This is a genomic window from Micromonospora sp. NPDC048839 (assembly GCF_040649915.1).
Classification (GTDB): domain Bacteria; phylum Actinomycetota; class Actinomycetes; order Mycobacteriales; family Micromonosporaceae; genus Micromonospora.
Genome location: NZ_JBEZGL010000002.1, coordinates 400894 through 628535 on the forward strand (window position 1 = coordinate 400894; position 227642 = coordinate 628535).

General features: G+C 69.3%; 184 protein-coding genes and 4 pseudogenes (1 of these 188 running past the window's edge). 104 read left to right on the forward strand and 84 right to left on the reverse strand.

Annotated features, from left to right (window positions below):
• Positions 1 to 782 carry the 5' portion of a class I SAM-dependent methyltransferase gene (locus tag AB0C25_RS05010; protein WP_357369746.1) on the reverse strand. 34 nt of this gene lie to the left of the window's left edge, so only the first 782 of its 816 coding nucleotides appear in the window; its start codon is at positions 780 to 782; its stop codon lies beyond the left edge, outside the window.
• Positions 783 to 949: 167 nt separating this feature from the next.
• The gene (locus AB0C25_RS05015; protein WP_357369748.1) at positions 950 to 1396 is read right to left on the reverse strand and encodes an Rrf2 family transcriptional regulator; all 447 of its coding nucleotides are present in this window, start codon (positions 1394 to 1396) and stop codon (positions 950 to 952) included.
• Between the two features lie 194 nt (positions 1397 to 1590).
• Here AB0C25_RS05015 and AB0C25_RS05020 point away from each other — a divergent pair, with 194 nt between their 5' ends.
• The 5 genes from AB0C25_RS05020 (at position 1591) to AB0C25_RS05040 (ending at position 4328) form a co-directional block, all read left to right on the forward strand.
• Positions 1591 to 2340 carry a glucose 1-dehydrogenase gene (locus AB0C25_RS05020; protein WP_357369750.1) on the forward strand — a complete coding sequence of 250 codons (750 nt, stop codon included), beginning with the start codon at positions 1591 to 1593 and terminating at the stop codon, positions 2338 to 2340.
• A 34-nt stretch (positions 2341 to 2374) separates the two neighbouring features.
• On the forward strand, positions 2375 to 2533 hold the full coding sequence (locus AB0C25_RS05025) for a hypothetical protein (protein WP_357369752.1): 159 nt from the start codon (positions 2375 to 2377) through the stop codon (positions 2531 to 2533).
• A gap of 12 nt (positions 2534 to 2545) precedes the next feature.
• Complete coding sequence (locus AB0C25_RS05030) at positions 2546 to 2704, forward strand: hypothetical protein (RefSeq protein ID WP_357369754.1); 159 nt, start codon at positions 2546 to 2548, stop codon at positions 2702 to 2704.
• 117 nt (positions 2705 to 2821) lie between these two features.
• Positions 2822 to 3223 (forward strand): nuclear transport factor 2 family protein, encoded by a 402-nt coding sequence (locus tag AB0C25_RS05035; RefSeq protein ID WP_357369756.1) that lies wholly within the window; start codon positions 2822 to 2824, stop codon positions 3221 to 3223.
• A 112-nt stretch (positions 3224 to 3335) separates the two neighbouring features.
• Positions 3336 to 4328, forward strand: a complete 993-nt coding sequence (locus AB0C25_RS05040; RefSeq protein WP_357369758.1) for an NAD-dependent epimerase/dehydratase family protein — start codon at positions 3336 to 3338, stop codon at positions 4326 to 4328.
• Between the two features lie 51 nt (positions 4329 to 4379).
• Here the strand turns inward: AB0C25_RS05040 and AB0C25_RS05045 are convergent, their stop codons facing one another.
• The 3 genes from AB0C25_RS05045 to AB0C25_RS05055 all read right to left on the reverse strand — a co-directional run bounded on the left by AB0C25_RS05045 (position 4380) and on the right by AB0C25_RS05055 (position 6626).
• The gene (locus AB0C25_RS05045) at positions 4380 to 5201 is read right to left on the reverse strand and encodes an alpha/beta hydrolase (protein WP_357369759.1); all 822 of its coding nucleotides are present in this window, start codon (positions 5199 to 5201) and stop codon (positions 4380 to 4382) included.
• A 19-nt stretch (positions 5202 to 5220) separates the two neighbouring features.
• Complete coding sequence (locus AB0C25_RS05050; RefSeq protein WP_266244093.1) at positions 5221 to 5790, reverse strand: DJ-1/PfpI family protein; 570 nt, start codon at positions 5788 to 5790, stop codon at positions 5221 to 5223.
• A gap of 92 nt (positions 5791 to 5882) precedes the next feature.
• Complete coding sequence (locus AB0C25_RS05055) at positions 5883 to 6626, reverse strand: GntR family transcriptional regulator (RefSeq protein ID WP_357369762.1); 744 nt, start codon at positions 6624 to 6626, stop codon at positions 5883 to 5885.
• Positions 6627 to 6978: 352 nt separating this feature from the next.
• On the opposite strand from AB0C25_RS05055, the gene AB0C25_RS05060 reads away from it, so the two are divergent.
• From AB0C25_RS05060 to AB0C25_RS05100, 9 genes are all read left to right on the forward strand, one after another.
• Entirely contained in the window at positions 6979 to 8385 is a 1407-nt protein-coding gene (locus AB0C25_RS05060; protein ID WP_357369763.1) for an extracellular solute-binding protein, read from the forward strand.
• Entirely contained in the window at positions 8382 to 9332 is a 951-nt protein-coding gene (locus tag AB0C25_RS05065; RefSeq protein WP_357369765.1) for a sugar ABC transporter permease, read from the forward strand. The genes AB0C25_RS05060 and AB0C25_RS05065 overlap by 4 nt, the downstream gene beginning before the upstream one ends.
• Positions 9332 to 10243: a carbohydrate ABC transporter permease gene (locus AB0C25_RS05070; protein WP_357369767.1), complete on the forward strand. Its 912-nt coding sequence runs from the start codon at positions 9332 to 9334 to the stop codon at positions 10241 to 10243. Before AB0C25_RS05065 ends, AB0C25_RS05070 begins: the two co-directional genes overlap by 1 nt.
• Positions 10243 to 11310, forward strand: a complete 1068-nt coding sequence (locus AB0C25_RS05075; protein WP_357369769.1) for an ATP-binding cassette domain-containing protein — start codon at positions 10243 to 10245, stop codon at positions 11308 to 11310. The genes AB0C25_RS05070 and AB0C25_RS05075 overlap by 1 nt, the downstream gene beginning before the upstream one ends.
• The gene (locus AB0C25_RS05080; RefSeq protein ID WP_357369771.1) at positions 11310 to 12386 is read left to right on the forward strand and encodes an ABC transporter ATP-binding protein; all 1077 of its coding nucleotides are present in this window, start codon (positions 11310 to 11312) and stop codon (positions 12384 to 12386) included. Before AB0C25_RS05075 ends, AB0C25_RS05080 begins: the two co-directional genes overlap by 1 nt.
• A gap of 148 nt (positions 12387 to 12534) precedes the next feature.
• A complete protein-coding gene (locus AB0C25_RS05085) occupies positions 12535 to 13995 on the forward strand; it encodes an NAD-dependent succinate-semialdehyde dehydrogenase (RefSeq protein WP_357369773.1) in 1461 nt (486 codons plus the stop codon).
• Positions 13992 to 14132: a hypothetical protein gene (locus tag AB0C25_RS05090; protein ID WP_357369775.1), complete on the forward strand. Its 141-nt coding sequence runs from the start codon at positions 13992 to 13994 to the stop codon at positions 14130 to 14132. The genes AB0C25_RS05085 and AB0C25_RS05090 overlap by 4 nt, the downstream gene beginning before the upstream one ends.
• Entirely contained in the window at positions 14125 to 15378 is a 1254-nt protein-coding gene (locus AB0C25_RS05095; protein WP_357369777.1) for an iron-containing alcohol dehydrogenase, read from the forward strand. Before AB0C25_RS05090 ends, AB0C25_RS05095 begins: the two co-directional genes overlap by 8 nt.
• Positions 15359 to 15547 carry a hypothetical protein gene (locus AB0C25_RS05100; RefSeq protein WP_357369779.1) on the forward strand — a complete coding sequence of 63 codons (189 nt, stop codon included), beginning with the start codon at positions 15359 to 15361 and terminating at the stop codon, positions 15545 to 15547. Before AB0C25_RS05095 ends, AB0C25_RS05100 begins: the two co-directional genes overlap by 20 nt.
• A gap of 38 nt (positions 15548 to 15585) precedes the next feature.
• On the opposite strand, the gene AB0C25_RS05105 is transcribed toward AB0C25_RS05100, so the two are convergent.
• Positions 15586 to 16176, reverse strand: a complete 591-nt coding sequence (locus AB0C25_RS05105) for a MarR family transcriptional regulator (RefSeq protein WP_357369781.1) — start codon at positions 16174 to 16176, stop codon at positions 15586 to 15588.
• Between AB0C25_RS05105 and AB0C25_RS05110 the strand changes: the two genes are divergently transcribed.
• Both AB0C25_RS05110 and AB0C25_RS05115 read left to right on the forward strand, forming a co-directional pair.
• A complete protein-coding gene (locus AB0C25_RS05110; RefSeq protein ID WP_357369783.1) occupies positions 16060 to 16692 on the forward strand; it encodes an NAD(P)H-binding protein in 633 nt (210 codons plus the stop codon). The genes AB0C25_RS05105 and AB0C25_RS05110 overlap by 117 nt on opposite strands.
• Before the next feature lie 386 nt (positions 16693 to 17078).
• Positions 17079 to 17378, forward strand: coding sequence for a hypothetical protein (locus AB0C25_RS05115; protein WP_357369785.1), 300 nt, complete (start codon positions 17079 to 17081; stop codon positions 17376 to 17378).
• 34 nt (positions 17379 to 17412) lie between these two features.
• On the opposite strand, the gene AB0C25_RS05120 is transcribed toward AB0C25_RS05115, so the two are convergent.
• Genes AB0C25_RS05120 through AB0C25_RS05130 form a run of 3 tightly spaced genes read right to left on the reverse strand, consistent with a single transcriptional unit; the run spans position 17413 to position 20416 of the window.
• Positions 17413 to 18255, reverse strand: coding sequence for an ABC transporter ATP-binding protein (locus AB0C25_RS05120; RefSeq protein WP_357369787.1), 843 nt, complete (start codon positions 18253 to 18255; stop codon positions 17413 to 17415).
• Positions 18252 to 19340: an iron chelate uptake ABC transporter family permease subunit gene (locus tag AB0C25_RS05125; RefSeq protein WP_357369789.1), complete on the reverse strand. Its 1089-nt coding sequence runs from the start codon at positions 19338 to 19340 to the stop codon at positions 18252 to 18254. Before AB0C25_RS05125 ends, AB0C25_RS05120 begins: the two co-directional genes overlap by 4 nt.
• Positions 19337 to 20416 carry an iron ABC transporter permease gene (locus AB0C25_RS05130; RefSeq protein ID WP_357369791.1) on the reverse strand — a complete coding sequence of 360 codons (1080 nt, stop codon included), beginning with the start codon at positions 20414 to 20416 and terminating at the stop codon, positions 19337 to 19339. Before AB0C25_RS05130 ends, AB0C25_RS05125 begins: the two co-directional genes overlap by 4 nt.
• Before the next feature lie 95 nt (positions 20417 to 20511).
• Here AB0C25_RS05130 and AB0C25_RS05135 point away from each other — a divergent pair, with 95 nt between their 5' ends.
• A complete protein-coding gene (locus AB0C25_RS05135; RefSeq protein WP_357369793.1) occupies positions 20512 to 21555 on the forward strand; it encodes an iron-siderophore ABC transporter substrate-binding protein in 1044 nt (347 codons plus the stop codon).
• A gap of 134 nt (positions 21556 to 21689) precedes the next feature.
• Here the strand turns inward: AB0C25_RS05135 and AB0C25_RS05140 are convergent, their stop codons facing one another.
• Both AB0C25_RS05140 and AB0C25_RS05145 read right to left on the reverse strand, forming a co-directional pair.
• Entirely contained in the window at positions 21690 to 22292 is a 603-nt protein-coding gene (locus tag AB0C25_RS05140) for a response regulator transcription factor (RefSeq protein WP_357369795.1), read from the reverse strand.
• Positions 22289 to 23443: a histidine kinase gene (locus AB0C25_RS05145; RefSeq protein WP_357369797.1), complete on the reverse strand. Its 1155-nt coding sequence runs from the start codon at positions 23441 to 23443 to the stop codon at positions 22289 to 22291. The genes AB0C25_RS05140 and AB0C25_RS05145 overlap by 4 nt, the downstream gene beginning before the upstream one ends.
• 107 nt (positions 23444 to 23550) lie before the next feature.
• Here AB0C25_RS05145 and AB0C25_RS05150 point away from each other — a divergent pair, with 107 nt between their 5' ends.
• The 4 genes from AB0C25_RS05150 to AB0C25_RS05165 all read left to right on the forward strand — a co-directional run bounded on the left by AB0C25_RS05150 (position 23551) and on the right by AB0C25_RS05165 (position 26973).
• Positions 23551 to 24432, forward strand: coding sequence for an ABC transporter ATP-binding protein (locus tag AB0C25_RS05150; RefSeq protein ID WP_357369799.1), 882 nt, complete (start codon positions 23551 to 23553; stop codon positions 24430 to 24432).
• A gap of 26 nt (positions 24433 to 24458) precedes the next feature.
• Entirely contained in the window at positions 24459 to 25178 is a 720-nt protein-coding gene (locus tag AB0C25_RS05155; protein WP_357369801.1) for an ABC transporter permease, read from the forward strand.
• Positions 25175 to 25855, forward strand: a complete 681-nt coding sequence (locus AB0C25_RS05160) for a GPP34 family phosphoprotein (RefSeq protein ID WP_357369803.1) — start codon at positions 25175 to 25177, stop codon at positions 25853 to 25855. The genes AB0C25_RS05155 and AB0C25_RS05160 overlap by 4 nt, the downstream gene beginning before the upstream one ends.
• A 68-nt stretch (positions 25856 to 25923) precedes the next feature.
• Entirely contained in the window at positions 25924 to 26973 is a 1050-nt protein-coding gene (locus AB0C25_RS05165) for a PHB depolymerase family esterase (protein ID WP_357369805.1), read from the forward strand.
• Here AB0C25_RS05165 and AB0C25_RS05170 read toward each other — a convergent pair.
• Together AB0C25_RS05170 and AB0C25_RS05175 are read right to left on the reverse strand one after the other, a co-directional pair.
• On the reverse strand, positions 26970 to 27905 hold the full coding sequence (locus AB0C25_RS05170; RefSeq protein ID WP_357369807.1) for a fatty acid desaturase: 936 nt from the start codon (positions 27903 to 27905) through the stop codon (positions 26970 to 26972). The two genes, AB0C25_RS05165 and AB0C25_RS05170, sit on opposite strands and share 4 nt — an antisense overlap.
• A gap of 32 nt (positions 27906 to 27937) precedes the next feature.
• The gene (locus AB0C25_RS05175; RefSeq protein ID WP_357369809.1) at positions 27938 to 35821 is read right to left on the reverse strand and encodes an amino acid adenylation domain-containing protein; all 7884 of its coding nucleotides are present in this window, start codon (positions 35819 to 35821) and stop codon (positions 27938 to 27940) included.
• A gap of 538 nt (positions 35822 to 36359) precedes the next feature.
• Between AB0C25_RS05175 and AB0C25_RS05180 the strand changes: the two genes are divergently transcribed.
• The 4 genes from AB0C25_RS05180 to AB0C25_RS05195 all read left to right on the forward strand — a co-directional run bounded on the left by AB0C25_RS05180 (position 36360) and on the right by AB0C25_RS05195 (position 42809).
• The gene (locus AB0C25_RS05180) at positions 36360 to 40268 is read left to right on the forward strand and encodes a Pls/PosA family non-ribosomal peptide synthetase (RefSeq protein WP_357369812.1); all 3909 of its coding nucleotides are present in this window, start codon (positions 36360 to 36362) and stop codon (positions 40266 to 40268) included.
• The gene (locus AB0C25_RS05185; RefSeq protein ID WP_357369814.1) at positions 40265 to 41602 is read left to right on the forward strand and encodes a M1 family metallopeptidase; all 1338 of its coding nucleotides are present in this window, start codon (positions 40265 to 40267) and stop codon (positions 41600 to 41602) included. Before AB0C25_RS05180 ends, AB0C25_RS05185 begins: the two co-directional genes overlap by 4 nt.
• A 227-nt stretch (positions 41603 to 41829) precedes the next feature.
• A complete protein-coding gene (locus AB0C25_RS05190) occupies positions 41830 to 42342 on the forward strand; it encodes a hypothetical protein (RefSeq protein ID WP_357369816.1) in 513 nt (170 codons plus the stop codon).
• 29 nt (positions 42343 to 42371) lie between these two features.
• Positions 42372 to 42809, forward strand: a complete 438-nt coding sequence (locus AB0C25_RS05195) for a helix-turn-helix transcriptional regulator (RefSeq protein ID WP_357369818.1) — start codon at positions 42372 to 42374, stop codon at positions 42807 to 42809.
• A gap of 78 nt (positions 42810 to 42887) precedes the next feature.
• On the opposite strand, the gene AB0C25_RS05200 is transcribed toward AB0C25_RS05195, so the two are convergent.
• Positions 42888 to 43634, reverse strand: coding sequence for an SDR family oxidoreductase (locus AB0C25_RS05200; protein WP_357369820.1), 747 nt, complete (start codon positions 43632 to 43634; stop codon positions 42888 to 42890).
• A gap of 80 nt (positions 43635 to 43714) precedes the next feature.
• Positions 43715 to 44653 (reverse strand): alpha/beta hydrolase, encoded by a 939-nt coding sequence (locus tag AB0C25_RS05205; RefSeq protein WP_357369822.1) that lies wholly within the window; start codon positions 44651 to 44653, stop codon positions 43715 to 43717.
• Between the two features lie 165 nt (positions 44654 to 44818).
• On the opposite strand from AB0C25_RS05205, the gene AB0C25_RS05210 reads away from it, so the two are divergent.
• Together AB0C25_RS05210 and AB0C25_RS05215 are read left to right on the forward strand one after the other, a co-directional pair.
• Positions 44819 to 45472: a TetR/AcrR family transcriptional regulator C-terminal domain-containing protein gene (locus tag AB0C25_RS05210; protein ID WP_357369824.1), complete on the forward strand. Its 654-nt coding sequence runs from the start codon at positions 44819 to 44821 to the stop codon at positions 45470 to 45472.
• 55 nt (positions 45473 to 45527) lie between these two features.
• Positions 45528 to 46430, forward strand: coding sequence for an aldo/keto reductase (locus AB0C25_RS05215; RefSeq protein ID WP_357369826.1), 903 nt, complete (start codon positions 45528 to 45530; stop codon positions 46428 to 46430).
• 38 nt (positions 46431 to 46468) lie between these two features.
• Here the strand turns inward: AB0C25_RS05215 and AB0C25_RS05220 are convergent, their stop codons facing one another.
• Complete coding sequence (locus tag AB0C25_RS05220; RefSeq protein WP_357369828.1) at positions 46469 to 47104, reverse strand: TetR/AcrR family transcriptional regulator; 636 nt, start codon at positions 47102 to 47104, stop codon at positions 46469 to 46471.
• A 101-nt stretch (positions 47105 to 47205) separates the two neighbouring features.
• Here AB0C25_RS05220 and AB0C25_RS05225 point away from each other — a divergent pair, with 101 nt between their 5' ends.
• Positions 47206 to 48189, forward strand: a complete 984-nt coding sequence (locus AB0C25_RS05225) for an aldo/keto reductase (RefSeq protein WP_357369830.1) — start codon at positions 47206 to 47208, stop codon at positions 48187 to 48189.
• Positions 48190 to 48460: 271 nt separating this feature from the next.
• On the opposite strand, the gene AB0C25_RS05230 is transcribed toward AB0C25_RS05225, so the two are convergent.
• Entirely contained in the window at positions 48461 to 49186 is a 726-nt protein-coding gene (locus AB0C25_RS05230; protein ID WP_357369832.1) for a DUF899 family protein, read from the reverse strand.
• A 66-nt stretch (positions 49187 to 49252) separates the two neighbouring features.
• Here AB0C25_RS05230 and AB0C25_RS05235 point away from each other — a divergent pair, with 66 nt between their 5' ends.
• Positions 49253 to 49921, forward strand: coding sequence for a winged helix-turn-helix transcriptional regulator (locus AB0C25_RS05235; protein ID WP_357369834.1), 669 nt, complete (start codon positions 49253 to 49255; stop codon positions 49919 to 49921).
• Positions 49922 to 49926: 5 nt separating this feature from the next.
• Here AB0C25_RS05235 and AB0C25_RS05240 read toward each other — a convergent pair whose 3' ends face one another.
• Entirely contained in the window at positions 49927 to 50154 is a 228-nt protein-coding gene (locus tag AB0C25_RS05240; protein WP_357369836.1) for a hypothetical protein, read from the reverse strand.
• 168 nt (positions 50155 to 50322) lie between these two features.
• On the opposite strand from AB0C25_RS05240, the gene AB0C25_RS05245 reads away from it, so the two are divergent.
• The 6 genes from AB0C25_RS05245 to AB0C25_RS05270 all read left to right on the forward strand — a co-directional run bounded on the left by AB0C25_RS05245 (position 50323) and on the right by AB0C25_RS05270 (position 56798).
• A complete protein-coding gene (locus tag AB0C25_RS05245; protein ID WP_357369838.1) occupies positions 50323 to 51549 on the forward strand; it encodes a sensor domain-containing protein in 1227 nt (408 codons plus the stop codon).
• Positions 51537 to 52193 carry a response regulator transcription factor gene (locus AB0C25_RS05250; protein ID WP_357369840.1) on the forward strand — a complete coding sequence of 219 codons (657 nt, stop codon included), beginning with the start codon at positions 51537 to 51539 and terminating at the stop codon, positions 52191 to 52193. Before AB0C25_RS05245 ends, AB0C25_RS05250 begins: the two co-directional genes overlap by 13 nt.
• Positions 52194 to 52304: 111 nt before the next feature.
• Positions 52305 to 53066, forward strand: a complete 762-nt coding sequence (locus AB0C25_RS05255) for an ABC transporter ATP-binding protein (protein ID WP_357369842.1) — start codon at positions 52305 to 52307, stop codon at positions 53064 to 53066.
• Positions 53063 to 55534, forward strand: a complete 2472-nt coding sequence (locus AB0C25_RS05260) for an FtsX-like permease family protein (RefSeq protein ID WP_357369844.1) — start codon at positions 53063 to 53065, stop codon at positions 55532 to 55534. The genes AB0C25_RS05255 and AB0C25_RS05260 overlap by 4 nt, the downstream gene beginning before the upstream one ends.
• Before the next feature lie 35 nt (positions 55535 to 55569).
• Positions 55570 to 55764, forward strand: a complete 195-nt coding sequence (locus tag AB0C25_RS05265; RefSeq protein ID WP_357369846.1) for a VOC family protein — start codon at positions 55570 to 55572, stop codon at positions 55762 to 55764.
• Positions 55765 to 55835: 71 nt separating this feature from the next.
• Positions 55836 to 56798, forward strand: a complete 963-nt coding sequence (locus tag AB0C25_RS05270; protein WP_357369848.1) for an AEC family transporter — start codon at positions 55836 to 55838, stop codon at positions 56796 to 56798.
• Between the two features lie 65 nt (positions 56799 to 56863).
• Here AB0C25_RS05270 and AB0C25_RS05275 read toward each other — a convergent pair whose 3' ends face one another.
• Complete coding sequence (locus AB0C25_RS05275) at positions 56864 to 57463, reverse strand: GrpB family protein (protein ID WP_357369850.1); 600 nt, start codon at positions 57461 to 57463, stop codon at positions 56864 to 56866.
• Positions 57464 to 57514: 51 nt separating this feature from the next.
• Positions 57515 to 58120: a TetR family transcriptional regulator C-terminal domain-containing protein gene (locus tag AB0C25_RS05280; protein ID WP_357369853.1), complete on the reverse strand. Its 606-nt coding sequence runs from the start codon at positions 58118 to 58120 to the stop codon at positions 57515 to 57517.
• A gap of 70 nt (positions 58121 to 58190) precedes the next feature.
• On the opposite strand from AB0C25_RS05280, the gene AB0C25_RS05285 reads away from it, so the two are divergent.
• A complete protein-coding gene (locus AB0C25_RS05285) occupies positions 58191 to 59177 on the forward strand; it encodes a hypothetical protein (protein ID WP_357369855.1) in 987 nt (328 codons plus the stop codon).
• Positions 59178 to 59240: 63 nt separating this feature from the next.
• Here the strand turns inward: AB0C25_RS05285 and AB0C25_RS05290 are convergent, their stop codons facing one another.
• Positions 59241 to 59525 (reverse strand): hypothetical protein, encoded by a 285-nt coding sequence (locus AB0C25_RS05290; RefSeq protein ID WP_357369857.1) that lies wholly within the window; start codon positions 59523 to 59525, stop codon positions 59241 to 59243.
• Positions 59526 to 59598: 73 nt separating this feature from the next.
• On the reverse strand, positions 59599 to 60186 hold the full coding sequence (locus tag AB0C25_RS05295) for a TetR/AcrR family transcriptional regulator (RefSeq protein ID WP_357369858.1): 588 nt from the start codon (positions 60184 to 60186) through the stop codon (positions 59599 to 59601).
• A gap of 93 nt (positions 60187 to 60279) precedes the next feature.
• On the opposite strand from AB0C25_RS05295, the gene AB0C25_RS05300 reads away from it, so the two are divergent.
• Positions 60280 to 61725, forward strand: coding sequence for a DHA2 family efflux MFS transporter permease subunit (locus AB0C25_RS05300; RefSeq protein WP_357369861.1), 1446 nt, complete (start codon positions 60280 to 60282; stop codon positions 61723 to 61725).
• A gap of 236 nt (positions 61726 to 61961) precedes the next feature.
• Here AB0C25_RS05300 and AB0C25_RS05305 read toward each other — a convergent pair whose 3' ends face one another.
• Entirely contained in the window at positions 61962 to 62981 is a 1020-nt protein-coding gene (locus AB0C25_RS05305; protein ID WP_357369863.1) for an aldo/keto reductase, read from the reverse strand.
• A 152-nt stretch (positions 62982 to 63133) separates the two neighbouring features.
• On the opposite strand from AB0C25_RS05305, the gene AB0C25_RS05310 reads away from it, so the two are divergent.
• A complete protein-coding gene (locus tag AB0C25_RS05310; RefSeq protein ID WP_357370131.1) occupies positions 63134 to 63712 on the forward strand; it encodes a TetR/AcrR family transcriptional regulator in 579 nt (192 codons plus the stop codon).
• A 168-nt stretch (positions 63713 to 63880) separates the two neighbouring features.
• Here the strand turns inward: AB0C25_RS05310 and AB0C25_RS05315 are convergent, their stop codons facing one another.
• The 5 genes from AB0C25_RS05315 to AB0C25_RS05335 form a co-directional block, all read right to left on the reverse strand.
• Entirely contained in the window at positions 63881 to 65128 is a 1248-nt protein-coding gene (locus AB0C25_RS05315; RefSeq protein WP_357369865.1) for a hypothetical protein, read from the reverse strand.
• A 242-nt stretch (positions 65129 to 65370) separates the two neighbouring features.
• Positions 65371 to 67551, reverse strand: coding sequence for an MMPL family transporter (locus AB0C25_RS05320; protein ID WP_357369867.1), 2181 nt, complete (start codon positions 67549 to 67551; stop codon positions 65371 to 65373).
• A gap of 505 nt (positions 67552 to 68056) precedes the next feature.
• Complete coding sequence (locus AB0C25_RS05325) at positions 68057 to 68578, reverse strand: hypothetical protein (protein WP_357369869.1); 522 nt, start codon at positions 68576 to 68578, stop codon at positions 68057 to 68059.
• Positions 68565 to 69002, reverse strand: a complete 438-nt coding sequence (locus AB0C25_RS05330; RefSeq protein WP_357369871.1) for a MarR family winged helix-turn-helix transcriptional regulator — start codon at positions 69000 to 69002, stop codon at positions 68565 to 68567. Before AB0C25_RS05330 ends, AB0C25_RS05325 begins: the two co-directional genes overlap by 14 nt.
• A 41-nt stretch (positions 69003 to 69043) precedes the next feature.
• Entirely contained in the window at positions 69044 to 71254 is a 2211-nt protein-coding gene (locus AB0C25_RS05335; RefSeq protein ID WP_357369873.1) for a heavy metal translocating P-type ATPase, read from the reverse strand.
• Positions 71255 to 71787: 533 nt separating this feature from the next.
• On the opposite strand from AB0C25_RS05335, the gene AB0C25_RS05340 reads away from it, so the two are divergent.
• On the forward strand, positions 71788 to 72915 hold the full coding sequence (locus AB0C25_RS05340; RefSeq protein ID WP_357369875.1) for a hypothetical protein: 1128 nt from the start codon (positions 71788 to 71790) through the stop codon (positions 72913 to 72915).
• Between the two features lie 27 nt (positions 72916 to 72942).
• Here the strand turns inward: AB0C25_RS05340 and AB0C25_RS05345 are convergent, their stop codons facing one another.
• The 3 genes from AB0C25_RS05345 to AB0C25_RS05355 form a co-directional block, all read right to left on the reverse strand.
• Entirely contained in the window at positions 72943 to 74118 is a 1176-nt protein-coding gene (locus AB0C25_RS05345) for a zinc-dependent alcohol dehydrogenase (protein ID WP_357369877.1), read from the reverse strand.
• Entirely contained in the window at positions 74115 to 74462 is a 348-nt protein-coding gene (locus AB0C25_RS05350) for a hypothetical protein (RefSeq protein ID WP_357369879.1), read from the reverse strand. The genes AB0C25_RS05345 and AB0C25_RS05350 overlap by 4 nt, the downstream gene beginning before the upstream one ends.
• Before the next feature lie 294 nt (positions 74463 to 74756).
• Positions 74757 to 75599: an aldo/keto reductase gene (locus tag AB0C25_RS05355; protein ID WP_357369881.1), complete on the reverse strand. Its 843-nt coding sequence runs from the start codon at positions 75597 to 75599 to the stop codon at positions 74757 to 74759.
• A gap of 240 nt (positions 75600 to 75839) precedes the next feature.
• On the opposite strand from AB0C25_RS05355, the gene AB0C25_RS05360 reads away from it, so the two are divergent.
• From AB0C25_RS05360 to AB0C25_RS05375, 4 genes are all read left to right on the forward strand, one after another.
• Complete coding sequence (locus tag AB0C25_RS05360) at positions 75840 to 76421, forward strand: type 1 glutamine amidotransferase domain-containing protein (protein ID WP_357369883.1); 582 nt, start codon at positions 75840 to 75842, stop codon at positions 76419 to 76421.
• Positions 76422 to 76521: 100 nt separating this feature from the next.
• The gene (locus AB0C25_RS05365) at positions 76522 to 77148 is read left to right on the forward strand and encodes a TMEM175 family protein (RefSeq protein WP_357369885.1); all 627 of its coding nucleotides are present in this window, start codon (positions 76522 to 76524) and stop codon (positions 77146 to 77148) included.
• Positions 77149 to 77221: 73 nt separating this feature from the next.
• On the forward strand, positions 77222 to 77629 hold the full coding sequence (locus AB0C25_RS05370; RefSeq protein WP_357369887.1) for a DUF2267 domain-containing protein: 408 nt from the start codon (positions 77222 to 77224) through the stop codon (positions 77627 to 77629).
• Positions 77630 to 77720: 91 nt separating this feature from the next.
• Positions 77721 to 78548 (forward strand): hypothetical protein, encoded by an 828-nt coding sequence (locus tag AB0C25_RS05375; RefSeq protein WP_357369889.1) that lies wholly within the window; start codon positions 77721 to 77723, stop codon positions 78546 to 78548.
• Between the two features lie 61 nt (positions 78549 to 78609).
• On the opposite strand, the gene AB0C25_RS05380 is transcribed toward AB0C25_RS05375, so the two are convergent.
• The 3 genes from AB0C25_RS05380 to AB0C25_RS05390 all read right to left on the reverse strand — a co-directional run bounded on the left by AB0C25_RS05380 (position 78610) and on the right by AB0C25_RS05390 (position 81587).
• On the reverse strand, positions 78610 to 79266 hold the full coding sequence (locus tag AB0C25_RS05380; RefSeq protein WP_357369891.1) for a DUF1345 domain-containing protein: 657 nt from the start codon (positions 79264 to 79266) through the stop codon (positions 78610 to 78612).
• A 150-nt stretch (positions 79267 to 79416) separates the two neighbouring features.
• On the reverse strand, positions 79417 to 80427 hold the full coding sequence (locus AB0C25_RS05385; protein WP_357369894.1) for a mechanosensitive ion channel domain-containing protein: 1011 nt from the start codon (positions 80425 to 80427) through the stop codon (positions 79417 to 79419).
• Positions 80428 to 80669: 242 nt separating this feature from the next.
• Positions 80670 to 81587, reverse strand: coding sequence for a LysR substrate-binding domain-containing protein (locus tag AB0C25_RS05390; protein WP_357369896.1), 918 nt, complete (start codon positions 81585 to 81587; stop codon positions 80670 to 80672).
• Positions 81588 to 81657: 70 nt separating this feature from the next.
• On the opposite strand from AB0C25_RS05390, the gene AB0C25_RS05395 reads away from it, so the two are divergent.
• Together AB0C25_RS05395 and AB0C25_RS05400 are read left to right on the forward strand one after the other, a co-directional pair.
• Positions 81658 to 82545 (forward strand): dihydrodipicolinate synthase family protein, encoded by an 888-nt coding sequence (locus tag AB0C25_RS05395; RefSeq protein WP_357369898.1) that lies wholly within the window; start codon positions 81658 to 81660, stop codon positions 82543 to 82545.
• Between the two features lie 219 nt (positions 82546 to 82764).
• Positions 82765 to 85740 (forward strand): immunoglobulin-like domain-containing protein, encoded by a 2976-nt coding sequence (locus AB0C25_RS05400; protein ID WP_357369900.1) that lies wholly within the window; start codon positions 82765 to 82767, stop codon positions 85738 to 85740.
• An 85-nt stretch (positions 85741 to 85825) separates the two neighbouring features.
• On the opposite strand, the gene AB0C25_RS05405 is transcribed toward AB0C25_RS05400, so the two are convergent.
• Positions 85826 to 87502 carry a family 43 glycosylhydrolase gene (locus AB0C25_RS05405; protein WP_357369902.1) on the reverse strand — a complete coding sequence of 559 codons (1677 nt, stop codon included), beginning with the start codon at positions 87500 to 87502 and terminating at the stop codon, positions 85826 to 85828.
• Positions 87503 to 88579: 1077 nt separating this feature from the next.
• Between AB0C25_RS05405 and AB0C25_RS05410 the strand changes: the two genes are divergently transcribed.
• Together AB0C25_RS05410 and AB0C25_RS05415 are read left to right on the forward strand one after the other, a co-directional pair.
• Positions 88580 to 91468: an RICIN domain-containing protein gene (locus AB0C25_RS05410; protein WP_357369904.1), complete on the forward strand. Its 2889-nt coding sequence runs from the start codon at positions 88580 to 88582 to the stop codon at positions 91466 to 91468.
• A gap of 263 nt (positions 91469 to 91731) precedes the next feature.
• Positions 91732 to 94590 (forward strand): glycoside hydrolase N-terminal domain-containing protein, encoded by a 2859-nt coding sequence (locus AB0C25_RS05415; RefSeq protein WP_357369906.1) that lies wholly within the window; start codon positions 91732 to 91734, stop codon positions 94588 to 94590.
• A gap of 499 nt (positions 94591 to 95089) precedes the next feature.
• On the opposite strand, the gene AB0C25_RS05420 is transcribed toward AB0C25_RS05415, so the two are convergent.
• Positions 95090 to 95974 (reverse strand): hypothetical protein, encoded by an 885-nt coding sequence (locus AB0C25_RS05420; protein ID WP_357369908.1) that lies wholly within the window; start codon positions 95972 to 95974, stop codon positions 95090 to 95092.
• Positions 95975 to 96138: 164 nt separating this feature from the next.
• On the opposite strand from AB0C25_RS05420, the gene AB0C25_RS05425 reads away from it, so the two are divergent.
• From AB0C25_RS05425 to AB0C25_RS05470, 10 genes are all read left to right on the forward strand, one after another.
• Complete coding sequence (locus tag AB0C25_RS05425; RefSeq protein WP_357369910.1) at positions 96139 to 98778, forward strand: NB-ARC domain-containing protein; 2640 nt, start codon at positions 96139 to 96141, stop codon at positions 98776 to 98778.
• A 164-nt stretch (positions 98779 to 98942) separates the two neighbouring features.
• Positions 98943 to 99407: a hypothetical protein gene (locus AB0C25_RS05430; RefSeq protein WP_357369912.1), complete on the forward strand. Its 465-nt coding sequence runs from the start codon at positions 98943 to 98945 to the stop codon at positions 99405 to 99407.
• Between the two features lie 37 nt (positions 99408 to 99444).
• On the forward strand, positions 99445 to 99861 hold the full coding sequence (locus AB0C25_RS05435) for a hypothetical protein (protein ID WP_357369914.1): 417 nt from the start codon (positions 99445 to 99447) through the stop codon (positions 99859 to 99861).
• A gap of 21 nt (positions 99862 to 99882) precedes the next feature.
• On the forward strand, positions 99883 to 100368 hold the full coding sequence (locus AB0C25_RS05440) for a hypothetical protein (protein ID WP_357369916.1): 486 nt from the start codon (positions 99883 to 99885) through the stop codon (positions 100366 to 100368).
• A 396-nt stretch (positions 100369 to 100764) separates the two neighbouring features.
• Entirely contained in the window at positions 100765 to 102891 is a 2127-nt protein-coding gene (locus AB0C25_RS05445; protein ID WP_357370133.1) for a molybdopterin oxidoreductase family protein, read from the forward strand.
• A gap of 16 nt (positions 102892 to 102907) precedes the next feature.
• Positions 102908 to 103255 (forward strand): molybdopterin oxidoreductase, encoded by a 348-nt coding sequence (locus tag AB0C25_RS05450; protein WP_357369917.1) that lies wholly within the window; start codon positions 102908 to 102910, stop codon positions 103253 to 103255.
• Complete coding sequence (gene nirB, locus AB0C25_RS05455; RefSeq protein WP_357369919.1) at positions 103255 to 105912, forward strand: nitrite reductase large subunit NirB; 2658 nt, start codon at positions 103255 to 103257, stop codon at positions 105910 to 105912. Before AB0C25_RS05450 ends, nirB begins: the two co-directional genes overlap by 1 nt.
• Complete coding sequence (locus AB0C25_RS05460) at positions 105912 to 106241, forward strand: Rieske (2Fe-2S) protein (RefSeq protein WP_357369921.1); 330 nt, start codon at positions 105912 to 105914, stop codon at positions 106239 to 106241. Before nirB ends, AB0C25_RS05460 begins: the two co-directional genes overlap by 1 nt.
• A gap of 53 nt (positions 106242 to 106294) precedes the next feature.
• Positions 106295 to 107686, forward strand: a complete 1392-nt coding sequence (locus AB0C25_RS05465; protein ID WP_357369923.1) for a nitrate/nitrite transporter — start codon at positions 106295 to 106297, stop codon at positions 107684 to 107686.
• An 86-nt stretch (positions 107687 to 107772) separates the two neighbouring features.
• Positions 107773 to 108234 (forward strand): hypothetical protein, encoded by a 462-nt coding sequence (locus AB0C25_RS05470; protein ID WP_357369925.1) that lies wholly within the window; start codon positions 107773 to 107775, stop codon positions 108232 to 108234.
• Here AB0C25_RS05470 and AB0C25_RS05475 read toward each other — a convergent pair.
• A complete protein-coding gene (locus tag AB0C25_RS05475) occupies positions 108140 to 108439 on the reverse strand; it encodes a sugar phosphate nucleotidyltransferase (protein ID WP_357369927.1) in 300 nt (99 codons plus the stop codon). The two genes, AB0C25_RS05470 and AB0C25_RS05475, sit on opposite strands and share 95 nt — an antisense overlap.
• A gap of 566 nt (positions 108440 to 109005) precedes the next feature.
• Between AB0C25_RS05475 and mtnA the strand changes: the two genes are divergently transcribed.
• The 5 genes from mtnA to AB0C25_RS05500 all read left to right on the forward strand — a co-directional run bounded on the left by mtnA (position 109006) and on the right by AB0C25_RS05500 (position 113493).
• Positions 109006 to 110523 carry an S-methyl-5-thioribose-1-phosphate isomerase gene (gene mtnA / locus AB0C25_RS05480; protein ID WP_357369929.1) on the forward strand — a complete coding sequence of 506 codons (1518 nt, stop codon included), beginning with the start codon at positions 109006 to 109008 and terminating at the stop codon, positions 110521 to 110523.
• Entirely contained in the window at positions 110520 to 111188 is a 669-nt protein-coding gene (gene mtnB, locus AB0C25_RS05485; protein ID WP_357369931.1) for a methylthioribulose 1-phosphate dehydratase, read from the forward strand. The genes mtnA and mtnB overlap by 4 nt, the downstream gene beginning before the upstream one ends.
• Positions 111185 to 111775, forward strand: a complete 591-nt coding sequence (locus tag AB0C25_RS05490; RefSeq protein ID WP_357369935.1) for a cupin domain-containing protein — start codon at positions 111185 to 111187, stop codon at positions 111773 to 111775. The genes mtnB and AB0C25_RS05490 overlap by 4 nt, the downstream gene beginning before the upstream one ends.
• On the forward strand, positions 111772 to 112476 hold the full coding sequence (gene mtnC / locus AB0C25_RS05495) for an acireductone synthase (protein ID WP_357369937.1): 705 nt from the start codon (positions 111772 to 111774) through the stop codon (positions 112474 to 112476). The genes AB0C25_RS05490 and mtnC overlap by 4 nt, the downstream gene beginning before the upstream one ends.
• Positions 112477 to 112680: 204 nt before the next feature.
• Positions 112681 to 113493: an S-methyl-5'-thioadenosine phosphorylase gene (locus tag AB0C25_RS05500; protein ID WP_357369939.1), complete on the forward strand. Its 813-nt coding sequence runs from the start codon at positions 112681 to 112683 to the stop codon at positions 113491 to 113493.
• Positions 113494 to 113554: 61 nt separating this feature from the next.
• On the opposite strand, the gene AB0C25_RS05505 is transcribed toward AB0C25_RS05500, so the two are convergent.
• The 3 genes from AB0C25_RS05505 to AB0C25_RS05515 form a co-directional block, all read right to left on the reverse strand.
• Entirely contained in the window at positions 113555 to 114829 is a 1275-nt protein-coding gene (locus AB0C25_RS05505; RefSeq protein WP_357369941.1) for a hypothetical protein, read from the reverse strand.
• A 59-nt stretch (positions 114830 to 114888) separates the two neighbouring features.
• Positions 114889 to 115980 carry a hypothetical protein gene (locus tag AB0C25_RS05510; RefSeq protein ID WP_357369944.1) on the reverse strand — a complete coding sequence of 364 codons (1092 nt, stop codon included), beginning with the start codon at positions 115978 to 115980 and terminating at the stop codon, positions 114889 to 114891.
• Between the two features lie 89 nt (positions 115981 to 116069).
• Positions 116070 to 117272 (reverse strand): MFS transporter, encoded by a 1203-nt coding sequence (locus AB0C25_RS05515; protein ID WP_357369946.1) that lies wholly within the window; start codon positions 117270 to 117272, stop codon positions 116070 to 116072.
• A 233-nt stretch (positions 117273 to 117505) separates the two neighbouring features.
• Between AB0C25_RS05515 and AB0C25_RS05520 the strand changes: the two genes are divergently transcribed.
• The 6 genes from AB0C25_RS05520 to AB0C25_RS05545 are packed head-to-tail and all read left to right on the forward strand — an operon-like array spanning position 117506 to position 122241.
• Positions 117506 to 118228, forward strand: a complete 723-nt coding sequence (locus tag AB0C25_RS05520; protein WP_357369948.1) for a dihydrodipicolinate synthase family protein — start codon at positions 117506 to 117508, stop codon at positions 118226 to 118228.
• Positions 118229 to 118278: 50 nt separating this feature from the next.
• The gene (locus tag AB0C25_RS05525) at positions 118279 to 119373 is read left to right on the forward strand and encodes a DUF3419 family protein (protein ID WP_357369950.1); all 1095 of its coding nucleotides are present in this window, start codon (positions 118279 to 118281) and stop codon (positions 119371 to 119373) included.
• Positions 119370 to 119723: an acyl carrier protein gene (locus AB0C25_RS05530; protein ID WP_357369952.1), complete on the forward strand. Its 354-nt coding sequence runs from the start codon at positions 119370 to 119372 to the stop codon at positions 119721 to 119723. The genes AB0C25_RS05525 and AB0C25_RS05530 overlap by 4 nt, the downstream gene beginning before the upstream one ends.
• A complete protein-coding gene (locus AB0C25_RS05535) occupies positions 119720 to 120472 on the forward strand; it encodes a hypothetical protein (protein ID WP_357369954.1) in 753 nt (250 codons plus the stop codon). Before AB0C25_RS05530 ends, AB0C25_RS05535 begins: the two co-directional genes overlap by 4 nt.
• A gap of 4 nt (positions 120473 to 120476) precedes the next feature.
• Positions 120477 to 121508, forward strand: a complete 1032-nt coding sequence (locus tag AB0C25_RS05540; RefSeq protein ID WP_357369956.1) for a hypothetical protein — start codon at positions 120477 to 120479, stop codon at positions 121506 to 121508.
• Positions 121509 to 121515: 7 nt separating this feature from the next.
• Complete coding sequence (locus AB0C25_RS05545; RefSeq protein ID WP_357369958.1) at positions 121516 to 122241, forward strand: MBL fold metallo-hydrolase; 726 nt, start codon at positions 121516 to 121518, stop codon at positions 122239 to 122241.
• A 265-nt stretch (positions 122242 to 122506) separates the two neighbouring features.
• On the opposite strand, the pseudogene AB0C25_RS05550 reads toward AB0C25_RS05545, so the two are convergent.
• Positions 122507 to 122701, reverse strand: a pseudogene (locus AB0C25_RS05550) (DNA-binding response regulator); the annotation flags it as partial.
• A 257-nt stretch (positions 122702 to 122958) separates the two neighbouring features.
• On the opposite strand from AB0C25_RS05550, the pseudogene AB0C25_RS05555 reads away from it, so the two are divergent.
• Positions 122959 to 123171, forward strand: a pseudogene (locus AB0C25_RS05555) (hypothetical protein); the annotation flags it as partial.
• A gap of 271 nt (positions 123172 to 123442) precedes the next feature.
• On the opposite strand, the gene AB0C25_RS05560 reads toward AB0C25_RS05555, so the two are convergent.
• Positions 123443 to 123856 (reverse strand): MerR family transcriptional regulator, encoded by a 414-nt coding sequence (locus AB0C25_RS05560; protein WP_357369960.1) that lies wholly within the window; start codon positions 123854 to 123856, stop codon positions 123443 to 123445.
• On the reverse strand, positions 123856 to 125352 hold the full coding sequence (locus AB0C25_RS05565; protein ID WP_357370135.1) for a SulP family inorganic anion transporter: 1497 nt from the start codon (positions 125350 to 125352) through the stop codon (positions 123856 to 123858). The genes AB0C25_RS05560 and AB0C25_RS05565 overlap by 1 nt, the downstream gene beginning before the upstream one ends.
• Positions 125353 to 125862: 510 nt before the next feature.
• On the opposite strand from AB0C25_RS05565, the gene nhaA reads away from it, so the two are divergent.
• Positions 125863 to 127194, forward strand: coding sequence for a Na+/H+ antiporter NhaA (nhaA, locus tag AB0C25_RS05570; protein WP_357369962.1), 1332 nt, complete (start codon positions 125863 to 125865; stop codon positions 127192 to 127194).
• A gap of 19 nt (positions 127195 to 127213) precedes the next feature.
• Here the strand turns inward: nhaA and AB0C25_RS05575 are convergent, their stop codons facing one another.
• The 7 genes from AB0C25_RS05575 to AB0C25_RS05605 all read right to left on the reverse strand — a co-directional run bounded on the left by AB0C25_RS05575 (position 127214) and on the right by AB0C25_RS05605 (position 133891).
• On the reverse strand, positions 127214 to 128845 hold the full coding sequence (locus AB0C25_RS05575; RefSeq protein WP_357369964.1) for a hypothetical protein: 1632 nt from the start codon (positions 128843 to 128845) through the stop codon (positions 127214 to 127216).
• A complete protein-coding gene (locus AB0C25_RS05580; RefSeq protein WP_357369966.1) occupies positions 128842 to 129741 on the reverse strand; it encodes an ABC transporter ATP-binding protein in 900 nt (299 codons plus the stop codon). Before AB0C25_RS05580 ends, AB0C25_RS05575 begins: the two co-directional genes overlap by 4 nt.
• A gap of 159 nt (positions 129742 to 129900) precedes the next feature.
• Positions 129901 to 130158, reverse strand: a complete 258-nt coding sequence (locus tag AB0C25_RS05585; protein WP_357369968.1) for a hypothetical protein — start codon at positions 130156 to 130158, stop codon at positions 129901 to 129903.
• Between the two features lie 125 nt (positions 130159 to 130283).
• Positions 130284 to 131552, reverse strand: coding sequence for an MFS transporter (locus tag AB0C25_RS05590; RefSeq protein ID WP_357369970.1), 1269 nt, complete (start codon positions 131550 to 131552; stop codon positions 130284 to 130286).
• On the reverse strand, positions 131552 to 132967 hold the full coding sequence (locus AB0C25_RS05595) for an FAD-dependent oxidoreductase (RefSeq protein WP_357369972.1): 1416 nt from the start codon (positions 132965 to 132967) through the stop codon (positions 131552 to 131554). The genes AB0C25_RS05590 and AB0C25_RS05595 overlap by 1 nt, the downstream gene beginning before the upstream one ends.
• A gap of 76 nt (positions 132968 to 133043) precedes the next feature.
• Positions 133044 to 133541: an N-acetyltransferase family protein gene (locus AB0C25_RS05600; protein WP_357369974.1), complete on the reverse strand. Its 498-nt coding sequence runs from the start codon at positions 133539 to 133541 to the stop codon at positions 133044 to 133046.
• Entirely contained in the window at positions 133541 to 133891 is a 351-nt protein-coding gene (locus AB0C25_RS05605) for a metalloregulator ArsR/SmtB family transcription factor (protein ID WP_357369976.1), read from the reverse strand. Before AB0C25_RS05605 ends, AB0C25_RS05600 begins: the two co-directional genes overlap by 1 nt.
• A gap of 262 nt (positions 133892 to 134153) precedes the next feature.
• Here AB0C25_RS05605 and AB0C25_RS05610 point away from each other — a divergent pair, with 262 nt between their 5' ends.
• From AB0C25_RS05610 to AB0C25_RS05630, 5 genes and pseudogenes are all read left to right on the forward strand, one after another.
• Entirely contained in the window at positions 134154 to 134531 is a 378-nt protein-coding gene (locus AB0C25_RS05610; protein ID WP_357369978.1) for a metalloregulator ArsR/SmtB family transcription factor, read from the forward strand.
• A gap of 298 nt (positions 134532 to 134829) precedes the next feature.
• Positions 134830 to 135531 carry a helix-turn-helix domain-containing protein gene (locus AB0C25_RS05615; protein WP_357369980.1) on the forward strand — a complete coding sequence of 234 codons (702 nt, stop codon included), beginning with the start codon at positions 134830 to 134832 and terminating at the stop codon, positions 135529 to 135531.
• Between the two features lie 236 nt (positions 135532 to 135767).
• Complete coding sequence (locus AB0C25_RS05620) at positions 135768 to 136175, forward strand: arsenate reductase ArsC (protein WP_357369982.1); 408 nt, start codon at positions 135768 to 135770, stop codon at positions 136173 to 136175.
• 367 nt (positions 136176 to 136542) lie between these two features.
• Positions 136543 to 137652, forward strand: a complete 1110-nt coding sequence (arsB, locus tag AB0C25_RS05625; protein ID WP_357369984.1) for an ACR3 family arsenite efflux transporter — start codon at positions 136543 to 136545, stop codon at positions 137650 to 137652.
• 55 nt (positions 137653 to 137707) lie between these two features.
• Positions 137708 to 137921: pseudogene (locus tag AB0C25_RS05630) on the forward strand (IS701 family transposase); the annotation flags it as partial.
• An 84-nt stretch (positions 137922 to 138005) separates the two neighbouring features.
• Here AB0C25_RS05630 and AB0C25_RS05635 read toward each other — a convergent pair.
• The 3 genes from AB0C25_RS05635 to AB0C25_RS05645 all read right to left on the reverse strand — a co-directional run bounded on the left by AB0C25_RS05635 (position 138006) and on the right by AB0C25_RS05645 (position 140581).
• Positions 138006 to 138311: a hypothetical protein gene (locus AB0C25_RS05635; RefSeq protein WP_357369986.1), complete on the reverse strand. Its 306-nt coding sequence runs from the start codon at positions 138309 to 138311 to the stop codon at positions 138006 to 138008.
• Positions 138312 to 138597: 286 nt separating this feature from the next.
• Complete coding sequence (locus tag AB0C25_RS05640; RefSeq protein WP_357369988.1) at positions 138598 to 140019, reverse strand: NAD(P)/FAD-dependent oxidoreductase; 1422 nt, start codon at positions 140017 to 140019, stop codon at positions 138598 to 138600.
• A 1-nt stretch (position 140020) separates the two neighbouring features.
• On the reverse strand, positions 140021 to 140581 hold the full coding sequence (locus AB0C25_RS05645; RefSeq protein WP_357369990.1) for a hypothetical protein: 561 nt from the start codon (positions 140579 to 140581) through the stop codon (positions 140021 to 140023).
• Positions 140582 to 140892: 311 nt separating this feature from the next.
• Here AB0C25_RS05645 and AB0C25_RS05650 point away from each other — a divergent pair, with 311 nt between their 5' ends.
• Positions 140893 to 141501: a TetR/AcrR family transcriptional regulator gene (locus AB0C25_RS05650; protein WP_357369991.1), complete on the forward strand. Its 609-nt coding sequence runs from the start codon at positions 140893 to 140895 to the stop codon at positions 141499 to 141501.
• Between the two features lie 18 nt (positions 141502 to 141519).
• Here the strand turns inward: AB0C25_RS05650 and AB0C25_RS05655 are convergent, their stop codons facing one another.
• Entirely contained in the window at positions 141520 to 142755 is a 1236-nt protein-coding gene (locus AB0C25_RS05655; RefSeq protein WP_357369993.1) for a low temperature requirement protein A, read from the reverse strand.
• Positions 142756 to 143416: 661 nt separating this feature from the next.
• Between AB0C25_RS05655 and AB0C25_RS05660 the strand changes: the two genes are divergently transcribed.
• The 3 genes from AB0C25_RS05660 to AB0C25_RS05670 all read left to right on the forward strand — a co-directional run bounded on the left by AB0C25_RS05660 (position 143417) and on the right by AB0C25_RS05670 (position 145686).
• A complete protein-coding gene (locus AB0C25_RS05660; RefSeq protein WP_357369995.1) occupies positions 143417 to 144127 on the forward strand; it encodes an alpha/beta hydrolase in 711 nt (236 codons plus the stop codon).
• Positions 144128 to 144556: 429 nt separating this feature from the next.
• On the forward strand, positions 144557 to 145042 hold the full coding sequence (locus AB0C25_RS05665; protein WP_357369997.1) for an SRPBCC family protein: 486 nt from the start codon (positions 144557 to 144559) through the stop codon (positions 145040 to 145042).
• The gene (locus AB0C25_RS05670; RefSeq protein WP_357369999.1) at positions 145039 to 145686 is read left to right on the forward strand and encodes an SRPBCC family protein; all 648 of its coding nucleotides are present in this window, start codon (positions 145039 to 145041) and stop codon (positions 145684 to 145686) included. Before AB0C25_RS05665 ends, AB0C25_RS05670 begins: the two co-directional genes overlap by 4 nt.
• A gap of 64 nt (positions 145687 to 145750) precedes the next feature.
• Here AB0C25_RS05670 and AB0C25_RS05675 read toward each other — a convergent pair whose 3' ends face one another.
• Together AB0C25_RS05675 and AB0C25_RS05680 are read right to left on the reverse strand one after the other, a co-directional pair.
• Positions 145751 to 148447 carry an AAA family ATPase gene (locus tag AB0C25_RS05675; protein ID WP_357370001.1) on the reverse strand — a complete coding sequence of 899 codons (2697 nt, stop codon included), beginning with the start codon at positions 148445 to 148447 and terminating at the stop codon, positions 145751 to 145753.
• 111 nt (positions 148448 to 148558) lie between these two features.
• A complete protein-coding gene (locus tag AB0C25_RS05680) occupies positions 148559 to 149035 on the reverse strand; it encodes a VOC family protein (protein WP_357370003.1) in 477 nt (158 codons plus the stop codon).
• A gap of 98 nt (positions 149036 to 149133) precedes the next feature.
• On the opposite strand from AB0C25_RS05680, the gene AB0C25_RS05685 reads away from it, so the two are divergent.
• The 3 genes from AB0C25_RS05685 (at position 149134) to AB0C25_RS05695 (ending at position 157457) form a co-directional block, all read left to right on the forward strand.
• Positions 149134 to 149934, forward strand: coding sequence for a helix-turn-helix transcriptional regulator (locus AB0C25_RS05685; protein ID WP_357370005.1), 801 nt, complete (start codon positions 149134 to 149136; stop codon positions 149932 to 149934).
• A 231-nt stretch (positions 149935 to 150165) separates the two neighbouring features.
• Positions 150166 to 154536, forward strand: coding sequence for a glycoside hydrolase family 9 protein (locus AB0C25_RS05690; protein ID WP_357370007.1), 4371 nt, complete (start codon positions 150166 to 150168; stop codon positions 154534 to 154536).
• Positions 154537 to 154619: 83 nt separating this feature from the next.
• Positions 154620 to 157457, forward strand: a complete 2838-nt coding sequence (locus AB0C25_RS05695; RefSeq protein ID WP_357370009.1) for an AAA family ATPase — start codon at positions 154620 to 154622, stop codon at positions 157455 to 157457.
• A 69-nt stretch (positions 157458 to 157526) separates the two neighbouring features.
• Here AB0C25_RS05695 and AB0C25_RS05700 read toward each other — a convergent pair whose 3' ends face one another.
• Together AB0C25_RS05700 and AB0C25_RS05705 are read right to left on the reverse strand one after the other, a co-directional pair.
• Positions 157527 to 161024 carry a phosphatidylinositol-specific phospholipase C domain-containing protein gene (locus AB0C25_RS05700; RefSeq protein WP_357370011.1) on the reverse strand — a complete coding sequence of 1166 codons (3498 nt, stop codon included), beginning with the start codon at positions 161022 to 161024 and terminating at the stop codon, positions 157527 to 157529.
• A gap of 392 nt (positions 161025 to 161416) precedes the next feature.
• Positions 161417 to 168406, reverse strand: coding sequence for a hypothetical protein (locus AB0C25_RS05705; protein ID WP_357370012.1), 6990 nt, complete (start codon positions 168404 to 168406; stop codon positions 161417 to 161419).
• Positions 168407 to 168513: 107 nt separating this feature from the next.
• Between AB0C25_RS05705 and AB0C25_RS05710 the strand changes: the two genes are divergently transcribed.
• Together AB0C25_RS05710 and AB0C25_RS05715 are read left to right on the forward strand one after the other, a co-directional pair.
• The gene (locus tag AB0C25_RS05710; protein ID WP_357370013.1) at positions 168514 to 168849 is read left to right on the forward strand and encodes a hypothetical protein; all 336 of its coding nucleotides are present in this window, start codon (positions 168514 to 168516) and stop codon (positions 168847 to 168849) included.
• Positions 168846 to 169160 carry a DUF2610 domain-containing protein gene (locus AB0C25_RS05715; RefSeq protein ID WP_357370015.1) on the forward strand — a complete coding sequence of 105 codons (315 nt, stop codon included), beginning with the start codon at positions 168846 to 168848 and terminating at the stop codon, positions 169158 to 169160. The genes AB0C25_RS05710 and AB0C25_RS05715 overlap by 4 nt, the downstream gene beginning before the upstream one ends.
• Positions 169161 to 169480: 320 nt before the next feature.
• On the opposite strand, the gene AB0C25_RS05720 is transcribed toward AB0C25_RS05715, so the two are convergent.
• Genes AB0C25_RS05720 through AB0C25_RS05730 form a run of 3 tightly spaced genes read right to left on the reverse strand, consistent with a single transcriptional unit; the run spans position 169481 to position 172082 of the window.
• Positions 169481 to 170044, reverse strand: a complete 564-nt coding sequence (locus AB0C25_RS05720) for a GerMN domain-containing protein (RefSeq protein WP_357370017.1) — start codon at positions 170042 to 170044, stop codon at positions 169481 to 169483.
• Positions 170041 to 171396, reverse strand: coding sequence for an ATP-binding protein (locus AB0C25_RS05725; RefSeq protein ID WP_357370019.1), 1356 nt, complete (start codon positions 171394 to 171396; stop codon positions 170041 to 170043). Before AB0C25_RS05725 ends, AB0C25_RS05720 begins: the two co-directional genes overlap by 4 nt.
• Entirely contained in the window at positions 171393 to 172082 is a 690-nt protein-coding gene (locus AB0C25_RS05730; protein WP_357370021.1) for a response regulator transcription factor, read from the reverse strand. Before AB0C25_RS05730 ends, AB0C25_RS05725 begins: the two co-directional genes overlap by 4 nt.
• A gap of 154 nt (positions 172083 to 172236) precedes the next feature.
• Between AB0C25_RS05730 and AB0C25_RS05735 the strand changes: the two genes are divergently transcribed.
• From AB0C25_RS05735 to AB0C25_RS05760, 6 genes are all read left to right on the forward strand, one after another.
• A complete protein-coding gene (locus tag AB0C25_RS05735) occupies positions 172237 to 172653 on the forward strand; it encodes an STAS domain-containing protein (RefSeq protein ID WP_357370023.1) in 417 nt (138 codons plus the stop codon).
• Between the two features lie 147 nt (positions 172654 to 172800).
• On the forward strand, positions 172801 to 173412 hold the full coding sequence (locus tag AB0C25_RS05740) for an STAS domain-containing protein (RefSeq protein WP_357370026.1): 612 nt from the start codon (positions 172801 to 172803) through the stop codon (positions 173410 to 173412).
• Positions 173413 to 173587: 175 nt separating this feature from the next.
• Positions 173588 to 173863, forward strand: coding sequence for a GlsB/YeaQ/YmgE family stress response membrane protein (locus AB0C25_RS05745; RefSeq protein WP_357370028.1), 276 nt, complete (start codon positions 173588 to 173590; stop codon positions 173861 to 173863).
• Positions 173864 to 174225: 362 nt separating this feature from the next.
• Complete coding sequence (locus AB0C25_RS05750; RefSeq protein ID WP_357370031.1) at positions 174226 to 176205, forward strand: acyl-CoA dehydrogenase; 1980 nt, start codon at positions 174226 to 174228, stop codon at positions 176203 to 176205.
• Between the two features lie 584 nt (positions 176206 to 176789).
• A complete protein-coding gene (locus AB0C25_RS05755) occupies positions 176790 to 177218 on the forward strand; it encodes a hypothetical protein (protein ID WP_357370033.1) in 429 nt (142 codons plus the stop codon).
• 193 nt (positions 177219 to 177411) lie between these two features.
• A complete protein-coding gene (locus tag AB0C25_RS05760; protein WP_357370137.1) occupies positions 177412 to 177735 on the forward strand; it encodes a DUF2254 family protein in 324 nt (107 codons plus the stop codon).
• Between the two features lie 335 nt (positions 177736 to 178070).
• Here the strand turns inward: AB0C25_RS05760 and AB0C25_RS05765 are convergent, their stop codons facing one another.
• From AB0C25_RS05765 to AB0C25_RS05775, 3 genes are all read right to left on the reverse strand, one after another.
• Positions 178071 to 179246, reverse strand: coding sequence for a metallophosphoesterase (locus AB0C25_RS05765; protein ID WP_357370037.1), 1176 nt, complete (start codon positions 179244 to 179246; stop codon positions 178071 to 178073).
• Positions 179247 to 179418: 172 nt separating this feature from the next.
• Complete coding sequence (locus tag AB0C25_RS05770; RefSeq protein ID WP_357370039.1) at positions 179419 to 180189, reverse strand: NUDIX domain-containing protein; 771 nt, start codon at positions 180187 to 180189, stop codon at positions 179419 to 179421.
• Between the two features lie 104 nt (positions 180190 to 180293).
• Entirely contained in the window at positions 180294 to 180737 is a 444-nt protein-coding gene (locus AB0C25_RS05775; protein ID WP_357370041.1) for a hypothetical protein, read from the reverse strand.
• A 138-nt stretch (positions 180738 to 180875) separates the two neighbouring features.
• On the opposite strand from AB0C25_RS05775, the gene AB0C25_RS05780 reads away from it, so the two are divergent.
• The gene (locus AB0C25_RS05780; RefSeq protein ID WP_357370043.1) at positions 180876 to 181208 is read left to right on the forward strand and encodes an IS5 family transposase; all 333 of its coding nucleotides are present in this window, start codon (positions 180876 to 180878) and stop codon (positions 181206 to 181208) included.
• A 71-nt stretch (positions 181209 to 181279) separates the two neighbouring features.
• Complete coding sequence (locus AB0C25_RS05785; protein WP_357370139.1) at positions 181280 to 181567, forward strand: transposase; 288 nt, start codon at positions 181280 to 181282, stop codon at positions 181565 to 181567.
• On the opposite strand, the gene AB0C25_RS05790 is transcribed toward AB0C25_RS05785, so the two are convergent.
• Complete coding sequence (locus AB0C25_RS05790) at positions 181494 to 181982, reverse strand: hypothetical protein (RefSeq protein WP_357370045.1); 489 nt, start codon at positions 181980 to 181982, stop codon at positions 181494 to 181496. The two genes, AB0C25_RS05785 and AB0C25_RS05790, sit on opposite strands and share 74 nt — an antisense overlap.
• A gap of 118 nt (positions 181983 to 182100) precedes the next feature.
• Between AB0C25_RS05790 and AB0C25_RS05795 the strand changes: the two genes are divergently transcribed.
• Complete coding sequence (locus AB0C25_RS05795; RefSeq protein ID WP_357370047.1) at positions 182101 to 183228, forward strand: Fic family protein; 1128 nt, start codon at positions 182101 to 182103, stop codon at positions 183226 to 183228.
• A 361-nt stretch (positions 183229 to 183589) separates the two neighbouring features.
• On the opposite strand, the gene AB0C25_RS05800 is transcribed toward AB0C25_RS05795, so the two are convergent.
• The 3 genes from AB0C25_RS05800 to AB0C25_RS05810 form a co-directional block, all read right to left on the reverse strand.
• A complete protein-coding gene (locus AB0C25_RS05800; protein ID WP_357370049.1) occupies positions 183590 to 183910 on the reverse strand; it encodes a hypothetical protein in 321 nt (106 codons plus the stop codon).
• Between the two features lie 636 nt (positions 183911 to 184546).
• A complete protein-coding gene (locus tag AB0C25_RS05805) occupies positions 184547 to 185176 on the reverse strand; it encodes a DUF6036 family nucleotidyltransferase (protein ID WP_357370051.1) in 630 nt (209 codons plus the stop codon).
• Positions 185173 to 185559 carry a hypothetical protein gene (locus tag AB0C25_RS05810; RefSeq protein WP_357370053.1) on the reverse strand — a complete coding sequence of 129 codons (387 nt, stop codon included), beginning with the start codon at positions 185557 to 185559 and terminating at the stop codon, positions 185173 to 185175. Before AB0C25_RS05810 ends, AB0C25_RS05805 begins: the two co-directional genes overlap by 4 nt.
• A gap of 225 nt (positions 185560 to 185784) precedes the next feature.
• Here AB0C25_RS05810 and AB0C25_RS05815 point away from each other — a divergent pair, with 225 nt between their 5' ends.
• On the forward strand, positions 185785 to 186090 hold the full coding sequence (locus tag AB0C25_RS05815; RefSeq protein ID WP_357370055.1) for a hypothetical protein: 306 nt from the start codon (positions 185785 to 185787) through the stop codon (positions 186088 to 186090).
• A gap of 30 nt (positions 186091 to 186120) precedes the next feature.
• Here the strand turns inward: AB0C25_RS05815 and AB0C25_RS05820 are convergent, their stop codons facing one another.
• Positions 186121 to 187770: an MBL fold metallo-hydrolase gene (locus AB0C25_RS05820; RefSeq protein WP_357370057.1), complete on the reverse strand. Its 1650-nt coding sequence runs from the start codon at positions 187768 to 187770 to the stop codon at positions 186121 to 186123.
• 809 nt (positions 187771 to 188579) lie between these two features.
• On the opposite strand from AB0C25_RS05820, the pseudogene AB0C25_RS05825 reads away from it, so the two are divergent.
• Positions 188580 to 189053: pseudogene (locus AB0C25_RS05825) on the forward strand (transposase family protein); the annotation flags it as partial.
• A gap of 1197 nt (positions 189054 to 190250) precedes the next feature.
• Here the strand turns inward: AB0C25_RS05825 and AB0C25_RS05830 are convergent.
• The 5 genes from AB0C25_RS05830 to AB0C25_RS05850 form a co-directional block, all read right to left on the reverse strand.
• Positions 190251 to 191297 carry a hypothetical protein gene (locus AB0C25_RS05830; RefSeq protein WP_357370059.1) on the reverse strand — a complete coding sequence of 349 codons (1047 nt, stop codon included), beginning with the start codon at positions 191295 to 191297 and terminating at the stop codon, positions 190251 to 190253.
• Positions 191294 to 195424: a hypothetical protein gene (locus AB0C25_RS05835; RefSeq protein ID WP_357370061.1), complete on the reverse strand. Its 4131-nt coding sequence runs from the start codon at positions 195422 to 195424 to the stop codon at positions 191294 to 191296. The genes AB0C25_RS05830 and AB0C25_RS05835 overlap by 4 nt, the downstream gene beginning before the upstream one ends.
• Positions 195425 to 195807: 383 nt before the next feature.
• Positions 195808 to 196527, reverse strand: a complete 720-nt coding sequence (locus AB0C25_RS05840) for a hypothetical protein (RefSeq protein WP_357370063.1) — start codon at positions 196525 to 196527, stop codon at positions 195808 to 195810.
• Positions 196524 to 198074, reverse strand: coding sequence for a hypothetical protein (locus AB0C25_RS05845; RefSeq protein ID WP_357370065.1), 1551 nt, complete (start codon positions 198072 to 198074; stop codon positions 196524 to 196526). The genes AB0C25_RS05840 and AB0C25_RS05845 overlap by 4 nt, the downstream gene beginning before the upstream one ends.
• Positions 198075 to 198243: 169 nt before the next feature.
• Complete coding sequence (locus AB0C25_RS05850; RefSeq protein ID WP_357370067.1) at positions 198244 to 199185, reverse strand: cellulose-binding domain-containing protein; 942 nt, start codon at positions 199183 to 199185, stop codon at positions 198244 to 198246.
• 374 nt (positions 199186 to 199559) lie between these two features.
• Between AB0C25_RS05850 and AB0C25_RS05855 the strand changes: the two genes are divergently transcribed.
• From AB0C25_RS05855 to AB0C25_RS05865, 3 genes are all read left to right on the forward strand, one after another.
• Positions 199560 to 200405, forward strand: a complete 846-nt coding sequence (locus AB0C25_RS05855) for a metallophosphoesterase (RefSeq protein ID WP_357370069.1) — start codon at positions 199560 to 199562, stop codon at positions 200403 to 200405.
• Positions 200402 to 201061, forward strand: a complete 660-nt coding sequence (locus AB0C25_RS05860; protein ID WP_357370071.1) for a 4'-phosphopantetheinyl transferase superfamily protein — start codon at positions 200402 to 200404, stop codon at positions 201059 to 201061. Before AB0C25_RS05855 ends, AB0C25_RS05860 begins: the two co-directional genes overlap by 4 nt.
• A gap of 653 nt (positions 201062 to 201714) precedes the next feature.
• Positions 201715 to 204495 (forward strand): LuxR family transcriptional regulator, encoded by a 2781-nt coding sequence (locus AB0C25_RS05865; protein WP_357370073.1) that lies wholly within the window; start codon positions 201715 to 201717, stop codon positions 204493 to 204495.
• 58 nt (positions 204496 to 204553) lie between these two features.
• On the opposite strand, the gene AB0C25_RS05870 is transcribed toward AB0C25_RS05865, so the two are convergent.
• The gene (locus AB0C25_RS05870; RefSeq protein WP_357370075.1) at positions 204554 to 205309 is read right to left on the reverse strand and encodes an ABC transporter permease; all 756 of its coding nucleotides are present in this window, start codon (positions 205307 to 205309) and stop codon (positions 204554 to 204556) included.
• Entirely contained in the window at positions 205306 to 206268 is a 963-nt protein-coding gene (locus AB0C25_RS05875) for an ATP-binding cassette domain-containing protein (protein ID WP_357370077.1), read from the reverse strand. The genes AB0C25_RS05870 and AB0C25_RS05875 overlap by 4 nt, the downstream gene beginning before the upstream one ends.
• Positions 206269 to 206451: 183 nt before the next feature.
• Here AB0C25_RS05875 and AB0C25_RS05880 point away from each other — a divergent pair, with 183 nt between their 5' ends.
• Positions 206452 to 207129 (forward strand): response regulator transcription factor, encoded by a 678-nt coding sequence (locus tag AB0C25_RS05880; RefSeq protein ID WP_357370079.1) that lies wholly within the window; start codon positions 206452 to 206454, stop codon positions 207127 to 207129.
• A 16-nt stretch (positions 207130 to 207145) separates the two neighbouring features.
• On the opposite strand, the gene AB0C25_RS05885 is transcribed toward AB0C25_RS05880, so the two are convergent.
• Positions 207146 to 208240, reverse strand: coding sequence for a histidine kinase (locus tag AB0C25_RS05885; RefSeq protein WP_357370081.1), 1095 nt, complete (start codon positions 208238 to 208240; stop codon positions 207146 to 207148).
• A 322-nt stretch (positions 208241 to 208562) separates the two neighbouring features.
• Between AB0C25_RS05885 and AB0C25_RS05890 the strand changes: the two genes are divergently transcribed.
• Entirely contained in the window at positions 208563 to 209978 is a 1416-nt protein-coding gene (locus AB0C25_RS05890; RefSeq protein WP_357370083.1) for a class I adenylate-forming enzyme family protein, read from the forward strand.
• The gene (locus AB0C25_RS05895; RefSeq protein WP_357370085.1) at positions 209975 to 210796 is read left to right on the forward strand and encodes a carbon-nitrogen hydrolase family protein; all 822 of its coding nucleotides are present in this window, start codon (positions 209975 to 209977) and stop codon (positions 210794 to 210796) included. The genes AB0C25_RS05890 and AB0C25_RS05895 overlap by 4 nt, the downstream gene beginning before the upstream one ends.
• Here AB0C25_RS05895 and AB0C25_RS05900 read toward each other — a convergent pair.
• Positions 210751 to 211389: a TetR family transcriptional regulator C-terminal domain-containing protein gene (locus AB0C25_RS05900; RefSeq protein ID WP_357370087.1), complete on the reverse strand. Its 639-nt coding sequence runs from the start codon at positions 211387 to 211389 to the stop codon at positions 210751 to 210753. The two genes, AB0C25_RS05895 and AB0C25_RS05900, sit on opposite strands and share 46 nt — an antisense overlap.
• Before the next feature lie 70 nt (positions 211390 to 211459).
• Between AB0C25_RS05900 and AB0C25_RS05905 the strand changes: the two genes are divergently transcribed.
• The gene (locus tag AB0C25_RS05905) at positions 211460 to 211933 is read left to right on the forward strand and encodes a DUF1453 domain-containing protein (RefSeq protein WP_357370089.1); all 474 of its coding nucleotides are present in this window, start codon (positions 211460 to 211462) and stop codon (positions 211931 to 211933) included.
• Positions 211934 to 212018: 85 nt separating this feature from the next.
• Here AB0C25_RS05905 and AB0C25_RS05910 read toward each other — a convergent pair whose 3' ends face one another.
• Both AB0C25_RS05910 and AB0C25_RS05915 read right to left on the reverse strand, forming a co-directional pair.
• On the reverse strand, positions 212019 to 212450 hold the full coding sequence (locus AB0C25_RS05910) for a cold shock domain-containing protein (RefSeq protein WP_357370141.1): 432 nt from the start codon (positions 212448 to 212450) through the stop codon (positions 212019 to 212021).
• Positions 212451 to 212563: 113 nt separating this feature from the next.
• Positions 212564 to 212809: a DUF5988 family protein gene (locus AB0C25_RS05915; RefSeq protein WP_357370091.1), complete on the reverse strand. Its 246-nt coding sequence runs from the start codon at positions 212807 to 212809 to the stop codon at positions 212564 to 212566.
• Positions 212810 to 213557: 748 nt separating this feature from the next.
• Here AB0C25_RS05915 and AB0C25_RS05920 point away from each other — a divergent pair.
• Both AB0C25_RS05920 and AB0C25_RS05925 read left to right on the forward strand, forming a co-directional pair.
• Positions 213558 to 214379: an alpha/beta fold hydrolase gene (locus tag AB0C25_RS05920; protein WP_357370093.1), complete on the forward strand. Its 822-nt coding sequence runs from the start codon at positions 213558 to 213560 to the stop codon at positions 214377 to 214379.
• 40 nt (positions 214380 to 214419) lie between these two features.
• Positions 214420 to 217239 (forward strand): AAA family ATPase, encoded by a 2820-nt coding sequence (locus tag AB0C25_RS05925; RefSeq protein WP_357370095.1) that lies wholly within the window; start codon positions 214420 to 214422, stop codon positions 217237 to 217239.
• Positions 217240 to 217366: 127 nt separating this feature from the next.
• Here the strand turns inward: AB0C25_RS05925 and AB0C25_RS05930 are convergent, their stop codons facing one another.
• From AB0C25_RS05930 to AB0C25_RS05945, 4 genes are all read right to left on the reverse strand, one after another.
• Complete coding sequence (locus AB0C25_RS05930; protein WP_357370097.1) at positions 217367 to 218650, reverse strand: glycosyltransferase; 1284 nt, start codon at positions 218648 to 218650, stop codon at positions 217367 to 217369.
• Between the two features lie 89 nt (positions 218651 to 218739).
• Positions 218740 to 219288, reverse strand: a complete 549-nt coding sequence (locus AB0C25_RS05935) for a hypothetical protein (protein ID WP_357370099.1) — start codon at positions 219286 to 219288, stop codon at positions 218740 to 218742.
• Between the two features lie 119 nt (positions 219289 to 219407).
• Positions 219408 to 225623: a type I polyketide synthase gene (locus AB0C25_RS05940; RefSeq protein WP_357370101.1), complete on the reverse strand. Its 6216-nt coding sequence runs from the start codon at positions 225621 to 225623 to the stop codon at positions 219408 to 219410.
• Between the two features lie 20 nt (positions 225624 to 225643).
• Positions 225644 to 227642: SDR family NAD(P)-dependent oxidoreductase (locus AB0C25_RS05945; RefSeq protein ID WP_357370104.1), on the reverse strand; the 1999-nt coding region annotated here is incomplete at its 5' end.

The window sequence follows — 227642 nt, forward strand, 5'->3', positions numbered from 1 at the left end:
GTACCGCGGATCGCCCAGGCCCGAGCCGTCAGCCGGATCGACCCGTCGGGTTCGGTCGGCAGTCGGGCGGCGAGCAGATCCCGTAGGGCGGTCCGCTGTGCTTCGCTCAGCGAGGCCAGGTAGGCCGGGGCGGAGCCCTGCCCACCGAGGAACGGTGTCCAGTAGTCGCTGAAGTGGGCGAAGACCGTTGGCACATCGAGTGCCTGCACCGAAACATCCGTCAGTCCGGCGTCGCGCCACAGCGTCCGCAACGGCTCCGGGCGGCACAGCGCGAAGCGGTGCCGGTCGTCGCGGGCGGCCGCTGCGGGATCGACCGCGCTGGCGGCATCCCAGAAATGGCGCATCATTGCCATCCCCTCGGCGTAATCCCAGACGTACGCGGCCACCACCCCGCCAGGGGCCACCACCCGAGCGAACTCCGCCACCGCCCGCGCCGGCTCGGAGACGAAGTTCAGTACCAACCCACTGACGACCACGTCGACGGCACCACCCTCAAGGGGCAGCACCTGGGCGTCACCGACCGCGAAGTCCGCGCGCTCGTCGGTCACCCCGGAACGGGCCTGCCGCACGAAGCCGTCGGAGGGATCCACACCTGTGATCCGACGCGGCTGCGCTGTGCGCAGCACCGTCGAGGTCAACACGCCGGTACCGCTGCCCACATCGAGCCACCGCAGTTCGGCCGGCAGATCCAGCCAGCGGAGGAACGTCATCGCGACGAGCCGGCTCCACCGACCCACATACGCCTCGTAGGCCGCACCGTCCTGCCAGACCGGAGATGACATTCCCGCACCATACGGCGAACCCACCGTCCGGGAGCTCATCTCGTTCCGTCGAGGGTGGACCAAAATCGGTCATGACCGGCCCTCGGGATTCCACGGCCGGCAGAGGCCCCGCGACGCACCGGACACCGTCATCGCCACCCACGGCACAGGGGTTACGGCACGCGCGGTCAGGCCGTCGCGGGCTGCTGGGCCAGCACGTCGCGGAGCATGTCCGCGATGGTGGTGGTGGCCAGCTCGCGTCGTACGGCCTCGTCGAGTCGGCCGAAGACCTGACGCAGGGCTGGCTGGATGCCGAACCCGATCGGGCAGGAGTCGCTCGGTGGTGAAGTGTGCAGTGCGAAGAGTGGCTCGTCGTCGCCGACCGCGAGGTACGTGTCGAGCAGCGTGATCGACTCCGGCTCGCGTGTCAGGTGCCAGCCGGCGCCCGCACCCCGTCGTGACTGCACGAGGCCGGCCTCGCGAAGCTGGCCGAGGCAGCGGCGGATGACCACCGGGTTGGTGTTGACGCTCACGGCGATGCGCTGGGAGGTGGCCACCGCCGCCGGGTCGCGCCGGTCCAGGGCCATCCATGTCAACACGTGCACGGCGACGCACAACCTGCTGTTTCCGCTCATCGCACCCATCTCCGCCCGCTCACTGTAACCACAGATGCTACATCGCCCCCACCCGACATGCCCCATTTGTCGATGCCTGATGTAACCATTACTGTTACATCAAAGATCGCGTCGACGCGCCGCCGTGGACCACGGCGATCAGCGTTGGCGCACCTCATCTCGCTGACGACAGCGACCTGATCGGAAGGCAACTCATGGGTCAGCTTCAGGGCAAGACGGCCGTGGTCACCGGTGGCACGAGCGGGATCGGCCTGGCGGCCGCCCGCCGGTTCGCCGCAGAGGGCGCACACGTGTTCATCACCGGCCGCCGCGAGGACGCCCTCGCCGCGGCCGTCGCCGAGATCGGAAACGACGTCACCGGTGTCCGGGGCGACGCTGCGGACCTCGGCGACCTGGAAAGGCTCTACGGGGCCGTCGAACAACAGGGCCGACGCGTCGATGTGCTCTTCGCCAACGCGGGCGGGGGATCCTTCCGCCGCCTCGATCAGGTTTCCGAGGATCACTTCGACCAGATCTTCGACACGAACGTCAGGGGACTGCTGTTCACCGTGCAGAAGGCCCTGCCCCTGCTGAATGACGGCGCCTCGGTGATCCTGACCGGATCCACCTCCGCGACCACCGGCAAGGAGGCTTTCGGCGTCTACGGCGCCTCCAAGGCCGCCGTGCGATCCTTCGCCCGAACCTGGGCCAACGAACTCAGGGACCGTCGGATCCGGGTCAACACCATCACCCCCGGCCCCACCGACACCCCCGGCATCACCGGCCTCGCCCCGGACGAGGAGAAGGCCGCGCAGCTCAAGGGCTTCCTGGCCAGCCAGGTTCCGCTGGGCCGGATGGGCACCCCCGACGAGATCGCCTCGGCCGCCCTGTTCCTGGCCAGCGACCAGAGCAGCTTCATCACCGGAATCGAGCTGTTCGTCGACGGCGGCATCAACCAGGTCTGATCGATACTCACCCGAGAATTCGGGAACACGCCGCGTGGCCAGGTTCCGCGACCGGCGAGGGTCCGGCGGGCGGGCGCGCCACCACCACTACTTCCCAGAGGACATCATGCCCAGCGACACCGATCCCGGATTCACACTGTCCCTGCACAACATCACCATCACGGTCAGCGACATCGACGCCGCCGTCCGGTGATGGCACGACGTCTTGGGACTCAAGGAAACCGCCCGGTCCCGATTCGACGCCATCAACGCCGACGTCGCCGAGAACGGGAAGATCAAACTTCTCCGCGAATCACTCGACCTCGTCCGGGCCGCCCGCGCCATGCTGCCCAACGGGGTGGCCGACATTCCTGCTGACCAGTAGGCGGCTCCCGCCGCACCGGACGATCGCACCGCGACGCCTGATCGTCCAGGCCGGCAACCGGGGTCGGTGGCCCCATGGCTCGCGGACATACACGCGAAAGAATGGAGGGATTCCCCGATGACTACTCGTGATGTCGTCGAACGATTCTTCGGCATGCTCGGCGGCGGCGCCGACCCGGATGACATAGCCATGCTCTTCAGCGACCCAGTTGACTGGGACGTACCCGGATCGCCGTCGATACCGTGGACGGGTAGGCGTTCCAGGCCGGCCGACGTCGCTGACTACCTGCGGACACTCGGCGCGAACATCGTGCCGGAGGAGAACGTCGACGAGATCGAGGCGATCCTGTACGACGGAGAGCACGCGGTGATGCTGGGACGGTTCGGACGCGTCGCACGCAACACCGGCCGACGGTACGAGATGGCCGTGGCCATGCATTTCCAGGTCAGCGGTGACAAGATCGTCAGGTTCCGCCTCTACGAGGACTCGTTCCAGGTCGCCGCCGCCTACGCCGAATAACTGCCGACACACTCGGCATCATCGGCCCACAGCCGGCTGTTACGTCCACCGTGATTCTGCCATCAGCGAGCAGTCCTATCCCCCGGCGGGAATCACCTGGCACAGTTCCGGCATGAAACTGCTCGTACTCGGCGGCACGGGCTTCGTCGGACGCGCCATCGTCGACGAAGCCCGAGCTCGTCGGGCCCACGTCACTGTCCTCAACCGCGGCCACCGCCGCACCCCGGACGGGATCACCGCCCTCATCGGTGATCGCACCACCCCGGACGGCCTCGCAGCCCTGCGCACCGGCACCTGGGACGTCGTCGTCGACACCTGGTCTGGTGCACCCGCCGCCGTGGGTGACGTCGGCACCGTTCTCGCCGGCCGCATCGGGCACTACACCTACATCTCCAGCCGCTCGGTCTACACCTACCCGCCCGCCGCGCATCTCGCCGAAGACGGACCTGTGGTCGCGGGCTCACCCGACAGTGACGGGGTCGACGTCGACTACGCTGCCATCAAGCGTGGTGCTGAGATCGCCGCCGAACAGGCATTCAACGGGGAAGCCCTGCTCGCCCGCGCCGGCCTCATCCTCGGACCGTACGAAGACATCGGCCGTCTGCCGTACTGGCTGCTCCGCATCGCCCGCGGCGGCACCGTGGCCGCGCCCGGCCCACGCGACCTCGACCTGCAATACGTCGACGCGCGCGACCTCGCCGCTTTCGTCCTCGACGCCGGCGCCGCTGGGCTCGCCGGCCCCTACAACGTGGTCAGTCCTCCCGGCCACACCACCACCGGCGATCTGCTCGACACCTGCGTGCGGGCCACCGGCTCGGACGCCACGCTGCGCTGGATCGACCCCGCCGCGATCGCTGCTGCCGGCGTCGCTCCCTGGACGCAGCTGCCATGCTGGCTACCGCCCGGACCTGAGCACGACGGAATGCATCGCGGCGACGTCAGCAAGGCTCTCGCGGCCGGCCTGCGATGCCGACCCGTCCGCGACACCGTCATCGACACCTGGGCCTGGCTGCAGACCCTCGATGGCCCTCCCTACCAACGCCCCGACCGACCGCAACCCGGACTCAGCGTGGAGGCGGAGGCCGCGCTGCTCGCCGCCGCCTGATGTGCCGCACCCACAGATCTGCTCAGCGCGGGCTGCGGAGCTCCGCAGCGGTTACTGACCTCGGTCCGGGTGGAGGAAGCAGGACAGCAGTTGCCTGAACTCGTGCGGGTGCTCGATCGCCGGCACGTGCCCGCATCGGCCGAACACGTGCAGGCGGACATCGGCCAGGTGGTCGAGCAGGGGCTGGGCTGCCGTTTCGAGCGGGGTGACCCGGTCCTCGGCACCGTGCACGAGCAGCACGGGCGCGCGCACCGCTGCCAACGTCTGCGCCGAGAGGGTGAGGTCGTCGACCCACCGTGCCCTGGGTGGAGGGAACAACGACGCGAATGCGGCCGCCCCCGCTCGCATCGCAGCCGTACGGGCATCGATGGCCGAGTCGGTCACGAGCGCCTGGTCGAGGACGAGGCGGCTCAGCATGTCTCGTGCCCCGTCCGGGCCGGCGGGGGCGGCCCAGATCGCGTCGAGCTCGGCGGACAGCGGCGCCCCGGGAGCGCCCATCGTCGAGACCGCCACGACATGGGTGACCTGCTGGGGACGCGCGGCCGCCAACGCCAGCGCCACGGCACCGCCCATCGAGTGACCCACCACGGCGTAGTGCTCGATACCGAGAGCGTCCATCAGGCCCGCGGCCTGCTCCGTCCACAGCCGGAGCCCACCCCGGGAGCCCGCCGGGACAGGTGTACGACCGAAACCCGCCTGGTCAGGAGCCACCAGGTGCCGGGACGGGCCCAGCGCCTGCGCCGTCGGTGCCCAGGCGCCGGACCCGGTCGTGCCGGGTCCGGAGCCGTGCAGCATCAGCACCGCGGGCCCGGTGCCGCTTTCCAGAAGGTGGACCGGGGATCCGTCGACGGTGACCGTCCGAAGTGCCGTCACCGGGGCAGGCCAGGTGTGCTCATGCCGACGCGGAGTCGACCGACTTCGAGAAGAGCTCCATCATCGCCCTGCCGAACTGCGGCATGTCGGGCCAGCCCCGGCAGGAGACGAGGTTGCCGTCCACGACGTCGGGGGCGTCGATGACCGTCGCGCCCGCGTTCTCCATGTCACCGGTGATGGGGGGAAAGCACGCCGTCTTCCGACCCTTCAGCAGCCCGTACACCGCTGGCACCTGCGCGCCGTGGCACACCAGTGCGATGGGGAGGTTGCGCGCGAAGAAGTGCTCGGTGATGCGCCTGACGTCGGCGTCGACCCGGATCCACTCGGGGGCACGTCCCCCGGGGATGATGAGGGCGTCGTAACGCTCGACGTCGACGTCGGCCCAGGGCACGTCGACCGGCAACTTGCGGCCGTTCTTCTCCACGTACGCGTCGGAGTTGGGGTCGAACTCGTGGATGACCAGTTGCACGTCACGCGTCGTCCGGGACGAGACGTCGACGTCCCAGCCACCCTCCTGGACGCGATAGTAGGGATACATCGTGTCGAGTTCCTCGGCGGCGTCGCCGGTCAGGAGCAGCGCTCGGGGCACCTGCTTCTCCTCACAACTGGGGGGACGGGTGAGGTGGATCCAATCCGATCCGATCCGATCGATTGCTAGCATTCCCCGGCCCAGCCCGCCCGTCAAGCCTCTACCGCCACTCCGTCCGCGTCCTTGACCTCGTCGAACAATCGGCGGAAACGCTCGCCGGATCGGAGGATGTGCCGGCGCATCGCGTAGGCGGCGGCATCCGGGTCACGCGCGGCGATCGCGGCCACGACGTCCTCGTGCTCGGCCATGGCCAAGTGGGTGACCTGGGTGTCGAAGTGCAGTCGGAAGAGGTGCACGTGGCTGTGCAGGCGAGCGAGCGCCTCACGGATGACCTGGTTCTCCGCGCTCAGGGCGACGAGATCGTGAAAAGCGGCATCGCGTAGCCCGAAGGCGCCGTAGGCCATCGGCCCACTGCCCCCCTCCAGCTCCGCCATCTCCTCCAGCATCCGTCGCAGACCGGCCACCTGCTCCAGCGACGCGCGCTCGGCGGATCGGCGCGCCGCCGCCGGCTCGAGGAGCAGGCGGACCTCGAGCATGTCCTCGAAACGGTGCCGGGTGATCTGGGGCGGAATGCGGTAGCCGGCATGGGGCACACGCACGACCAGACCCTCGGCCTCCATGCGGTTCAGAGCGTCTCGGATCGGCGTCTGCGAGACCCCCAACTCCCGCGCCAGGACGTCGATCGTGACGCGGGAGCCAGGCTCGATCCGTAGCGACATCAGCTGTCCGAGCAGGGTGTCGTACACCTCGTCGGCAAGCCGGCCGCCAGATCTTCCCGGCGGCGTTCCGCCTGCCACGGCCCTGCGGCCCGGCGCCATCATCGCTTCCTCGTCCATCGTGACGTGAGGTCCTTTCTTGCGTCTTCGGGAACCTGTTGACATCAGTCACAACGCTGCGGGATGCTGACGCCCCACCAAATCGTATAGGAAATGCGCCGGATGCTTGTCATCCTGCACCATCGCGGAACCGCCCGTCCATCGCTCCGCTTCGATCCCTGGAGCTCCCGTGAGCATGCTCGACGTCCCGCTCGGCGCGTCAGTGGGCCGCAGGTGGCCGATGGACGTCTCCCGCGACAGCCCGGCGACGCGCCTGAACAACCAGCAACTGCACGGCGAAGCGCATAGCGAGGCCCTTGGAAGTCCCCACCAGAAGGCAGGCGAGAAGATGCGGAATCCGAAGCGAACACGAATGTCCGATCCCCGGCGAAAGGTACAGCTGGCGACGGCGGCCATGCTGCTGGTGGCCACGACCATGACGGCTTGCGGCGATGACAAGGACGGCGACGCGAAGGCGAGCGCCCCCAAGGCGCCGGCGACCATCCCGGAACTCACCCAGGATCCGCTGACCCTCAGCTTCATCTGGTTCGACTGGCCGCCCGCCAAGGCACTGGAGGACTTCGCGAACGCGGAGTACAAGAAGGAGCGGCCGAACGCGACCATCAAGGTCAACACCGTGCCGAACGCCAACTGGCACGACGCGATGTTCACCCAGTTCGCGGCACGCAAGACGGACTTCGACATCGCGATCCTGGACTCGCAACACATCGGCGAGGCCGTGACGAACGGCAACATCCTCGACCTCACCGACTTCGTCAAGAAGAACATCGACGTCACGGCCTACAACCCGTACCTCCTGGCCGCCTACGGCCAGTACCCCCAGGCGGAGACCGGCAAGCGCGACGAGAACGCCAGCCTGTACGGACTGCCGCTGCTCGGCGACACCTGGACGATGATCTACCGCAAGGACCTGATCGGCGACAAGCCCCCGCAGACCTGGGACCAGATGATCTCAGCCGCCGAGAAGTGCCAGTCGGAGAACCCCGGCGTCAGCGGGCTGGCCTTCCACCAGGCCAACGGTTCCGACGCCGCGGCCGTCACCTACAACACGGTGAACGGCGTCTACGGCGGCAACCTCTGGGACCCCAAGGCGCGCAAGATCGACGGCGTCCTCAACGACACCGCGGGCCAGGAGGCGATGGACGTCCTGGTCAACAAGATGAAGCCGCTGACCGCCAAGGGCTCCGGCAACTGGTTCATCGACGAGGTGAACGCGGCGGTCGCCCAGGGCAAGGCCTGCATCGCGTTCAACTGGATCGCCGCCAGCGGCGGCCTGCTCGATCCGAAGGAGTCGACGCTCGGCACCACGCGGGAGCAGATTCTCGACAAGCTGGGCTTTGCCACCCTGCCGACCCAGAAGACGAACCTGGTCCCGCTCGGCGGTATGGGGATGCACGTGTCGGCCTACTCCGCCGCGGCGAACCAGGCCGAGGCGCTGAACTTCATGGAGTGGTTCGAGCGGGCCGACGTCCAGAAGAAGTGGGCCGCGGCCGGTGGCGTGCCCTCGCGTACGGACGCCCTGCAGTCGCCCGAGTTCCTCAACGCCGGGCCGTTCAACCAGGTGTACACCGACTCGGTTCCGCGAATGCGGGACATGTGGAACGTGCCCGAGTACGCCCGGCTCGTCAACATTGAGAACACCAACGTGAACGCGGCTCTCAACGGTGCGAAGAAGCCGAAGGATGCGCTCGACGACATCGCCAAGGAGCAGCAGGGCGTGCTCGACTCCGGCAACCGCAAGGGTGGCGGCGGACTGTGAGTGACTCCGTCCCTCTGACGACCGACCGTCCCGGGCAGGTGGCGTCCGCGACGCCGCCTGCACCGGGGCGGTCCCGCCGGCTGAGCGACCGCGGGCTCGCCGTGGCCTTCATCTCCCCCGCGCTGCTGCTGTTGCTCGCCATGTCGGTGTTCCCGTTGCTGTGGGCGTTGTACCTGTCCTTCACCGACTACTCGGCCACCCGCGGGGGACCCGCCAACTTCATCGGGTTCGGGAACTACACCGCCATCCTGACGTCGGCGCAGGTCCACACGAGGGCCCTGACGACGTTGATCTACGTGGTCGGCGCGGTCGGCCTGCAGACCGTGCTCGGATTCGGCATCGCCTACCTGATCTCCCGGCGCACGCACGGGCGAGGAGTGCTGACCACCCTGTTCCTGGTCCCGATGATGCTGTCGCCGGTCGTGGTCGGGCTGTTCTGGCGGTTCATGCTCGACGCGCAGTTCGGCGTCGTCAACAGCATGCTCGGCTCGCTCGGCCTGGGGCAGGTGGAGTGGCTCACCCGACAGCGAACGGCACTGATCTCCCTGATCGTGGTCGACACCTGGCAGTGGACGCCGTTCATCATGCTCATCGCACTCGCGGGCCTTACCGCGGTTCCCAAGTACCTGTACGAGGCCGCCTCGATCGACCGGGCGTCCGAGTGGTTCAAGTTCCGCACCATCACCCTTCCGCTGGTGTGGCCGCTGCTCCTCATTGCCGTGATGTTCCGGGCCATCGAGGCGTTCCGGCTGTTCGACCTCGTCTACATCCTCACCAACGGTGGGCCGGGTGTCTCCACCGAGACGTTGTCGTTCCACATCTACAAGGTCGCGTTCCTGGGCTTCAACACCGGAACCGCCTCGGCGTACGGGATCCTCATGGTCCTCGTCGTCATCGTCCTCACGCAGCTCTACCTGCGCTATCTGAACAAGCTCAAGGAGGGCTGATGGCCGTCTCCGTCGACGAGGCCGTGTCCACAGGTCATGCCCGGGATCACACGCCCCCCGCGCGCCGCCTCGGCAGCCGAGGCCGCTCCGTGCTGGAGGTCACGCTGCTGACCGTGCTGGCCGTCGTCATGCTCTTTCCGGTGCTGTGGATGATCGAGACGTCCATCAAGGAGAACCGGGACGTCTACGCGATCCCGGCCAAGTTCTTCGACTTCAAGGTCACCCTGGCCCACTACCGGGACGTGTTCGTCGACCCCGACGGCGGCCGATCCGCCCTGTCCGTCTCGTTCCTCAACTCCGTCGTGGTCGCCGGAGTCTCCACGGTGCTGGCCACCGTGCTGGGGGTCCCGGCGGCCTGGGCCTACTCACGCTTCGCCGTGAAGGCCAAGAAGGACCAACTGTTCTTCATCCTGTCCACCCGCTTCATGCCGCCCGTGGTGGTCGTGATCCCGATCTTCCTCATGTACCGCCAGGTCGGACTCATCGACAACAAGCTCGGCCTGATCCTCATCTACGCCGCGTTCAACGTCCCGTTCACGATCTGGATGATGAAGGGGTTCGTCGACGAGGTGCCCGCCGAGTACGAGGATGCCGCCATGCTCGACGGCTACACCCGGTTGCAGGCGTTCCGGCGATTCACCCTGCCCCTGCTCGTGCCCGGCATCGCCGCGACGGCGGTCTTCGCCCTCATCTTCTCCTGGAACGAGTTCGTGTTCGCCACCTTCCTCACCTCGAGCGACAGTGTCCGGACGGCCCCACCCGCCATCGCCGGCCTCATCGGCGGCACCACCACGGACTGGGGTCTCGTGGCCGCCGCCTCCGTGGTGTTCGCCCTCCCGGTGCTCGTCTTCGCCTACCTGGTGCGCAAGCACCTCATCGCCGGTGTGACGCTCGGGGCGGTGCGACGCTGATGGCGGGCATCGAGGTGACCGCGCTGCACAAGCGCTACCCGGACGGAACGGTCGCGGTCGAGCACGTCGACCTGTCCATCGGCGACGGTGAGCTGTTCGTGATGCTCGGCCCTTCGGGTTGCGGCAAGACGACCACGCTGCGGGCCATCGCCGGCCTGGAGAGGCAGACGACGGGCGACATCCGCATCGGCAACACGCTGGTCAACGACCTGCCGCCCGCCGAACGCGACATCGCCATGGTGTTCCAGTTCTACGCTCTCTACCCGCATCTGAAGACCCGCGACAACCTGGCGTTCCCACTGCGGGCCGAGGGACTACCCAAGCCGGAGGTGCACGAGCGGGTCGAGGAGGCCGCCCGGCTGATGCGGCTTGGTCCACTCCTGGACCGACGACCGCGCCAGCTGTCCGGCGGGGAGCAGCAGCGCGTCGCGCTCGCTCGCGCCCTGGTACGACGACCGCGCGCCTTCCTCATGGACGAACCCCTCACCAATCTGGACGCGGAGCTGAGGGCGGACATGCGCACGGAGATCAAGCACCTGCAGGGGGAACTGGGGGCGACGATGGTCTACGTCACCCACGACCAGGTCGAGGCGATGTCACTCGGTCACCGGATCGCCATCCTCAACAAGGGCCGCGTCGAGCAGATCGGCACGCCGCTGGAGGTCTACGACCGTCCGGCGAGTCTCTTCTGCGCCGCGTTCATCGGCTCGCCGCCGATGAACCTCATCGAGGTGGAGGTGGCCGACGGGAAGCTGCGCGGTCAGGGCGGACTGGTCCTCACGCCACCGCAGGGCCTGCCGCGCGACCGTCGCCTGGTCGCGGGCGTACGGCCGGAGGCGCTGGAAGTCACCGCACCAGGGGCGGAACGGTCTGTCCCGGCCCGCGTGGTCTCGGCGGAGTGGCTGGGCGACGAGATCATCTACGTGGTCGACCACAGCGGCGAGCGCGACGTACGGGTTCGGATGCCACCGACTGTCCGTTTCGCCGCTGACGCAACGGTCGGGCTGCGGCACACCGGCGGGACCCCGGCGGTCTACGACGTGAGCACGGAAGAGCTGGTGGCCTGATGGGAACCGTGGCAGTACAGGGGCTGTGCAAGTCCTTCGGTAAGGTCCAGGCCCTGGACGGTGTGACGCTGGACGTGCCGGACGGCTCGTTCTTCGTCGTACTCGGGCCCTCCGGGGCAGGCAAGACGACGACCCTGCGGGCGATCGCCGGCCTGGACAAGCTCGACGCCGGGTCGGTGCGTCTGGACGGCAGGGACGCGACCGGTGACGCCCCGGCCGCACGCGACCTGGCCATGGTCTTCCAGAGCTACGCCCTCTACCCGCGACACACGGTGTACGAGAACATCGCCTCGCCGCTGCGGGCACGCCGCCGCTCGTCGGGTGAGATCGCCGCCGCCGTCGAGCAGATGTCGAACCTGCTGCACATCGAACGTCTGCTGCAGCGTCGTCCCGCGCAGTTGTCGGGCGGTGAGATGCAGCGGGTCGCCCTGGCCCGGGCGCTGGTCCGTAGCCCGCGCGCGTTCCTCATGGACGAGCCGCTGACGAACCTCGACCTCAAACTCCGCGTCGAGATGCGCACCGAGCTCACCCGCATCCACCGGAGCCTCGGCGCAACCTTCGTCTACGTGACCAACGACCAGGTCGAGGCCCTGTCCATGGCCGACCAGGTCGCGGTCCTCAAGGAGGGGAAGGTGCAACAGGTCGGAACGCCGACCGAGGTGTACGAGCGTCCCGCCAACACGTGGGTAGCCGGATTCGTCGGGAGCCCGCCGATCAGTCTGCTCGCCTGCCACGCCGAGGGAGACCGTCTGGTCGGCGCGGAGGGGTGGACGCTGCCGCGGCCCCGCTGGACCACGGCTGAGGACGGTCGTGCCCTGCTGCTGGGCCTGCGCGCCGAGGACCTGTCCGTCGAGCAGCGTGGCGACGCGTCGTTGTCGGGAGAGCTCTACGGGCTCGAACCGCTCGGTGACCGAACGGTGGTCGACGTCCTGGTGGGGGCGGAGATCCTCAAGGTCAAGGCACGACCCACCGTCACCGGTACGCCGGGCGAGCGGCTGCAGGTCACGGTCGACCTGGACCGAGCGCACCTGTTCGATGCGGACACCGGGCTGTCGCTGTCCGAGGCTGGGCGCTGACCCACGGGCGGCGACAGCACCGTGCGCCACCTTCCACCCGCTCGGCAACCTCGCCCCCGACGAGGGTGTGTGACCCGTCCGACTACGCGTACAGCCCGATCGCTGCGGCACGCCGGACAGCACCAAGAAGATCACAGGAGGCGACGCAATGAGTGACCCGATGAACGTCCTGCCCCCCGAGCACCGGCGGCTCCGGATCGGCGACGCCTGGCGCGACGCCGCGAGCGGAGCCACCTTTGCCGTCGAGGACCCCGCCACCGGCAAGACCATCGCCGAGGTGGCCGACGCCGACGTCGTGGACGGGCTCGCCGCTCTGGACGCGGCGAGCTCGGCAATGGCGGAGTGGGCGGCGACCCCGCCGCGGAGAAGGTCCGAGTTGTTGACCGCGACGTACCGGGCACTGACCGAGCGGTCCGAGGAGGTCGCCCGGCTGATCACGCTCGAGATGGGCAAGCCCCTCGCCGAGGCTCGGGGGGAGGTGGCCTACGGCGCCGAGTTCTTCCGTTGGTTCGCCGAGGAGGCGGTGCGCGTCGAGGGGCGCTACAGCATCGCCCCCGCGGGTGGATACCGCATCCTCACCGTACCGAAGCCGGTCGGACCGTGCGTCTTCGTGACGCCCTGGAACTTCCCGTTGGCCATGGGTGCCCGCAAGATCGCTCCCGCGCTGGCTGCGGGCTGTACGACGATCACGAAGCCGGCGGGCCAGACGCCGCTCACCATGCTGTTGCTGGCCCGCATCATGGAGGAGGTCGGCGTACCCCCGGGTGTTGTCAACGTGGTGACCACCAAGCGTTCCGGCGCGGTGGTCTCCGCTCTGCTGGCCGACAGTCGGACCCGCAAGCTCTCGTTCACCGGGTCGACCGAGGTCGGGCGCGTGCTGCTGCGACAGGCCGCGGACAACGTGCTGCGTACCTCCATGGAACTGGGCGGCAACGCGGCCCTGATCGTGTGTGCCGACGCCGACCTGGACGTCGCGGTCAACGGCGCCATGGTGGCCAAGATGCGCAACATCGGGGAGTCCTGCATCGCGGCCAACCGGATCTACGTCGAGGAGCCGGTGCGCGAGGAGTTCACGGCACGTTTCGCCGAGCGGATGGGCGCGCTGTCGGTGGGCCATGGTCTCGACGACGGCGTGGACGTCGGGGCGTTGATCGACGAGGCCTCGGTCAGCACGATCGACGAGCTCGTCGCCGACGCGGTCGATCGCGGCGCCCGGGTCCTGGTGGGCGGCGAGCGTCCGGACGGACCGGGCCACTTCTACCCGCCCACGGTCCTCGTCGACGTGCCGGAAGACGCACGGATGCTCCGGGCGGAGATCTTCGGCCCGGTGGCGCCGATCATCTCGTTCACGTCCGACGACGAGGTGCTGGCGCAGGCCAACGACACCGAGCACGGCCTGGTCGGGTACGTCTTCACCCGTGACCTCCAGCGAGCGCTCCGGTTCGCCGAGGGGCTGGACACGGGGATGGTCGGCATCAACCGTGGGCTGATCTCGGACCCGTCAGCTCCGTTCGGAGGCGTGAAGCAGTCCGGGATCGGCAAGGAGGGGTCGCACGAGGGCATCCTCGAGTACCTCGACCTCACCTACGCGGCGATCGACCTGCCGTGACCGGCCCGCTGACCCGGGCGCGCGGCTGCGTCACCCGGGCCGCCAACCTTGCCGTCGCCGTCCCGGTCTCGCAGGTGACCTGGATGTCCACCCAGCACATCGCCGCCGACGTTCCGGAGAGGCACCGACATGCTTGAGACCGTCCGCGGACCACGCCAGCTGATCGTGGGTGAAGGGGTCGCGCAGAACATCCCACGAGTGGTGGCCGAGAGCGGCTCGCGCGTCCTCATCGTGACCGACCGGGTTCTGCTGGGGCAGCCGGGCGTGGCCGCGATCGTGGCCGCGGTGCGGGAGAAGGTCCAGGTCGTCGAGGTGTTCTCCGACGCGACCCCGGACGTGCCCCTCACCGACGTCGCCCTGGCCGTCGCGGCCGCCGCCAGGGTGGACGCCGACGTCATCCTCGCCATCGGGGGTGGCACGGTGATCGACCTCGCCAAGATCGTCGGCGTCATCCGGCGCCACGGTGGGTCACCGCGCGACTTCTACGGCGAGTCGAAGGTGCCGGGGCCGACGATTCCTCTCGTCGCGGTACCGACGACGTCAGGTACCGGCTCCGAGCTCACACCCGTCTCGGTGTTGACCGACCCGGATCGCGCGCTGAAGGTCGGGGTCTCCAGCGTCCACATCGTGCCCGACTTCGCCATCGTCGACCCCGAACTCACCTACACCTGCCCCGCGACCGTCACCGCCCACTCCGGCATCGACGCGTTCTGTCACGCGGTGGAGAGCTACACCGCGCGACCCCGCCCCCACGGACCGCGCGACCCCGTGGAGCAGGTGTTCCTCGGCCGCAACCAGATCACCGACCACTACGCGCTCCTGGCCGCGGAGCGGATCGCCCGTAGCCTGCGTCGTGCTGTCTTGGACGGCGGAGACACGGACGCGCGCGCGGACATGTCCTACGGGTCCATGCTCGCCGGGCTCGCCTTCTCCCACGCGGGCAACGCGGCCCCGCACGCTCTGCAGTACCCCATCGGCGCGGCCACGCACACGCCGCACGGGCTGGGCGTGGGGCTGCTCCTGCCCTACGCGCTGGACGCGGCCGGGGATGCCATCAGCGACAGGTTGGCCAACCTCGCCGGGGTGTGCGGGCTCGACGTGACCGACGCCTCGGATGCCGAGGCCGCAGACACGTTCCTCACCTGGCTCGACGGGCTCCTTGCCGACATCGGCATCCCTCCCACCCTGGCGGACATCGGCGTGGCACGCGCCGACCTTCCCCGCTTCGCGGAGATGGCCAGTGGCGTCACCCGCCTGATCCAGAACCATCCGGGCCCGACCGACACCGCCAGCCTGACCGCGATCCTCGAAGCGGCCTGGACCGGGGACCGGACCCGACGCGTCCTGACGACGAGCAGAGACAGTGGCCGGCCTCGACCATGACGACGTGTTCCTGCCCCGCCCGGTAATCCGATTGGCTGCGGGTGGATCGCAGCTAGCGGGCGGGCGGGCGCGCGCCGATGCTCTCGGCGGGTTCGCCCTCAGTTCGGCGTTCAAGCGCGTGTACGGCATCAGCCCGCAGGAGCATCGCGGGGCCGCGCTGGCACGATGAACACGGACGGCGCTTCATTCCCACCCGCGATCGAGGCCCTACCGAGCATCCGACGAGTCGCCCGGATGGCGAGAGCGGGCGGCTGACTGGTGCAGGCCCGGGTGGACGCCGGCCGGGCTCCCCGTGTGCTCGGCGAGCCGTTGCAGGACGGTGATGAGCCGGGCGCGTTCGCTGGCGTCGAGCGGGGTGAGGATCTCGCCCTCGTGCTGGTCGGCGACCCGGCGAGCGCGAGGCAGCAGCTCGCGTGCGGCGTCGGTCAGGTGGATGGCGTGGGCGCGACGGTCGCTGGGATGCCGCCGACGTTCGACCAGATCGCGCTGTTCGAGGTCGTCGAGCAAGCCGACCATGACCTTGCGGTGGATGCCCAGCGCGTCGGCGAGCTGCTGCTGGGTGTTGCCTTCGCTTCGCTCCAGGTGCATGAGCAGTCCGAAGTGGTTCGGCGCGATGCCCAGCGGCGCCAGCCGCGCGGTGAACGTCTGCGCGACGTGGAGCCCGAGCTGTGACAGCTGAAGGTGACCGTCTTCGGTGCGACCGGCGGCATCGGCAGCCAGGTCGTACGCCAGGCACTCGACCGCGGGTTGACCGTGACCGCGGTCGTCCGCGACCCGGTCCGCCTCGACGTACGTCATCCGGCGCTGGAGGTCACGACGGTGCCGACGCTCGACGACGCCGATGCGTTGGGGCCCGTGGTGCGCGGCAGTGACGCGGTCCTGTCCGGCGTGGGTCCGCGCGGACGCCGCGACGGGCCGGTCGCCTCCACCGCCACGCGAGCGATCCTGACAGCGATGCAGGCCGAAGGCGTCCACCGACTCGTCACGGTCAGCGCCGCCCCCGTCGGCCCGGCACCCGACGGGGACAGTTTCCTCAACCGCCGCATTGTTCTGCCGGTCATCAGTGCCCTGCTCAGAGATCTGTACGCGGACCTGCGCGCCATGGAGCACGCGATGGCCGACAGCCCGGCGCAGTGGACGGTGGTGCGGCCGCCGAAGCTCGTGAACAAGACGATGACCGGCCGGTACCGAACCGCAATCGACGGCAACGTCGCCCGCGGCTACACGATCTCGCGGGCCGACGTGGCCCACGCCATGCTCGCCGCCGCAGGCGACCCCGCGACGATCCGCCGGGCGATCGGCATCGCGTACTGACCGACCGCCGCCCACCGTCTGTCCCGAAGGACGCGCGTGATGCTCGGTCAACGGAGACCGCCGTGCGCCTTCCTCGCCTCGCCGGCATCGCCGGCCTGGGTTTCCCTCATCGTGGCGAATCTGCTGCTCACCATTGCGGCTTTCCCACCCCGTCCGAAGCCGCGTCCCTCGACGAGATTCCCACGGTCTTCGCCGCCGGATCCGGGTCGCCGGCTGGCTCCTCTGACTGGTGTGGATCGTGGCGTACAGCGTCCTCCTGATCCGACGCGCACCCGAGCTGGCGGACGGACACCCGGGTGGGCCGGTCAGTGGTGGATAGGCTCGTCCTGTCCTGCCGCGCACGGGGGACGCGCGACCCTTCCCGGATCGACCACGGAGGGAATTCGATGACGGACCAAGAACTCCCCGCACTGACCCGCGCCGAGCAGGAACTCGTGGACCGCTACCTGCGCATCATCGACCTGGTGGGCCGGCTCAACCCGGCTCGGGACAGCGGCCACTTCGACGCACGGGGTTGCGTCCTCGCCGCGCAGGCCCTGGCGGCGGAGGCCAGGGCCATCGGCGTGGCGGCGGAGACCATGCTCGAACGCGGCGAGGACGAGCTGCACGCCGCGACGCTGGCCCGGGCGATGCGCGCTTTGGACGGCGAGCGCCGCATCGCGCGGCTGCGCCTACCCGAGAACTGAACGTCGCGCCCCTGGGAGGAGCAGGGCGCGCCGGTCAGGCGGAAACGCGGTCGACCGGCGCCGCGACGCCGCCGGCGCGGGCCAGTCGACGCCGCTGCCGCCCGGCCGGGACCACCATCGGGGTGTCCGTCTCCGGATCGGTCATCACCCGGCAGGGCATCGCGAAGACCGTCTCCACCAGCTCCGCCGTCATCACCTCGGCCGGTGGGCCCTGGGCGAGGACCTGACCCTCCCGCATCACGATCAGCTCGGTGGCGTACCGGCAGGCGTGGTTGAGGTCGTGCAGGACGGCAACGACCGTACGGCCCTGCTCGTGCAGGTCGGCGCAGAGGTCCAACACCTCGAACTGATGCGACAGGTCGAGGAACGTGGTCGGTTCGTCGAGCAGCAGGATCGGCGTCTGCTGGGCCAGCGCCATCGCCAGCCAGACCCGCTGCCGCTGACCACCGGAGAGTTCGTCGACGAACCGGTCGGCCAGGTCGGTCACCTCGGTCTGGCGCATCGCGTCGGCGACCGCCGCCTCATCCTCCGGCGACCACTGCCGCAGCAGGCGCTGGTGGGCGAAGCGACCCCGGGCGACCAGCTCCTCCACCACGATCCCGCCGGGCGCCACCGACGACTGCGGCAGCATGCCGAGCTGCCGCGCCACCTGCTTCGACGGCTGCGACGCGATGGTCTGACCATCCAGGTAGACGGCACCGGCCTGGGGCTTGAGCACCCGGGCCAGTGACCGCAGCAGCGTCGACTTGCCGCAGGCGTTGGGGCCGACGATGACGGTGAACGACCCGTCGGTGATCTGGACGTCGAGGTCCCGGACGACCACCCTCTTGTCGTACGCCAGGGTCAGCGCGTCGGCCCGCAGCCGCGACTCGGTCATCGCTGTGCTCCTTGTCCGCGGTTACGTCGCTCGTGGAAGAGCAACCAGGTCAGGTAGATGCCACCCAGGGCAGCGGTGACGAGCCCGACCGGGACGTCGTCGTCGGGCAGGAGGCGCTGGGCGACCCAGTCACTCGCCGTCAACAGGGCGGCGCCCATCAACGCGGCCGGCAGGATCCCGGCGTTCGGCGACCGGGTCAGTCGAGCGGCCAACGGTGGCGCGGCGAGAGCGACGAACGCGATCGGCCCGGCCGCGGCCGTGGCGCCGGCCGCGAGCCCGACGCCGGCCAGCGCGAGGACGACCCTGCTGCGTTCGACAGGTACGCCGTGCAGCATCGCCGGCTCGTCGCCCAGGGCCAACATGTCGAGATGCCGGCCGTGGTAGAGCGCGACCGGCAGCAGCACCGCGACGGCCACGGCGACGAGCGTCACCTCGGTCCACCCGGGGCCGTTGACGCTGCCGATCAACCAGACCTGGGCGGCGATCGCCTCGTCCAGTCGGCTGCGGTAGATCAGGAACGAGTTGAACGAGTCGAGCAGCGCGGCCACTCCGACACCCATCAGCACCAGCCGGAACGGCTGCACCCCACGGCGGAACGCGAGCAGGTAGATGGCGACCGAGGTGGCCAGGCAGCCGACGATCGCACCGGCCGCGACCTGGAAGCCCGTGCCGTTGAGCAGCAGCAGGACGATCAGCGCGCCGGTCGCCGCGCCCACCGTCAAGCCGACAAAGTCGGGGCTGCCCAGGGGGTTACGGGTCAACCCCTGGAAGATCGTGCCGCTCGCGCCCAGGGCCGTACCGACCAGCAGAGTGATCAGCACGCGGGGTAGCCGCAGCTCGTGCACGATGAAGTCGGTGCCCGGGTCGCCCTGGCCGACGAGGCTGCGCAGCACGTCGGGCACGGGGATCGGGAAGTCGCCGCTGGAGAGGTTGACAAGCGCGACACCCAGGGCCGTGAGCAGCAGTGCGGTGCCGGCGATCAGCGCTCGCAGGTGCACCCGCAGCGAGAGCCGGCCGCCCCGACTGCGGACCACCAGCCGGGTCGTCCGTCCGGAGGGGCGTAGCTGCAGCAGCGGCCCGCTCACAGGGTGCTCAGCCGGCGTCGACGGCACAGCGCGATGAACAGGGGCGCGCCGAGGAACGCGGTGACCACCCCGACCGGCAGTTCGGCCGGGGCCACCAGGACCCGTCCGAGCACGTCCGAGACGAGCAGCAGGGTGGGCCCGAGGACCAGCGAGTAGGCCAGGATCCAGCGGTGGTCCGAGCCGGTGAACATCCGGGCCGCGTACGGGACGGCCAGGCCGACGAACCAGATCGGCCCGCAGGCGGCTGTCGCGGCGCCACACAGCAGCGTGATCGTGATCATGCCGAGCACCCGGACCCGCCCCGGGTGGGCGCCGACCGAGGTCGCTGCGTCGTCGCCCATGCTCAGCGCGTTGAGTTGGCGGCCCAGCAGCAGCGCGAGCAGGACGCCGACGGTCAGAAACGGCGCCAACTGGGTGATCGTGCTGGTCTCCCGGTCGGCGAGCGATCCGACGTCCCAGTGCCGGTACCTGTCGAACGCCTCCCGATGGGTCACCAGGATCGCCCAGATTCCGGCGCCGAGCACCGAGGTGAGGGAGATCCCGGCAAGCACCTGCCGTTCCGGTGTGGGTGCCCGGCCGGCGCCGCCGAGCGCGAAGACGGCCGCCGAGGTGAGCCCGGCACCGGCGATGGCAAACCACACGTACCCGTTCGCGCTTGTCACTCCGAGCAGCGCGATGGCCAGCACCACGCCGGTGGACGCGCCCAGGCTCACCCCGAGCAACCCGGGTTCGGCAAGCGGGTTGCGGGTGAGCGCCTGCATCACCGTGCCGGCCAGGCCCAGCGCCGCGCCCACGGCGAAGCCGAGGATCGTCCGAGGCACCCGTAGCCGATGCACGATCTCGGCGGCGGCGGAGCCGTCGTCGTGCCAGAGCACCTGCCAGACCGTGCCGAGGCCGAGCGAACGGCTGCCGACGGCGATGCTCAGCGCCAGGGCGGCGGCGAGGGCGACGACGCCGACGGCGAGCCCCGTCCAGCGGCGAGCGGTGCGCGACAACGGCTCGCGCGGTGCCGTGGTGGGTGAGACGGTCCGGGGCTCCGGGCGGATTCCGGTGCCTGAGGTCAACACGTGCTCCATCCGTCCACCCGTTCGCATTACTAAGTTAGGTGAGGCTAACCTACACTCCCGTTCGAGGTCATCACCCTGGGGCCTCGCTGCAGAAAGGAACAGCCGTGCGGCTTACCTCAATCCGCCGGAGCGCCGCGGTCGCGGCGACCGCGCTCCTGCTTCTCCCCGCGGCCTGCGGCGGTGGGTCGGAGCCGTCGGCCCCCTCGTCCGGTGCCGCCACCTCCACCGCCTTCCCGGTCTCGATCGAGCACAAGTTCGGCACCACCACCATTCCGGCCGAGCCCAAGCGGATCGCCGTGGTCGGCCTGGTCGAGCAGGACGCCCTGCTGTCGCTGGGCGTCGTGCCGGTGGCGACCACCGAGTGGTTCGGCGAGAAGCCGGGCGCCATCTGGCCCTGGGCCGAAGCGGCGCTGGGTGCGGCCGCCAAGCCGCAGGTGCTCACCAACACCGATGGCGTCCAGTTCGAGAAGGTGGCGGCGCTGCGGCCCGACCTCATCCTCGGCGTCTATTCGGGGTTGACGAGCGAGGACTACGCGAAGCTTGCCAAGATCGCGCCGACCGTGGCGCAGCCGAAGGGCTCCGTCGACTATGGCGTGTCCTGGCAGGACGTCACCCGTACGGTCGGCACCGCCGTCGGGCGCAAGGCTCAGGCGGACAAGGTCGTCACCGACGTCGAGGCCAAGTTCGCGGCGGTACGCACGGCGAACCCGGCCTTCGCCGGCGCGACCGGCCTGATGGCCACCACCTACGAGGGCTACTACGTGTACGGCCCGCAGGACGCGCGCGGCCGGTTCCTCACCGATCTGGGCTTCACGCTGCCGTCCGGGCTGGCCGAGGTGACCGGCAAGGAGTTCGGGGCGAACCTGAGCCGGGAGCGCACCGACATGCTCGATACCGGCGTGCTGATCTGGCTGGTCGACAGCTACGACACCGACAAGGCGAAGGTGCAGGCCGACCCGCTCTACAGCAAGCTCAAGGTCAAGACCGAGGGTCGCGACATCTACCTGGAGAACGAGGAACTCGTCGGCGCCGCGACCTCGTTCATCACCCCGTTGAGCCTGCCGTTCCTGCTCGACAAGATCGTTCCGCAGTTGACCGCGGCGGTGGACGGCAACCCGGCCACGGCGGTGCAGCGGACCGCTGCCTGACGATCCGGCGGGGAACTGCACCTGACAAGGCAGTTCCCCGCCGGGCGGGCCGCAGCGGCACAGTTCGGGCACCGTAGCCGCCGGCGGCGGTCTTCTCCCCCACGACCCAGCCGTCGGGGCACACCGGCTCGCCGTTACAGCCAGTCGTGTTCGCGGGCGTAGCGGGCCGCTTCGTGGCGCGTCCGGGTCTGGGTCTTACGCATCGCGTTGGAGAGGTAGTTGCGGACGGTGCCCGGAGCGAGGTAGAGCCGCGCGGCGATGTCGGCGACCGAGTACCCCTCACCGGTGACCCGCAGGACGTCGGCCTCACGCTCGGTCAGGGGGCAGTCCTCGGTGACGGCGAGCGCGGACACGTCCGGGTCGATCCAGCGTTTCCCCGCATGCAGGGTGGCGATGACCGAGGTGATGTGCGCTGGCTCGGCGGACTTGCTGACGAAGCCCTGGACGCCGAGCTTCAACGCCTTGCGCAGCACCCCGGGGCGGGCGTGCCGGGTCAGCATGAGGATCACCTGCTCCGGCCGATCGCGGCGGATCTCGGCGACCGCGCCCAGGCCGTCCACGCCCGGCATCTCCAGGTCGATGACCAGCACGTCGGGACGGTGCCGCAGCGTGGCGTCGATCGCCGTCTGACCGTCCTGCGCCTCGGCGAGGACGGTGATGTCGCCCTCCATCGGCAGCAGCGCAGCCAGGGCCGTGCGCAGCAGCGCCTCGTCGTCGGCGAGCACGATGGTGATCATTGGCGGTCCTTCCCCCGGACTGTCGGGGCCCCGTCGGCCCGCACGGGTGGGAAGACCGCTGCGGTCAGGAACCGCTGGTCCTTCTGTTCCACGGTCAGCTCACCTCCGTCGCCGGCCAGCCGTTGCCTCAGTGCCGCCAGTCCCCGGAGCTCGGGGGCCGTGGTGGCGGTCACGCCGTCGTTGACGATGGTGATGCCCGACGCGGCGAGCGTGATCTGCACCTGGGTGGCCTGCGCGTGCCGCAGGATGTTGGTGGTCGTCTCCCGGAGCACCTGCCCGAGCAGTTCGCTGGCGCGGGCATCGACCTCGGCCTCCCGCGTCACCCGGACCCGGATGCCGGCGGCCTCGAACAGGTTCTTCGCGTTCTCGATCTCCGCGGTGAGGTTGAGCCGCCGCTGCGCGTAGGCGAGTTCCTTGGTCTGCGCGATGGTGTCGCTGACCAGCGCGTACGTCTCCCGTAGCTCCTTCTCCGCCCGAGCGGTGTCGCGCAGCAGCAGTCGCTGGGCCAGGGCGATCTTCAGCTTGACCACGTGCAGGGTGTGGCCCTGGATGTCGTGCAGGTCGCTGGCGAACCGCACGCGCTCCCGGACCACCGCCAACTCCGCCTCCCGCTCCCGGGTCTGTTCGAGCTCCCGGATGAGGTCGTAGAACCGCTCCCCCACCACGGTGAGGATCGTCACGACGACGGTGAGGACGGTCGGGATGAGGACGTAGGTGAGCAGGACGTGACCGACGTCGTCCCGCTGCACCAGCAGCCGCGCCGTACCGACGGCGGCGACATAGGTGAACAGCCCGGCCACCGCCAGCTTCCGGTGCCGTCGCACCTCGCGCAGGGCGAGCGAGCCCACGGCGCAGAAACCCCAGTAGGCATTGGGGCTGCCGGTCACCAGGACCCCGAGCGGCCAGACCGCCGCCGCCACGACCAGGCAGGGCAGCGCGACCCGGGCGAGGTCGTTGGCCGTCCACCGTTCGAAGGCCACCACGCCCGCCACGGCCCCGGGCGCCAGGACGACGACGTGCCACCAGGTACGCGCGTCAGTCCAGATCAGGACCACCGCGGCGAACAGCACCGGCGGCAGTGCCGTGGCGAGGTTGAGCCGGCGCAGCCTTCCCTGCGTCGACTCGGTGAAGCGCGGCGATCTCGCGGTCACCACACCAGTATCGGGCAGCCAGGGGCCGCGACCAGTGACACCACGTCACATGCGGTGATGACGTGGTGCCACTGACGGGTCGACCGCGCCCGCGCTGTCATGGGTGCATGTCCACCACACCTGTCATCGAAGTCGAGCGGCTGAACCTCACCTACGGCGACTTCCACGCCGTGAAGGACCTCTCCTTCGAGGTACGGCCCGGAGAGCTCTACGCACTGCTGGGCACCAACGGGGCCGGGAAGACCTCGACCCTGGAGGTTGTCGAGGGACACCGGAGACCGACCTCGGGCACGGTACGCGTCTTCGGGCAACGCCCCGACGACCGGCGAGCGGTACGTCCCCGAATGGGCGTCATGCTCCAGGAGAGCGGATTCTCCCCGGACCTCACCGTCCGTGAGTCCGTCGGCCTGGTCGGCCGGCTCACCCGACGCACCGACGACGTCGACCGGGTGCTCGACCTGGTCGACCTCACCGGTCGAGCCCGGCGCAAGGTCTCCCAGTTGTCCGGCGGGGAGAAACGGCGGCTGGACTTCGCCACCGCGGTCTACGGCAGCCCGGAGCTGATCTTCCTGGACGAGCCGACCACCGGCCTCGACATCCAGTCCCGCGACGCCGTCTGGGCGACGGTGGACCGGCTGCGGGAGGACGGCACGACCATCGTGCTCACCACGCACTACCTGGAGGAAGCGCAACAACGCGCGGACCGGATCGGGCTGATGCACGAGGGCGCCTTCCACCGGGAAGGCACCGTCTCCGAGCTGACCCGCACGCTGCCCGCGGTCATCCGCTTCTCCCTTGCCGCACCGACGCCGACGCTGCCGGTGCGGGCCGCCGTCGACCTGGACGGGAAGGTCGTGGTCGAGACCTTCGAGCTGCAGAAGGACCTGCACCTCCTCCTCGGCTGGGCGCAGGACCACGCCGTGGAGCTGCGGGACCTGGCGGCGGGGCCGACCCGGCTCGACGACGTCTTCCGTGCCATCAACAGTTGATTCGTTCTTCCGACAGGAGCGGCACCGTGTTGTCCATCGCGTCCAGCGAACTGATCCAACTCTTCCGCAACCGGCTGGTGCTGATCACCAGCCTCATCATCCCGGTAGTGGTCAGCGCGTACTTCGTCCGTCAGCACGAGACCTTCGCCGCCATCGGGAGCCTCGGCTACATCGCCGCGATCGTGATGTTCACGATCGCCGCGTTCGGGCTCTACGCCACCGCCGTGACCACCCTGGCGTCCCGGCGGCAGAACCTCTTCCTCAAGCGGCTGCGCTCCACCGCCGAAGGCGATGCCGGCATCCTCGGCGGGCTACTGCTGCCCGTGGTCGTGCTCTCCGTGGTGCAGGTGACCGCGATCCTGACCGCCCTGGCCGTGGTCGCCGACGGACCGGCAAACGTCGCCCTGCTGGTGGTGGCGACCATCGCGGCCCTGGCCATGATGATCGGTCTGGCGCTGGCCACCGCCGGTCTGACCAACTCCCCCGAACACGCCCAGGTCACCACTCTGCCCGTCACACTCGGGGTGATCGCCGTGGCCAGTTGGGTGGGCATCTCCGGCACCGAGAACCTCGCCTGGCTCAAGCGACTCCTGCCCGGCGGCGCCGCCACCGAACTGACCATGAACGCCTGGAACGGCGGCGTCGCCGTGACCGACTCCCTGCTCCTGCTCGCGCCCACCCTTGCCTGGGTCGCCATCGCCGTCGCCCTCGCCACCCGACTCTTCCGCTGGGAGCCCCGCCGATGACCACCGAACCCCAGTTCGACGCTCCGACCCTGGTGGAAGATCTCCTACTGCTCCTGTTCCAACCCAGGTCCGGGACCATCGCGGGAGAGAACACGCTCTTCTACGTCCTCGGCGGTGCCGTCCTCGCGGATCTCGCCCTCGGCGACCATCTGACCACGGAGGCCCGGGGGCGGGTCAGCAGCGTGGCGGGTCACCCACCGTCGGACAGCCTCCTCCGCCCGGCATGGGACTACCTCGCCGAGAAACCAAGGGGGGTGCAGACGGCACTGGCGGCGATCGGTCCCGCCCTGCGCGCGCCCGTGTTGGAGCGGCTCGTCGCGCGAGGCGACATCGACCAGGAGCCCCGTAAGGTGCTCGGCCTGTTCCGGACGACGGCCCTGCGGGAGGGCAGGACCGAACGACGGGCCCGCCTGCTCGCCGACGTTCGGCAGGTCCTCGTGGACGGCGCGGAGCCGCAAGCCCGTGTCGCCGCGCTCGCGGCGCTGCTCTCGGCGAGCGGGACGCTCCCGCAGTTCCACCGTGAGATCCCGTGGACGTCATCGGTGATCAGCCGGGCCAAGGAACTCGAGCGGGGCGACTGGGGTGCCGACGCCGCAGCGGCAGCCGTGACCCGCACCGTGACGGCCACCGTCGTCAACAGCGCCATCGCGGCCATCACCGTGCTTCCTCGAGGCTAGGTCCTGTTGCACAAGAACTGGATCAGACATCCGTCTGACGCCCATCCCGTACCGCAGAGGAGGCCCGCGTGACCGCGCCGCCGCACCCACCGCGTCGTCCACGACGGCGATGGCTGCGGATCGTCTCCGGCGTCCTCGTCACCGCCGTGGCCGCCGTCAGCGTCGGCGTCGCCGCTCTTCAGCTCGGCCTGCCCTGGCAGATGGGCGAGGGCGACCGCAACCACGTCTACAACGGCGACGCCGGTTCGCAGCGCTACCAGGTCCACCTTCCTCCCCAACACGCCGGGACGGCCCGACTGCCGGTCGTCATGGCGATCCACGGCTGTGCGATGACCGGCTACGGGTGGAACTCCATGAAGTCCACGACCCAGTTCAACCGCCTGGCCGACCGGGAGGGCTTCATCGTCGTCTACCCCACGCAACTGATCTCGCGCAACGTGATCGCCTGCTGGAACTCGACCGACCCCCGGGAGCAGCACCGCGACAGCGGCGAACCCGCGCTGCTCGCCGGTGTCGCCCGCCAGGTGGTCGAGACGTACGGCGCGGATCCGGATCGGGTGCACGTGGCCGGCGCCTCGTCGGGCGCGGGGACCGCGGTCATCCTCGCGGTCACCTACCCCGACGTCTTCGCCACGGCGACCTCGGTCGCCGGTGGGGAGTACGGGCTCGACCAGGTCGACCCGGACAACCCGGACTCGACGTCGCCGCTGGACACGGCACGTCAAGCCTGGGCCCAGATGGGTGAGCGGGCCCGGCGGGTGCCGCTGCTGGTCGTCCAGGGCGAGCAGGACGAGGTCGTGCCACCCCTGGTCGCCACCCGACTCGTCGCCCACTGGACCGCTCTGGGCGACCTCGTCGATGACGGACTGCCCAATGACAGCCTCGATCCGACCGAGGAGACCGTGTCCGTGCCGGCCGAGGCGGGCCGGCACGCGTACACGCACTCGACGACCACGGCACCGGACGGCTCGTCGATCGTCGAGGCGTACCGCGTCCAGAACATGGGGCACGCCTGGCCCGGCCCGGACGGCGACGGCGACGGCGCAGAGCCTCACCGACCGCATCCGCTGAGTGGGCGCTGGCCCACCTCGTTCTCTCGCGGCTGCTCGGGGTGCTAGCTGGGGGCGCGCAGCGCCTGCCACAGCGTGCGGTAGAAGTCGGTGTAGGTCCGCTCGACGTGGGTGGCGAACCGCCTCGTCTCCTCGTGCCGGGCGGGAAGTTGGTTGATGGGTACGCTCATCGCGGCGTGGTGCTCGATGTGCAGGTTGTTGCCGTTGGTGTACCAGGTACTCAACCAGCTTCCCCGGATCGAACGGGTGTTGTGGAGCACGTTTGTGGTCTCGGTGTCGCAGAGGATGTGCTCGGGCAGCTCGACGAGGAAGTGCATCGGCACGGCGGCGACGAGCGGCAGCACCCAGAGCAGCAACACGTACTCTCCGAGACCGGCGAGGGCCAGACCGGTGGCGGTGAGCACCGCGGCGCCCTGGACCAGGTGCTCCTGCACGACGTGACGCCGCATCTTCGGGCTGATGTCACCGAACTCGTAGGTCCACCGGCCGGTCGCGCTGCGGACGACATCCCGCAGCACGACCAGGACGCGGTGGTAGTCGAACGTGCCGCGCAGCAGTGTGGCGAGCGTGAGCGACTGTCGCGTGTCGAACCCGAAGAACTCGGTGTCGTGCGGGGTGCCCAGGAAGCGGTGGTGCTGCAGGTGCCGTACGCGATAGTGGCTGTAGACGACGAACAGTGGGAGGCCGAGTGGCACCCCGACCAGGCGGTGGGGCCAGGCCCTACGGAACGCGGAGTGGTGCAGTACCTGGTGTTGGAGCTCGACCGCGTGGGTGTACATGGCAGCCAGCAGCAGCACGCCCGCGACGACGGCGATCGGCTCCGGGCGCAGGGCGAGGGTGGCCCCCGCCGCGGTGATCAGGGCCAGGACACCGAGCTTGCCGAGGAAGACGCGCTCGTCGACGCCTGTGGTGCGGGCGCGGGCGAACAGCAGGGTGGGCGCGGGGGCAGGGATGGACGCGGGAACGGCGGTGAGCGTCATGCTTCTTCCTCGGGGGCGGGGTGTGGGCGGGATCAGCGGCCGCTGAGCAGGACGACGTGGGTTCCGGTCAACGCGGTGCCGCGGGCGTACGCGAGCAGCCCGGCCAGGGCGACCGAGCCGGCGGCGGTGGGCTGGGCGCCGTACTCGGCGAGCAGGTGCCGCGCGGTGAGCAGTTCGTCGTCGGTGGCGGCGTGCACGGCACCGCCACTGGCTCTGATCGCGTCGAGGGCCTCGGGTCCCTGTAGTGCGTGCCAGTTGACGAGCGGCTGGTTGTGGTCGGTCGTGCTGACGTCGTCCGGGTCGAGCATCCGGTACGGTCCCGGCCAGCTCGTCACCAGCGGGTTGTTACCGGCCGAGCCGACTCCGTGCAGCGGCACGTTCCACCCGAGCTGACCCAGCGCCCGGTGTACGGCGATGACTGTGGTGCCGTTGCCGACCGGGATCCACAGCGCCGCCGGCGGTTCGTCCAGCTCGGCGTGCAGGGCGTGCGCGACGGTGCCGTGGCCGGTGAACACCGCCTCGACGTAGGGTCCGTCGACGTTGCCGTCGACCGCGCCGTCGAGGGCAGCCAGTCGCCTGGACTCGTCGACCGCGTCCTCGTAGCTGCCGTCGATCAGGTGCACGTCCGCGCCGGCCGAGCGCATGAAGGCGCCGCCGTCGCTCCAGCCGGTGGGCAGCACGACGGTGCAGGGCATGCCGATGGCACCGCAGGCCATGGCCATCGCGCGTCCGTAGTTGCCGCAGGTGGCGATGACGATGCGCCGTCGACCCTCGGCGATCGCCCGAGTGACGACCTGGCGGGCGGCCGGTTCCTTGTGGCTTCCGGACGCGTACCGGGTCTCGTCCTTGACGAGGATCCGGGCGCCGGGCACGAGGTCGAGCGCGTCGATCAGGGGGGTTCCGTACGCGTCGGTGGGGTGTTCGAGGTGGGTGTCGACGGACACGTGGCGGCCTTTCGCGAGGGTGGGTGTCAGCGGGGGGGTGCGCAGGGCGGCGTCGGCCGCGCGCTGCAGGTCGTCGCGGGAGCCGATCTCGGCGGGTGGGAGGGCGTCGGGCAGGTCGTCCTCGAGCAGGCGCAGTCGGCGGTCGAGCCAGCCCCGTGCGGCCCACGCGAGTTGCAGCAGGCCACTGACGGTCACCAGCAGCGCGAGTCCGCGGCCGGGGCCGGTGCCGAGCACCTCGCCGACGCTGCCGGCCAGGGCGCCGCCGGGTTCGAGCAGCGGCTGGACGTACCGCTCGGCGAGAGGGCCGACCACCAGGTAGCCGATCGGCATCGTGAGCATCATCAGCGAGATGAAGATCGACAGGACGCGGCCCTGCAACTCGAATCCGACCTTCGTCTGCACGACGGCGATCCAGTGCCCCTCGGCGAGCGACTCGCCGAAGGTCAGCAGGAACATGCCCACGATCACCCACACCGGGCCGGCGCCGAGCCCGACGACGGTCATCGCGATGCTCGCGAGGCCCATGAAGAGGATGAGGCCGTGGGCGCGGCGGACGGTCCCGCCCCAGACGCCCATGGCGACGCTGCCGGCGAGCCCTCCGACGCCCGCGGCGCCCAGGGCCAGACCGAGCACCGCCGGGCTCTGTTCGATGAGCAGCATCGGGGTGATGACGGCGAAGCCGAGCGTGTAGAAGGCATGGTCGACGATGAAGAACCGCAATGCGGCCCGTAGCCCCGGGCGGCGGGTGATGTAGCGCCAGCCGTTGGCGATCTCGGTGCGGAACGTCTCCTCCCGGCGTCGGAACATCAGGTTCGGGAACCGGACGAGCAGGAGGGACAGGACCCCGACCGCGAACGTGGCGGTGTCGATGAGCAGCACGCCGGAGACGCCGATGGTGGCGATCAGGCCGGCACCGAGCAGCGGGGCGAACACGGTGCCGACCGAGACACCGAGCTGGTTGATCCCGGTGGCGTGCCCGAGGAACCGTTTGGGCACCAGTTGGGCGACGGCCGCGAGGTAGGCGGGCCGTTGGAACGCGCCAGCCATCGAGGTGAGCGACACCGCCAGGTAGATCTGCCAGAGCTGCAGGCCGCCACCCGCGAACACCGTCACGGCCAGCGTGGCCATGGACAGTCCCGCCACGGCGTCGCTGGCGAGCATCACCCGTCGCCGGTCCCAGCGGTCGGCGACCGCGCCGGCGACCGGCCCGACGAGAATGCCGGGCAGCAGGCCGATCGCGTTGACGACGGCGAAGTCGGTGAGGGATCCGGTGCGTTGGAAGACCCAGATGCTGAGTACGAGAGCGCTGAGCCCACTGCCGATCATCGAGAGGAACTGGCCGGCAGCGACAGTCGCGAACCGCGCGAGACTTGGGGCCGGCCCCGCCTGGTGGTTCTGCTGCACGGGTTCGGTCGTCGCGCCGCCCGCGAACGCCACGAGTTCGGCGGCCAGCGGCTGCGCGTGCGACCTGACGAAGAAGTGCCCGGCCTTGGGCAGGACCGCGAGGCGCACACCGCCCGCGCCGAAGTGCTCCCACTCGTGGAAGCGCTCCTGGTAGTGCTCGGTCACCCGGTCGCGTGAGCCCACGACGGCCAGCACGGGAGCCTTCAGTCGGGTGGTCTGTCCCCCGCCGTAGGCGGCGGTGAAGAACTCCTCGGCGTCGCGGGCGTCGTGCCGGACGTTGCGCAGCACGAACGCCTGCTGCTGCGGGTCGTCGACATCGGTGAATCCGCCGCGGCCGCGCAGGTAGGCCAGGTACTCGCGGTCCGAGGTGAACGCGTCGGTGGGCACGAACCGGTAGAACCAGTCGAAGATCCGTCCCGGCAGCCGGGCCGTCGGGAAGCCCGCGCCGAGCGCCACACCCGCGAGCTCGACGCCCTCCTCCTCGGCGCGCCGCGCGATCTGCATGGTGACGGCGACACCGAGGCAGTGGCCGTACAGCAGCACCGGTCCGCTGACCTCGCGCAGCTCGGCGAGCACCCGCTCGGCGACCTCGGCCGAGGGCAGCAGCGGCTCGTCGGGGCGGGCGTAGTCGTGCCCGGGCAGCTCGACGGCCAGCAGTGCCCAGGTGGATGGCAGCGCGTCCGCCAGCGGCTGGTAGGCGACCGCGCTGCCACCGGAGTACGGCACACCGACGACGGTCATGCCGCCGGCGGTGAGGTCCGCGTCGCGGAGGGTGAGCCGGTGCAGCATCCGCCGCTCGGCGGGTGGGCTCTCCGCGCGGCTGTCCAGCAGTGCCGCGAGTCGACGTACTGTCGGTTGCTGGTAGAGGTCGAGGAGCGTGGGCGCCGGCGTGATCTGCCGGACCACCTTCAGCGCCGCGAACGAGTCCCCGCCGAGGGCGAAGAAGCTGTCGTCGAGACCGATGTCGGCGACACCGAGCACGGCGGTCCACGCCTCGGCGATCGCCTTCTCGCGTGGTGTTCCCGGCGCGGGGCCGGGCACGGTGGCACCGGTCTGCGGCGGCGCGGGCAGACGACGCCTGTCGAGTTTGCCGTTGGGGGTCAGCGGCAGCGTGCTCAGGGTCAGCACGCGGGCGGGGACCATGTGCACGGGCAGGGAGCGGCCGAGCGCGTCGCGGAGCGCGGCCTCGTCGGCCTCCGCGCCGGTCGCCGTGACCACGTATCCGATCAGCCGGGCGACACCCGAGGTCGGGGTGTGCACTGCGACCGCGCACGACGCGACGCCCGGCAGGGCGCCCAGCGCGGCCTCCACCTCACCCAGTTCGATCCGGTAACCGTTGACCTTGACCTGGTCGTCGAGGCGGCCGAGGAAGTCGACGGTGCCGTCGGCGTGGAAGCGGGCGGCGTCGCCGGTGCGGTACATGCGCGCCCCCGATTCGGGGGTGTGCGGGTCGTCGACGAAACGGTCGGCGGTCAGCTCGGGGCGCCGGTGGTATCCGGGGGCGACACCGGCTCCGCCCAGGTACAGCTCGCCGACCACACCTGCGGGTACCGGCTCGCCGTGGGCGTCCAGCACGTACACGCGGTTGCGGGCAAACGGGCGCCCGATCGGCAGCGGCGCCTCGGCCGGCAGGTGTGCCGCCGAGCCGTCGAACCAGACGTTGTCGACTGTCACCTCGGTCACGCCGTACGCGTTGACCACCCGGCCGTGTGGCCCGACCAGGCGGCGGGCCAGCTCGTACTCGTGCACGTGCCACTTCTCGCCGCCGCCGATGAGCATCCGCAGCCAGCCAAGGCCCGCACCCGTGCGGTCCGCGTGCGCGAGCAGCCCGCGCAGCACGGCCGGGACCAGTTCGGTGCACTCGACCTGTTCGGCGCGCATCAACTCGTACAGGTCGGCCGGGTCGAGGAGCGTCTCCCGGGGCACGACGACCAGCCGCCCGCCGGTGGTGTGTGCCCGCAGCGTCTCCCCGACGAACATGTCGAAGGAGAAGCTGGCCGCCTGCTGGTACGTCCATTCCGGACGCAGGTCGTAGGCGCGCTGCCACATGTCGGCGGCGTGCACCAGGTTGCGGTGTGTCACGACGACGCCCTTGGCCCTGCCGGTGGAGCCGGAGGTGTAGATGACGTACGCCGGGTCGTCGGCCGCGGCGGCAGGCGGCAGGTCAGTGCCGTCCTCCGGCAGCGGCTCCTGCAGGTACGCGTCGTCGACGAGCACGGCCGCGCCGCTGTCGGCGAGCATGTAGTCGAGCCGTTCGCGTGGGTAGGCGGGGTCGAGCGGCACGTAGGCCGCGCCCGCCTTGAGCACGCCCCACATCGCGACGAACAGATCCAGGCCCCGGTCCAGGCAGATCGCCACGCGGTCGCCGGGTTGGACACCCGCGGCCCGCAACCGTCGGGCGAGACGGTTGGCCCGCGTGTTCACGTCGCCGTAGCTCATCGTGTCACCGCGGAACGTCAGCGCTGGCGCGTCGGGGGTGGCCGCGGCGTGCCGCTCGAACAGCTCGTGGACCGTCGTCGCGTCCGGAACGGGTGCCGCGACGTCATTCCAGTCGTGCAGGATCCGGTGCCGTTCCTCGGCGGTCAGCAGCGGCAGGCGTAGCACCTCGGTGTCCGGGTCGCTCGCGCCGGCGGTCAGCAGGGTGAGCAGATGGTCCGCCAGCGCCGCCACCCGCGACTCGTCGAACAGTTCGGTGGCGAAGTCGATGGTCAGCAGCGGTCCGTCGACCGGAAAATCAAGGCCGACGGCGAGGTCCACCATGGTCGCGGCGGGCGCGATTTCCCCGGCGTATTGGACGGCCGTGTCGCGCGGCGCCGGCGTGTTGTGCACGGTGAGCATCACCGGACTGAGCCGGTTCCGGTTGCCGCTGCCGGGCCGCGCCAACGCGGCAACCAGGTCGGGCAGCGCGAGCGTCTGGTGGTCGAGGTCGGCCAGGACAGCGTCGCGGACCCGCGCGACCAGCTGGGCGAACGTCGGTGCGCCGGCCACGTCGCCTCGCATGGGCAGGATGTTGAGCAGCGGCCCGACCAGGGCTGCCTCGCCCGGTCCGGTGCGCCCGGCGACCGGAGTCAGCACGGTCACGTCGGTTCGGCCGGTGTAGCGGGCGAGGACCGTCTGCAGCCCGGCCAGCACCACCATGAACAGGCTCGCGCGCTCGCCTCGGCCGTAGGCGCGCAGCCGTTCCAGCAGCGCGGGGTCGACGGGACGGGTCAGCCGCGCGGCGGCGAAGGACCGGGCCACCGGGCGCGGCCGGTCGGCGGGCAGTTCCAGGTCGAGGTCCGCGTCAGCGAACCGCTGCCGCCAGTACGCCCGCAACTCGGCGTCGGAGCGGGCGACCGCGTTCCGGGCCGCCAGGTCGGGCAGCGCGACCGCAGGGGCCAGGTCGGGCTCCGCCCCAGTACGGGCGGCGCGGTACAGCGCGGCCAGCTCCTCCCCGACGACCGTGGCGGACCAGCCGTCGAACACCAGATGGTGCACGACCAGAACCAGTTCCGTACCGTCGCCGCCCAGGTACGCCCGCGCGAGCGGCCCGGCGGCGAGATCGAACTTCGCCCGGACCGGCTCCCCCTCCACCAGTTCGAGCAGGGCGTCGGAGCCGATCACCATCCGCGGCTCGGCACCGTCGTCGGGAAACCGGGCGCGCAGCAGTGGGTGTCGACGAGCCAACGCGGTGAGGGCTCGGAACAGCGCGGCGGGGTCGACCGGCTCGGCGAAGCGGTAGCGGATGCCCAGGGTGTGCGCGGGCAGGTCGGCGCAGACCTGCTCGGCGACCCAGAAGTCCCGCTGTAGTGAACTCAACGCCACCTCGATGCCCTCGGCCACGGCGACCGGCTCGGCCGCCGTGGCGGTGCCGGTGCTCGGGACGAGATTCGCCACCTCGGCCAGGGTGGGTGCCGAGTACAGCCGGCTCAACGTCAGTTCCACGCCGTGCTCGTGCCGCAGGGCACTGATCATCCGTACGGCGTCGAGTGAGTCGCCGCCGAGTGCGAGAAAGTCGTCGCCCTGGCGTACCTGCGGGATGCCGAGCACCGCCGTCCAGATCCGGGCCACCGCGCGCTGCGCCGGGGTGAGGCCGGTGTCCACGACCGGGCCGTCCGGGACAACCGCGGCCAGGGCCCGCCGATCGACCTTGCCCTGCACGGTGAGCGGCAGGCGGTCGTGGCGCACCAGAGCTGCCGGGACCAGGTACGCGGGAAGCTCCTCGGCCAGGGCGGCGCGCACCGCGGTCAGGTCGATCCCGCCGGCGGCCACCACGTGCCCGGTCAGCCGCGCCTGGCCGCCCCGCTCACCGAGCACCACAACGGCGTCCTCGATGCCCGGCGCGGTCCGCAGCGCCGCCTCGATCTCCCCCGGCTCCACCCGGAAACCACGGATCTTCAGCTGCGCGTCGAGGCGCCCCAGGAACTCCAGCGACCCGTCCGCGGCACGGCGCACCCGGTCCCCGGTGCGGTACTCGCGGCCGGTGGGTCCCGGCCGGAACCGCTCGGTGGTCAGGTCCGGCCGGCGCAGATACCCGGTGGCGAGCTGGGCTCCGCCGATCACCAGCTCCCCGGCGTCGCCGTCGGGGGCCTCGGCGCCGTCCGCGGCCAGTACGCGGCAGGTGACGCCGGGCAGTGGGTGCCCGATCGGCACGGCGTCGCCGGCCCAACCGGTCAGGTCGGCGACGGTGGCGACGACCGTGGTCTCGGTCGGCCCGTAGGTGTTGAGCAGCCGTACCCCGGGGCCGGCGGCACGCTGCCACCGACGCACCGCGTCGGGCCGCGCGGCCTCGCCCCCGATGATCGCCAGCCGGACCGTGGCGGGCAGGGTCGCCTCGGCACGGTCCAGGGCGGCGACCAGGTCGTGCCAGTACGCGGTCGGCAGGTCCAGCACGGTGATACCGAGTCGCGCGCAGCCGTCCAGGAACAGGTCGGGGCGACTGATCATGTCCTCGTCGCGCAGTACGAGGGCCGCCCCGCAGGTCAGCGCCGGGAAGATCTCCTCGACGCTGGCGTCGAAGCTCATCGACGCGAACTGCAGGACGCGGTCGGCGGCGCTGATCTCGTAGCGCTGGCTGGCGGCGGCGCAGAACGCGGCGAGCGCGGACACCGGCACGACCACGCCCTTGGGCCGCCCGGTCGACCCGGACGTGTACACGACGTACGCCGCTCCCGCGCCAGCCGCCTCGTGCGCCTCCGTTCCGACCAGGGTCTCCGTCGCGGCGACGCCGTCCGGGGTGATGACCGCGCGGGGTCTGGCGTCAGAGAGGATGAGCTGCTGACGCGCCGCCGGATAGGCCGGGTCGATCGGCACGTAGCCCGCGCCCACCCGCAGGACCGCAAGCATGGCCACGACGGCGTCCCGGCCTCGCGGCATGCGCAGTCCCACCAGGTCGCCGCCCGACACCCCGGCCGCCGTCAACTCCGCCGCCCGCTCCTCGACGCGGGCAACCAACTCCCCGTAGGTCAGGTCACCCGCGCCGTCGACCACCGCCGCAGCCGCGGGCCGGCGCCGGGCCTGCGCGACGATCGCCTGCCACAGTGGACCCTCCTCCACCGGCGAGGTGCGGATGTCGATGGCCTGACTCATGAAGGGCTCCCGGGTGTCGCAGACAGCGAAAGGCGTGCCGGCGCAAGACCCTAGGGACCAACTGAGGTTCGCGGATGAACGCCGGCCGACGCTCGGAAGGACCTTGATCATGGGCGCGTTCACCTGGTGAACGCCACGGCCCACCGGTCGACGATGCCGCCGCCTGCGGTTACGCCGTTGACGAGGTCCGGTTGCGATGAACTGTGCGTGAACTCGGCGGGGCAGGCGTGGGGTGGTGGTTGCGCACCGTGGGAGGGGTCGGATGACCGGCGCGAGCGCTGGTGCGAATGCTCACCACGTCACGGTGGGATGACCCAACCCGCAGCCCAGTGGGGCTCTCGTCGGTCGTCGGCGGCAGGTCGCAGCCGTTCGGTGTTCGCGGAAGGGGGTCGCTGTGGTGGTGGACACGAAGCCGCTACGTGGCCCTCTCTTCCGGCCCCGTGCGACGTAGCGTTGAGGGCTGCCCAGGGCGGGTCCGCATGCCGCACGCCTGGTTGACGCCGATCCTTGAGAAGAAGATGGTGAACGCCCGGTGCCCGTGACGAGTGATCCCCAGGTGGTCGCGCTACCACCGACAGTCGCCGCACCGGTGGTTCCCGCGGTGTTCCGATCCGCCCCGGCGGCGGCCCGCCGCACACTTGTCGACATCCTCGACGACTCCGTACGCGCGCACGCCGAGGCTCTCGCACTCGACGACGGCGCCACGGCTCTGACGTACCGCGACCTGGCCGACGAGGTCGAGGCCGTCCGGAGGTCGCTGGCCGGGCACGGCATCGGTGTCGGCGACCGCGTGGGAGTCCGACTGACCTCCGGTACGGTCGAGCTGTACCTGGCGATCCTCGGCGTTCTCGCGGCGGGAGCGGCCTACGTGCCGGTGGACGCGGACGATCCCGAGGAACGCGCCGAGCTCGTCTTCGCCGAGGCGGGAGTCGCGGCGGTGCTCGGTGACGGCCTGGCGGTGTCGGTGCGTCGTACCCCGGTGGGTCGGATCGGCCGACCTGACCCGGACGACGACGCCTGGGTCATCTTCACCTCCGGCTCGACGGGCACTCCGAAGGGTGTGGCGGTCCGCCACGGCGCGGCGGCGGCTTTCGTCGACGCCGAGGCGCTGTTGTTCCTCGCCGACGAGGCCAGCGAGGCGATCGGTCCGCAGGACCGGGTCCTGGCCGGGCTGTCGGTGGCGTTCGACGCGTCCTGCGAGGAGATGTGGCTGGCGTGGCGGCACGGCGCCTGCCTGGTGCCGGCCGCGCGGTCGCTGGTCCGCAGCGGCGTCGACCTCGGTCCGTGGCTCGCCGAGCAGCGCATCTCGGTGGTGTCGACGGTCCCGACGCTCGCCGCCCTGTGGCCGGTCGAGGCGCTGGAGGAGGTCCGGTTGCTGATCTTCGGTGGCGAGGCCTGCCCACCGGAGCTGGCGCAGCGCCTGGCCGTCGAGGGCCGCGAGGTCTGGAACACCTACGGGCCGACCGAGGCGACAGTGGTCGCCTGCGCCGCGCGGATGACCGGCGAGGGACCGGTCCGCATCGGTTTGCCGCTGGCCGGCTGGGAGCTCGCCGTGGTCGACGCCTCCGGCGCTCCGGTCGCGATGGGTGAGACCGGCGAGCTGGTCATCGGCGGGGTGGGGCTCGCCCGCTACCTGGACCCGGGCAGGGACGCCGAGAAGTTCGCGGCGCTGCCCGCGCTCGGCTGGCAGCGGGCGTACCGCAGCGGTGACATCGTCCGGGCGGAGCCCGAGGGGCTCCTGTTCGTCGGCCGCGGTGACGAACAGGTGAAGCTCGGCGGACGCCGGATCGAGTTGGGTGAGATCGACGCCGCACTGCAGGCGCTGCCCGACGTCGCCGGTGCCGCCGCGGCGGTGCGGCGCACCGCCGCGGGCAACCAACTACTGGTGGGGTACGTCGTTCCGCACGACGGCGTCGCCTTCGATGCCGCGTCGGCGGCGCTGCGGATCCGTGCGCAGTTGCCGGCCGCGCTCGTGCCGCTGCTGGCCGTGGTGGACGCGTTGCCGACCCGGACGTCCGGCAAGGTGGATCGGGCCGCGCTGCCCTGGCCGCTGGCCACCGGGCAGGACACCGTGGGCGAGCTGACCGCGACGGAGGAATGGCTCGCCGGCGGTTGGGCGGAGATCCTTGGTGTACGTCCCACCGAGGCGGACGCGGACTTCTTCACCCACGGCGGCGGCAGCTTGAACGCGGCGCAACTGGTGGCCTGGATCCGGCGCCGGCACCCGCGGGTCTCGGTGGCCGACATCTACCTCCACCCGAAACTGTCGCGGCTCGCGGCCGTGCTCGACGCGCTCGACACCACGGCGGCGACGCGCCGGGAGGTCCGGCCGACGCCGAGGCGCGCCGGGCTGATCCAGGCGGCGATGTTGGTGCCGATGCTCGCGCTGGTCGGGCTGCGCTGGCTGACCGTCCTGGCCGCCCTCGGCAACGTCCTCGCCCTGTTCGCGCCGGCACCCTGGGCACCTGTCGTGTCCTGGTGGTGGGTGGCGTTGGGTTGGCTTCTGCTGTTCAGCCCGGTGGGCCGGATCGCCGTGGCCGCCGCGGGAGCGCGACTGCTGCTGCGCGGGGTACGCCCCGGCAGCTACCCGCGCGGTGGCAGCGTGCACCTGCGGCTGTGGGCCGCCGAACGCCTCGCCGAGCTGACCGGCGCCACAAGCGTCGCCGGGGCATCCTGGATGATCACTTATGCCCGGGCGCTCGGCGCGTCCATCGCTCCCGACGTCGACCTGCACTCCGCGCCGCCGGTCACCGGCCTGCTGAAACTGGGCCGCGGCGCGGCGATCGAGCCAGAGGTCGATCTCGCCGGCCACTGGGTCGACGGCGACGTCGTCCATGTCGGTCGGGTGCGCGTCGGGGCGGGCGCCCGGGTCGGTTCCCGCAGCACCCTGATGCCCGGCGCCCGCGTCGGCAAGGGCGCGCGCATCGCCGCCGGGTCGACCGTGACCGGCGCCGTACCGGCGAATCAGCGCTGGGCCGGCTCACCTGCCACACCCGCTGCCAAGGATCCCGCCGAGTGGCCCGGCCAGCGTCCCCCGCGAACGCGACTTCGGTCCCGCGGCTGGCCGATCGCGTACGCCCTGACCGCCCAACTGCTGGGGCTGGTGCCGGTCGTGGCCGCCCTGCCGGCGCTCGCCCTGCTCGGCTGGACGCTCGCCGTCCGGCCAACTGTCGGCGCGGTGCTGGCCACCGTCGCGGTGGCTACTGTCGCCTACGTGGTGGGCTACGCGCTGCTGGTACTCGGGGCCGTCCGGGCGCTCAGCATCGGCCTGCGCGCCGGATACCACCGGGTGCAGGGGCGGGTGGCGTGGCAGGTCTGGACGACCGAGCGGCTGATGGGGATGGCGCGGGTCGGGCTGTTCCCGCTCTACGCCAGCCTCTTCACGCCGGTGTGGCTTCGGCTGCTGGGCGCCAGGGTGGGACGCGGGGTGGAGGCATCAACAGTGCTCGCACTGCCGGCGATGACCACTGTCGCCGACGGGGCCTTCCTGGCGGATGACACCATGGTCGCGACCTACGAGCTGAGCCACGGGTGGCTGCGCGTCGCCCCGGCCCGCATCGGTAAGCAGGCGTTCCTCGGCAACTCGGGAATGGCGGCCCCCGGGCGTTCGGTGCCCAAACGTGGGCTTGTCGGCGTGTTGTCGTCGGCGCCGTTCAAGGCGAAGAAGGGCTCGTCGTGGCTCGGCGCGCCGCCGATGCCGCTGCGCCGGACCGTGGAAGCCGCCGACACCAGCCGTACCTTCGACCCGCCACTCCGGCTGAAGCTGGCCCGGGCCGCGATCGAGGTGTGCCGGATCGTCCCGGTGATGTGCGCCGGCGCCCTGGCGGTCGGCGTCCTGGCCGTACTCGCGATCGCCTGGCGGGCCGGCGGGTGGTGGGCGGCCGCGCTCGCCGCCGGGCCGGTGCTGCTCGCCGCGGCGGTCACCGCCGCCGCCATCGCGACGGCCGCGAAGTGGCTGCTGGTCGGACGCTTCCGGGTCACCGAGCGCGCGCTGTGGACCTCCTTCGTCTGGCGCAACGAACTCGCCGACACGTTCGTCGAGGCCCTCGCCGCGCCGTGGCTGGTCCGCTTCGCGACCGGTACGCCACTGCTCACCGCCTGGCTGCGCACGCTCGGTGCGAAGATAGGCCGGGGCGTCTGGCTGGAGACCTACTGGCTGCCCGAGTACGACCTGGTGCGCCTCGGCGACGGCGCCACGGTGAACCGCGGTTGTGTGGTGCAGACCCACCTGTTCCATGATCGTGTGATGAGCATGGACGAGGTGACACTGGGCGCGGGCGCCGCGCTGGGTCCGCACGGCATCGTCCTGCCCGGCGCGAGCATCGGCGCGCGGACCACCGTCGGGCCCGGTTCACTGGTGACCCGCGGCGACGCCGTGCCGAGCGACAGCCGCTGGTTGGGTAACCCGATCACCACCTGGCCGGCGCCAGCGGCACGGTCGGCATGAATCCGAAGACGGCGTCGAGCGGCGCAACGCCCGGCGCCGGTCGCTCCGGCGACTCCTACCTGCCCGAGCACGGCAACGGCGGCTACCGGGTGCGGCACTACGACCTCGACCTCGACTACCGGGTCATGTCGAACCGGCTCGCCGGCCGGGCCGACATCACCGCGGTGGCCACACAGTCGCTCTCCCGGTTCACCCTCGACCTCGGTCGCCTCCGCGTCCAGGACGTCCGGGTGGACGGGCGCCCGGCGAAGTACCTGCACCGCCCGGACAAACTGCAGATCAAACCCGAGCGGCCGATCAACGCCGGGGACACCTTCCGGGTGGACATCCGGTACGCGGGAAAGCCGGTGCCCATCTCCGGCCGCTGGGGCGAACTCGGGTGGGAGGAACTCACCGACGGGGTGCTCGTGGCCAGCCAGCCGAACGGGTCGCCGTCGTGGTTCCCGTGCGACGACCAGCCCGGCGCGAAGGCCACCTTCCGGGTGGCGGTCACGGCCCCCTCCCCGTACACGGTGCTGGTGACCGGTGATCCCGTGCACCAACGCCGGGGCGCGGGCGGCACCGCGTGGGTCTACGAGCGGCGCGAGCCCACCTCGCCGTACCTGATGAGCGTCCAGATCGGCCGCTACGACATGGTGGACCTCGCGGGCGGTGCGGTGGTGCAGCGCGCCGCGATCCCACCCGCGCTACGCCGCAACGCCGCTCACGACTTCGGCCGGCACGGCCAGATCATGTCGGCGTTGCAGCGACTCTTCGGGCCGTACCCCTTCCGGGAGTACGTCGTCGTGGTCGCCGACGACGACCTCGACGATCCGGTCGAAGCGCAGGGCATGGCGGTCTTCGGGCGAAACCACGTCGACGGGCGGCGCACGCACGAGCGGCTCGTGGTGCACGAGCTGGCCCACCAGTGGTTCGGCAACAGCCTCACGGTGGCGGACTGGCGGCACATCTGGCTCAACGAGGGCTTCGCCACGTACGCCGAGTGGCTGTGGTCCGGCGTCTGCGGCGACCTGCCCACCGACGCCCTGGCCGCGCAGTGGTACGCGTGGGTCGCGGATCGCCCGCGCGACGTCGTCGTCGCGGATCCCGGCGTCGACCGGATGTTCGACCCGCTTGTCTACAAGCGCGGCGCGCTGACCGTGCACGCCCTGCGCAAGAGGGTCGGCGACGAGTCGTTCTTCGCGCTCCTGCGAGCCTGGGTCGCCGAGCACCCGCACGCGACGGTGACGACCGAGCAGTTCCGTCTGCACGCCCAGCGCTTCGCCCGCGAGCCCCTGGACGATCTGTTCGCCGCCTGGCTCGACAGCCCGGCGCTGCCTCCACCACCTCGCTGACCACGCCGGACGCGAACGGTTGGAGACGGGTGCCCTTGCCCGACTGCTTGACCAGGGGCACCCGCCGAATCGCCCTGGCAACAGCCGGATCAGGCGATCTACGTGGTGCATATCCGCAGCGAGGGTGGTGCCACCAGACAGCGGGTGGCGACCTGCGCCTGCCGCAAAGGTGATGCGTATCGTGGATAGAAGTGGTCGCCGAGAGTACGGGCGGGAGGGGCGTGGACATGACAGATGGCACGGTCTACTCCGGTTCACACTGGCAGCGCTACGCCACCAACGACACCGATGAGGCGCACGCCTACATCCGGCGGGCATTCCTCGACATCAAGGTGCGGTCGTCCGGTGTGGGCCGCGACGGAGCCGGCCTGCGCACCGTCACCACCGCGCTCGCCGACCTCGGCGTGACCCGACTGCACTACTCGGCGCGCACCCAGGCCCGGACGGCCCCGGACGGCGATCTGAACATCACCCACCTGGTGGGCGGGCGCTTCACCATCGCCAGGGACAAGGACGAATACCGGTTACGGCCCGGGGACGTGATGCTGATCCTGCCGGACCAGTCCGCAGACCTCGCCTACGACAACGTCGACACGTTCGTCGCCCGACTCCCCGCGTCCTGCTCGAAGAGGTCGCCCACGCGCAGACCGGCATCAGCAGCGCCGACCTGCGCTTCGACAGCTTCCGGCCGATCTCGGCGGCGCTCGGTCGGCACTGGACCCAGACTGTCTCCCACCTGACCCGCAGCGTGCTGTCCGACCCTGCCCTGATGGCCAACCCGCTGGTCGCCGGGACCACCCGCCACCTGCTCGCGGCGACGGCCCTTACCGTGTTCCCCAACACCGCCCACGCCGCGACCCTGCGCCCCGCCGGCGGGGTCACCCCGCAGGCGTTACGCCGAGCCGTGAGCTACATCGACGACCACGCGGACCGGCCGATCACGGTCGACCAGATCGCCGCCGCGGCCGGTGTGCGTCCCCGGGCCCTGCAACTGGCGTTCCGCCGCCACCACGACACGACACCGATGCAGTACGTCCGCGAGGTCCGCCTCGAACGCGCGCACCGCGACCTGCGGGCCGCCGACCCGACCACCGGTGCCACCGTCGCCACGATCGCCAGACACTGGGGCTTCACCCACCTCGGACGCTTCAGCACCGACTACCGCGCCGCCTACGGGTGCAGCCCCAGCCACACCCTGCGCACCTGACGCCCGCTCGGGGTGATCGCTGGTTCAGGTCGTGGGGGCGACCTTCAGCCAGCCGGGACTCGGACCCGGACTGTCAGCTCAGACGGCCGTGCGGCCACCGTTCACGTCCAGGATCACGCCGGTGACGAACCGCGCGTCGTCACTGACGAGGAACGCGATGACGGCGGCGATGTCCTCCGGATCGGCGATGAAACCCAGCGGGGCCTGTGCCGCGAGCTGCGTCAGGCCCTCCCCCAGGGCCTCGGATCCGGGAGTACGGGTCGGGCCGGGGCGTACGGAGTTCACGCGTACGCCGGCCGGGCCGAATTCGGCCGCCCAGCTCTTGGTCAGCAGGTCCAGGGCGGCCTTGCTCGCGCCGTAGACCGACAGGCCCGGGAGCGCGACTTCGGCGGCGAGCGTGGAGACGTTGACGATCGCTCCACCGCCTCGTGCCGCCATCGCGGGCGCAAGGTTCGCGACCAGGTAGAACGGCGCCTTCAGGTTGGTGCCGAAAACCGCGTCGACTGTCGCTTCCGCGGTGCCCGCGGTTGGTCCACCAGCGCCGATCGCCGCGTTGTTGACGAGGATGTCGAGAGTTCCGCCCGCGGACTCGGCGGCCTGGGTGGCCTTGGCCGCGAGTTCTACCGCGGACTGCGCGTCGCGGAGGTCGGCGGCGACAAAGTCGGCCTCCCCTCCCTCGGCGCGGATCTGCTGCACCACTGCCAGACCTCGTTCGACACTGCGCCCGGAGACGACGACACGGACGCCCTCGCGGGCGAGCTTGAGTGCGGTGGCGCGGCCGATTCCGCTCGTCGACCCGGTGATGAGGGCGGTCTTGGTTGCCATGGAATCTCCTTGCTGGGTGATCTCAATTGGGTGTGAAGGGTGCGACGGGACGGCGTCGCTCGGGCCTGAGCGCGGGCGTGTCACAGGCTCCTCAGGAAGGCGATGCGCTCGGCGATCGCGCTGCGTGCCACCCGAGACTCGGGAGCGAACTGGTCGAAGCCGTGGACCGCGCCGGGGCGTACGGTGAGGTGCACTGTCACGTTGTGGTCCATGAGCCGTGTGGCGTGGGCGACTGTCTCCGCGCAGAAGAGGTCCAGTTGACCGACCTCGAGGTAGGTCGCGGGCAGATCGTGGAGTGACTCCGCGCGGGCGACCGACGCCGACGCGGGCACGTCGTCGGTGCCGTAGGTGGCGCCGAGGTAGGCGCGCCAGCCGGTGATGTTGTCGGCTACCGACCAGCCGAGGAAGGGCTCGACGGCCGGGTCGGCAACCGCAGTCCGGTCATCGAGCATCGGGTAGACCAGGATCTGCGCGGCCAGCGGCCCGATCTCCCGGTCGCGGCAGATCAGGGCCGTCGCGGCCGCGAGGCCACCGCCGGCGGAGTCACCCATGACCGCGACCCGCGCGCCTGGTACGCGCACCGCCGCATGCTCGATCGCCCAGCGGACCGCCGCGACACAGTCTTCGACGGCGGCGGGAAACGGCGCCTCGGGTGCCAGCCGGTAGTCGACCGCGATGACCGCGACCCCTGCCTCCGTCGCGTAGTGGCGGCAGAGGTGGTCGTATCCGTCCAGGCTTCCGGCGATGAACCCACCACCGTGGAGGTAGACGACGAGAGCGTGCGGTGGGTGCATCGGCTTGTACAGACGCAGGGCGAGGGTGTGCCCGTCCGTCGACGGCACGGTGAAGTCGACGACGTCGACACGGTTGTCGGGTGTCACGGCGGCCGCCAGCCCGCGGTAGACGGCGTCGATGGTGGCCCGTCGAGTCCTCCAGTCGCCAACGGCGGGCGGTGTTGGTGGGACTGCGGCGGTGATCGCGCCGACGGCCTCGAGAAGTTCGTTGTCGATGCTGAGCACTCTGATCCTCCACCTTCCAACCCGGATACGTACAACGTACGTAAGCGTGCCTCGCGTACAACGTACGTGCCAAGTGACCTGGCGCACGTCCTCCCCGGCATGCGTACGACGCACGTCCAGTACCGTCAGTCACGTACGCCGTACCTGTCTCGGGGAGCAGCCACCATGAGAGCCCGCTTCACCCTCACGGACATCCAGCAACACGCGCTGGCGATCGTCGACCGGGATGGCCTGACCGGGCTCACCATGCGCTCCCTCGCGGCCTCCCTGAAGACCGGCCCCATGACCCTCTACAACTACGTCGAGAGCCGCGAAGCGCTTGAGGAGCTTGTGGTCGACGCCGTCTCCGCCCGGGTCCAGATACCGGAGCCGACGGACGACTGGCTGGCCGACACGCGAGCCGTGGCCACCGCCCTGTGGCGCACCTTCCGGGCCCATCCGGCAGTCATCCCGCTCATCCTCACCAGACGTACCTCGTCCCGCGCCAGCCTCGCCCCCGCCGAGGCGCTGGCGGCAGCACTCGCCCGCGGAGGCCTGGAAGGACTCGACCTGTTTGTCGCATTCCGCGCCGTATCGGCATTTGTCACGGGTATCGCGCAGAACGAGCTGGCCGGCGCGCTGATGCGCGAGACGGACCCGGCATCCGCCGCCCGACGGATCGAAGCACTTGCCCAGGGCGCGTTACCGACCCTCGCCGAGCTGGCCCCGGTCGGGGCGGAGTTCACGGGCCAGGAATTCGAGCGTGGACTGACGCTGGTCCTCAACGGCATCAGGCACACGCCGCGCCCGTTCAGCCCCGACCAGCAGGCAGACCACTGATGCTCTCGGTGGCGGGCGAGCTAAACGGAGATGCATCTTCGGTTATAGTCGGTTCATGCGAACTCGAACCCTCGGCCCGTACACGGTCTCCGCCATCGGTTTGGGCGCCATGCCCATGTCGATGAGCCATGACGGCGCCTCCACCCCGGAAGACCGGGCCATCGCCACCATTCACGCGGCGCTCGATGCGGGCGTCACCCTGATCGACACCGCTGACGTCTATGCGCCATCCTGGGACAGGCTTGGACACAACGAGAGGATCGTCGCCAAAGCCCTCAAGTCCCACGCCACCAACCGGGATGGCATCATCGTGGCCACCAAGGGCGGCGTCGTTCGCAGCGAGGGCGAACAGTGGTCCTTCAACGCCTCCATCGGCTACCTGCGCAGCGCGGTCGAGCGTTCACTGCGGGCACTGGGCACGGATGTGATCGACCTGTACCAGTGGCACGTACCTGACCAGAGCATCCCGTACGAAGAGGGCGTCGCCAACTTCAAACAGCTCATGGACGAGGGCAAGATCCGTGCGGTCGGAATCTCGAACGCGAGCGTCGAGCAGATCACGATCGCCCTCGACGTGCTCGGCGACAACGGGCTGGCCAGCGTGCAGAACGAGTTCTCGCCCAAGGCGCTCGGCAACGACGACACACTCGCGCTCTGCGCGAAGATCGGCACCGCCTTCCTGCCCTACCAGCCCCTGGGCGGCACTGACGGCAGCGGACGTACGGTGGGCGAGAGCTTCCCGCTGTTCGCCGCCATCGGACACGACCACGGCGTCAGCCCGCAACAGGTGGTGCTCGCCTGGGAACTCGCCAGGAGTCAAACGGTCATCCCCATCCCCGGCGCCCGCCGACCGGAGTCCATCACGGACTCGGCCAAGGCCGCTGACCTCGAACTGAGCCAGGCGGAACTCACGAAGCTCACCGATTCGCTCACCCCAGCCGCACCTGGTCAGAACTAGGAGATGCCAGCCCGGTGCGTCCGCACCCCGCCGGGGCGTCAGCGAGGTACGGACGCGGCGCGGGCCTGGCTCGCGATTCCAGCGATGAACTGCTCTCTGCTGAGCGGCTCGGCAACCAGCGTCGTGGTCGACCCCGGGCGCAGACCGTCGAGGACAAGCGCCGCGAACCGTTCCCAACTGTCCGGTGCCACCGCCCCGAACAGTCGCACCGCCTCACCGAGCAGCGTGGCAAGCACGGCGAGGTCGGAAACCACCACGTCCCCACGAACCGTGCCCTGCCGTTGGGCCCTCTCCAGGAGCGTGCCGAGGCACTCACCGACGCGCCGGTGAACCTCCACCATCGGCGGCGACTCAGGGTCAGTGGACAGCATCTCCCGAAGTGCCTGTTGAGTCGCCTGCGGACGTATCGTGACATCGAAGAACTCGACCAGGCCCGCCCACCCGTCGGACACGGTCGCGGCACGTTCGGCTGCCACCAGCATGGAGTCCACCGACGCCTCCAAGGCCGCGAACGCCAGGTCCGTCTTGTTCGCGAAATGGCGATACGCGGTGGCGACACCCAGGCCGGCCGCACGGGCGACGTCGTCGAGTGTCGGCGCGAGCCCACGTTCATTGAATATCTCGAGCGCAGCGTCGAGAAGGGCCTGACGGTTCTGCGCCGCGTCCCTGCGCACGACATCCCCCTGGTTGAACAGCTATCGGAGAAGCATCTCCGCATACGCTACCGGACGAAAACGGAGAGTTATCTCCGCCCAGCAGGATACGGAGCGAACGCATGGAACACCTACCCATCTCGCGAATCGTCCTGGGCACCATGACCTTCGGCTACCACGGACACGGCACACGCGTCTCCGACCCGAACGTCGTCCAGGACTGCCTCGACGAACTGGCCGCCCGCGGGCATCGCCAACTCGACACCTGCTACGTCTACGGCGACACGACCTGCGAACAGATGCTCGGCGAGCTATTCGCGGCCGACACCTTCGGCCTGGCCATCCGGTTCGACCCCCTCGCGACCCCGCACGGTCACGAGCCCGAGGTGCTGATCGCCAACGTCCGGGCGAGCCTGCGGCGTCTGAAGACCGACCGGGTTGATCTGCTCTACCTCTCACTGCGTGACCCCGCCACGCCGATCGAGGCGACGTTGGCCGCCGTACAGCAGCTGCACGACGAAGGCGTGTTCGGCGAACTGGGCCTGAGCAACGTCAGTGCGGCCGACGTCGCCGAGTACGTCTCGATCGCCCAGCAACACTCGTGGATCCGACCGACGGCCTACCAGGGGTTGTACAACGCACTCAGTCGCGCGGCCCAGATCGAACTGCTGCCCGAACTGCGTCGACTCGGTGTCCGCTTCCTCGCCTACAACCCTCTCGCCGGTGGCGCGTTCGCCAACGGCTTCGGCCGGGAGGATCTCGTCAGGCATGGATCGCGCTTCGACGACAGGCAGGACCAAGGAAGGTTCTACCGCTCCCGCTACTGGAACGAGAGCTACCTGTCGGCACTGACCGTCATACGTGACGAGTGCGCACGCGCGGACATCCAGCCGACGGACGCGGCACTCCGATGGCTGGTCCACCACTCCGCGCTCGGCTCCGAGCACGACGACGGCGTCATCCTCGGAGCGTCCTCACTCGAGCATCTCCGGCAGAACCTCGACGCCGTAGCGACGGGACCGCTCCCCAACGACATCCTCGCGGCCATCGACAGTGCAGCCGAGATCACCCGCCCCGTCTGGCCTCCCACCTCGAGAACGATCTAGGTGAGTGCGGGGCGCCGCAGGTCGCGGCCGAGGTGAGCATCGACCCGGTGTCTACCGGCTGGCCCGATGACCTCGACGTGCACGGTCATCCGCTGATCGCCTGGCCCGAGTCAGACGACGACGTCAGCATCCTCCGTGACTGCTACGTCTTCCGCATCTGAGGTGATCAGCAAAGCTCCGTACCGGTAGCAACGGCAGCGCAACCAGGAACGTGCCTTCCAAGGGCAGCACTCCGTGTCAAACGGTGCCGTTCGACTGTGCCCGGTGCCCGTCAGTGGCAGTGCTGGCGCTCTGCGCCGACCGGCCCGGCTCCTGGCCTGGTCCATTGCGGTACGGGTCGGCCGTCCCTGCGCCACCTCGTATAGGTGGGCTCCTGCGGCCAGCCCTCCGGCGAGTCCTCCCAGACCTCCTGCCGGCCGTAGGCGGTCATGTCGAGCAGCTTGTGCGACGCCATGATCGCCTCGACGCCCCGGCCGGTCGTCTCGTACGTCAGGAAGAACCGGTCGTCCCGGCGCAGGAAGCAGGCGATCTGGCCACCGCCGGCATAGGCGGGGTCCTCGATGCCGTGCGTGGAGTACCACGGGTGCGAGTAGCCCATGAAGTCCCGGAAGGGAGCCACCTCCTCGTACGGCCCCTCGCAGAAGACCGCGAAGGAGATGCCGCGCTCCTCAAGGTAGGCCGCGTTCTGGACGTCCCAGATGGTGGCGGTGCAGCCTTCGCACTGGTCCTCGAACGGCTTGCCGAGGTGCCACATGTGCCGGTAGACGACGAGTTGGTCACGGCCGGCGAAGATGTCCTGCAGTGGTGTCGGGCCGTGCGCTCCGATGAGCGGGACAGGCGTCACCTCGGTCATCGGCAGGCGGCGCCGGGCGGCGGCTATCGCGTCGCCTTCGCGGGTGTGCGCCTTCTCGCGGACGAGCAGCGCCTCGCGCTCGCCGAGCCAGGTCTCGCGATCGACGACTGGAGGCAGAGGGGTCGTGGTGCGGACGGCCGTCATGTCGATATCCTAAGCATAGTGTCGGCTTGTTTAAACATAGCTAGCGGGAAAGGTGGTGAGGCGGTCGTGCCGACCAAGCGGACCTTTCGGGATCTCGGGGACGCCTGCCACGCCGCGAATGCTCTTGACCTGGTGGGTGATCGGTGGACGCTGATCGTGGTGCGTGAGGTGATCCTCGGGCCCAAGCGGTTCGCCGACCTCCAGGAGTCGGTCCGGGGCATCACCCCGACCGTTCTCATCGACCGGCTACGGTCGCTGCAGGAGAGCGGGATCGTCGAGCAGGTCGTACTGCCGGACCTGGCCCGCACCCGGGCGTACGTCGCGACGGACTGGGGCCGCGAGTTGGAGCCCGTCCTGGCATCGCTGGGGCGTTGGTACGCCGCCGGCCCCGACCCGAGCACGGACGGCGGCATGACTCCCGATGGGACGGTCCTCGCCATGCGGACGACAGCTCCGAACGTGCCAGGCGATCTGCCGGTCCTGGCCCTTCGGCTGTACGACGGCCGGCGCTCCGACCCGCCAACGCGCGACTACCGGGTGGCCGCGACCGATGGGCGCCTGGACGTTCGGGCGGGTGTGGCGACGAAGCCGGCGGCGACGGTGAACGCGGAGTCGACGGTCTGGAGTCAGCTTCTCTTCGCCGAGATGCCACTCGCGGATGCCGAGCGCGACGGGACCGTGCGTGTCGAGGGCGACCGGGAAGCCGTCGTACGGCTCCTGCATCTCTTTGCCTGAGCGCTCTACTCCCGCGCCCGGTTGCGGCGGTGGTGGACGATCAGCGCGACCGCGCAGAGCAGCGCCACCAGGCCGAACGCCGAGCTGAGCCACTGGTTGTCCGCGGCGGTCGACAGCACCACGTTGGCCGCCGCGCTGACGAAGAGCACCAGCCACAGCAGCGGGCGGAGCAGGCCGCCCGGCTTCTTCGGTGCGGCGACCGGGGCCTCGGTGATGCGATACGGATCGGTCATGACAGCCTCCTCCGGTGAACGTTCCTCGACGCCGTCAACGCTAGGCGGGCGGCACGGCGGGGACGATCCCGCCAGCTCGACGACAGTGGTACAGCAGGCTGTACCTTCCACGCCGAGCGTTGCCGGGCCGGGCCCGCGGTGGCCTATGTTGGCGGAGGAGGTGGGTCGATGGCGTACGTGCGGGGCCGGGTTCGCGCCTCGGTCGACGCCCTGGAGCACCTCGTCGGAGGGCTGGGCACCGCCACGCTGGCGCTTGGCGCGCTGCTCTGGGCGGCGATCGTGGCGGTGGCCTGCCTGGTCGGGGTGGGGCTGCTGGCGGCGCCCGGTGCGTTGCGGGCGGTGCGCTCGGCGGCCGACCGTGAGCGGGCCCGGCTGTCCCGCTGGGGCGAGCCGATCCCCATGCCGGGGCCGGGGCCGACCGGGTTGCGGACGGCGGTGCGTGATCCCTTCGTACGCCGGGAGCTGGGCTGGGTCGGGCTTTCCTCGCTCGTCGGCCTGGTGACCGGGCTGGTCGGCCTCGTGCTGCCACTATCTGCCGTGCAGTACGTCACGTTCCCGCTGTACTACCGGCTGATCCCTGCCGACGCGGGCTCGCCGGGGATCGTCTGGTGGCGCGTCGACGGATTGTCCGAGGCACTCGCGGTCGGGGTGCTCGGGGTGGGTTGGCTGGCCGCCGCGATCTGGTTCAGCCCGGTCCTGGCCCGTCTCCAGGCGTGGCCGGGCCGGTTGCTGCTGCCTCCGCCACCGGGTGTCGACCTGTCGCTGCGGGTGGCCGAGCTGACCGCCACCCGCGCTGCGGCGCTGGACGCCCACGCGGTCGAACTGCGCCGGATCGAGCGGTCGCTGCACGACGGCACCCAGAACCGGTTGGTCGCGGTCAACGTGTTGCTGGGTGCCGCGCGGCGGGCCGCGCGCCGCAATCCGGACCGCGTCGACGAGATCCTCGGGCAGGCGCAGGACGCTGCGGAACAGGCGCTCGGCGAGCTGCGGACGGTGGTGCGCGGGATCCTGCCGCCCGTGCTTGACGACCGGGGTCTCGCCGGCGCGCTGGCGGGCCTGGCCGGCACCTGTGTGGTGCCCTGCCGACTGGAGGTGGACGTGGCGGTGCGGTGCGCGGCGTCGGTCGAGGCCACCGCCTACTTCGTGGTGGCCGAGGCGCTGACAAACGTCGTCCGGCACAGCGGTGCGAGCCAGGTGGACGTGGCCGTGCGCCGCGAGCGCGGCCGGCTGCTGGTGTGCGTCGAGGACGACGGGCACGGCGACGCGGATGAGACACGTGGCTCAGGGCTCGCCGGTATCCGCCGACGGGTCGAGGCGTACGACGGCCGGATGACACTGACGAGCCCGCCGGGAGGGCCGACGAGAATGGACGTGGAGCTGCCATGCGGATCGTGATCGCCGAGGACGACCCGCTGCTGCGTGAGGGGTTGGCTCTGCTGCTGCGGGCGGAGGATCTGGACGTGGTCGCCACGGCCGGCACTCCGGGCGAGTTCCTGGTCGCCGTCGACGACCATGCGCCGGACGTCGCGATCGTGGACGTACGGATGCCGCCGACCCACACCGACGAGGGCATCGTGGCCGCGGTGGAGGCCCGGCGGCGGCGCCCCGGCCTCGCGGTGCTGGTCCTGTCGGCGTACGTGGAGCAGGCGTTCGCCACCGACCTGTTCTCGGTCGGCGCCGCCGGGCTCGGTTATCTGTTGAAGGAGCGGGTGGGCCGGGTCGAGGAGTTCCTCACCGCGCTGCACCGCGTCGCGGACGGCGGCAGCGTGATCGACCCGGAGGTGGTGGCGCAGCTGCTCGCCCGCAACCGCCGGACGGACACGGCGCTGAGCGAACTGTCGCCGCGTGAGCGTGAGGTGCTGGGGTTGATGGCCGAAGGGCTTGGCAACGGCGCGATCGCCGAGCGGCTGTTCGTCACCGACGGCGCGGTGCACAAGCACATCCGCAGCATCTTCGCGAAGCTTCAGCTTCCACCGGACGACCAGGCCGACCGCCGGGTCACCGCGGTGCTGCGCTACCTGGACGGTGATCGGCGGTAGCGCCTGCTGTACCCGGACCTGGCAGCCCACGGGATGGTCGCCGTTCTCGCACGTCAATAGCGTTTCTGGTGCGCGCAGTTCTTGCCGATGACACGGAGAGAGGCCACCAGAATGCCGGATTATCCGGAACAGACAATCGAACCGGCGGTACGCGTCGAACAACTCACCCGCGTATACACCGCCGGCCGTAACCAGGTGACTGCGCTCGCGGGCATCGATGTCGGCTTCGACCGGGGCACTTTCACGGCGGTGATGGGGCCCTCGGGCTCCGGCAAGAGCACGCTGCTGCAGACCGCCGCCGGGCTCGACCGGCCCACCTCCGGTCGGGTGGTCATCGGCGGCACCGACCTGTCGGGGCTGTCCGAGACCCGCCTGACCGAGCTGCGTCGTACCCGGATCGGGTTCGTCTTCCAGGCATTCAACCTGATCGGCGCGCTCACCGTCGAGGAGAACATCCTGCTGCCCCTGCGCCTGGCCGGCGTTCGTCCGGACCGGGCCTGGCTGGCCCAGGTGGTCGAGCGGGTCGGCCTCACCGACCGGCTGCACCACCGGCCGGCCGCGCTGTCCGGCGGCCAGCAACAGCGGGTGGCGATCGCGCGGGCGCTGGCCACCCGCCCCGAGGTGATCTTCTCGGACGAGCCCACCGGCGCCCTCGACTCGCGGACCGCCGCGGAGGTGCTGACGCTGCTTCGCGCGGTCGTGGACGAACACGGGCTGACCGTGGTGATGGTGACCCACGATCCGATCGCCGCGTCGTACGCGGACCGGGTGCTCGTGTTGGCCGACGGTGCGATCGTCGCCGACCTTCCACAGCTCGGAGCCGCCGGTATCGCCGAGCACCTGGCATCGCTGGATCGGCGGGTCCTCCGATGATCGGCCTCGCCGCCCGCCTGCTGCGACACCGCGCCGGCCCCGCCGCCGCGACCCTGCTGGCCCTGATCATCGGTGTGCTGATCCTGGTGGCGATGGGCACGCTCGTCGAGTCCGGGCTGCGTTTCCGCACGGAGCCACGGCTCTGGGCAACGGCCGACGCGGTCGTCGCCAACCGCACGGTCAGCCACACGTTCAGGGAGTTCGGCGGCGACACCACCACGAGCACCGTCACGCTGCCCGAGGGCGGCACGGTGGACGCCGCACTGGTGGACCGGATCCGCCAGGTGCCGGGCGTCGCGGCCGTCACCGGCGACGAACGGGTGCTGATCGGCTCACCCGCTGCCGTGGGTCACGGCTGGGACACGTACGCCTTCACCGGTCGTCCCATCGCTGCGGGCGCCGCGCCACGGGCCGACGACGAGGTGCTTGTCGACACCCGTCTCGGCATGGCACCCGGCGACCACATCGACCTGGTCGTCGGCGGGGTCGGGCGGTCGTTCCGGGTGAGCGGAACCGCCGAGACCGGTTCGGCGGCGGTGTTCTTCACCGACGCGCAGGCCGCCCGGTTGTCCGCCCACCCGGGCCGGGTGGAGGCCATCGGCGTGCGGATGGTGCCCGGCGCCGACCTCGGCGCGGTACGCGAGCTCGCGTCGGCGGCCGGCGCCACGACGTACGCCGGGAAAGACCGTGGGAACGTCGAGCAGTCGGAGAACCAGACCGCCCGGACGCTGCTGATCGAGGTCGGATCGGTGTTCGGGGGGTACGTCGTCCTGCTGATCGTCTTCGTGGTGGCCGGCATCATCGGGTTGTCCGTTCGGCACCGTCGACGGGACCTGGCGTTACTACGCGCGGTCGCGGCCACGCCGGGGCAGGTACGTCGCATGCTGGTCGCCGAGGCCGCGCTGCTCGCCCTGCTCGGCTCCGCGATCGGCGGCCCGGCCGGCCTGCTGGCGGCCCGCTGGGTGCACGACGAGTTGGTCGGACGGGGGTTCGTGCCGGCCGGCTTCCCGATGACCGGCGGCCTGTTCGCGGTGCCGGCCGCAGTCCTCGTGGCGGTCCTCGTGGCGGTGCTCGCCGCGCTGGTCGCCGCACGCCGGATCACCGGAATCAAGCCGATCGAGGCGCTTGGCGAGATCGCTGTCGAGCCTCGGCGTAGCGGCCGGGTGCGGCTGATCGCCGGCGTGCTGACGTTGGCGGCGGCCGGCGCCTCCGGGGCGTTCACACTCGGTGCGGCCGGGTCGACCGGGGCACTGGCCGGCGCGGTCGGCATGCTGTACCTGTTCGTCATCGCGGTGGCGCTGCTCGCACCGAGGATCAACGCGTACGCGGCACGCCTGCTCACACCGTTGCTGCCGCGAATGTGGCGGGTCAGCGGCTACCTGGCCGCGGCCAATCTGCGGGCCAACGCGCAGGGCATGGCGACCGTCCTGACCGCCCTCGTGCTGTCCGTGGGGTTCGGCGGCTCGGTCTGGTTCCTGCAGAACAACCTGGAACGGCAGACCACCAGGCAGAGCAGCGCGGGAACCCTCGCCGAGCGGGTGCTTGTCGCTCCGGGTGGGCTGCCGGCGGACGCGGCGCGGGAGGTCCGTGAGTTGCCCGGGGTGCGGGCGGCCACTGGTGTGCGTCGTACGCAGGTGGTGGTGCGGGCGCTCGGCGGAATCGAGCCGGTCAGCGCGCAGTCGGTCGACCCGGCGGGCATCACGTCGACGATGGACCTCGCCGTGCGCGAGGGCAACCTGGCCGACCTACGGGCGGGCACTGTCGCCCTGTCCGCGATGCAGGCGTCCTCTTCCGGCTGGGACGTCGGCGACCAGGCGGAACTCTGGCTGGGCGACGGCACCCCCGTCACGTTGGACGTCGTCGCGATCTACGGCCGTGGCCTCGGCTTCGGCGACGTCACGCTGGCCACCGAGACGGTCGCCGGGCACACGGCCGGGGGTACCGACGACGAGATCCTGGTCCGCGCCGGCCCGGAGGCCGACACCGCCCTGGCCGCCTGGTCGGCTGGGCGTCCGGGCACCGAGGTTCTCGACGCCGCCACCCGTACGCGCCTGCTCAGCACCGATCTGGCGCTCGGCGCCTGGCTGAACCGGCTGCTGATCGGCGTGATGGTGGGGTACGCGGCGCTGGCGGCGGCCACCACGATGGTGCTGGCCGCGCTGGCCCGCCGCCGCGAGTTGGCGTTGCTGCAACTGGTCGGGGTCACCCGCCGGCAGATTCGGGGAATGGTCCAGGCCGAACAGGCCGGGCTGCTCGGCACCGCGGTGCTGATCGGCGCGACCATCGCGGCGCTGACCCTGAGCGCGATCGTCAACGGACTGACCGGCAGCCCGATCCCGTACGTCCCGCCGCTCGGTTGGGTGGCGGTGCTCGGCGGTGCGACACTGCTGGCGCTGACAACCACTGTGTGGCCGGTCCGACGGCTGCTCGGCGCACCTCCGATCGACAACATCGGTGTGAAGGAGTAGGCGTCGCGGCTCGTATATCGGCGACCGTGCCGCCGGTGTCGGAAGCCAGGACCGGCAAGGTGCGGATTCGTCTCGACATCTCCGTCGACCAGATCGACGAGGCGATGGCCCTGGTCGTCGATCTCGGTGGCCGGTTCACCGGGGAGCGGCACGACTACGACGAGGGCGTGGTCGTCGTCATGGCCGACCCCGAGGACCACGAGTTCTGCCCGGTCGAGTACCACCGCTGACAGTGGACGCGTTTTCGCTCGGTCCGGACGGGATGCGAGGCTGAACGCGTGGCCTCCGGATCGACGTACACGTGGTCAACCCCGCTACCCGGCCCGCCGGTGACGCCCGGATGAGCCTGGCGTCGGCGTTCGTACCGATCTGGATCCTTACCGCGGTCGGCTACGCGGCCTGTCGTTGGGGCTTGCTGGGCGAGGCGGCGGCGGCGGTGCTCGGCCGATTCGTGTTCCATCTTGCGATGCCGTCCGCCCTGTTCCTGGCCCTGTCCCGAATGCCGCTGTCCGGGTTCGCCGGCGGCCCGCTGCTCGCCTTCGGGGTGAGCACGGCCGCGGTCGTCGGGTTCGGGTGGGTCGGCGCGAGCCGGCTGTTCGGTCGCCGGCCCGGCGAACGGCCGATCTGGGGCATGGCCGCCGGGTACGTGAACTCGGCGAACCTCGGCATCCCGATCGCGACGCAGGTGCTCGGCAACGTGTCGTTCCTGGCGGAGGTGGTACTGCTGCAGGTGCTGGTGGTGACGCCCGTGATCCTGGTCGCCCTGGACCGGCACAGCGACCCGGCCGGGCGGATACGGGTCGGACGAATCGCCTCCCTGCCGGTCCGCAACCCGGTGATCCTGGCGTCGCTGCTCGGTGTCGCGTGCTCGGCCACCGGCCTGCAGCTGCCCTCGACGGTCGGCGCGTCACTCACCCTGCTGTCGGGCGCCGCGGTTCCGGCCGCCCTGGTCGCGCTCGGCGCGTCGATGCACCGCACGGCGCCGTCGCGGGCCGAGCCGGCCCAGCTGGGCGAGCTGGCCGTGATCACCGCGCTGAAGCTCGTCGCACAGCCGGTCATCGCGTACGCGGCCGGGCTGGCCCTGCACCTGTCCGCGCCGCAGTTGCTCGCCGTGGTGGTCTGCGCGGGCCTGCCGACAGCGCAGAACACGTTCATCTTCAGCCAGGAGTACGGCGTCGGCGAGGCCGTGGCCAACCGGGCGGTGGTGGTGACCACGACACTGTCGCTGGCCACCCTGGCCGCTGCGGCGGCGCTGCTCGGGTAGGTCCGTCAGCTACTCGTCCGGCAATCGTGGTGAGTCACGCCGACCAAGGCGCTGGCGGCCAGTCCTCAACGGTCGACGCCGCCCGGGGACCAGCCGGTGGCGGCAGCCCATTCCTCCGCGACGGTCACGACGAGGTCGACCACCGGGTCTTTGACGTCCGTGTAGACGTCCAGGTCGCCGACGGCGGCGGCCAGAGCGTCCTTGAACCGTGCGTACGCTGGCACTGCTGCCGGGTGCGCCCGGAACCAGTCCCGGAACAGCAGGGCGAGCCGCTCATTCGGTGAGCCTTCGAGCCGACAGTGCAGGTTGACCTGCGGCTCACTGGCGCTTCGCTTGTTCCAGTACCGCTTGGCCCACCTGTGTGGCGGGTCGTCCCGACCGGCCGGTACGTGGTCTCGTTCGTATGGTCGTCGGCAGAATCCGAGGGCGGCCAGTGGTTCATCGAACGCGGCTACGGCGGCGTCGAGGTCAGCGACGCTGACCTGCAGGTCGAACACCGGCTTGGCTGCCATGCCGGGGATCGAGGTGCTGCCGATGTGATCCACCCGCCGCGCCACCGGTGCCAATACCGTCCGCAACTCGCGGACGAGCGCGGCGCCCTGTTGCGGCCAAGCCGGGTCGGGCGCGGCGATGAACGTGGAGGCGTAAGAATCTGGGACGACCACGGGTGGCACGGTAGCGCAGCGGTCGGGGTCGAGCCGCGGCCGCCGTGCTGATCAGCGTTCAGACGCGGCTGGCGCGATCTGGTCGAGGTGTGCGCCGACGGTGGCTTCGGCGGTTGCGTTCGAGGTCCGGCCGGGGCGCAGGAGGGCGTGCAGGATCACTCCGTCGACGAGGGCGTAGAGACGTTCTGCCTCGACCTTCTGATCGAGCCCGGGGCGGAGCGCACCGGCGTCGGCCAGTCGCCGGATCATGGTGGTGAAGGCGTCGGTGAGCCGACTGTCGATCTCCTTGCGCAGGCCGGCCATTGTCGGTTCCACGACGGCGCGTGCCGTGAACGCGAGCCACACCTCGCACTCGCCGCGCCGCGTCCGGTCCAGCGGCAGCATCTCGTCGATCATCGACCGGACCACCGCACGCTGGTCGCCCGTGGTGTCCACGGCTCGGATCCGCTCCTCGATCCGTTCTCCCACCAGCCGTAGGGCGAATCCGAGGAGTTCGGACTGGGTGGTGAAGTAGTGGCGCAACGAGCCCATGGACAGCCCGGCCTCGCGTGCCACGTTTCGCACCGATGCCTGCTCCAGCCCGTCCCGCATCACGATTCGCCAGACCGCCTCGGCGAGCTCGGTCCGTCGGGTCTGCGCATCCACCAGCTTCGGCACCACTTTTTATAACACACTCGTGTTACCGTCTTGCTGCTAACACAACTGTGCTAGATAAGCGGGGGCTTCTGTGTCACGTCGAGAACAAGCCTGGCTCACGGCAGCGGTGGTCGGCTGGATCGCACTCAACGGCGCGGTACTGCTCCTCGCGCCCGGCGACGCCCCCTTCGACTGGCCGGCCCAGCACGACCCGCCATCCGGGCCCGGCCAGGTGATCGTCGCTCAGGCCACCCTCGTCGAGTTGGTACTGCTCGCCGCCATCGGATACGCGCTCACCCGTGGTCGCCCCGCACCGGTGATCGCCGAGCGCGCACCGACGCTCCCGACCGCGCGCCGCGAAACAGGACTCGTCCTGGCGTACGGCGTCCTCGCCCAACTCGGTGGCCTGCTCATCGGCCGAGGGCTCGGCTGGCACCCGATCGGCTTCCACCTGCCCGGTACGCTCGTCGGTGCCACCGATCCGGTCGGGCCCGCCGAGGCGCTCGGCTGGGCCACGTACAACGTTGTGGTCTACGCGTTGTTGCCACTCCTGTGGTTCCGGCGGCGGTACACCGCCCACCAGATGTGTCTGCGCTCGGCGGATCGGCGCGGCGACGCCATCCTCATCCTCGCCGTCCTGGTCGTCGAATCGCTCGCGCAATGGGTGGTGCTCGGCCACGCGTTCGCCGGCCTGACCCCGGGTCAACTCGCCGTCGGAGGGCCACTGACGTTCCTGCTGTACTTCGCTGGCACGGTGCTGCCCACGGTCATCTTCGTGCAGAGCATCCTCGTCCCCCGCTACGCCCGTCTGACCGGCTCCACCACCGCGACCCTCGTTCTCGGCGGCCTGACGTACGCGGTCCTGCACGTGTTCGAGGGCTGGGGCAGATTCGGGTCACCGCGCGAGGCCACGCTGACGATCCTCTTCGTGCTTCTCATCTACACGCTGCCCGGCGCATTCAAGACCTGGCTCACCGTACGGACCGGCAACGCCTGGGTGCACGCGTGGGCGTACCACGCCTTCGCGCCACACACGATGCACGACACCGGGCTGATAGTTCGGATCTTCCGCCTCTGACATGTGCGGCACTGCCACCGGCCCGCCGCTGACGCCGGCCGACTGCGTCCGGTTGTTTGTCAATTACGCATTTTCGTGCTGGGGCGACGACCCTGTTGCCGAGGCGTCGTTCAGGGCAAGCTCCGCCGGATAGCTGTCGAAGTGCTTCAGGTTGAACTTGCGCACCGCCGTGGCCCACGGGTTGTGCGTGGCCAGGTGGACCAGGTGCTCGAAATGGGACAGGCACGTCTCGCCCCGCTGGGCACGCTCGGCGAGGATGTAGGGCTCCAGGACGCGCCAGGCCTGCCGGGAGCGGTAGCTGACCGTACCCACGAGGAGCCTCGGATCGACCGCCGCAAACGCGAGCATCTGGCCCAGGCCGTCGTAGTACAGGGCGCCTCGGTGCCGGCGCCGATGTCGCCATCCGCCATCACCTGCCGCCTCACTTCGCCGCCTCGCCGTCAGGTGCGGATTCGCCGTCCGGATCGGGCTTGTAGATGGTGTCGGCGATCTCCGACATCCACGGTTCCGGCGCGACCGCGTCCGGCCCGATGACGCGGATCGACGCCATCACGGTGAGCAGCATCCCGGTGGCCAGGAACTCGCGAGTCTCCTCGGCGGTCGCCCCGGTCAGGTCCCGGACCAGCTGATAGATCCGGCCGAAGGAGGCGCGTACGGCGGAGCCGATCGTCGGGTCGGAGCTGGCCGCATACCCGTGCAGCAGCACGGCGAGCAGGTCATGCTCGGTCAGTAGTTCGTCGTAGGCGGTGGCCAGGCTCGCCAGGTCCTCCTGTCGTTCGGCCGCCCGCCGGAATGCCTGCTCGATCCGGCCGGCCGCATGTTCGACAGTGGCGATGAACAGGCGCTGCTTGGAGCCGAACAACCGGATCACGTACGGCTGCGAGACACCGGCCAGCCGAGCCACGTCATCGGTGCTGGTGCCGGCGTAACCGGCGGTGGCGAACGCCTTGACCGCCGCCGCCACCAGTTGTTCGCCGCGCTCGCTGGCGGTCAGCCGGGTCCTGGTCATCGATGCTCCTTCGCAGGGACGTTGACATGTTATCAGTCGATAGCTACTTTCACAGGTGCCTAGTTATCATCGGATAACAACAAGGAGTCCCTGATGCCCGGTGCAAACACCGTCACCGAGAGCGCCGCCGTGCTTCCTCCCGGCCCACCCGACCGGCCCGACGGCCCACCCCTGGCCGCCGTGCTCGCCGCCGTCGGCGTACCGATGTTCATGGTCACCTTGGACAATCTCGTCGTGACGACGGCACTGCCCGTGATCAGGACGGAACTCGGCGCCTCCCTGACCGACCTGCAGTGGTTCGTCAACGCGTACACGCTTCCCTTCGCCGCGTTGCTGCTCACCGCCGCCGCGCTCGGCGACCGGATCGGCCGCCGCCGGCTGTTCCTCGCCGGGATCGGCCTGTTCACGCTGGCCTCCGCCGCCTGCGCCCTGGCCACCGAGCCGTGGATGCTCACCGCCGCCCGGGCAGTCCAGGGAGCGGCCGGAGCGGCCGTCATGCCGCTGTCGCTCACCCTGCTCGCCGCCGCCATCCCCGAGCAGCGCCGCAACGCCGCCATCGGAATCTGGGGCGGAATCAGCGGTCTCGGTGTCGCTGTCGGCCCACTGGTGGGCGGAGCGGTGGTCGAAGGGCTCGACTGGACGTGGATCTTCTGGCTCAACGTACCGATCGGACTGCTCGCCATCGGGCTGGCCGCGATGACCCTGCGCGAATCGCGTCGCCCGTCGTCCCGGCTGGACCCGGCCGGCCTGACCCTCTCCACCGTCGGCGTGCTGGCCCTGGTCTGGGGCGTGGTGCACGGCGAGGAGCACGGGTGGATGTCGACCGGGGTGGTGGCGGCGCTGGCCGGAGGCGTCGCGCTGATCTGCGGCTTCCTCTGGTGGGAGCGGCGAACCTCGGCCCCGATGCTGCCGCTGCGGCTCTTCCGTTCCCGCACCTTCAGCCTCGTCACCGCGGTGGCGTTCACGTTCTCGGTCGGCGTCTTCGGCTCGGTGTTCCTGCTCGCCCAGTTCTTCCAGGTGGTGCAGAAACTGAGTCCACTGGAGGCAGGGATACGCACGATGCCGTGGACCATGGCGCCGATGGTGGTTGCCCCGCTGGCCGGGCTCCTGGTGGGCAGGCTCGGCGTCCGCAACCTGATCGTCGCCGGCCAGAGCATCCTGGCCATCGCACTCGGCTGGCTCGCCCTGGTCGTTGCGGCCGACGTCGCCTACGGCGTGCTCGCCGTACCACTGGCGCTGGCCGGCATCGGGATGGGACTGACCTTCGCCCCGATCAGCACCGCGACCATGGCCAGTGTGCCGGAAGGCGCCCGGGGCGCCGCCTCCGGCACCAACAACTCCGTCCGCGAACTCGGCGTAGCCGTCGGAGTCGCCGCGCTCGCCTCGGTCTTCGCCGCCAACGGCGGGTACGCCACCGGCGCGACCTTCGTGGACGGCCTGACGCCGGCGGTCGCGGCGGGCGCGGCCGTGGTCGCCCTCGGTGCCCTACTCGCCCTGGGGCTCCCCCGAACCACCATCCCGTCGACAACAGAACACTGAGCGAGAGCGCTGATGGAAAACGTGGCCGGTCACGCCGCATGATCAAGGTCAAGGCCCTCTGGACGCCCGGCCGGTCCGGCCTCCACCACTGATCGCCAACCTCCGCCCCCGCGTAGGACCCGGCCCGGCAAGGAATCCGGGCCCTCCGCGACAGGCCCGGCCGCGCGGCGTTTCAGCGGCAATCGGACGCGCGGGCGCACGTCCGTCTGCCGTCTGGTCACTGACGTGCCGAGTGATCAGCGGCGGCGCAACGCCGGCTCGAGCAGAGCGGGCGGGGTGTCGTTCTTCTCGTGGGCGGCGAGGTCGACGCCGGGAGCCACGATCGTGTCGATCGCGTCCAGCACGTCGGCCGAGAGCACCGTGTCCGCGGCGGCGAGCTGCGAGCGGAGGTGGTCCGTCGTGCGGGGGCCGATGATCGCGCTGGTCACGCCCGGGTGCGCGGTGACGAAGCCGAGCGCGAGCTGGATGAGGCTGAGGCCGGCCTCGTCGGCAACTGCGGCAAGCTGCTCGACGGCGTCGAGCTTGGCGCGGTTGGCGGGGACGCTGATGTCGTAGCGCTGCTGCATGAAGCCCGAGCGGTTCGTGCTGATGTCCTGTCCGGCGCGGATCGCGCCGGACAGCCAGCCCGATGCCAGCGGGCTCCAGGCGAGCACACCCATGCCGTACTCCTGCGTCGCGGGCAGCACGTGGGCCTCGATGCCACGCTGCAGGATCGAGTAGTTCGGCTGCTCGGTCGCGTAACGGCTCAGATGTCCCTCGCGGGCGGCCCACTGCGCCTGCACGATGCGGTAGGCGGGGAAGGTCGAGGAGCCGAAGTAGCGGATCTTGCCCGCGCGCTGCAGGTCCGTCAGCGCCGACAGCGTCTCGTCGTCGCTGGTCGTCGGATCCCACCGGTGCATCTGGTAGAGGTCGACGTGGTCGACGCCGAGGCGGCGCAGGCTGTTCTCCAGCGCGGTGACCAGCCAGCGGCGCGAACCGCCCCGCTGGTTGCGCTCGTCGCCCATCGGCAGGGTCGCCTTGGTGGCCAGAACGACGTCGTCGCGGCGCCCGGCGATGGCCTTGCCGACCATCTCCTCGGACTGGCCGCCGCTGTAGACGTCGGCGGTGTCGATGAGGTTGATCCCCGCCTGGAGCGCTGCGTCGACGATGGCGGTGGCGTCCTCCTGGGTGGTGTTGCCGATCCTGCCGAAGTTCATCGCGCCGAGCACGAGGGTGCTGACCTGCACACCTGTGCGACCCAAGGTGCGGTACTGCATGACTGTTCTCCTTCACGTCCGGCGGTCCACGGTTTGGTGGCAGCCCGTGCGGTCAGTATGGTGAGCAAGCGGAACGATGTTCCGATAGCCAACATACGGAACGGCGTTCCGGTTGCCAAGTGACGTGACGGAGGTAACGCGACGTGGCCGACATCGACAGCGGCTCGGCGCAACCGGCCCCGCGCAAGCGTGCCGACGCCCGGCGCAACGAGAGGGCCTTGCTCGACGCTGCCGCCGCGGCGTTCGTCACCTCCGGCGTCGACGTCCCCGTGCGGGACATCGCCGTACGGGCGGGCGTCGGCGTAGGCACGATCTACCGCCACTTCCCCAGCCGGGCCGACCTCATCGTCGCCGTCTACCGGCACCAGATCGAGGCGTGCGCCGAGGCGGGACCGGCCCTGCTGGCGGACAGCGACACCCCGTACGCCGCTCTGGCGCGGTGGATCGACCTGTTCGTCGACTTCCTGGTCACCAAGCACGGTCTCGCCGCAGCCCTACAGTCCGACGACGCCGCCTTCCAGACCCTGCACGCCTACTTCCTCGACCGGCTCGTGCCGGTCTGCGACCAGCTCCTCGACGCCGCCGTCGCCGCCGGCGAAATCCGCCCCGACCTGGACGCCTACGGGCTACTGCGCGGCGTCGGCAATCTCTGCATCGGCGCGGGCAACGATCCCCGTTACGACGCACGCCGCCTGGTCGACCTCCTCGTGGCCGGGCTTGGCGTCCGCTAGGTGTTCAGCCCAGCAAGGTTGGGGACGTGACCGGGTCGAACGCGGGCCGCGCACCTGGACGTCCGACCTGCTCCCCCACCGGCGGGAGCCCGGCGATGAGGCGATCATGGTGCATGAGCACCCCGGTAGGCCGTCCGGATTCCGACGGCCCACCGGGGGTACGACGGGTCAGCGGCGGCCGGCCGGTTCCGGGCGCGCGTCTGGTTTGACCAGCGCCGGGAGCTTGCGCTCGAATCGGTTGAAGAGATTCGTCGACGGCAGGATGGGCCGGGTGCCCGTGGCCTGCTGGGCGACCTGGGCGCCCCAGACCGAGGCCCGCAGGCGCTGGTTCGGGGTGCCGTGGTGACCGGGGTCGTCGAAGTAGCAGTCGCCGACCTCGTAGAACGTCTGTTGCGCCTGGTGGATCTGGACGCCGTTGAAGTTGAGCCCGCGCGGGTGGGTGACGAAGTAGGTGCCGAAGCCGTCGGCCATCAGTTCGGTGCGGCGGGTCGCCTCGGCGCCGGTCAGCGGGCTGTCGAACAGGCCCTGTTCGAATTGGACGTGGTGGGCCATCTCGTGGGCGAGGATCGCGCGCGCGCCGGCTGTTCCCAGGCCGAGTGCGCCGATCGCGGTGAGCAGGCCCTCGCCGAAGACGACCTTGTCCGGGACGTCGCGCAGCAGCGGGTCGGCCTCACCCTCGGTCGTAAAGGCGTAGGCGTTCAGGGTGAAGATCGGGTTGCGTCCTCCGTCGAGCGCGGGGACGGAGCCGATGATGGCCATGATCTCGGCGGCGGCTGCTGCCGCCTGCTCCTCGTCCAGTCCCCAGATGAAGGCGACCATCCGAGCCACTCGCGCGGGATCCTGCAGCATGTCGTTCTGCATGGCCATGAGCTTGACGTCGAACAGGTTGACGTCCCAGAACTGCTGTGCGTCCTTGAAGGTCCGCTTCAACGTGCTCTTGTGGCTGGCGGGCAGGCCGTAGTCCGCCTCGTTGTTGGGCTGGCCGTAGATGAGCGCGTCGTAGGCCGCGTAATCCAGGACGCCAAGATTGAGCAGGACCAGCAGGGTGTCCGGGTCGACGCCTTCGAGCAGGCCCCGCGTGTACGTGGTGAACTGGGTGTCCTGGCACTGGTAGAGCGACGGGTCGATCGCGTCCGCGACCAACTGCTGCGCGAGGGACGGTTGCAGGCCCATCCTCTCCCGCTTGTCGACGAGCATGGCCTGCCAGTTGTCCGGTAGCAGCGCGGCGATGGCGGCGATGCGTGCCTGGGTCTTCGGGTCCGCGCCGGCGCGGGCGGTCGCGTAGTCGAACCGCGGCGGGGCGACGACGCCCCCGCCTGCGCTGACGCTCGCGAGGGGCGCCGCGTGGACGGGCCCCGGGGCCAGTCCCAGGCCGAGGACGGTTGCCGCCAGCAGTGCGGGTATCCGTCGCCTCATGCACACTCCTCGTTGTCCTGCGAGCCTCAGGTGTTGCGGCCACGATCAACTATTCGGTAGAGGCATTGAAACACGTGGGTGTCTGGTTGCACACCGTCAGAGATCGGATTGCCCCACGAGGGGGCTGCCGAAGGCGACAAGGGGGCGGCCGAGGCAGCGACCTCGCCCACGACGTGAGCGACGGTGTCGGGGAAACGCGGTGGACGGGACGTTTCACCCCGCCCACCGCGTTTCGCGATTGTTCAGTGCCCTGAGGTGGCCGCCGACTCCGAAGGGCTGGCCCCGGCCGGCGTTGCCGAAGGATCGGAGCGGGCGGCGTCGCCGTGCCCCGGCCACCAAGCGGCGTGGCCGAGGAGCGCGGTGACGCCGGGGACGAGGAGCAGCGACATGATGAACGCCGACAGCACGATTCCCACCGAGACCGCGAAGCCCATCTCGGTCAGGAACGACACCCCGGCGAACAGCATCGAGGTGAACGTGCCGGCGAGGATCAGACCGGCCGCGGCCACCGACGGTCCAGCGTGGTGGATCGCCAACGAGGCGGCGGTGCGGGGGTCGTTGCCGGCTCGTGCCTCTTCGCGGAGCCGGGCGATCATGAGAATGTTGTAGTCGGTGCCGATCGCCACCACGAACAGATACAGGATGATCGGCAGGGAGAAGGACACTCCAGCACGGTCGCCGATGCCCTGGAAGGCCAGGACGGTCGCCCCGAGGGTCGCCACGAAGCCGAGGCCGACTGCGATCATGAGGTAGACCGGGGCGACGATGCTGCGCAGGAGCAGCCCCAGGATCACGGCGATCAGCACCCCGGCCACCGGGAAGATCACCAACAGGTCGCGGTTGTTCGCGTCGCGGATGTCGGCGAAGACGGAGCTGACACCGCCGACCAGCGCGGTTGTTCCGGCGGGGGCCTGGTCGTGCGCCACCTGCCGGAGGTCGTCACCGGCCAGGTCGAGGGCCGCCGTCGAGTACGGGCTGGTGTTCAGCAGCAGGTTGATCTGGGCGATAGCGCCGTCGGAGCTGACGGTGGCAGGGCTGCCGTCGGGACCGGGCATCAGGCTACCGACACCGGGCACCTGGGCCAGTGCCTGCGCATACCCGGTGAGTGTTGCCGGGTCGAGGCGCTGGCCGTTGTCGGCGCGGACGTAGACGGTGGTCGGGTTGAGGGCTCCAGCCGGAAAGCCGGTCTTCAGGTCGTCCAGGGCGCGCGCCGACTCGGTGTTGGCGGGCAGCTGCGCGACCTGGTCATAGTCGACCTTCAGGCCGAACACGCCCAGCGCCAGTGCGACCATGACGCCGCCCGAGGCGAGGGCGACCACCGCCGGCCGACGTCCGGTGAGCCGACCCAGGCGTTGAAAGACGCTACCCCGCGGCGCGCGCTGCCAGGATTTCGACGGCCAGAACACCTTGGGGCCGATGAGCGAGACGATTGCCGGCACCAGCGTGACCGCGGCGATCGCCATGACGACCACCCCGATCGCAAGGCCTGGGCCGAGACTCCGGAAGCCGCCGAACACCGCGAGCAGAAGGGCGCCGAACGCGATCACGATCGCCGCGGCGGCCGACGCGATCACCTCACCGACCCGGCTGACGGCCGTGGCGAGCGCGTTCTTCGGGGCGTCACCGGCACGTAGCCGCTCCCGGTAGCGGAACAGCAGGAAGACGATGTAGTCGGTTCCCACGCCGTAGAGCACCACGGTGAGGATGGTCGTCAACGACTGGTCCACCTGCATGCCGAACGCCTTGACGAACAGGGCGATGACCGCACTCGACACCGCCGAGACCACGCCGACGACCACGACCGGCAGGAGGGCCGCGACCGGGCTGCGATAGATGATGAGCAGGAGGCCGACGACCAGTGCCAGGGTCACGATGCTGACCACCAGCAGCGCGGTGTCGAAGGCGTCCTGGTTGTCGACGAGGAGGGCGACGTCTCCGGTCACCGCGTGCGACAGGCCCGAACCCTCCAGGGTGGATTTCGTCTTGTCGCGGATGGACACGACCGCGTCGCCGAGCACCGGGTCGGCGGGTGGACCGGTGAGCGAGATGTTGACGAGCTGCACCAGCTTGTTCGGCGAAACCGCCTGCGGCCCGGTGACGGCGGCACCGACCCGGTCGATGCCGGCGCCCTGGATCGCCTGGGCGAGTTGATTGACCCGGTCGGTGTCGGCGGCGCCAAGGGGCTGGCCATCGCCGCGCTTGACGACGATCGTGGCGCTCGCCCCGTCGCCCTGGCCGAACGCGCGCTCCGCCACCTGCTGCGCCTGCACCGACTCGTAGCGGGACGGCAGGAAGCTGGCCTGATCGGTGCTGACCTGATCAGTCAGGGACGGCGCGAAGAACGAGCCGATGAGCAGCACGAGCCATACCGCGATCACTTTCCATGGATTGAGGACGATGGCGCGTCCGAATCTGGCGAACATGCGGGAGAACTCCTGTCATCGGTGATCAGTTGCCGCGACGTCCACCCGCCACGGACTGCCAACCAGGCGGCGGAGAACGGCGGACTGGGTTGCCATGTACGAAAGCAGTGCCTGTTCAACAACGTCGCCGCGTGCGGGCCGTGACGGGAGACCTCGACCGCGTCGCCTGATAGAAGTCTCGACATGCGGCTCTCGCCGCACACCTGAACCGGTGTGGTGCCATTCTGGCACCGCCTGGCTCAGCATGCAACCATCCTGGCTCAGAAAGGCACCACCCGGCACGGTCCCGTCGGGATGTCCTCACCGTGGTCAAGGCTCACGAGATGCGCAAGGCAATTCCGGTCATGGTGTTCACGAGCTCCGCCGTTGACGCAGCCGACGTGCAGAGCACCTGAAGCGCCTACGACTACGTCACGAAGCGCATCGACCTGGGCGCTCTCCAGCGCGGGGCCCCGCTGACTCGCAACCTCGCCCAAGGCAGGGGTCTGGGCCAGGTGAACGGTGTTCAGCGGGTGGCGTGCTCACCATGGTCGCCAACTTGCGCGTCGAACCAGTGGTGCAGAGCGTTGCGGAGCTCGGTGTCACTGGTGGTGTAGGTGACGCGGCCCCCGCCGGGGGTGGCTTCGTAGTCGATGGTGATGCGTCCGCCGTGCGCACGTAGCGCTTGCAGGCCGGGCATCTGGTTGCCGTGGATCGCGGCCGGGTCGGTGAAGTCGCCGCGGCGGAAGCGGGAGCTCTCCTCGTGCAGGTGCTGCTGGATGAGGGCGACCTGGTTGCCGTCCTGCGGGTCGTCGGCGGTCACGGTCTGGACGCCGCCGCTACCGCTCTTGGTGAATTGGTGCGTGGTGCGTTCCAGGTCGAACGGCATGACTGAGGCGCCCCGCTCGGCCACCTCGGCCTGTCGGCTGGAGGTCACCGGTGTCGGCGTCGAGTCGTCGGCGCATCCGCTGCTCAGGGTGATGGCGGTGGCGGTGGCAGCGACGATGAGCAGGCTCCGGGCTCGGGAGTGGCGGTCAGGACGGATCATCCGCGGCCTCCGCGAGAGTCTGCAGCGCGCGCACCACGGCGGCGTGCTGGTCATCGGGTACGCGAGCGAGCAGAGCGGTGAGCCGGTGCCGGCGGGCGTCGGCCTGCCGAGCAGCAGCGGTGATTCCGGCCTCGGTGAGCAGCAGCACGACACCGCGGCCGTCATTGTCGGCCGTCTCGCGGTGCACCCAACCCCGGTTGACCAGGTTGGTGACCAGGCGGCTGACGGTGCTCTTCTCCAGCCGCAGCCGGCGGGCCAGCTCCGCCTGACGGATGCCCGTGTCGCGGGCGATCTCCACCATGGCGTGCGCCTCGGAGACCGGCAGTGGCTGCCCGCATGGCGTGCGATCGGGCTGGTGGAGGCCGAAGTTACGGATGAACCGCATCAGGGCCTCCTGCGCCGCATCCACCTCCTCACCCTGCATGGTTCGACGGTACAACCAAGTCGTTCGATGACACAACCACTTCAGCGATTAAATGGGGGGCGGCCCCCGCGGTCCAGACCTGAATCGTCCGGGTGGCGTAGCTGCACGCGGCGCAGGAGTTGGGCGTTGAGCGCGACCACGATCGTGGAGGCGGACATCAGCACCGCGGCGACCGCGGGACTCAGGCTCACACCGGCCCAGGCCAGAGCACCGGCGGCCAAGGGCAGGGCGACGACGTTGTAGCCGGCGGCCCAGGCCAGATTCTGGATCATCTTGCGGTACGAGGCACGCGAGAGGCGGATGACTCCGGTGACCCCGCGCGGGTCGGAGGAGGCGAGCACGACACCTGCGGATTCGATCGCGACGTCGGTGCCGGCGCCGATGGCGATGCCGACGTCGGCGCGGGCCAGCGCGGGAGCGTCGTTCACGCCGTCACCGACCATCGCCACCCGCAGCCCCCGGCGTTGCAGCTCACCGACCGCCTCGTCCTTGTCGGCGGGCAGCACCTCGGCGAACACCTCGTCCTCACCGGGCCGGAATCCGAGGTCGGCGGCGACCGCCTCGGCCACCGGCCGCGCGTCCCCGGTGATCATGACGATCTTGCGAATGCCCTGTTGGCGGAGGTCGGCGATGGCTTGGCGCGCCTCGGGGCGGATCTGGTCTTCCAGGGCGAGGGCGCCGATGACGGTTGCCCGTTCGCCGTCGAGGCGCAGCAGGTGCAGTACCGCCGCTCCCCGCCGAGACCACTCGGCCCGGTGCTCATCGAGGTCGCCGGGTGCCGTGGCGTCGAGTTCGCGCAGCAGGGCGGGTCCCCCGACGGCGTAACCGACGCCGTCGACGTCGGCCCGTACCCCGCGACCGGTCAGCGACCGGAAACCGGTCGCGGTGCGTCGGGCGCCCTGTTGGGCGGCGGCGGTGACGATGGCCCGCGCGAGGGGGTGTTCACTGTCGGCCTCCACCGCCGCCGCGACGGCCAGCACCTCCGTCTCGCTGACGCCGCCAGTGGCGGCGACACCGGCGACGACGTGCGCGCCGCGGGTCAGGGTGCCGGTCTTGTCGAACAACACCGTGTCGATGGTGCGCATCCGCTCCAGGGCGAGGCGGTCCTTGACCAGGATGCCGCCCTTCGCCGCCACGGCGGTCGACAGGGCGATCACCAGCGGGATGGCCAGCCCCAGCGCGTGCGGGCAGGCGATCACCAACACCGTGACGGTACGCACGACGGCCTCGTCGAGGTTCCCGACCAGTGTCCAGATCAGCAGCGTCGCAGCGGCGGTGGCGGTGGCGATGTAGAACAGCCAGGCCGCGAACCGGTCGGCGAGGACCTGCGCCCGGCCGCTGGACTGCTGGGCCTGCGCGACCAGGCGTTGGATGCCGGCCAGGGCGGTGTCCTCGCCGACGGCCTCGACGCGCACCCGGATGGCCGCGTCGGTGGCGACCGTGCCCGCCACCACCCGGTCGCCGCGTTCGCGGCCGACCGGCCGGGACTCTCCGGTGATCATCGACTCGTCCAACTCCGCGCGACCGTCGGTGATGCGCCCGTCGGCCGGCACCCGCCCACCGGGACGTACCAGGACCACGTTGCCGACACCCAGGTCGCTGACCCGCACGCGTTCGGGCTGCCCGTCGCCGCCGAGGCGTTCGGCGTCGTCGGGCAGCAGCGCGGCCAGGGCCGACAGAGCGCCCTGGGCCTGACCGATGGCCTTCATCTCCTGCCAGTGCCCGAGCAGCATGATCGTGACCAGCGCCGCCAGCTCCCACCAGAAGTCCAGATCGAACACGCCCAGCGCGGTCGCCCCCGAGGCCACGTACGCGACGGTGATGGCCATCGCGATCAGCAGCATCATCCCCGGCGCCCGGTCACGGACCTCCCGCACCGCGCCCTGCAGGAACGGCCACCCGCCGTAGACGAACACCACAGTGCCCAGCCCCGGTCCCACCCAGTCGACGCCGGGGAAGTCCAGCCGATAGCCGAACCAGTCCATCACCATGTGACTGGTCAGCACGATCGGCACCGTCAGGACCAGGCTCAGCCAGAACTTGCGGCGGAACAGCTCCGGGTCGTGCCCGGCATGCTTGTCATGCCCGCCATGTCCGCCAGTACCGGCGTGCCCGGCATGGTCGTCGTGGGCGCCGGACTGAACGCGCTGCCCGCCCAGACCCGCTCGGCCGCTTTGGTCATCACCCTGGACCCCGTGTCGTTCCACGGCCTCACCCGGGGTCCGCATCTGGTGGTGCTCATCGTGCGACATCCGCATCGCCTCCTCACCGTCAAGATACCCCCCCGGGGTATAGTCGTCCAGGTGTGTCGATGTTCCGCACGTCACCCACGTGAACTCAGCATTTGTCAGCGACGCGGGACGGGCGACCGCAGTTGGTCACTTCGCCACCAAAGGAGCACCGGCAGACGTGATCGCCGACCAAAAGCGTTGGTACGACACGGCCTCTGCGGAGCCTCACCAGATGCGGTGCACCCCGGAACAGCCTGGGCCGGGCACCGGAAGCAGCTACCGGCCTCGCTCACCGGCGCCCCTGAGGTGGGTGCGAGCACGAGAGCGGATTCTCTCTGAATCCACTGCAGTCATCGGGGTGAACTTCTAGGCTGCGTGGGCGGGTGCCCGGTTCGACGAGGACGTCGCGGTGGCGCTGTACGGGCTGGTCGGGGTGCGTCTCTCGGCGGCCAGCTCGACCACTACCGCAGTCGGCACGGGAGCCGCCGCGACGGCGCGTGACGCCCCCGGCTCTCGCCCTCAGGGACCGAGACCGGCTACGGTGAGGAGCACCGATGACGCAGAGTGACCAGGACCGCCCGGAGATCGTCGTCGGACTGGTGGCGACCCCGCCGGACCACCCGGCCCGGGTGGCTGCGCCGCTCACCGCCGAGTTGGCCGCCCGACTGGCTGACGGGGTGGACGGTGACGTGCGGTGGACTGTCCGGGAAGGCTGGGGCGACGTGGCGCCGCGTCGCGACGGCGGAGTTGAGGCACTGCTCGACGATCTTGCGCAGCGGCGCGCCGACGACCGGTGGGACATTGCCATCTGCCTGACCGACCTGCCACTGCACGCCGCGCGGATGCCGCTGGTGGCACAGACCTCGGCTCGGCGTCGAGTCGCGGTGGTGTCCCTGCCCGCGCTGGGACTGCATCAGCTGCGCGCGGCCCGCGCGGCCGTTCCGGACCTGGTGAGCAGCCTGCTGACCGACGCTTCGGACCAGCGGGTGCCGCCGGCCGGCTGGGAACCGGCCGACATGGCACGCCGGATTCCCGCCGTCCACCGGGTGATCGGCGAGGCCGACCCCGGTGAGCGGCGCTACGTCGCCTCGGGGCTGGTTGGACGGATCCGCCTGGTGACCGGGATGGTCCGCGCCAACCGCCCGGGGCGCGCCTTGCTGGGCCTGTCCAAGTTGCTGGTCGGCGCGTTCGGCACGGCCGCGTTCGCGCTCACCACGGACACCATCTGGCAGATGGGCGATGCGCTCGGCGGAATTCGGCTCGCCGTGATCATGCTACTCGGACTGGCCGCGTTGGTGACCTGGCTGATCGTCGCGCACGACCTCTGGGAGAAACCAGACCGCGAGACACCGACTGAGCTGGCGCGGCTGTTCAACCTGGGGACGATCCTCACTCTCACGCTGGCCACGGCAGTGTCCTACGTGGTGCTGTTCGTGGGAACGGTGCTCGTCGGCGCATTGCTGATCGACACATCCGTGCTGGAACAGACCCTGCAACGGCCGATCGACTTCACCGACTATCTGACGCTCGCCTGGATCACCAGCTCACTGGCCACGGTCGGCGGCGCGATCGGCTCCGGGCTGGAAAACGAGGAGACGGTCCGGGCCGCCGCGTACGGCTACCACCCTCAACCCGACGGCTGGCGGGACGAGAAAGGCGGGCAGCCGCACCGCAAAGGATAGGCGGGCGCCCGGCCCCGAATGTGTCGGTCAGCTAGTGGGCTGGAAGACGGCCCGCACGCATCCGTCGGCTTTCTCTTTGAACATCGCGTAGCCGCGCGGAGCTTCGTCCAACGACATGGTGTGCGTCGCGAGATGCTCCGTGACCAGCTCGCCGCGGGCCATCCGCTCCAGCAGCATGGGGATGTAGCGCTGTCCGTGCTGCTGTGCGCCGCGCAGCGTCAGCCCCTTGTTCATCACCGCTCCGAGCGGAAACTTGTCCACCAGGCCGGCGAACACGCCCAGGATGAACACACTGCCGCCCTTGCGGCAGTTGTAGATCGCCTCCCGCGCAGCGATAGGGCGGTCGGACTCGATGCGCAGCTGCTGCTTGACCTGGTCGTACAGGAATTGCGGACCGCTGCTGTGCGACTCCATACCGACCGCCTCGATGCACACGTCCGGGCCACGGCCGCCACTGCGTTCCAGCAACTCGCCGCTGACGTCCTGCTGCTCGTAGTTCAGCGTCTCGACGCCGAGATGCTTCTGGGCCATCTGGAGCCGGTTGTCGAGTCGGTCGATAACGATCACCCGATCGGCACCGAGCAGCACAGAGGCGCGGGCCGCCATCTGCCCTACCCCACCGGCGCCCCACACCGCCACGACATCACCCGGTTTGACACCGCCGAGGTCGGCGCCCATCCAGCCGGTCGGCGCGGCGTCGGAGGCGAACAGCGCGCGCTCGTCGCTCACCTCGTCCGGGACGGTGAAGGCACCCTGGTCGGCGTAGGGGACGCGGATGTATTCGGCGTGGCTGCCGGCGAAGCCGCCGAGTGCGTGCGAGTAGCCGTAGCAGCCTCCGGGCGCAGCACCCCAGACGTTCTCGGTGATCATCGGGTTCGTGTTTCCGTTGTCGCACAGCGAGAACTGTTGGTGCTGGCAGTACCAGCACTTGCCGCAGGAGACGAACGAACAGACGACGACCCGGTCGCCTATCTTGTGGTTGCGTACCTGGGGGCCGACCTCGACGATGTCGCCGAGGAACTCGTGCCCGAGGACGTCGCCGCGTTCCATGAACGGGATGTACCCGCCGAGCAGGTGCAGATCCGAACCGCAGGTCACCGTCCGACGGACCCGGACAATCACGTCCTGCTCATTGCGGATCTGCGGGTCCGGAACCTGCCGCACCGCGAGCTCGTTGGCTCCCTCCCAGACCAGCGCCTTCACAGTCGTCCCTCCCGCCGACCCTGTTGGGTGGCCATCCGCAGTGGCTTGTTCATCGGGGTCGGTTCGGTGGTGGGTGGATAGTCCGGGTGCAGGACCTCACCGGTCTCGATCAGCTGCTTCGATTCTCGCAGCGCAGCCCGGATCGCCTGCTCGGGATCCCGGCCGGTGACCCGTCGAGCGGCGGACGCAACGGGCAGTCGGGAGCCATCACGCAGCCGTACCGCGATCTCTGTCCCCCGGCCGCCGGCGGCAGGCCGGACCTGGACTTCGACGGCGTCGCCAAGCCCGGCCAGCGGCTCGGGGAGCTGCCCGCCGGGAGCGATGTCAGTGGCTGGTCGGTTCACCGTCGCCAGGTGCCACCGCGGCCGGCGCCTCCGTGCCTGGTCCTGTTGCCAGTGGCCAGCACCCTGGTCAGTCCCGCCGAGCAGGCGCCGCGCGACCATCCCGCCGGCAACCGCGACCGCTCCGCCAATCAGCCACCTCATGTCCGCCCCCATCGCTTGGTCTGCTCGTGCGGGTGCCGTCGAGATCCGCAACCTTCATCGCAAACACTTTCATATAGGGCAACCCGGGCGGGTGCTTCTGGCACTGAAAGGGTTCCCGCTGCCAGCTGACTCCCGCCGGACAGGCCGCAGGCCCTACAACATCTCCAGCGGTTGCGGGCCGGCCGGCGGCGGGAACGCCACGTCGAGTGCCGCCACGTCCTCCTCGGTCAGCTGGACGTCCTGCGCCTCCGCGTTCTCCCGAGTGTGTTCGGGATTGGACGATCGGGGTATGGCGGCGATCATCTCCTGCCGGAGCAGCCAGGCCAGCGCGACCTGGGCGGGTGTGGCCTCGTGCCGGGCGGCGACCTCTTCGACCTGGGGGTGGCCGAGCAGTCGGCCCTGCTCGATCGGCGAGTACGCCATCACCGGAATCCGATGCTCGCGGAGGAACGGTAGGAGGTCGTACTCGGGACCGCGGCGGGTGAGGTTGTACAGGATCTGATTCGTCGCGCAGGCGCTTCCGCCCGCCTCAAGGAGGTCGGTCATGTCCGAGGGATCGAAGTTGCTCACGCCCCACTGCCCGATGTCACCGGCGTCGACGAGTTCGGTGAACGCCTCGATCGTCTCCGCGAGTGGATGCGTGCCGCGCCAGTGCAGCAGGTAGAGGTCGATGTGGTCGACGCCGAGTCGTTGCAGGCTGCGGCGGCAGGCCTGCACGGTCCCCCGTCGGCTGGCGTTGGACGGCAACACCTTGTCGACCAGAAAGACGTCGGCGCGTCGTCCGGTGATCGCCTCGCCGACGAGTTCCTCGGAAGCGCCGTCACCGTACATCTCTGCGGTGTCGATCATGGTCATGCCCAGGTCGAGCCCGGTACGCAGGGCGGCCAGCTCGTCCTGTCGCCGTGCGGGGTGCTCGCCGAGGTACCACGTTCCCTGCCCGAGCACGGGCATGGTCTGACCGGACGGTAGCTCGATCGCGTTGGCAGGCAGCGTCATGTCGGCCTCTCCGGGTAACAGTGGATGGGTGGTCTGGGTTACCCGCCGCAAGGGGCAGCACGCGCACGTAAGGCGGCCTACTCCCCCGCAGGCAGTCGCAGCGCAGCGGCCACTGCTCCCGGATTGTCCGTCCTTGATCGGGCTTCGCTGCCCAGTTTGCCGATTCCCGCACCGGGAAGGCGACCGCGATCCAACGACGCGCCGCCGACGGGGCGGCGCCGCCAAGGGGAGGCCGCCGAAATGGCGCAGAGCCAGCAGCCACTGACCGGCAAGCGAGTCGCTTGCCTCGCCGCCGACGGGGTGGAGGACGTGGAATACACGCAGTCCCGAGCCGCCGCGGAGCAGGCCGGCGCCGAGGTCCACCTGATCTCGTTGCAATCCGGCGAGATCCAGTCGATGAACCAGGACATCAACCCGGCCAACCGCTATCGGGTGGACCGGACCGTGAGCGAGGTCAATGCGGCCGACTACGACGCCCTGTTGCTGCCGGGCGGGACGGTCAACCCCGACCGGCTCCGGATGAACCCACAGGCGATGGACTTCGTCCGGGCGTTCTTCCAACAACAGAAGCCGGTGGCGGCGATCTGCCACGGCCCGTGGTCTCTGGTCGAGACCGGCATGGTCAACGGTCGGACCCTCACCTCGTTCCCCAGCCTGCGCACCGACATCCGCAACGCCGGCGGGAACTGGGTCGACCAGCAGGTGCAGGTCGACAACGGCCTCGTCACCAGCCGCAACCCCAGCGACCTGCCGGCCTTCTGCGAGAAGATGGTCGAGGAGTTCGCCCAGGGTGAAGACGTCCACCAGATGGCGACGGCCTGACCAGGGTGTTCGGCTGTTTGCCGCAGGAGACCCTGGGTAGGCGCGATCGGTGAGTGGGCCAGACACAGAACTAGGCACCCGATCGGACACCAGCCGTGCCGTGGCGTTCAGTGATGCGATCTTCGCCATCATCATCACGCTGCTGGTCCTGGACCTCCGGATACCGGACGTTCCGCCTGGCCGTCTCCTGTTCGGCCTGCTGGATCAGTGGCCGTCGTACGTCGCCTATCTCGCGTCCTACGCGTACGTGGCCGTCGTCTGGCTCAACCACAAGGCGGCGTTCAACCGCATTCGGGAGGCCGATCGTGGCCTGCACTGGGTGAACCTGCTCGTACTGTTCAGCACGGCGCTGCTGCCGTTTCCGACGATCGTCGTGTCGCACGCGCTACAGGAGCACAACAACACGGACCAGCGTGTGGCCATCGCCTTCTACGCGCTGATCGGCGCGTTGCTGTGCGCGACGTGGCTGGCGTTCTACCACTACCTGGCCCGGAACCCCGACCTGCTGAAGGAACAGGTCAAGGACGCCTTCTTTCGCGCCGAGCGGGTCCGGGCCATCGCCGGGGTCGTCCTGTACGTCCTCGCAGGGCTGATCGGCTACCTGGTGGCCCCCTTGGTCGGCCTGGTCGTCTTTCTCCTCCCTCCCGTGTTCTACGCCATCACCAGCGCCGGCCTGTACCAGTCGCGGGTCACCCGGCGTATCACTCACCGCCCTCCCCCACCATGAGGGCGGGCGAATCGCCGTTTCACCGCGGCGGGGGCGGGAACCCGCCGCCGTCCGGCTCAAGAAGGGACCCGAGGTGAACTACAGCGAATTCATTCAGTCTGTGGCGGCACGACCCGAGGTTCCGCCTGGGCAGGCGGAACCGATCATCCGCGCCACGCTTGAGACTGTGGCAAGACGGATCACCGGTGGCCAGGCAAGGGATCTCGCCTCCCAACTCCCCGATGAGCTACGCGGCTTGGTGTCCAGGCCCACCGAAGATCCGGAACGGTTCGGTCTCACCGAATTCCTGGAACAGGTGCAGTCTCGGGCAGGGGTGGATCGCCAGACGGCCACCGACGGAGCGCGGGCCGTGATGGATACCCTGCGTGAGGCTGCCAGCGCGAAGGAGTACGGGGACTTTGTCGACCAGTTGCCGCAGGAGTTCTGGCAGCTGACCGGGCCAGGGTCAGGACAGCTCCAGCCCCGCCGGATCGGCACCTAGGCCACACCCTCACCGCGGTGGCGCTCAGGCTGATCTACCGATGGTGGGCTCCATCCGGTCCAGACGTTAGGCGAGGCCCGAGGAGTGCGGGATGACCGAACCGGAGAGTCGGCACACGGGCGCACGGGAGTCGCCGGAGCAGCCGCGTGAGCAGGTTGATGGGCAGCGCGACGCCGGGGAAGGCCCGGAATCCGCCGGTCGGTGCCAGAACCTCGACGCGGCCGGCGGGCCAACAGGTGCCAAGCCCGGCGAACGCCCTGTCGTCCCGAGAAGTGGTGCGCCCGGCCTTCCTCAGCCGGTTGGCGGCCACAGCAGCAAAACGATGTCGGATCCGGATGTCGTCCTTCAGATTCCGCAGGTGAAGGTCGAACAGATCTACGTCGAGGTCGACAATCTGGATGCCTCTGTTTCGCTGCGAGCCCGGCTGGGCAGCCTCCTCCAGCTCGACGTGGGCGTTCAGGCGCATCTCGGCACGGTGAAGATCGACATCAGGGGCGTCGAGGCCGAGGCGATGCTCGAGGTTCGCCTCGATGAGCTACGGGGCATTCTCGACAGCGCCCTCCGCACGATCGAACGCAACCCTCAGATCATCGAGTCGGTGGTGAAGACGGTGGACAACGCCGTGAACCAGGTCGGGCAGACGGCGCAGGAGGCGCTGGGGCCCAATGGGCCGCTGTCGCAGACGCTGCAGCAGGCCACCCAGCAGGTCGGCCAACAACTCGGACAGGCCACCCAGCAACTGGCTCAGAGCAGCGGGACGGTGACTGGCGGCGGCATGGGGGGTCTCGGTGGCGTGCTGGGCGGGTCTCCGGCCCACGCCGCATGGCAACGGATGAAGGAGATCGTCAACAGCAGCCAGCCACTGAGGCAGGTCACGACGTGGCTGGCCGGGCCGCAGGGGCAACAGCCGCGGAGCTGATCGACGTACGCCGTGGTGGCATAGCGGCTGGCCACATCACGCCACTGCACGTTGTGCGAGGTCACGATTGGCCCAGATTGGTGACCAGGTTGACGGCGACGGCCAGGATGCCGGTTCCGAAGGTGTAGGAGAGCAGCGCATGCCCGAGCGCGATCCGGCGCACGCGGTTGCTTGTCGGTTCGTTCTCACCCGGGGCGTAGGACATGCCGACCGTGAAGGCGACGTACGCGAAGTCGGCGTACGCCGGTGGATCTTCCTGCTTGAAGTCGATGCCGCCGTCGTGGAGGTAGTAGAGCCTGGCGTACTTGAGTGCGAAGACCGTATTCACCAGTGCCCACGCCAGGACGACCGCGACGACGCTGAGGATCACCAGCGTGACAGCCGTGACGTCCTGCTGATTCGAGGCGCGGATGAGTGCCTCGGCCACGGCGGCGAGGCTGATGGCGGACGCGATCAGGATGGCCGCATCGGTGGACCGGGACTGCTGCTCCGCCTCGGCAAGCTGCTCGGTACGCCCTGGGCTCGCCGACCAGCACGCCCGCCACACCCAGACGAGGATCGTGCCCGCCGCGATCGTCCAGATCACCAGCGGCGTCAGCTCCGGTCCCCCGACCAGCGCGGTGACGGTCCCCGCGACGACACCGACGGCCAACGACCACAGGGCACGCCTGACCGACAGCAGCCGTCCCCGCGCCGGTCGTCCCGAATGCTGCTCCACCCGCTCAGCGTTCCTGCTCGAACGGATCATCGAGGGAATACTCGAAGTGATTACCGGATCAGGTTGTCAAGATCCCGGAATCGAGGAGGCTCTCCTTGATCAACCCATGAACGGCAATAGCGGGCGCGGGCGGCTCGCAGGAGCTGAGGCTCAGGGCTGATACTGGCTTCGGGTGCGGGGCAGCCACTGGGGATGATGGTCGCGCAGGTAGCAGATCAACCCCTCGCGCAGGTCGCAGCGCAGATCCCACGCGCTGGCGCCGTCGGCAGCCGAGGCCTGCACCTGGACGACCACCGTCTGCGGGGTGGAGTCGACCATCTGCAGCACCCAACTGCCGCGATCCCACAGCGGCGAGGACTCGACCAGCCGGCGCGCCTCCCGGCGCAGGTCGTCCAGGTCGGCGGTGTGGTCGACATGAATCTGCACCTTGCCGACGACCCGAGACTCGTTCCGGGTCCAGTTCTGAAACGGCCGCTCGGTGAAGTACGTGGTCGGCAGGATGAGCATCCGCTCGTCCCAGAGCCGGATCACCACATTGGTCAGCTTCACCTCCTCAACCCGGCCCCATTCGCCGTCCACCACCAGCACGTCGCCGACGTGCAGACCATCGGCGAAGGCGACCTGGACGCCGGCGAACGCGTTGCCGAGCGCGGTACGGGCCGACAGGCCGATCAACGCCCCGACCACCCCCGCCGACGTCAGGACGGAGACGCCGAAGAGGCGTACCGGCCGAAAGGTGATCATGATCAGGCCGATCGCGACGATCGTGACCACGGCGACGGTGAGCCGCCGCACGGGACGAATCTGCGTCCGGGCCCGCCGGACCCGCCGACTGCCAGCCGCGTCATCCGGGAGTCGACTGAACGCGACCGCCTCGGCGACGTGCAACGCCTTGATCACCAACCATGCCCCGGACACCACCAACGCCACCAGGACGATGTGCCGCAGATTGTCCTGCCATCCGGCCGGACCCACCGGCAGCGCGTAGTACAGCGCCCCAACGAGCAGCGCCGCCGCCGCCGGGCGGCGGCAGGCATGCCGCAGCGGCTCCAGCAACCACCGGTAACGGCCACGGGCCACCCGACGGACCAGCACGCCAGAGGTCAGGTCCACGACCACCGCCGCCGCCAACGCGGCTACCACGATCAACGCGGTACGCATCAGAGGCCGTTCACCGTAACCCCGATGCCAGATTCCCCCCGGCTCACTGCCCAGTCCACGTGCCCAGCGTGCCACCCCGCCCGGTGGCAGGCGGCCAACATCGGCGAACAACCCCTGACCACAGCTGCGTCAGCCGCCCGACCGCCGCTCTCCGGTTGCCGCCATGACCGCACAGCTCACTCCGGGGCCGCTGGAAGTCGACGGTGGACGTCCGGCCGTAGAACGCGAACCCCAGCCCATCCTCAGCGGTGACGATCCGCCGATTGAGCAGGCTTGCCTGCGGCGAACAGTCGAGCGGAGGCGTGTAACGCGGTGACGACGGCCGCTACCGCCGGCATCTCGGCCGCGCCGCGGCGGTACCCGATGCGGGTGCGTCGTCGAGTCGGCGCGGCGATCAGCCGCACTCCCGTCGCCGGCGCGAGCACTGCTAGTTCAGGCACCAGTGCGACCCCCTGCCCGGCCCGGACCAGGGCAAGTACGGCAGCGAAGTCGTCGATGTGGTGCCGTGCACGAGGCGTGAAGCCGGCGCCCCGGCACACCCGCAGAGCGAGGTCGTGGCACAGCGTCCCCGGGCTGGCCAGGATCCACGAGGTGTCGTGGGCCTCGGCGAGCGTGGTAACCCGCGCGTCCGCCGCGACGGCGAGGTAAACGGCCTCGTGCAGCAGTGGAACCGATTCCAGCGACGGGTCCGTGACGGCCGGCACGATGTCGTAGTCGTGCAGCAGGCCCACGTCGAGCCGGCGGTCGCGCAGGGCGCCAGGCACCGCGGCCGGGTCGAGTTCGCTGACCGACAGCTCCAGCCCTGGATGGTCGCGGCCGAGCGAGACCAGCGCCGCCGGCAGCACCGTGTGCACGGCGGAGGGATGGGCACCGATACGGATCTGCCCGGCGGGTTCGGAGCGTACGGCGGCGACCGCGGCGGCGGCCTCCTCCAGCGCGGTGAGCACCGTCGCGGCATGACGCACGAGCACCCGGCCGGCGGCGGTGAACTCCACCCGGCGGCCACTGCGCCTCAGCAGCGCGACACCCGCTTCGCGTTCCAACGCGGCCAGTTGCTGGGACACCGCCGACGGCGTGTACGCGTGGACGGCGGCGACGGCGGCGATCGTGCCCAGCCGATCCAGGTCACTGAGAAGCCGCAACCGGCGCCCATCGAGCATCAGCTCACCTTACGCATCAGCCAAGGAATCGGAACTGGATCTTACGGGTGCCGTCGGCCAGGCTGCATTCATGACGTTGAACGGCGTACACGTTCCCCTGATCACTCCCTTCGACGAGGCCGGGGCGGTGGACCTGGGCGTACTGGAAGAACTCGCGTACGAGGTGCTGACCGACGGCGCTGCCGGTCTGGTGGCCCTGGGCACCACCGCCGAAGCCACCACCTTGAGCGCTGCGGAGCGTCACCAGGTGCTGGAGGTGTTGACCGGGGTGTGCGGGAGGCGAGGCGCCCCGTTACTGGTCGGTGCCAACACCGCCGAGGAACTGCGGGCGCTGGCCGCCCGCCGGTCGGTGGTCGCCGCGCTGTGTCTGGTGCCGCCGTTCGTGCGCCCCGGGGAGGACGGCGTCGTGGCACACTTCGACGCCCTCGCGGCGGCCAGCCCGGTGCCGCTCGTGGTCTACCACGTACCGCACCGCACCGGACAAGACCTGTCGACCGGTGCGGTACGGCGGCTGGCGGCGATCGACGCGGTGATCGGCATCAAGTACGCGCCAGGCGCCATCGACGGTGACGCGGTCGATCTGCTCACCGACCCACCTCACGGGTTCACCGTCCTGGCCGGCACGGACGAATTGCTGTCGCCGATGCTGGCACTCGGCGCACCCGGTGCCATCCTCGCCTCGGCACACGTGGCCACCGCACAGTTCCTCGCGCTGGCCGCAGCCTTCCAGGCAGGGCCGGCGGATCGGGCGCGGCCACTAGGACGCCAGCTCAGGCGACTATCCGCAGCCCTGTTCGCCGAGCCCAACCCCGCCGTGATCAAGGGAGTACTGCACGCACAAGGCCGTATCCCGACCCCGAGAGTACGGCTGCCGCTGCTGCCAGCGGCCGCGGCCAGCATCGACGCGGCGGTCCGACACCTCGGTGTGACGACTAGGGGTCGGTACGCCATAGCGTGATCTCGCAGCGTTGCCCGCGCGAGATCGGCGCCTGCGGTGGGGTGGCACCTCTCGCCTGAAGGAGCAGAAGCACGCGACTGTGCAGGCCGACGGACAGACACGATTCTCGCGGGACTCATTCAGGCGGCGACGCACTGCGTTGACCTGGCAGCACACCGTAGTTAACGTTGTCAGTTTCGTCCACCTTAGAGAGATCCCACCCCGACCAAGGAGGATCAGTTGAGACTGCGACAGCGAAGGCCACGTCCCGGGCTGAGTCGCAAGGGTAGAGGTGTCGCGGTCCTGGCACTGGGTGCGCTTCTTTCGGTCTCGTTCGCGGCGACGCCCTCGCACGCTGCCGAAGAGCAGATCAACGAGGGTCTGGTGCACCACTTCGCCCTCGACGAGACCAGTGGGACGACGTTGGTCAACTCGGGTAGCGCGGGCGCGGCGGCGAACGCCACGCTCGTGAATCCCGAGAAGGCGGCCTTGACCGGCGAAGGAGTCAGGTTCAACCCCGACTCCTACGAGAGTGCCCTCGACGGCGCATACGTGGCACTGCCGAAGGACATCACCGCCGGCATGTCCAACCTCACCGTCGACTACGACGTGTGGGTCGACCCGGCAAACGTCGGCGAGCACCAGATGTGGGGCTTTGGCCGCAAGTCCGGCTCGTGCGACGTCGACACCGGCGCCGAGGGCTCCATCTTCGCGTCGAACACCCAGCGGTTCCGCGTCGCGGTGGGCCCGGCGAATCTCCAACAGAACCGGGTCCGCATGCTCGAGGGAGCGTGGACTCATGTCACCTACACCCAGTCACTCAACTCCAACGGAACGAGCTGGACCGGCAGGCTCTACCTCGACGGCGTGCTGCACGCGACGTCGGCTGACCTGACCACGGCGCCGTCGGTGAACGCTGCGGGGACCAACTGCAACTTCCTCGGTCGCTCGCAGACGTCGGGCCACTACTCGTTCCGCGGAACGATCCGGGACTTCCGCGTGTACGACCGGGCGGTGCGTCTCGACGAGACACTCGTTCTGGCCGAGAAGACCGTCTCCGACGGGGTACGCGCCGACGCGGCGGCCATCGACCTCGGCCTGACCAGTGCTGTCGTACGCGATGTCGTTCTGCCCAAGGTGGGCTCCGTGGCGGGCTCGACGATCACCTGGACGAGTTCGGACCCGTCGGTCGTCGAGGTCAACACCCCGCCAGCCCTCCCCAGCGCACGCAAGGTTGCGGTGACCGGCAGGATCACCCGGCCCGCGCAGGGACAGCCCGACGCGACAGCCACGCTCACGGCGACTGTCCGCAAGGGCGCCCAGGAGGTCACCACCCGGGAGATCCCGGTCGTGGTGAAGGCCGAGTTCGACGACGCGCAGGCGGTCGACCGGGACGCCTTCGACCTGGCCCTGAACGCCACCGACGACGTACGCGGAAACCTCGACCTCGCTGCCAAGGGCGAGTTCGGATCCACAATCACCTGGAAGTCGACCACCCGCCTCGTCACCTCGACGGGTGCGGTCAGCCGCCCGGCCTTCGGTCACGAGGATGTTGCCGCCACCCTGACGGCGACCATCGCCAAGGGTTCGGCCTCGGAGAAGAAGTCGTTCCCGGTGACCATCGCCGCCATGCCGCGAACCGAAGAGTACGAGCGGTACTTCATGGGGTACTTCAAGGGCGAGGGTATTGCCGACGGCGAGCAGATCATGTTCGCCACCTCCAACGGAAACACCGCCCTGGACTGGACCGGTCTGACCGGAGGTCGGCCGTCGCTCGTCTCCCAACTGGGCGACCAGGGGCTTCGTGACCCGCACATCGTCCGCTCACCCGACGGCGACACGTTCTACATGATCGCCACGGACCTGAACTGGTACGACCAGGGTGGATACGCCATCAACGACACCCAGTACATCGAGGTGTTCGAGTCGCACGATCTGGTGAACTGGACCCCTCAGCGGCACGTGAAGGTCGCACCCGACAACGCGGGCAACGCCTTCGCACCAGAGTCGCTGTGGGTCGAGGAGATCGGCGCCTACGTCGTGTTCTGGGCGCAGTCGCTATGGAGCGACCCCGTGAACCGCACCGGTCAGGGCAACGCGCAGATGTGGTATGCGACGACGCGAGACTTCCAGACGTTCTCGGCTCCCCAGGTCTGGCAGGATCCGGCCCCGCTGTCGCGGATCGACACGACCGCTATCCGGGTCGGTGACCACTACTACCGGGTGACCAAGAACGAGGCGGGCAACCAGGGCTCGGACATCTTCTCGGAGAAGCACACCGACTTCCTGGACAGCAACATCGACAACTGGTCGTTGGTCGCGCCGGCTCTGGGGCGCACGACCTGGGTCGCCAACCAGGGGTACGAGGGACCGGTCATCTTCAAGGCGAACCCCGGTGACACCTCCTGCCCCGGCCAGTTCTACCTCTGGGGTGACCGGTACACGAACGGTGGCGGATACCAGGCCGCGTGTCACGAGAACGTGGAGGCCCCGACCTGGAACGCCAAGGCGATCACGATGACCAACGCGGGTGTCGTCCGTCCGCGTCACGGCACCGTGATCCCGCTGACCGTCCGCGAGTGGAACGATATCCGCGAGATTCCGAACAGCGATGTCACGACCACCACCGAGGTGGCAGTCGAGCCGTACGCGAGCGGCGCCCAGACGACCACGGCCACCGTGACGGTCACCGCAGCTGACGGGTTCGAGACCGGAGGTCAGGTGCGGCTCAGCATCGGCTCGTGGTCGAAGCTCGCCCAGCTGAGCGACGGCGCAGCCACGGTCACGCTGCCGACAGGTCTCCCGGCGGGTGCTCGGACGGTCAAGGCCGAGTACCTCGGCTTCGACTACCTGAAGGCGTCGGCGGGTACGGCATCGTTCGGGGTGCCCTCCGGCCCGGCCGCCGTCAAGGTCCAGGCGAAGGCCGCGCCGGCATCGGTTGTCCGCGGGGGCACGTTCAAATTGAACGTGACTGTTGAGCCGGGCGGGCGCAAGCACCACGCTCCGACCCCGTCCGGCGAGGTCACGGTCACCTTCGGCGGCACCGTGCACGTCGTGCCACTGGCGGACGGTAGGGCCGCCGTCGAACTGCCGACCGCCAATCTGCAGCCCGGGGCCTACCGGGTCCACGTTGCCTACTCCGGCAACCCGACCTACCGGCCCCACGCCGCCGATTACCAGACGTTGACAGTGCGGAAGCCGCATGGGCACCCCTAGCTGGGCGTGCTGAGATGCATCACAAGTAGGGGCGGGCGAGATCTTTTGATCTCGCCCGCTCCTCCTGCACGGCCCAGCATCCGAACTATCGAGTGAGCATGCCCTTCTCGACGGCCAGGTTGTAGTTCTCCCCGAAGACGTTGAGTTCGTGGACGCCGACCTTGACGGTCTCGGTCGTACCCAGGACCTTCAGCCGGACTGCGTTCGTCAGCACCCGGTCGAAGGTGACGTAGTCGGCCGTGTACGCGGTGGAGTTCGTACTCCTGTCGACCAGGGGACGCCACGTGTTGGTGGGAATGTCCTTGTACTCCAGCGTGTACTGCACCGCGTTGTCCTTGGTGAACGTGCGGCCGAGCTCCTTCCACTGGGTCTGCGCGGCAGAGATGTGGAAGACGGTCCCGAAGCCCCTGATGTACGTGGGGGCGGTATCGCTGTCAGCCGGCTCCCACCAGGTCGACAGGGAGCGGTCGCTTCCGTAGTACGGGTTGCGGCCGGACGCGTAGCTGCTTGCCCAGTACGCCTGGCTGTTGGTGGCCACATTGTAGAGTCCGGTGTCGTCCCGGCCCGAGATCTTCTTCCCCGGGGCCAGTTGCGGCGTGTTGGACAGCTCGCAATCGATCGCTCCCCGTTTCGGACCGGCGGGAGTCACGGTGCAGATGTCCATCCCCAGTCGCCGCTCGAAGAACTCCTCGTACGCGATGACATAGGTGTAGAAGAACACCAGGTTGCCGGACTTGTCGAGTACGAAACTGCCGTGCCCAGCGTTCGGATATACCGCACTCGGGTGATTGTTTCCGTAGCCGATCGGGTTCTGCTGGGTGACCTTGTACCCGGACAGTGGCTTCTTTGACGTCATCACGCCGGTCGCGTACGTGGTGAACTCCGTGCCGCCGGACGCGACCGAGAGGTAGTACGTGTCCCCCACCTTGAACAGCTGCGAACCCTCCACGTACCCATGCGTGTAGGTCGCCTTGTTGTCACCGATGTGCTGCCACTCCTGGCGCGGGTCGAAGGTCCAGAGCACGACCGGGTCGCTGATGAGTTGCCGAGGGTTGTTCGGGTCGAGTTCGACGCCCATGATCGGCGAGCCGATGTTGTACGTCAGGTACAGCCGGCCGTCGGTGTCCGGGAAGAACTGCACGTCGCCAACGCTCAGGGTCTGGCCGCTCGGGCGCAGGAAGCTTCCCATGCTGGTCCACGGCCCGGTGGGCGAGTCCGCTTGATAGACCGGCGTGTTGTTGCCGGCCATGTAGAACTTGTCGCCGAGCTGCACGACGGTTGGTGCGACCAGGCCCAGGTTCATCTGGTGGGGCGTCCACGTGAGGTAGTCGGTGGTGGACCAGACAGTGCGGTTGTTGTTCGGTGCGTTCTGCATGGCACCTGATGCGTAGAGATAGATGGTCCCGTCGACGTTCAGCGCGGACCAGTCCGCCCCGGTCCGTGCGGAGTTCTCGGAAATCCTGGTGAACCCGGCGGTGGATCGGCTCGCGAGAGTCCGCCCGGACGCTGCCGTCCACGTCTCCAGGTTCAGGCTGGCCGGGATCTGCGAAGTGTCTGCGACATTCTCGTCCGTAGGCGGCATCGTCCCGACGATGTTGCGCACGGCCATCCCGGGCAAATTGATCGGGTTCACGTATGTCTGAGCCATGTCGACGCCGGCCAGGGGCACCTTGGCGGACGGGGTTTGCGGTCCGCCGCCGGGTGCCGCCGGCGGCACGGGCTTCTCCGCCGAGGCCGGCACGATCGGCGTCAGTTGACCCACGCCCATTCCTACCGCAAGAGCAAGGCCAATAGCCGCCAACCCTCGACGTCGATTGCCGGCAGTCCTCTCGATGACCATTGGGTCCCACCTTCCGTCTGGGCGTATTTAGCGCTAACAACGGGCGGTCTGATTTGCGAATAGCCGGCCTGACGTGGCTAATTGCTGGATGCGAGGCATCGCTCGACCGTGATCACGAAGGGTGGGAGAAGCTTTCCGACCAGTTGGGCTTCCAGCGCACACGCCCATCGACTCGGTCTCGTCCGGCGCGGATCAGCGACCGGCGGCTGTTAGCGCTAACAACGTTTCGGTGATGTTAACGGTGCTATTTGGAGCGTGTCAAGTGCATCAATGCGATGCGACCAGGCTGAGGATGGTGTGTCGGGCTGTTGGGCATGCGGCTGGCGTGGTTGACGGAGTCACCCGGAAGCGAGCGGGCACGATGACGAATCGCGTTGCTCCGGGTCGCTCGCGTCGGGCCGGCACCGTGCGACAAGCCTTTCGTCCTACCTTTGCTGCGGCTTTTGTTGGGATTGATGGCAATTTATGCTTAGGAGCATGACATAGATGAGCCCAAATCCTTGACTCGGTGCCCGTGTTGCCGGTTAATCACATCTACATGTCGGCTGTGTTGACCCGCCCGGGTGGTCGGCGACGTCGATAAACCGTCGCATCGATGCGACTACGGCCGGCGCGCACGCCTTGACTCGAAGCCATGAGGCTGTCGGGTGAGTCACAGGAGGTAACCGTGCATCGTACGAACTTCCGCTGGGGCGGCCGATTGTCGGCGTCGGCCCGAGTGCTGGCCGCGACCGTGGCGCTCAGCCTGCCCGCCTGACCAGCACCAGAGGTGGTCGACAAGCCCAACCGCCGGTGACCGCCTGTCGATCGTTGTGATGTCTGGTCGGGCGCGGGGGCTCCCTCGCCCGAGTAGACCACGACCCGATCTCACGCCGCCCATCTTCTTGCCGAATCGATTCGAACATGCAGAACCGTTGTCCGTAGCCCAGAACCACCGGGCTGCGGCCGCCGGACGATCTGACGCACAACCTTCAGCCTCGGTGTCGAGAGGAACTTCTGATGACAGACCTACCCGTGAGCCGTAGGCGCCTGCTCGCCACCGCCGCGCTGACCACCGGCTCGGCGGCCCTGATCCCGGCCGTGGGCGCCGGACGGGCCGCCGCCGCCGCGCTCCAGGTCACGCTGCCCGAGCGCGGGATCTACGACGCGACTGCGGCGACAACCTGGACGGACGGGTTCCTCACCGGCAACGGCGAGTACGGCGCGGTCCTGTACGGAACGCCGACCCTCGAGAAGGTGATCTTCAATCACCACCGATTCGTGCTGCCCAACGGCAGCCGGGGTGTGACCCCGCCGGTAATCTCCGGGCGGCTGGCCGGCGTGCGGGACAAGGCGTTGGCCGGGAACTACGCCGGAGCCAACACGGACTTCGCGGCCGGCTGGAACCTGCGCTGGACCCAGACCTACCACCCCGGCTTCGAGTTGCAGATCAACACGCCCGGCATGACCACCGCCAACGGGTACGCCCGCAGCACCGACTTCCGGACCGGGGAGGTCACCTCCACCTGGACCGACAGCAACGGCACCTGGACTCGTCGCGCATTCGCCTCCCGGGCCGACGATGTCGTCGTACACGAACTGACCCCGGCATCCGGCCGATTGATCGACGCGACGCTGAGCGTGAACACTTCCCTCGCCGGCGTCCCCGGCTCGGTCCGTTTCACCACCCTGGCCAGCGTCGTCGACGGCTCGGGCTACCTGAACCTGCGCGGCACCTACCCGTCCGGGCAGGGCGCGTTCGGCTTCGAGGGCGTCACCCGGGTCGTCGCCACCGGTGGCACGGTAGCCGCGAACGGGTCGAGCATCGTCGTCACCGCGGCAACCAGGCTCGTCCTGCTGACCAAACTCGACAGGTACGAGTCGCCCACGGCCTGGGACAGCAAGCCGTTGCACGCGGCGCTGGCCGCGGTGCGCGCCGACTATGCCGAGCTGCGGACCCGGCACGTCACCCTGCACTCGGCGATGTACGACCGCTCCCGCCTCGACCTGAACGTCTCCGCCGCCGACCGGCAGCTGTCGACCACCGAGCTGATCGCCCGGCAGAACGCCAACCGCAACACCATCGATGTGGCCCTGCTGGAGCGGCTCTACGACAGCGGCCGTTACCTGTTCATCAGCTCCAGCGGCGTACTGCCGCCGCGGTTGACTGGAATCTGGACCGGCACCTGGAATGGCGCCTGGGCCGACGATTTCACCACCGATGCCAACATCAACCTCCAGGTCGCCGGCGGCAACATTCTCGACCTCACCGATGCCATGCAGGGCTACTTCAACCTGATCCTCGGCCAGCTCGCGCACTGGCGCACGAACGCCCGCAACCTGTACGGCGCCCGCGGCTTCCTGGCCCCATCACGGACCGACGGCGAGTACGGATACATGCTGCACTTCGACCCCGGCTTCCCCGGCCAGTGCTGGACCGGTGGCGCGGACTGGCTGCTCTACCCGCTGCTGGAGTACTACCAGGTCACCGGGGACCGGACGTTCCTGGCTGAGAAGCTGGGACCGGCGCTGATGGAGCTGGCGCTGTTCTACGAGGACTTCCTGACCCGCACCGACTCGGCCGGCCGTGTGGTGTTCGTACCGTCGTTCTCGATGGAGAACTCGCCGGCCAGCACGAACGTCCTGCTGGCGATCAACGCCACCGGCGACATCCAGGCCGGCAGACACGCCCTGCGGGCGGCTGTCGAGGCCGCCAACGCGCTCGGTGTCGAACAGGGCGCCGGCCAAGGTGTCGCACGCTGGACGGCCCTGCTGGCGAAGCTCCCGCCCTACACCATCAATGGCAGCGGCGCCCTCGCCGAATGGTCCTGGCCGGGACTTACGGATCGCTACAACCATCGGCACGTCCATCACCTGTACGGCGCGTGGCCCCTGCACGAGATCAATCCCGAGGAGGCGCCCGGGCTGGTCACCGCCGCGCTCCGGGCCCTGGCACTGCGCGGTGACGAGAACACCTCGGCGCACGGCAGTCTGCATCGAGCCCTCGCCTCCGCTCGACTCAAGGACGGCGCCGGCGTCTACAGCAACCTCCGCAAGATCATCGGCAACAACATGATCTTCCGGTCGCTGATGACAGCGCACAACCCGAATCTGGAGACCTACAACGCCGATGCGGCCAACACGCTGCCGGCCGTGCTCAGCGAAGCGCTTGTGTACACCAGGCCCGGCGTCATCGAGCTGCTGCCCGCCGTGCCCGGTCAGCTCGCCAGGGGCACCATCACCGGGGTCCGCGGCCGCAACCAGGTCCGCATTCACAGCCTCTCCTGGGATCTTCCCGGTCGCTCGGCAACCGTGGTACTCACCTCGACGATCACCCAGGCGATCACCCTCCTCAGCCGGCGCGGGATGGCATCCATCACCACGTCCGCGACGGTCGCCCCCTCGCCGCTCGGTCCGCAGGCCCGGGTGATCTCGTTGACGGCCGGGCAACAGGTACAGGTCGTCGTAGGTCTGCCCGCCGCCGCCGGCGGCGTCGTTCGACTTGTCAACCGGCGCAGCGCAAAGGTGCTGGACGTCAACGGCGGCTCCACCACGGACGGGGCAACTGTCATCCAGTGGCCGTGGACTGGCGCGGCCAACCAGCAGTGGCGGCTGCTGCCCAACAGCGATGGCTCATTCCGGCTGTCCGGTGTCAAGAGCGGGAAGGTCCTGGACAGTCCAGGTGGCTCGGGCCAGGGCGCGGCACTCGTTCAATGGACCGACAACGGCGGACGTAACCAGTGGTGGAGACTCGTCCCGGCGACGACCAGCGGATATTACCGGTTCGTCAATGTGAGCAACGGCTGGTGTGTCGGGGTCGAAGGCGGCTCCACCGCAGACGGCGCAAGGGCGGTCCAGCAACCGGTCAGCGGCGAGATCAGCCAGGAATGGCAGATCCTTGATGCCTGAGACAGGAGGTCAGAGGCGCTGGTCGCAACAGCTCCGGCCGATTGGCCGCCAGGGACCTGTGCAAGGGCAAGCGCCGCCACACTGAATTGACCACGTTCTATCTCCGTTGTTAACATATGACGTCTGATGAATGTTGGACGCCGTGACACCCTCGAAACTCGGGCGACGTCCTCGTCAACGTTCCGCTTCTCCTGCCAAGCGATCGGCACGACCGGGGCGGCTGGGGCTGCTGCTGCGTCGCCCGGCTGCACGAAGGAGACAAGATGCCTGAAGTGACACGAAGGAAACTTCTCGGAGCCGGTGCGGCTGGGGCTGGTGTCACGCTGCTGCCGGCGGGGTGGACCGCAGCCGCTCGGGCCGGGTCGACCGCACCCCCACAGGTGCTGGCAGCCAACGACATGGCGTTGTGGTACGACGAGCCGGCGGGTACGGATTGGTTACGTGCTCTGCCGATTGGTAACGGCCGGCTGGGCGCGATGGTGTTCGGGAATGTCGACACCGAGCGGCTGCAGCTGAACGAGGACACCGTCTGGGCCGGTGGCCCGTATGACTCGGCCAACACCCGCGGTGCGGCCAACCTGGCGGAGATTCGGCGGCGGGTCTTCGCCGATCAGTGGACGCAGGCGCAGGATCTGATCAACCAGACCATGCTGGGCAGCCCGGTCGGGCAGTTGGCCTACCAGCCGGTCGGCGACCTTCGGCTGGCTTTTGGCAGTGCCAGCGGGGCGTCGCAGTACCAGCGGACCCTCGATCTGACCACGGCCACCACTACCACCAGCTACGTCCTCAACGGGGTGCGGTTTCAGCGTGAGGTCTTCGCCAGCGCACCGGGCCAGGTGATCGTGATCCGGTTGACCGCTGACCGGGCAAACGCGATCACGTTCACCGCCACGTTCGGCAGCCCGCAACGGACGACCGTGTCCAGCCCGGACGCCGCCACGATCGGCCTCGACGGTGTTTCCGGCAACATGGAGGGCATCACCGGGCAGGTCCGGTTCCTCGCCCTGGCCAATGCCGCCGTGAGCGGCGGTACGGTCAGCAGCTCCGGCGGCACGCTGCGGGTCTCCGGCGCGACAAGCGTCACCCTGTTGGTGTCGATCGGTTCCAGTTACGTCAACTATCGAACCGTCAACGGCGACCACCAGGGCATCGCGCGGCGGCACCTCGACGCGGCCCGCGCCATCGGCTTCGACCAGTTGCGCGGCCGACATGTGGCCGACTATCAGACGCTGTTCAACCGGGTGTCGATCGATCTGGGACGCACGACGGCCGCCGACCAAACCACCGACGTGCGGATCGCCCAGCACGCGAGCGTCAACGATCCCCAGTTCTCCGCGCTGCTGTTCCAGTACGGTCGCTACCTGCTGATCTCCTCCTCGCGGCCGGGCAGCCAACCGGCGAACCTGCAGGGGATCTGGAATGACCAGATGGCCCCGTCCTGGGACTCGAAGTACACAATCAACGCGAACCTGCCGATGAACTACTGGCCGGCCGACACCACCAACCTGGCCGAGTGTTACCTGCCGGTCTTCGACATGATCAAAGATCTGACGGTGACCGGCGCCCGCACTGCGCAGGCGCAGTACGGCGCAGGGGGTTGGGTCACCCACCACAACACCGACGCGTGGCGCGGCTCGTCGGTGGTCGACGAGGCCCTGTGGGGAATGTGGCAGACCGGCGGCGCCTGGCTGGCCACCATGATCTGGGACCACTACCAGTTCACCGGAGACGTCGAGTTCCTGCGCGCCAACTACCCGGCCATGAAGGGTGCTGCCCAGTTCTTCCTCGACACGCTGGTCAGCCACCCGACGCTCGGCTACCTCGTCACCAATCCGTCGAACTCACCCGAGCTGCGTCATCACACGAACGCCAGCGTGTGCGCGGGGCCGACGATGGACAATCAGATCCTGCGTGACCTGTTCAATGGCGTCGCATGGGCCGCCGAAGTCCTCAACGTGGATGCCACCTACCGCGCCCAGGTACTGACTGCCCGGGACCGGCTGCCGCCGACGCGGGTCGGGTCCCGCGGCAACGTCCAGGAATGGCTCGCCGACTGGGTGGAGACCGAGCGGACTCACCGGCACGTCTCCCACCTGTACGGGCTGCACCCCAGCAACCAGATCACCAAACGCGGCACACCACAACTGCACCAGGCCGCCCGACAGACCCTGGAACTGCGCGGCGACGACGGCACCGGCTGGTCACTCGCCTGGAAGATCAACTATTGGGCTCGACTGGAAGAGGCCACCCGCGCCCACAAGCTCCTCGGCGACCTGGTGCGCACCGACCGGCTCGCACCGAACATGTTCGACCTGCACCCGCCCTTCCAGATCGACGGCAACTTCGGCGCCACCTCCGGCATCGCCGAAATGCTGCTCCAAAGCCACAACAACGAACTGCACCTACTGCCCGCACTACCACCCGCCTGGCCAACCGGACAGGTCACCGGGCTCCGGGGCCGCGGCGGATACACCGTCGGCGCCGCGTGGAGCAGCAGCCGAATCGAGCTCGTCGTCACTCCCGATCGCGCCGGACCCATCCGCGTTCGCAACCGGATCTTCGCCGGCACCTTCGAACTGCGCGACGAGACGAGCGGCAGCGCCGTCCAGCCAACGCGGATCGACGCCGATCTCGTGGAGTTCACCGGCCAGGCCGGCCACACCTACCGCGCGGCCGGGGTCAACTCGGGGCCGGTCGAGGCGGGTGCGTACTACCGGCTCGTGGCCCAGCACAGCGGCAAGGCCGCCGACATCAACGGTGCGTCCACCGCCGCCGGTGCGTCGCTGATCCAGTGGCAGAGCTCCAGCGGACAGAACCAGCAGTTCGAGTTTCTGTCGGCGGACGGGGGCCACTTCCGGATCAGGGCGCGGCACAGCGGCCTGTTCCTGCAGGCCGTCAGCAACAGCACTGGCGCCGACATCACCCAGCAACCCGGCACAACCAACGCCGCCAGCCAGCAATGGCGGGTCGACGACCAGGGCGGCGGGGTGGTCAGACTCATCAACCGGCAAAGCGGTCTGGCAATGGACGTTTGGCAGGCTTCGACCGCCGACGGTGCCCGCATCTCCCAGTGGACACCCGGCACCGGCGCCAACCAGCGATTCAAACTCCAACGAATCTAGCGTGTGTCAAAGACCTCGGTCGAGCCCGCCGCAGGCCGGCCAGGGGCTTTGCACACGCCCCAGGGGCCTTCGAGGCTGTCTCGTAGCTACAGACCGGGCAAGGGCAGGGTGGTCCACTGCGTGTCGGTGTATCGGGTGTGTTGTCAGCGCCGCGTCAATCGCGGCTCTGACACTCACTCGGATAGTGATCTTTGCGGTGGGTCACGGTGTGGCCCTTACTCAGTTGTAGGTGAGACGTCACAGTTCGCCTGCGACCACCGGTCGGCGTGATCTGCCAGAAGGCGCTGGTTAGCCCGGCACGCCCGGCGGCGGATCCGGAGGCTGATAAGCCACGCCCCGCACATACACAACTGGCGCTCGTACACCCGAGGCGGGTGGTCGTCGTTCGGTGACGGCCACCCGCCTCGGGTGGGTTGGTGTGCGATCGTCCGGCCGGTGTCGTCTCAGCGGTGTGGTGCTGCCTCAGCATCGTGGTCGGTCGGACCGGTCGGGTCCTCCCCTACCAGCGCCACCAGTAGTACAGGGAGTTGTTGGCCGAGCGTGCCGGCGGGGCGCCCCAGCCCTGCGACCAGTTGGCCTCGTAGTAGTTCTTGTAGCGCTGGTAGTAGTTGCCGCTCACCACCTGATGGACGTTGCTGTGTTCGAGTCCCTGGTTCGCGTCGTAGCGAAGATAGTGGCCGGCGGTCATGCCGAGCGCGGACTCGGTTGAGATGGTGTCGTCGTCGTCCGAGCCGATGAGGGTCCAGTCGGTGCCCTGCGCTGACTGCGGACTCTGATAGAGCGCGTTGAGCAACGCGGAGCCGGGGGACATCTCGGCGCACTGCCGGTAGCCGTAGGTGGCTGCGCAGGCGCTCGCCCGGTTCGTGCCGCGGTGGGGCGTGCCGATGGTCACGACGTCCTCGATATAGAGGTACGGGGGCCACCCGCTGCCCTTGGCGGCCACACCGGTCAGCGCCGAGCGGACGATGAGTCCGCCCATGGAATGAGCTACGACGTCGACCGAGATGTTGTTCTTCGAGAAGGAGGTGTAGATGTTCCAGGCCAGGAGGCGACCCAGCTCGTAGATGGACACATCACGATCTCCGTTCTCCCGGATGACCGTGTTGCAGCCGTTGTCGCCCTTGTAGAAGCTCACCGTGTGGTACGAGCCCTTCCAGCCCCACGAGCGCATGGCATCCGCCGTCGGCTTCCAATAACCCTCCCAGCAGTGGTGGCCGGGATCGCGCCCCAGCAGGTCGAAGGTGAACCCGGGCACGAAGTAGACAGGTTCGTTGAAGCTGTCGTCGCGAGCGGGCGCTGCGTGCGCGGCAGCGCCGGTGCCCACCACTCCCACGACCGTAGCCAGTGCCGCTGTCACGACGAGCGCCAACATCTTCTTCAGCAAGTCTGACCTCCGAGCGATGGATGATGATGATGGTCTGCTCATCGCAGCACCGGAGGGGGAACGAACTCAATGCATCGATGCGTGCGGAACCATGCCGAACAGCCTCGAACGCGGTATCTGAACGCGCTGCTCAACGCGATCTCCGGCTATGAGGGGAGGTTGTCGTGAAAGGACAGTTGGTCGTGCCGGCATCTCCGCCGCCGAGTCCGGATGAGGTCAGCAGCATCGCGGAGTTCGTCGCGGCCCTACGCCGAATGAGAGACTGGTCAGGGCAGACCTATCGGCAGCTCACGCGTCGCGCGGAGACTGCCGGCGACATCCTGCCCGCGAGCACGACGGTGACCATGCTGAGCCGCTCCAGCCTTCCCCGAGAAGAGTTGGTCTCGGCGTTCGTCCGGGCTTGCGGGCTGGACGAGGCCACTGCCGCTCGCTGGGTAGCCCTTCGTGGTGCCCTCGCGTCCAACTCCACCTCCGGCGGGGGCACATCGCCGATCCCACGCGAAGGCCGGTGGCACGCTCTCGAACGCGACGTCGTGCCGGCCATGCTGCCCACGGACATCGCCGATTTCACCGGCCGCGAAGAGGACGTCACGGCGTTGTGTCAGCATTTGTTGGGCCTGGATCAGGACACGCGTCGCCACCATGCCACGCCCGTCGCGACCATCAGCGGTATGGGCGGCGTGGGCAAGACAACTCTCGCAGTGCACGTCGGGCATCGGCTGACCACGGCGTATCCGGATGGCCAACTCTATGTGAACCTGCGTGGAGTCGATACGTCACCGCTGCGGTCCGGCGATGTGCTGGCAAAGTTCCTCCGCGCGCTGGGCGTGGACAGCCGGATGATTCCCGCCGACGAGGCCGAGCGTGCCGAACTGCTCCGTACCCACCTCGCTGGCCGGCGGGTGCTGCTGTTGCTGGACAACGCCGCCAGCGAGGAGCAGGTCCGACCCATCATCCCAGGGACCGCGACATGCGCGGTGGTGATTACCAGCCGATCGCGGCTGACAGGCATCGAGGGCGCGCGGCGACTCGACGTGGATGTGTTTCCACCGGCCGCCGCGCTGCGGCTGCTGGCCGCTGTCGCCGGGGGCGACCGAGTCACCGCGGAGCACCTTGATGCGACGCAGATCGTCACCCTGTGCGGCGGGCTACCGCTCGCGATCCGCGTGGCTGGCGCCCGGCTCGCCGGCCGACCCGCCTGGCGTCTCGGACATCTGGCGACGATGCTCGGCGACGAGCGACGACGACTGGACTGGTTGGCAACCGGTGACCTGGCCGTTCGCGCCTCGCTGACGTTGAGTTACCAAGCGCTCGATGAGCGGACACGTGGGCTGTTGCGCCTTCTGAGCGTCTTCGACCTGCCGGACTTCCCAGCGTGGTTGGTCGCGGTCGTGCTCGAGGAGACGCTCGCGAGCGGCGTCGCACATGCCGAGGCGCTGGTGGACGCCCAACTGCTCACTGCCGCCGGCAGCGATGTCTGCGGCCAGCAGCGGTACCGGATTCATGATCTGGTCCGGCTGTTCGCGAGGGAACGTGCCAGTCAGGAGGAGACCGGCGAGGCCGTGGCGACGGCCCTGCGTCGTGGTTTCGGTGGGTGGCTCGCCATCGCCGAGCGGATGGCTAGGCACATGCCGGGGCCCTGCTACGCGGCGATCAGTGGTCCGGCCCGGCGCCCGCCGATGGACTGGTCCCACCCGGACCTGTCGGCCCCCGATCCAGGACTGTGGTTCGACGCCGAACGGGCGACGCTGCTCTCCACCATCCGCCAAGCGTGCGCGCTCGGTTATGACGATTTCGCGTTCGACCTGGCGGGATGCATGGAGAAGTACTTCGACGTGCGCGGCATGTACCGCGACTGGGCCGACGTCAACACCGAGGTCATGTCCGTGTGCCAGGCCGCAGGCAACCGTCTGGGTGAGGCGGTCATGCTGCGCGGACTCATCGACCTCACCACGTGGATCGACGACCGGCCGGCCGGCGACGCCATGTCCCGCCAGCATGACGAAGCGGCGCGGCTGCTGGAGATGTTCACCCACCTGCGGCACGAGCCGGGCATGTCCGACGCCGCGGTGATGTGTGCGTGGGCACTCGCGGCCGCCGGCGACCATTCCGCGGCCGCTGCCCGTGCCAGTGAGGCTCTGCAGCTCGCCGAACGGTCGGGTCATCGAGGCGGTCGGATCCGAGCTCGGCTCGCGCTGTCCCTGATCAGCTACGAGCAGGGACGATTCGCCGACGCCGCGCTGCTCACCGAGATGCTCGACGAGGCACGTGCGTTGAACAATCCGCGCTGGGTCGCGACCGTACTGCAGTTCGCCGGCACCGCGCTTGCCGATCTCGGTCACTTCGCCCGCAGCCAACAGATGCTGCACGAGTCGCTGAGCATCGCCCAGCGCTACGGCGACACCTACACCGAGGTGTTCACGCTTGTCGCCTTGGCCCGCCTCGACCTGCGGCGGGGAGCGTCGACCGCACGGGAGACGGCCGAGGCGGCGGTGGCGCTCAGCCGCGAATACAACATGACCCACCACCTGGCCGAGGCGCTGCTCCTCCTGGGCGAGATCGAGTTGACCGAGGACCACGCCGCGGAGGCGATCGACCGCCTGGAGGAGTCCGTGGCGCTCTGGAGGACACGTGGCTGGCATTCGCTGCACGCCACGGCACTCGAACGCCTCGGCCACGCCTATGCGCGCACTGGTTCGCCAGCCGCCCAACAAGCGTTCGACGAGGCCCGCGTGCTCTCCGCCCGCCTCCTCGTCACCGCCGGACGCGGACTGAAAATCGACCAGAGAGCGAAGCCGGCGTAGGGAGTGGTCGCCAGCAGCGGGCCAACCGTCCGAGGGCGCGCGGTCAGCCGCGTTTGGCGGTGTTCCGAACACAGCCGAACGCCGAATCCGTTGTGTCGCTTGCTCGACAGCTGATGCGATGACCACACATTTCCGAACCGCCTCTTCGAGAGGAACGTGATCACGTGCGAACCACCACAGGGCTGCGACGCGTATTCGTGACCGCCTTGGTCGTCCTGCTCAGCCCGGTCGTACTCGTCCAACCGGCGCAGGCCAACGCGGAACGCTGCGTGGACAACTGGAGCGGCAACCTGTGCCTGCAAACGACCAACTCCGGCGCCACCGTGTCCAGGGCCAAGGCCATCCTGAGGTTCCATTCCTGGTACTGCGGCGGCCCGTTCGGGGCGGACCGGGACGACACCGAGATGTACTTCACGCTCTGGGGGACCCGGAGCAACGGTTCCAGTTTCGCCATGAGCGGCTCGGGTGCGTGCGACGTCAACGGCACATACGCCCGCCCGGCGGAAGCGGAGTACAAGACCTTCGTCGTCAACACGACGTTCAAGTCGCGGTCCAAGCTGTGCCTGCGGGCCGACTTCCAGTCCTCCACGTCCGGCGACGACAACTACGCCTGCTACATCGTGCCGTGAGCAACGTTCCCCCGTACCGAAGGAAGGTTTCCTCATCATGCGTCTGACGGCGCGGGTCGCGACGGTGCTCTCTCTGGCTGCTGTCGCCGTGGCCACGGCGGCAGCGCCGGCCGCGGCGGAAAAACTGACGGCATACTGCGGAGACACCTATGGCCCTGATAACGGCTGGCACCGATGTGGGATCGCGACATTCGACGATCCCGGCAACATCGAGAAGATCACGGTCATGGACCAGAACAGGGACGGCCACAGCGTTGTCGCCGTCTGGCAGAACCAGTCGACCGGTGCGTACAGCAACGTGTGGCACGTCGACGGCGTCGCGAACAGCACGGTGGAATACGTCGACTACCTCGCCGAGGGCACGCCGGTGCGCTTCAAGGTGTGTGCCGGTGAAGGCGGCAGTCTGCAGATTCTCAGTTCGACCTGCAGCCAGTGGATTCACCTCACCGCGTAGCCCATCCGGAGGAGCACCCCTATGCGCTACCAACATCGTCTTGCCGCCCGGATCGCGCTCGTCGCCACCGGGATCGTCGCCACCCTGCTGCTCGGCACTGCCCCAGCATCCGCTGCGGAGGGCGACATCAGGGTCAGCAGCTCGTCCTCGCCCTACAGCGAATGCTGGTACGACGGATTCGACGGCAGCTGGAGCGGTGACGCCAGCTCGTCCGGATCCAGGATCACGTTCAACATCTGTTGGAGCGGTAACCGTGCCGTAGTCGACGGAGCGGTGTATGACACCGCACCGGACGGCCGGGCAGGCCGGGCCTGGCTGCAGTACCAATACTGGAACAACCCCATCGAAGGCTGGCGTTGGCACGCGCCGGTCCTACTCGCCACCACGTCCGGCGGCCAGGGTGCCGTGCGGTACTTCAGCGGCAACAGCGAACTCCTCAATGTCCGCAACTACCAGATCAGGACCTGCGCCGGGCCTGGCACCGACCGGTGCAGCAACTGGCGATAGCCCGTTACCTCCGGATGGTCTCCGGCCGGAGGCTCCTTCACCGCCCGGCTCGGCAGGACGCGCCACCGATCATACGGCTGATCGGAGGTGTCATCGCCGAGCCGGGCAGCGTCGGTGAGGGCCGCCGGACGGGCTCATGCTCTCCGCGATCGCAGATGCCCGTCCGGGATACCGGCCGGGCATCGTCCTGCTCAATCGCCGCTCAGGATCCGTCGCCTGTAGCGGCGCGCAGGCCCGCCGAGCCGCTGAGCTCGCGGGTGCGACTGCGTCGGACAAGGCGACCGGCGGCACGGCGGTGCCGACCGGCCGTGGGACCCGAGGGTCGCAGAGCGTTACGACCTCGGTATGGCTCGGAAACAGTGTCCGGCAAGCATCGGACAGGTGAGCGCATCGTCCATGATCGATACGCACTGCCCCTACTGCGCCATGCAGTGCGGGATATCCCTGACCATCGGCGACGGGCCGCCTCGGCTGGCACCCACCGAGTTCCCGGTCAACAGGGGCGGTCTGTGCGCCAAGGGATGGACGGCTGCCGACCTTATCGACCACGGTGACCGGCTGCTGAACCCGCTCGTCCGTAAGGATCCCGCCGACCGCACCAGCCCGTTGCGACCGGCAAGCTGGGACGAGGCCCTCGACCGTATCGTCGACGCCATCCGTACCAGCCAACACCGGTACGGCCCGGACAGCGTCGGGGCCTTCGGTGGCGGCGGGCTGACCAACGAGAAGGCGTACGCGCTGGGCAAGTTCGTCCGGGTGGCGCTGCGGTCGGCGTCGATCGACTACAACGGCCGGTTCTGTATGTCGTCCGCGGCGACCGCTTCGAACCGCTCCCTCGGGATCGACCGTGGCCTGCCGTTTCCCCTGGCCGACATCGCCCAGGCGCAGGCCGTGCTGCTGGTCGGCGCAAATCCGGCTGACGCGTTGCCGCCGTCCATGCAGTACTTCGACGCCGGTCGGGCCGCCGGCGCACGGCACGTCGTCGTCGACCCCCGCCGTACGACCACCGCGGGGGGCGCTCATCTCCACCTGCAGCCACTGCCGGGCACGGACCTCGCACTGGCGAACGGGCTGCTGCACGTCGCGATCCGCGAGGGCCTGGTCGACGAGACGTACGTGCGCGACCGCACGAGCGGCTTCGACGCGGTCCGGGCCACCGTGGCGGCGTACTGGCCGGACCGGGTGGAGCGGATGACCGGCGTACCGGAACGGGACCTGCGGGAGACGGTACGGCTGCTGGCGACCGCGACGTCGGCGATGGTGCTCACGGCTCGCGGCGCCGAGCAGCACAGCAACGGCACGGACACCGCGCAGGCGTACCTCAATCTGGCCCTCGCCCTGGGCCTGCCCGGTCGGCCCTACTCCGGCTACGGCACGATCACCGGGCAGGGCAACGGGCAGGGTGGCCGCGAGCACGGGCAGAAAGCCGATCAACTGCCCGGCTACCGGCGCCTGGACGACCCCGCGGCGCGCGCACACGTCGCCGCCGTCTGGGGCATCGACCCGGACGAGCTGCCCCGGCCGGGCCGGTCGGCCTGGGAGATGCTCGATCGGCTCGGGACCGACGACGGGGTACGCGTGCTGCTCGTGCTCGCCAGCAACATCGCCGTGTCGGCCCCGCACGCCAACCGGGTGATGGACCGCCTGCGGGCGCTGGACCTGCTGGTCGTCTCCGACATCTTCCTCTCCGAGACCGCAGCCGTGGCCGACGTGGTGCTGCCCACGGCCCAGTGGGCGGAGGAGGACGGCACGATGACGAATCTGGAGGGGCGCGTCATCCGCCGTAGGCGGGCCCTGTCGCCGCCGCCGCAGGTCCGCACCGACCTGCGGATGCTCGCCGACCTCGCCGGCCGGCTCGGGCGCGGCCGCTACTTCGACGACGATCCGCGCCGCGTCTTCGACGAGTTGCGCCGGGCCAGCGCCGGTGGGACAGCCGACTACGCCGGGATCACGTACGAGCGCATCGACGCGGAGCAGGGGGTCTTCTGGCCGTGCCCGAGCGAGGACCATCCCGGTACGCCACGGCTGTTCACCGACCGGTTCCCGACCGCCGACGGGCGGGCGAGGTTCTTCCGGGTGGAGCACCGCGATCCGGCGGAGATGCCCGACGCCGACTATCCGTACGTGCTGACCACCGGCCGCAACATGCAGCAGTACCAGAGCGGCAACCAGACCCGCCGGGTCGGCGCCCTGACCATGGCGCTGCCGGACGCCCGGGCGGAGCTGCACCCGGACCTCGCCCGTCGGTACGGCATCGCCGACAACGACGTGGTGGAACTGCGCAGTCGACGCGGGCGGGCGCTCTTCCGGGCGCGCCTCACCAACGGCATCCGCCGGGACACCATCTTCGCACCGTTCCACTGGGCCGGCAGCTCCGCCGTGAACGCGCTGACCGACCCGGCGCTGGACCGCCATTCGCGGATGCCGGCCTTCAAGGCCTGCGCGGTGTCGATCGCGCGCGCGGGCGGCCCGGACGACACCGACCTGTTGACCAACCCACCGCCCAATCCAGCATCTCTTTGAGCAAGGGAGCGTCGCTGTGCACACCACTCCCCGTTTCTTGCAAGGCGTCTACAGCTTCGAGGGCAAGGGCCTCGACCGGCCCGGCCTGGTCGACGGCTCGCTCAGCTACGTGGTGCCGGACGGCGTCGTCGCCCAGCCGGTCTACTTCCGGGGCGGCAATGCCAGTGATGAGTTGATCTGTGTCCTGCTCGTGCGCGACGGCCAGCCGATGCGGTACTTCCCGATCGGCGCGAAGTCCGACGTCCACGTGCCGCTGCGGGTGGTCGAGGACCTCGACTCCGGCACCGGTCTCGAGGTGCACGTGGCGGCGCCTGCCGGGGTGTCCGGCACCGTGATCGTCGACCTGGGGCTGGTCGAGGTCTGATGGACGACGTCGACAAGCGCCGGCGCCTCGTCGTGGTGGGCAACGGGATGGCCGGCGCCCGCACGGTCGAGGAGGTCCTCGAACGCGGCGGGGGCGACCAGTTCGCCATCACGATGTTCGGCGAGGAGCCGTACGGCAACTACAACCGCATCCTGCTCTCCAACGTGCTCTCCGGGGTCGACGACGAGGCGGGCATCTTCCTCAACGACATGTCGTGGTACGCGGAGAACGGCATCACCCTGCACGCCGGCACCCGGGTCACCCGCATCGACCGCTTCGCGCGACGGATCTACGCGGACGACGGCACCGAGACGCCGTACGACAAGCTGATCATCGCCACCGGCAGCCGGGCGTTCGTCCCGCCGATTCCCGGCCTCCACCGCCCTGGGCGCGGCTACCACCAGGGAGTGTTCGCGTTTCGCACCATCGACGACACCCGCAACATGATCCGGTACGCCCGCGAGCACGAGCGCGCGGTGGTGATCGGGGGCGGCCTGCTCGGTCTGGAGGCCGCCCGCGGCCTGCAGAACCACCTGGCCCACGTGACCCTGGTGCACGCCGCCGGCCATCTGATGAACGCTCAGCTGGACGCTCAGGCGGGCGCGATCCTGCGGCGCAGCATCGAGCGACTCGGCATCGAGGTCGTCCTCGGCGCGCACACCACCGAGGTGCTCGGCAAGCACGCCGTGACGGGGGTCAAGCTCAAGGACGGTCGGAGCATCGCCTGCGACGTCGTCGTCGTGGCCGCCGGCATCCGGGCGAACGCCGAGATGGCCGCGACCAGCGGGCTGCCGGTGGAGCGGGGCATCGTCGTCGACGACCAGATGCGCGTGCAGGACGAGGTCGACATCTACTCGGTCGGCGAGTGCGCCCAGCACCGCGGCGAGACGTACGGTCTGGTGGCTCCGCTGTGGGAGCAGGCGCGGGTGCTCGCCGACCACATCACCGGGACGAACCCGAACGCGGCGTACCACGGCTCCCGGCTGGCCACGAAGCTCAAGGTGGCGGGCGTGGACGTCGCCTCGATGGGGTTGAAGGAGGCGGAACGCGACGACGACGAGACGGTCGTCTTCGCCGAGCCGCGCAAGGGCGTCTACAAGAGCATCATCATCCGTGACGACCGGCTCGTCGGCGCGACGCTCCTCGGCGACGTGCGGAAGGTCGCGTTCCTCATGCAGGCCTTCGACCGTGGGCTCGCCCTGCCGACGGAGCGGGTCGAGATGTTGTTCGACCTCGGCGCGCCGTCGGCCGACGTGAGTGCCGCGGAGCTCGGCGACGACGTGCAGGTGTGCAACTGCAACGGAGTCACCAAACGGGCGCTTGTCGGCACCGTGCAGGGCGGCGTGAAGACGCTCACCGGTGTCATGGACGCCACCCGTGCCGGCAAGGGCTGCGGGTCGTGCAAGGGCCTGGTCGCCCAGATCGTCGAGTGGGCCGCCGACGGCAGGGTGGAGGACGACCCGGCCGCGAGCTGGTACGTCCCCGGTTTGCCGATGCCCAAGGCGGAGCTGATGGCGGTGATCCGCGAACGCGGCCTGAAATCCGTCTCCGCGGTGTTCGCCACCCTCGTGCCCGGCGGCGAGGAGGATGCGAAGAGCAAGATGGGCCTGGCCTCGCTGCTGCGGATGATGTGGGGCGACGAGTACGTCGACGAACGCGACGCCCGCTTCATCAACGACCGGGTACACGCCAACATCCAGCGAGACGGCACCTTCTCGGTCGTCCCCCAGATCAAGGGCGGCGTGACCACACCGGCGCAGCTCAAGCGGATCGCCGAGGTGGCCGAGAAGTACTCCGTACCGCTGGTGAAGATCACCGGCGGCCAGCGCATCGATCTGCTCGGCATCCGCAAGGAAGACCTGCCGAAGGTGTGGGCGGACCTCGACATGCCCTCCGGGTACGCGTACGGCAAGAGCTTCCGTACGGTCAAGACCTGCGTCGGCTCCGACTTCTGCCGCTTCGGTGTCGGCGACTCCACCGCTCTCGGCATCGCGATCGAGGACCGGTTCAAGGCCATCGAGGGCCCCGGCAAGATGAAGCTCGCCGTCACCGGCTGCCCCCGTAACTGCGCCGAGGCGTACGTGAAGGATCTTGGTGTGGTCGCCGTCGACGGCGGCAGGTGGGAGATCTACGTCGGCGGGGCCGCCGGCGCCCACGTACGCAAGGGGGACCTCCTGGCCGTCGTCGACTCGCCCGACGAGGTCATCACGCTGACCGGCCGGTTCCTGCAGTACTACCGCGAGAGCGCGAACTGGTTGGAACGCACGTACGCGTGGGTGCCCCGGCTGGGCATCGACCACATCCGGGCGGTGGTGGTCGACGACAGCGACGGCATCGCGGCACGGCTCGACGCGGCCATGGCTGCCTCCGTGGCCGCGTACCGGGACCCGTGGCTGGAACGGCGCGAGCCGGTCACTCCGGGGCAGTTCCGTACCTCCCTGCCGTTGACGGTCCTGCCTCAGGTGCCGGTCCGCGAAGCCGTCCCGGTCCCGGGGCCGGGGCCGGTGGTGCCGTCGATCGGCTCCGCGGTGCCGGGGGGTGGCCCGGCTGCCGTGCCGGGGGGCGACTCGGCCGGCAACGGCCACGGTGGCAACGGCCTTCAGGGGCGCGGCGACAACGGGAACGGCGCCGGTCCGGCATCCGCGAGGTGGTCTTGATGGCCAGGCTCATCGCTGTGGAACACCGGCTCGGGCCGGTCGACGAGATCCCCCTCGGGGAGGGGCGTGCCTACGCCGTGGGTGACGACATGATCGCCATCTTCCGGCTGCGTGATGGCAGCCTGCGCGCGGTGTCGGCGGTCTGCCCGCACGCCGGCGGGCCACTCGCGGACGGCCTGGTGGATATGCGGGTCGTCGTCTGCCCCCTGCACCAGAACACCTTCGAGTTGGCGACCGGCTGTTCGACCACCGGACAGTCCCCACTCACCGTGTACCGGGTCCGCGCCGACGCCGACGGACACCTGGTGGTGGGTCTGCCGCCGGCCTGAGGAGCGAACCGAGCACGGTGTCGAGCGGACCGAGGACTCACCTGGGAGGAACCATGACCACGGCCGTGCCCGGCAGCATCGAGCAGGACCGGCGCAGCCTGACCCTTCGCGGGCACTGGATCGACGACTGGCGGCCCGAGGACCCCATCTTCTGGGAACGCCGGGGAGCCCGCATTGCCCGGCGCAACCTGATCTTCTCCATCTTCTCCGAACACATCGGCTTCTCCATCTGGACGATGTGGTCGGTGCTGGTGCTGTTCCTCGGTCCGCAGTACGGCATCGATCCGGCCGGGAAATTCCTGCTCACCGCCGTGCCCGCACTGGTCGGGTCGGTGCTGCGGATCCCGTACACCCTCGCCGTGGCCCGGTTCGGCGGCCGCAACTGGACGATCATCAGTGCGTCGCTGCTGCTGGTCCCGAGCCTGCTCGGTGCCCTCCTGATCCAGCCCGGCGTCTCGTACTCGACGCTGGTGCTCATCGCCGCGCTGGCCGGCGTCGGCGGCGGGAACTTCGCCTCCTCGATGGCGAACATCAACGCGTACTACCCCGACCGGCTCAAGGGCTGGGCGCTCGGCATCAACGCCGGCGGCGGCAACCTCGGCGTCGCCGCGGTCCAGCTCGTCGGCCTGTTCGTGCTGGCGGTCCTGGGGACGGCCAGTCCCGGCGTCGTCGCCGGCATCTACCTGCCGGCGATCGTGCTGGCCGCACTCGGATCCGCGATGTTCATGGACAATCTCAGCCATGCCCGCAACGAGAAACGGGCCATGCGTGACGTCACCCGCGAACCGCACACCTGGATCATGTCCCTGCTCTACATCGGCACGTTCGGGTCGTTCATCGGCTTCGGGTTCGCCTTCGGCCAGGTGCTTCAGGTGCAGTTCGCCGACACCTTCAACACCCCGGTGAAGGCCGCGTACCTGACGTTCCTCGGACCGCTGCTCGGCTCGCTCATCCGTCCCGTGGGCGGTGTCCTGGCCGACCGGCTCGGCGGGGCCCGGGTCACCTTCGTGAACTTCGTGGCGATGGCGGTCGGCGCGTCGATCGTCCTGCTCGCCTCCCAGCAACGTTCGCTGCCGTTGTACCTGCTCGGCTTCATCGCGCTGTTCGTGTTCAGCGGCATCGGCAACGGCTCGACGTACAAGATGATCCCGGCGATCTTCCGGGCCAGGTGCGGCGTGCAGGTGACCGCCGGCGGCGCGGCCGATCCGCCCGACCGGGCGGCGGAGCACGAGGCCCGGCGCCTCTCCGGCGCGCTCATCGGCGTCGCCGGTGCCATCGGCGCGTTCGGCGGTGTCCTCGTCAATCTTGCCTTCCGGCAGTCGTTCCTGACCTACCAGACCGCGGATGCGGCCTACGTCGCCTTCATCGCCTTCTACGCGATCTGCTTCGTCATCACCTGGTACGTGTACCTGCGCCCGTCACCCGGGAGGCTTGAGGGCGTCTGACAGCCGTGGGTCAAACTCGTCAGCGGTGGTCTCCCACCGAATATCGGTGCCAATACCTCGATGACTCGCCGGGTTACCGTGTGCGCATGATCGTTGAGGACAACTCGCAGATCCCGTCGGACGCCAGCGCGGTGACCGTGGCTCGCTGGCTATCGCTGCGCGATGCTGTCGTCAGCGAGCTTCGCGCTGTTGGACTTCCTGCCTTTGCCTCGTGCAACGGCCGGACAGACAGCGACGGGCGGGTCGTCGGGATTCTTGTCGATGTCAGCACCCTGGCAGACGAGGGTGGTGTCCAGATCGACTGGCATCAGCCGGACGAGAGGTTGACGCCGATCACCCAGGCTCTCGAAGCAGGCACGGCACGCGAGGTCGTCGAGTCGATGATGGTGCGCTATGGCGGAGTCGGTCAGGTGTTGACCAACGCGGCGGTACTGGTGCTGGGCATAGCTGGATTCACTCTCGAACCATCGCGACGGACCTACAGCGCCCTCGAATACGACGTGCTGCACGGACCTGGCGAGATCGAGTTGGACGACCGCCACCAGTAGCCGATGAGCGGCGTCCGCCAGCAGCTGCCAGGTGCAACTCCGCAGCAAGGACGTTGGGGTGGTATCGGATCGGCCGGGTACTTGTGCCCGGCCATCCGGGCCGTGGACAGCCAATCATCGGCTTGTCGAAGACCGGCACGAGCCGTTTCGACACCGCACGGGTGAACGGCCACAGCCGGCTCCCGGCCCGCCGCAATATGTGCACTTACTCGGACCGGATGAAATCGGCTCCACCGGCGACGAGGATCTTCACGCTCCCGGCAGTTTACGTGATCTTGTCGCATGATACGGGGTGACGTACGTCGATCGATTGCGGTTACGATCCTTAGGTGCGCGGAATCCTTCTAGCCGGCGGCGCCCCGGAGAGCAGCGCTCCGGGGACCGGTCGGTCGATCCTGCTCGGCATGCAGACACTGCTCGACGCCGCGCTGCGGCACGAAACGCCAGGCCGGCCCGGACAGGCTCGCGCCAGCCGCCGACCGCAAGGGCCCACGACCGTCGCCACTCCCCCGACATCAGCAAGATCATGAGTGAGGTCGGAAACGCGCGAGGCATCGATCTGGAGTACGGGCTGATTGCGACAGTGCAGTGGTATCGAGACGACCGGACCTGATGGGAGCCGCTCACGGGCGACGCCACCGTGGTGATCAACGAGTGACGTAGACCATGTGTGGACACCACGCAGGTGACGGCCACCCGCATCCACGGATCGGGACGCCGCAAGGCGCCGTATCGACCTGCCGGCTTCAGCACTTCGTCGATGGAGGAGCAATGCAGCGTTCGGTCGATTGGGAACCCGGCTGCGTCGTCGCTGTCGACCAGACGACACTCCCTCACGAGATGACGGTCCTGCACATGACCGGCATCGACCAGATCATCACAGCGATTCAGCGCCTGGCGATCCGGGGCGCTCCGACCCTCGGACTGGCGGGTGGGCTCGGCGTGGCCCTGTCGGCGCACCTACGATCCGTCGCCGGCGAGGTCGATCATGCTGCCGTACGGGCGGACGCCGAACTGCTCGCGGCCGCCCGACCAACCGCCGTGAACCTGCGTTGGGGTGTCCACCGGGCGCTCGGCCGGCTCGCGGACGGCCCGGACGCCGTCCTGCAAGAGGCCCTCGACATGATCACCGAGGACGAGCGGACGAACCGTGCCGCGGCGACACGTGCCGCGGCCCTCATCCGTGAGGTGTCCCCGCGGCGGCCGATGCACGTCCTCACTCACTGCAACACCGGCCGATTGGCGACCGGTGGCTGGGGAACGGCCCTGGGCGCGATCCGAGAGCTGGCGGCCAGCCATGACCTCGGTTCGGTGCTCGCGACCGAGACCCGGCCGCTGCTGCAGGGTGCCCGACTCACCGCCTGGGAGCTGGCCGAGGCAGGCATCCCGCACCGGCTGTGTATCGACTCGGCCGCCGCGTCGGCCATGGCCGGTGGGCTGGTCGATTGCGTCGTCGTCGGCGCGGACCGCATCGCCGCGAACGGCGACACCGCCAACAAGATCGGTACCTATGCGTTGGCTCTGGCCGCAGCGCGCCACGGCATCCCGTTCATCGTCGTCGCACCGGAGTCGTCGGTCGACGTCACCACGCCGCAGGGCGCTGACATCCCCATCGAGGACCGGCCCGCCGACGAGGTTCTGGAGATCGCGGGTGCACAGATCGCGCAGCCCGGGACAGCGGTGTACAACCCCGCTTTCGACGTCACACCGATCGACTTGATCACCGCCATTGTCACCGAGGACCGGATCATCCGACCCACCCGGATCGGCGACCCCCCGCTGATCCGCCACGTGGCCGACTTCCCACAGCCGGGCGTCACCTTCCGCGATCTCGCCGGCATATACACGGACGCGCATGCTCTTGCGGCCCTCGCCCGTCGTCTGGCGGATACCTTCCGCGGACAGTGCGACCATGTCCTCGCCATCGAACCCCGGGGCTTGCCCGTCGGCACACTTGTCGCGCAACTGCTCGGCTGCCCGCTGACGTTCGCCCGCAAGGCCGGCAAGCTGCCCGGCGCGGTGCACAGCGTCCAGTACGGCCTCGAGTACGGCGCTGACACGCTCCAGGTGCAGAGGGACGCCCTTCCTCCCGGCGCCATGGTGCTGATCGTCGATGACGTCCTTGCCACCGGAGGAACCCTCGCCGCCGCAGCCGAACTGGTCTCTGCCAGCCATGCCCGCACCACGGGCTTCGGTGTGCTGCTCGAGGTCGCCGGGCTCGGCGGTATCGAGCGCCTCAACGGGCATCGCCTGGTCGTTGCCCTCGCTGCGGAAGGAGCCACCGCGTGACAGGCATCATCGACATCCGCGGCGCCGCTCACCTGGTGCGAGAAGCCGGGGAGCTGTACCTGCGGGGATGGCTCGAGGGAACGTCCGGCAACCTCTCCACGCGGCTCGACGACGCCAGCGACACGATACTCATCACCACGAGCGGACGCAGCAAGGGACGGCTGACAGAGAGCGACACCGTACCCGTCAGCGTGCGGACCGGGTTGCCCGTGCAGCCCGACGGGCCGAAGCCGTCCGCCGAGACCAGCATCCACACCGCCATCTACGCCGCCGATCCGCGCTGTGGCGCGGTCATCCACGTGCACTCCCCGCACGCCACCGCTGTCGCCGTGTTGGCGGCCCGAGCCAGCCGGACGTCGGTGCGGTTCGCCGATCTTGAGCTGATCAAGGGCCTCGGCGTCGTCGACCCGGCCAGCGTCCGCGTTCCGGTTCTTCCCAACTGGCCGGACGTCGCACGCATCGGTACCGACGTAACGAACTACCTGGCGGAGTCCGCGGCGGCACCGCCGGTGCTCCTGCTCGCCTGGCACGGCGTCACTGCCTGGGGTCCGTCGCTCGAGGTGGCCCGCAATCGCCTCGAATGCCTTGAGGCGATGTGCCAGTTGATCCTGCTCACCGCAAGTGCCGCACCGAACACCGATCTGTTCCAGGAGGGTCTGCTATGACACTGCTCCAGGTGATGCCCGCTACCGACGGCACCGACATTCGACTGCGTACCACCGACGAGGACCGCATCCGCGTCGAACTGTCCCGCTGGAACATCGTGTTCGAGCGATGGGCCACGACCCAGTCGCTCGACGCTGCCGCCGACTCCGGTCAGGTGCTCGAGGCCTACCGCGATGACGTACGCAGGATCAGCGAGGCCGGCGGCTACCGACTGGTGGACGTCGTACGCATGCGGCCCAACGACGCCGACCCGGACTGGCCAGCCACAGCCCGAGCGGCACGGGAGAAGTTTCTCGAGGAACACGTGCACGACGAGGACGAGGTCCGGTTCTTCGTCGAGGGCCGCGGGTGCTTCTATCTGAATCTGGACGGCATGGTGCATGCCGTCGTGTGCGAGGCCGGTGACCTGCTCTCCGTGCCGCGCGGCACGCGGCACTGGTTCGACATGGGCCGGCAGCCCCAGTTCACGGCGATCCGGTTCTTCCAGGAGGAGGACGGGTGGGTCGCCGACTTCACCGGCGAGCCGACCGCCCGGCAGATTCCTTACCTCGACGAGTTGATCGGCATGATCGGCACTGGTCGGTGATCCATGCCGACGCAGTCGTCCTGGACGTCGAGGGCACGTTAGGTTCCCTCGCCTTCGTCCGCGATGTTCTCTTTCCCTACTCACGGGAGCGAGTCGCCACGTACCTCGAACGCGACACGACGGATGTCCAGGACGTACTCCGGGCCACCGCGGCTCTGGTGGGCAAGCCGACGGCAACACGCGCAGAATTGGTCGTCGTCATCAACGGCTGGATCGACCAGGATGTCAAAGCGCCACCGCTCAAGGCGCTGCAGGGGATGATCTGGGCGGACGGGTACGCGAGCGGAGCGCTCACCGCACACGTCTTCGACGACGTCCCCACCGCGTTGCGGACGTGGCGTGCCGGCGGCCTCGGCGTACACCTGTTCTCCTCCGGGTCCGTCCAGGCGCAACACGACTGGCTGCGCCACACCGAGCTGGGTGATCTGCGACCGCTGGTCGACCGGCTCTTCGACGCGCAGGGCATGGGCGCCAAGACCGATCCTGCGGCGTACCAACGGATCAGCCGGGAGATCGGCGTAGCCGCGGACCGGATCCTGTTCGCCTCGGACCGGCCCGCCGAACTGGCCGCTGCCCGTACCGCCGGCTGGCACACCCTGGGTGTGCACCGGCCCGGGAACCCGCCAACGGATTTCGGCGCCCACGCCTGGGTCACTGACTTCTCGTCGGTGCGCCCGCAGCCGGCCGGCCGACCGACATGAGCCGGTCGCGGCATCAGCGTGCGACGACACCGAGATGACGGAGCTCGCGCACCGGTGCAGTGTGGTCGCCATTCCGGCACAGGCATTTCCCGACGACGTCGGTGCGGGCCGGCCGACCGTCCGGGTCGCGTTGTGGATGGGCCGTGCGGCCATCGACGGGGCAATCCGTCGACTCACGAAATTCCCTGCATGAGGAGAGAGATCATGTCAGCGCCACAAGCGTCGTTGGCGGTCATCGGCGGAAGCGGCTTCTATTCGCTGCTGGACGATGCCCGTGAACTGCAGGTCAGCACCCCGTACGGCGAACCGTCGGACGCCGTCCTCCTCGGTCGCGTCGGCGACCGCGAGGTGGCGTTCCTGCCCCGGCACGGCCGCGACCACCGATACCCGCCGCACCGGATCAACTATCGCGCCAACCTCTGGGCACTGCACTCGATCGGCGTCCGCCAGATCATCGCCCCGTGCGCCGTCGGCTCACTGCGACCCGAGCTCGGTCCGGGAAGCCTCGTGATCCCGGACCAACTCGTCGACCGCACCAGCGGCCGCCAGCAGACCTACTACGACTCCGGCGCGGCGCATGTACCGTTCGCCGACCCATACTGTCCGCGGGGACGTGAGGTAGTCAGCGCGGCATCGCGTCGCGAGGGGATGCCCGTGACGGATGGCGGCACCATGGTCGTCATCGAGGGACCCCGATTTTCGACCCGGGCCGAGTCACAGTGGTACGCGGCTCAGGGCTGGTCCGTGGTCAACATGACCGGCCTTCCGGAAGCAGTTCTGGCTCGCGAACTCGCGATGTGCTACTCGGCGGTGGCGCTGGTCACCGACCTCGACGCCGGTCTGGACAGTGCCTCTGCCGTCAACCAGAGCGAGGTGTTCGAGGTCTTCGCGAAGAACACCGACCGCCTTCGGTCGATTGTCATGAATGCCTTGGTCGACCTGCCGGCCGATCGAACCTGCCCGTGCCGGGAAAGCCTCGACGGCATCGCGGTCGCTCAGGATGCCGTGCCCGGCTGACACGGATCTGATCCGCCTCATCGACAAGGAGCGTCAGTCGTGGGCCGACGTCGCCACGGTCCTACGTAGCTGGTTGCTCTGCCGGCGATGACCCACCCGTCGACTCGACCTCTAGCCGGAAGGCACGCCGAAGCGACGACAACGTGAGAGCGACCTCTGCCTCGTCGCGGGCGCGGAAAAGAACGACCCCGGGCGTCGACGACGAGTTGAGGTCCGACGTGACCACGTCGCCGACGCTCATGGTCATGCGCATGTCGATCAGTCCAGGAATCGCCGCGCGGATTTCCTCCTCGGAGGACATCTCGACGATTCGGCCAGGACGGATCGGAAGGTTCACGTTGACGACAATGCCGTCGGTCGACATGACGTCGAGCGTGGGTGCGTCCCCGAGCCCCAGGGACCAGAAGGCCTCCCACAGATCGACTCCGTGCTGGTGCCCGATGGCTTCGACGATGCCACCGCCCGCGGGTCGGCACGCCGCCTCGCCGACCCGGAAGCCATCGTGGGAGCGGTAGAGCTCCACGTGGGCGACCCCGTCGCGGAGCCCCAACTCGGTAGTGGCCCGGCTGGCGACCTCCAGCGCCTCTTCATGGTCGGGGTGGTCGGGGGGGACGATCCACGATCCGTCGAAGTCGTCGATCCGGCCCAGCAGCGGGTCGAAGTAGATCGACACGGCGGCGAACAGCACCTTGCCCTCGTGGAGAACGGCGTCGACGTGGAACTCCCGGTCCATCGCCACGTACTGCTCCACGGCCACCGGCATCTCCTCGGCGCGCAGACGCGATCCGGTCGGCCCGGTCGCCCAGGCCCTCGCGGCCTCCGGCCCGTCGATCCTGGTTACGTCCATACAGAGGGCGCCGAACGTCGGCTTGACGACGACCGGCCATCCCAGGCTGTCGCCCGCCTTCGGGACGTCGGCCGGGTCGAAAACTCGCTGGACCTGAGCTGTCTTCAGGCCTGCCTCGACGAGGCGTCGCTTCATCAGGAACTTGTCGGAGAAGGCGAGTGCGACATCGTACGTATCCCCGGGGATCCCGAGTGAGGACCGCAGGAACCCGGCGGTCGGTACACCGAACTCGACCGGCGAGATGATCCGATCCACAGGACGTGACGCGGCCACCCGACGGACGGCGGCGAGCACCTGGGTCGTGTCGCGGATGTCGTCGACCTCGATGACCCGCATGGTGGGTAGACGGGACGCGCCGCCGCCGTCGGGGAAGTGGTGGGGGTGGCCGGCCTCCGCCACGATGGTCACGTGGTCGACGGTTGCGGCGTCGAGCAGACGGAACGGGAAGGCGCGGCGCACGGTGGTCAGGACCACGGCGTGGGCGGTCACTACGGCACCATCCTTTCGATGGGATCTTGGAAGTAGGTCTCGTCGGGACTCGGCGAAGATCAAGCTCGACCACCGTCGACGATGAGTGAGGCCAGGACCGCGTCGATCTCCGAGCGGAACGCCGCAGCGTCCGTGGTGGGGAGCTGGGCCAGGATCGACCCGGCGAGCTCCTCGATCTCCTTCTTCGACGTCGTGGTGCCGGGTGCCACCGCCCACAGGCCACGGACCCGCGCCCCTCGCCGACACTTGGCCTCGTAGCTGCGGGTGCCGAGGTGCAGCGACTCGATGCCGTTCTCCTGGGCGAACCGCACGGGCCCGTGCACCAGGAGCACCGCGTACTCCGCGGCATTGCGCAGCGCTCCGTAGTCCAGGCCGATCGAACGAAGCGCGAGTTCCTGGCCCGACCGGTAACCGAGCGAGTACCCGATCATGCGCGAGCCGTCGAAGACGGCGTGCGCCACGGCCTCCTCGCGCAGGATACGGGCCTGGCGGCCGAGGGTTGCCCGCAGGTTTTCTTCCTCGTGCTGGTTGCCGTACTTGAGCTCGACCTGCTGCAGCAGCGGAGCCCCGCACGCGACGATCTCGTCGATCGACACCTGCCGGAGCTCGAGACCGCTCCTGACGAAGCGCCGCCACTCGCGGCGCCAGTGTCGAACCTGCGACTTTGTCAGCTTCGACTCGAACGGCCCATCCGCAGGAACCTGCTGCACGATGCAGTCGGCGTCGACGAGGTGCACCCCGGGGGTCTCACCGGTGAGCGAACGCGCGGCCGCCACGACGTGCGGCACGTCCTCCGACGGCAGGTACGGCCACCACCAGGCGCCGCGCACCTCGGGAAACGCCTCGAGGGCCGCGCCCATGAGCTCCGCCAGCGCTGAGGGCGACCGACGAATCCCGATCACCGGGGAGCAGAATCCCCGGCGTCCACCGAGCAGCAGCCGCGCACGGTCGTCCTCGCTGTCGAGCAGGGTTTCGAAGCGATAGTCCGGATGACCTTCGTCCGGCGCATGGTGGGCGACGAGCCCGGCACCGTCCTCCGTCAGGTAGGCGGGACGGCCGACGCCGTCGGAGTCGACGAAGCGCAGCCAGTTCGGCGAAGAGTAGAAGCTCCTTGGGTGAGGCCAGGCTGATGGGACAGTAGAGCTGATCATTTCTCCGGCCTTCGTCTGTCGCAGACCCGTGCACCGACGTCGTCACGACGCGCCGTCCAACATCGATCAGTATAACGGTGATCACCGTGCTACTCGGCCCCCGCGTGCCTGGCCAGCGAGGGACCCACGAGCCGGGCGGCCAGCGCGCCGACCGCAGCGATCACGACGAGAAGCACCACGGCGACATCGACCTGATCGGCGAAGGGGGCAACGACGAGTGCACCCATGGCGAAGCCCAGCGCGAGGCTCGTGTTGACCCAGGACTGCGCCTCGGTCCGCTGCCCCGGGGGGGTGGTCGCCGCCGAGAGCGAGAAGACCGTGGCCAGGCAGGGTGCCGTGGTGGCGCCGACCAGGGGGGCGACGACGACGAAGGTCCAAGGCTCGGCCTGACCCAGGAGCAGCATCAGGATGCCGCAGGCCGTCAGCAGCAGCATGATCGGCAACCAGCTCTGCGGAGTGCGTCCACTGCCGTACGCGCCGAAGACGAGTCCTCCGACGAGGCTGCCCACGGCCATCCCCGCCAGCAGCAGTCCTCCCGCCCACTCGTAGCCGCCGGAGTGGCTGATCGTCAGCAACAGCACCTCGACGGCGGCGCTGGCCAGGGACGGGACCAGCGCGAGCAGCAGGGTCGTCCGGAATGGCGAAGACGCAACCGGTCCCCACCCGCCCTTGCTCCGGGAGGAGAGCACCTGGTCGGCCGGTTCCGACCGGATCACCGAGACCGCGGACAGGACCAGCAGGGCGATGACGGGCAGGACCGCGACGGCCGGATCCGTCCAGGTCGCCAGCAGGCCCGCCGCCGCGGGACCGACGACGAAGGCCACCTCGAGCAGGACAGCGTCGAGGGCCATCGCTGTGTGCCGGCCCTTTCCCGGGAGGGTGAGGGCGATCCAGAGTCCGCGGATCGTGGCAGCGACCGGCGGCATGAAGGCGCCGGTCAGCACGGCGACTCCTGCGATCACCAGCATCGACGCGTCCTCGATGACGGCGACCAGGGCCGCCACCAGCAGGATGTACAGGCTGGTGGTGACGAGGAGCACGGGTCGCGCGCCTCGGCGGTCGATCCATCGGCCTCGTGCGGGGGCCGTGAGTGCCTGGCCCACCGTATAGGCGGCCAACGCCAGGGCGGCCGACGACTCGTCGCGTCGGTCGGCCACGAGCAGGAACAGCACGACCGACCACATGCTCATGGTCAGGCGCGCTACCAGGGCCGCGACGGCCAACCGGCGCATGCCGCGCTCGCCGAGCAGTGCCCTGTAGGCCTGTACCCCCGTGCCGGATTCCTTGCTCACGCGGGAATCAGCCCACGACGGCGCACAGTCGACCCCGCGGTGCGAGGTCATGTTCGAGGTCGCCGCACCGGCTCGGCGTGGAGTGCGTCATGCCGACAACGTAACCGGTGGCGCGTGCCAATGGGATGATCGGCAGGGGCCGCACCCAGGTCGAGGGGCAGGATCCGGAGCACACACTCCGACCCGAGACCACCCTGCTGGGCTAGACGACGAACCCCTTCGGCCAGGTCATCATGGCCATGGCCACCCGATTCGATCCGACGGATCTGTGGACGAGGCTGAGGTCCGGGCGGTTGTCTCGAGCACCTCATCGCCAATGGTCACGACGGTGTCGCCGTCATCGGCACGACGGGGAGACCGCGACCCTGAACGACGACGAGAGCGCGGTCATCCGGATCGCGGTCGAGGCGGCGGCGGGCGGCATGGCGATCACTGCCGGCGTCGGATCCAGCCCCACCGCTCGCAGCAGCAACCTGGCCTCGCGGGCCGCCAAGGTCGGCGCGCAGGCTCTGCTGCTCGTCATGCCCTACTACCGCAAGCAGACCCGGTTTCGCCGCGCACTGCCGCGCTACGCCGCCATGATCGCCGCTGTCGAGGCCGGCGATCCCCCGGCGCCACGCGAGATCCACCAGCGGCTCATCCCCGTGCCGGACGCACTCGTGACGACGTCCCAGGGTGCGATCATGGTCAAGGCTGCCCGCGTGGAACTGGGCGTCATCGAGTCGGCGTTCGTCCGCCTGCCGTTCCTCGAGTCCACCCCGGGCACCTCAAAATCCTGCGCGCGGAACTGTCCGCGTCGGCGATCGAGCATGCCGGCCACCGCACGCGACCCGCCTCGCCGCGGACGATCAACGCTCCCGTGCGAGGAGCCGCACTGCTATGTGGAGGGGTTGACCGCGCGCAGTCACAATGCGATGATCCAATCGATTGTTCTCACTATCGGGGGTTTGATCTAGTTGCGATTCCGATTTCAGAAACCGACGCGTCCAATGGGGAGGCAGCGTCGATGAGCGAGATCTATTTCGCACAGATTCGCGAAGACTCACGCATCGAACGTCGACTACAGGCCAGCTACGAGGCCCGACGGGTCCTCACCATCGGCTCGGGCGGCTGCACGGCGTTCTCGCTGCTGGACGACGAGCTGGAGAGCCTCGTCGTCGTGGACGCGAACCCGGCCCAGTGCGCGCTCATCGAGCTCAAGAAGGCCGCCCTGATCGCTCTCGAGCGGGAGGATTACCTCGCCTTCATCGGCGAGCGGCCTGCCATGGACCGCCTCGGCACCTACCGCGAGCTGGAAGGTGCCCTGCCCGACGACGCCCGCGCGTATTGGCGGAGCCACCAGGCGCGCATCGCCTCGGGGATCAACGGCTGTGGCGTGACGGATCGCCTCTACAAGCTGGTTGGCGAGAACCTGACGCAGCTGGTCCTCGGCACCGAGACCGTCGACCTCCTCTTCGCGTGCTCGACCATGGACGAGCAGCGCGCCTTATTCGCCGAGCACCTCGACAACGACCGCTGGGACACCGCCGTACGGGTGTTGTTCAGCCGCTGGACCCAGTCGCACTTCTACCCACCGTTGTGGTCCGCACGTAGCCCCGAGTCCAGGTTCGGCGAGTTCTACGCGGCGCAAATCAAGGACGCCATCGTGGGCAAGCCGGTCGCCAACAATTACTTCCTACATCAGCTGCTCACCGGTCGCTACCTCCACGACCGGGTCGACGGCGCACCCGCGTATCTCTCCGACGACGGATACACGGCCGCGCGCCGCAACATCGACAAGATGCGACTGGTCAACAGCACGGTCGACCAGTGCCTCGACACCGTGACGGACGTGGACGCCTTCTACCTGTCCAACATCTTCGACTGGGGCAGCCCCTCGCAGCACGAGGCCCTCGCGGGCAAGGCTCGGAAGGCGTCGTCAGCCGACGGAGCAATCGTCCTGCATCGGAGTATGTATGGCGAGGGGCAGCTGGCACCGGTGTTCGGTGACCACCTCGAGATCCGTCAGGAACTGTCGAAAGAGCTGACAGAGCAGGAGCGTTCGATGCTCTATCGCGAGGTCACCGTCGGCGAGCTCGTGCGAGGAACTGGCGCCCGGTGAGTGGCGCGCGGCAGACCGCACGGTTAAAAGACTTCAGAATGGACGAAGGGGTAAAGCCCGGCATGACTGGAAGCGATGACGATTTTCTCGGAACGGTGCTGGAGTTCCTGCGCGACCTCAATCCTCCGACAGAGGCTCAGCTCTCGGCGACGAGAGCCGAGCTCGACGCGGACACGGACCTGATCCAGGCGGGCATCGTCGACAGCCTGTCGATCATGGAGCTGATCGTGTTCCTGGAGAAGGAGACCGGTGCGCACATCCCGCTGGAGGACCTGATGCTCGACAGCATCCGCACTGCCCGGACAATCGCTGCCGTCTACGGTTCGCATACGACCTCAGTTGACCGATGAGTCCGGTCGGCGCGCAATCGGGCTCGGGCGACGTCGAGGCACAGATCGACAGGATGCTCATCGGAATCCCCTCGTTCTCGGGTGCCGAGGAGCTCAAACTCTCCCCGCTGCTCCCCAGGAGCTCCGTCCTGGCAACGCACTACGTGCGCAGCTTTCCCCAGCACGCGTTGGTGGTGTCGGGCGCGATGGGCTCGGACTCCGGGTTCCTCCTGGCACCGACGACCTGCTACGCAGTGTTCGACCACCTGAGCGATCGCCAACTATCCAGTCCTTCCTTGTTCACGCACAAGAATCTCTGCTTCCGCAACGAGGAGACCTACCGTCCGGGCGAACGCCAGGCCTCGTTCCTCATGCGAGAGTTCGTCTTCCTGTCGACGGACCTGGGTCTGGTGCACGAGTGGATCGGGTGCATCGTTCGTGACGTACCGTCGTCACTCGCCGAGGAGTTCGGGGTGGACGCGGTCGTGCAGAAGGCGAGCGACCCGTTCTTCGACCCCAAGGACCTGCACCTGAAGTTCCAGAAGTCCGAAAACCTGAAGTCCGAGTTCGTCGTCGACGGCCTCGCCGTGGCATCGGTCAACCTGCACCTCGGGGCGTTCGCTCGAAGCTGCAACCTGCGCTCGGACGACGGGCAGCCCGTGTACAGCGCCTGCTTCGGCCTCGGATACGACCGGCTCGTCGCCAAGAGCGCAGCGGCACGGGCGGATGTCCATTTCGCAGCCGGTAACGGCCGGAAAGCGAGCGGATAGGCCCATGGAGGAACGTCTCAGGCTGGGCGACCCGGCAGACGTCGGCCGACTGCTTCGCGAGGAGAGGTTCCGCGTCGATCACCCGTTCCGGGTGTCACGCCGGATCTTCGGCGCGTCCACGCTGGACCTGGAGGGAAGCGAGCACCGCAAGAGAAAGCGCGGGTGGTGGACCGGCTTCGGGAAGCAGTGGGCCGGCAGCGTCACGGTCCAGGAGATGGTTGACTCTGCCGTCGCTGACGGATTCGCGCGTGCGCGCGCCAGCAACGACCTGTTGCAGGGCTGCGTCTACATCCCCAACCGCATCGTCCTGGACCTCCTGGACCTCCCCGAGGTCGACCCCATCGAGCACTACGAGAGCCTCAAGCCGGTGCTGCGGACCCTCGGCGGGCTTCCGGAGGCCGACGAATGCGTGGCGCAGGCGAAGGACTACATCCAACGCGTCGTCCGGGACGTGACGGTGCCGTGGTTCTCGGACCTGCCGGACGATGCCCGGTTGGCGGAGCTGGCCCTCTTCCTGGTGGCCGGCGCAGAGACTACCGTGGTCGCCTTGGAGGTCCTGACCTCCGCGTGGTGGAACGACGCCGATGCCGTGACGGACGACGTGCGCAGCGCGGGTTCCGGGAGTGTCGTCATGCGCCTGTTGACGCAGGACGCCCCATTGGGCCTGACGACACGCTATGCCTCCCGAGATGTGTTCATCGACGCGGTCGGCCAGATACCGCGAGGTGCCCTGATCGAGGTGGATCTGGCCAGTGCGAGTCTGCAGTCGGGCACCGGGGAGACAGACGATCGCCGCGTGGTTCAGAGTTTCGTCTTCGGGGCAGGAGCGCATCGCTGCCCTGGGGACCGCCTGGCCATGCTGGAGGCGCAGGCCTACCTGGAGGGGCTCCTCGACCTGGACGCCTCCGAGTACGCGCCCGTTGCCGCGGCCGAACCGCGGCCGTCGACGTTCCGGCATCTGCCATGGCAAGCACTGGAACGGACGACGAACTCGCATGCGGGCACTCCAGGTGAGAGACGCCTCCGGGATGCATAGAATTCTGGTGGGTACTGCCGGACCAGCACATTTTCCGAACTTCCAGTATGTGATTGCGGACCCTGAGACACGCCATGCCGTGGTCGTCGATCCTGCCTGGGACAGCGAGAGCATCGTCCGCAGAATTCAACGTGAAGGCTGGAGCCTGCAGGCAGTGGTGTTGACGCACGCGCATTCGGATCACGTCAACGGAGTTGCCGAACTGGTCGGTCTCCTGCCAGTTCCTGTGTACCTGTCGGGTGACGAAGCCGCCTTCTACGGCTTCGACGCACCGGGGATGGTGCACTGCCGCGATGGCGAGACGTTGAAGGCTGGCTCCATCGAGGTGGGTGTGATGGAGACACCCGGCCATACGGTGGGGTCGTGTTGCTTTCTTGTCGGCGACGCCCTCTTTGCTGGCGACACGCTGTTTCCTGAAGGCATAGGTTTTACGCACTTCGAGGGAGGCTCCGCCTCGGACCTCTACGACAGTGTGCGGCGGTTGGATCACGAGATCTCCGAGGACGTTCGGGTCTATTCCGGACACCGGTACCGGCGCGGACCCGGGCTGACCTTCGCTGAGCTTCGGCGACTCAACATCTATTTCCACCTGTCCAGCCGCAAGGAGTTTGTCGAGTTCGCCAACAGGCGGACGGTGGCAACATCTCACGATCGGCTCCTGACCAAGACGTCAACGACAGTCCCTGACATTCAGAGGTTGACTTGGGGTGATGGTGTGTTCCTCGGTGCTTGACACTGGGAATCCGCCAGCACGCGCTTCGGAGCTGCAACTCGATGCCGCGTCCGGCGGCGGCCCGTAGGGGAACTCCTCCCTGGTGCCCACGACCTGCGCGCCACCGGGGGCCGGGGTGAGCAGGATTGCGCCGGCCACGACGCCGACGTGCAGCGTGCGGGACGAACATCGCGTCGACGTCCCTGGTCACCCGTTTCGCATCGTAGGCGAGCGCCGTCCGCCACCGCGGCGGTCGGCGGCCGACACCACCATCATCATTCTCGGCTTTGATCGTCGAATCCACAGCCCGCACGTCGCGGCACACGTCGATGCCGTTGCCGTCCGGCAGCCGGGCGTCGAGCACCGCGACGTCGGGCCGTAACGCTGAGATCCGCCGGGTCGCCTCCTGCGCCAGACCGGACTCGCCGACCACCTCGATGTCCCCGGCGACCTGCAGCAGGTCGATGACGTGGCGAACCAACCGAGGTGTCTGTGCATCGCGTGCGAGTGGACGATCAGCTCGACGAGCATGGCCTGCGGTCGTAGACGCCGGGGCACGCCAGCTCGCCTCGGCCAGTGATCAGGACTTTGGTCCCGTACGAGTCGGGTGGTTCGACCCGGGCCGCGAGGCTTCGACCGGAGCAGAGTCGGGGACGGAAGAACGACCGAGGACGAACATTGACCACCATCGACCGGAGCCGCACGGCGCACCTCGAACACGTCGAGGCGCCCGGGGCCATGCTCACCAGGACCGCCGCCCGGGCCCTCGCCGTGCTACGGATCTCCACCGGGTTCGTCTTTCTGTGGGCGTTCCTGGACAAGGCCTTCGGCTTCGGCTACGCGACCCCCTCGGCCAAGTCTTGGATCAACGGCGGGTCACCGACCAGAGGTTTCCTGGCCAACGTCGAAGTAGGACCGGTGCAGGGTTTCTTCCACAGTATCGCCGGAGACGCCTCAGTGCGGCTCCGCAGGCGGTGATGCGCCACCGCCGATGACGATCGGCGCGACCTGAGACTCGCGGGTCACCTAACTGGACGTCTGCTCGCCCTCGCGTCGAAGAGGTCGCACAGCGAGTTGCGATGCATGGGTGGCGTTGCGGCTGAGTCCGGCCTCGGCTGCCAGAGGGAGCTACCGGTCGCCATGACGGTCAGGTCCTTGTCACCGGGCTTGGATTGACCGGACGAGGCGGCGGGGACAGGCGCCTGCCGAGATGTCGCAGGCGTCAGCCGTGTTGGTGGATGTGGTCCTGGATCTGCTGGGCGAAGCCTTCGGCGGTGGCGAGTTGCTCACGTAAGGCTTCGACGCGGTTCTGCGCGGCGGTGTGGAACATCGCGAGGCGGTCCTGCAGGGCGGCGCGGTCTTCTCCCTCGGCGGTGCTCAGTGCGTCGAGGATGGTCAGCAGGTCCCGCATTTCTTCGAGAGTGAATCCGAGCGGCTTCATTCGTTTGATGACGCGCAGACGGTCGAGGTCCGGTTCGGTGTAGAGCCGAAACCCTCCCTCGCTGCGTGCTGACGGGATGACGAGGCCAGCGTCCTCGTAGTGGCGGATGGTGCGGATGCTCAGCCCTACCCGTTCGGCGGCTTCGCCGATCTGCATGCGCCCTACGGTCATCGCATCAGTGTCCCTGGCGTCCATCAGTGGCCGACCCTGAGCTTGCCGGCGAGGTTCTCGTGGAACTGCGCGCTGACGGCGTTGAGCCCGATGATGTCCACCCGCTTGCCGCGGGTTTCGTACTTCGTGGTGATGGCGTCCAGGGCGGCGACCGACGAGGCGTCCCAGATGTGCGCGGCGCTCATGTCGATCACGACGTGGTCCGGGTCGTGCGCGTAGTCGAACTGGTAGACCAGGTCGTTGCTGGAGGCGAAGAAGAGTTCGCCGTGCACGCGGTAGATCCGGGTGGTCTCTTCGGGGTCGAGGACGCTGGTGACCTGCGCGAAGTGCGCGACCCGGCGGGCAAAGATCACCATGGCGGCGAGGACGCCGAGCACGACGCCGATAGCGAGGTTGTGCGTGAACAGGGTGGCGGCGACGGTGACCACCATGACGATGATCTCGCCGGCCGGCATCCGCTTGAGGGTGGCGGGGGCGATGCTGTGCCAGTCGAAGGTTCCCACCGAGACGATGATCATGACGGCGACCAGGGCGGCCATCGGGATCAGTGCGACGACGTCGCCCAGGGCCACGACGAGGATGAGCAGGAAGACCCCGGCCAGGAAGGTGGACAGGCGGGTGCGGGCGTTGGACGCCTTCACGTTGATCATTGTCTGGCCGATCATGGCGCAGCCGCCCATGCCGCCGAAGAACCCGGTGACGATGTTGGCCACGCCCTGCCCCCAGGATTCGCGGGTCTTGTTGGAGTGGGTGTCGGTGATGTCGTCGACGAGCTTGGCGGTCATCAGCGACTCCATCAGCCCGACCAGGGCGATTGCCAGGGCGTAGGGGGCGATGGTGGTCAGCGTGTCGAGTGTGAACGGCACGTCGGGCAGACCGAGGATCGGCAGGCTGTCGGGCAGGGTGCCTTCGTCGCCGACGTTGGGCACGTTCAGGTGTACGACGACGACAAGCGCGGTCAGCACAACGATGGCGATCAGCGGCGCCGGCACGGCGGTGGTGACCTTGGGCAGGAACACCATGATGGCCAACGCGGCCACCACCAGGGGGTACACCAGCCAGGGCACGCCGAGCAGGTGTGGCAGCTGGGCGGTGAAGATGAGGATGGCCAGGGCGTTGACGAAGCCCACCATGACGCTGCGTGGGACGAACCGCATCAGCTTCGCCACCCCGACCAGCGCCAGGACGATTTGGAAGACTCCACCGAGGATGACTGCGGCGACCAGGAAGCCCAGTCCGTGTTCACGCGCCAGGGGTGCCACGACCAGCGCGATGGCCCCGGTCGCGGCAGAGATCATGGCAGGTCGGCCGCCGGTGAAGGCGATGGTGACCGCCATCGTGAAGGAGGCGAACAGGCCCACCTTCGGGTCCACACCGGCGAGGATCGAGAACGAGATCGCCTCGGGAATCAGCGCCAACGCGACGACCAGTCCGGCGAGAACCTCGGTGCGCAACACGCGTGGCGAGGCCAACCACTGCGGGCGCGACCATCGGGGCGTCCGTACCGACTGCGAGGACATAACTCTCATTTCCACTCGACGCGCACGCGCTCAGACGTACGCCGGCAACGCCGACTGCGGGCGCGCTGCTTGCCCTACGGAATGCCGCGACCCGGCAGTAGCCGTCGCCGTGGCGCCGAAGGCTCTTCGCCAACGAAGGTTGTCGCTGCCCAGGGGCGTACGACGCCACATCTCGGCAACGCGCTCGACCCTGCTCTCCGGTGAGAGGAGAGTTGACCTGACCTCGACGTGTCGATCATCACCGCAACCAGTCGGCCAGGGGCCGCGGCCACGTCGGTACCCGGCCTCTCCCCCGCAGCCAGCTACCCCTTCGGCATGGGGCGGGTGGGCGATGAGGCCAAGCGATGACGAATCGCCCGAGTTGTCACCGACGCCTCAATGGCAATCGCGCTCGTCACGTTCTCCGTAGCGGATCAGCGTCCCCGGACCGTCTCACAGTAAGATCCCTCTTAGGTGCGCCGGGAAGTCTGGTCGGCAATGCCCGACCCGACCCCGAAAACTGGAGCGTTCATGACACCAGCACCGACCCGCAGCCCGCACGTGTTCGGTCGTGGCTCGTGGCCTGAAGCCCGCCGAATCGCTGACGTCCTCCGCAAGGAAACCATCGGCGGGGTCCTGCTGCTCGCCGGCGCCGTCGCCGCCCTGGTCTGGGCCAACTCACCGTGGGCCGACAGCTACGAGTCGGTGCGTTCATTCACGTTCGGCCCCGAGGTGCTGCACCTGAACCTGTCGTTAGGGACGTGGGCGGCGGACGGGTTGCTGGCGATCTTCTTCTTCGTCGCCGGCCTGGAACTCAAGCGGGAGTTCGTCGCTGGCGACCTGCGGGATCCTCGCCGCGCCGCCGTCCCGATCGCCGCCGCCGTCGGTGGCGTGATCGTCCCCGCTGTGTTGTACCTGGTGATCAACCTCGCCGCGGGCGAGGGCGACGGCAGGGGCTGGGCGATCCCGACCGCCACCGATATCGCGTTCGCCCTGGCCGTGCTCGCAGTGATCGGCCGCTTCCTGCCACACGCCATGCGCACGTTCCTGCTCACCCTCGCCGTCGTCGACGATCTGCTCGCCATCGTCATCATCGCCGTCTTCTACACCGCGAGTCTGTCGCTGCTGCCCCTGCTGGGTGCTCTGCTCCCGCTGGCCGCGTTCACCGTGCTGGTGCAACGCCGGGTTCGTTCGTGGTGGCTGCTGCTGCCGCTGGCGTTCGCCGCCTGGACGCTGATGCACGCCTCCGGTGTGCACGCGACGGTCGCGGGGGTCCTGTTGGGCTTCGCGGTCCCGGTGCTGCGCAGCCGTAAGGCGGGCGGGCCGCAGGCGGGCCCTGGTCTGGCTGAGCACTTCGAGCACCGTTTCCGGCCAATCTCCGCTGGCATCGCCGTGCCGATCTTCGCGTTCATGTCCGCCGGCGTCGCGGTCGGCGGGCTCGGTGGGCTCGGCTCCGCGCTGACCGATCCGGTCGCCGTCGGCATCGTCGTCGGGTTGGTCGTCGGCAAGCCGATCGGGATCACCGCCGCGACCTGGCTGGTCACCCGTTTCACCCGGGCGAAGATGGACACCGGCTTCGCCTGGATCGACGTGTTCGGCATGGCCGTGCTCGCCGGTATCGGCTTCACCGTGTCGCTGCTGATCGGCGAGCTGGCATTCGGGATCGGCAGTGAACGCGACGACCACGTCAAGGTCGCCGTACTGGCCGGTTCTCTGACCGCCGCGCTGCTGGCAACGGTCATCCTGCGGCTTCGCAACCGCACCTACCGGCGGATCCACGACGCCGAGACCGCCGACGCCAACCGTGACAACATCCCGGACGTCTACCAACAGGACACCCCCGACGTGCGGCGGAACGCCTGAGCGAAACCCGCATCCCTCCTCAACCCTGAAGGTCGCGTCGCCGATAGCCCATGACACCGGCCACGCACAGGGCAACGCCCAGCGTGATCATGATCAGCGTGCTGGTCCAGTCGACCGCGGTCAGCGGGACCGGCGCCAGGTGGGCGAACGGCGAGAGTCCGCGAACCCAGCCGGGTGCGCCGACGCTGTCGGCGATCACCAGGAGCAGGAACCCCCCGGTCGCGGGCAACGATCCGGCGAAGGCCGCCGCCCGCGGCGCCCAGCCGGCGGCGAGAGTCGCCGCGCCGAGACTGAGCAGCACGACCGACAGCGTGTTCCAGGCCCCACCCAGTGCTGCCGACAAGCTGAGATCACCTCCGGTCGCGGCGATGCCCGCCCAGACAGCGAACCCGGCGACACACACCTGGGCAATCGCGCCTGCGGCCGTGGCGGCGATCTCGGCGGTGAGCAGCCGGGACCGGGTGACCGGCTGGGCGGTCAGCAACGTGAGATTGCGGCTGTTCTCCGCCGCGACGAAGGCGGACACGCGGACCGCCGTGAACCCGCCGACGGGCAACGCGAGTAACGCGAACAGGGTCGCGGCGAACCCCTCAACCGCACCGAGCGCGGTGAACCCGGCACGCGCCGCCTCCTCGGCGAGGGCCGGATTGGCGGTCAGGAACTCGGTGACCGACACCGTGGTGAAGCCGATGAGCAGGTAGTAGGCGCCGATTCCCAGAACCCAACCGCTGAGGGGTCGCAGCATGCGCCGCACCGCGAACGCTCCCACGCCGGACAGCAGCATCAGCCGTGGGCGGCGGCCGGCAGCGACCGCGATCAGACCGCCACGCACATCCCGGCGGCCAGCGGCGGCAACCGCCGCGCCGGCCAGCAACACCGCCGCGGCCAGCAGAATCAGCAGCGGCATGATCCGGTTCCGCGCGTACGGTTCGCTGACAGCGAGCAGCCCCAACGGTGACAGCCAGCGCAACCACCCAAATCCGTTGAGGCCGTCGCCGACCATGCGCGTCAGCAGGGCGGCACCAAGCACCGCCACGGCGGTTCCCGTCGCGGCCGCCCGGGTGGGGAACACCTGCGCGGCCAGCCCGGCGACGGCGACGAAGAACAACCCGAGCACACCGACACCGGCGCCGTGCACGGCGGCGCCGGCCGAATCGGTACCGGCCAGCAGCAACACCACGGTCACGGCGACGCCCGCGGCGACCGGAACAACCATCACGGCGCCCAGATGGCGGGCCACCGCCTCTCGTAGCGGCACCCGTCCCGCCAGCAGCACGTCCCACCGGCCGGCGTCCTCCTCACCCCGGGTGATGCGGGTGGTGGCCAGGATCGCCCAGGCGGCGAGGAGGACAGCGAGAAAGGTGCCGACCCGCCAAACCGTGAATCCGCCAGCCTGTTCGAGGGCGATCGGTTCGCCGAACAGGGTCCGGATGGCCGGGTTGGCCGCGAGCGCGGCGATGCTACCCGCCGCGGCGGGATCCGCCATGACGCTGGTGTACGTACTTGCGACGAGTGCCGGTAGGGCGGCGACGAGCACCAGCACGATCAGGCCGCTGCGGCGTAGCTGCCGCACTGCCAGCCTGGTGACGGCTCTGCCGGGGAGGGCCGGCACGCTGATTCCGACGGCGGACGGGACCGTCCTGGTGATCATCGGGCGCCCTCCGCGGCGCCGTAGTAGTCGAGGAAGATCTCCTCAAGGTTCGGTTCACGGATTGCCAGCGCGGTGACCTCGGCCGCGGCGAGCGCCCGCAACGCCGGCGCCGGCGACCCGATGAGCGAGAACCGTAGTCGCCCGGGACTGACCTGCTCGACCGTGTCGACGCCAGGGACCAGATCAAGACCTGGCGGCGGTACGCCGATGTACGACACGGTCACCTCGGCGCGATGCAGACCCCGCAACTGCTCGATGGTGGCGATCTCGACGAGCCGGCCGGCCCGCAGGATCGCGACGCGGTCACAGACCGCCTCGACCTCGGCCAGCTGGTGCGAGCTGAGAAACACGGTCTGCCCACGGTCACGGGCCTCGGCGACAGCGATACGGAACTCGCGCTCCATCAGCGGATCGAGGCCGCTGGTCGGCTCGTCCAGGATCAGCAGCGGCGCCCGGGTCGCGAACGCCGCGACGAGCGCCACCTTCTGCCGGTTCCCCGTCGAGTAGGTACGGGCCGGCTTGCTGGTATCCAACGCGAACCGTCGCACCAACTCATCGCGGTACGCCAGATCGACGCCCGGCCCGGTACACGCCTGCAGGTGCAGGATCTCCGCTCCGGTCAGCTGCGGCCACAACGCCACATCGGCCGGCACGTACGCCAACGACCGATGCGCCCGGGCGACGTCCGCCGCGTCGCTGTCGAACACCCAGGCACGCCCCGCCGTCGGACGGACCTGCCCCAGCAGCAGGCGAATGGTAGTCGATTTGCCCGCGCCATTCGGACCGAGAAACCCGAACACCTCACCAACGGGCACCTCAAGGCACAGGTCATCGAGAGCCGTGAAACGGCCGTACCGTTTAGTCAGATTGATGGCGCGCAACGCGAGATCGTTCATGGCGGAAGTCCTCACCGGCCGACACGGATATGACCGCCGACCAGACTTCCCGGCACACCAGAGCCCACCGTACTCCCACATTCACCTGGTAGGAAGCCACCGCGTGGACACTCAGGACGGTCCTGGACGCAGAACGAGGCTCATCCCGATCGCGGCGGTTCATCCAGCAGCAGCCGCAGTATCGACCACGCCGCGCAGGAACACGTCGACCAGCGTCTCGACCCGGGTCTCCGCGCCCCCGGGTGCTCCTCGCCGGCCCATGAGAATGCCGAGGAAGATGGCGGCGAGTTGTTCGACCGGCAGTCGCAGTACGGCCCGGTCGGGTTCCAGTAGTCGGATCACCGCCTGGTGGGTGCGCTCGGTCGCTGTTGCTCGACCCCCGGGTCGCACTGCGATCAGCTGGCTCGCGTCGCTCACCTACGGAGTGAAGACTCACTCCGTCAACGGGAGTTGTAGTGACGGTTCGAGCGCGAGGCCTCGCTACCTCCCCCGTGCGGGGAGCCGAGCTTGCCGGCTATGTGGTCAGGGCTGCGGCGAACGCCTCAGGTCTGGGCGGTGGAGGGTCGCGGCGCGGCGGTTTTCGCTCGGGCGGTCATGCCGATGGCGGCGAACGCGCAGCAGGTGGCGGCGGCGACGAGCAGCAGCGTGTATCCACCAGTGGTGTGCAGGAGGGCGGCGGCTGCCAGGGGTGCGGTGGCTTTGACGATGGTGACGGGGGCCGCGAGGCGTCCGGCGACGCTGGCGTAGGCGGTGGTGCCGTAGCGGTCGACGAGCAGGGCTGGGGTGGCGAGGCTGGTGATGCCGAAGCCGAGCCCGAATCCCACGACGGTGATGACAGCGCCGGTGCGGGTGTCGGCGAGCAGGGGCATGGTGAGGATGGCGGCGGCTTGGATGGCGAAGACGGCGGCCACGATCGTGGTGACGCGTAGGTGTCGGCGGGCGGCGGTGAGGACGAGCCGGCCGGTGACCGACAGGACGCCGAGCAGGCCGGTGGCGGTGGCGGCGAAGGTGGCGGGGTGGCCGCGGCTGATCAGGTAGCCGACGAGGTGGACGGTCATGGTGCTGGTGGCCGCGCCCTGCGCGATGAACGTTGCGGTCAGGATCCAGAATCGGGCGTCGCGCATCGCGGCCTTGACGATCGCGCGCCGCTGGGCGTGGGCCGGTGGTGTGGGGTCAGCAGGTGTCGGCGCCGCTGATGTACGGGGTCGGCGGATGGCGAGTGCGTGCAGCGGCACGGTGAGCAGCCCGTGGATGACGGCGAGGACGAGCAGCGCGCCGCGCCAGCCGAGGTGCGCGGCCAGCAGGCCGGTCAGGGGCATGAAGATGGTGCTGGCGAAGCCGGCCACGATGGTGACGGCCAGCAGGGCTGTGGCGCGCCGGTCGGGCGGGAACCAGGCGATGATGACGGCGAAGGCTGGCTCGTAGAGCACCATCGCGCCGGTGAGGCCGATGCCGATCATGACGGCGTAGAGCTGGCCGATGGTCTGCACCTGGGACCAGGCCACGAGCAGGGCGGTGGCGGCGATCGACCCGATGGTCATCAGCGCGCGTCCGCCGTGGTGGTCGAGCCACCGTCCGACCGGGATGGCCATGACGGCACCAGCGAGGACGGAGACGGTGAGCGCGCCGGTGACGGCGGTGGTGGAGGCGTCGAGGGTGGCGGCCATGGGGCGCAGCACCACCGGGTAGGTGTAGTAAAGGGTGCCGTAGCCGACGGTGGAGGTGATGGCCAGGGCGGCGACGATTCGCCAGCCGTGGGCGTGCTGCCCGCCGACTGTGGGGTCGGCGGGCACCGTCGCGGTGGTGGGCATCAGCTGCAGCAGCCGCCGGCTTGAGCGCTGGCGGGGGCGGCGTCGAGGGTGACCAGGTTCAACGGTGTGGACAGCAGCCCGCCGGAGATGCCGGTGGCGAGTCCGCGCGCTGCGGGTTCGGCGGTGGGCGCCGGACCACAGCAGCCCTCGCCGGTGGCGGTGTCGGCGGGGTTGCTGTTGCAGACGCCGGTTTCGGGTAGGTCGAGTTGGACGTCGCGGGCGGCGGCCCAGTCGCCGGCGAGGGCGGCGACGACGGAGCGGACCTGCTCGTAGCCGGTGGCCATGAGGAACGTCGGCGCCCGGCCGTAGGACTTCATGCCGACGGCGTAGTAGCCGGTTTCCGGATGGGCGAGTTCGTTCACGCCGTGCGGCGGGACGGTGCCACAGGAATGCTCGTTCGGGTCGATCAGCGGCGCGAGGGCACGGGTGGCACCCATCACCGGGTCGAGGTCCAGGCGCAGCTCGGCGGCGATCGAGTGGTCGGGGCGGAAGCCGGTGGCGGCGACGATCCGGTCCACGGTGACGGTCAGCTCGCTGCCGTCGGCGTGGCGCACCACCACACTGACCCGACCGTCGGCCGGGGTGAGGGCGTGCACGGAGAAGCCGGTGAGCAGCCGGATCCGTCCGGCGTCGACGTGCGCGCGCAACCGTGCGCCCAGGGCACCGCGGGCGGGCAGCGCGTCGGCGTCCCCGCCGCCGTAGGTACGCGAAGGTGAGCTGGTCCGGATCGCCCAGGTCACCTCGGTGCCCGGCGCGGCCTCCGCCAGTTCGGCAAGGGCCAGCAGCGTGTTCGCGGCGGAGTGGCCGGCCCCGACGACGAGAGTGTGCCGGCCGGCGAAGCGGTCGCGGGCCGCGTCGAGAACGTCGGGCAACGCGTGCTCCAGGAACGCCGCGACAGTGCTCTCACCGCGGGCCGGGAGGCCGGACCCGCCCAGGACGTTCGGGGTGCCCCAGGTGCCGGACGCATCGATCACGGCGCGGGCTAGCAGTTCCTCGCCGTCGGCGAGGCGGATCAGGAACGGCGTGGACTCCCGGCCGGCGGTGCGCAGCCGGTCCAGGCCCAGGCGGCTGATCGCCTCTACCCGGGCGCCGTAGCGCAGGTGCGGCTTGAGCTGCGGCAGCTGCGCGAAGGGCTGAAGGTAGTCGCCGGCCAGCTCCGCTCCGGTCGGCAGGCCCTCCAGGTCGGGGCCGACCCAACCCGCCTCGTCGAGGAGCCGGCGGGCGGCCGGGTCGATGTTGTACCGCCATGGGGAGAAGACCCGCACGTGGCCCCACTGCCGCACGGCGGCGCCGGGAGTGTCGCCGGCTTCGAGGACGATGAAGGCGATGCCCCGCTCGTGCAGGTGCGCGGCGGCGGCCAGGCCGACCGGTCCGGCGCCGACGACCACGACGGGTAGCTCATTCAGGGTGGTCATCGAGCAAACTCCTCTGTGTTGATAACTGTCGAATCATCGAGGTAGACGGGACCCGCTGGTGCGGGGTCGGGGTTGGTCAGGTGACGACGGGGCTGCGTCGCTCGATCAGGACGACGTCGCGCCAGCGGCCGTGGTGGCGAGCGATTCGCTCGCGCACGCCGATGACCCGGAAGCCGGCCCGCTGGTGCAGGGTGAGGCTGGCGGCGTTGTCGGGGAAGACTCCGGACTGGATGGTCCAGATGCCGGCGGCCTCGGTGGAGGCGATCAGCGTGTCCAGCAGCAGCCGGGCGACGCCGCGGCCCTGCGCGGCGGGGTCGACGTAGACGGAGTGCTCGACCACGCCGGCGTAGACGGCGCGGGCCGAGGTGGGTGCGACCGCGATCCAACCGAGCACCGTGTCATCCGCGTCGACGGCAACGAAGCGGTGCGCGGGTAGCTTCGCCGCGTCGAACATCGGCCAGGTCGGCGCGGTCGTCTCGAAGCTGGCGTTACCGCCATCGAGGCCGGCCTGGTAGATGGTCAGGACCCGCTCGGCGTCGTCGTCGCGCAGGGGGCGCACGGTGATGTCGGCCATCAGCGCGTTCCGTTCGGGCTGGGGGCGGGTCGACCCATGACCACGTCCGCGGCGGAGGGGAAGCAGTCGACGCAGGCGTCGTTGATCCGGTAGTGCCGGGCGGTGCCGATCGGCTCGACGAGGACGAATCGCACTTCGGTGAGGATCTTCAGGTGCTGCGAGACGGTGGACTGCGCCAGGCCGATCGCGGTGACGATCTCCCCCACGCTCATCGCCTGAGCCTGGCGGGCAAGGTACTCCACGATCTGCACTCGGGTCGGGTCAGCCAGCGCCCGAAACCACGACGCGTATGTCCGCGCCGTGATCCGATCGAGTAGCTCGGCCACCCCCACCACCCCTTCATCGATCATCGCCGATAGACGATTGAGCTTACCAATCGCGAGCGGCGATCATCGGCCGAAGCTCGCGTGGGCGGCCCGTGCCGCGTCGAAGCGGCGCTGAGCACGCTGCTCGGTGGTGCTGACCTCGGCACAGGAGTCGCAAAATCGGACACCGGTCGTGGATGCCTTCGGTCGGCGCGTGAGCCTGAACATGATCTCCTCCATCCCACTGTCTTGACATCTGTCGAAACAGACAGTTGCACATTGATTAGAGGGATGTCAACCTAGAGGAATGTCGAAGCAAGCTGCGTCTCTCACTCTCACCGACGTGACCGCCGAGGCGTTCTGCTGCCAGCCCCTGGCGCAGCACCGCGTGCCGGCCGAGACCGCCGCGGTGCTCGCGCCGGCGTTCAAGGCCCTCGGCGACCCGGTGCGCCTGCAGCTGATGTCGATGATCGCCTCCGCCGACAACGGCGAGGCGTGCGTGTGTGACCTCACCCCCGCCTTCAACCTCAGCGGCCCGACCATCTCGCATCACCTCAAGAGCCTGCGCGAGGCTGGCCTCGTGGACTCCGAGCGGCGCGGCACGTGGGTGTACTACCGAGCCCGACCGGCGGTGCTGCGCCAACTCGCGGCGCTGCTCACCGTCGAACCGGTGACCGTCTCATAGCCGGCCGGCGGCGCCACGATCCGCCGGACTCGCCGCCAGGCAGGGCGGCGACGACGTGGTACGCAGTCGTACCTGATGAGCTGCTGCTGACCGCCAACTCCCCGGCGGAGCCGCTACGTCAACCGTGACCCCTGCCGATCAACCTCAACGCCAACCGCCTTCAGAACAGGCACCCGAGGTTCCGAGCAGCAACCCCTGCCGCCCTTCCGGCCTCTCGGCACACCCAAGAACGCTCCACCGGCCCGCGCGCCTCGACGCCGCTTGACAGCAACGTGATTAGTCAGTGATAGTTGAGTCAATGACTACCGAGTTTTCTTCTCTCCAGGCGCGCGCCCGGATCCACGCCGCGCTCGGCGATCCGGCGCGCCTGGCGATCGTCGACGCGCTCACCCTGGGCGACGCCTCCCCCGGCGAGATCGCCCACGATCTTCAGATGCCGACGAACCTGGTCGCCCACCACGTCAAGGTCCTCAGCGAAGCCGGCCTCGTCGTCCGCAGCCGATCCGAGGGCGACCGCCGTCGCACCTATCTGCAACTGCGACCCGAGGCCCTGACCGCGCTGACACCAGCACCGATGCCCGGCGTGGGTCGGGTGGTGTTCGTCTGCACCCGCAACTCCGCCCGCTCGCAGCTCGCCGCCGCCCTCTGGTCGGAGCGCACCCACACCTGCGCGGCATCGGCCGGAACGCAGCCAGCAGAGCGGGTTCACCCGCGCGCCGTCGCCGTAGCCCACCGCCATGGGCTGCACCTGGACGCGACCGGCACCACGCACGTCGCGGACATCGCGCGTGACGACGACCTGCTCATCGCCGTCTGCGACAACGCCCACGAGGAACTCACCGCCCCGGTCCGGCCCCGCCTGCACTGGTCGGTGCCCGACCCGGTCCGCGTCGACACCGACGCCGCGTTCGAGGCCGCGTTCGCCGACCTCGCCACCCGCATCGACCGCGTCGCCCCCATCGTCACCTCCTCCATGAGGTCGCCCGACCGTCATGACTGACACCAGCTCACTGCGTATTGACCGGGCGCAATCCGGTGCCCAACCACAGCGCATGAGCACGAGGCGTCCGCACGGTGGGGCGGACCAGACGTATCGGAGCCTGGTGAATACGTCGCGTAACGCCGGCCGCTACCGCCTGCTCGGCCACAACAACGACCCCACAGGTGCCCTGCCGGCGAGTTCTGACCCGGCGCCGGTCAACCGGCCCGCAACCCGTACTGCAAGGAAGGCTCCTGATGTCCGACAAGCCCAGCGTCCTGTTCGTCTGCGTGCACAACGCCGGCCGTTCCCAGATGGCCGCCGGCTGGCTGCGCCACCTCGCCGGTGACACCGTCGAGGTCCGCTCCGCAGGCTCCGCCCCCGCAGACACCGTCAACCCCGCCGCCGTCGAGGCCATGCGCGAGGTCGGCATCGACATCACCGACCAGACGCCGAAGCTGCTCGAGTACACCACCGCTGAGTCCTCGGACATCATCGTGACCATGGGCTGCGGTGACGCCTGCCCGGTCTTCCCCGGCAAGCGCTACGAGGACTGGAAGCTCGAAGACCCGGCCGGCAAGGGCGTCGACTCCGTGCGCCCGATCCGCGACGAGATCCGCACGAGGGTGGAGAAGCTCCTCGGCGAGCTGCGCACCGCCGCCTGATCCTTCACACCGCACCCCGCCAGGCGATCACCGCCGCCGGCACCGGCTGCGCTGCCGCCCTCGACGCCGGGCGGTACCTCGCCGCCCAGTCCTGAGCCGCCCCGGTGCGCCCGGGTCAACGGCCATTCGATCCCACCGGGAGGAACGTGATCTGCCTGCTCTCATCGACGCTGGCTCGCACACGGTCACCGCGACCATCTCGGACGGCACGCCCACCGATCGCGGACCCCACCCACTCGGACCGGCCGACGGCGTCCACACGCTGCACACCATGCACGACACCTACTGGACCTCCTACCGGAGTCGCAGGGCCGACCGGCCTGCGGGCGGCCGCATCCACTCAGGAACCAACAAGGGAACCGAGCACATGACGACACTGGCCACACCGTCGAGCACCACACCGCGGCTCTCGACGCTGGACCGGCTCCTGCCGCTGTGGATCGGCGCCGCCATGGTCGCTGGGCTTCTCCTGGGCCGGCTGATCCCCGGCCTCGACGACGCCCTCGACCACGTCAAGGTCGGCGGGATCTCCGTACCCATCGCCCTCGGTCTGCTGATCATGATGTACCCGGTCCTGGCCAAGGTCCACTACGACCGCCTCGACACCGTCACCTCCGACCGGCGCCTGCTGATCTCCTCCCTAGTGATCAACTGGCTTATCGGCCCCGCCGTCATGTTCGCCCTGGCCTGGCTGCTCCTGCCCGACCAGCCCGCGTACCGCACCGGCCTGATCATCGTCGGCCTGGCCCGCTGCATCGCGATGGTCATCATCTGGAACGACCTTGCCTGCGGCGACCGCGAAGCCGCCGCCGTCCTGGTCGCCCTCAACTCCGTCTTCCAGGTCCTCGCCTTCGGCCTGCTCGGCTGGTTCTACCTCACCGTCCTGCCCGGCTGGCTCGGCCTGGAGCAGGCCGGACTGTCCGTCTCCGGCTGGGACATCGCCGGCAGCGTCCTGGTCTTCCTCGGCATCCCCCTCGCCGCCGGCTACCTCACCCGCAAACTCGGCGAACGCGCCAAGGGCCGCGACTGGTACGAGGCGAAGTTCCTGCCCCGGATCGGGCCGGTCGCCCTGTACGGGCTGCTGTTCACCATCGTGCTGCTCTTCGCCCTGCAGGGCGACGCGGTCACCGCCCAGCCCTGGGACGTCGCCCGCATCGCGCTGCCCCTGCTCGCGTACTTCGCGATCATGTGGTTCGGCTCGTTCGCCATCGGTCGGGCGATCGGACTGACCTACGAACGCACCACCACGCTCGCCTTCACCGCCGCCGGCAACAACTTCGAACTCGCCATCGCCGTGGCGATCGGCGTGTTCGGCGTCACCAGCGGCCAGGCTCTCGCCGGAGTCGTCGGACCACTGATCGAGGTACCGGTCCTGGTCGCCCTCGTCTACGTCAGCCTCGCCGCCCGCCGCCGGTTCTCCCCCACCCAGGCGGCCAGCGCTACTGCAACGGCGGTAAGCGGCGAGGCGTCTTCATGATCGGCTCGTTGGGCATGGTGAGACGGATGTCGATACTGCGCAGTGGTCGGAGGAGCTGGACCGGTTGCATGCCAGTTCTGCGCACCGGTTCGGCCGGTCCCAGCCGCGACGGCGGGCCCGACAGTACCTGTCGGGGCTGGTTTTGCGGGTTTGGACCGCACGGACGGCTGGACCTTGGCTGAGCAGGCCAGGGACAGGTCGCCGGAGGTATGCAGCGTCTGCTGCGGTGGGCGGACTGGGATGTCAACGCGGTTCGTGACGATGTCCGGCGGGCGCCGGCGTTGAGGCCGACGTCGGCTGCGGAACCCAGGCGTAGGCGTCGTGTCCGCCTACGCCCGCGGAGCTCGTAATCCTTAAGCCTGCTCGATGTCCGAGAACAGCCCCTTGAACGTGACCTGCGTCCGCACGAGGGTGCCGAAGACATCAGCGGCAACGGTTGTCGCGACCGCTGCGGAGGCATCCTCGTAGCTGTCGAAGTAGAGGTCGAGCGTCCGGTACGCGGGGGCAGCGGTGCCATCCTCCTTCGGCCACACTTTCGCAGACTCGAGTCGCCGCAGCTTCGGGAACTTCGCTGCGGCAGCCTTCACGTCCGCGTAGGCCCGCTCGAAGTCGTCGGGGCTAGCAGGGTTATCGATGACGATAGTGATCTTGGTGGGCAAGGAAGTCTCCTCCAAGTGGAAAAATGTTCGTTCTATTTCCGGACGAACATGACGCCGCAGACCTGAATTTGAAATACCGATTGTTCTGCCTTGTCAATGACGGCGGCTATGCAGGAGCCAGCTCAGTGGCTCGCCTCCGAGGCGGGAACCGATCGCTGCGAGGACCTCGGGTCCACCTGAGAGGCACCACACCGATCGGCAACGGGATTCGTCCCCAGTGCACGGTAGTGGGACGGCGAGTCTCGTCCCGGCGCGAACAGCGCAGGGACGAGCGCTCGGTCCACCGTCAGCGGCCGTAGGTCTCCAACAGCCGCAGCCACACCTCACTGACGGTCGGGTAGGCCGGAACCGCGTGCCACAGCCGGTCCAACGGGACCTCGCCGACGATGGCGATGGTCGCGGCATGGATGAGTTCCGCGACGTCCGGGCCGGCGAGGGTGAAGCCGATGATCACCTTTCGGTCCTCGTCGACGACCATGCGGGCGTGTCCCTTGTAGCCATCGGCGTGCAGGGAAGCTCCGGCGACTGCCCCGAGGTCGTAGTCCACGACCCGGATCCGTATCCCAGCTGCCTCGGCCGCAGTCGCGGTCAGGCCCACCGACGCGATCTCCGGGTCGGTGAAGATCACCTGCGGCACCGCACGTTCGTCGGCCGTCGCCGCGTGCCGGCCCCACCTGCCGTCCTCGACCTTCTCGCCCTTCGCCCGGGCCACGATCACGTCGCCCACCGCCCGCGCCTGATACTTGCCCTGATGGGTCAACAGCACCCGCCGGTTCACATCGCCGGCGGCGTACAACCACTTCCCGCCACCCACGACGCGCAGCGTGTCATCGACCGCGAGCCAGGCACCCGGCGCCAGCCCGACCCGGTCGAGGCCGATGTCCTGGGTGTTCGGTGTGCGACCGATCGCCACCAACACCTCGTCGGCCTCGACCCGCTCGCCGGAGGCGGTCTTGATGTGGACGGTTCCGCTGTCGTCGCGGTTGACGGCGACGGCCTCCGCGCCGAGGCGTACCGACACACCGGCCTCGAGCAACGAATCGGTGACCAGTTCACCGGCGAACGGCTCCGCCGACGGCAGCACGCCGTCACGGGCCAGCACCGTCACCGAAGATCCCAGAGCGGCGAACGCGGTCGCCATCTCGGCCGCCACCACACCACCCCCGATGATCGCGAGCCGACGGGGAACCGAACTGGCCGAAGCCGCCTCGCGGCTGGACCAGGGCACCGCCTCCCGCAGCCCCGGGATATCCGGCAACAGAGCGCTGCTTCCGGTTGCAACGACCACCGCGTGCCGCGCGGTCAGCGTCTTGGTGACACCGTCGACGCCGGTCACCTCGACGACCCGGGCGGAACTGATCCGCCCCTGACCGCGGTGCAGCGCGATGCCAGCCGACTCGAGCCAGGACACCTGCCCGTCGTCCTGCCAGTGCGACGCGAAGGAGTCCCGCCGGCCAAGCACCGCCGCGACGTCCAGGACGCCCCTCACCGCCTCCCGCGCACCCGGCAGATGGCGAGCCGCCCGCAACGCCGACGCGCTGCGCAGCAACGCCTTCGTCGGCATGCACGCCCAGTACGAGCACTCACCACCGACCAACTCCCGCTCAACGATCGCGGCGGTCAGCCCGCCCCGCACGACCCCGTCGGCCACGTTCTCACCGACCGGACCGGCACCGATCACGATGACGTCGTACTCGGTTGTGGCCATGTCAGTTGCCCTTCGCGGCGCGGCCGAGGCGGATGGCGGCGATGAGGAAGAAGATGGCACCGGGAATGGCGTAGCCCGCAGCGCTGGTCAGCGACGGGTTGTCCGCGGAAGCGCCGGCGATGAAGGACCCACCGGCCAGAACCGAGATGCCGCCACTGATGATCATCGGCCACTGGCCGCCCATCTTGCGACGAGTGAGCCCCACGATCAACTGAACCAGACCAGCGACGACCGCCCAAGCGCCCCAGACCCGCAGGGCGGCGGGAATACCGGACGCCCCGGCAACACCCACGCCGACCGCCGTGACCAGGCTTACCGCGATGTTCACGTACAGCAGCGTTGACGAGCCCGTGGCCCGCGACGAACGGAGGTCATAGATGGCGGCACCCACGTCGAACAACGGGTAGAGCACGAACAGCGCCACCGCGAGCGGACCGATCTCCTTAGCGGTAGCGATCGTCACGCCAGCCCAGATGATGGCGAACGCGAAGCGGACGAAGTACAGCCGCCGCAGCGCGGAAGCCGTCTGGGAAATACCGGGCGAAGCAGCAGTGGTGGTCACGGGTGACCCTTTCAGCGGAGGGGTTGGAGAGACCGATCGTTCTGTCTTGTCCAGCATGGCAGACGCAGCCCGCATCGTCAAGACCGAACGTTCTATCCGCTGCCGCAGTCGTGCTCGAGCGCTGCACGCAACGCCTCCACTGACGGTCACCTGATCGGCTCGATCGCGCATCACGCGCGCCCTTACCGCCGGCGGCGGCGCGATCAACCTGCCCCTGCGCTGCTCGCTACCCATCGCCATCGACAGGTGCTGTCGAGCCTGCGTCCGCTCACTTCCCTTAGACCGAACGTTCTATCCGCTACGATGACGATATGACGTCCACCGCACCCGGTGCTCGGCCCTCCGAGGCGCGGCGCCGGCTCCTCACCACAGCAACCAGGATCTTTTACTCGGAGGGGATCCATTCCGTCGGCGTGGATCGGATCATCGCCGAGGCGAAGGTGACCCGGGCCACCTTCTACCGGCACTTCCCCAGCAAGGACGACCTCATCCTCGCCTACCTGCGTGAAGTCCATGAGATGGATCGCGGCGCGGTCGACACGGTCATCACCACCAATTCACGGCCGGTCGCCCCACTCCTGGCCATTGCCGACTCCATCGCGGAGAGCATCCAGTCCCCGGGGTTCCGTGGATGCGCGTTTCTGAACGCTGCGGCCGAGTATCCCGACACGGAACATCCCGTGCGTCAGGAGATCATCGCCCACCGGCAATGGTTCCTGGACACGCTCACCACGCTCATGGCGCAGGTCCAGGAGGAGACGGCCGAGTCCGCCGCGCGTCACTTCGTCATGCTCCGCGACGGTGCCATGGCAGCCGGATGCCTCTTCGACCCCGCGAAGGTGTCCGAGACTTTCCTCCGCGGCGTCGAAGGACTTCTCCGGGTCACTGCCGAGCGCCCGTCGACCGAATCCGCGGGCTAGTCCGCCGTGGCCGCGCGGTCAGGCTTCGGCGTCGGGATCGCCGGACGTCGCCCGCCCGATCGGCGAGGACGATGCCTCCAGCGGCCGTCCCCGGCTGCGCAACGCGTCGAGGAGCGCGACCAGGGCCAGCACGGAGCCCACCACACTCAGCCCGACCATCGGTGCCCACCGCGCCAACAGCGGCGTGAACAGCAACAGGACCACCAAGCCGATCACCCGGGACCAGAAAAGCCGACCGAAGATCTCATAGTCCAGCCGTATGCGAGCGACGAGAAACAACACCGGACCGCCCACCACGAACAGAAGCCAACTGGGCTGCGCCAGCCCATACGGATCATCGATCACCAACTCGTAGCCGACCGCCGTGACGAGCACGCTGAGCACGATCAGCAAATGCGTCCGTTCCGACGCCGTACCCAAGCGCCCAGGCATCACCGCCCGAGCCAACGCATCGCCCAGCAGCAGACCCGCGCGGTAGAAGTAGATTCGCCAGAGCAGCGCGCTGGTGGCGAACGCGACCGCGAAGGCGCACGCGCGCTCGGCGGAATAGTCCGCGCCGCTGAAAACCACGCCGATGACCAGAATCGACTCACCGAGGGCGATGAGAAACATCTGCTGGTAACGGTCGGCGAGGTGAGTCCCCGCGATCCGCCAGTGGGACACCTTCGAGACCCCGAGCCACGGCAGCGGCCAGCCCAGGCCCCAGGCGAGATAGTCGACAGCGAGGGCGGCAGCCCACAACGGCAGACGAAGTCGGTCCGGACCCAACGCGCCGGCCAGCCACAGAGGCGCGCTCACCAAAGCCCACCCGGCAAGCCGGAACGGCACCAACCGTCGCGGGTGGCCACGCAGCGCGGCGGCGATCACCAGCGGCCGCACCACCATCACCATCAGGTACGCCACCGCGAACGGCAGCGCACGCTCCTCCATGGCGCGCGGCAACGTCACCGCCATAATCAAGCCGGCGAACATCGTCCCAACAACCACGGCCTGGATGATCGGCTGCTCTGGTTCATACCGACTGGTGATCCAGGTGGTATGCGACCAAATCAACCACAGTGCCAAGAAGAGCAACAGGGTACGACCAACCCCACCGACCAGCACCCAGCCCGTGTCATCACGCAAGTCGGCGAACCGCTGCGACACCCGAGTAAGAGCCACAACGAACGCCAGATCAAAGAAGAGCTCCAGGAACGTCGCCCGACCCGAACTCGTGGCGGGACGCAGCAGCTTGGCACCCCGCCCAGCCGCCATAATCCGCCTCCATCCGCCCCTTGCCGCACCAACGAGCCGCCAGCCAGAGGGTTGCGTCGGCCCCCATTCCCGCAAGGACACCTGGTGGGCACACGAAGCCATCTCATTGAAGCGACCGAAGACCCTCCACGTCCGAGATAACCACCTACTCGGCCGCCTCTGTCACTACGCCGCCTCCGCCGACACCACCCCGCGTCACCACCCGAACGCCCGGGTTGACCCAGCTGATCGCGCTCGGTTGAAGCCGGAGCAAGCGGGTACGCCCGCAAATCGCCGACATGGTGGTACAGACGCTTGGCTAAACACGGGGGCTCAAAATCGGCAATGACTGCTCCGATGTGCACTCGGGTGCATAACCGTGCAGTAGTCGACAGGGATCTACCGCCTCACGAGACCAGGCGCGCCTCGACAAGTCGTCAAATAACCTGCACGGCCCGGCTTTTCAGACTCTGCTGACAGCAGCCTGGCCGACCTTAAATACTGGATACTGGCGCACCCGCACCCGCGTCGGCAATTGCGGGCCGTTGCACGACTGCCAGCGGGAACGCCGCCGAACATCCTCGTCGTCGGCCTGCGCTGCCAACCTCGGTGGACAGTGGGGCCCTTTGAAAGGAACCGCCGGATGAGTGCCGCTTCTGACAAGCCTGTCCAGGACGCAGGAATGCCCACCGTCGTACTCGTCCACGGTGCTTTCGCCGACTCATCGAGTTGGAACGGGGTGATCGCCAATCTCAAACGTCGAGGCTACCCGGTCATTGCCGTCGCAAACCCGCTCCGCGGCGTGCAGAAGGACGCTGCTTACGCTCGAGCTGTTGTGGACTCGGTGTCCGGCCCGGTCGTGATGGCGGCTCATTCGTACGGCGGAGCAGTGATGACCGAGGCTGCGGATGGCGCCCCCAACGTCAAGGCTCTGGTGTACGTCGCCAGCCTGAGCCCGGACGTCGGCGAGAGCGCGGCCGACTTGATCACCAAGTTCCCGGGAAGTGCGCTCCTCACCTCCGTCAAGATGGTGCCGACCCCTCTCGACGACGGCGGTACCACAATGGCGCAGTACGTCCACCAGGACCAGTTCCCGGCGGTGTTCGCCGCCGACGTCGACCCCGACACCGCTGCGCTGATGGCGGTAACGCAGCGGCCAGCCACTGAAGCCGCCCAGACCGAGAGCGTGACCAAGACTGCCTGGAAGACGATCCCGTCCTGGACCCTGATCACCACCCAGGACAAGGGCATTCCGCCGGACCTGCAGCGCCACCTGGCCAAGCGGGCCGGGTCGACGACGGTCGAGATCGACGCGTCCCACGCCGTGGCAGTCTCTCAACCCGGCCCGGTCGCCGACCTCATCGACACAGCCGCCCGCGCCACCGCCCAGTAGCACGGCAATGGCGGTAGGCGACTCGTGTTCGTAGATCTGCGTGTGGCGGACGTTGATGTTGATCGGTGGCATGGGGAGTTGGACCGCATCGAGTCACGCAACGTCGACCCGAACTGTCGACGACCAGGTCCGCAAGCACCTGATCCGGCGGGCGCGACGCGGAGGGCAACGGGCCGGAGATGGCCTCGAGCAGCGCTGCCTGGTCGATGGGAACTCCGAACGGACGGTCGGAGAGCGACGTTCGGTAGCTGTCCGGGTCAGGTAGTGCTGGATCTTCACCGTGGCCGGCCCACGTACCGCGAACTAGGTAGTTCTTGCCGATGTGTAGCGGTTGCCGCCTTGGCACGATCGCATCTGCCGGGTGTGGATCTAGCGGCTCGCTCTCATGCCCGGCGATCCGATGGTCAGTGACCGCAGAGAGGCTTCACGATGGACAACATTACGGACACCGACGAGGCCGGCATTGACGTGTCGGCCCCGGTGGTCAGCCGCCACAGCGTCACGGTGACCGCGTCGGCGGAAGCCGTGTGGCGGATCCTCACCGACATCGACGCATGGACAACCTGGCTGCCAGAAATCCCGTACGCACGCGTGGAAGCACCCGGTCCGCTCGCCCCGGGCTCCGTGTTCCGCTGGTCGGCCGCGGGCATGGAGATCGAGTCGACGATCGTTCAGGTACGGCCGCGGGAACGCCTCGTGTGGCGGGGATACGGTGACGGACCGGACGGGGTCCTCGGTGTCCACGTCTGGGCGCTCACTCCGGCCGGCGACGGTGTGGAGGTGTCGACCGAGGAGTCCTTCGCCGGCCCGCCTGTCGATGCCGACCCTGGGCCGTTCCAGGAGGGCCTCGACACGACCCTCGCCAGGTGGCTGGAACGACTCAAGGCCACCGCCGAGGCGGTGACCGCCCCGTGAAGAATCGTGTGTTTGCCGTCGCGACGGCAGTGGTCGTGGCCGGCCTCGTGGGCACCGCAGGTGCGCCGGCTCGGGCCGAGGTCAGGCGCGATGTCGGTACCGACCACGCGACGGTGCGATGTGCGGGAAGGACTGTCGACACCGCGGCGAAGATTCGCTATCGGACGGAGACGACGATCGACGCTCCGCTGCGAACCGTCTGGAAGTTGCAGACCGACGTGGAACGCTGGCCGTCGTGGCAGAAGCCGGTCTCCTCCAGCAAGCGGCTCGATCGTGGCCCACTGCGTCCCGGTTCATCCTTCCGATGGACGACACCGGTCCTCGAGACCGCGCTGAATCCCGCCACGACCCTCGTCGTCACGTCCACCGTCCGGCAGCTTCAACACCAGAGGTGCCTTCGGTGGGACGGCCCGGCGATCGGTGCGGGGCTGCGCATCGACGAGGGGGTCCACGTGTGGACGTTCGCCGAGATCGACGGTCGTGTTCTCGTGCGTACCGAGGAGACGTGGCGCGGGGACCAGGTGGAGCAGGACGTCGCCTTCTCCACCGTGGCTCTCGGGGCGGGCCTGGAGACGTGGCTGACGGAGCTGAAGACGCGCGCCGAACGGGAGTGTGACCGGGCCCGGCGCCCAGCGCTGACGTGACCCAGCGGGCCCCGCCGGTCTCGTACCGGCGGGGCCTTTTCGTCGCTCGGACGGCCCGGCTCCGTCAGTGGAGCAGTTCTCGTAGCTGCCGGCGTGAGGTGATGCCCAGCTTGCGGTAGAGGTTGCGCAGGTGGGCGTCGATCGTTCGCGGGCTGACGAACAGCAGCGCGGCGACTTCCTTGGTGCCTGCGCCGGAGGCGACCTTGCGGGCGACGAGTAGTTCGCGGGCGGTCAGCCCTGCCAGCGGATCGGCGTCGTCGGCCAGGGTCGGCTCACCGATGGCATCCAGTTCGCGGGCGGCGCGGCCGGCGAACCCCCGCGCGCCGATGGTGGAGAGCAGTTCGTGCGCGGCGCGCAGCTCCACCCGCGCCTCGGCGCGACGCCCGACCCGACGCAGCCACTGCCCGTAGAGCAGTCGGGCACGCGCGTAGTGGACTCGCATCCTGCTCCCGGCGAACCGGCTGATCGCGGCACGGTAGTGGTCCTGCGCGCCGAGCCCTGGGTCGAGCAGCGCACTCGCCAGTAGATGCGCACCGGTCGTCCACGCGTTCGGGTTGACCCGTGCGACATCCCCGATCCATTTAGCCGATTCCTCGGCTTCTTCGGGACGTCCGACGTACGCGGCGGCTTCGACCAGCTCGGGGTGGAAGACGGAGGCGGCGTACGCCCCGCGCCGGTGCTGGTCCCGTACGAGCAGCAACGCGTCGAGCGCGGCCTCATGATCGCCGCTGCCGTTGCACAGCACGCCCTCCGCGTAGTGCAGCGCGGTGAAATTCACCCCGACCCAGCCGCGCAGCTTCTCCCGGATCTCGCGGAACCGGTCGGCGTCTCCGCTCCAGGCGGCAAGCATCAGGTCGGACCCGACGAGGTTGGACGTCCCGGCGGCCTCGTCGACCGCACGCGCCTCGATGATGCAGACATACGCGTCGGCGAAGCGGCCCACGATCGTCCGGGCTGCCGCCTGAAAGCGCAACGCATGCGGAAGGATCGCGTAGGCGCCCTGCGCCCGGGCGAGTTCCACCTGACGGTCGGCGATCTGCTCCATGGCCTCGCTGTCACCGATGTCGACGCTCAACACACAGGCGCGTTCCATCCACCACGGATCCGCGTCGGGCGTACGGGCGTGGTCCCGGAAGGCATCGACCGTGCGGCGCATCAGGGGCATCGCCTCGTCCACCGGGCGGAGGTTCTGCTCGACCAACGCCTGCAGCAGCAGGTCGACCGGACGTGGCGGCTCACGCTGGGGCATCCGTTCCCGGATGTGCAGGGCGAGCCGCCGCAACCTCCCCGGCTCGTCGACGCTGAACATGAGCGATGCGAACGCCTCCAGGTAGGTCTCGCGGACCTCGTCGGGTCCCACGCCGTCGGCCGCGTCGATGAGCGCGATCGTCGCCGGGATGGTGCGCGCCACGTGATAGTCGATCGTGGCGCGCAGCAGCCGTGCGGCGCGGCGGTCGACGGGGTCCGGGTGGAGACGCTCGGCCTCGTCCACCAACTCCCGGGCGGCAGATGGTGCCCCCGAACCCAACCGCGCCCGGGCCGCGGCCAACAACCGGCGGGCCTGCCGCGACCGGCCGGGTGTCAGTCGGGCCGCACGCTCGAGGAACGCGGCCACGGCCGCGAGTCCGCCGCGGCGCTGTGCCCGCCCGGCCGAACGCTCCAGCTCGGCCGCGGTCTCCTCGTCCGAGCCGGTGATCGCGTTCGCCTGGTGCCAGGCGCGACGGTCGGGATCGACGTCGACGTCCGTACCGGCGGCGAGCGCCGCGTGTGCCTGCCGTCGCGCCCCGGCACCAGTCGACAGGTACACCGCGGAACGCGCCAACGGATGCCGGAAGTGCACCCGGGGCCCGGTCACCAACAGGCCGCTGTCCTCGGCCGCGGTCAGGTCCACGGCGTCCAGCCCCTGGATCGCCATCGCACGCCTCAGCAGAACGAGGTCACCTGTCGGCTCCGCCGCGGCCAGCGCCAGAACCGAGCGCGTGGGTGCCGGCAGCCGCAGGAACCGACTCGCGAACCGGTGTTCCACGGCGCGGTGCCCGGCGTCCCCGGGTAGCCCGAACGGTCCGGCGTCGCGGGCGAACTCCACCAGGGCGAGAGGATTGCCGGCCGCTTCGGCGAGGATCCGTTGCACGATCGCTGCCTCGTGGCCGAATGGTGCCCGATACCGCAGCAGGGTGAGGGCTTCCGAATCGGTGAGCCCGGTGAGAGTGCGGGCGGGTAGGCGACCGAGCTCCGACACCGAGGCGGCGTCGCGGGCAGCGAACACCATGGCGACCCGCTCCGCCGCAACGCGTGCCGCGACGAAGGCCAGTACCTGCCGCGAGCCGGCGTCGACCCACTGCACGTCGTCGACCACGCAGAACACCGGCCTGCGCCGGCCTACGGCACTCAGCAGGCCCAGGACGGCCAGCCCGACAAGCATCGGGGTCGGCGTGGCCCCGGCCTGCAGCCCGAACACCGCGTCGAGCGCGCTCCGCTGCGGCACGGGGAGCCCGGCGCGGTGGTCGAGCACGGGCGCGCACAACTGGTGCAGGGCCGAGTAGGGCAGCTCGCTCTCGAACTCGACACCACCGGCCCGCAGCACCCGCCATCCGTCGAGCCGCGAAGCGGCCGCACCGATGAGGGTCGACTTGCCGATCCCCGCATCACCGAGAACGAGCATCGCCCCGCCACGGCCCCGCGCCGCGGCTGCCGTCACCGAGGCGATCTCGCCCAACTCCGCCTCGCGAGCGACGAACAATCCCGACCTGATATCTGTCATCAGCTTCTGCGTGTCGCCGGACGAATGGTGCCCTCCGTTTGTTCGGCCCAACCGATGGTATCCAGAGCAGCGCACCGACCGGGACGGGCGCCGGGTCCGGAATCGGCGCTCCTACGAGGGCAACTCGAACAGTTCCAGCTGGAGGCCGTCCGGGTCACGGAGATAGAGGATCTTCGTCCCGGCCAGCGCCCCCGCTTCGACGCCATCGCCGTCCTGGAGCACCACCGGATCGGCGTTGACGTGCACGCCCCGCCGCACCAGGTCGCGATGCGCCGAGTCGAGATCGTCGACCTCAAAACACAGGTGCATCACCCCAACGTCAGAGTTGCGCCCGGTGAAGGGCCTCGGCTGCGGGCTGTCGTACTGGATGAGTTCCAGCAGGACGTTGTCACCGGCCAACGCGAAGGATGCCCGCATCGACGCGTTCTCGACCTCGACAACCGCACCGATCGCCGGGTTCGTCGCCGAGATCGTCACTCCGTTCGGCGTGATGCCGAGGACGTCCTCGTACCACCTCACCGACCGTGCCAAATCGCTGACTGGCACTCCGATGTGATGCATTCTGGTCACTTTGCTCATGATCCCCATCCTGAAGGGCCGAGCCAGCGCTGTGGAAGGCACAGGTCTTCCGCGTACCGCTGGTACCACCCAGCTCCCCGGAGGACCGATGGCGGATCATGGGGTTCATGAATGAGCTCGGAGCCGCGCTGCGGGCCTGGCGGGATCGCACGGACCCGGCCGCTGCTGGTCTCACGAACGCCTCACCTCGCCGCGTCGCCGGGCTACGACGCGGCGAGCTGGCAGCACTGGCCGGCATCTCCCCCGAGTACGTGGCACGCCTCGAACAGGGCCGGGCCGCCACACCGTCGGCGCAGGTGTGCACCTCCCTGGCCCGCGCGTTACGACTCTCCGACGACGAGGAGGCGCACCTGATGCGCCTTGCCGGCTTCGCCGCGGCCCCGGACCGGATACCCCACCTGATCCCCAGCAGCCTGCACCGCGTCATCGACCACCTCGGCGACACCCCGGCGGCCGTCTACGACGCCGTGTGGCGGCTGCTGCACTGGAACCGACTGTTCGCGGCCGTCTTCGGCGACCCGACGGGCGCCATCGCCGACGACCGCAACGCCTTGATCGTCCAGTTCGAATCCCGAAATCCCCGAGTCCGCCAGACCGACACCGAGCGCGCCTACTTCGAGCAGTCGTTGGTGGCCGACCTGCGCGCCACCAGCGCCCGCTATCCGAACGATCCCGACGTGGCGGCACTGATCTCGCGGATGGCCGGGAACGACAGGTTCTGCCGCCTCTGGGCCCTCCGCGCGGTGGCCAATCACGAGAGCGCGCACAAGACCGCCGTACACCCGGACGTGGGGGCCATCCCGCTGGACGCCAACGTTTTGACCACCCAGAACACCGACCTGCGCCTCGTGGTCCTCACGCCTCGGCCCGACACTGCCGCTCGCGAAAAGCTGGATCGACTGGGTTGACGACGCCGGACCCGGTCTGGGCCAGGGGACGTCGAGGCCGCCCAGGCAACAGGCGGCGTCCGAACTCGTCCGTCACCGCAGGTGAATCCCGATAGGTAACGGCGGATCGGACGCCGGCCAGCCCACCCCGGCCCGAATAGGCAATTTCCACCGATGCGGTGCGGGGCTCCGCTGCCGCATCGTCTCCGTGATCCCGGTGGCGGGCGACGAGGTCGGTCTGGAGGATCTGACGTGGGCGTGGTGCGCAGGCGGCTGGCCGCGATCATCGCATTGACGACGGTGTCGACGTTTCTGTACGCCCTGGAACCCCCGACACCGGCGGTAGCGGTGCCGCAGGACCGGGTCACCGCGTCCTGGAACCTGCAGGGCCAGCACCAGGGGGGCGAAGAGCCTCCGGAGTCGCGGTGGGTGGCCGCTGTGCAGCAGATGTTCCACCAGGAAGGGGTGCAGGTCGCCGCGCTCCAGGAGGCGGGCAGCCAACCTCCCCCCCGGGCGGTGTGGACCGATCGTCAGTTCACCGAGGCCGGCGTCACCGAGCATCTGTACAACATCGGCACGGGCGACCGCCCGGACCTGTTGCAGATCTACTGGGCCGACACCGGTCAGCAACGCAACGGCCTGGCCATCGTCACCCGGGAGACGGTGACCGACGCCGTGATCCTGCCGGTGGGCGGGCGGTTCAACTCGCGGCCGATGATGGGCGTCCAGATCGGCTCTGACTGGTACTTCACCGCCCACGCGCTGTCCAACGGTCGGAACAGTGCCAACGACGCCCCCGACATCATCGAGACGGCTCGGCAGTTCATGGCCGGTCGCCCCACTGGCGAATGGATGGTGCTGGCCGACTTCAACCAGGATCCCGCACGGATGCCGGCCGCGTTGCAGAGCCGCATCGTCGCGGCGGGCCAGCCCACCCACGAGGGCGGCGAGGAGCTGGACTTCGCCTACGCCAGCATCGGAAACAACAACACCATCAACGCTGAGGTGCGCGGCGGGAACTCCGACCACAGGTATGTCCGTTACGTCGTGAACGCCGGCTGTGGTTCCGGCGGTGGTCTCGCGCCCCGGACGACCGCCGAGCGGGACTGCTACGCCCCGGTCCCCGGCGACACGTACCGCTTCTTCGCCCGCCACCTGGAGCACGCGGTGATCGCGTTGAAGACGAACGACGGCGACGACATCGGACCACACGTCAGGACGCCGCGCGGCAGCCTCGACGAGGCCCTCCAGGTGCGCTTCAGCACGGCTGGAGGCCAGTACCAGCTCGCCTGGCCGCAGGCCGACCCGGCGACCGAGCGGTGCCTGTCCTGGGACGCGAACTCCCGGAGCACCGGCAGCACCCTCTGCTCGGAGCAGGCAGAGGTGTCCCGGTGGCAATTCAAGGACGGGCAGATCTTCACGCCCGGGCTCGGCGGCGCCCTGCAACCCTCCGCCAACGCTCTCGGAGCGCGGCTGGTGGTCGCGCAGGACTTCTACCAGTGGCGACCGGAGCCCCGCAACGGCATCGGCCCGCGCTGGGACCCGATCGGTGAGTTCCGGGACGCTGCCCCGGCCGGCTCGGAGACCCACTTCCCCGACCTCGACGGCGACGGCGACGCCGACCACGTCATCGTTCAGCCCGACGGTCGGCTACCGGCGTGGCGCAACAACGGCCCCCGATCCACCTGGACCGCCCTCGGTGACATCAGCCCACCGGACCGGGGTACGCCCGGGACGGTGCACTTCGGCGACCTCGACGGCGACGACCGGGACGACTACCTCCGGTTGCTGACCGCTGACGAGTCGCCCACCGGGACCCGGGTCATCTGGATGTCCCGCAGCGAGTCCGACGGCGCGCAGAAACGATGGGGATCACCCACCATCGTGGCCAACGACCTGCGCTACGAGAACCCGCGCTTCGTCGACATCGACGGCGACGGAGACGACGACCTGATCAACTCGGATCGGCTGAGCCACGCCAGCCTCTGGGAGAACCGGTCCCCGGGCCGGACGCCGGTGCCGGGCGACTGGCACTCGGTCAGCGGCTTCGCGACCCCCGCCGACGGCTATTACCAGACGTCGTTCACGGATGTCACAGGTGACCGCCGGGCCGACGTGCTGCGCGTCGACTACCCCAGCGGCAAAGTGCAGGCCTGGGAGAACACCGGCGCACCGTGGAGCGCGACGACCGGCTGGCGGTCACTGGGCCCGATCCGTGACGATGGCCCGTTCGCCGGCACCACCGGCCTGTTCGCCGACCTCGACGCCGACCTGATCAGCGACTTCGTCCTGGTCAGCGCCGCCTCCGGCGGCCTCGACGGTTGGCTGCTGCCCCGGTACGGCAGCGCGGATCCCGGCCCGGGACAGCCCGGCCAGGGCGGCGGGCAGGACCTGCCGGCGGGAACGCTGCCGGCGTACGGCGGTGGGCCACCGCGACCGCAGCTCGACGGCCGGCTGTTGCAGAACAGCACGTTCACCGGCACGGACAAGCCGTGGTGGGTGAACGCCGGAATGACGCCGAAGCTGGACGGCGGGACCTTCTGCGTGACCGCGCCCGCGTCCACCAACCCGTGGGACGTCCTGGTCGGCCACAACAGCATCTATCTGCCCGGCGGCGCCACGTACACGCTGCGCTTCCGCGCCCGGACGAACACGGCGGCGAACCCGCTGATCTACCTCGCGCCCTTCGACAACCCCACAAATGTCACGTACCTGAACAAGGGCTTCACCACCGGCACCGCCTGGAAGGAGTACGAGTACACCATCACCACGACCTACCCGGAGCCGTACCGGTTGGCCCAGCTCCAGTTCCGGCTCGGTAAGTCCAGCACGCCCTACGAGTTCTGCATGGACGACGTGACGCTCACCGGCGCCGAGTACGCGTACCGGGCCGACACCGGACCGGACCTGACGGTGAACCAGCACGGCTACCTGCCCAACGGGCCCAAACGGGCGACGTTGCGGTACGGCGCGTCCCACGCGGTGCCGTGGACGCTGCGCCGGGCCGACGGCGGCGCGACGGTGGCGACGGGCCGGACCACCCCGACCGGCTTCGACGCGTCGGCAAGCGCCGTCACCCACGTCATCGACTTCAGCCACGTCACGACCAGCGGCCGGTTCGAGTTGGTGTACGACGGCTGGGTCGACAAGCCCAGTCACCCGTTCGACATCCGCGCGGATCTGTACGACCGGCTGCGCACCGACGCGACGCGGTTTTTCTACACCAACCGCAGTGGCATCGCGATCGACGGGGGCATCGCCGGGGCGGCGTACGCCCGCCCGGCCGGGCACGTCGCGGAGTCACCAGGCGGTGGCGACACCCAGGTGCCCTGCCAGCAGCCGAAAGCGTTCCTGAACAACTGGACCTGCACCTACCGGCTGGACGTCACCGGCGGCTGGTACGACGCCGGCGACCACGGCAAGTACGTCGTCAACGGTGGCATCGCGACGTACCAGCTCCTGTCGGCCTGGGAGCGCAACCGGCCGGCGGCGCTCGGCGACGGCACCCTCGCCGTGCCGGAACGCGGAAACGGTGTCCCCGACATCCTCGACGAGGCCCGCTGGAACCTCGACTTCATGCTGAAGATGCAGGTGCCCGACGGTCTCCCCCTGGCCGGAATGGTCCACCACAAGGTGCACGACGAGACCTGGACCGGGCCGCCGATGCTGCCGCACCAGGACAAGAAACCACGGGAACTGCACCGCCCGTCGACCGCGGCCACCCTGAATCTGGCCGCCGTCGCGGCCCAGGCGGCGAGGATCTACCAGCCGTACGACGCCGGCTTCGCTGCCCGGCTGCGGGCGGCGGCCGAACGTGCGTACGCCGCCGCTCGGGCCAACCCGGCGCTCTTCGCGCCGTACGAGGACCGCAGCGGCGGGGGGCCCTACAACGACGGGGACGTCTCCGACGAGTTCTACTGGGCCGCGGCCGAGCTGTACCTGACCACCAAGGACGCCAGTTACCTCACCGCCGTCCGGGTCAGCCGGTTCCACACCGCCGGTGCGGCCTTCAGCCAGAACGGTTTCTACTGGGGTTCGGTGGCCGCGCTGGCCCAACTCGATCTGGCGCGGCTCGGCAGCGAGCTGAGCGACCGCGAACAGATCAAGGGATGGGTGGTCGCCGCCGCGGACCGGTTGATCTCGTTCCAGAAGGCCGAGCGCTTCGGGCAGACCTACACCCCCACCACGGGACGCTACGACTGGGGCTCCAACGCGTCCATGCTGAACAACCAGGTCGTCCTGGCCACCGCCTACGACCTCACCGGCAACGACAGGTACGCCGACGCCGTCTTCGAGGGGCTCGACTACCTGTTGGGCCGAAACGCCCTCGGGCAGTCCTACATCACCGGCTACGGCAGCAACGACGCGAAGAACCAGCACAGCCGGTGGTACGCGAAATCGTTCGATGCCCGGTTGCCGAGTCCGCCGGTGGGATCGGTTGCCGGTGGGCCCAACTCCAGCCTCCAGGACCCGCTCTCGGCGAGTTGGTTACACGGGTGCGCCCCACAGCTCTGCTACGTCGACAATCTCGAAGCCTGGTCGGTCAACGAGATCACCATCAACTGGAACTCCGCACTGACCTGGGTTGCCGCATTCGCCGCCGACGTGGCTGGCCGTCGATGACCGGGCTGACCGCGCGGGGCAGCCGATGGATCTGAGGCACGATGCTGACCTCCGCTGACTCTGCAGGGTTTCTGATCGGGCGCGTGCCCGAACTCGCGGAGCTGTGGGACGCCGTGCAACGGCTGCGTCTCGGCGCTGGCGGCGTGGTCTGGATCGAGGGCGAGCCGGGGATCGGCAAGTCGTCCCTGGTGGCGGCAGCTGCCCACGTTGGCAGAGAGCTGGGCTGCCAGGTGTCCGAGGGTGTCGCGGACCAGCTGGCTCATCCGCCACTGCTGGGCGTGCTACTCGACTGCCTGGAGATCAGGCCGCGCTCGGCGGATCCCCACCGGGCGCGGATCGCGGAGTTCCTGACCGACAGGCGATCCGTCCTCGATCTGGCGGACGCCGGTCACGCCGCGGCGGCCGTGGAAATGGTCGTCGCTCTGGTGGACGAGTTGTGCGCCGCCGGCCCGATGATGCTCCTCGTCGACGACGTGCAGTGGGCCGACGACGCGTCCATCGATGTGTGCCGCCGGCTGGCCTCGGTCGCCGCGTACCTGCCGTTGCTGCTGGTCCTCTCCTACCGTCCCGGCACTCACCGGTCGACCGTGCGGCGGTTGCGCGCCGTCGCACTCCGGCCGGACGTGGTCCGCGTCCCGCTCGGTCCCCTCGCCCCGGAGTCGGTCCGTGATCTGCTCGCCGCACTTGTGGGCGTGCCACCGGGGGGCGGCCTCGTCCGGCTCGCCGCTCAGGCGGTCGGCAATCCACTTTTCCTGCGGGAACTGGTCGAGTCACTGGTTCGCGAAGACCTGCTGGACATCGGCGCGCAGGCCGAGGTGCGCGACTCAGCTGTCGGCGTGGTCCCGAGGTCGCTGGCCGCGGCCCTCGAAGGCAGGCTGAGTTCCGTCCCGGCCGGCACCGTCGAGCTGATGCGGACGGCCGCGCTGCTCGGCGGCGAATTCGCGGTCACCGAACTCGCCGCGCTGCTCGGCCGTCCGGCGATCGACTTCTCCGCCGACCTCCAGGAGGCGGTGACGGCAGGCATCCTGGTCGAGGCCGGTCCTCGGATGCGGTTCCGGCATCCGTTGCTCCGGCAGGCCCTGTACGACGGGGTGCCGGCCGCGTTGCGAGCCGCACTGCACCTGGACGTGGCACGGGCCTTGGAGTCCGCCAGCGTCGAACCGCAGCGTGTCGCTCAGCATCTCCTCGCCTCCGGCGTTGTCGGGGACCGCTGGGCGCGGCGGTGGCTGGCCGAGGCCGGACCGGTGCTGGCCGGTTGGGCGCCGCACCTCGCGGCCGAGTTGCTCCGTCGCGAAGTGGACCACGACCCGGGTGACGAGGACGTACGGGTGGGGCTCTGCATGAACCTGGCGCGGGTCCTCGTCGACGGCGGCGAGCACGAGGAAGCCGCCCAACGGGTGCGGCAGACCCTGGGGTTGGTCGTCGACCCCGACGACCGCGGGCAGCTGCACTGGATGCTCGCCCGCGCGCTGTTCAGTGGCGGGCACAACACCGCGGCGGTGGCCCACCTGCACCGGGCCCTCGCCCGAGCTGACCTACCGGACGCCTGGCGGGCCCGGCTGCTCGCCTCGCTGGCGATGTTCCAGCGGGCGGGCTCCGGGGACCTGGCGGCGGCGGACGCCACCACTCGGGACGCGCTGCGCACGGCAGCCGTGGCCGGAGACGCCTTCGCAACGGCGTACGCGCTGACGGGTCTCTGGGCCAGCCACTCGGTGCGACGGCAGCACCGGCTCGCCCTGCACAGCGCGGAGGGGGCGATCGAGGCGCTGAGCTTCGTCCCCGACCACGTCGATCTGAGGGCGTTCGCCCTGCACGGACGGATCTTCTCGCTCCAGAACCTGAGCCGGTGGACGGACGCGGAGGCGGCGCTGCGTGAAGCCCGGGACTTTCTGCGCACGGCCAACCGCATGGACGACACGACCGCCGGGGTGACCGCCGCCGTCTTGCTGTTCTGGCTGGGGCGGTGGGACGACGCCCTGGCCGAACTCGACGCGGTCGCGCAGGACACCTCGACGTCGACGTACCGTGGGCTGCGCGATGGCGGCCCGGGGCGGCTCTGGCACGGTGTGTCCGCGCTCATCGCCGGCCATCGGGGCGAGCGGGTCAGGGCCGCCGCCCATCTTCGCGCGGGATTCGACCGCCCGGTCGTGACCGTCGCCGATCGGGAAAACCTCGACTTCCTGCTCGTGGCGCGGTCCCTCGCCGCCGAGCAGGACGGCGATCTGCGGATGGCGTTGGATCATTTGGGCGCTCTTCTCGACCGGCGGCCAGGGGAGATGACCCTGACCCACCAGTGGCTGCCCCGGTTCGTCCGACTCGCTCTCGCGGTTGACGACCGGTCAGCGGCGGAGGCCGGGGTACGCGCCTGCCTGGCGGAGGCGGCGGCAGAGCAGGTGCCGGCGCGAGCCGCCGCGTCCGCTGATCGGTGTCGCGGCCTGCGCAGCGGCGACCCGGCGACTATTCGATCCGCCGTGGCGCACTACCGGGCAAGCGGGGTGCCGGTGGAGCTCGCCGGGGCGCTGGAGGATCTCGCTGTGGTCCTGGCCGAGCGGGGCGACACCGCGCAGGCGCGGGTCGCCCTGCACGAGGCGAGCGACCTGTACGGCGGGTTCGGTGCTACCTGGGACATCCGCCGGGCCGAGGCCAGGCTGCGCAGTCGCGGGGTACGGCGGGGTGTACGGGGTACCCGGGCCAACCGTGCCAGGCATGGCTGGGCCGCGCTGACGCCAACCGAACGGAAGGTCGCGATGCTTGTCGCGGAGGGCCGTTCGACGTCGGACATCGCGCAGAGCCTGTTTCTCACCCGCCGGACGACCCAGACGCACATCTCGCGGATCCTGGCGAAACTCGGCCTGCGCAGCCGGGTGGAGATCGCGGGCGCGGCGCTGCGCGAGGGCCTGGCCGGCGTCGTGGACCGCTGACGGGCGCTACCGGACGGTGCCACCCGTCCGGGCCTCGCCGGGCCCGGACGGGTGGCACTCACACTGCCGCTAGCTGGCCGGACCGATGAGCCGCCAGGGTTCCAGGTCCGAGTTGGCCCCGGTGCCGGGCACGTTGCCCTGGGTCCACCACTTTGCCTGCCAGACCTTTCCGGCGTACTTGACGCTGATGTTCTCCACCGACTGGGTCGCCGGGTTGTAGATTTTGCCGGCGTCCCAGGCCGGTGCCGAGCATCCGCCGGTCGCCGGGATCACCTTCGCGGCACCCCGGTTCTGCTCCGGCACCGAGGCGAACGTGGTACCGCCCAGCTTGACTGTGGTGTTCACCGGCCCGGTCGCCGGGATGTAGTAGATGATCGGCACGTCCAGGCTCTGCCCGGCCGGGATGATCTGGCAGTAGTCCAGGGTGAGGCTGACCCGGTGGAAGGCGCCGGAGAGCCCGGTGCCGCCATTCGGGCCGGTGTGCCCGGCCTGCACCTTCCACCGGCCGCCCTGGGCGCCGGTCTGCCAGTTGCCGTCCTTGATCAGCGGGGGTGTCGAGGTCGGCAGGTCGAAGGAGATGACGTTGTCCCTGCCGCCACCGATGGTCACACCGGTGTTGTTGCTGATCCGGACGGTCGGGGTCAGCGGCCACATATTCGCCGTTTCGGTGGGGTAGCGGATCAGGTCGACTGTCACGTCGAGGGCCAGTGCCGGACGCTGCACCGAACTGCCGGCGCCGCGGCTGTCGCCGTATGCGGCGGCGCCCTGGAGCCGCTCGTGCAGCCGGTTGGTCAGGGTGTGGCCCATCACGCAGGGGTTGTCGGTGGTCGCCTCGGCCGGGCACTCGTAGTCGCCGGAGAGTTCCCACATCATCACGCCACCCGCGCCCTTGCGGTTGACGTAGTCGACGACCTGGTCCAGACCCTCGGTGTCCTGGATGGAGAGGTAGGTCTTCTTCTCCGGGTTCCACAGCCACGCGGTACGGGTCGTCGCGTCCCAGTACCGGTCGTACGTGCCGGTGCGCCTGTCGCTCGGGTCGCTGTCCGGCGTGAGGCCGACCGCCTTCGCGTAGCGGGGGGTGAGGTCGCGTTCCAGGTTCTTGGCGTGCCACATCGGGTTGACCCCCGCACCGACCTCCCGACCGTTGGCATCGACGTCGTGCCAGATGTTGTCGATGCCGACCGCGCCGTCGCCGCACGGACGGACCAGGCCGGTACCCGGCTGACAGTTGCTGCCGACGGATCTGCCCCACAATCCGTTGCTGCCACCGGTGACGTTGCGCCACCCCCGGGTGTAGTACGGGATGCCGATGTTGATCCGCCCGGCCTGCATCGCGCCGCGCAGGTGGTGGAAGGCCCAGTCGGTGTTGAAGTAACCGATCTTCTGACATTCCGGCGTGGAGTACAGGTCGCTCAGCTCCGGGTCCTTGCCGTCGTCGTGCAGTGCCGCGTTCGGACCGACCACGTCGTTCCAGGAGCCGTGGTAGTCGTACGCCATCAGGTTGGTGTAGTCCTGGTAGCGCAACGCCTTCTGGTTCTCCATGCCCCGGACCAGATAGCCGGAGGCCGACGTGGCGGAGGTGAGCAGGTGGTAGCGACCATTGGTGGCAGACGCCCGGTCCAACTTCTCCCGCAGCGTCTTCATCAGGGCCGTGTACGAGGCGGGCAGTCCCTTGCGACGGGACCGGGCATCGTTCCAGTCGTTCGGGTTGCCGGTGTCGTCCAGCGCGGTCGGGTACTCGAAGTCGATGTCGACTCCGTCGAAGCCGTACCGGCCGAGGAAGTCGACGACCGAGTCGGAGAAGGTGTTGATTCCGGCCTGGTTGGTCGTACCGTCGGCGTTGGTGGTCATGCCGTAGAAGCCCCTGCTCTCCGCCCAGCCGCCCACCGAGATCAGCGTCTTCACCCGGGGATGTAGACGCTTGTAGGTGGTCAACAGGTTGAAGTGCCCCCGGTACGGCAGGCTCTGGTCCATCTCGGTGCCGGGAACGTTCCAGGTCATGCCGGTTGCCGGGTTGTTCGGGCCATCCGCGCCGACCGAGATCCGGTTGTTCTCGACCCGGGCGAAGGCGTAGTTGATGTGGGTGAGCTTGGACCACGGCATGTTCTTGACCAGGTAGGAGGGCTTGCCGTCGGCTCCGGTACGGCTGCCGTTGAAGTAGCCGATCACCCGACGGCTCCGGCCCTGGCCGAGCCACTCCCGGCCGTCGCCCTGGTAGACGCGGCAGTAGGGGGTGGCGGTACCGGCGGTCGGAATCATGCCGTCCGGGCGGCACTGCGCGTGGTCGGTCGGCACCACCGGGCGGGTGCCGCCGTTGTCCCCGCCCGGATGCGCCTCCATCGGGTCGCCGGCGCCGCCGTTGCGGCTGCCACCAGCCCGGCCGGCGGGGTTGCGAGCGACGATCTCGTCGATCAACTTTCCGCCCGGGAAGTCCATCATCACGATGCCGAGCCGGTCCATGGTCTCTCGTCCGCCGAAGTTGCCCGCCCGGTTCGGATAGAACTCCGGGCACCTGTCGTTGCTGCCCCGCAGGCACTGGATGAGGAACTCGTTGACCCCGGTCGCCCCCGAGGTGCCGCCGGCGACCGTGTACGGATTGGTGAGGCCCCCCGTACCGCTGGTGAAGTTCATGTACAGGGCGCCCGGCTCGTGATTGTGTCGGGTCTGTTCGCCACGGTTGGCGTCCCACACCCCGTTGGTCTTGCGCAACTGCGTTCGGACCCTCTCCCACTTGTCGTCGATGTCGCTGATCTGGGGGACGCTGTAGTCGTCCTGCACGTAGCCGTCGTAGGAGCCGCCAGCGGGGTAGAGCTGCCCGATCCCGTAACCCCCGTAGATACCTCCGGCCGGTCCACGGAACCCGAGCAGGACGATCTTTCCGCGGACGGCGCCGAGGGTCGGCGTGGTCGTCTGCTCGACACCGTCGACCGAGTCGCTCCAGAACAGGCTGTCCCATGCCTTACCCTGTCTCGTCTCGTCGCCGTTGCCGGTGTGGTAGCGCCCGGTCAGGTACGAGTCGAACACCTTCCGCCGCCATTCGGTGCTGTCGTAGCCCTGCGCGTCGGCGCAACTCGCTCCGCTGCCCAGGCACTCGGCCTTGAGGTTCAGCAGCACCGTCTCGGTCGGGTTGGCCCGCAGGAAGGTTTCGATCTTGGTGAGCACGTCGGTGAAGTTGGCCCACTGGTAGTAGACCCCGTGGTGGACGGTGAACGTCAGCCCCGCGTCCCCTTGGTCCACCCGGACTCGGATGTCGATCGACCGGATACCAGCATCCAGCTGGGTGGCCAGGGTCTCGGCGCTGTACCCGAGGCGTTCCTGCGTCTGGGTGAGGCCTGTCGAGATGTACTCGCAGTCGCTGCCGTTCTGGCTCGCCGAGTAACCGCAGAGGGCGAGAGTGTCGTGGGTGCCGGGAATCGACAGGTCGGCGAGGCTGGCGTCGTCCGACACCCGTGACATCCAGTCCCGGTTGGCCTCGGCGGCGGATCCGATGCTGCTGTAGTGGTCGTTGGCGAAGGCCGGCGTGACCGGACCGGCCACAGCTGCCGCGGTCGTTGCGACCAGGGTCATGACGAGCAGGGCGATCCCTGCCCTCGGCTGTCGGGAGCGCCATGGCCACCGGAGAATCGGCTTCTTCGCCGGACCCGGTGGGGCGGATGCTGAGTGTGTCGTCGGCATGGCAGACCTCCGGCAGGCGTAGTCGCGCGTGCGAACACGCATCGATGGAACTGCCTGCAGTCTTGGTGCCGCGCCGCGTCGAGACATCTGTCAGATGACGACGATCTACGCTGATGACGACGGGGGGTCCCGCGGGGCCTATGCAGGGTGTAGGAGGAAGTCGGTCACGAAGCAGGCGATATCTCACCGAGGAGCAGGGGTGGCGCCGGACCGCCTCCGACCGGCGGTGCGGGAGTCGTCACCGGCGCCGATCCGCTCGGTCCGAGTATCCCGTGGGCAGGCTGTCAGGTTTCTGCGGGATCCGCGGCCGCGTCCCTGGTTGTGAACTGGAGCAAGAAATCTGGGACGCCGACCTCCTCCGTTACTTCAGACGTGGGCACCCCACGGCCGGCGGCGACCACGTTTCCCCATTCGGAGGGCACGAATGTCTTCCCAGCTGCGATGAAGGTCTTTACCTGCTCAACCTCCTCAGTCGGCAATCGTAGGTAGGTGTAGATTTCGTCACCGGCAGTGTTGCGGCCCATGATGAGCAACAGCGCGACACCCTCTTGGGCGGCGCGCGCGGCCCGCTGCGTCCCGGCCAGCCGGACCAACTCCTGGATAGAGACACCCGACATCGCGGCGCTGTCGAGCAGGGCATTGATCGGCCGCAGAGTCTCGGCGAAGATCTCGATCCCTTCCGCCGTCGCGAGGTGCCTCAGCTGGTGACGCAGAGCGTCCCGCGCTGGCACGCCGGTTGGTAGCAAGAGCGCCACCGTTTCTCCTCGGCCGCCCCTCACCGGCAAGGAGACGGTCGCGGACGGATCGGACACCGGATGCGCGTTCGCCGTCGCGCCCGGATCGAGCCGCTCCGCCGCACGGCGACACGCCTCAGCGAGCGACCCCAGCGATCCGATCCGGCCGTTGTACTCACGTAAGAGGTGCCGGCCGGCATCGGGGCGATCGATGGCGTACTGCACCGCGGCCAAGGCATCGCGCTGCTGCCCCGGCGCGAGCACCCCCTGCGCGGCCAGCGACGTGAGCACCTCGACGGCGAGGTACGCCTTGGTATGCAGCGGATCGGCCGTCGCGCGGACGAGCTCAGCCAAACCCGCCGGCGTCACCTGGTCTACCCACGGCAACGCGCTGAGCACCCGTTCGTTCACCGCATCGGTGTCACGCGCCAGGCCGAGCAGCGTTCTCATGCAGTGTTCGTTGCCGTCACCGAGGATCACCAGCAACGCGCCCGCGACCGCCCGTGTCAACCAACTCCACTCCTGATCGAGGAGGGCAACGAGCCGGCCGGGAAGGTCTCTCGTCTCGCGGCTCAACGCTTCCCGCAGAGCAGCCGGCTGTTCCAGCCCGACGCCGTACATCACCGCCAGGCCTTCGAATGTCCGCACCGGCGAGGTGGACATGACGCCGAGACGTGCGTCGATCCAGTCCAGGCCCGCGCCGATGAGGGACCCGAGCAGCGTGCCCCCTGGCACGTCACGGCCCGCAGTCGCTTCGGCGATCACGAATCGTGCCGCTCGACGCACATCGTGTTCCCATCTGTCACCGACGATGAATTCGTCGATGGCGGTGATGAGGGCGTGTAGCACGACCTTCGGGCGCAGCGTGGGATCGGCCTCCACCGCGATGCCCGCTCGCACCAGGGCCGTCGTCGCGGCAACTGCCAGTTCGTCGTCGAGGTCCGCGGCGAGAGACCGCAGTGCGCTCACCGCGTCGGCGACGTCGACCGTCGACGCGTCCGCGGCCATCCGCCCCAGCAGGTGTCCGAGCGCGTCACATCCGGCGATGGCGAGGTCGTCCTCGTAGATCGCCTCGCCCAACAGGGTCTCCACCGCTGGTCGCCCGAGCGGTGCGATCAGGCCCAGTAGTCGTAGCGCCTCACCGGCGACGTCGTCGCCACCTGTGCGCACGATGTGCCGGGCCAGTTCCGTGAGGGGATACAGCTGAGAGCTGTCGAGGCCGAAGCGGTCGGGCGTCCAGGCGATCGCCTGAAGCGCCCTGAGAAGGGCCATCTGGCCGGCGTTGCTCAGGCCGGCACACAGCGTTGGCAGGTTGTCGAGCACGGGGACGGCGACGTGCCCGAGGCTCCGCAGGAAGATGGTGCACGCTTCCTCGTCGGCTTCGAGCTCCTTCAGCACGGCGCGGAGGATGTCCGGGCTGTCGTGCAGGATGTCACGCACCGCCCAGTTCAGGTCGGCGTGCAGATGCCGGTGGCTGAGCCGGACGTCCACCAGGAGGCGGATCAGTCCGGCGATGGTGTTCGCACCCAGCCTGCTTGCTCGCAGCCGTGGCGGGCCGGGCATGCCGAGGTTCACGCTGGCGATCGCCGTGCGGGTCCGCAGGCGTACCCGATCGTCGGGGTCGCCCAGCAGCGCCGGGAGCCGGTCGACTCCACGCAGGTCCAGGTGCCCGGTTTCCATCAGCACGAGCGTCGCCAGGCGGGCGAACCGCTCGTCGGGATGGTGCTGCCAGGACAGCAGCAGAGGGTGGGTATCGGCGGCCGTCGCCATCGTCAGCAGGTCACCTGCGTCGTCTGCGAGGCCGGCATGGAGTAGAGCGGACAGACCGGTCAGGGCCGTCTCGTCGAGCCGCAGCGGCGCCACTTCCCGGCTGGCCCGCACCCGCAAGGCCGCGATAGCCGAGGCGCGGCTGGCCGCGTCGCGGAGCGCCGCCCAGCATGCCGTCTCGGTCCTGAACCGGGCGGCGGTGTCGTTGAGGGCGGCCAGTCCTCGCCCGCAGAACGCGGCGGTAGTCAAAGCTGACCATGCCGCTACGTGGCCAGTGTCCGCGGAGACCGGTTCGTAGCTGGCCAGGACCGCTGCGGTGTCCGCTCGGACGATGGCTTGGTCGCGCTGGGGCAGTTCGCTCGTGTGCCGGTCGATGAGCGCACGCAGGCCATCTCTGCGTGCGGTGGGCAGGGCACTCAGCACGCGCGTACGCTGCGCGACCGGCACGAACAACAGCCGCTCGAGGGCTTGTTCGAGGAGGTCCTCGGCGTTGGGGAACAGCCCGGAGCCAGCCAAGCGCACGTACCCACAGGCTCCGGCGAGCGGTTCGGTCGCGGCACCGGCGGTCTCGACGGCGAGGGCGAGCAGTTCGGGCCTGGGCTCGACGACGCGCAGCCGGACGGCCAGCTCGACCGACCGCAGTCGCTGGTGCGGGTCGGTGATCCTGGCCAGCGCCCCCGCCAGGCGTCGGACGCTCCAGCGTCGGCCGAGGATGGCGGCGTGCCGGATGCCGCCCCGCAGGTTCGGGTATGCCTGTTCGCTCCCGGTCAGTCCGGGTAGTCCGGTGGGGTCCGCCAGCCAACGCGTGGCCATGGTGTCCGGTGCGAGGGCCTGCGCCTGCCCGCTCGGCACCGATCCGCGGTGGGCGGTGATCAGCCGGACCATCGTGCGCTTGGCCGCCGTCCGGTGTAACGCCGCTGCCTCGTGGGCCAGGCAGAGCGCCTCGACCACATGACCGGCCGCGACGATCTGGCTGGTTAGCCGGTCCAGGAACCAGCAGCGTAGAAAACCCCAGCGTGCGTTCAGCCCGGCCAGCACGGTGAGCGCCTCGGCAAGGTCGCCGCCCGGTGGGCACGGTCGATCCAGGCACCAGTCATCGGTGGTCGCCCAGCGCGCCGACTCGCTGCCCGCCACGTCGGCCAGTACCCTCACCAGGCCGCCAGGCGTGTCGGCGATGTTCCGGCCGACGACGTCCAGCCACACCGCAAGGTTGCGCTCCTTGTCGTCGTCGTCGCCGCACACCGCAATCACCAGATCTTCGGCGAGGTGATGGTGGTCGTCGACCATGCCGGTACGGCTTGGTGGTCTCCCGACCGTCCACCATGCCCGGACCACGTCGGCGTAGGCATCGGCAGGGACGCGCCCGTCGACGGCGAGTGCGCCCGCGGCTGAGCGCGGGGCCAACGCCGCGAGGACGTCCCGGAACAGCATCTCGGTGCGGCCCAGGCGCCAGCGGGCCCGGAGCCGGACAGCCTTGTCGCTCGCGTCCTGCACGGAGATGACCGAGGCAATGACCGAGGCGGGGGAATCACCGGTGTCCAGCACCAGCAGCGCGGCCAACGCGTCGCCGCGAGCGTCCGGGCCGCCCCGGACATCGCCGGCGATCTCGGTTAGCCGGCGGGCCAGTTCCCCGCTCGGCACGCTGTCACGCAGCCACGCCAACACCTGCGCGGTCAATGGCGTGTCGACAGCGATCCGGTCCGATTGCAACACGGCAGCCTGCGCCACCGCCATGTCGAGCGCCGGCCTGATCACCGTGTCCAGCAGCACCGCAGCCCGGCGCCGTTCGGCCGGCGTGCTGCCCGGCGCGTCGAGGACCGCCTGTGCCTGCCGACGCCGTTGGAGCCACCGACCGGTGCCGAGGTAGGCCGTCCCCCCGTAGAGACAGCTGAAGACGCGGGTCCAGCCGATGTCGGCATGGATGCGGTCCAGTAGCCGTTTGTCATTCAGCGCCGCGCGCATCAGGTGCGGTACCGCCAGGTCGGCCGCGCCGCGCATCCTCGGACGGCGTGAGCCGGTGGTCACCCTGCCCGCTGGTACCTGATCCCATAGGGCGTTGAGCAACGCATGCTGGGGCTCGGTCAGCTCGGACAGCACCCGCTCGGCCTCGACTGGGCGGCCGGCCGCTAGCCGCCGCTGCTGCACCGCGAGCAGGGATCGCGTCACCTGCCAGTCATGCTCCGGGCCGTCACGGTACTGAGCTTCGTACAGCGCCCCGGCCGTCCTTCTGTCGTCCAGCCGCAGCAGGTCGATCAGGCGAGCGGCTGCAGCCGCGGCGGGCGCTGACTCACCGCGAACGTGCGCGCACAGCGCATCACGCGCGACCCGCACCGGCGACTGGCCCCGGACACCACCGTTCCACCGCACGATCGGTTCCAGCAGGGTGGGGCGATGATGTGACCCGCCGTCCGCCGTGTCGACGTGGTCCGACTCGACTTCGACCGCCACCCGCACCAGGGACCGCACATGCTGAGGGCTGAGGCCAACGAGGTCAGCCAGGCTCCGACTGATCATTTCGGCCGCCGCGCGGCGCGCCGGTCCGCTGAGAAGTCGGCCGATGACGTCGTCGAACAGGGGGGTGGAGATGCGGCCGAGCCGGCCTAGGGCCAACCGGACGGCCTCCAGCCAGCGGGTGTCGCCGAGATGTTCGACGAGCCTCTCGGTAACGACCTCCGCCTCCACCGCATCGATGAGCCGACAGCCGGCGAAAAACTCCTGCACGGTCATGTGGCGGAATCCGTAGAGCCCCTGGCCTCGGTCCACCAGCAGATCAAGGCCGGTGATCGCCAACTCGGCCCGCGCGGCGTCCGCCGGAAGCGGTTCGCCGACCATGGTGAAGGCGGTGGCGATCGTCCGGGACAGCGTGTCCCGATCGATGAGGCCGCTTCGCGAAACGCTGTGCATCTGATAGGCGACAGCAGCCTGCAGCCGGGTGAGGGTGGCGGCCGGGATCTGTGGCACCCGAAGCCCGCCCCGCTCGATGGCGTTGTCGACCATGGTGGCGTAGAGGTCGCCGCGTAGCCAGGAGTAGTCGCCGCCGTTCAACCGCGCCGTTCCGGACACAACCGCCGAGAGCAGAGCGACAAGGAGGTACGGATTGGCCGCTAGATCCCGCAGCCCGGCGCCGCCGGAGTCGAGCACACGGTAGACCTCGGAGCGCATCGACTCCTGGGATTCCGGCGGTCGTCCGGTCGTATCGCCGTAACCGGTGAGCCAGTAGTTCACGACGTCCCGCACGCCGCCGTCATCGAGGCGCCCGATGAGGAGCTGCTGAAAGCGCTCGCCCAGTGGAGACCCGTAGTAGCCGGCGATCCGGCTAGTGATGATCGCCTGGTTGCCCGGGGCCCTGCTCGGATTGTCGAGCCGGGCTCCACCGGCGGCGGCGAAGCCATCCAGCATCGCGGTTAGCAGCCGGCGGTCGGCGAGTGTGGGCACCTCGTCCAGACCGTCAACCACCAGCAACAGGCGGCGCTGCCGCAGCGCGGTCCGGGCCAGGCGACCAAGCCCCTGCGCGGACAGGCGGTCGCCGCTGAGCGGGTCGGCGGGCTGCTCGCCGGTCCAGCCGAGGCGGATGGCGAGCGTCGCCAGCCCTTCGACCGACTCTTCCGTTCCACCGAGCGCCGCAGCGAGATCGGCGGCGCGGCACAGAACCGGCAGGCGCCCCAGGCCGTGTTCGCCGGTGCCACTATCCAGGAGGCGGATGGCCGCGTCATGGGCGATGCGCCGCACCATGCTGCTCTTGCCGCTGCCCGGATCGCCCAGCACGACGCAGCGCCATTCGGTGTCGACGACGTGGCTCGGGGAGAGGCCCGCGCGGGCGGTGAACGCGGCCCGTTCCAGGGGGCCGGCCGGCGCCAGGTAGGTCGGCAACGGGTGATCGGCGAGTACGGCGAACTCGGCTTGCTCGGCATTGCGGACGTGGATCAGGCGACGCTCGGCCCGGGATCGAAGATGATCAACTTCGGTCACGCGAGCGGGAGCCGTGGAGCCGTCTCGTATGAGCAGCCCGGGAGGTGGACAGGAGACGATCGGCCTGGTGACCGGCTGACCAGCGATCACGCTGTCCATGCTTCGGTGTGTGTGGGCGACCCATCGTAGGTAGGCGTCACGCAGGGGCGTTAACGCCGCTTCGTCCTCGGTCGGTCGGTCCCGCAGCAGAACGGGCTCGCAACGCGGTGTCAGACGCACGACGCGGGCCAGTCGTCGAGCGGTGTCGCCATCCTCGCCTTCGACAACCACAACCGGCACACTGGAGAGCCGGGGATCGAGATGGTGCACCGGGCTGCCTGGCCGTGCCACCACCACCGTCCCCTCGCCGTCGGGATGGTTGTCCAGCCAGTAGGCGACCTGGTCCCGCATCTGGCGGTCCCGGGCAGCGTCCGGGCCGTGCGCGACCACGATCAGCAGCGCCGCCCTGTCCAGGGCAGCGTAGGTGGACCCCCAGTCCTCCGGCAGCGGCGGTGGCCCGGTGTTGTACGACAGGTGCAGCGCAAGCGAATCGAGGGCGGGCAGCAGCCAGGACTCCATCCACTCTCGCGCTGTGTCAAGGCAACTGACGAAGGCCCTGGCGCTCGGTTGGTCAGGCGCCGCAGTCATCGAGACGGTGAGACGCTCGATGACTCCGGTGTTCGCGATGTTCGTGCCACCGGAGTTCGCCTGTGTCGCGTCACCCTGTTGGAACAACGGTGATTCGCGGATCAGGGCGCCGACGGCTTCTCTGGCTGACGAGGTGAGCCTGTCGGCGCCGTCCTGATCGTCCGGGTGCGGGGTCACTGGTTCAGTGATACCTCCTGCCGGATAGACGGACATCCAACGCCTGACCCAACTTCGCTGGACGAAAGGCGCGGGCATGCCGCCACTGGGCACGGCATCATGGACGTGTGCACAGGAGATGGGTCTTCGTTCTCTGGGCCGTCGCGGCCGTGGCGTCGGCTGCGGTCTCGGTGCTTTTCCTGATCGGCGAAGGGCTCGAGCGAGCGAGCTGGTGGGCCGGAATAGGCAGCCTCACCGTCGCGGTGACGGCCGTGGTCGTGTCCGTGATCCGCTGGCGGACGAACCGGTCAGCTCCTGCCTCCGGTGACCAGCAGGCGACCCAGCCCGGCCCGGCAGGGCGTGAAGAGGGGCGGCCAGCGATACGGCAGGACAATTCCGGGGGCATAAACATCGCAAACACCGGCCGGATCGGCGATATCGACATCGGAGCTGAGCCGAAGTGACCAGGGCGTCCACAACGTACTTCATGATCCCGTGCAGATTCGGAACGACGACGGTGCCGGTCCCACTCCACATCGGCGAGCCCTCGCCGGGTGCGCATCCTCTGGAGCAGCAGGCCGACTGGCTGCAGCGGACCCAGAACGGGTCGATTCCCCTGGAAGTGATGGACTCGTTCGCGAAGTTGTTGAGCATCGCCAACGAAAATGATGTCTCCTTCAGGGAGCTCTGCGCCTACGCCATGGACATGGCCCTCGCCGACGTTGATGACAGTCCGGTTGCACCCGCCCCAATGGACGGATCATCTGATACCTAGGCGACGTCCGCCTCGTTCGCCTGGTTCGGTGGATCTATCCCAAGGCGCAGTTCCGGAGGCGGCACTGTTAGGCCACCGCGGTCCAAGGGTTCGCCGGGGCACGTAGAACGGGCAGGTCAGGACCTTGTCCTGACGGCCCTTCCTGGCTCCCCCGGGTGCATTCCACTCTCGTGTTCGCGGTAGTAGTCAGCGGAACATGGGTGGCGAAGACGGGCGTCCGGCGTAGCAGCCGGTGCAGGTGTCGCTGATATCCGCCGAGACGGTGCCGCCGAGATGACCGGGCGAGCGGCGCTCCCGCTTGGTCGCAGTGGAGACGAAGGTCAACGAGGGGCGATCAGTGGTGCAAAATCGGCGCGAGTGAGGGGCTGGTCGGACAGTGAACCGTCCGCGCGAGGCACCCTGAGGGGTCGGCCATCACGGGAGAACGTGACAGTGGTGACCTCGTCGCGGCTGGTGAGGGTGCAAACGATTTGCCCGAAGGCAAGGACCTCGTCGCTGCGGCCGGCGTCATCGCCGGGTTCGTCGACCCCAACGCGGGCCTGGGTGCCGGTCACTGTGACACCGGCGGCGTTGACCGCTCCCGGCAGCGCGCTGGTCGAGTCGGTAGCGCGTTCGGCGGCGGTGGGCCCGGCCAGCAGATGCCGCAGTTGGTCCTCGATCGTTGGTGGCCGCTCGACGCGCCGGACGAAAGAGATGATGCGGTTGTCGCGGACGAAGCAGAGCGTTTCGGCGGCAGGGCCGACTGGTGCGCTGGTGTCGGCGGGCGCAGAGCTCTGGAATGGTCCTTGCGGTGCCTGTACTACACGGGGGGCATCATCGGTGGGAATGCTGCAGCTGGTCAGCAGCGCGGCAAGCACCAGTACGACGAGATAACGACGGTTCATGGCAGGCTCTCCGGCAGGGTGACACGGAAGCAGGCGCCACCACCGGGTCGGTCACCGACGCTGACGTGTCCGGCGTGTGCTGCTGCATGCTGTGCGACCAGCGCGAGTCCGAGCCCTGTGCCGTCGCCGGTGCCGCGGGTGTGAGCTGCTCGTCCGCGGACGAAACGGTCGAATATCGCGGCGCGGTCCTCGACGGGCACACCGGGCCCGTCGTCCTCGACTTCGACGGTGCCGGCGCTACCGTCGCGGCCCAGCCGGACGCCTGCGGGGCCGCCTCCGTAGGTCACCGCGTTGTCGAGCAGGTTCGCCAGGATCTGTGCGACACGGCGCCGCTCGACCAGCCAGGTCGCCGGCACGTCGGGTGCGAGATGAACGAGCGTCGTGGGCAGGTCGAGGGCCCGGCAGGCCTCACGGGCCAGCGACACGACGTCCACGGGGCCCCGGTGGGCGGGCTGGTCACTGCGGGCCAGGTCGATCAGGTCATTGACGAGCCGCTGGAAACGGTCGATCTCGTCGGCGACGAGCCCGGCCGCGATGGCGGTTCGTTCGTCCTGGTGTTCCCGACGGCGGGCCAGGACGCTGGCCGCTGCGGCGAGGGTCTGCAGTGGTGAGCGCAGCTCGTGGCTGACGTCGGCGGCGAAGCGGCGGTCACGCTCGATGCGGTGGGCCAACTGGTCGACCATCTGGTTGAACGAGGAGGAGAGGCGGGTCAGGTCGGGGTCGGTGGCCGGGTCGAGGCGGGCGGTGAAGTCACCGGCGGCGATCTTCTCGGCCGCGTCGGCGACCGCCGTCAGCGGGCGCAGCCCGTGCCGGGTGGCATACCAGCCGAGCGCCGCGCCGGACCCGGCGACCATGATCGCGACAGTGGTCAGCGCGAGCGCCAAGACCTGGAACGTCTGTTCCAGCTCCCGGAGCGAGTTGACCTCGAAGTACGTCGCCGACGTGGACAGGGGCACCCCGACGACCAGGACGGATTGGCCGTCGACGCGTACCCGCTGCACCGCGGGCTCGCCGGCCGCGACGACCCGACGCAGCTCAACGGGGATGGCAGAGGTGGTGCTGGGGTCGGCGGTACGCGCATACCACTCGCCGTCCAGGTGCAGGACCGGCCGCCGACTCCCGCCCGTGTCCAGCGAACGAAGCACCTCCACCACATCGGGGGTGTCGGTGTCGAGGCCGGCACGGACGACGGTAGCGTCGAAGTAGGCCGCGCGCAGGGCGGTGCGTTCCCGTTCGTCGAGCAGGGACCGGCGGGTCAACTGGTAGGAGACCAGGGCCATCGACGCGGCGAGCAGGAGCGCGCCGACGGCGAACGCGGCGGTCACCCGGGTACGCAGTCCGAGGCGTCTCATCGTTGCAGCTTGTAGCCCAGGCCCCGCAGGGTGACCAGGTGCCGGGGGTTCGCCGGGTCCGCCTCGATCTTCTGCCGCAGCCGGCCGACATGCACGTCGACCAGCCGTTCGTCGCCGCTGTCGTACCCCCAGACCCGTTCGAGCAGTTGCTGGCGGGACAGCACCCGGCCGGCGTGTTCGGCCAGCTCGCACAGCAGCCGGAACTCGGTGCGAGTGACCGGAACGGGTTGTCCGGCTCGACGAACCTCTCCCCCGTCCGGGCTGATCTCCAGCTCGCCGACCACGAGCACGAGCACCGGCTTCGGCGCGTGCCCCGCGGCGCCGCTACGGGCCCGGCGGCGCAGGGCGCGCAGCCGCGCGGTCAGCTCCTTGATCGCCACCGGCTTGACGACGTAGTCGTCGGCACCGGCCTCCAGGGCGGCGACGATGTCGTGGGTGTCGTCGCGGGCGCTGACCACCACGATCGGCACGTCGTCGTCACGGCGCAGCTGCCGGATGCATTCGAAGCCGTCGAGACCGGGCAGCATCAGGTCGACCAGCACGTAGTCGGCGGGGTCGCGGCGCTGCACGCGCAGGCCCTCCTCGGCCGTGGCCGCGCCCACCGCGTCGTAGCCCTCGTCCTCCAGTGCGAGCAACAACGCCAGACGGATGCGGTCGTCGTCCTCGATCACCAGTACGGCCGTCATACCCGGCATCATCCCCAGACGACCGGCTCGCAGGCCAACCGTGACGGCCGGTTGGATGATTTGTCATGGAACTGTCACAGATCCGCGTGGTGGCCGCCAAACCCGCCCGGCAGGGTGACAGGCGACCGGATCCGCGAGGGAGAGGGGTGTGCCTGTGACCGGGCCCCTGGCAACTACGCCATGCACGCTGCCGCTGGTCGAGGTGCACGTCACCGAGTTCGACCTTTCCTGCCTGCCGGCGACCGGAGCCGTGTTCGACCGCCTGCTCGCCCTGCACCCCGCACAGGTGGTGGTCGACCTGTCCGGGTGCCGGCACATCGACGCCGCTGCCATCGGCCTGCTGCTCGATGTGCACCGGCGGTTGGCCCGTGCCGACGGGGTCCTCACCGTCCGCGATCCGAACCCGCGCATCCGGCGCATCCTGCACGCCGCCCGCCTGGACCAGATCCTGCCGGTCGTCGACACTGCCCCATCGTCGCCGCCCGGCACCCCGCCGGGCGGGCAGGCACCCACCCGCACCCAGCCGACGCTTGTCGCTCATGGTCGCGCCTCGGTAGAAGTCGCCCACTGACGACCGCCCAGCGGGCTCCCCTGCTTCGGGCGCAACGGCTATCAGCGCCGGAACGTCACGCTCAAGAGCCGGGCCTCCGCACCAAGCTCTGCACGATCGCCGTGTCCCACCCCATCGGTGGGCATGGCCCCAGAAAGGACCAGCAGAATGACCGTTGTCCCGGACGACCACCTCATGACCCTGATCTGCGACACCTGCGGCGACACCGTCAAGGCCACCGCGTGTGTGCTCCCCGATGCCGAGGTCGTCTGGACCCTGGTGTCCGAACAGGGCTGGAGCGGTTCCCCCTTCGCTACCGGCCCGCACCGCTGCCCACACTGCAGCCTCCTGCCGCTCCCTGGTGGCGGCCACGCGTCGTGCGGCGACCACGGTCCTGGCGGCATCCTCGGCATCGACCACCTCGACGACGTGACAGTTGTCGCCGCCGCCGGTGACGTCGATCTCGACACCGGGGACACCCTGCGCACCGCCCTGCGGCACGCAGCCGACATGGGCGGGCACGTCGTGGTCGACCTGAGCCGAGTACACCTCATCGACTCCACCGGCCTCGGTCACCTCGTCCGCGCCCACCGCGAAGCCCGAGATCGTGGGGCCACCCTCTGTCTGGCCGCGCCGTCGCGGTTCATCCGCACCGTCCTGCACACGATGCGCCTGGACGGCGCCTTCCCCATCTTCGACAGCCGCGACGACGCCCTCGCCCAACTGTCCGAGGGGTCGGTGTCGAGGCGGCCAACCGCCACCGCCGCCACCCGTTACTGATCGCACTCCTCCGGACCGAACGCATCCTCGCCGCCGGTAACGACAACCGACACACCTGGAATCGGATCACAAGGAGCCAGTGGCCATTCGAATGGCCGCTGATGGCGCGGCGAATCTCGAGAACCGGCCCGCAATTGTCGTAGCACTCGTACTTCAAGGAGATCCGAGGGAGCCCATGAGCATCGTTGGTCTCGTCACCGCGCTCCTCGTCGGCGTCGCTGTCGGCCTGCTCGGCAGGCTCGTCGTCCCAGGACGCCAGGAGACCCCGATCTGGCTGACCGTGTCCGTCGGGGTGGTCGCCGCGCTGGCGGGCAGCATCGTCGCCCGTCTCGCGGGTGTCGATACCAGCACCCTCAACCTCATGACACTCGTCGTCCAGGCCGGCCTCGCCGGCACCGGCGTCGTACTCGTCGTGGCCACCGCCAGGCCCGACCCATCCGACTCCCCCTGAACCGGAGACGACGCAGAACCAGCACCAGAAGGCCAGCCCCAAGCACGGTCAGGCCGGTTTCCGTTCACGTTCATGAGTCCCATCCGATCGGGTTTCTGAGCGGCCTGAGGACGTCACTGGCCCGCCATCCGCTATTCCGCCCGGCCTCGTCACACCAGGAGCTGACGATGTACATGCCATGGCCGTGTCGTGTGGCATGAGCTGCTCCTTCCGTAGCGTCTGCTTCCTTTGCGCTACCCACCGGGCGTCCCGGACTAGACGACGAAACGATGACGGTTCCTGCCCACTTCCGTGACGGCTGGCGCCGGTATCCTGGATCGCGTACGACCTGTGCGCATATGTCCGCTAGCTGAGGGGGGACCGTGCCCGATCAGATCGACCTCGCTCGCCTGCGGGACGTGCTCGACGGACCGTGGGCCGCAGTCCGCAACGCGCACCGGGAGCACCTCGACGCGCGCTTCCTCCCGGTCTACGGCGAGACTGGTGACCAGGCGCGGGAGCGGATCACCCGGTTGCTCACCGAACTCCCCGCCGAGCTGGGTATGGCGTCGGCCTTCCCCACCGAGTACGGCGGCAGCTCCGACGTCGGCGGGTCGATCATCGCCAGCGAGATGCTGGCGCAGGTCGACCTGTCACTGATGGTCAAGGCCGGAGTCCAGTGGGGCCTGTTCGGCGGCGCGGTCACAGCCCTCGGCACCCGCCGGCACCATGACGCCTATCTGCGGGACATCATCTCGGGCTCGATCTTCGGCTGCTTCGCGATGACCGAGACCGGGCACGGCTCCGACGTCCAGCAGCTGCGCACCACCTGCAGGTACGACCCGCGGACGCAGACCTTCGACCTGCACACCCCACACGAGGCGGCCCGGAAGGACTACATCGGCAACGCCGCCCGGGACGGGCGGATGGCGGTGGTCTTCGCGCAGCTGATCACGAACGGCGAGCGGCACGGCGTACACGCGTGGTTGGTGCCGATCCGCGACGCGCAGGGCAACCCGCTGCCCGGCGTGACCATCGGCGACGCCGGGCCCAAGGCCGGCCTGCTCGGCGTGGACAACGGGCGACTCAGCTTCGACCACGTACAGGTGCCGCGGGACATGCTGCTGGACCGCTACGGTCAGGTCGCGCAGGACGGCACGTACTCCAGCCCGATCGAGAACGACTCCCGGCGCTTCTTCACCATGCTCGGCACCCTGGTCCGCGGCCGGGTGAGCGTGGGCGGCGCCGCGTCGGCGGCCACCAAGTCGGCACTGACCATCGCGGTGCGCTACGGCGACATCCGCCGCCAGTTCGGCACACCCGACGCCGACCGGGAGGTGCTGCTCAACGACTACCTGGCCCACCAGCGCAAGCTGCTGCCCGCCCTGGCCACCACGTACGCGCTGCACTTCGCGCAGACCGAGCTGGTCGTAGCGCTCAGCGAGGTGCAGGGCGGCGACGGGCCGGTCGACGACCACCGGCAACGGGAGCTGGAGTCTCGGGCCGCCGGTCTCAAGGCCGCGCAGACCTGGCACGCGACCCGCACCATCCAGATGTGCCGCGAGGCGTGCGGCGGCGCCGGCTACCTCGCCGAGAACCGGCTGCCCAGCCTCAAGGCTGACACCGACGTCTTCACCACCTTCGAGGGCGACAACACGGTGCTGTTGCAGCTGGTGGCCAAAGGGCTACTCACCGGCCACCGGGACGCGTTCGGCTCACTGGACGGCTGGGGACGCGCCTCCTTCGTGGCCGAACAGGTCCGCGAGATGGTGCTCGAACGCACCGCCGCGCGGTCGCTCATCGAGCGACTGATCAGCGCCGTGCCCGGACGCGACGACGAGGTCGCCGTCACCGACCGCGGCTGGCAGCTCAAGGCCTTCGAGGACCGCGAGAGGCACCTGCTCGACGGCGCGGTCCGCCGCCTGCGCAACGGTGCGGCCACGAAGAAGGACCGTCCCTTCGACATCTTCAACGACGTCCAGGACCACGTCCTGACCCTCGCCGCCGCGCACATCGACCGGGTCACCCTGGAAGCGTTCGTCGCCGGCATCGACGACACCGCCGACCCGGCGGTCCGGTCGCTGCTCTCCCGCGTCTGCGACCTGTACGCGCTCACCGTCATCGAGACCAACAAGGGCTGGTTCCTGGAACACGGCCGGCTCACCCCGGCCCGCTCGAAGGCGATCACCGGCGTCGTGAACGGACTACTCAAAGAGCTACGCCCACACCTGCGGACGCTCGTCGACGGTTTCGCCATCCCAGACTCGTGGCTGCACGCCGCGATCCTGCGCGAGGAACCCCACCGGCAGGAAACCATGACCGCCCACGACGCCGCCGGTGATCCGCAGGCAGTCCTGGCCTAGGCAACAGGGCGGCCACGCCGGTCTTCAACACGCTCGAAACCACCTCCGCGAGATCGAGACGGCGCTGCGCGGCAGCGACAGCCACTACCGTCCCAACTCCCCGACGCCGTCACATCCCTGGCGGATGCCGTTCGGCAACTGCGCCGCGAGACGCGGGCCGACAAACCCCACGACCAGACTCGACGACACGCCCTGCGGGCGGCGGAGGCAGCCGGGCGAGCCACGGCTCTGGGGCTGCGCGACTTCGGTGTCACCACGACAACACAGATTCGCGCGACAGCCAGCGACCTGCTGCGGGCCACGGGCTGCTCCGTGGTCGAGGCCAACCGGCAGGTCCGGCAAGCGGCGCGAAACGCTGCCTAGCTGGTCGGGCCTTCGGACGATGATCGCCGCCGATGGGTGCGGCCGTCCGATACGGTCCGGCCGTCCGCCAGCTCACAAAGCACGGCCTGTCGGCTCTGGCTCGCTGCGCCGATGCCCGTTGCGGTTGATCGTCACCAAACCGTCACGGATTCGGGGTCGTGCCGCCACATCCCAGGGAACTTCTGTTGCTGAGGGGGTACGACGGAGCGGAGGAACCACCAATGGGCAGAAGGAAGAGTCGGGTGCGCCCGGCAGTGGCAATGCTCTCGGCGGTGGTCCTGCTCGTTGGGGGCTGCACCGGCGAGCCCGCAGCGCCGCAGCCCAGCCCTGTGCCGACGCCCACCACCCCACCAGGCACGGTCGCACGGGCGAAAGTGGGCGACCATCTCACCCTGACCGCGAGCGTCGAGCGGGTCATCACCAACGGCGCCTTCGTCGTCCGCGACGTCGACCTGACCGACGGGACCCTGCTCGTGCTGTCGACGGGCCTGTCGGTGCCCGCCGCGCCGCAGTTGGTGACCGTCGAGGGCACCGTGATCCGGTTCTCCCACCGCGACCTCACCGGCCGCTACCACCTCGGGTCGCCGCGACCGTACCGGGCCTTCGAGGGCGGACGCGCGCTCGTCGCCCGGGAGCTGACCGCCTGGTGACGATCCCCCGCGCTGCGGAGAGGTGCACGTCGCATCGCCGAGCCGGGCGCGTCCGGCCGACTCAGCCCGCACCGGCCTCGCCCGGTGCCAGTCGAGGCCGCCGAACAGGGCGTGACCATCGGCGTGGAACGCACCCCGGGCCAGGACCTCGTTTCGGCTTCCGCCAGCTCGCCGACATCGCCGAACGCGCGCTATCCCCGGCATCAACGACGTCACCACCGCCGTACGCGCGGTGCAGGAAGCACACGACCTCCTGCGCCGGCTCGCCACCCGCCCCGACCCGACCCACATCGTCCGCGACGACGACGGCACCGTCCGCGCCCAGATGAGAAGCATCTCGTACGACACCATCCTGGCGATGATCATCGACGACATTCGACTCGTCTCCCGGGAGCAGCCCCGCGTCCAACGCCTGCTGGACTCCGTCGTCCACGACGTGGCATCCGTCGCGCTTCCCGTCCACCACGCCGCGATCGGGCGTCGGCTACCAACGCCTGCCGCTGACAACCTGCCCTGACGCCCTTCAATTGACGTCGTTTCGCAGTTCACGTCCCGGGTCGGCACCCACCCGGCGGAACAGGACGGGATCGCCCGCCCCACGTTGGAGACTCTGTCGGTGAGTGCCCTCCCGCCGCTGCGCCGCTCGCGATGGATCCTCCCGGTCGTTTCCGGCACCCGCGTCACCCGGCTGGAACTGTTCGTCGACCTCATCTTCGTCCGCATTCCTCAACGTGGTCGGGCTCATCGAGGCGCCTGGGCATCGGGTGCATGCGGGTGGATCCCGGGGCCGGGGTTGACCAGGGAATCCCCGGTCACCTTCGGGTGAGGCGGTAGGTGTCGGCCCGGTCGGGGCTACCTCGCTCGGAGGGTGAGCAGGGTGATCTCACTCGGCGCGAAGATCCGGAATGGCGGACCCCAGAAACCGGTCCCCCGGCTCGTGTAGAGCTGGGTCTGGCCATGCCGACTGAGGCCCTGCACGACCGGCTGGTCCAGCCGGACCAGGTAGTGGAACGGCCACATCTGGCCGCCGTGGGTGTGCCCGGACAGTTGCAGATCCACGCCGGCCGCGACCGCGTCGTCGATCTGCTTGGGCTGGTGCGCCAGCAGCAGCACGGGCAGCCGCGGGTCGGTGCCGGCGAGCGCCGCGGCGTGGTCGGCGCGGTGACCGGCGACGCCGGACGAGGCGGCGGTCACGTCGTCCACCCCGGCGACGACGAGCCGGGCGCCGCCCCGCTCCACCACAAGGTGCCGGTTGTGCAGCGGCTCCCAGCCGAGGGTCCGCATGTGCTCGACCCAGCCCTGCGCCTCGCCGTAGTACTCGTGGTTGCCCGTCACATACACCCGGGCCAGCCGGGCCCGGACGGCGCCCAGCGGCGCGGCCTGCGCCCGGCGCTGGTCGACCGTCCCGTCGGCGATGTCGCCGGTGTGGCAGACGATGTCGGCAGCCAACCCGTTGACCACCTCGGTGGTCCGGGCGGACCAGCGGGCCCGGTCGATCGGTCCGTAGTGGGTGTCCGTCAGCAGCACCACCCGGACCCCGTCGAGACCAGCACCCAGCCGATCCACGGTGACGTCCACCCGCCGGACCCGGGGCACCCGCATCGCCTCGGCGTACCCCCAGACGGCCAGGAAAACTGAGACGACCGCCGCACCGACCGCCACGGCCCGGGACCGCGCCGGATCGGCGACCCCCGCGGCGGCCAGCGGGAGCCGGGCCACGTTGCCGAGCAGCGCCCAGACGAACAGGATCCAGACCAGGCCAAGGAGTGTGTCCCCCGCGCGGGCCGCCGCGTCCAGCCGCCGGCGGCCGTGCCCGAGATACATCAGAACGGGGAACGCGACAAGCGCGACGACGAAGACGCTCGTGCCGGCGGCGACCACCGGCGCCGGCCACCGCGCCGCCACCGTCAACGTCCACCACGGCAGCCCGAACAGCGACGCCAGGAGCGCGACCAGTGTCGCCCCGGACACCAGCGGTCGCAGCGACCCCCGCGCCGGCCGCACCTGTACGGCATCGCCAGCAGCCATCGTCGTCCTCCGTTCGGGTCTGTGCAGCATGACACGGTCCGGGCCGGATCGACCACGCCGGAAACCGGGATGGATCCGTCCCGTAGGTGATCGACCCGCGACCCGGGGGTGCCTCGCTTCGGGGATGGTCAGCGGGTGGCGGGCGACGCCCCAGCCGAGAGTCTGCGCCTGATCATTTCAGGCTCGCCGGAGACGGCCCGTGCGGTTGCGTCGGCGCTGTCGTTTCGCGCCGGTCGCGGTCGACGTGGGCGGCGACGTCGCCGCCACACGGTTCCTGCGCCGAGGCGTTGGCTGCTACTGGGACGAGCCGCACCTGCTGGCCGTCGACAACCACGGAGCCTGCCGAACGCCTGGCGGCGGATCGTCGGACGACGAAGACCTCACTGCGGAAGAGTTCGAACAGGCCCGCGACGACCTCCCGCCGTATCAGGTGGCGCTGAGTGGGAGCCGCGTGGTCGGTTTGGCCATTTCGCTGGCACGGGCACCGGATGTCCGCACCCGGCGATGCGGTTGTCCGTGCTTCGTCGCGACGAGGCAGCCGGTCAGGCTCAGGCAGGGAACCAAGCAATGCCGGCAGGGCACCACACACGAGGGCAAGGCCGCCCAGCTCGCTGATCCCCACCCATGCGATGTCGTCATGCTCATCAGGTGCGCGGTTGGTGGGAGAGCCGACCCAGTCGCTGATGTGCCAGACGCCCACGTGAACGGCCTCCTCGCCACTGCCAGCATGCCAGTCGCCCAACCGTGAAGCGGACTCCGCCACAATGTGAACCCCGAGCTCCTCGCGCATCTCACGCGCGAGGGCCTGTAGTTCCGACTCACCCGCATCGACATGCCCCCCGGGCAGATCCCAGAGATCCGGGTATGCCCGGCGGGTCGGACTGCGATGTACCAGCAGGACCGCACCGTTCTCCACGAGTGCGCCGCAGACGACGACATGCATGACGGGATAAGAGCACAGGGATAGGACAGGCTCGCTCCACCCAGAGGGCACGCGCGGGCATCCGGCTCTGTCGCCGTTCGTAGGCTCGCCCTGTTCGCCGGCCGTCACTGTTGCGTGGATTGCTTGGATCGCCCGCCGTAGAGGGCTACGAAGACGCGGTCCCGCAGGATCTCGTACTGCTGGCGGCATCGCCGAGGTGGGCCCGGCGGGCGTTGCTGGACTTGACCGCCGACGACGACTTCCGGTGGCTGGAACTGGTCAGCTGTCAGGTCGACCTCGCGGCCGTCGGCCAATCGATTCCAGTAGTGGTAGCCGACCTTGGCGTCTCCGGCGAGGACCTCGCCGAGGATCAGCTCTCCGCCGAGCAGGTCCTGAATGATCAGGGCAGTCACCCCGCATTGACCACGGGCTGGGTTGCCGGTGTGCCAATCCTGCACATCGTGCGGGTCACAGGTATCCGCTCCCCAACCGCCGCGCAGCACCGGCCGCAGCATCTCCAGGTCAATCACGAGAGGGACTGATCGTTGGTCGCGCTCTTCAGACGTCACCCAGGAAGGGTCAGCCCTCGACCGGGTCGAGAGTCAAGGGATACCCCGCCTCGGGTCCTGGCCGACCGAATGGCACCACTAGGTTCTGTCTCGCGGATCATGAATCTCGCTCGTTAGGCCTGTGTGGCACGAGGAGATTTGACGAACCACGAGTGGGTTGTGCTGGCGCCGCTACTGCCGGCGCAGCCCGTTCGCGGTGACCAGTGGCGTGATCATCGGCAGGTCATCAACGCGATCTGCTGGGTCAAGCGGACCGGTTCACCATGGCGTGACCTGCCCGAACGGTATGGGCCATGGAAGACCGCGTACCAACGGTTTCGCCGCTGGGCGGCCGACGGCACCTGGGCCAGCCTCAAATCTCACGTCATCGCGTTGGCCGAACGCGACGACGACATCAACTGGGACGCCCAAGTCGACGCCACCATCGTGCGCACCCACCAGCACGCGGCAGGCGCCCGAAAAGGGGGCTGAGCAGCACCGACGCGCGGGCAGCGCAAGCCATCGGCCGGTCCCGCGGCAGACTGACCACGAAGATCCACACCCTGGCCGACGGACGTGGCCGCTCTCTCGCTACCCGCATCACCCCAGGTCAGGCAGCCGACACCCAGCAACTGATCCCACTGCTCGACCAGGTCCGGGTACCCAGACCCGGCCAGGTCGGCAGACCACGCAAGCGACCCGACTCAGTCACCGGCGACAAGGCGTACTCCTCGCGAGCCAACCGCAAGGCCCTGCGGGACAAAGGCATCACCACCGTCATCCCCGAGCCCAATTGTCGGCTCCCGCCAGGTGAGTGTGCAGGTCGGCGAGCAGGCGTACGACGGTGCTGACGGGATGCACGACGAGCAGGTCGTGCGTCACGATGGCGGCGAGCAGCACGGGTTGGCCGGGCTCGATGCGGCACATGTGCCGGGCATTCGCCGGCAAGGGTAGGTCACCTCGGCTGCCCACCTGGTGGAGGCCGTCGCTGGCCGAGCAGATGACGAGCATGCCGTGGCGTGTCTGAATGTCGAGGCGGTGGTGCGGGGGCCATCCCAGCGCTCGCAGGAGGTGCTGCGCGCTCACCCGGCCACAGCGTGCCGGAAGAGCCATCCCCAGCACCAGGCTGGCGTCGGTGATCGCCGGTGGGCAGACTCGGGCAGGTAGAGCGGGCATCGGCATCGCGCCTGGGCGGGGACGCGCGGGCAGGGCAGCGGGTGCGAGTGGACCGACGAGGTGTTCCTTCGGTCGGATAGGTCGTGTCATGACCGAACAACCTCATTCAGCGATGAGGCGCGTCACGCCAGGGGCGGGCTGATGCCCTTCATCGGCGTAATGCTGAAATTAATCTGGGATTCAGCGGAAAGCATTGTATGATTAGCGCATGCTGTATCGGACTCCTGCGCTCGCCGATGACGACAAGCGCGTGCTCGGCGAACTGGACACGATGCGGGACAACCTGCGGTATCAGATCGCTGAGCCGCACCGCTGGACAGGGCAACTCCGACGAACCCTGATCGCTCACGCCATCCAGGGCTCGAATTCGATCGAGGGCTACCAGGTGTCCCTGGACGACGCCGCCGCGGCCGTCGCCGGCGACGAACCGGTAGAGACGAACCCGCAGACCTGGGAAGTCATCACCGGCTACCGGGACGCCCTGACCTACGTGCAACAACTCGCCCGCTCACGCGAGTTCACCTGGCAGCACATGCTGCTCAACGCGCTGCACTTCATGATGCTCCGCCATGACCTCAGCAAGTGGCCGGGCCGCTACCGTCCAGGAGACATCCACATCGACGAGGCGCACACCGGCCGACGCGTCTACACCGGGCCGGACGCCGACGACGTTCCGTCGCTGATCTCCGAGCTGATCGACTGGCTGGCCGACGGCGAACCGGAGACCCCCCTGCTCGTCCGGGCCTCCATGGCCCACCTGAACCTGGTCAAAATCCATCCCTGGCGGGACGGCAACGGCCGAATGTCGCGCTGCCTACACACCCTCGTACTCGCCCGCGACGGTGTCCTCGCCCCAGAGTTCTCTTCCATTGAGGAGTGGCTCGGCGTCGGCCGAAACACCTACGCCTACTACGACGCGCTCGGTGAGGTAGGCGGCCCAACCTGGCAGCCCGACAACGACACCAGCAGGTGGATCCGATTCTGCCTCAGCGCCCACCACCAACAAGCCCAGCTGGTCCGGCAACGCCTCGACCAAGCAGCGCATCTCTGGGAACTGCTCGACACCTGGGTCCGGCGCAACGGGCTGCCCGAGCGGGTCGTCAGCGCCCTACACCTCGCCGCCACCGGCGGTCGGGTACGCCGCACCCTTTATCAACGCGACGAGAACCTCACCGACGACCAAGCAACCCGCGACCTTCGCGCCCTCGTCCGGGCGGACATGCTCGAACAACACGGCGAGACCCGCGGCAGGTTCTACCTCACCTCGCCGACGCTGCGCGACCTCGCCGCCCCCGCGATGCGCCCAAAGGAAATCATCGACCCATACCGACGGTGAGGCGCAGGCCCCGGCACTGCCAATCTCCGACAGTCAGCGCGCCGCGAACGGGCACCATTCCCTATCTACCGAATTGAACCCATGCAGCCGGTCGTACCAGCAGCATTCTAGACTCACAACATCTGGGGCCTAAATAGGCCAGATAGGCCAGTCGGCCTGTCCTATTTGACGTGATTTTCCACGAAATTTGGTGTCCGAGGGGGGATTCGAACTCTTGTACGTATCATCGGTGCTCCATTTCGGGTGCACATGCTCATAGATTACGGCACGTTCAGGGTTGGCTCAACCTCGCGCCCATTACCGGGCGTGAGCATCGAAGTCGGGCCGCGCATGGTCCAATCTTGCCAGCCAGCTGGCTCGGTTATCGACTGACCGAAATGAACGTGCAGGCATCAAGCTTGAGCCCCACCGCAGGGGTCCTGGCGAGTTTCAGTGACCGGCGTTGACGGCAACCCGTGCCGCTCGCGTTCTTCGGTAGCGAGCGCACCAGGTTCACCGCCTTCGTCGAACTCTGAAAATTCACCACAACCGCGCACAGCGCCAGAGCATCCAGCGCCGACCAACGCCATGCAACGAGGTGTTCCCGCAACGCGCAAATCTGCGCTCGCACCGCCAGGGCGAGGGTCTGGATCCGGATGAGTCGCCGGACCGCCGCGGTGTCGGAGCTGGGGTAGACAGTCATGGCGACGGCATAAGCCCTGACGAGCAGGCTGGCATACCAGGCCGGGGCAGGCCTCGAGGTCACCCCGCACCTGCTTCGCGCAGATCACTCCACTTGACCCTGCGCACTCTGATCGATACTTTCCGTGCATGACTCAACAGCGTTGTCCCTGAGCAGAGGGGACCCCGATCGGGCCTCGGGCAGCATCCACTCATGGCTCCCCCGCGCATCAGCCCTGAAGCGTTACAGCGAATGCAGTGGCAAATCCCGTCTGGACGCCGATCGGTGCCGAGAGCGTCCGACACGGGAGGTCGCTACCCTTGGCCCACTGTGACGTCTGTTGTCTGCGCCTGAAGCTCACGAAGATCAAGACTTTGCCGAAGCATTACAGTGAAGAGACGTATGGCTTTTTCGGCCACGGCGCCCAGAAGGAATGCAATGGCTCGGGAGCGACTCGTCACACTGCGGATCGTGATATCCCAAGACAGTGCAGGCGTCCACGGAGCCGTCAGATCTGCCCATCCTGCCGTCCCACGTCCTTGACGCTGAACAGGAACGGCAGATTCCCGAAGCACCTCTCCCCCGACGGCACCAACTGTTCCATGTCAGAGGCGAACAACCGCAGATAGGATTCTGAGCAAGCGCCGCGCTTTACGGTCACGTTTCGCGCGCTTTCGGCGGACACGTGAGAATCTTGCTTTGAGGCCTGAGCCATCGGAAGTGATCACATTGACCGCCGCGCTGCATGGGGGGATCCGAATCATCCGAAAAGTTCGCGGATAACTCCCATTGCTCGTGGCGAGATCGCTTCGTCGGGGTAGAAGTCGCTGCACAGACGTATAGCGTCGTCCACCGTCGTACCTTGGCCAGCGCCGCTAGGGCGCGAAGGTCGTCCACGTCGCGGGTTCGCGCCGCGAGCGCTTTCATCGCGAAGATGTGCTCCGGCGAGGCGGCCATCACGCGCAGGCCAGGGTGGTCGAAGACTCGTCGCTTGCCCGGGTCGTCCTTGCCGGAGACATACACGCTGGCCTGCTCGTTGAGCCACCACGGCGGTAGGCCCAGTTCGTCGGCCACTGCACGCGCCTCATCGAGGACGACTCCGTGCGGGACGAACATCGCGTCGACGTCCCTGGTAACCCGTTTCGCGTCGTAGGCGAGCGCCATCGCGGCACCACCCACGATGAAGATGTCAGCGACGACTCCGCGGCGGACAAGCCGGTCGCCCAGGTGAGCGAAAGCGCGTTCGAGTTCCGCGCGCCCCATGAGGACGCCGTCTGATCCGCTCACGCCGCAGCCAGGTCGTGAACGGACAGGTACACACCGTGCTTCCGGAATGCAGCCGGCGCCCATGCCAGGGCGTCGGCCCGGTGAATGGCCAGCTCGGCCGGGAACCATGCCCGGCGCAGAACACGTGCGTCGACCCAGGCGGGCGGGGCAAGATCTGCCTGAGCTAGCAGGTGCTCCGCGAGCGCGGCAAGCAGCGCGTCCCACCGTGGGTCTCCGGTTAGCCCGGGCTCATCTCGTAACAGGTCGACCCTGGTTCCGGCGGGTTCCCAGCGGTACTCCTCCAGAAACTCCCATACGAGCTTCCAGCGAGTCCGGTCGGTGTCCGCAGATGCCAGATGGGTGGCCAACCTGGCCAGACTCATCGGTTCGTAGCTGGTACCCATCGGGCAAGCCTCACCTTCGAGCCGACGGATTCATCCGTTGCAGACTATCGCGGCACCGCCCGCGAACACCGCAGAGGTGAGATGGCGACGCTTGCCCGATTTTGGGCCGCGACCCTGCTCGGAGGGTTCACTCATGCTGCGCTCACGGCATCACCCTTGTGATCTTGGTTGTAAGCAGCGCAATCTGTGACGTTGCCTGTCAACTAACAGAGGATGCATGTGAGCGTGACTCTCAGTCAGGATGCGATCGAGAAGGCGACGACGCTGATCGAGTTTCTCGCGGATGTGACAGCCGCAGTCGAACGGGACCCAGTGTGCGACATTCTGGAAGACCCGGACGCGCCTGATCCCGTCATCTGGCTCAATGCGCTACCGCGGGGCGTTCAGTGGATGGCTAGCCCTGCCGATGATGTGATCATGCGGCTGCGTCCGTCTCGGCCACCGACGTCGCCGCCGCCGCCGGAGTTGCTACACGAGTGGATCGACATGGACCCCGTGGGCAGGTTCGCTGGTCTGCACCGCGCCTGTTAGACGCCCGGCTGTGTCTGCTTCCTGAGGGAGTTACAGCAACAGGTGGTGGTTGCCCGCGGTGCTGCTGACGCAGGTGCCGTTCTGTCGGTGGGTCGCAAGATGGCGCGGCCATAGATGGGCTCGTTTCGTGCCGTTCTGCGCGACGCACAGTTCTGCGGTTACCTGTAGGGATGCTGGTAGGGGGTGGGTGCCGTGGTGCGGCGCAAGCATGAGTGCGTAGTGGGCGGGGCTGAGGTCCGTCGTGGCGAGCCATGACAGGACGGGGTGGCTGGCGTCGCCGAAGGCGATGAGCCGCCCCGGTTCGGCGTCCTCGAACACCAGCGACATGTTGTTGTTGGCGCGGCGCATCCGGTCCCAGACCACGCGGAAGTCCTGCTGGAGGTGCGCGGGGATGTTCAGCCGGTCGACGTCGAGCCAATATCCATCTTCACCCGCGTCTTCGGCGTCGAGCAGGTCCGGAGACTCGCCCGGATCGCCGCCCCGAGAGGGGGGCCGCTGCGGGATCTCGTCTCGCGATGGTTGCAGCCACCCGCCGGTGCGAGCCGCTTCGAAGTTGTCCTTCAAGGCGGGGTTGCCGCTGTCGGCGAGTGACCGAGCGAGTTCCTCGAAGGCGAGTACCGCGTTTTGGACCTGACGGGTCACGCCTGGCGGCAATATCGGCGGTGGCCACAGCACCTCATAGCCTCGGTCGCCGGCGAGGAAGGCGCCACCGGCGCCACGAGACATCGGGGTGTAGCGCAGCCCGCGGTCGGTAACGGTCTCAAGCTCGAGTGCGAGATCCAGACTGCGGACGCCGGTGACGAAGCGGGCCATCGCCAGATAGCTGAGCGCGTACTGGGGTACGACGCGTGGGGGGCGTGGTGAGATCAGGCGCAGTCGACGGAAGCGCTGGCCCCGGGCGCGCATGCGCTCCGCGAGGCGAACGAAGCCCAAGTAGTGATCGACGTCGAAGTGAGTGACGATGATGGTCTCGATGAGTTCGGGCCGTCCGTCGAGGGCGTCCAGTAATCGTTCACACGCGTCGTCGGCGGAGACGCTGTCGCTGCCGCAGTCGATCACAGTCACTGACTCACGGCCGTCACGTCGGGTCCTGATGATGGTGCAGGCGCCATCGCCGACATCGAGAACGCTCACCAAGTCTCGGCGCGGCGGAAAATCAGAAGGCTGGACTGGCGGGTCTTCGGGGCCGGGGTCCGGTTTCTTCCGTGCCACCGCTGCCATGCGACGGCTCTGAGGGTCGGGTGGCAGGCCACAAATCCTCGCGATTGACCCGAGGCTGTTGAATAGGTCGTTCTTGAAGGCGTTCCTCGGGACTGAGGTGTTGATCCACTGCACTGCTCGGCTGTGGCGGAACCCGGGCGGTGCATCCGCCTGGTACCGATAGCGGCCGACGATACGGCCGATCGCCATGCTTCCCACGTGATTGCGGTACGGCATGGCGACGTAGTCGCCCGGGCTCATCACCGCCAGGAAGCGCCACAGCTGGCCGGCGAGACTGTCGAGTCTCTTCGCAGCGTCCCCGGGATGGACTGTGGCAAGGCGGGCCCGCACCTCGGGCAAGCTGCGGCACTGCGAGATGTCGCCCAGTTCGGGCCAGTCGGCGAAGACCACTCCTTGCGTGATCGCCTCCTCGCCCCCACCATCCTGTCTGCTGGTCCGCACCATCCAGGAACCCGTCACCGGCCCTCTCCCTTCAGCCGCACGGCTCGTGGCCGCAGGACCTCACGTGCAGAGCGCACAGCAGGCCAAGGTGCTCAACGCCTCGTTGGTGGGCGCCGGGGACGGGAGCGATCAACACGTCCGCGATCCTGCCCTACCGCCGGTCCGGTCGCAGTAACGGTCCATGGTGTGGTTGGTGGAACCGGCGGCGCCGTTAGGCGCTTGGCGGGGTAGCGCGTGAATGAGAGTGGGCAGGACGGCAAGCGCGCCGGGGCCGGCGCCGGCGAGGATGAAGGGAGTGCGGGCGCCGGCGAGGTCGACCAGTAGGCCGGCCGCTACGTCGGCGAGGCCATCTCCCAATTGCACGGCGGGTTCCGAGGGGGCCCGAAGATGCGGCCCAGAACCGGCCGGGACACGAGGTCTAAATTTTCGGTGTCGTAGCCGATGTTCTCCACGGCGTTGCGCGCTGCGGCGATTAGTTGTGCCGCCGAACGACGGCGAGAACGGGGGCTATGCCTGCGACCAGCAGGCCTGCTCCTGTCGCGGCGATCGCGACGATCAGCAACGTTGCTGGTGAGCGGCAGCGGGCCAGCCGGTGCACGCGAGGGATGCCAGCGGCATTCCTGCTCCAAACACGCTTGAGGCGAGGTCCGGTGATGACGATCTGAAGTCGTCGGCGATGCCCCCGCCACGCTGCTGCAGGCGCGCGTCCTGCAGAAGGGCCACCTCGGCCTGCTACCGGCCCGCCAGTTCGAGTTGTCCGTCCATCCTAAGGGATGTCTCGTAACCCTGGCGGCTGTCCGTTGAGAATGATCGGGTAGGAGGCCGTGGTGCAGGTGATCACGGCAGTTCGCTCGGAGTGGATCTTTCCCTTCACCGGGCTGCAGCCAGCCCAGTTCCGCACACTGGTCCGGCTGGTCGCCGAGCGTGGCGGTGAGGGCATCGCCGACGGCCGACCGGGCCGGCAGTGGGCCTTGGACCTCGCCGATCGGGTGTTGCTGGTGGCCGCGTACTGGCGCACGAACCTGACGATGCGCCAGATCGGCCCGCTGTTCGGGGTGTCGCACTCCGCAGCGCATCGGATCATCGACACCCTCGCACCGTTGCTGGCCCTGGCGCCGGTGCGGAAACGGCCGGTCGAGCAGATCGCGATCGTTGACGGGACGCTGGTCCCGACCCGCGATCACCGGCTGGCCGCCCGGAGCAAGAACTACCGGTACTCGACGAACCTGCAGGTCGCTATCGACGCCAGCACCCGTCTGGTCATCGCCGTCGGCGACCCGCAGCCGGGCAACCGCAACGACACGATCGTCTACCGCAGCTCAGCTATCGACCAAAAGTCGACCTTGGACTGTTCACGTTCCCCTCCCGCGTTGGCTTCACCCGCCTCTGAGCTACGGCGTGGTGCGACGATAGCTGCCGTGCAGATCGAGATCACACGTCATGACTCCACCAGGCCCGCCGAGAAGCCGTTTATGGCGGCGGTGGGGTTCAACGCTGCATGGTGGAACATCGGCCTCGTGAAGGGCCCGATCGCCTGGTGCAGCGCCAGAGATCCAAAAGCAGGCGAGATCGCTCGTGCTCAGATCAAGATCCGATCATTCACGGGTGAGGCATACCCAGTCGCCACATTCCCCGCAACGGAGCGACCGAGATCGACTTTCTTGAGGTCCGTGTTGACCTCCGCGGTGGAGGACGGGCCATCGGCCGCAGCTTTCTAGCGATGATCAAGGAGGAGTTTCCTGGACCGTACGTAGCGCTCTCGCTGGATGAGAGCTCGGACGGCTTCTGGCGTCGCCTCGGATGGGTTGAGCACGACCATCCGGAGGCGGCCGAGTACCGGGCTCGCGGCGGCGGAGTGCCAGCCGTGCTATTCGAGACACCTTGACCTGCGCAAGCGCAGCTGCCGACTTCCTCGAAACATGGTTGCCTTACTGACTCCCGGCGAGCGCCTGAGTTGGTACGACGCGCATGGTGTGTTCCCGGCTGGTTAGGGTCGTTGTTATGTCGGTGCCAGCCGACTACGGAGTACGCAAGGGCCGCGCCGCGGATAGCTCGCAGGCGTCGAGCAGACGCGTAGAACGTTCCGGTGTCGAGTTGAGCGCTGACGAGGGGGCATCCGGTCAGGACGCAACGGTTCAGCCTCGCCGGAGTGAGCGTCATGGTGGAGAGGTCGCCGCTGGTGAGCTAGCAGCCGTCAGCGCGACGTCTCCTGTTGCCGCTTAGGCCCAGGCTTCGACGACGATGACTTCGCCGGGGCGCGAGAGACGGACCTATTTGGGGCAGGGCGAGCGGTTAGCCACGCGAAAGAGCGCCTTCCTCCGACTGGTACAGAACGGATCTGAGGGCTCACCCTGAACAGCGGGTGGCGGAAGTGCGCCGTTCCGCTGCCCAACGGCGTCCCCAGCGCCGTGTGCGATCTACGCCGGAGCGACGAGCCGGGCCGCGCACGATCGCGATTGCCGATACCGAAGCGGTCTACATAAATCCTTCATGATCGATTAGATCCTTGCCCATGCGGCGACGACGTCTGCTGTGACGGATTCCTGAGCGACCCGCCCTCGCTTCTCGCGGATGGTGGCCGTCTCCTGCCACAGCTGATCGCCGAGCCAGTTTCGGCCAGGCGTCGCCAACCAGTTCACAGTCCCGCTGTTCTGGGCGGGGCGCTCGGCCATGGCGGCCCAGAGTGCTGTGGCGGGTTTGATGTCGGGTAGGCCGCCGGCGGCTGCTGCCGTGGCGGCGTCGGAGGCGATGGTGAGACCGGCAGGGTCGAGGTCGCCCCAGTACCAGACAGTTCCGGTTACGGGTCCGCGGCCGCCAATGTCGACGCCGAGGGCGGCGACTTGCGACGGGAAGGCGTTGCCGCATCCCCAGGCGACAGCGCCGATGCGGTGGGTGTGGGTTTTGCGCAGGGTGTCAGTGGCGACCCAGTAGGTGTCGCTGTTCTCGACGACCAGGATGTCCGGTCCGGTGCCGACGGCGACTGCTGGCAGCGGGGCCGGGATGCGTACGCAGGCCAGCAGGTCGAAGCTGAGCCGGCCCGGGCCGAATAGGGCGGTGCGGGCCATGCCGTCCAGGCATTTCTCGTCGCCGAAGATTTCGGCGGATCGGTAGCGCACCGGGACGACGGCGGTTTCGCCGCCGTCGGTGCGTGCGAGCCAGTTGTTGACCGCGATGAGCTCACGCAGTCGGGTGTCGGACAGCGTCGGCAGGGAGGCGATCCAGCCGAGTTCGTGCCGCCACGGGAACCTGATCCACTCTTTGGCGCGCACCGGTCGACGGCTCGTCGGGATAGTGATCGACCGTGGTAGCGGCGGTGTCGTCGACGCGTCCCACGCCGTGGTCGGTAGTTCCACCACACCGCGGGCAGCGAGGTCGCGCAGGGCGGCATCCAGGGCCGCGGCCTGGGTGGCCTCGCCGATCAGGCGTGGCGCGGCGTCGGCCCATAGGGGCCAGAGCTGCGACAGCGGGACGCGGACGGATCCGGTGCGGGCGAGCGCGTCGGACAGGGCGTCGATCTCGGCCGGTCTGGTGAGCGCGGAGGTCATCGGCGGATCTCGTAGGTGGTGGCGTCGACCCAGTTTTTCGGCTCGTTCGGGCCGCGGCCGGTCATGAGGGCGGCGGCGATGTCGATGCCGTCGACGATGCGGGCGCGTAGCCGTAGGAAGGACAGGTTGCGGCGGAGGTCGCCGTCGTTGCGGAGTTTCACGACGACCGATCCGGGACCGGTGAAGGCGGCGTCGACGCCGGCGTCGTGCAGGCCGGTGGCGCAGATCAATTGCAGGCCAGTGTGGGCGGCGAGCTGGTGTTGCATGGCGATGAGGGTTTCGGCGGACGCGGCGCCGAAGGGGTTGTCGAGCAGCAGGGTGCCCGGTGGCCGGGCGCCGCCGGGGCGGTGGGTGCTGCGTACGCCGGACAGGGCGCAGTACACCAGGACGGCCAGGGTGAGGACTTGGCCGCCGGAGAATTCTTGCGGGATGCGGTCGGGTGGGCAGTAGATGACTTTGCCGTCGATGCAGGGTTTGAGGATTTCGATGGACCAGGCGCCGGCGCGGAGGCGGTCGATGACGGTGTCGCGGACGGCGTCGGCGAGCCACCGGGCGCGGATCTCCGCCGAGGATGCGCGTTTGGGGTTGGCGGCGAGTTCGGTGGCCCACGCGTCGATGCGGTCGGCCAGGCGGGCGGCTGACTCGTCGTCGGCGGCTTCCTCGAAGCGGATCTTGATGGCGGGGTGGTCGGAGAATTCTCCGAGGCCTGCGGGCAGGCGGGAGGCGCGGGTCACTTCGCGCAGGAGCCGGCGTTGCTCGCGGCAGAGGGTGAGTAGCCCGTTGCGCAGGATGGTCCGGTGGGTGTCGAGGGTGTTGAGGTCGCCGCGGGCGGATTCGGCCATGGATCGGATGCGGCGCGCGAGGGTTTCCGCTTCGGTGATCAGGTCGGGGTCGGGCAGGGCTCGGAGCCGGGCGACGACGGGGGCGTCCAGGTCTCGCCAGCGGGGTTCGTTGGCGCCGGCGCGCACGTGGGTGACGGCTTCGCCGAGTTCGCCGTGTGCGGTGCGTTCGGCGGCCTCCGCGGCGCGGTGGGCCTCGCCCAGCGCTCGCATCTCGGTTCTGGCTGTTTCTTTGCTGCCGGTGTAGATCCGGGTGGTGTGCATGAGTTCGGTGGTCCAGATGCCGATGAGGTCGGTGAAGGCTTCAACGTCGGCGGCGACGGCGTCATGGAGTTCTTGGGCGTCGAGCTGGGCTTGCTCGGCGGCTTCGCGGCGGGCCAGGAGCACGGCGTTATGGGCTTCGAGTTGCTCCAGTAGGGCAGGGATGTCGGTGGGGGCGGCCGGTAGCCACTGCGGGGTGTTCGACAGGTCGAAGTGGTTTTGCCGGTCGTGCGGTGGCGCGGCCGCGGTGACTTCGTTTTCGGCGTTTTCCCTGTCGGTGATGGCACGCAGTCGGGCCATTTCGGCGTCGGCGGCAGCCTGTCGGGAGCGGCGTTGCTCGGCGGTGCGGGCTGGCCGGGAGGAGGCTGGTGTGGTTCGGGCCAGGGCGGCGGCGCGTTCTCTGACCGGTTGGTCATAGCGGTCGCGTCGTTCGATGGCGGTATCGAGGCGGGTTTGCGCGCGTTCGAGTAGCAGTGCCTCGCGTAGGCCTTGTTCGGCGGCGATGAGTTCGGTTCGTAGCGAGTGCCAGGCGGCTTGGATCACCGAGAGGTTGCCGCCTGGATCTGCTGCGGCGTGTTCGACGCCGATTTCGGTGCGCATCGTCTGCCAGGAGCTACGGTCTGCGCGTGCCTGGGCCGCCGCGTGGGCGTTGGCGGTGATGCGGGCGGTGGCCGCCTGGCGCGCCTCGGCGGCTGAGGTCAGCCGCTTCGCGGCGTCGGCGTGCGCTGCTTCGGTTTGTGGCCGTTGGTGGGTGGCTTGCGTACCGGCCGCAGAGACCGTGGTGAGGTGTTCGGCGCGGTCTGCGTTCTCGGTCGCCTGGGTGTGCTCGCGTCGGGCCTGTTCGGTGCTGCGGCGATGTTCTCCTGCGAGTTGGCGCTGGTGGTCGCGTTGCTCGACGAGCCCGCCCTTGCGGCGGGTGGCGGTTTCCAGGGCGTCGGTGGAGGCGGTGACGGCGGTGGTCAACTCGGGCCGTGTCGTGGCCTTCCAGCGGTCGGCGAAGGCGGAACAAGCGGCGGAGGCGGCGCGATGCAGCGCCGCGGCGGTTCGGGCTTCGGACAGCTTCGTGCCGTGCTGTTGTGCGGTGGCTTCGAGGTCGGCGCGGGTGGTGGCGGCCCATTGACGATCCCAGGTGGCGCGATGCGGCACGATCACGTGACGCGGTCCGGCATCGCCTTGCGTGGTGGTTGTCCTCGTGGTGGGCGCGATGGTGATGGTGACGGGAACGCGGGTGCGGGGTTTCACCTCGGTGAGATGGGTGATGGCTGCGGCGAAGCGGGTGGGGTCGGAGACGATGACGGCGCCGGCGAGCTGTGCGTGGGCGGTGATGAAGGCCGGCCGGTCGGTGGGTTCGATGATGTTGCGTTCGATCCAGTCGAGGCCTGTGACGGCGCCGAAACGCGCCTCCAGCAGGGTGTTCAGCACGGTGAGCACGTCGGCGCCGGTCGGCGCGGTGCCTGCTTCGTCCAGGTGGGCCAGCTCTTCGCGGGCGGCGCGGGCGCGGCGTTCGTGGTCGGCTGCCCGGTCATCGGCGTGGCGGGCGGCTTGGTCGGTCAGGTCGACGGCACGGTTGATGTCGCCTGGGTCGGCGGGTTCGCCGCCGAGCACCGTAGTGACGGTGGCGTTGGCGGCCAGCGCGGCGAGCTCGGTGTCGAAGGCCTCGAGTTTCGTGTGGTCGGTGTCGGCTGTCTTGCGCAGGTCGATGAGGTCGTCGTCCAGGCTGTGCAGTTGCCGTTGGAGGGTGTCGAAGGCGGCGTCGGCGGTCTCGGCCGCGTCGGCGTGCCGGCCGGCTTGCGCGGCGGCGGTCTCGATCGCATCCTGCCAGCGGCGCAGGCAGCGTGCGGGCCGCTCACCCGGCAGGAGCCAGCCGGCCTCGTACGCAGCTTCGACAGCCGCTTCGGCAGCCTGGATCGCTGCGTCGAGGCGATCCAGTTCCCGGCGGGCAGCGTCGCGGTCGCGTTCGGCTTTCTTGTCGAGTTCGAGTGCCGCCTCAAGATCCTGCTTGCCGAGCTGGGCTTGTTCATCCGCGGTCGCCGCGACGGCGTCGGCCTCCTCGATGAGGCCGTCCAGGCGGCCGGCCAGAGCCTCGGCGGCCTTCGCGAGTTGCTCGCGCAGCGGGGCCAGCCCCTGGTGGGCCGTGTCGTACGCGATGCGGGCGGCGTCGCGTTCCTGACGGGCGACATCCACGTCGAGGACGAGGTCGACCGCCTCCCACGCGTCTCTGTCCAAGGTGGCATGCTCAGCAAGCTCGGTTCGGTGCCGGACGGTGTCGGCGGCCTCCGCGAGTCGGTGCCGCGCCCGCTCGAGGTGCAGTTGCAGGCGGATGTCACTGATCTGGCCGTACTCGCGGCGCGCCGTGCCCAGCTCGGCGACCGTCGCCTTGACGGCATCGGCCAGATCGGTGAGCGCAGCAGCGTCGCGGGACAGACGGTTGGTCAACGCGGCGGCGTGCTCGCCGCCGGCAACCTTGGCGGTGAGCGCCAGGGCGGCTTTGTCGTCCAGTGCGCTCTTGCGTTGGGCCAGCAGCTCGACTTGCGGGGCGAGTTGCGCGCCGAATCCGGCAAGGGCGTCCAGATGAGGCCGCTGGGCGGCGAGTTCGGCGTACGGGCCGAGTTTGCCGGTGAAGTCGGCGATCTCCCGGTCGTCGTTGAGCGCGGCAATGAAGAACCGCACCACGTTGTCCGGTGAGTCGAAGCTGGCGAGCAGTTTCTCGGCGCCGGCCTCGGAGTCGTTCATGCGCATCTGGTAGCTGAACAGCACCGGGTCGATGCTGGTGCGCTCCTGCAGCGCCTGGGTCCAGTCGGTTTGCAGGCGGGTGAGCACCCACTGGGTCCGCGAATCGGCGGACATCAGAGTGGACACCTGTCCGAGGAAGGCTTCCAGGATCGTGCGGCGGCCGTCGGTGACGAACGGCAGGTCGTCGATACCGGGCAGACCCGGCCCGGTACGGAACAAGTACCAGGCCCGGTTCATGTTCGTGGTCGAGCGTTGTTTGTGGCCGGGCTGTCGCCGGCCGTCCTTCCACTCCATCACCGCGCCGGTGACCGTCCGGGTGCCGGTCGTGGCGTCCTCCCATTCGCACAGGATGTGAGAGGTGTCGCCGGTGAGGACGTAATCACCCAAGTTCTTGCCACCGACCTGGGCGCGGGAGGCGGGTACGACCAGGCTGCACACCAACGTGATCAGAGTGGATTTCCCACCGGTGTTCGTCAACGACAGCAAGACCCGGGAGGCGGCGCCGTCGCTGGTGGTGAAGTCCAGATCAAGGGGGTCGAACCGGGCTCCGTCGGGGCCGACGCCGTGCAGGCGGATGCGGCGCAGCCGTAACGGCGGGACCGGCAACCGGTCGGGGTCCTGCTCGCCGGCCTGGGAGAACAGATCAACGGCGGTCGGGTGGTGCGGGCCGATGTCGGTCACGGGCGGTCCTCGTCGGCGTCGGAGAGCTGGTTGACGATCGCGTACAGGTCCGAGTCTTCGCACAGCACGGTGACCGCGTGCCGCAGACGCGGCCGGGCCAGCCAGGTGCCGCCGTCGGTGTCACCGCGGGCGGTCAGATAGCCGGCGTCGGTCAGCAGGCGGCACACCCGGTTGACCAGGCCTGGGCGGTCGTTGGCGGAGCGGCGTCGCGCGTTCGGGCGTGCGGTCTGCAGGCCGGCCCATTGTCGCCACGCCTCGACAAGGTCGTCGTCGACCGGGCCGTCTTCGCCGCTCGCCTCGGCGTGGACCTGCACGGCGCGGTCGAGGGCGTCGACGACCGATTGGGTGGTGAACACGGCGACACGGTCGGGGTCGTCGAGCATCGCGCCGTCGGGGTATGCGGTGCGGGCGATCGCGAGGATGACCGCTCCGATCGCCGCTCGGTGCGCCGGCTGCGCGCGTTTCACGACGTCGGAGGCGGTGACCCGCAGCGGCGAGTCCGCGTTGGCGGTGGCCACGATGCCGTCACGTTCGTCGACCAGCAGGTAGAGGCCGGCGCCGGTGAAGACCGCGTCGACGGTCGCGGCGAAGTCCGGCTCGTTGCGGTATCGGGCCACGACACGGTGATAGTCGTCGTGCCGGCCCGGTGTTTCTCGCGGCCGGCCGGCCCAGGCCAGCATCCGGCCGACGTCGACGCTGTCATCGCTGGCGCTCATGCTGCCTCCGCAGTGTCCGGGACCTCAATGTGCCGGGCTACTGCTTCCTTGATGTCGGTCGTGACCCACCCCGGCATCAACAGCAGGTCAGCGGTTCTGAGCAGGCCGGTGGTGAGCCGATCACCGGTGTCCACGGCCAGCAGCACCCGGTCGCCGGCCGATCGGCCCGCCAGCCGCGCCGCCCACGCCCGGTGCGCGCCGTGGACCAGGGCCGCCATCAGCAGATCGGGCTCCAATGGTTTGCCGTCGTCATTGCTGACCTGCGATGCGAGCTCATCGGCTCGGGCCAGCAGCTGGGACAGGCGGACCGGCTCGTCGACCGCCTCGAAGATCGCCTCGATGGTGTCCTCGTAGGCCTCCCACCACTCCGGTACGTCATCGTCGTCGAACTCCGGTGGCTCGAACTGCTCCCCCGGCTCGGGCACCCGGGCCGGGGCGCACAGCTCGTCGATCAGCACGGCCAGCGACGGCAGCCACCGGGTCGACAGTCCCCCGACCACCGCGACCAACCGATCGGCCAGCACGGCCGCAGTCTGCGTCGGCGCGGCCAGATAAGGGTTGAACAGATCCCGGCCAAGGTCAGAACGATGCGTCGAGCGCGGCGCGCGGACGAACCGATCATCCAGCGCCTCCCGTAGCCTCGTGCGCGCACCGATCAAGTGCCGGTGCAGCTCGTCGTGGCGGTGACGGCACTCCCGCAGGATCTCGATCAGCATGTTCGCCGCCTGCACCTTGGCCCGGTCGTCCAGCTCGAAGCGCCGCTCGGCGACGGCCTCCAGCAGGGAAGACTCCCCTGCCAGCCGCTCTCGGACGTGCAGCAGTGCTGCGTCGAGCAGCGCGGGAACCTCATCGACCCAGTCGTGCGTGTCAGGGTCAATGAGGGTGTCGGCGATGATCCGACGGATCCGTTCCTGATATTGGATGGACTGGTAGCGCGCGTAGCGGGCGATCTGCACCGCCGACTCGATCGCCCCGCGGGCGATCAACGCGGTCAGCTGCGCCTCGGTGGCGATCTGCGCCGCTTCGATGTCGAGGTCCAACGCGTCGATGAAGATGTTGATCGCCTGCTCGGAGGCACGTAGATACTCGGTGGCGTCACCGCCGGCGGCGTGGACGTACAGCAGCCGGAAACGTTGTGCCCGCCACTGCGGACCCGCCGCGGTGTAGGTCACGTAGGGCACGGTCTCGATGTCGGTCGTGACCAAGGAGACGACGACACGTTCGGCTACCACGGCCCACTGGCTATCGTCGGCGGCGGGTGCCTGACGTGCGGCCTGGCTCTTCGCGTAGTCGACAGCTTCGTCCCAGGTCTTGCCGGCCGAGATTCCCATGGCCAGCGCCACTTGATCGATGACCGCGAGCGCGATAGTGAACAGGTCATACCGGTGCCAGAAGTCGCCGTCGAGGCTCGTCTTCGTCCGCTCGATGTCGGTCAGGACCTGGATCGGTGCCAGGGCACGGCGGCGGCGGGCGATGGAGGTGTCGTCGGTGGGGATCGTGATGTCCCAGTCGACGGGCTCGGGCGGCACGTCCCACTCGGTTGGCACGCTTACCCCCTTCTGGCCACGTGGGGCTGACAGTCGCCCGGCACGCCGTCATTCTAGGGAAGCGGTCCGACACTTTCGGTAAGCAAGATGGTCGATCTTGCTACCCCGGATGAGTGAATCGGTCAGCTATTGGGCGTCCTCTCCCGCCTGACTCGCCGATGCATCCTGCTCATGCTGAGGAATAGACAGAGGGCTGGGCTGCGACCGGCGAACATTCCCCGGTCGGCAATGTCATGCCTCGAAGCTCCGGATGAGGCCGCCAAGGCGAGATGGCGCCGTCGACGTCCACATTCGAGGTGAGGCCGTGGCAGCTCTGCTCGGATAACATTGTTCCTGGTCTAGGGGTGGGCTGGGCGGTGGTGTGCCGGACCCAGATCCGGCCGTACCGGACACTGCCCAGGCTGCTGAGGTTCTTCGTGGACCGGATGAAGACGTGGTTGCAGTACCCGGCGGCGCCGTTGATACGGACCGCCCTGCTGCCACTGTGCGCGGTTGCCGTGCCGATGATGGACGTGCCGGCGCCGGAACAGTCCGGGCTCACCACCGTCCAGTCGCCGGAGGGCGTCGAGCCGGTCTGGTTCTCGAAGCCGTCGCAGAGCACCGCCCCGGCACACCCGGTCGGAGGCACGGTGGTCGACGGCGCCGTTGTCGGCGGAGCCGTTGTCGGCGGAGCCGTGGTCGGGGTCGGGCCGGCGCCGTTGCACGGTACGCCGTTCAGGCTGAACCCGGTCGGCACGCCGCCGCTGGAACCGAGCGTGCCCTGCACGCCGAGCTCGGTTGAGCCGCCGGCCGGGATGCTGCCGTTGTACGACATGTTGCGAGCGGTCACCGTCGATCCGGACTGGGTGACCGTGGCGTTCCAGCCGTTGGTGACCCGCTCGTCCCCGGCGTACATCCAGGTGACTGTCCATCTGGAGACGGCGGTGTCGCCGAGAGCGACCTTGATGTTGGCGGTGAACCCGCCGGGCCACTGGTTGGGCGTGTAGTCGACCCGGCAGCCCTGGGCGGCCGTAGCCGGACCGGTGAGCAGGGCTGTTCCGGCCGCGGTCGCGGCGGCCAGCGCGGCGACGACCGCGAGGGTCGAGGCGGGGCGGGCACGGAGGATCGTCATGGAGGGTCCTTCTGCCATCGAGCTGGGACGAAGGCGGCGCGGCGGCGCGCCACAGCGGCTGGTCGGTGCGTACGACCGACGTGCACGGCTCGGGATGGACCTGTCAGCCGCCGACGGCCCGGTAGCCCGGACCTCGGCGGCGCTCATCCTCAATCTATTGATGAGTACCTATCTGAGCAAGCGTCGACGCTCCGGGAAAGAGACCGGGAAAGCGGGTGGCCCTCGGCGGTGGCGACCAGGAGGGCGCTCTTCTCCTGCACGGCAGCGGGCACGAGAGACTCAGCGCTTGGGGCGGCGGTCTCACCCCCTTGAGCACCCCTGACTGCGGTAGGGGTGCATGGACCCGGGCCGGACCGCTCGTTACGGTGATCACCATGAGTGGCACTCTCTTCGCCGTCAGCGACCTGCACGTGTCGTACTCGGCAAATCGCCAGGTCGCCGACGCGCTGCGGCCCGAGTCCGACGAGGACTGGCTTCTCGTCGCGGGCGACGTCGGCGAGATATTCGACGAGGTCGTCGAGGTGCTGCGGATGCTCAGCCGGCGGTTTGCCAAGGTGATCTGGGCGCCCGGCAATCACGAGCTGTGGACCCACCCGCAGGATCCGGTACGGCTGCGGGGCGACGACCGTTACCGCGCGCTCGTCGAGGCCAGCCGCGAGCTGGGCGTACTGACGCCCGAGGATGACTACGCGGTCTGGCCGGGCGAAGGCGGTCCCCTCTTGATCGCGCCGCTGTTCCTCCTCTACGACTACTCGTTTCGGGCGCCGGGCACCAGGACCAAGAGCGAGTCGCTGCAGTACGCCTACGACACAGGGGTGGTGTGCAGCGACGAGGTGTTGTTGCACCCGGATCCCTACCCGAGTCGCGAGGCGTGGTGCCGGGCCCGGGTCACCGAGACTGAACGGCGGCTCGCAGCCGTCGATCCGGCCCTGCATACCGTGCTGGTCAGTCACTGGCCGCTGATCCGGCGACCGACCGAGGTGCTGCGCTACCCCGAGTTCGCCCAATGGTGCGGCACCGAGCTGACTGCGGACTGGCACGTGCGGTTCCGTGCCGAGGTGGCGGTCTACGGCCATCTCCACATTCCCCGGAGCACCGTCCACGATGGCGTTCGATTCGAGGAGGTGTCGCTGGGCTACCCGCGGGAGTGGCGGCCCCGGCGCGGTGACACTCCCCGCGCCCTACGCGCCGTCCTGGACGTCCCGGCGGGCGTACGGTGATGGAGAACCTGCTCCCGGCGGGCACCAGCGTCTCCGAGACCTTCCGCGATCTCGACGACGAGCCGGTGTTTCCCGGTGAGGAGGCCGCCGTCGCCCAGGCGGTCGAGTCCCGCCGGCGAGAGTTCGTCACCGCCCGCCGCTGCGCGCGCGAGGCGCTGGCCGGGCTGGGCGTCGCGCCGGCGCCGATCGTGCCCGGTCCCCGGCGCGAGCCAACCTGGCCGACTGGCGTGGTCGGCAGCATCACCCACTGCGCCGGCTACCGTGGCGCTGCCGTCGCGGCCCGCACCAGCCTCGCCAGCCTGGGTATCGACGCAGAACCGCATGCGCCCCTGCCCACGGGGGTCCTCGACGCCGTCACACTGCCGGCCGAACGGCGGCGCCTGGCCGAGCTGGCCGAGCGGCTTCCCGCCACCTGCTGGGACCGGCTGCTGTTCAGCGCGAAGGAGTCGGTCTACAAGGCCTGGTATCCGCTGACGCACCGGATGCTGGGTTTCGACGAGGCCGAGCTGACCGTGGACGCGGCGGCCGGAGTCTTCACCGCGCGTCTGCTGGTGCCGGGCACGCGTGTCGACGGCGCGCTGGCGCTGACCGGCTTCACCGGACGCTGGTTGATCAAGGACGACCTGATCCTCACCGCGGTAACGGTCGAAGCTTGAGGAGCGCTCGAGCGATTGCTCACCTGTCGGCGCGGAAGCTACCGCGGTAAATCTGCCGCGTGCCGACGCTGCCACGCAACGCTCCGGACAAGATGCAGAGAACACTGCTGGTCTGAAACGTTGCCAGCGCATCGGACTGCGCCATTGGGACAAGGCATCTCCCCAGCCGACGGCCATGACGCGCGCCTATTTTAATTGACAAGTAGAATTTCCCACGTGCACGACTTCTCCATGCCTGCGTGAGAAAGCATCGCGGCGCGACGGCACGACGAAGACCCGGCGCCGACGGTCGAAGCAGGCTTGACATTTCGCGAGGCAGGAATTTCCCCCGTTTCTGACGATTCCGAGCGGTTCGGAAAGCATCCCAATTCCGGCCACTGTGGGCGCAGGGCTCGGACGACGCAGCCGTCCGAGTCTCAGCCGCCCGCGGCATCGCAACCGGCATGACCACCCAAAACGGGCCATCCGACTAAGGGTGCCGCCCCATATTTCAATAGATTAGGAAATCCAAGCAGGTCCGCTATGGACGCAATGCCCGTGTCATCCCCGGCCGGCTGAGATCACCTGAGTATTCGCGTAGCATGTGGTCCGTCGCTCGCGATTCAACAGCCACAAGGAGGCGCGCTGGACAAATTGACAATCCTCTAAGCGCGATGGTATGGCACAGCAATGAACGGGGGCATCTGGTGTTAGACGCGCACGTCTTGGTAGAAAGACAAGGACCTGTTCGAATTCTCCGCGACCGGCTGACGGCCGCCCTGCAGGGTCAGGGCAGTCTGGTCACCGTGGCCGGTCCGGCTGGCAGCGGCAGGACCACACTCCTGGCCGATCTCTGCTCCACCGCCGCACAGTCCGGCGCAACTGTTCTCTACGCCGCCAGCTCGACGAGCGAGCGCGAGCTTCCGCTCGGCGTTCTGGGCCAGTTGCTGAGCGAGGCCGCGCTGGCGGCCCCTGGCACAGAGCAGGCAGCCCGGCGCTGGTCCACGGGTCGTGACGGCGGCGGACCTGCCACCCCGCAGAGGTCGTCGGCCGACGACCTCTGCGCGCTTCTGCTCGACCTCGCCACTCGGACGCCGCTGCTCATCTGCGTCGACGACGTCCGCCAGACGGATGATGCGTCGCTGCTCTGCCTGGCGACGCTCGCGCAGCGTATCGGTGGCAGCCGCGTCCTGCTCGTGGTCGCGGATCTGCCGGACGACAGCAGCTCGCACCCGGCTACGCCCTTGCGGCGGGCCGGGGGTCGCCACATCGAGTTGGAGGTGCTCTCCCGGTTCGGAGTGAGCGAGATCGTCGCCCGGCGCACGGGTCGGTCAGACGACGCCCTCAGCGCGCGCTGCCACGCCATCAGCGGTGGCAACCCGGCACTGGTGCACGCCTTGCTGGACGACTGGGAAGCACCTACGGCCGGGGACACGGAAACGGCCTCCCGCGCCGCACTCGGTTACGGCGACTTCTTCCGCCAGGCGGTGCGCAGCTGTCTCGGCCGCTACGACGACGGGGTCGTCGGCGTGGCGCGGGCTGCGGCCGTGCTGGGCGATTCCAGCTCGGCGGAGCTCGTCACCGCCCTGCTCGGCCTGGACCCGACGCGGGTCGGGCGGCTCCTCGGGCAGCTGAACCACACCGGGCTGGCGCGCCAGGACAAGCCGTGTCACACCGCCGTGCGCGACGCCATCCTCGACGACGCCGCCCCCGCGGAGATCGGCTGGTTCAACCGGCAGACCGCACAGCTCCTGCATGCCCGTGGCGCCACAGCCGAGCGCGTCGCCCGACACCTGCTGGCCGACGAAGACCCCGGTCACGACTGGATGATCGACACCTTGTGCCAGGCCGCCGACGAGGCGATCTCCGATGACGTCGGCTTCGCGCATCGCTGCCTCGAGCTGGCTCGCAAGCACGGCGCCGACTGCCGTCGGCTCGCCGACGTGCTGGTCCGACTGACCGGCGTCGAGTGGCAGCTCCCGTCGTTCAGCATGGCGCGCAGCTCAGCCAATGTGCACGGCGCGCTGGCGGAGATCCGCGCCGGAGGTGAACACACTCCGGCCCTGTTGCGCTACCTGCTGAGGCAGGGATCCTTCACCGACGTCGCGGAGGCCGTGACCGTCGTCGGCGAGAACGCCGACGTCATCCGCCCGGCCGATCTGCAGGAGCTTCGCCTGCTCGTCTCGGTCTCCTACCCCACGCTGATCGACCACCTCGGCTATCCCGACCAGATCGGCCCGAACGACGAGCGCACCGGTGCGGCGATCCTGCACCGCGTGCTGACCCAGCAGGCTGACGAGCACGACTTCGCCGCGGCGGACCGCATATTGTTGGCAGCGCAGCCCACCTCGGACTCCTTCGACCAGGTCGAGTCCGCTCTGCTCGCACTCATCTACGCCGACGAGCTCGGCCGTGCCGCGGCCGCCTGCGAGGTCGTGATGGACCGGGCGGCGCGAGTCGGCAGCGCGGCGTGGCGGGCCCGGCTCGCTGCCCTGCACGCCGAGACGACACTGCGCAAGGGCGATCTCACCGCCACGGCCGCTCAGGCTCATCTCGCGCTGGCCCACCTTCCGGAGGAAGCCTGGGGTGTCGCGGTAGGCGGCCCGCTGTCGTGCCTGCTGCTGACGGCCACCATGGACGGGGACCTGGCCGCGGCGGCCGAGTACGCCGCCCTGCCGGTGCCCGACGACATCTTCCGGACCCGGTTCGGCCTGCACTACCTGTACGCCCGCGGTGAGTATCACCTCGCCACGAACCGCTCCCAGGCTGCGCTCGCCGACTTCCTCACCTGCGGTGAGCTGATGCGTGGTTGGGGCATCGACTCCCCCAGCCTTGTGCCGTGGCGCACTGCCGCGGCACGAGCGAACCTGCGGCTGGGCAAGTCGGAGCAGACCCGCTGGCTGGTCGAGGAGCAGAGCTCCCGCCCCGGGTGGCCGGTCTCCCGCAGCCGCGGCACCACGCTGCGGCATCGCGCGGCCGTCGCCGACACCGACACCCGCTACCGTTCGGCTCTGCTGCCCCAGGCGTTCGATGAGTTGATCGACGGCAGGGACAGAGCCGCGTCTGGTCGGCCGCTGGGCGGCCTCGGCCACGCGTACCAGACGTTGGGTGAGCACCGGCGGGCGCGGACCATGCCGCGGCGCGCCGACCGGCTGGCCGAGGCGCAGCGGGTGACGCCGATGCTCGCCCGGCTCGCGGCGACGTCCGCCGAATCCGGCTCGGCCGGTGGCGACGCGGACGGTGCCTACCTCGGCGATCCGCCGGTGCTCAGCGACGCCGAACGGCGGGTGGCCACCCTGGCGGCGGCCGGCCTGACCAACCGCGAGATCGCCGTCAAGCTCTACATCACGATGAGCACCGTCGAACAACACCTGACCCGGGTTTACCGGAAGTTGAAGCTGACCGGCCGCGACGCCCTGCCGGTCGGGCTCGACCGGCTGACCGCCATTGCCTGAAGGTCGGGCCGTCCGCTGCTTGTCTCCGCAGCGGACGGCCCGCTTCACGTCCGTCGGGTCAGGTCTGCTCGCGGGCCATCGCTCGCAGCCCCCAGAAGGCACACGCCACGCCTAGCCCGATGGTCACGGCCAGCCCGATCAGCGTCTCGTCGGCGGCGTAGCGTTGGGTCGTGATGGCCCGCAGCGCGTTGACCACGTAGGTCAGCGGGTTGATCCGCGACAGGGTGTGCAGCCAGCCGGGTGCGCTCTCCATCGGCAGCAGCACGCCCGACAGCAGCATCAACGGCAGCAGCAGCATGCTCAGCAGCGGCGCGAAGCGATTCTCCTCGCGGATCCACAGCGCCAACGCGTACGACGCCGAACTGAGCCCCGCACCGAGCACCGCCACCAGGGCAAGGGCCAGCCCCATCGCCGCCAGCGAGGTGTGGAAGCCGAACAGGACGGCCACCACCAACAGCAGCACACCCTGCAAGATCAACTGGGCCACATCGCTGAGCACCCGGCCCAGCAGCAGCGCCGTGCGGCTGACCGGGGCGACCCACAACCGCTCCATCACGCCGTTGCGCAGCTCCGGAGTCAGCGAGAAACCCGCGTACGCAGCGCCAAAGACGGTGAGCTGCATCAGCATGCCGGGCACGAACCACTGCCAGGAGTCGCCGCCGAGGCTGCTCTTGAGCAGCGGGCCGAAGAGGACTAGGTAGATCAGTGGCCCAGACAGCCCCACGAAGACCGCGATGGGGCTGCGGTACCAGGGCCGGGCGCTTCGGAGCAGGATCAGTGCGGTCTGCCGCGCGAGTTGCATGACCATCCTCATGACGGCACCGGGGCCGCGTCGGCCTCTCGCAGACTGCGCCCGGTGAGGGTGAGAAAGACGTCGTCCAGGGTGGGTCGCTGGATCTGGACCGACAGGACGTTGTTGCCGTACGACTCGAGCGCGCGCATCAGTTCCGGCACGACGGCGTCGCCACCCGGCACCCGGAACCGCAGGTGCGGGCCGTCAAGAGTCACGTTCTGCACGTCCGGGATGCGGGCCGCGGCGGCTGCCGCCGCTGGCGGATCGATCGTGGCGAGCGTGACCAGGTCACCGGAGATACCGGCCTTGAGGCCGTCCGGAGTGCCCTCCGAGATGATGCGGCCGTCGTCGATGATCAGGATTCGCTCGCACAGTGCGTCGACCTCGTCGAGGTAGTGGGTGGTGAGGAAGATGGTGCAGCCGTGCTCGTCGCGCAGAGAGCGAATGTGCTGCCAGAGGTTGTTGCGGCTCTGCGGGTCGAGGGCCGTCGAGGGCTCATCGAGGAACACCAGTCCTGGCTTGTGCAGGACGCCCATGACGATGTCGAGACGCCGTCGTTGTCCACCCGAGAGGGTCCCCACCATGCGGTCGGCCAAGGCCTCCAGCTCGTACCGGGCCAACAACTCGTCGACTCGGAGCAGGGCCGCGGCGGGCCGAAGCCCGTACAGGCGGGCCTGGATCACAAGCTCCTCACGCACCCGCTGACCGGTGCCCGCGCCGTTGCCCTGGCCCACGTAGCCAATCCGCAGCCGCACCCCACCAGGATCGGAGAGCAGGTCGCAGCCCGCGATGACGGCCTCACCCGCGGTGGGGCGCAGAAGGGTGGCGAGCATCCGCAGCGTCGTGCTCTTGCCGGCGCCGTTCGGCCCCAAGAAGCCCACCATCTCGCCCTCGGCGACGTCGATGTCGACGCCCCGCACCGCCGGTACCGCCGTGCGTCGCGCCTTGAAGGTCTTCGCGAGGCCTCGCACTTTGATCATCAATGCACCTCGTCTGAAAGCGGCTGCCGGCGAGCTCGTCGGACAAACCGTAGGAAGGCACCACACGGGCCGACAACCCCTAGCCGCCCCAGCGAGGGCGGGCGCCGCAGGCGGCCCGAGGGACCTGATCCGGCGGCTATCCTGGCACCCCCGTGCCCGGCACCCAGGACCCCGAGGAATTCCGTGAAGGAACACCAGACTCCCGTCATCAGGCTGGCCATCGTCGACGATCAGCAGACCGTGCGGGAAGGGCTCGTGGCACTCGCGGAGCTACTCGACGGGGTCGAGGTGGTCGGCGAGGCGACCGACGGCCAGCAGGCCGTGCAACTCGTCCAGCAGACGTCACCCGACGTGGTGCTGATGGACCTGCGGATGCCGGTCATGGACGGCATCGCGGCGACTCGCGCGATCGTCGAGGCGTACCCCGACGTGGCGGTGCTCCTGCTCTCCACATTTGCCGACGACGCTCTGATCACCGAGGCACTACGGGCCGGAGCGCGGGGTTACCTGACGAAGAACGCCGGCCGGCACGAGATCCTGACGGCGATCCGCTCCGCGATGGCCGGCAACTGGACACTCGACGCCACCGTCTCGCAGTCACTGGTGGCGGCCCTGACAGCACAGCAGGCGCCCGCGGCCGCGGCACCGCAGGACGGACCGCAGCCAGACGGCCTGACCAAGCGGGAGGCACAGGTGCTGCGGCTGGTCGCCCGCGGCCTCAGCAACGCCGAGATCGCCGCGGAGCTGTTCATCAGTGAGGCGACCGTCAAGACCCACCTGAACAACACCTACGCGAAGACCGGGGTCAAGAACCGCGTCGAGGCTGTCCGTTACGTCGTCGGGCGCGGCCTCGGCGAATGAACCGACCAGGTCCGGGTCAGCTCGGCAGGATGGCCTCCACCTGCCAGCAACCGTTCGCCTCCGCGCCGGCGGCGAGCGTACCGCCGACCAACGCGAGCCGCTCGCGCATCCCCACCAGACCGTAGCCGGGCGCAAGCGGACCGGGCACCCGTACCGCACCGGCGGTCGGACCGTTACGGACGCGGAGCCGTACACCGGCGCTCTCGTACGTCAGCGTCATCGCGACGTCCGCACCGGGTGCGTGCCGTGCCGCGTTGGTCAGCGCCTCGCGCGCCACCAAGACCAACGACGTCGCGACGTCCTGAGTCATCGGGCGCGGACTGCCCTGGACCTCGACGGTCACCGCGACCTGATGGTCGTGGCGGTGGGCGGCGGCCATCCCGCCCAGCGCGCTGGGCACTTCCGGGACCTCGCCCCGCAGTACGGCCACCGCCCGCCGCGCCTCCGTGACACCCTCCCGGGCCAGCTGCTGGCAACGGCGTACCCGCGCCAGGGCAGCGTCCACGTCGCGCTTCTCCTCCAGCAACGTGTCCACCACCTGCAACTGCACCCCGAGCGCGCCCAGCGAATGCGCCAGGACATCGTGGATCTCCCGGGCGATGCGGGCCCGCTCGGCAAGCGCTGCGGCACGCTGCTCCTCCGTGCGCCGCTGCCGCGTCTCAGCGAGCAGCTGCTCCGTCTGGACCAGCCGCAGCAGGTACTGCCGCCGGTTGAGGCCGAGCAGCGCCGCGGTGAGCAGCAGCACCGGATAGGTGACGAGTTGCCGGGCGGGCTGTTGGGTGACGAGCGAGGTCAGCACCGAGATGCCGACGGCCGCGCTCACCACGGCAGTGACGACGCGCGCCGGTGGCTCGGCGAGGGCGGTGAACCGGCCGATCAGAACGCTGGCAAGCACACTGGCGGTGATCTCGTCGGCGTGCCCGAGCGTCGCCGCGGCGAGCAGTGTGCCGATGGCCAGCTCGACCCAGGCGAAGCGCGGGAACCGACGGCCGCTGACCAGGTAGACCAGCCAGCACACCAGGCTCGCCGTATACAACGACCACACCCAGTATCGGCTTTCCGTGCTCGTGCCGAGGGCGGTGAGCAGCACCACGGTGCCGAACAGCTGCATGACCAGCCAGCTGGGCGCCAGGCGGTCGATCAGGTGGGCGGAAGAGCGGCCGTCGCGGCGACGGCTGGCACCGCTTGGCGGGGCCGGACCTGTTTTCACCACGGCGACAAACCAGGCATCCAGCCACAGTAGCGGACTCGGCTGGACCACTCCGGACCGTCTGTTATCGCGGTCCGGGCAAGGGACACTAGGGGTTACCGGGCATGGCGCGCCGCCCCCACGCTGGTCTCTCGAAGACCGAGAGCACTGCAGACGGGGCCGGCCGCACGCAGCCGTGAGTGCCGGACCGGGCGTGCCGGGCACGAGAGGAAGCTCGCCACCGATGACCGCATCCATCATCAGCCCCGAGTCGGTCCAGACGTTGGAGGCATTCGAACAGGATGCCCTGCGAACCGCCGCAGTCCTGCGCGAACGTGGTGTCGGGCTCGGCGAGCGGGTCATGCTCAAGGCCGGCAACTCGACGGCCTGGCTCGGTACGCTGCTCGGGCTCATGCACGCTGGCGCCTCGATCGTCCTGGTCGATCAACGTGAGCACGTCGAGACGACGACCCGGATTGCCCAGCGCGCCGGGGTCAAGGCGGTACTGGTCGACGACGACGCGCCGATCGACCCCGACCTGCAACCGGTCACCCTCACCGAACTGCTGATGGCCACGGCGGGCCGGCCGGTCCGCGACCGGCGCCTCGACACCGACGCCTGGGGCGATCTGGATGACGGTCTGATCATGTGGACGTCCGGCTCAACCGGCGCTCCAAAGGGCGCGGTGAAGTCAGGTCGCAAGTTCCTGCGCAACCTGGAGCGCAACGCCGACCAGGTGGGTCACCACTCCGGCGACGTCCTGCTGCCCCTACTGCCGTTCTCCCACCAGTACGGCCTGTCGATGGTCCTCATCGCCTGGTTGCGCAGGTGTTCCCTGGTGGTGGCGCCGTATCGGCGACTGGATCGCTCTCTGCTGCTGGCCGGCATCTCCGGCAGCACCGTCATCGACGCCACACCGGCCAGCTACCGCAGCATGCTCAACATCGTGCACCGCAACCCGAAGCTGCGCTCCTGTCTCGACTCGGTGAGGATGTTCTGCGTTGGCGCTGCCCCCCTCGACAGCAACCTCGTCGATCGGTACGTGGCCGAGTTCAACCTGCCGCTGCTGGACAGCTACGGCAGCACCGAGCTAGGCAACATCTCGTTTGCCACCCTGGACAACCCGGTGGCCTGCGGCAAGGCGATGGAGGGCATTCGGCTCCGGGTGACCGACGACGACGGGCAGGAGGTCGCTCCGGGCGAGGCCGGGGAGATCGAGGTCGACACCCCGGACGCGATGGAGGGGCACCTGAGCGAGGACGGTGCCCTGGTCCCGCTCCCGGGCGGCTGGCAGTCGACCGGCGACCTCGGTCACCTCGACCAGCACGGCAACCTCACCGTCCTCGGCCGCAAGCTTGCCGTCCACCGGATGGGCTACACGCTGTATCCCGAATTGATCGAGCGCAAGGCCACCGCCGCCGGATGTTCGGTGCGGGTGGTGACGCTGGAGGACGAGCGCCTCGACGCCCGGCTGGTCTTCGTCGTCGAGGACGAGCAGGAGCGTGACCCGTCCTACTGGTGGGGTCGACTGACCGAAGCGCTGCCGCAGTTCGAGCGCCCGAACCGGGTGCTGGTCGTCGGCGAGTTCCCGCTCAACCGCAATGGCAAGCCGGACAAGCAGCAGATGGCACAGCTCGCCCGGGCCGACGCGAAACCATGACCAGGATCGCCTGTTGGCAGGCCGGATGCACACCCGGCGGGGTGGCGGACTTCCTGCGCCGACTTGAGGTCGCCGCCCGGCAGGCAGCGGCCGACGGGGCTCGGCTGCTGGTGGCGCCGGAGATGTCGCTCGCCGGCTATCCGTTGCGGCCGGCCACCCTCGCCGAGGCGGCGGAGCCGGTGGACGGGCCGTGGCGGGAGGCCGTGCACGCCATAGCCCGCAGAACCGGCGTCGCCATCGTCTACGGCTGGCCGGAGCGGGACGGCACGACGGTCTACAACTCCGTCGCCCTCGTCACCGCCCAGGGTCGCACCGCGGCGGCCTACCGCAAGACACACCTGTTCGGCGAGATGGACGGAGCCTGGTTCGCCGCCGGTTCGGTTCCGGTCGTGCAGACGTCCCTGGACGGTCTGACCGTGGGCCTGCTCGTCTGCTACGACGTCGAGTTCCCCGAGCTCGTCCGGGCACACGCGTTGGCCGGGACCGAGTTGCTGGTGGTGCCCACCGCGCTCATGGAACCCTGGCAGATCGTCGCCCGCACACTCGTGCCAGCACGTGCCTTCGAGAGCCAGTTGTACATCGCCTACACCAACTGGACCGGCGAGCGGCCACCGTTGCGTTTCTGCGGAATGACCACGATCGCCGCGCCGGACGGCACCTCGGTGGTTGCGGCGCCCGATCGGGAGACGTTGTTGACCGGCGAGATAGATCCGGCGGTCATCGCGGCGGCTCGCCGCGACACCACCTACCTGACCGACCTGCGCCCAGAACTCTACTCTGGACCCCGATCCAACGCCGCGACCAGCGAGTCCAGGTGATGGTGCAGGACCTCACGCAGCAGATCCGACGTGAAACGTCGCGGGAACAACGCGGCCTGCAGGCCCAGGCCGTCGAGCAGGGCACGCAGGCGGACGCTCTCCAGCTCCGGGTCGAGGTCGGCGGGCAGGCCGCCGGACGTCTGCGCACCCTGCAGTGTGCGATGAACCAGTTCGTGCAGGGTCTGCTGCATCGCCTCGGCGTGGCTGAGCAGCGGCGGACGAGTCCGGGCCGCCGTGGTGAACGTGTGCCGGAGGACCACCTCGTCGCGTCGCACGTCGTCGAGCGGCAGGAATTCGGCGAGGAGTTCCTCGGTGCGGCGGCGTCGGTCCTCGCGGCTGCCGGTCGACCCGCTGAGCAGGCGCTCGGCGTGCGCCCAGACCCGCTCGCCGACGCGGCGCCCCAGCTCCTGCACCGCGAAGATCATCAGCTCGTCGTGGTCGGTGAAGTAGTGCCGAACCGATCCGACGGCCAGCCCCGCTTCGTCGGCCACATTGCGCAGCGTGGCCGCTTCCAGACCGCAGCGTGCGACGACGGCGTGCACGGCGTCGGCTACCGCACGGCGGCGTTGCTGGGGATCGACGATCTTTGGCATCAGGTCTTTATAGCACGACGGTGCCATGATAATTTGACACCGCAATGCCAAAAACGGGGGAGGTGCCGCAGTGAACGGCTGGGTCCTGGCGGCGATCATCGCCATCGCTGTGATCGTCATCGTGGTTAAGCGGCTGATCGGCGAGCCGCTGAACGGGCGCGACCTGTGGGCGCCACCGGTGATCCTCACCGCCATCGGCCTCTACACCCTGCTCAAGACCGATGGCCTCCACGCTGACGACTACGCATGGCTGGTAGGCGGCTCCGCACTGGGTCTCGCCCTCGGCTATCTGCGCGGCTCGCTGGTCGTGGTCTACGAGAAGCGCGGCTTCCTGTGGCAGCGCTACCGCGGTCGGACCTTCGCGGCCATCGTCGGCACCCTGGTCGTGATGTTCGGCTACAGCCTGCTCGCCGACAAGTTCGGCATGCAGGCAGCCGCCCGCCCGATCCAACTCTCCATCGGCATCAGCTTCATCGGCGAGGCGCTGGCCGTGACCCGCCAGGGCATCGCCATGCGGGTTCCGTTCGCACCCGAACGCCGATGACGACGGCACCGCGCCCATCGCCGAAAAGGGCCACCTCATCGCACCCAGAGGACGCGACGAGGTGGCCCGCAAGACGGCCGCAGGCTCAGCTCTCGACCCAGCCGTGCGATCGGGCGTGGTCGACCAGCGACTGCCGGATCGTGGAAACCTGTGCCGCGGTCAACGTCGGCACCCGCTCGATCAGCAACTCCGTCACCTCGGACGTGAACTCGCGCGGCGACAGGACGTCACACATCCCGTCGTCATCACCGGCCTGGGCGGTCCGGGTCGGCGCGGCGTCGGGTGCCCGCTCCGGCCGCGAAACCGCGACCGGATCGAGGATCCGCAAGGACGCCACCTTCAGGCCACGCTCGCCGGCCTCCACTTCGTACTCGACACGCATGCCGGGGTGCACGAGATGCCGCTCCTCACCGAAGTCGTTCGCGTGCACGAAGATGTCGTCCCCGCCTCTCGACGGCGCGATGAAGCCGTAACCACGCACCTCGTCGAACCGGATGACCTTACCTACCGACCCCACAGCCACCACCAACTCCACCACTCAACCATGAACCCGACATTGTCCGCACCACTGCCCGGCAACGATACCGGAATACTCGCGGTGATATCACAACCACCGATCAGCACACCCGATCATTCCGCGATGCGGGTGCGGCCGGTCCACCGGAAAATAACCGGGGAAACGTTACCGGCGCACCGATCGAAATGCTCATGCCCGCCGCAGTACGTAATCTTGATCCGATCCTGCCCGGCGGCTGCGGTCTGGGTGCGCAGATCGGCCGGGAAGTCGGCCGGGCCACCCTCGAGCAGCGCCTGCACGAAGGCCCCATCCGCAGCGTCGAGGACGGGTTCCGAAAACGAATCTGACGTATCACTCATGACGTCCTCCACGTCGAACGACTCATCGGAATGGAAGCCTATTGATGCACCGGAAGTCCGGACACCCTTAACCGCCCCTAGCCGCTGGGCGCGCCCACTGCCGTACCGGATGAATCTGGATGAATAGGGGTCGCGACCGGCGAATAGCGGCAACCACCGGTGGATGTTGGGCCTGCGGCCCACCTTGGCGGTCCGGACGGTGCCATCCGCTCGGATCCGTTGCGGCAGGCCCCGAATCGCGCCCGGGAGCCACCAGTCGGGGGGCCCGCGTACTGCCGCGCGTCCACCTCGTCCGGGTGCCGACCGCCGGCGACACTCACCACACGATGGACTCCCGATCCATCGGTACGGGCCGCTGCCCTGACCTGGACAACGGACGGGATTGCGGGCGTGAAAGCAGAGGGGACGGTGAATTTGATTGACCGGTGGCAACGACGTCATCGACCTGACACAAACACGCTCGACGCTGGTCGACGCGTTCGCGATGCTCTGCACCCAACACGCCGAGGTTGCATTTGGAGCGCATGGGGACCAGCCGGTCTGGTGTCGATTGCCACAGAGGCGTCGCAACAGTGCGTGAACATTCCCTTACGTCTTTCCCGATGCGGGGCGCAAGCGTCGGGTCACCGGCTCGCCCCACCCCTACCCGGCGGCGAAGTAGGGGTGCTCCCGACCGGGCGGTCCTGCCTATGGTGATCGACGGAAAGGTCCCGATGTGTCAGGCCAAGGCAGGAGAGCGAGAATCGCAGTGAGTGAGACGCCCGAAGATGATACCTGGGTCCGTTCGTTCCATAATGCCGAGCCCGGCGCGGCGCAGCTGATCTGCCTGCCGCACGCCGGCGGGTCGGCATCGTTCTACTTCCCGATGTCGCGCGCGCTGTCACCGAGGGTCGACGTGCTCGCGGTGCAGTATCCGGGCCGGCAGGACCGCCGGACGGATCCGCGCATAGAGGACATTGGGCAGCTGGCCGACGAGATCACGGCCGCGCTGCGCCCGCGGCTGCGGTCCTCGATGGCCCTGTTTGGGCACAGCATGGGGGCGATACTCGCCTTCGAGGTGACCTGCCGGCTGGAGCAGCAGCACGGCATCATTCCGGCGCACGTGTTCGTCTCTGGTCGCCGCGCGCCATCCACGTACCGGCACGAGACGGTGCATCTGCGCGACGACGACGGAATCGTCGCCGAGATGCGCGAGCTGAGCGGCACCGACGCGCGAATCCTGGCCGACGAGGAGTTGCTGCGCATGGCGATGCCAGCGATCCGCAGCGACTACACCGCGGTGGAGCGCTATCAGCCCGGGGCCGCAGCCGTGATCAGCGCGCCGATCACGGCGCTGACCGGCGACGCCGATCCGCGGTCGACCCTCGACGAGGTCGCGGCCTGGCGCCGACACACCACCGGGGAGTTCGCGACGCGCACCTTCGCCGGTGGTCACTTCTTCCTCGCCAACCACCAGGAGGCAATCAACCGGTTGGTGGCCGACCGGCTGGCCAACGACTCCCGCTCGGTCGGGCAAGCGGCGAACAGGCAGGCCAGGACGCCTGTCCAACTGGTAACCGGACCGGAGTAACCGAAACGTCTGTTGTTGTGGTCAGAAAAACGGGGGCACCATGTCAACACCAACGCTCATCGAACGTGACACACAGATCGCCGTACTGGAGAACCTGCTGGCCGGCGCGACGGAGGGCAGCGGCCACATCGCCATGATCAGTGGCGCGGTGGCCAGTGGCAAGTCCGAACTACTGGTGGAGGTGACGGACCAGGCGGTAGCACACGGTGCCGTAGTGCTGGACGCCGTAGCCTCCTGCTCCGAACGCAACGTGCGGTTCGGCGTCGTCCGGAAGATCATCGACAGTCTGCCGGTGGCACCCGACATCATGGCGGTGATCCTGCGTCTGCTCGAGGAAGCGACCGAGCCGATGTCCGCCTGCGCGGCGCTCATGGCCTATCTCTCGACGACGCTGCTGCACCTCTCCGAGCGGCGGCCCGTGGTCATCGCCATCGACGACATACATCGCGCCGACAACGCGTCCAAGCAGTACCTGCTGCACCTTTCCCGGCGGATCAGACGCGCCAGGGTGCTGATATTACTCACCACAAACGTGCGGACCCATCGCGACGAGGCGGACTTCCACTCGGAACTGCAGCGTCAGCCACATTTCACCCGGCTCCGGCTGCGCATGCTCTCGAAGTCCGGCACCACCCGCCTGATAAGCGGCCAACTCGGTGCGCAGACCGCCACGCGGCTGGCCGACGAGGTCCACTCCGCCACCGGCGGGAATCCGCTGCTCGTCCGGGCACTTGTCGAGGACGCCCGGGTCGCAGCGGAACAGACGACATCCGATGCCGAACCTCTGGTCCGAGCAGAGACGTACGTCCACGGTGTGCTCGACTGCCTGCACCGCGGAGAGCCCGACATGCTCAGCGTCGCCCGCGCCATCGCGACGCTCGGTACGGCGGCCACGCCACTGATGATCAGCAGGCTGCTCGACATGCAACCCCGTGCGGTGGTGCAGGCGCTTGAGGACCTCAACCGGTGCGGGCTGATCGACGAGGGACAGTTCCGGGACCCGACAGCGCGGGCGGCCGTCCTCGATCACGCACCCGCGGAGGTCCTGTACGGCCTCCGCGACCGGGCGGCCCGGTTGTTGTTCGACTGTGGCGCCCCTCCGACGGACGTCGCCCGGCAACTCGTGCTGCGCGGCCGCGACACCGAGCCGTGGACCGTGCCGGTGCTGTGCAAGGCCGCCGACTACGCGCTCGTCGACGACGACACCGAGTTCGCCCGTCGCTGCCTTGAGCTCGCTTACCGGGTCTGCCCGGACCAGAACGTCCGGGCTGAGATCAACAGCAGGCTCATCCGGGCCACCTGGCGTACGGCCCCGGCGGCCGCCCGCGGCTACCTGTCCCGGCTGACTCCGGCGACCATGCAGGATCAGACCGCCTACCAGAGCCTGCCGATGTCGGTGGCGTACCTGTCCTGGGCCGGACAGGTCGACCGGGCAATCGACATCGTGGCGGAGCTGACCGACGCACCGGAGGCGGCTGGCCCGTCGGCCGTGACCGCGATCAACGCCGCCCAGAACTGGCTCACGGCCTTCATCCCGCACCTGCGCCCCCGTTTCACCCTCCTGACTTCGCAGGACGCGACCCCGGACACCGACAGCGGGGCGACGCTCGCCGATACCGCCTCCGGTTCGCAGCACGCGCTGCCGTACCTGCACGCCGCCTCGGCCTACACCGCAGCGCTGTCCGGTGACGTCGACACGACCCCGGCGGTCGACGAGGCGATCCGCGTACTGCAGCGCTACCACCTCACCGACAACGCGGTCCATCCCCTCGTGTCGGCGCTGTGGGCGCTGATCTACGCCGACCGGCTTGACCTCGCGCTCTCCTGGTGCGAGCGACTGCTCGATGAGTGTTCCAGCCGGGACACGCCGTCCTGGCGGGCGATGCTGACCGTCGTGCGGGCCGAGATCGCCCTGCGGCTGGGGGAACTCGGTGTCGCGGAGAGCCATGCCCGCGTCGCACTGAACCAGATGTCCACGCAGAGCTGGGGCCTCGGTATCGCCCAGCCGCTGGCGGTGCTCGTCCAGGCCTATACGGCAATGGGTCGTTACGACGAGGCGATGCGCATGCTGGACCAGTCCGTACCCTCTGCTCTGTCGCAGACCACCCCCGGCCTGCACTACCGGCAAGCCCGCGGGCGGTGGTACCTGGCCACTGGCCGGCCGCACGCGGCGCTGGAGACCTTCCTTGCGTGTGGTGAGTCCATGGAGGCCTACGGCATGGACAATCCGCAGGTGGTGCCGTGGCGCATCGACGCCGCCGAGGCGTGGCTCGCCCTCGGTGAGCCGAAACGGGCCAAGGACCTCGCCGAGGAGCAGCTGCGCCGATCCGGGCGGGGTCTGCGCGGGCAGCGCGCGGTGCTGCTGCGCATCCTGGGCAGCATCGAGACCGGGCCGCGACGGCTGCCGATGCTGCGTGAGGCAGTCGAGATTCTTGAGGACGGCGGCAACCGGTTGCAGCTGGCGCTCGCCCTGGGCGAGCTCGGCCGGTGCCACCAGGCCGAGGGTGACGTCAACCAGGCTCGCATGCTGGTCCGCAAGGCGTGGCATCTGGCAAAGTCCTGCGGCGCCGAACCACTGTGCGAGCAGTTGATCCCCGGTTACTCGGAAAGCGAGGTGGCCCCGCCCACCCGGGGGACGCTCCCCCGGTCTCCGGAGACCGAGCCGCTGACCGAGGCGGAGGCCCGAGTGGCGGCGCTCGCCGCCGAGGGGCACACCAACCGGGAGATCGCGGCCCAGCTCTTCGTCACGGTGAGCACGGTGGAGCAGCACCTCACCCGGATCTACCGCAAGCTCGACGTCCGGCGCCGAAGGGATCTGCCGACCAAACTCTCGGGCGTCGACTCGCGGGCGGTCGCCTGAGCCGGAGGGGTCGCGCGGGTACGGAGGTCCACCGGCGGAGTGCCCGGATGGCCCTCCGTACCCGCGCTTACGGACCGCGGAAACGGGGGCGCACCGCAGTCCGTGCGAGGCCCAACGGGCCCCACACTCAGTGAGAGTCAACGGTCCGCTCGATCAGGCCGACGACCGCCTCGACGCCGGGCAGTCCGAGCATCTGCCGGTGCGCGCTGCGTATCCCGGCGGTGATCCGATCGTCGTGCAGGACCTGCTTCGCCACGGCGGCAACCCCCTCGGGGGTCACCTCGTTGACGGTACGGCCCAGGTGCCTCTCGTCGATCCTGGCCGCGTTGTGGTGCATGTCGCCGAACTGCGGGAGAGAGACCATCGGAATGCCCTGCCGCACCGCTTCCCGCACACTGTTGTAGCCCGCGTGAGTGATGAACAGTTGCGCGCACTGCAGCAGCAGCATCTGCGGGATCCAGTCCATGAGGTGCACGTTGGCGCCGACCGTGACGCCGTCGATCGGAAAGCCCGCCGTACCGACGACCGCGTGGCAGTCCAGCGCCGACAGCCCGCCGACGATCGCGCGCAGGGTCTCCGCCGGATGGATCATTCCCTCGGGCGGATCGATCCCCATGTCCTGCATGGCCATCACCGTGGGCAGTGAACTGCCCACCGATGCGACCACCAGGGGCCGGTCGCCGGCGAGACCGGCGAGCTCCGCCGGCAGCCCCTCGGCCTCGTTCAGCGACGCCGGCTGCCGATAGGCAAAGGCCTCCGGCACCGCGTAACGGGCGAAGGAGTACGCGGCCGGCATGCAGTCGACCCGGCCGTAGCGGTACATGGACCAGGGATCGTCCTGAGCGGGAAGCCCGACTTCCGCGCGCCGCTTGTTGAGCAGCGGCAGCAGACCCTCGGGGTCGATGACGTTCGTTGGGCCGGAGGGGCACGACACGTGCGGCACACCGAGCGCCTCGGCGATCAGCACGCCGGTCACCTCGCCACCGTCGCGCAGGATGAGGTCGGGCCGGAACTCGCGGGCCAGTGGGAGAACCGTGTGGAAGGTGCCCGTGATGTGCGGGCCCCCGCCCCAGAGAATCATCTCCATCCGGTTATCGATCACCAGCTCGGGTTGGTTCGGGTCCCGCTCGAAGCGCATCGAGAAGATGGACTGCACCACCTCGGGGATGCTCGGCATGACGGGGTGCAGCTGCACCGGCGTCTGGTCGAACACCCCGGTCAGCGCGTCCGGGACCGCGACCGCGACCTCGTGCCCGGCCCGCAGCAGGGCCCGGGCGATCGGCAGGACCTCATTCGCGTGCCCCTGGGTACCGGTCACCGTACAGAAAATTCGCATGTGCGCTCCCGACTTCATCGTTGCTCCGTGCCCCAGGACTCGCCTGTCATCCTCTGTCCGGGCGAGGATCCGCAAAACCCCTAGGTGCCCCTGAATTGCAATCCCACGGCGGCCGCAGAATAGCGAGAGAGAACACGCCGGCGGGCCTGGGGCACGGAACCGCGTCAGACCTCGACAGGTACCTGCGGCGACTTTGAATTCGCCGCTCGCAATGCCTTGATCCAGCGCGCCGCCACGCCGACGGTGCGTACCAGAACCATGGCCATCGCCATCAGCACGAAGAAAGCGGCAACCCCGTCCGGGTCGATCTCGTTCTTCACGATCCACTTACCGAATTCGATGGCGAACGAGTCGACGTTCTCCAGCGACCAGATGAAGATGAGCCGGCCCACCAGCACCGTCAGCCAGATTGCCAGGTAGGCCAGGCCAGCCCTGGTGTATACCTTGCCGTTGCCGCGGTCCGTCTCCACCTTCATCGTCCACAACAGGCCGACGCCAATGCCGACGCCAATGGCGACGCCGGTGCCCGCGGCGGTCATGTTGGGCGCCGTGAATTCCAGGCTACTCAACATCTCGGAAGCGACGAAGACCACCAGCCCGAGCGGCAGTAGCAATTTGATGACACCGAATCGGTGCCGGCCGACCTGGGTGAATAGGACTATGGCGAGCAGGATGGCGCTCAGCACCACGGCATCACGCATCGCGTCACTCATGAGAAACCTCCTGTCATTTTTTCTCTCCACCGAGGTTATGGGGATCACCGGCACCGCGCCTGGACCCTTGGATGGAGAAAAGGGTGGACGCGCGTTATGCCGCGTCCACCCCCACCCGTTCAGTGACTCCGCAGACCGCCGAGCCAGTGATGGATCAGCTGGGCGGTCTCGCCCGAGTGGGTCTCCATCATCGTGAAGTGGTCACCCGGCGCGTCCAGCACGCTGTGCTCGTGCTGCCAGGTCGAGCGCCAGTCCTGCTCGTCCTGCCAGGACGGCAGGGGTTCGCTGGCGCGCACCAGCAGTACGGGTGTCTCGATGGGCTCCGGCCGCCACTCGCGGAACAGGCGGAAGTAGCCGGCCATTGCGGTGAGCCGGTTGTCGTCGGGCAGACCGAGGACCGTGGCAGTGCCGTCGTCCTCCCCCGCCGGGCCCGCCGGTCCTTCGATACGGCTGCGGACGCCGGAGAACGCCTTGTCGCCAAGCGGGTAGATGTCGATCAGCACCAGTGCTGCCGGTCTGATCCCCCGGCCCTCCAAGCGGCTCACCAGGTGGTGGGCCAGCAGGCCGCCGGAGGAGTGCGCCGCCAGGGCGAACTCCCGCCCCTCGGTGTACGCCAGCAACGACTCCGCATGCGCATCGGCGAGCACGTCGAGGTCGGCGGGCAGCAGCTCACCGCGGCCGAATCCCGGGGCCGGCAGGACCGCCACCTCACGCTGGTCGCGCAGGGCGGTGGCGAACCTGGCGTACTCGTGCGGGCCGGACATCGGCAGCACCGAGGGGATGCACACCAGGCCGGGACCGGTCTCGCCCTTGGCCAGCCGGACCACGTCGAGCGCGGCGCCGGCCTGCTCGGCCCGGGTGAAGGTCGGCCGGAACTGCGACACCGCAGTCAGCAGGTGCAGGAACTCCGGCACCTGCCCGGCGCGCCCGGCCTCGCCCAGCATCCGGCCGAGCAGGCCGCCGGCGGCCTCGTCCGGCGTGGACTGCCGCTCGACCGGGCCGGCCTCACCCGGCTGCGGCTCGGCGGCCATCGCGGTGGCCAGGTAGGCGGCGAGCGCCTGCGGAGTGGGGTTCTCGAACGCGACCGTGGCCGGCAGACGCACACCCGTGGCCGCGCCGAGCCGGTTACGCAACTCCAGCGCGGTCAGCGAGTCGAACCCCATCTGCAGGAAGCGGTGGTTGGCGCCGACCGCTTCCGTGTCCGGATAGCCGAGTACGGCGGCGGCCTGGGCACGCACGTGTTCGACCAGGATCGGCGTACGCTCCACCACCGGCATCCCGGCGAGCCGTTCGGCCAACGACTGCTCCTCGACCCGGCCTGCGCCGGGACGGGGCTTCGGCAGTAGGCCGCGCAGCTTGGCCGGCACCCCACCACCCGCCGCCGGATTGCGCAGCCCCGCGAGGTCCAGGCGCATCGGCAGCAGCAGCGGTCGCTCAGCGAGCAGTGCCGCGTCGAACAGCGCGAGGCCTTCGTCGGTGGTGAGCCCGGGGATACGGGCGGCGGTGCGCGCGCCGGTAGCGGCACCGGCCATGGCGTCGATCGCACCGAGACTGTCGAGCCACAGTCCCCACGCCAGCGAGGTGGCCGCAAGACCCTGACCGCGGCGGTGCTGGGCCAGGGCGTCCAGGAAGGAGTTCGCCGCTGCGTAGTTCGACTGACCCAGGTTGCCCAGGACCCCTGCCGCCGAGGAGAACAGCACGAACGCGGCCAGATCATGGTCACGGGTGAGCTCGTGCAGGTTCAACGCGGCGTCCACCTTGGGCCGCAGCACGCGCTCCAGCCGGGCGGGCGTGAGGCCTTCGACCACGCCGTCGTCGAGAACGCCGGCGCTGTGCACGACAGCGGTCAGCGGGTGCTCGGCCGGAAGGTCCGCGAGCAGGGTGGCCAGCGCCGCGCGGTCGCTGACGTCGCACGCGGCGAGGGTGACCGTCGCGCCGAGCGCCTCCAGCTCGGCCCGAAGCTCGGCCGCGCCCGGTGCGTCTGGTCCCCGCCTGCTCGTCAGCAGCAGCTGCCGGACGCCGTGGCCGGTCACCAGGTGCCGGGCGACGAGCGCGCCCAGCGTTCCGCTGCCGCCGGTGATCAGCACCGTGCCGGCCGGGTCGAGCCGGGCCGGGCTGTCGACCCGTACGGTTGCCCGGGCCAGCCGGGGGGCGAGCAGCTTGCCGTCGCGCAGCGCCACCTCGGGCTCGCCTGCCTCGGCCGCCGCCGGCAGGGCCGCCGCCGAAGCCGGGCTCTCGTCCAGGTCGACAAGCGTGAAGCGGTCCGGACTCTCCGACTGCACCGACCGCAGCAGTCCCCAGACCGGGGAGTACGCGGGGTCGGCTGGAGTCTCGTCCGGTCCGGCAGCCACCGCGCCGCGGGTGACGACCACCAGCCGGCTGTCGGCCAGTCGGCGCTCGCCAAGCCAGGCCTGGACCAGGGCCAGCGCCTCCTGCGCGGCCGCGTGCGTACGCTCGGCCGTCAGGTCGGGTGCCGCCCCGCTCGTCCAGGACCCGAGCGACGCGAACACGACGGCCGGCGGCTGCGACCCGGTGTAGAGGGCGGCGACCAGCGACCGCAGGTCCGGGTAGACCGTCCCGATCTCTGACAGGGTGGTGCCGATGACCGCGCGACTCTCGGCCGCGGAGGTGGCGGGCAGTGGCTGCTGCGGCCAATCGAGCTGGAACAGGGACTGACGATTGCGACCTCCCACGGCACTGAACCGGTCGGCGGAGATCTGCCGCACGATCAGGCCGGCGGCGGACAGGACAGGCTCGCCCGCGTCATCCGCCACGGTCAGCGCCATCGTCCCCTGCTCGGCCGGCGCGAAGCGGACCCGCAGAGCGCTCACGCCGGTGGCATAGCGGGTCACCGTGCGCCAGGAGAACGGCAGCCACAGCCCGCCGCCCTCGTTCGCGGGATCGTCGGCGGACTCGGCGGCACCGAATGCTACCGCATGCATCGCCGCGTCCAGCAGGGCCGGATGGATGCCGAAGCTGTCCGCGTCCCTGCTCTGATCGTCGGGGAGTGCCACGTCCGCGAAGATCTCCTCGCCGCGCCGCCACGCCCTGCGCAGGCCCTGGAACGCCGGGCCGTACCCGATGCCAGCGGCGTGGAACCGGTCGTAGACGCCAGCGACGTCGACGGGTTCGGCGCCCGGCGGTGGCCAGGCACGGAGGTCGAAGGAGGGCGATGGTGCTCCAGCGGCCAACGTGCCGCTGGCGTGCCGCGTCCACGGCGCGCTCAGCTCCTGATCCTCGGGACGCGCGTGGATCTCGATCGAGCGCTGTCCGGTGCCGTCGGATTCCGCGACCACCACCTGGAGAGCCAGCCCGCCCTGCTCGGGCAGCACCATCGGCTCCTCGAAGGTGAGCTCCGCGAGATGCGGGCAGCCAGCCAGCGCACCGGCGTGCAGGGCGAGTTCGACGAACGCCGTGCCGGGCAACAACACGGTGTCCAGCGCGGCGTGGTCGGCCAGCCACGGGTGGGTCTTCAGCGACAACCGGCCCGTGAGCAGCAGTCCGTCCGTCTGTGCCGGCTCAACGGCCGCGACGAGCAGCGGGTGGGCGACCGGGACGAGGCCGGCCGACGTGACGTCGCCGGCCTGGACGGCGGGTTCCAACCAGTAGCGGCTGCGTTGGAACGCGTACGTGGGCAGGTCGACCAGCTCCGTACCGGAAAGGTCGAAGACGGCGCGCCAGTCCAGGGCCGCGCCCCGGGTGTGCGCATCGGCCAGCGCGGCGACGAAGCGAAGCGCGCTCCCGTCGTCGCGGCGCAGCGTGCCCTGCACGGTGGCGTCACTGCGGGCGTCATCCAGGATGCCCTGCACGGGCACCGTGAGGACGGGGTGCGCGCTCATTTCGAGGACAAGGCCGTGGCCGTCGGCCAGCAGCGCCCGGATGGCAAGCTCGAACTCGACGGTCTGGCGCATGTTGCGGTACCAGTACTCCGCGTCCATCTTCACGGTGTCCAGCAGCCCGCCGGTGACGGTCGAGTACAGCGGGATCTCGGCGCTGCGGGGGCGGATCGGCGCGAGGTCGGCCAGAACACGGTCGCGCAGCACCTCGACGCTCGCCGAGTGACCCGCGCCGAGCGCGCCGGGTATCCGGCGAACCCGGATGTTCTCCAGCTCCAACGCCGCAGCGAACTCGTCCATCGCGTCGGACTCGCCGGCCACCACACACGCGCCGGGGCCGTTCACCACCGCGACCGAAAGCCGGTCGTCCCACGCTCTGAGGCGTTCCCGTACCGCCTCGACCGGGGCGAGCACCGAGGCCATCGTTCCAGTACCGATCAGAGTGAGCAGGGCCCGACTGCGCAGCGCGACGATCCGGGCGGCGTCGCGCAACGACAGGGCGCCAGCAACGTACGCGGCCGCGACCTCACCCTGCGAGTGCCCGACCACCGCGGACGGCTGCACGCCGCAGCTGCGCCACAGCTCCGCCAGGGACACCATCGTGGTGAAGAGCATTGGCTGCAACGCGTCGATCTGCTCGACAGTCGGTGCTCCCGGCACGCCCCGCAGCGCGTCCATGACGGACCAGTCGAGGAACTCGCGCAGCGCCGCGTCGCACTGGGCAACCGACTCCGCGAACACGGGTGAGGCGTCGAGCAGCCCGGCCGCCATGCCGGCCCACTGCGAGCCCTGTCCGGGGAAGACGAAGGCGGTCCTCATCTCGGGATTGGCTTCGTGCTGCACCAGGTTGTCGGCGGGGCCACCCGCCACAAGCTGCTTCAGGCCGGCGAGGAGCGACTCGCGATCGTCTCCGAAGACCGCAGCGCGCTGGTCGAAGGTCGCCCTCCGGGTCAGCAGGGTGGCCGCGACGGCCGCCGGTTCGAGATCGGGGCGAGCGGCGACGAACTCGTGAAGCCGCTCGGCCTGTCCGCGCAGCGCCTTCTGAGAGCGGGCGGAGAGCACCCACGGCGCAGGCCCGTCCGGCAGAGCCGGGTCCGGCTCGCCGGCCTTGCGCGGCATCGCCACGGGCTCGGGTGCCTGTTCAAGGAGTACGTGGGCGTTCGTGCCGCTGACGCCGAACGAGGAGACCGCGGCCCGGCGCGGCTCGCCGGTCTCCGGCCAGGTCCGCGCCTCGGTGAGCAGGGCGACGCCGCTGCCCTCCCAATCAACCTTGGCGGAGGGCTTCGAGACGTGCAGCGTGGGCGGAAGGATGCCGGCCCGCATCGCCATCACCATCTTGATGATGCCGCCGACCCCCGCCGCGGCCTGGGTGTGACCGACGTTGGACTTGAACGAGCCCAGCCACAGCGGGCGCTTCGCATCGTTGGCACGGCCGTAGATCGCGATGACGGACTGCGCCTCGATGGGGTCGCCCAGCGGGGTGCCGGTGCCGTGCGCCTCGACCGCGTCGATCTGCTTCGGGGTCAGCTGGGCGTCGGCGAGGGCGTCCCGGATGACCCGCTGCTGTGACGGCCCGTGCGGAGAGGTGAGCCCGTTGGAGGCACCGTCCTGGTTGACCGCGCTGCCGCGGACGACAGCAAGGATGCGTCGGCCGCTACGGACCGCGTCGGACAGCCGTTCCAGCATCAGCATGCCGGCGCCCTCGGCGAACCCGGCGCCGTCGGCGTCGTCAGAGAACGCCTTGCACCGGCCGTCGGCGGCCAGCCCCTGCTGCTTGCTGACCTCGATGAACGTGCCCGGTGCACACATCACCGTGGCCCCTCCGGCGAGCGCCAGGGCGCATTCGCCGCGGCGCAGCGACTGGACCGCCAGATGCAGGGTGACCAGCGAGGACGAGCACGCGGTGTCGACGGTCAGCGCCGGACCGACCAGGCCGAAGGTGTACGCGATCCGACCGGAGGCGACGCTGCCGGAGGTGCCGGTGCTCAGGAAACCGCCGATACCCTCCGGCAGCTGTGGGCTCTGCGCCAGATAGTCGGTGTTGTTCATCAAACCGGCGAAGACGCCCGTCGAGCTGCCACGCAGCCGCGCCGGGTCCAGACCGGCGTGCTCCATGGCTTCCCAGGACGACTCGAGCAGCAGCCGCTGCTGGGGGTCCATCGCCAGCGCCTCCCACGGTGAGATGCCGAAGAAGGCCGAGTCGAATTCGCCGGCGCCGTACAGGAAGCCACCGCTGCCTCCCGGCGCCACGCCGTCATCGGTCTCGGGCAGCTGCCACCCGCGGTCGTCGGGGACCTCTGACACCCCGTCGCGGCCGTCGCGCACCATCTCCCAGAGCGCCTCGGGCGAATCCACGTCGCCGGGGTACCGGCAGCTCATGCCGATGATGGCGATCGGCTCGTGCGCGTCGGCCTCGGTCTTGCGCAGCTGCTCGCGAGTCTGATGGAGATCGGTGGTGAGCTGCTTGAGAAAATGCCGGAGCTTGTCCTCGTTGGACATGTTTGTGTTCTCCTAGCGAGTCAGGAAATGCCGAATTCGCGCCCGATGAACTGGAAGATTTCCTCGTCGGTGGCCTGCTCCAGGTGGTCGGAGACGGTCACCTCGCCGTCGCCGGCGGGCTCTGCCCGGCCCTGGTCGGCCCATCGCGTGAGCAGCGTCTGCAGCCGCGTGGTGATCCGGGATCGCTGTCCGCTGTCGACGTCCACGGCGTCGAGCAACGCCTCCAACGCGTCGATCTCGGTGTCCACGTCCGGACCGGCGGCGCCACCGAGGAGGGCAGGGATCAGGTACTCGGCCAGCTCGGCCGGGTTCGGCTGGTCGAACACCAGGGTGGCCGGCAACCGCAGGCCGGTGGACGCGGAGAGCTGATTACGCAGCTCCACCGCGGTGAGCGAGTCGAAGCCCAACTCCTTGAAGGCGACGGCGGGTCCAACCGCCTCGGGGCCCGCGTACCCGAGCACACCGGCTGCGGCTGTCCGCACCAGACGCAGCATGGTTTCGTGACGCTCCTCCGGCGTCATCGGCGCCAACCGGCGACTCCAGTCGGCGGCGTCGTTGCCCTGCTGGGCGGTGCGTCGGGTGCGGCCACGGACCAACGAACGGAACAAAGGCGGCACATCACCACCCGCACGAAGAGCAGGAAGGTCAAGACGCATCGGCACCAAAACCCCACCCTGCGCCCAGCCCACATCGAACAGCGCCAAACCCTCAGCCGCAGACAAGCCCGGCACACCATCAACACCCGCACCCATACCGGCCTGATCCCACAAACCCCACGCCAGGGACGTGCCGACCAACCCGGCCGCATTGCGCTGCCGAATCAACTCATCCAAGAAACCATTCGCCGCCGCATAACTACCCTGACCAACATTCCCCACCACACCAGCCGCCGACGAGAACACCACAAACATGTCCAGGTCTCGACCGGCCGTCAACTCATGCAAATACCACCCCGCATCAACCTTCGGACCGAACACCCGACCAACCCGCTCCGGCGACAACGAGCCAACCAACCCGTCATCCAACACACCCGCCGCATGCACCACCCCACACAAGTCACCGATCTCTTCCACCAACCCCGCAACCGCCGCCCGAACGCCCACATCACACGCCACCACCCGCACCACCGCACCCAACCCCTCAAGCTCCCCCACCAACCCCAACGCCCCCGCCGCACCAAGGCCCCGACGACTCGTCAACACCAAACTCCGCACCCCGTGCTCCACCACCAAGTGCCGCGCCAACAAGCCACCCAACGCGCCCGTACCACCCGTCACCAACACCGTCCCCGCCGCCGGCACCCGCACCGACACACCACCCACCCCACGCACCAAACGCCGGGCCTGCCACACCCCCTCCCACAACCGCAACTCCGGCTCCCCCACACCCACAGCACCCGCTACCAACTCATCCGTCACCGCCACATCACCCACATCCACCAACACAAACCGACCCGGACTCTCACTCTGCGCCGACCGCACCAACCCAAACACCGCCGCCGACACCACATCCATCCCCCGCGCCACCACCACCAACCGACCACCACCAACCGACTGCACCCGACCCAACACATCCCCCACCACCGCACGCACCCCATCAACCACACCACCCACAACCCGCTCCAACACCACCACCTCAAACACCTCACCCGAACCAACGCCCACCGACACCGGCGCCACATCAACCCAATCAACAGCGAAAAGGTGATCCGTCCCGGACATCCGTGTCAGGTCGGCCGGACGCAGGGCCAGTGAGTCCACCGACAGCACCGGCACGCCCGAGGCGTCCACTGCCAGCAGCGTGATTGCGTCGGTTCCGGCCGGGGTGAGCCGGACCCGCAGCACCGACGCGCCGGTGGCATGGAGGTTCACTCCACTCCAGACGAACGGCAACCAGGGACCCGCACGGTCCGCGTCGACGAATGCGCCGAGGGCGATAGCGTGCAGGGCCGCGTCGAACAGCGCCGGGTGCAGACCAAAACCAGTCACCGCCGTGCCATCCGGCAGCTCCACCTCGGCG

Bases quoted from the DNA above. Each gene is read 5' to 3' on its own strand.
- AB0C25_RS05015 (WP_357369748.1), bottom strand. From the start codon at position 1,396: ATGAGCGGAAACAGCAGGTTGTGCGTCGCCGTGCACGTGTTGACATGG.
- AB0C25_RS05020 (WP_357369750.1), top strand. From the start codon at position 1,591: ATGGGTCAGCTTCAGGGCAAGACGGCCGTGGTCACCGGTGGCACGAGC.
- AB0C25_RS05035 (WP_357369756.1), top strand. From the start codon at position 2,822: ATGACTACTCGTGATGTCGTCGAACGATTCTTCGGCATGCTCGGCGGC.
- AB0C25_RS05040 (WP_357369758.1), top strand. From the start codon at position 3,336: ATGAAACTGCTCGTACTCGGCGGCACGGGCTTCGTCGGACGCGCCATC.
- AB0C25_RS05055 (WP_357369762.1), bottom strand. From the start codon at position 6,626: ATGGACGAGGAAGCGATGATGGCGCCGGGCCGCAGGGCCGTGGCAGGC.
- AB0C25_RS05060 (WP_357369763.1), top strand. From the start codon at position 6,979: ATGTCCGATCCCCGGCGAAAGGTACAGCTGGCGACGGCGGCCATGCTG.
- AB0C25_RS05070 (WP_357369767.1), top strand. From the start codon at position 9,332: ATGGCCGTCTCCGTCGACGAGGCCGTGTCCACAGGTCATGCCCGGGAT.
- AB0C25_RS05075 (WP_357369769.1), top strand. From the start codon at position 10,243: ATGGCGGGCATCGAGGTGACCGCGCTGCACAAGCGCTACCCGGACGGA.
- AB0C25_RS05080 (WP_357369771.1), top strand. From the start codon at position 11,310: ATGGGAACCGTGGCAGTACAGGGGCTGTGCAAGTCCTTCGGTAAGGTC.
- AB0C25_RS05085 (WP_357369773.1), top strand. From the start codon at position 12,535: ATGAGTGACCCGATGAACGTCCTGCCCCCCGAGCACCGGCGGCTCCGG.
- AB0C25_RS05095 (WP_357369777.1), top strand. From the start codon at position 14,125: ATGCTTGAGACCGTCCGCGGACCACGCCAGCTGATCGTGGGTGAAGGG.
- AB0C25_RS05105 (WP_357369781.1), bottom strand. From the start codon at position 16,176: ATGACGTACGTCGAGGCGGACCGGGTCGCGGACGACCGCGGTCACGGT.
- AB0C25_RS05115 (WP_357369785.1), top strand. From the start codon at position 17,079: ATGACGGACCAAGAACTCCCCGCACTGACCCGCGCCGAGCAGGAACTC.
- AB0C25_RS05120 (WP_357369787.1), bottom strand. From the start codon at position 18,255: ATGACCGAGTCGCGGCTGCGGGCCGACGCGCTGACCCTGGCGTACGAC.
- AB0C25_RS05130 (WP_357369791.1), bottom strand. From the start codon at position 20,416: ATGGAGCACGTGTTGACCTCAGGCACCGGAATCCGCCCGGAGCCCCGG.
- AB0C25_RS05140 (WP_357369795.1), bottom strand. From the start codon at position 22,292: ATGATCACCATCGTGCTCGCCGACGACGAGGCGCTGCTGCGCACGGCC.
- AB0C25_RS05150 (WP_357369799.1), top strand. From the start codon at position 23,551: ATGTCCACCACACCTGTCATCGAAGTCGAGCGGCTGAACCTCACCTAC.
- AB0C25_RS05160 (WP_357369803.1), top strand. From the start codon at position 25,175: ATGACCACCGAACCCCAGTTCGACGCTCCGACCCTGGTGGAAGATCTC.
- AB0C25_RS05170 (WP_357369807.1), bottom strand. From the start codon at position 27,905: ATGACGCTCACCGCCGTTCCCGCGTCCATCCCTGCCCCCGCGCCCACC.
- AB0C25_RS05175 (WP_357369809.1), bottom strand. From the start codon at position 35,821: ATGAGTCAGGCCATCGACATCCGCACCTCGCCGGTGGAGGAGGGTCCA.
- AB0C25_RS05185 (WP_357369814.1), top strand. From the start codon at position 40,265: ATGAATCCGAAGACGGCGTCGAGCGGCGCAACGCCCGGCGCCGGTCGC.
- AB0C25_RS05190 (WP_357369816.1), top strand. From the start codon at position 41,830: ATGACAGATGGCACGGTCTACTCCGGTTCACACTGGCAGCGCTACGCC.
- AB0C25_RS05195 (WP_357369818.1), top strand. From the start codon at position 42,372: ATGGCCAACCCGCTGGTCGCCGGGACCACCCGCCACCTGCTCGCGGCG.
- AB0C25_RS05200 (WP_357369820.1), bottom strand. From the start codon at position 43,634: ATGGCAACCAAGACCGCCCTCATCACCGGGTCGACGAGCGGAATCGGC.
- AB0C25_RS05210 (WP_357369824.1), top strand. From the start codon at position 44,819: ATGAGAGCCCGCTTCACCCTCACGGACATCCAGCAACACGCGCTGGCG.
- AB0C25_RS05215 (WP_357369826.1), top strand. From the start codon at position 45,528: ATGCGAACTCGAACCCTCGGCCCGTACACGGTCTCCGCCATCGGTTTG.
- AB0C25_RS05225 (WP_357369830.1), top strand. From the start codon at position 47,206: ATGGAACACCTACCCATCTCGCGAATCGTCCTGGGCACCATGACCTTC.
- AB0C25_RS05230 (WP_357369832.1), bottom strand. From the start codon at position 49,186: ATGACGGCCGTCCGCACCACGACCCCTCTGCCTCCAGTCGTCGATCGC.
- AB0C25_RS05240 (WP_357369836.1), bottom strand. From the start codon at position 50,154: ATGACCGATCCGTATCGCATCACCGAGGCCCCGGTCGCCGCACCGAAG.
- AB0C25_RS05245 (WP_357369838.1), top strand. From the start codon at position 50,323: ATGGCGTACGTGCGGGGCCGGGTTCGCGCCTCGGTCGACGCCCTGGAG.
- AB0C25_RS05250 (WP_357369840.1), top strand. From the start codon at position 51,537: ATGCGGATCGTGATCGCCGAGGACGACCCGCTGCTGCGTGAGGGGTTG.
- AB0C25_RS05255 (WP_357369842.1), top strand. From the start codon at position 52,305: ATGCCGGATTATCCGGAACAGACAATCGAACCGGCGGTACGCGTCGAA.
- AB0C25_RS05260 (WP_357369844.1), top strand. From the start codon at position 53,063: ATGATCGGCCTCGCCGCCCGCCTGCTGCGACACCGCGCCGGCCCCGCC.
- AB0C25_RS05290 (WP_357369857.1), bottom strand. From the start codon at position 59,525: ATGCTCGCGTTTGCGGCGGTCGATCCGAGGCTCCTCGTGGGTACGGTC.
- AB0C25_RS05295 (WP_357369858.1), bottom strand. From the start codon at position 60,186: ATGACCAGGACCCGGCTGACCGCCAGCGAGCGCGGCGAACAACTGGTG.
- AB0C25_RS05300 (WP_357369861.1), top strand. From the start codon at position 60,280: ATGCCCGGTGCAAACACCGTCACCGAGAGCGCCGCCGTGCTTCCTCCC.
- AB0C25_RS05305 (WP_357369863.1), bottom strand. From the start codon at position 62,981: ATGCAGTACCGCACCTTGGGTCGCACAGGTGTGCAGGTCAGCACCCTC.
- AB0C25_RS05315 (WP_357369865.1), bottom strand. From the start codon at position 65,128: ATGAGGCGACGGATACCCGCACTGCTGGCGGCAACCGTCCTCGGCCTG.
- AB0C25_RS05320 (WP_357369867.1), bottom strand. From the start codon at position 67,551: ATGTTCGCCAGATTCGGACGCGCCATCGTCCTCAATCCATGGAAAGTG.
- AB0C25_RS05325 (WP_357369869.1), bottom strand. From the start codon at position 68,578: ATGATCCGTCCTGACCGCCACTCCCGAGCCCGGAGCCTGCTCATCGTC.
- AB0C25_RS05330 (WP_357369871.1), bottom strand. From the start codon at position 69,002: ATGCAGGGTGAGGAGGTGGATGCGGCGCAGGAGGCCCTGATGCGGTTC.
- AB0C25_RS05335 (WP_357369873.1), bottom strand. From the start codon at position 71,254: ATGTCGCACGATGAGCACCACCAGATGCGGACCCCGGGTGAGGCCGTG.
- AB0C25_RS05340 (WP_357369875.1), top strand. From the start codon at position 71,788: ATGACGCAGAGTGACCAGGACCGCCCGGAGATCGTCGTCGGACTGGTG.
- AB0C25_RS05355 (WP_357369881.1), bottom strand. From the start codon at position 75,599: ATGACGCTGCCTGCCAACGCGATCGAGCTACCGTCCGGTCAGACCATG.
- AB0C25_RS05360 (WP_357369883.1), top strand. From the start codon at position 75,840: ATGGCGCAGAGCCAGCAGCCACTGACCGGCAAGCGAGTCGCTTGCCTC.
- AB0C25_RS05375 (WP_357369889.1), top strand. From the start codon at position 77,721: ATGACCGAACCGGAGAGTCGGCACACGGGCGCACGGGAGTCGCCGGAG.
- AB0C25_RS05385 (WP_357369894.1), bottom strand. From the start codon at position 80,427: ATGCGTACCGCGTTGATCGTGGTAGCCGCGTTGGCGGCGGCGGTGGTC.
- AB0C25_RS05390 (WP_357369896.1), bottom strand. From the start codon at position 81,587: ATGCTCGATGGGCGCCGGTTGCGGCTTCTCAGTGACCTGGATCGGCTG.
- AB0C25_RS05395 (WP_357369898.1), top strand. From the start codon at position 81,658: ATGACGTTGAACGGCGTACACGTTCCCCTGATCACTCCCTTCGACGAG.
- AB0C25_RS05410 (WP_357369904.1), top strand. From the start codon at position 88,580: ATGACAGACCTACCCGTGAGCCGTAGGCGCCTGCTCGCCACCGCCGCG.
- AB0C25_RS05415 (WP_357369906.1), top strand. From the start codon at position 91,732: ATGCCTGAAGTGACACGAAGGAAACTTCTCGGAGCCGGTGCGGCTGGG.
- AB0C25_RS05435 (WP_357369914.1), top strand. From the start codon at position 99,445: ATGCGTCTGACGGCGCGGGTCGCGACGGTGCTCTCTCTGGCTGCTGTC.
- AB0C25_RS05440 (WP_357369916.1), top strand. From the start codon at position 99,883: ATGCGCTACCAACATCGTCTTGCCGCCCGGATCGCGCTCGTCGCCACC.
- AB0C25_RS05445 (WP_357370133.1), top strand. From the start codon at position 100,765: ATGATCGATACGCACTGCCCCTACTGCGCCATGCAGTGCGGGATATCC.
- nirB (WP_357369919.1), top strand. From the start codon at position 103,255: ATGGACGACGTCGACAAGCGCCGGCGCCTCGTCGTGGTGGGCAACGGG.
- AB0C25_RS05460 (WP_357369921.1), top strand. From the start codon at position 105,912: ATGGCCAGGCTCATCGCTGTGGAACACCGGCTCGGGCCGGTCGACGAG.
- AB0C25_RS05465 (WP_357369923.1), top strand. From the start codon at position 106,295: ATGACCACGGCCGTGCCCGGCAGCATCGAGCAGGACCGGCGCAGCCTG.
- AB0C25_RS05470 (WP_357369925.1), top strand. From the start codon at position 107,773: ATGATCGTTGAGGACAACTCGCAGATCCCGTCGGACGCCAGCGCGGTG.
- mtnA (WP_357369929.1), top strand. From the start codon at position 109,006: ATGCAGCGTTCGGTCGATTGGGAACCCGGCTGCGTCGTCGCTGTCGAC.
- AB0C25_RS05490 (WP_357369935.1), top strand. From the start codon at position 111,185: ATGACACTGCTCCAGGTGATGCCCGCTACCGACGGCACCGACATTCGA.
- AB0C25_RS05500 (WP_357369939.1), top strand. From the start codon at position 112,681: ATGTCAGCGCCACAAGCGTCGTTGGCGGTCATCGGCGGAAGCGGCTTC.
- AB0C25_RS05510 (WP_357369944.1), bottom strand. From the start codon at position 115,980: ATGATCAGCTCTACTGTCCCATCAGCCTGGCCTCACCCAAGGAGCTTC.
- AB0C25_RS05520 (WP_357369948.1), top strand. From the start codon at position 117,506: ATGGCCATGGCCACCCGATTCGATCCGACGGATCTGTGGACGAGGCTG.
- AB0C25_RS05525 (WP_357369950.1), top strand. From the start codon at position 118,279: ATGAGCGAGATCTATTTCGCACAGATTCGCGAAGACTCACGCATCGAA.
- AB0C25_RS05535 (WP_357369954.1), top strand. From the start codon at position 119,720: ATGAGTCCGGTCGGCGCGCAATCGGGCTCGGGCGACGTCGAGGCACAG.
- AB0C25_RS05540 (WP_357369956.1), top strand. From the start codon at position 120,477: ATGGAGGAACGTCTCAGGCTGGGCGACCCGGCAGACGTCGGCCGACTG.
- AB0C25_RS05560 (WP_357369960.1), bottom strand. From the start codon at position 123,856: ATGGACGCCAGGGACACTGATGCGATGACCGTAGGGCGCATGCAGATC.
- AB0C25_RS05565 (WP_357370135.1), bottom strand. From the start codon at position 125,352: ATGTCCTCGCAGTCGGTACGGACGCCCCGATGGTCGCGCCCGCAGTGG.
- nhaA (WP_357369962.1), top strand. From the start codon at position 125,863: ATGACACCAGCACCGACCCGCAGCCCGCACGTGTTCGGTCGTGGCTCG.
- AB0C25_RS05575 (WP_357369964.1), bottom strand. From the start codon at position 128,845: ATGATCACCAGGACGGTCCCGTCCGCCGTCGGAATCAGCGTGCCGGCC.
- AB0C25_RS05580 (WP_357369966.1), bottom strand. From the start codon at position 129,741: ATGAACGATCTCGCGTTGCGCGCCATCAATCTGACTAAACGGTACGGC.
- AB0C25_RS05590 (WP_357369970.1), bottom strand. From the start codon at position 131,552: ATGCCCACCACCGCGACGGTGCCCGCCGACCCCACAGTCGGCGGGCAG.
- AB0C25_RS05595 (WP_357369972.1), bottom strand. From the start codon at position 132,967: ATGACCACCCTGAATGAGCTACCCGTCGTGGTCGTCGGCGCCGGACCG.
- AB0C25_RS05600 (WP_357369974.1), bottom strand. From the start codon at position 133,541: ATGGCCGACATCACCGTGCGCCCCCTGCGCGACGACGACGCCGAGCGG.
- AB0C25_RS05605 (WP_357369976.1), bottom strand. From the start codon at position 133,891: ATGATCGATGAAGGGGTGGTGGGGGTGGCCGAGCTACTCGATCGGATC.
- AB0C25_RS05610 (WP_357369978.1), top strand. From the start codon at position 134,154: ATGTCGAAGCAAGCTGCGTCTCTCACTCTCACCGACGTGACCGCCGAG.
- AB0C25_RS05615 (WP_357369980.1), top strand. From the start codon at position 134,830: ATGACTACCGAGTTTTCTTCTCTCCAGGCGCGCGCCCGGATCCACGCC.
- AB0C25_RS05620 (WP_357369982.1), top strand. From the start codon at position 135,768: ATGTCCGACAAGCCCAGCGTCCTGTTCGTCTGCGTGCACAACGCCGGC.
- arsB (WP_357369984.1), top strand. From the start codon at position 136,543: ATGACGACACTGGCCACACCGTCGAGCACCACACCGCGGCTCTCGACG.
- AB0C25_RS05640 (WP_357369988.1), bottom strand. From the start codon at position 140,019: ATGGCCACAACCGAGTACGACGTCATCGTGATCGGTGCCGGTCCGGTC.
- AB0C25_RS05650 (WP_357369991.1), top strand. From the start codon at position 140,893: ATGACGTCCACCGCACCCGGTGCTCGGCCCTCCGAGGCGCGGCGCCGG.
- AB0C25_RS05655 (WP_357369993.1), bottom strand. From the start codon at position 142,755: ATGGCGGCTGGGCGGGGTGCCAAGCTGCTGCGTCCCGCCACGAGTTCG.
- AB0C25_RS05660 (WP_357369995.1), top strand. From the start codon at position 143,417: ATGCCCACCGTCGTACTCGTCCACGGTGCTTTCGCCGACTCATCGAGT.
- AB0C25_RS05665 (WP_357369997.1), top strand. From the start codon at position 144,557: ATGGACAACATTACGGACACCGACGAGGCCGGCATTGACGTGTCGGCC.
- AB0C25_RS05675 (WP_357370001.1), bottom strand. From the start codon at position 148,447: ATGACAGATATCAGGTCGGGATTGTTCGTCGCTCGCGAGGCGGAGTTG.
- AB0C25_RS05680 (WP_357370003.1), bottom strand. From the start codon at position 149,035: ATGGGGATCATGAGCAAAGTGACCAGAATGCATCACATCGGAGTGCCA.
- AB0C25_RS05685 (WP_357370005.1), top strand. From the start codon at position 149,134: ATGAATGAGCTCGGAGCCGCGCTGCGGGCCTGGCGGGATCGCACGGAC.
- AB0C25_RS05700 (WP_357370011.1), bottom strand. From the start codon at position 161,024: ATGACCCTGGTCGCAACGACCGCGGCAGCTGTGGCCGGTCCGGTCACG.
- AB0C25_RS05720 (WP_357370017.1), bottom strand. From the start codon at position 170,044: ATGAACCGTCGTTATCTCGTCGTACTGGTGCTTGCCGCGCTGCTGACC.
- AB0C25_RS05725 (WP_357370019.1), bottom strand. From the start codon at position 171,396: ATGAGACGCCTCGGACTGCGTACCCGGGTGACCGCCGCGTTCGCCGTC.
- AB0C25_RS05730 (WP_357370021.1), bottom strand. From the start codon at position 172,082: ATGACGGCCGTACTGGTGATCGAGGACGACGACCGCATCCGTCTGGCG.
- AB0C25_RS05740 (WP_357370026.1), top strand. From the start codon at position 172,801: ATGACCGTTGTCCCGGACGACCACCTCATGACCCTGATCTGCGACACC.
- AB0C25_RS05745 (WP_357370028.1), top strand. From the start codon at position 173,588: ATGAGCATCGTTGGTCTCGTCACCGCGCTCCTCGTCGGCGTCGCTGTC.
- AB0C25_RS05755 (WP_357370033.1), top strand. From the start codon at position 176,790: ATGGGCAGAAGGAAGAGTCGGGTGCGCCCGGCAGTGGCAATGCTCTCG.
- AB0C25_RS05765 (WP_357370037.1), bottom strand. From the start codon at position 179,246: ATGGCTGCTGGCGATGCCGTACAGGTGCGGCCGGCGCGGGGGTCGCTG.
- AB0C25_RS05770 (WP_357370039.1), bottom strand. From the start codon at position 180,189: ATGCATGTCGTCGTCTGCGGCGCACTCGTGGAGAACGGTGCGGTCCTG.
- AB0C25_RS05790 (WP_357370045.1), bottom strand. From the start codon at position 181,982: ATGACACGACCTATCCGACCGAAGGAACACCTCGTCGGTCCACTCGCA.
- AB0C25_RS05795 (WP_357370047.1), top strand. From the start codon at position 182,101: ATGCTGTATCGGACTCCTGCGCTCGCCGATGACGACAAGCGCGTGCTC.
- AB0C25_RS05800 (WP_357370049.1), bottom strand. From the start codon at position 183,910: ATGACTGTCTACCCCAGCTCCGACACCGCGGCGGTCCGGCGACTCATC.
- AB0C25_RS05810 (WP_357370053.1), bottom strand. From the start codon at position 185,559: ATGGGTACCAGCTACGAACCGATGAGTCTGGCCAGGTTGGCCACCCAT.
- AB0C25_RS05830 (WP_357370059.1), bottom strand. From the start codon at position 191,297: ATGACCTCCGCGCTCACCAGACCGGCCGAGATCGACGCCCTGTCCGAC.
- AB0C25_RS05835 (WP_357370061.1), bottom strand. From the start codon at position 195,424: ATGGAGTGGAAGGACGGCCGGCGACAGCCCGGCCACAAACAACGCTCG.
- AB0C25_RS05840 (WP_357370063.1), bottom strand. From the start codon at position 196,527: ATGAGCGCCAGCGATGACAGCGTCGACGTCGGCCGGATGCTGGCCTGG.
- AB0C25_RS05850 (WP_357370067.1), bottom strand. From the start codon at position 199,185: ATGACGATCCTCCGTGCCCGCCCCGCCTCGACCCTCGCGGTCGTCGCC.
- AB0C25_RS05855 (WP_357370069.1), top strand. From the start codon at position 199,560: ATGAGTGGCACTCTCTTCGCCGTCAGCGACCTGCACGTGTCGTACTCG.
- AB0C25_RS05865 (WP_357370073.1), top strand. From the start codon at position 201,715: ATGGTATGGCACAGCAATGAACGGGGGCATCTGGTGTTAGACGCGCAC.
- AB0C25_RS05870 (WP_357370075.1), bottom strand. From the start codon at position 205,309: ATGAGGATGGTCATGCAACTCGCGCGGCAGACCGCACTGATCCTGCTC.
- AB0C25_RS05875 (WP_357370077.1), bottom strand. From the start codon at position 206,268: ATGATCAAAGTGCGAGGCCTCGCGAAGACCTTCAAGGCGCGACGCACG.
- AB0C25_RS05885 (WP_357370081.1), bottom strand. From the start codon at position 208,240: ATGCAGCTGTTCGGCACCGTGGTGCTGCTCACCGCCCTCGGCACGAGC.
- AB0C25_RS05890 (WP_357370083.1), top strand. From the start codon at position 208,563: ATGACCGCATCCATCATCAGCCCCGAGTCGGTCCAGACGTTGGAGGCA.
- AB0C25_RS05895 (WP_357370085.1), top strand. From the start codon at position 209,975: ATGACCAGGATCGCCTGTTGGCAGGCCGGATGCACACCCGGCGGGGTG.
- AB0C25_RS05900 (WP_357370087.1), bottom strand. From the start codon at position 211,389: ATGCCAAAGATCGTCGATCCCCAGCAACGCCGCCGTGCGGTAGCCGAC.
- AB0C25_RS05915 (WP_357370091.1), bottom strand. From the start codon at position 212,809: ATGAGTGATACGTCAGATTCGTTTTCGGAACCCGTCCTCGACGCTGCG.
- AB0C25_RS05925 (WP_357370095.1), top strand. From the start codon at position 214,420: ATGTCAACACCAACGCTCATCGAACGTGACACACAGATCGCCGTACTG.
- AB0C25_RS05935 (WP_357370099.1), bottom strand. From the start codon at position 219,288: ATGAGTGACGCGATGCGTGATGCCGTGGTGCTGAGCGCCATCCTGCTC.
- AB0C25_RS05940 (WP_357370101.1), bottom strand. From the start codon at position 225,623: ATGTCCAACGAGGACAAGCTCCGGCATTTTCTCAAGCAGCTCACCACC.